The following is a 196,281-nucleotide window of genomic DNA, read 5'->3' on the forward strand; positions in this document are numbered from 1 at the left end:
CCAAACAGCATCCAGAACACCAGAACCAGAACCGCCAGCGGCGCGATAAAGAGCAGAAGTTTGCGTATCATCCTAGACGTTTAGCAACAAATGCTCGCGCTCCCAAGGGCTGATCACTTGCAGGAATTCGGTATATTCGGCCCGTTTCACGATCGAATAGACGCGGGCAAATTCCGGCCCCAGAACGCTGTGCAATTCAGTGGCTTCGTCAAACAGATCAAGGGCTTCGAACAGGCTTTGCGGGATGTCGTCTTCGGCGTCATAAGCATCCCCGCGGAACCGTTTATCGGGGCGGGTTTCGTTCATCAGACCCAGATACCCGCAGGCCAGCGAGGCGGCGATGCAAAGGTAGGGGTTGCAATCCATCCCGGCGAGCCGGTTTTCAATGCGCCGCGCTTCGGGTGATGACACAGGAATACGGATGCCCGTTGTGCGGTTATCACGGCCCCATTCAAGGTTGATGGGCGCCGCATGGTCGCGCACATAGCGCCGGTAGCTGTTCACATAGGGCGCGATCACGGCGATGGCGGCGGGCATATGTTCCTGCAAACCGCCGATAAAGTTGAAGAACGCGTCGGTTTCCCCGCCCTGTGGGCCGGTAAAGATGTTCTTGCCGGTTTCCGTGTCCACGACCGAATGGTGGATGTGCATGGCACTGCCTGGCTCGCCCTCGATCGGTTTGGCCATGAAGGTGGCGAAACAGTCGTGTTTCAGCGCCGCTTCGCGGATCAGGCGTTTGAAATAGAACACTTCATCGGCCAGTTTCACCGGATCGCCGTGCAGCAGGTTGATCTCAAGCTGGCCAGCGCCGCCTTCCTGGGTGATGCCGTCAATTTCAAAGCCCTGAATTTCGGCGTATTCATAAATGTCGTCGATCACGGGGCCGTAGTCATCGACCGCGCTCATGGAATAAGCCTGACGCCCAGCTGCCGGACGCCCCGTGCGGCCCATCATCGGTGCAATCGGTTTGGCCGGATCAATATTGCGCGCGACCAGAAAGAACTCCATTTCCGGCGCAACCACAGGCGTCCAGCCCTGTTTGTTGTAAAGGTCGACAACCCGTTTGAGCACATTGCGCGGGGCAAACTCGACGGGCTTGCCCTTTTGATCAAATGCGTCATGGATCACCTGCAAGGTGCCATCCTCGGCCCAAGGCGCGGCGGTGGCGGTGGACAGGTCGGGGCGCAGGTTCATATCGGGTTCAACGAACCCTTCCGGGCCTGCGGCTTCGCCCCAATCACCGGTGATGGTTTGGAAAAAGATTGAATTGGGCAGGTGGAAATGCGCCTGCTTTTCCCATTTGGCGGCCGGCACGGCCTTGCCGCGTGCGATGCCGGGCAGATCGGCGATCACGCATTCGACCTCGTCCAGGCGGTTGTTTTCAAGGTAGGTCTGCGTTGCCGCAGGTATCTTTTTGATCCAGTCTTTCATGACACGTCTCTTGTTTTGAAAAAGCGGGCGATCTTGTCGGCCAGCAATTGATTGTCCACCGGTTGATCCAGCGTCGATGACGCCGCAGTCAGCAACGGGTCGGGCACCACGCCCTTGCCGCGGGTTTTGATCAAACCGTCGATGAAGGATGCGCCAAATTCCGGATGGGCCTGCACAGTAAAGGCGCGGTTGCCATAGGTGACGGCGGCGTTGGCGCAAAAGGGGTTGGCGGCCACGGGCGTTGCCCCTTCGGGCAGGGCCGTGACTTGATCCTGATGCCAGGCGTTCAGCGCAACCGTGTCACCGCCCCAGTCATAGGTCTGGCGTCCCACGGCCCAGCCTTTGTCGAACTTTTCGACCCGCCCCCCCAACGCCTGCGCGATGATCTGGTGGCCGAAACAGACGCCAACCATGGGCATGCCATTGGCGTAAATCTCGCGGATCAGGGTTTCCAGCGGTGGAATGAAGGGGTGATCTTCGTAGGCGCCGTGCTTGCTGCCCGTGATCAGCCAGCCATCGGCATCGGTCATGGCAGACGGAAATTCCATGTCCACGACACTGTAGATTTCAAAGTCAAAGCCATGCCCCGCCAGCAGCTTTTCAAACAGCGAACCATAGTCGCCAAGGGTCGGGCGCAACTCGTCCGGTGAGTGGCCTGTTTGCAGAATACCGATTTTCATGATGCACCAGAGTTTGACTGCGCTGACGCTAGTCCGAGAATTTGATCAAATCAAGCCCCGCTAGCGGATGATCTGTGGCCGGATTTTCAGTTTGGCCCGCCGATCAGATGGTAAATGGCGGTTCAGATAGCGGTTCACAAGGCCGAAACAGCCGATGATCGCCAGCGACAGCAAGATGAAATACCCCGCCAGAATCGGGTAGGGCACAAAGGGGTTGAACGTCTTGTCGGCAAAATAGTTGGCGTAATACAGCGCGTCCCCGCGTTGCTGCCACGCCGGAAAGCCGGTGAAATAGACAAGCGTGGTGGCGTGGAACAGAAAAATCGCTTCGTTCGTGTAGGCGGGCCAAGCCAGGCGTAGCATTGTTGGCCAAATCACCCGGCGAAACCGCGCCCAGCCCGACAACCCATAGGCATCTGCCGCCTCCACATCGCCCTTGGGGATGGACCGCAGCGCGCCATAGAAAATCTCGCCCGTGTAGGCGGCGGTGTTCAGGAATAACACGATCAGCGCCCCCAGCCACGCCGAGGTGAAAGCATCAAACATCGGGTTCACGCTTTTGAGCGAGAGGAACAGAAAGTAGGCAAAGAAGAACTGGATAAACAGCGGCGAGCCGCGAAAGATAAAGATGAACCATTCCGAGGGCTTGCGCAGCCAGACATGGCGCGAGCCTTTGCCAAGGGCGACGACTGTGGCCAGAAAGAACCCGAACAACAGGGCGAAAATGCCGAAATAGATGTTCCAGATCATCCCCGAGCCGATCAGCGTGAACTGCTGGCAGAGCGTGAAATCAGAGCGCGGCAACAGGCGTTCACCGATGCCGATCGCGCGCAAGCCGTAGTCCATGATGGTCTGAACGCAGCTCATGCGATGCCCTTTCGCTGGGCTTCGCCGCCGGTTGTGGCCTGCCCATGGGTTAGCCGAACCATCAGCCGTTCGAGCACGACCTCGGACAGTTTGGTGAACAGCAGGTAGAACACCAGAAGGGCGGCGAAATACCAGATGCGCCAATCGCCATGGGGGTAATTGGTAAACTGCGGTGTCTTGGTTCCGCCCAGTTCGCGGGCCCAATAGACGATGTCCTCGACGCCCAGCAGGAACAGCAGCGGTGTCGCCTTGATCAGCACCATCCAGAGGTTGCTAAGGCCGGGCAGGGCATAGACCCACATCTGCGGCACAAGGATGCGCCAGAACGTCTGGCGGTGCGACATGCCATAGGCCTCGCCGGTTTCCATCTGCCCGCGTGGCACGGCGCGCATAGCCCCGAACAAAACGTTGGCGGCAAAGGCCCCGAACACGATGGCGAAGGTCAGCACCGCAAGGAAAAAGCCATAGGTTTCATGGACCCATTGCGCGCTGGTGCCCAGCGGCAGTTTTGCCTCTTGGCAGACGATGAAATCATTGCCCTGACGAATGGCATCGGGCCAGTCTGGGCATTTCACGCGGTGGCGGACGTATTCAAACATCTGGTCCAGCGCGATGACGAAAAACAGAAAGAACGCGATGTCGGGCACGCCGCGCACCACCGCTGTATAGGTCTTGCCGATCCAGCGCAGGGGCGCGATCCGGCTACGGGCGGCAGATGCGCCCATGAACCCAAAGGCAAGTGCTGTCGGGGCGGTGATCGCCAACAACAGCAACACCGTCCCAAAGGACGCATAAAAGGCCAGGTGTTTGCCTGTGGTCAGGTAGCAGGAAAGCCACGCAAGACCACTTAACTGGCTGGGATCGGCGCAAGATTCGAAAATGGGGATACCCGTTCCTTGGTGTGGCAGGGGCAGCGCTGGCCGCCCCCGCCGGTTGTCAGCTTAGAATGTGCTGGCCACTTCCCATTTGGTGATCAGTTCGTTCAACGAACCGTCTTCCTTCATGGAAGTGATCGCCGCATCGAACTTGTCGCGCAGTTCGGTGTCGCTTTCGCGGATACCCATGCCGACGCCGCCGCCGATCATGACTTCCTGTTCCAGCATCACCAGATCGGCCGAGCCTTCCATCGCGCCCACAAGGAACGATTTGTCGGCAAAGACCGCATCAGCTTCGCCGTTGCGCACGGCCGCGATGGTTTCTTCGGGTGTTGCGAATTCAACCAGCGTCCAGCCCTGTTCGGCGATATAGCCCGCCTGAATGGTGCCGGTCTGGGCGGCGACAACGCCGCTGGCAGGGTCCACGTCAGCCGACAGCGCCAGATAGGATGTCGGATCTGGTGGCGTGTATTCCTGCGTGAAATCAATCACTTCGTCGCGTTCATCGGTGATCGACATACCGGCGATGATCACGTTGTAGTTGCCCGAAACCAGGTTGGGGATAATGCTGTCCCACTCGTTCGTGACCCACTCGCAGGTCAGTTCGGCGCGCGCGCACAGCTCGTCACCCAGCTCGCGCTCGAAGCCGTCAACTTCGCCGGCATCATTGAGGAAGTTCCACGGAGGGTAGGCGCCTTCGGTGCCCATGCGCACAACGCTGTGGCTTTCGGCAAATGCCATGCCAGCCGTAAAGGCAAGCGCGGCGGTGGAAAGGATCAGTTTTTTCATTTTCAATCTCCCGTTGATGAACTGATTGGTGGTTCAGGTGTCGTCGCGGGCTGGAAACCAGACCGCTGCGATGTCGTTGATTGTGCCGTCGCTCAGCATGCCCGTCAGGATCAGATCGACCCTTGCGCGCAGGGCATCGTCGTCGGGGCGAAAGGCGATTGCCGTTGGATCGACCGGCACGTCGATGGTGCTGACGATGCGCAGGTCGGGATAGGTGGTCAGCAACATGCGTTCCATATAGGCGGGGCTGCCGCAGGCAAGCGCGACTGCGCCGCTGCGCACCGCATCAAGCGCGGCCTGTCCGGTGTTGACCAACATGACGTCATAGCCCGATTCCGTCAGGTGTTCCGCGTAGACCGTCGCAGACTGCACGGCGATCCGCGCGGTGGACGGGTCAATATCGCGGGTCAGCCCGACAAGCGCCGAGGAATCGCCGGTTCCCCCCAGATAGCCTTGGGAAAAATCGACCCGTTCGGCACGTGACGCACTGGCGGCCATGCCGCCGATGATCATGTCGTAATCGCCGTCGATCAGCCCGTCGATGATCCCGTCCCATTGCACGGAAACCCATTCGCATTCGGTGTTCAGACGGGCGCAAATCTCATCGCCCATATCCTTGTCGAACCCCATCAGATTGCCCGACGAATCCGACATGATGTAGGGGGCAAACCCCGCCTCGGTGCCGATGCGCAAAGGGTCGGCGGCGGCCGGTGTGGCCAGCAATATCAGGGCAAGCGCGCGGATCATGCAGCACTTCCTGCCGACAGGAACCCCTGCAGGCGTTCGGTTTGCGGGTTGCCGAAAACAGCGTCTGGCGGGCCTTCTTCTTCGATCTTGCCCATGTGCAGAAACACCACGTGGTCGCTGACATCCGCTGCCAGACGCATATCGTGTGTCACGATGATCATGGTGCGCCCTTCGGCGGCCAGGTCCTTGATCACCTTGATGACTTCCTGCTCCAGTTCGGGGTCCAGCGCGCTGGTCGGTTCATCGAACAACAGCGCCTTTGGCTCCATGCATAGCGCACGCGCAATCGCGGCGCGCTGTTGCTGCCCGCCCGACAGCATCGCCGGATAGGCATCGCATTTGTCGCCGATCCCCACCTTGTCGAGATAGCCGCGCGCGGCCTTTTCCACTTCGGCAGGGTCACGTTTCAGGACAGTGACCGGCGCTTCCATCACGTTTTCAAGGATCGTCATATGCGCCCACAGGTTAAACTGCTGGAACACCATCGACAGGTTCGTGCGGATACGGATCATCTGCGCACGATCACCGGGGTGGCGGCCAAGGCCGTGACCCTTCCAGTGGACAGGCTCGCCACAAAAGATCACATCGCCCTGCTGGCTGTCCTCAAGCAGGTTGGCACAGCGCAGCAACGTCGATTTGCCCGAACCGGATGACCCGATCAGGCTGACGACATGGCCCGCAGGGGCGGAAATATCCACACCCTTGAGCACTTCAAGCGCGCCGTAAGATTTGTGTAGATCGCGAATTTCGATCACGGGGGTATTTTCGGTCATGGGTCGGCAGACATCCCTGTTTGACGTGGGATTAGGGCGCATTTTCAATCTGATTGCAACGACTCGCTGGTCTGTGACCCTACGTTAACGGCAAATCGTCAGCGACAGGGGGCGGAAGCGGCAGATCGTAGGCCGATTCATGCAATTGGACGATGTCGCGCAGCCCAAGCACATCGCCGTGCGGTTGAGGCAGGGCGTCTATCGCGGCTTGAATGGCTGCAAAAACGGGCGCCGGATCGTTGGCGCGCGCGGTGATAAATGTCAGGGCAGGCGATGGGTCGGTATGGCCAACGACGCGCAGGCCCGCCATCTGCGGCTCCCAGCGCTGCAGGTTGCGCCAGGTCACGCCGTCAAGCGCCGCCAGATCGGCGTCACCGGCCAGAACGGCGCGCGCACTGGCCAGATGCGCCCCGGTTTCGCGGTGGGGGGCAAAGGTAAACCCGCGCGCCTGCGCCCAAAGCTGTGGCGCGCCCCAACCCGATTGCGACAGGGGATCATTATAGGCAAAGCGGTAGGCACGCGCAGCGTCAGGGGTTTGCGCCGGATCATCGGCGCGCACCAGAAAAACGCTGTGATAGTAACCGCTTGCGACCCCGCCCAACCCGTAGTCCGCGGCACCGAGCAGCGTCACGCGGCCGCGAAACTGCGCGCGGTAGGGCAGGTTGCAGATCATCCCGAGGGTCAGATCGGGGCGCTGCCAACTGGCGATATGGCAGATGTCATGATCAAGGGCATCGGGCGCGCGATGGCCGTGATCGCGCAGATGATCGCGCACCAAGCCCCAAAACGCATCATGTGCTGCGCGGTTTTCAGGGCGCGCATACATCGGCAGGCTTGCGATCACGCGCGGCGCGCCTCGACCTCTTGGCGTAACGCGCCACTTTCCTGATCGGTCACGCCCAGCATCGGGGCGACCATGCGCAACAGGCTGTCTTCTTCGGGGCGGCGCACCCCATCGGCCAGCACGATTTCCCAAAAGGCGGAAATCACCGCGGCGCGGTCCTCGTAGGGCACCACATCCTTGATGACGCGGGTAAAGCGCACGGTGTCGGGCGCGTCATGTTCGATGTGTTCGCACTGCGCACGCAGCTTGGCCGCAGCAACCACGTCCAGTTCATAGCGTTTTGCCAAAATCCGGTCGATCCGGGCGATTTCCTCGGCGCGATAGGCACCATCGGCCTTGGCGATACGCACCAGCATGGCCCCGATCGCAAGGCGGGCATCCGCATCGTCAACGGGGGTTTCCGCGGGGCCGGTCAGGCGTTTGAAGAAATCTGCGAACATGCGTGACCTTCCTATACCAGTCGCGAGGTTTCAACTGCCGCGCGCACAAAATCGGCAAACAGCGGGTGCGGCGCAAAGGGTTTGGATTTCAGTTCGGGGTGGAATTGCACGCCGATGAACCAGGGATGGTCCTGCCATTCCACGATTTCAGGCAGGCGGCCATCGGGGGACATGCCGGAAAATGTAAGGCCGCATTTTTCCAGCGGTTCGCGGTATTTCGTATCAACTTCATAACGGTGACGGTGGCGTTCCTCGATCGCGGTGCCGCCATAGACGTCGGCCACCTTGGACCCGTCTTTCAGGGTCGCATCATAGGCGCCCAGACGCATGGTGCCGCCCTTGTCGTCGCCCGCTTTGCGGCGCACGGTATGGTTGCCCTGCACCCATTCTTTCAGGTGGTAAACCACGGGTTCAAAACGCTTTTTACCCGCTTCGTGGTCAAATTCCTCGGACCCTGCGGTGGTTATCCCAGCGACATTTCGCGCAGCTTCGATCACAGCCAATTGCATCCCCAGACAAATGCCCAGATAGGGGATCTTCTTTTCGCGGGCGAATTGTGCCGCCTTGATCTTGCCCTCGGTGCCGCGTTCTCCAAACCCGCCGGGCACAAGGATCGCGTGCAATCCGGCAAGGGCTGGGGCGGCATCCGCGCTGTCGAATGTTTCGGCGTCCACCCATTTCACGTTCACCTTGACGCGATTGGCCATGCCGCCGTGGGTCAGCGCCTCTTTGATGGATTTATAGGCATCCTCAAGCTGCACATACTTGCCGACGATGGCGATGTTCACCTCACCATCGGTGTTGTGAATGCGGTCGGCGACATCCTCCCAGACGCTCAGGTCAGGTTTGGGCGCGGGGCTGATGTTGAAGGCATCCAGTACCGCCTGATCCAGGCCCTGTTCGTGATAGGCGAGCGGGGCTTCATAGATGGATTTCAGATCATAGGCGGCGATCACCGCATCGGTGCGCACGTTGCAAAACAGCCCGATCTTGGCGCGTTCCTTGTCGGGGATGGGGTGTTCGGACCGGCAGACCAGAACATCGGGCGCGATGCCGATGGAGCGCAATTCCTTGACGCTGTGCTGGGTCGGTTTGGTTTTCAACTCGCCGCTGGCGGCCAGATAGGGCAGCAACGTCAGGTGCATGAAAATGCACTGGCCGCGTGGTTTGTCCTGGGAAAACTGGCGGATCGCCTCGAAAAAGGGCAGGGCCTCGATATCGCCGACGGTGCCGCCGATTTCACACAGCATGAAATCAACCTCGTCCTCGCCGATGCTGATGAAATCTTTGATTTCGTCGGTCACATGCGGGATCACCTGAATGGTTTTGCCCAGATAATCGCCGCGCCGTTCCTTTTCCAGCACGGTGGAATAGACACGCCCAGACGAAATGGAATCCGTATTGCGCGCGGCCACGCCGGTGAAACGTTCATAGTGGCCAAGGTCCAGATCGGTTTCCGCGCCATCGTCTGTCACGAACACTTCACCATGTTCAAAGGGCGACATCGTGCCCGGATCGACGTTCAGATAGGGATCAAGCTTGCGCAGGCGCACCGAAAAACCGCGCGCCTGCAACAGCGAGCCCAAAGCGGCCGAAGCCAGCCCCTTGCCAAGCGAGGATACAACGCCACCAGTGATAAAAATGAATCGCGCCATTGGCCGCAAGCCCCCGTGAAGTGCGCCCGCAAATCGGGCAAATTATTTGGAAAAGCGACCCTTCAGAATCGCATCATCACGGGATTTAATTATATCCGCAAATCGCTGTGTAACGCAACCAGCGACCCAAGATCATGTTGGCAAAGCCCGCGCCATGCCAACCCCTTGTGGTCAAACGAACACTTAGTTGGCGTCAGGCACCAAGGGCTGACCCGGATCGGAAGGCGGCAAGAGGTCAGCACCCGGCACCAGCCCTTCGGGCGCCGTTTCTTCGATTGCGGCGGGTTCACCACCGTCCACGACCGACCCGCCAGCGGAATCGCGCGCGGCGATAATCGTCAACGCGACCGATGTGCAGATGAACGCAATCGCAAGGATCCATGTAACCTTGCCCATGGCTGTCGCGGCCGACCGGCCCGTCATTGCGCCGCCGCCACCGCCACCAATGCCAAGCCCGCCACCTTCGGAGCGCTGCAACAGCACCACGCCGATCAGCGTCAACGCGAGGATCAGATGAACGACAAGAACGACATTTTCCATGGGTGCGGCCTTACTGGATTGGAACGGGTGGTATCTAGAAGCGAACGACGCATCCCGCAACCCCCAAGATCACTCATCCACGTCATCCATGTCGGCCTGACCTGACAGGCGGCGGCGCACGTGGCTCCACGACAGGCCCACGCCAAGGACCAGCGACATGGCGGTCAGGCCGATCCATGTGTTCGCGGTCGGGTTTTCAAACGACATCCAGCCCATGTCATAGGCGACCCACAGCAGCGCCGCGACCATCGCCAGCACCAGAAACATTCCGAATGCCCCGATACTGCGCAGGGTCGCGCGCAAGTAAATGATGTAGCCGACCAACAGCACCAGCGCGAACAGCACCGTGACCGACAGCTGCGTCTGGTAGTTTGCACTGGCCCAGCGCACGAAATTCCACTGGGTCGGATTATAGCTTGCGGCCAGAAGAACAAAGGCAAACAGCCACCGCATCACAAATCCCATTCCGTTTCCTTTCGCGCGTTTTGCCCAATTTGGCCAAGCATCGCTGCGCTGTCCAGTCGCGGCGCGCAGTTTGCGGTTTCGCACCCGCGCGCGCGGCGATATACGGACGCGGGTTTGACCGGATAGGAATCGTTGAACATGGCGAATGTGGTGGTTGTCGGCGCACAATGGGGCGATGAGGGCAAAGGCAAGATCGTGGACTGGCTGTCCGAACGCGCCGATGTGATCGCGCGCTTTCAGGGCGGGCATAATGCGGGCCACACGCTGGTGATTGATGGCAAGGTTTATAAGCTGCACGCGCTGCCATCCGGTGTGGTGCGCGGCGGCAAACTGTCGGTGATTGGCAACGGTGTTGTGCTTGACCCTTGGCACCTGCTCGACGAGATCGACACGATCCGCAGTCAAGGCGTTGAAATTTCGCCCGAAAACCTGATGATCGCTGAAAATACGCCGCTGATCCTGCCGTTTCACGGGGAATTGGACCGCGCACGCGAAAACCAGAATTCGGTTGCCAAGATCGGCACCACAGGGCGCGGGATCGGCCCCGCCTATGAAGACAAAGTCGGGCGCCGCGTGATCCGTGTGGCCGATCTGGCGGATGATGCGACGCTGGTTTTGCGGGTTGAACGCGCGCTTGTGCATCACAATGCCTTGCGCAAGGGGCTGGGTCTGACCGAGATTGACGGCGATGCCCTGATCGCAAAACTGCGCGAGATCGCCCCGAAAATCCTACCCTTTGCCGCCCCTGTCTGGAAAGTGCTGGCTGAAAAACGCAAAGCCGGCAAACGCATCCTGTTCGAGGGGGCGCAGGGCGCGTTGCTGGATATTGATTTTGGCACCTATCCGTTTGTGACCTCGTCCAATGTGATTGCCGGGCAGGCCGCCACCGGTGTCGGCCTTGGCCCCACGGCGATTGATTACGTTCTTGGGATCGTCAAAGCCTATACGACCCGCGTTGGCGAAGGCCCGTTCCCGACGGAACTGGACGATGCCGATGGCCAGCGGCTGGGTGAACGCGGCCACGAATTTGGCACGACCACGGGGCGCAAGCGCCGCTGCGGCTGGTTTGATGCAGCCCTGCTGCGCCAGACCTGCGCTACATCGGGGATCACTGGCATTTGCCTCACCAAACTTGACGTGCTCGACGGGTTCGAGACACTGAAAATCTGCGTGGGCTATGATCTGGATGGAAAACAGCTTGATTATCTGCCCACGGCTGCGGATCAGCAGGCCCGTTGCAAGCCGATTTACGAAGAAATGCCGGGCTGGTCGGAAAGCACCGAAGGTGCCCGCAGCTGGGCCGACCTGCCTGCCAATGCGATCAAATACGTCAAGCGGATCGAAGAACTGATTGATTGCCCCGCGGCACTGGTGTCCACCTCGCCCGAGCGCGAGGACACGATCCTTGTCACCGATCCGTTTGCCGACTGATGGCCCAAAATAGTAGACTGTCGCACAAAGCCAGAAAGCGCTGGGCGCTGGCGATCCTTTTGATCGGGCTGCCAGCCTACATCGTGATTTGCGTCAGCATCATCAACTGGCTTTACCCCGACCCGACGGCGCGTGTACCAATCTGGGCGGAACTGGGCATCTACATCGGGCTGGGTGTGCTTTGGGTGTTCCCGCTGAAGTTTGTGTTCAAAGGGATCGGGCAGAACGACCCGGACGCATGAGCCGCAAGGGCGTGCAGGCCGACCCTGACTTAGACGCCGCCACGTTGCGCAGGGCTAATTTGCACGGCAGCCTTTGGATGATTGCCGCGATGGCGCTGTTCGCTGCCGAGGACGCCTTTATCAAAGTCGCCGCCAAATCAATCCCTGTCGGGCAAATCCTGATCATTTTCGGGCTTGGCGGGGCGCTGGTCTTTGCGGGGGTAGCGCTGGTTCACAAAGAGCCTTTGTTCAACGCAAACGTTGTATCCCGCCCGATGCGCATTCGCGCAGTTTTCGAAATCACGGGCCGCTTGTTTTATGTTTTGGCAATTGCCGCGATTCCACTGTCGGCTGTCACCGTCATTTTGCAGGCAACGCCGATTGTCGTGGTGACAGGGGCCGCCCTGATCTTTGGCGAAAGGGTCGGCTGGCGGCGCTGGTTGGCCATTTTCACCGGCTTGGCAGGCGTGATCGTGATTATCCAACCGGGAACCGAGAGTTTTTCGGCGCTGTCACTTTTGGCGGTGATCGGAATGATCGGTTTTGCAGGGCGTGACCTTGCCAGCCGCGCAGCCCCGCGCGCACTTAGCACCACACTCCTCGGGCTTTATGGGTTCTTGTCCATCGTGGTCGCGGGAATGCTGTATTCACTTTGGCAAATGGCCCCGATCGTATGGCCGAGCGCGCCCGTGTGCCTTGCCCTTCTCGGGACGATTGTCGCAGGCGTCGTGGCCTATTCCTGTCTGATGAAAGCCATGCGCACTGGCGAAGTTTCGGCTGTGACGCCGTTTCGATATACGCGCATCCTGTTCGGGATCGGATTGGGTGTGGCACTGTTTGGCGAAACGCTGAGCGGCGCAATGATCGCGGGGTCGTGCCTGATCGTCCTATCGGGCCTGTTCATTTTGCGGCGCGGTCAGCAGGTGAAACGCTCTACCAACGTCCCCCGTTGAACGCGGGCACACGCTGCCAATCTGTCACAGCTGCGACCGGTTGAATGCACACGGATGCTTCATAGCTAAAGCGTAACCGAACACGAAATATGAAAGGACAAAGCATGACCGATACAACTGACTACGGCGCGAACCCTTATGTCGTGGATATCGAGAAGGACACGCTTGAAAACCCGAATTTCCGCACAACCCGCTGGACGGGCAAGAATATCCAGCTGACGCTGATGTCGATTTCGGTGGGGGGCGATATCGGCATGGAAGTGCATGAAACACATGATCAATTCCTGCGCCTTGAGCAGGGTAAGGGCCGCGTGCAGATGGGCCCAAGCGAAACCGATCTGAATTTCGAACGCGAGGTGAGTGCTGATTTCGCTGTCTTTGTGCCTGCCGGAATGTGGCACAACATCACCAATACCGGCGATGAACCGATCAAGCTTTATGCGATCTATGGCCCGCCCGATCATCTGCATGGAACGGTTCATGCGACGCAAGAAGATGCCAAGAACGACCCAAACGAGCACTGAACGCACATGCCACCCCGCACGGGGATAAACGACAAAAAGGCGGGGAGATTATCCCCGCCTTTTCAAATTTTTGGTACGCTGCGATTACCCGGCGGCGCTGCGCCGTTCAGGGTGAAAGCGCGTCTGGTCGGACACCTGGAACCGGCCATTGCTGATCTTGTTGATCCGCCCTTCGCGCAGCAGGGTTCCGAAAGAACGCAAGCCGTCTTCACGGTTGAATTCCTCGGGGTCCAGTGCGCGCACTTTCTTCATGATCTGCGGGCGCGAGAATTCCTCGGCCCCTTCCACGAAGGCGGTGTAGGCTGCGGCGGCTTCCAGCAGGTCAGGCAGCGCAGTTGCTCCCATGTTTTCCGCAAATTCGGCAAATGAATCTGCATCAGAAGGGGCTGTTGCCACGGCTGTGGCCACACGGCGCGGACGCACCGGCGTCACCGGACCATCGCTGGCGGGCTTGGGCGCGTCGACACGCTGCGAGGCGACCAGTTTCAGCGGTGCCGGACGGGGCCGTTCGGTTTGCGCTTCGCCGCGTGTTGCACGGCGCGGGCGCACGACCTGTTGCAGGTCTTCGCGGAACGCGTTTTCAGCTTCGCCATCGTCGGTCTTGTCCTCGCCCAAGGCACGGGCGGCTTCGGTCGCGGCCACGGCAGCCTTGAGCTGCGAAATGGCCTGACGGCGGCGGTTGCTTTCAGGTTCGGCCAGTTCGGCGTCTGCCTGATCCATGATCCGCGACATTGCGGCCTCGTCCTCGTCAACCGTTTCCGACAGGATCGCGCGACCACGGCGTTCGCCGCGTTGCTCTGCGACCTGGGGGCCGGTTTCGCGTTCGACTTCGGCCAGTTCTTCCATCAGCGCGGCTTCTTCCTCGGCTGACAGCGGGTCGTCATCCACATCGGCGATATCGACATCATCGGCACCGTCAAGGTCCGCAAGCGAGGCGGCGATGGCGATGTCGTCTTCGATCTCGTCGTCATAGTCTTCGTCGAAATCGGCCATGTCGTTGCCATCGTCTGCGGCATCGTCAACGTCTTCTTCAAGCGCACCTGCCTGCACCGCCGCATCAAACGCCGCGCGCTTCATACGCATCACGCGGGGCTGGATCGGGGCGTCGTCAGCCGCGTCCGGATGATCTTCAGCGGTGTCGGCATCGCCCTGATCGTCTTGGGCGGGGTCCGCGGCGGGTTGATCATCCTCGGCACTTTCGTGCGCGGGTTGATCATCCGTGTCACCATCCATGAAACGGGCCACAAGATCGTCGCCGTCTGCTTCGGCGGGCGCCACATCGTCGGATGTGTCCGCATCGTCGTCGCTGTCAGAACCGGACTGCGCAATGATGGCGGCAAGGGTGTCGTCGTCAGACCCGGCCGGTGTTTCGTCGGCTGTTTCTACCGCATCATCCAGATCGCCGGTCATGTCCGTGGCTTGCGCATCTTCCATGTCATCTGCGTCAAACGCAGCGATGGGATCAACGTCAGCCACATTTGGCGCGTGCAGGTCCTCGGCATAGTCCGCCGTTTCGCCGTCGCTGTTACCCGATCCAACTACGGCGCGGATGCGCTGTAGTTTGGCGGCAACGCTATCGGCGTCAGGATGGCTTGGCGGCGTGTGACGCAGGGCGGGGGCGGGTTGCGCCTGTTCGTCTGCGTCTTCGGCCACGTCATCCGTGTCGGGCGTTGAAATTGCCGCCTCCGAACCGTCAGCCGCGAGCACTGAGGCAGGATCATGCTGATCCGCCTCGGCCTCGGGCTGGGGGCGTTCCCGGCTGCATCTGCCGTCGCAGGCGCATCGGTGTCTGATGTGTCATGATCCGTTGCTGCCGATTGGGCAGGGGATGCCACGGGCGCGGCCAGCGCTTCGGCGGCGCGCAGCACGATGCCGCTTTCGTCGCTTCGGGCCTGAACCGGGCGCGAAATTTCGCGCTGGGCAATCCGCGCCAACATCTCGGCGTCGGGTGTTGGGGGCTCCGCCCCGAAATACCGGTCTTCACTTGCCAGATCGCGGAAATACTCCGCAATCGCTTTCATCGTGGAGAAGGAATCGTCAAATCCCTCCAACGTGCACGAGAAAGTGCCGTAAGAAACGGTAAGAATCTTGCTTGATTCAACCATTGTGTGCTCGCTTTCTCCCAATCCCAGCGACAATCTGTTTACCATCAATTGGTTCGCAATCCGGAACAAGACCGCGTTAATAGGGGTATTATTTCGTGACCAAACTAAGGAATGTTTCCCGAATGGCGGTTAATCCTGCATGACGTCCCCTGTTGTTCACAAATCGGAACCAGTCACGCTGGTCGGTGGAGGCGTGTTTAGCGCGGATGATCTTACTTTGGCGTTAAAACATGCGCCATGGTTGGTGGCTGCGGACGGTGGCGCGAATGCACTTGTGGGGCATGTGCCGCCGCCCGTTGCGGTGATTGGCGACCTTGATAGCCTGTCAAATAAGGCCAAAGCGGCGTTTGCCAAGGTGCTGCACGATGTTGCGGAACAAGACACCACCGATTTCGAGAAATGCCTCACCCGAATCACCGCGCCCGTGATCCTGGCCGTCGGGTTTACCGGCGGGCGGCTTGATCACACGCTTTCAACCCTCAACAACCTTGCGCGTTACCGCGACCGCCCGGTGATCCTGATCGGGCCGGATGACATCAGTTTTCTGGTGCCGCACAGCAAGATCACCCTAGATTTGCCCGTGGCGACCCGTTTGTCGTTGATGCCCCTGTCGGACGCGCGGGTTGATACAAATGGCCTGCGCTGGGAGGTCACGGACGCCGCCCTGCATCCCGCCTGCGCCGTCAGTATTTCAAACGAAACCAGCGCGCCGCAGGTCACCATTCACGCGATGGGGCCGGTGTTGATCACTCTGCCGCAGGGGGCGCTGGCAGCCGCGATAACCGCTGTTCGCGCAGGATAACGTAAAGCCCCGCCGCGATCGTGACGGCAATCCCGAGCGCCGCCAGCCCGTTGGGCAAGTCGCGAAAGATCAGCCAGCCGATCACCGTCGCAATCGGAATTTCCAGATATTGCATCGGCGCAAGCGTGGCCGAGGGGGCAAAGCGCAGGCTCCATGTCATGAGCAGATGCGCCATGGTTCCCAGCACACCCAGCAACCCCAACAGCACCCAGTCGCCCCCCGCGGGCATCGCAAGTGTCAACGCTGGAACCTGCGCAAACAGCGCCATCAGGGGCACGAGGATTACCAGCGCCATCACCCCGCTGGTGGCTTGCAGGGCGATGGGATCAACGGATTTGGCAATCTGGCGCGTCACGAGCATGAACAGCGCAAACACCACAGCAACCAGCAGCGGCAACAGGGCCGGCGCGCCAACTTCGGCAAAGTTCGGCTGGACCACCAGCAAGGTGCCGCCAAACCCGACCATACAGGCGATCAGCCGGTGCGGGCCAATTTCCTCGCCCAGCACGTATTTGCCCAGCAGCAGCATGATGAACGGCATCACAAAGGCAATCGCCACCGCATCCGCCAGCGGCAAATACCGCAATGACGTGAACATCGCCCCGATTCCGACGATATGCAGCACCGTGCGCAGGGCCGTGAGTGCGGCGATCCGGCGGGTCGTGCGCAGGGTGGCGCCCATGATCATGACCAGCGGCAAAAGAACCAGCGCCTGCACCCCGAACCGCGTCAGGATCAACTGCCCCAGCGACACGGTATCGCCCAACACCTTGGCCAATGAATCCCCCAATGGCGCAAGGATGCAAAAGCCAAGCATCAACAGGATGCCAAGAAAGGGGCGGTCAGCGGTCATTCGGGCAAGCTAGCGAGAGGACGCAGGCAGGGCAATATGGGAGGAGCACGACAAACCGTTGGATGAACGCGCCTCGCCCCACCCCGATGTGCGGCTGGTGGAGGGGGTAGCCAGCCACCTGCACCACGACCAGCTCGGCTCGGTTGTGATGATCACCGACAGCGCGGGGGCCAGGGCGCAGCAGGCGCAATATGCGCCGTTCGGGGCCGTCGTCTTTGCGCAAACCTACGTCCCCGCCGTCGCCCCCGAGGCACGCGGTTTCATCGGCGAACGTTTTGATGCGGACGCCGGCCTGCAATACCTTAACGCCCGCTACTACGACCCCGAACTGGGGCTGTTCCTGCAACCGGACTGGTTCGAGGTGACCGAGGCTGGGGTCGGGACGAACCGGTATGCTTATAGCCTCAACGATCCGGTGAACAAGTTGGACCCGAATGGCAACAATGCTGAGAACCCGACTTGGTTTGATAGGTTCGTTAATTCCATTGGCCGAGGTTTCGAACGCTTTGCACCAGAGGGTGCATCCCAGCGGGGCGCATTTGTAAACTCGGTCGATATCGTCGCAGACACGGTGGTGCCAGCAAACGCGGCTTGGGGGGACGCGATAGATGCAGCCGTGGACGGTAGGTACCACGATGCAGCCCTTAACACGGGCTTGGGCGCAGCGGAGTTTGGCCTTGTTTTCGTGGGGGCGAGAGCAACTCAACCTAGGCCTAATACGCCAAAGGCAACGGCGACTCCACCAACAACTGAGCAACCTTCGGGCGTGGTTTACCGCAGAATAAACCCTGAAACAGGTCAGTGCTATGTCGGACAATGCATCTCGGAGCAACGCTATGTAGTTCGACAGGGAGAGCATAACAGAGCATTGGGAGTGCAGCATGATTACGATATCTTAGGCTCTGCGGAACCAGGTGTTGCCTTGGACGTCTTAGAAGAAACTTTTATCCGTCGGCTAGGTGGCCTTGAAGCTCGCGGCGGTCTACTAGGAAACATGCGTCATCAGATGAATCCGAACCGTTATGTTGGTAACGGAGGTTTAGAGAATCTACCTTACTTTTGGGAGCAATAGACATGGCTCGGAAAATCAAAAAACAGTCATGGGGAGCTGGCGATCTATTTGTTATTGAGACGCGCGATGGGCTTTTGCGCTTGGGGCAAGTGCTCGGTGCAGAGGTAAGTGCATTAAATAGCGCGATATGTGCCTACTCACTAAAAGCTTGGGACCCCAAGGTCGGCAAGCCGACCTTGGACGAAAACGATATCATTTCTGTCGGCTTTGCAACGAGAGACCTATTAGATTCAGGCGGTTGGCGTGTTGTTGGGCACCAGAATGTACTGCCGTTTATTGAAGAGTTCGATCTTGAAACGCGTAAAGCGGAGGGTTTTGTTGGGACAAAAGTGCGAGGATCTGGACTGGTCATTCAGTTTTTAGACGCCTGTCTCGGCCTGTTGCCTTGGGACAAAATGTTTGATCCCGAATACTTTGAAAAACTCTTGATTGACCCATCCAGAAAGCCAAAGAACCTTATCTATAAAACCAATTCCAAACGGCACTAGTAACCTATAACGGTGAAAACCGTCCTCTGTCGGTGCTGTGGAACGGCGTGCTGACCGAATATGTCTACGCCGCCACTGGCGCGCGGCTCAAAATGGTGACCGAGGTTGGCACGCCGGGAGAGGCTGAAACGCTGTATCTCGGTCCGCTGGAGGTCCGTGATTTTGGCACCACCAGCGCCACCCATGTCGCCACGCCCCACCCCGATGTGCGGCTGGTGGAGGGGGTCGCCAGCCACCTGCACCGCGACCAGCTCGGCTCGGTTGTGATGATCACCGACAGCGCCGGGGCCAAGGCGCGCCAGACGCAATATGCGCCGTTCGGGGCGGTCGTCCTTGCGCAAACCTTCGACCCCGCCGTGGCCCCCGAGGCACGCGGTTTCATCGGCGAACGCTTCGATGCGGACGCAGGGCTGCAATACCTCAACGCGCGCTACTACGACCCCGAACTGGGCCTGTTCCTGCAACCGGACTGGTTCGAGGTGACAGACGCGGGCGTCGGGACGAACCGGTATGCCTACGCGGGCGGCGATCCGGTGAATTTGCGTGATCCAGGTGGGAACCAAAGTCGAGGCGGATCTGCAGTACCGAACTATTCGCACCTTCCGAGTTGGCAGCTTAACAACCAGATCATTCGAAATCTCACAGGGCAGGTCCAACTTATTAACCCAAATTACAGTGCGATGAGGCCCCCAGCCGAGCAAATTAGCCCAAGGGCGCAGCGGCGGATAATCAATGGGCTAAGACGCGATCTTCGTAGCGAACAATGGGCTCAACGGCAATCATTTGAGGCCATCAATGGACGGGAATCTCCATTGGGAAGCCATCAGGACGCAACGGTTTCCCCCATGTTAAGAGGTGTAAATCAGGGATTGAGAATCTCTGGCCAAAGAGATGCCATCGCCTTCTTGCAAGGCAGTGCTGTTACGGGAACTCGCTACACTACTGGAGAACTTTTTAGACTTCCGAGCCAATCGGGGCCATCCCTGTCATCACGCGGGCCAAGCGCCAGTGACTATGATGTAGCAATAGCCAGCCCCAATCTCTATGCTCGAGCGGTGACGTTGCCCGGAGCTTTTATTAGAAACTCCGGCGGAGTGGAGAGAGTCGTTAGGATCAATGAACAACAAATGCAAACTCTTGGACTAGGTAGCGTATACCGCAATGCACAAAGGGCGGCAAATAGCACAGTTGTGAATTTCGCTATTTTTAGAGACGCATCCCAAGCTTACAATTGGAGGCCGTCCTTTTTGGGGACGGACTAGCAAGAATGAAGAGTGAAGCGACCTACGCTATCGACGCTTTTGATGAACTAACCGGCTTACCGGTTGAAGAGTGGTTAAGTTCACCGAAAGATATCAAAGCCGTTGCAAAATCTCTGGGCCTTTGTGTGAAGGATTTTTGGGAGGACAACGGCGATTTTGAGATTCATCTAACAGACTTTTGCGAAAGGTGTAGCATACGAATAATCGGGGTTCCCGATTGTGAAATATGGATAGAAAATCAACAGGTTAATGATACATTTGGGCAAGATGGATACCATTTGTTGCAAATTTCAGCTCATAACCCTCAAACGCTAGATCGTCTAAAAGAGAAGATCACCGATCGTTTTGAGTGCTTGGCAATCGACAATTAATTCCCCTCGCCTTCCCCCAACTCATGGGGGTTAGACAGCTTTCTAACAACGTACGCCGACGCCGCCACCGGAGCGCGGCTAGTTGACGGCGTTGTCAGCCACCTGCACCGCGACCGGCTTGGCTCGGTTGTGATAATCACCGACAGCGCGGGGCCCAAGGCGCGGCAGATGCAATACGCGCCGTTCGGGGCGGTCGTCCTTGCGCAAACCTACGACCCCGCCGTGCCCGCCGACGCGCGCGGTTACATCGGTGAACGCTTCGATGCGGACGCAGGCCTGCAATACCTCAACGCCCGCTACTACGACCCCGAGCTGGGCCTGTTCCTGCAACCCGATTGGTTTGAGGTGACGGAGGTTGGAGTTGGGACGAACCGGTATGCGTATTCCGGGAACGATCCGGTGAATTTGTTGGATCCGGGGGGGAATGCGCTTTTTGATTGGTTTATGTCTGAAGAGGAGTCACGAGAAGCTAACTATCGAGCAGCCGAAGGTTTGCAACGAAGCGCCGAACGAATACGAAACTCTGACCGTGCAGTTGATCAACTGTTTGACATGCTTGGCTCCGATGAGCGCGACTTCACGTCTATGGGCGAGTATCTGGACAGAACCGAAATGTCGCGTGGCGAACGTGTTCGACATGATATCGGTAGCGCATTGGAAATGGCTGTTTACGTGTTGCCGCGGCCAGGCTTAGGAGGCGGCCCCCGAGCAGTTCGGGTGCAACCGAGTCTACCCATAGGATCTCCTGCAGTCCCGGGTCGCGTGGCCACTAGAATAAACTTGGAACGTGGCGCTTGGCGGCATGTCACTGAAAGACACTTCGACCCAAGCAAGAATGCCAGTCAGTTTTCGATCGGGCAAGCCGAACTGAGGACTCTTCTTCAGAGTGAGCGTGTCATACATGCTCCCATCGCAAGAACAGCCGAAAGTTTTGGAGCTGGGACAATCTATGTTAGAGAAGTGAATGTAGGGAGAGTAATTGGGATGGACAAATTTAATGGATTTAGGCCAACGTCTTCAATTACAGTTATGACGAACCGTTATGGAAACCTGATCACAACTCACCCCGGATTGATGCGATGAACAGTTGCAGAAATAGAGAACTAATTCGAGAGCTATTAGAAAGTCGCCAAATGTTTGCGGCTAGTAGTTATTATTCAGAAATCGAAAGTGTCATTCAAAAAAAATTCCCCGATTCCAAGTTGTTATTTCTTATTGACTATTTTCCTGAGCAAGATAGCCAGATTTTTTGCTTATTGATTGATGGTGAGAAAATTGTTTGGGTGGAAACTGGCTTGCAACCATACCAAGCGAAATCGGCTATTATTAAGTATTCAAGCCTTGATGGTTACCGAGAAGAATCTGGTAAACTCAAGAAAAGGAAACTTTCAGTCGCTTTGAGTTTGGCTGCCAAAGAAGGCGGTTCTCCAACATCTTAAGCGACCTATGTTTAAACACCATCCTTGCCAGTTTTTCTCACCGGTCTGCATGGCAAGGTGATGACCTATGACGGTGAAAACCGTCCGCTGTCGGTGCTCTGGAACGGGGTGTTGACTGAATACGTCTACGCTGCCACCGGCACGCGGCTCAAGATGATCGGCGATGTTGGCACGGCATCCGAGGCGGAAACCCTTTACCTTGGCCCGCTGGAGGTCCGTGATTTTGGCACCACCGGTGCGGTCACCGTTGCCACGCCCCACCCCGATGTGCGGCTGGTGGAGGGGGTCGTCAGCCACCTGCATCACGACCAGCTTGGCTCGGCTCAAGATGATCACCGACAGCGCCGGGGCCAAAGCGCGGCAGGCGCAATACGTGCGGCCTTCAGATCGCCGCTGCGGGCGGGCTTTGTGTGACCAGTGGCTTGCGCGCGTTTACCCGTTCGCGGTGGATCACATAGAGGCCCGATCCGACGATCACAGCGATGCCGGTCAGGGTCAGGGTATCGGGGAAGTCGTCAAACACCAGATAACCCAGTAGCGCCGCCATGACGATTTCCAGATAATGCAGCGGGGCGAGGGTGGCGGAGGGCGCAAATTTCAGCGCATAGGTCATCATCAAGTGGGACAGCGCCGCAAAGAACCCGACACCGGCCAGCCACAGCCAGACAACCCCCTGGGGCATCACTGGATCAAGCGTGGCCCAGCCGCGCCCGTCCGCCAACCAAATCACCGGAATGCAGATCAGGCTGGCAACCAGCGCCGTGTGAAACTGCATCGCCACCGGGTGCATCCGCCGCGACAACCCGCGTGTGACCAGCATATAGGCGGCAAAGCTGAACGCGGTGCCCAGCGGCAACAGGGCGACCGCGCCAAACGCGACAAAGCTGGGCTGGATCACCAGCAGAACGCCAGCAAAGCCCACGGCGGCGGCACCAATCCGGCGCGGGCCAACCTCGTCACCAAAGACCAGTCTGGCAAAGATCAGGATGATAAACGGCTCGACAAAGACAATCGCCAGCGCATCGGCCAAGGGCATGACGGCAAGCGCGCCGATGAACAGATATGTCGACAGGATCAGTAGTAATGCTCGTGCCGTGACGATCCCCCACAACCCGCGGCGCAGCTGCAAGCCAAGGCCCATCGCCAGACAAATCGGCAGCATCAACACCGCCTGCACGACAAAGCGCGCGGTGGTGATCTGCCCCACGGGAAGGGTCGCGGCAGCCAGTTTGGCCGCTACATCCAGCATCGGCGCGAACACGCAGAACCCCAGCATCAAAACGATACCGGGCAGGATGCGATCCGCGTCAGCGGTGGGGGCGATTGCGACAGTCATGCGGCGGGCTTAAGGGTGCGCAACCGACAGGTCTAGCCTGGGCGCGACACTTAGGGGTTATCGAACCGGTCCTGCACATAGCCGTCGATGACAGGGGCAAGGGTAGTGAGCACAGTTTCGTTAGTCAGCCGGTCTCCATCCAACGCGGTGACACCCACACAGGTGCTCCCCCAGCCGGGCATGGTGATCAGAATACGGCGGCTGCCGCGCACCAGATAGACATCGTCGTAAGCCGTATCGCCCAACAGGTCGCCCAGCGCCACATGCGCATCATCGCAGCGGAACGCGCGGTTGGCGTCAAACATCTGCGCCAGCAGGGCGGCACGTGCGGGTGCATCGTCGGACACCAGCAGCGCGGTGCGGCAGTCCTGACGGCCAATCGCATTCAGGATCGCGAGGGTTACGGGATCATGATAGCCGATGGTCACGGGCAGGCGCATGCCGGCCTTCCCATCGCGGCTGAGGGTGAATTGCAGCGTCGCGCCTGCTGTCATGGCGTCAAACAGGGCCGCGGCGCGGGCCGGATCGCTGACATCGACCCCGTCGATTGCGGTGATCAGATCGCCGGTTTTCAGGCCCGCCCGGCGCGCTGGGCTGTCATCGTAAACCGCCGTCAGCTCAAGCCCGCCCGTAACATCACTATAGCGCATGCCGATCCAGCCGATCTGCGTATCAAGTGCCCCCAGCAGGGCATCGCGGTCCAGCCAGTCGGGCGCACCAAGGTCGTGCAGGGAAAACGAAATCGGGCAAGGATCGCCTGCTTGCGCGGTAACGGGGGACAGGGCGATCAGTGCGGCAGCGGCAACGCGTTTCATCGGAATTCCTCGTGCGAAATGCCTTAGCCTAGCAGTTGGGCACGTTCACCGCCAAGCCACCCAATGCGGTTTCCTTGTATTTCTCGGACATATCCGCGCCGGTCTGACGCATGGTTTCAATTGCGGCGTCCAGTGGCACAAGGTGGGTGCCGTCCCCGCGCAGCGACAGGCTGGCAGCGGATACGGCCTTGATCGCACCAAGGCCATTGCGTTCGATGCAAGGCACCTGCACCAGCCCACGCACCGGATCGCAGGTCATGCCCAGATGGTGTTCCAGCGCGATTTCAGCCGCGTTTTCAACCTGTTCCGGCGTGCCGCCCATCACGGAGCACAGACCGGCGGCGGCCATGGCAGCAGCGCTGCCCACCTCGGCCTGACAGCCTGCCTCGGCCCCCGAAATGGAGGCGTTGAATTTCACCAGACCGCCAATCGCCGCCGCCGTCAGCAGGAAATCGGGTATCTTCGACGGGGCCGCACCCGGCACATGATCCAGCCAATACCGGATCGTCGCAGGCACCACACCCGCCGCGCCATTGGTGGGTGCGGTCACGACCTGCCCACCGGCGGCATTTTCCTCGTTTACGGCCATGGCATAGGTGGACATCCAGTCGTTGATCGTGTGCGGCGCGTTGAGGTTCATGCCCCGTTCGGCCTGCAAGGCGTCATGGATCGCCTTGGCGCGGCGTTTGACATGCAACCCGCCGGGCAGGATACCATCAGTGTTCAGCCCGCGGTCGATACAGGCGTTCATCACCTCCCAGATGCGCGACAACCCCTTGCTGACGTGGCCGGAGCCGTTGCGCGAATGTTCGTTCTCGCGCTTCATGTCGGCGATGGACAGGCCGGACTCGGCGGCCATATCCAGCATTTCCTTGGCCGATTTGAACGGAAACGGCACTGGCGGGCCATCATCGGTGTCCTTGCCTGCGGCCAGTTCATCGGCCGTCAGAACGAACCCGCCACCGATAGAATAATACGTCACCTCGGTGATCGTATCGCCCTGCGGGTCGCGCCCGCGCAGGATCAGCCCGTTGGCATGGCCGGGCAGGGCAGGGCCATAGTCGAACTCAAGATCATCAGCAGGGTTGAACACCAGATCGCCCAACCCTTCGGGCGATACAAATCCTTCGGCCTTGATCCGCGTCAGTTCGGCCTCGGCCTTGTCGGCATCATAATCATCAGCGCGAAATCCGGCGAGACCAAGGATCACCGCGCGGTCCGTCGCGTGGCCCACGCCGGTGAATGCCAGCGATCCGTGCAGCGAGGCGTGCAGACCGGCGACCTTGAAGGGCTGGGCGCGCAAATGGTCCAGAAACCGCGCGGCGGCGACCATCGGGCCGATCGTGTGGCTGGACGAGGGGCCAACGCCCACTTTGAACATATCGAAGACAGAGAGGAACATCAGGTTGCACTTCCTTCGGGGGGGTTAGGCAGGTGTGGGTCTGAAAAAGGTGTCGGGCCAAGCCCTTCGGCGGTTCGGGCAAGGGCGGTTACGGGCCATGTATCAGCCGCGCGGGCAAAGGCAAGCAGGCGCGGGGTGCGCGCCAGATCAAACCACGCGGTATCGCCACCGTAAAGGGCCAGCCAGCGCAGCATCGGCGCAAGGTAACAGGCAGGTGCGCCGGGGTGTTCGGCGTCCAGCCACGGGGCATCATGCGCGCTATCAAGGATCGCGAGTTGGCCGTTGATCCGTGTGCGGGTTGTGCTGCGCAGGGCGTCTGCGTCGCCGCTGGTAAAGTGGTCAGGATAAAACAGCATGCGCAGGTTGGGATGCAGGGTATTGGACAGCCAGAACAGCCATTTCAGCGCCGCCGCACGGTCAGCGCCACTGTCGGGCAGCAATCCGGCGTGGTGATCGGACAGCCACTGCAAGATCGCGCCCGTTTCAAACAACACCCCGTCGGGCGTTTCCAGCACAGGGATCAATCCGTTGGGATTGAGCGCCAGAAAGCGCGGCGATTTCTGCCCCCGCGCGGCGCGATCCACCAAAACGGTGTCGAACGACGCGCCCACAGAATCCAGCGCCAGCCGCACACAAAGCGACGCGTTGTCAGGGGCATAGTGAAGGCGCAAACGGTTGGTCATGACGCGAGATTACGCCAAGCCCGCAGGGATGGCTGCGCGAAAACGACTGTTTTGGAGGAATCGAACCAAAAGGGAAATGTCCGGTATGCGGGACAAAGCGGGATTTCGGTGCGGTAGCTGCCAAGCGCTGCTTTCTTGCAATGTGGTCCCACATAGAGTTTTCAATCAAGCGCTGTGTCTCGCCCGGCACCGCGAAGCCGACTGAGTGTGACCGGAGTGACACCGAGAAAGGATGCTATCAAATAATGGCTGAAGAGGTCTTCGTGACACGGGAAACCTTTGCGAAACCACGCTAGGCGCTCCGCGCCGCCAAGTGCAGCCAGGCACCATTCACGATCAGCCTTACGGGCCAGTTCTTGCTGCAAAATGCGGTTTGCCCAATCGCGAATTGGCTCCGAAGCCAACATAAGCTCAGTCAAAGCGCGGCTGTCCAATTGCGCAACCAACGCGTCCGCAATCACATCTATTGATACCAGCGAGATCCCGTTTCTGGTTCTCGCGACATTTGGCGTAACGACGCAAGGACCAGCTTGAAAGCCAACGCAAACGGCGCGACCTTCGGGATCGCTGATTTGGCTGGCGGCGCGTCCATCTAGAATGATGTGCTCCATTGGGTCTGGTTCGCCCTGCGTTGCAATGCGACGCCCCTTTTCGACATATTCAATGCCCCACGCAGCGGCGAACGCTCGCGCGGTGTCTTTGTCCAAAGCGCTTGGGGAACTGGTGAAAAACGCCAGAAGGTCCAAAACTCAAATTCCTTATCAAACGATAATGCCAGCTTTGCTCGCGTTCCCTACGACGGTTGTAACGGTAAGGAGACCAACCAAATGACGATACCACCTACACAGCACATGCAGCAAGCAGCCCACTTCGGCCTCGCAGCCAGCGGAGCACCGGCAGAAATGTTGGAGGATTCTCCAATGGCTCAGCAAAATTCAAACCCGGCCCGAAAAACAATCATGCGGGCATTCAAGATCGTTCTCATTATTTCAGGTGGCGTTATTGGGGCGCTGATCTTGGCTACGCTTGGTTTGTATTTCGCCACATCCGGGCAATACCCGGTGCTTGCCACCGTGGAAGACGATGCCTCGCTTCCACAAATTGAAATCAACGGCGTGCGTCTGCATGCGGAAACATACGGCGACCCGTCACACCCGATGATCATCGTGCTTCACGGAGGTCCGGGCGGAGATTACAGATCACAACTTGGCGCGAGATCGCTGGCAGATACCAATTTCGTCGTGTTTTACGACCAAAGAGGTGCGGGACTGTCCGAAAGAGTTCCGGCGGAAGATCTGTCCGTCCCCATGTATATGGCAGAGCTTGACGCGGTGATCGAATACTACTCACCGGATCGTCCCGTAACCCTGTTGGGGCATTCATGGGGCGCAATGCTTGCGACGGCCTATTTGGGAGAAGCGCCGGAAAAAGTCGCACGTGCGATTTTGTTGGAACCGGGCTTTTTCACTGGCGAAGAGGCTCAGGATTGGATGACACAAGCAAAACCATATATGTCTGGACTGGGGTTTTATAAGCAGGCCGCAATCGCCGCTTTTCAGTCGCTACATGTGTCCGGTCCCGACCAGAGCGCCGGTCAAGACTATATGATGGGCGAGATTATTCACGAATTCGTCAATCACCCGGATAACCCGTATCACTGTCCGGGCGAAGACTTCGACGCGGCGGCGTGGCGATTTGGTGCTACGGCCAACCAAGCGGCGGGCAAAACCGGTGCTGCCGAAATTGATCTTATTGCCCAGGGTGCCCAAAGCTATACCGGACCTGTCCTTTTGCTCGCCAGTGCGTGCAACGACTGGATTGGCGAGGATGCGCAACGTGTTCACCTGAGCTTTTTTCAAAAGGGAGAGCTTATGATTGTGCCAAACTCCGGTCACGATTTGATTTGGGACAATCCGGACGAAACAATGCCGTTGATCCGTGCATTTCTTGACAAGTAAACCAGAGACAAGGGCTGTTCCGTGTGGACAGCCCTTACTCCGCGACATGAAACCAAAATGGTCGTCGGCCCAGGTGGCGGCATCGGTTACTCTGGGCTCGTTGCCGCCATTCGCGCCCGTCAGGTGCGGCTTGGCAACCTGATCACAATCTGATCCATCCATACTCCCCACAACTTCCGTCACCGCAATCCGCATTTCTGGGGTCGCGCGGCGCGTGTTCCGGCTTTATAACGCCCACATCTGCCATATACCGGAGCTGCCCCATGACCTTTGATCTTTCGCCCATCGACAAAGCGAAATTCGCTGCCGCCAAGCGGGCCACCGATTTCGTCGAGGACGGGATGCGTGTGGGTCTTGGCACAGGCAGCACGGCGGCTTGGCTGGTCAAGTGTCTGGGCGAGATGGTCCAGAAAGATGGTTTGCGCATCAAGGGCGTGCCCACTTCCAGCCGCACCGCGCAGATGGCGCGCGAAGTGGGGATCGAGGTGATTTCGCTGGACGAGGCCAAGTGGCTGGACCTGACCATTGACGGGGCCGATGAATATGATGGCAACCTGAACCTGATCAAGGGCGGGGGCGGCGCGCACTTGCAGGAAAAGATCGTCGCGACCGCCAGCGACCAGATGGTCGTGATTGCCGATATCGGCAAGCAGGTTGAAACGCTGGGGGCTTTCCCGCTGCCCGTCGAGGTGATCCCCTTTGGCTGGCAGACCACGAAAACCCTGCTGGAGGAAACGCTGATCGGTATGGATGTGCTGGGCCGCACCACCAGCCTGCGCATGAACGGCGATCATCCCTTCATCACCGACGAGGGCAACCACATCATCGACCTTCACCTGAACCGGATCGGCAATGCCCGCCAGCTGAGCCTTGTTCTTAACCAGATCCCCGGCGTCGTGGAAAACGGCTTGTTCATCGATATCTGTGATGCGGTCGTGATCGGTCACGGCGACGGCCGCGTCGAAGTGCGCGACATCAATCAAGGCACGATCGAGGAAAGCCAGATCGAGTTCGTCGAAACGGAAAACCTGTTTAGCGATCTTTAGCGCGAAAGCGGCGCGCGCAATTTCCGCGCCAGCTCACGCGCGATTGATCGGGTCCAAGGCTGGCATTCCCGTGCGCGCTATGGTCTATCCGATACGATGTTGGAACGAGGGCACGGATGACCGACTTTGACTATGACCTTTTCGTAATTGGTGGCGGTTCTGGGGGCGTGCGCGCTGCCCGCGTGGCCGCCGCGACCGGCGCCAAGGTCGCGCTGGCCGAAGAATACCGTATGGGTGGCACCTGTGTCATCCGTGGCTGCGTGCCCAAAAAGCTGATGGTCTTTGCCTCGGAATACCGCGAGATGTTCGACGATGCCCGCGCCTATGGCTGGGATGTGCAGGACGGGCAGTTTGACTGGCCCCGTTTTCGCACCAAGCTGCACGCCGAACTTGACCGTCTGGAAGGCGTCTATCGCCGTTTGCTGGACGGGTCGGGCGTGGATATCATCGACAGCCGCGCAACGCTGGCTGACGCCCACACTGTGAAACTGGCCGATAGCAGCACCAAATCCGCGAAGCATATTCTGGTTGCCACGGGTGGGCGCCCGCAACTGCCCGATATGAAAAACGCCGATCTGGGCATCACCAGCAACGATATCTTCAAGCTGGAGGCGTTGCCCAAATCTATCCTGATCGTCGGCGGTGGCTACATTGCCTGCGAATTTGCCTGCATTTTGCACGGGCTGGGTGTGGAAGTGACGCAGTTCTATCGTGGCGCGCAAATCCTGCGTGGGTTCGATGACGAGGCCCGCGGGTTGGTCAGCGAGGAAATGCAGCAGCGCGGCGTCAATCTGCACCTTGGCACCAATGTGCTTGAGATGGAGAAGCGCGAGGGCGGTGTTTGGGTCAAGGCGACAAACGGCACCGAAACAACCTTTGATCATGTGATGTTCGCCACGGGTCGCGCGCCCAATACCGAAGGGATGGGGCTGGCTGATATCGGTGTCGCACTGGGCCGTCAGGGCGAAATTGTCGTCGACGACTATTCCCAGACAAAGGTGCCGTCGGTCTTTGCGATTGGTGACGTCACCAACCGCGTGCAATTGACCCCCGTGGCCATCCGCGAGGCGATGGCCTTTGTGGAGACGGTCTTTCATGGCAAGCCAACCAAAGTGGATCATCACCTGATCCCCAGCGCGATTTTCACGCAACCGGAAATGGGCACTGTGGGCCTGTCCGAAGAAGCCGCACGCGACATTGAACCGGTGGACATCTACTGCACTTCGTTCAAACCGATGCAGCAGGCCTTTGCCGGACGCAGCGACCGGGTGCTGATGAAACTGGTTGTTTCCAAGGAAACCCGCAGGGTTCTGGGCTGTCACATCGTCAGCCCCCATGCAGGCGAAATGATCCAACTGGCGGGCATTGCCGTCAAGATGGGGGCCACCAAAGAGGACTTTGATCGCACGGTTGCCGTGCATCCGACGATCTCGGAAGAACTGGTAACAATGCGAGACCCTGTGCGCAGCGGTTGAAATCCGCTAGAAACCACACAGATTGAACGGTAAGCCCAAAGGCGGGCACAGCAATAAGGGATGAACTGGCGCAATGGCTGGAAACAATGGCGGCCCCTGGGGCGGCGGAGGCAACAACGGCGGCGACGACGATGATCGTGACCGTCAGGGCGGAAATCGCGGGCGGCGTCCGGGTGAACCCCCGCAAATTCCGGAAATCGACGAATTGATGAACAAAGGCCGCGAACAGCTGCGCGTTTTGATGGGCGGCGGTCGTGGTGGCAACAACGGCGGCGGTGCCGGTGGTGGGGCCGGTGGTCCGCAGATCACCCGCGGCATGGTTGGTCTTGGTGTTCTGGCGCTCGTCGTGCTTTGGGCGCTGTCGTCATTTTATACGGTCCGTCCCGAACAAAAGTCGGTCGAACTGTTCCTTGGCGAATGCAACGAGCCCTGCATCGGTGAATCCGGTCTGAACTTTGCCCCGTGGCCGATTGTCACGCGCGAAATCGTCAACGTATCCCAGGAACGCGTGATCGAGATTGGCGAAGAACAGGTGCCCGAACAAATCAGCGACAGCCGCCTTGTCCAAAGCCAGCTGGAAGCCGACATCGGCCTGATGCTGACAGGCGACGAGAACATCGTCGACATCGACTTTCAGGTGGTCTGGAACATCACGTCACCCGACAAGTTCCTGTTCAACCTGGCCGAACCCGAAGAAACGATCGCCGCCGTGGCTGAATTGGCCATGCGCGAGATTATCGCAACCTCTGAACTGGCCAATTTGAACCGCGAACGTGGCGTGATCCGTGATCGCCTTCACGAACTGACCCAAGCCACGCTTGATAGTTATGACAGCGGCGTAAACATTGTGCGTATCAACCTCGATCAGGCCGATCCGCCCGCGACGCAAGTGCAGGTGATCGACATCGACGGGCAGCAGCGGCTGACGTCGCCTTTGGACGCATTCCGTGACGTGCAGGATGCGGAACAGGAACGTATCCAGCTGCAAAACCAAGCCGACGCTTATGCCAACCGTGTGACGGCTGGTGCGCGTGGTAACGCGGCACAGATCCTTGAAGCCGCCGAAGGCTACCGCGCCCGCGTCGTCAACGAAGCACAGGGTGAGGCTGCGCGCTTCCTCAGCGTTCTGGAAGAATACTCCAAAGCGCCCGAAGTGACCCGTCAGCGCCTTTATCTGGAGATGGTCGAAGAAGTTTATGGCCGCTCCGACATCATCTTGCTTGATGACAACGGCGGTGCAGGAGGGGCAGTGCCATACCTGCCGCTTGATACCATCCGACGTCCAGCCACAGGGGGGGCAAACTAATGAACAGGTCAGTCCTGATTTTGCCGCTTATCGTGATCCTCATCGCGGCGGCACTTAGCTCTATCTTTATTGTGGACGAACGTGAAAAGGCGCTTGTGCTGCGCTTTGGCCGTGTGGTCCAGATCAAGGAAGACCCCGGTATCGGCTTCCGCATTCCGGTTATGGATCAGGTGATCAGCTATGATGACCGGATCATTTCCATCGACATGGAAGCGCAGGAAGTCATCCCCAACGACGACCGCCGCTTGATCATTGACGCATTCGCCCGCTACCGGATATCCGATGTGGAACAATTCCGTCAGGCGACAGGTGCCGGTGGTGACGCCGCGATTGCCATGGCCGACAACCGTCTGGAACAAATCCTGCGCGATAAAACCCGCGAAGTTTTGGGTTCGGTCAGTTCCGGCGATATCCTGTCAACGGACCGGACCGCGCTGATGCTGCGCATCCGCAACGGTGCGATTTCCGAAGCGGCTTCGCTGGGTCTGACGGTGATTGACGTGCGCCTGAAGCGCACCGACCTGCCGACGGAAAACCTGGCCGAAACCTTCCGCCGGATGGTGTCGGAACGTGAACGCGAAGCCGAAGACGAACGCGCCCGTGGCCGCGAAGCCGCGCAGCGTATCCGTGCGCAGGCCGACCGGACCGTGATCGAACTGGAATCCGATGCCGAACGTCTGGCCCGGATCGCCGAAGGTGAAGCGGACGCGGAACGCAACGCGATTTTCGCCAATGCCTTTGGTCAGGATCAGGAATTCTTCCAGTTCTACCGCTCGCTCGAAGCCTATCGAGGTGCCCTTCAGGAAGGGAACACACGCCTTGTCCTGAGCCCCGATAACGAGTTCTTTGACTACCTGCGTTCGCCTTCCGGCGCTGCAGTGGCGCAATAGGCGGGGCAATGGGCGTCGTGCTTCTGGCCCTCGGGCTGGTGCTTGTCGTAGAGGGGCTGGTCTATGTGCTGGCCCCTTCGCTGGTTGAAGACATGCTTGCCGCCCTGCGCAACATGCCCGTCGAGGCGCGGCGCGTGGCGGGCGCATTGGCGCTTGTGACGGGTCTGGCGCTGATCTGGTTTGCGGCGGCGCTGGGCGTCGATCTGTTCACATCGCGGTGACAGCCCGTGCACAAGGTTTGAGTTGCGCGCCGCACATACTACATAGATGATCACATCAACGGCCGCCGATGCGGCGCAAGTCCATTACCAAGGAGATCCCCGTGAGTTCAAAGGCGATCGCAGTTCAAAATTCACGCAACCTGTCACTGATCCGCGCGCTGGCCGCGCTGATGCTGGGCCTTGCGGTTCTGGCCGCACAAGTTGCGCCATCCTTTGCCCAGGACCGGCCCGCGACCTTTGCCGACCTTGCCGAAATGGTCAGCCCGTCAGTTGTAAACATCACCACGACCACGATGGTCGCAGGGCGCACCGGCCCGCAGGGGATCGTGCCCGAAGGTTCACCGTTCGAGGATTTCTTTCGCGATTTCGACGACCGTCAGGATGGTGCGCCGCGCCGCTCCTCGGCGCTTGGGTCCGGTTTCGTGATTTCGGCGGACGGCTATATCGTCACCAACAACCACGTCATCGAAGGCGCTGATGAAATCCTGATCGAGTTTTTTTCGGGGCAGGAATTGCCTGCTGAATTGGTCGGCACCGATCCCAACACCGATATTGCCCTTCTCAAGGTTGACGCGACTGACCTGCCGTTCGTTGTCTTTGGCGACAGCAACGGCGTGGGCGCGCGTGTGGGCGATTGGGTCATGGCGATGGGCAATCCGCTGGGGCAGGGCTTTTCTGTCAGCGCCGGGATCGTATCGGCCCGTAACCGTGCGCTTTCCGGCACATATGACGACTACATCCAGACTGATGCCGCGATCAACCGCGGCAATTCGGGCGGGCCACTGTTCAACATGGACGGTGAGGTGATCGGTGTGAACACTGCCATCCTGTCGCCCAACGGTGGCAGCATCGGTATCGGGTTTGCCATGTCTTCGGCTGTGGTGATCAACGTGGTCGATCAGCTGCGTGAATTTGGCGAAACACGGCGCGGCTGGCTTGGCGTGCGCATTCAGGACGTGACCCCCGATATGGTCGAAGCCATCGAAGGGCTGGACCGCGCCCGCGGCGCGATGGTCACTGACGTGCCAACCGGCCCTGCCGAAGACGCAGGCATGCTGTCGGGTGACGTCATTCTGACGTTCGACGGCACCGAAATCGCCGATACGCGCGAGTTGGTCACGATTGTGGGCAATTCGCCGGTCGGCAAATCGGTTCCCGTCGATGTGCTGCGCGCCGGCGAAATGGAAAGCCTGACCGTTGTGCTTGGCCGCCGCGAAACTGCCGAAGCCGCGGGCACCGACCCGGAACCTGAAATCATGGAACCCGCCATGAGTGATCTGATGGGTATGACCCTGTCCGAAGTCACGCCAGACCTTGCGCAGGAATACCAGCTAAGTAGCGGTGATGGCCTTGTGGTGACAGAGGTCGCGGCGGACAGCGAAGCGGCACAAAAAGGCATCCTTGCCGGTGATCTGATCACCGAAGCAGGCCAGCAAAAGGTCGCCACCCTTGGCGATCTTGAGGACCGCATCACCGAGGCCGAAGAAGCAGGGCGCAAGTCGCTTTTGCTGCTGATCCGGCGCGGTGGTGACCCGCGGTTCGTGGCGCTGTCACTGGAATAAGCTACACAACAGAAACTGCAAAGGGCGTCCCTAGGGGCGCCTTTTTGTTTGGGTGGATGAATTCAACTTAAGTTATCCGAAGTCACGGAACAGCGACATACCTAGACAGTGAATGGCAGATCCGCGGGACGAAGTGGACATTCCCGTGTTTGCGCGACTGTAAACAACAATCGCAACCGGCGCGCATGCGCCATGCCCGACCTCCCCCACGGGAGGGCATATTGCAACTTCTGATGTGCATGGAGCGTTTGTTTAACTTTTAAACTATGGCCACTACAAAACCGCGAGCCCCTCCCGAGGTCGGGCATGGCGCATGCGCGCCTATGTCCCGTTAGGGCTCAGACCAGATATTCGCTGCAGCTGCATCTCAATACTGTAGCCCTTGACGCGTCACACCCCCCTCCTTACATACCGCCAAGGTTCGGGATACCTGCCGCTCGCCCCCGCTTGGGGATGGTGAAATTCCGCCACGATTTTTCGGCTTTCAACAGACACAGTTGGCAGACCGGCAATGCGAGCCCCGATCACTGGCCCAACGTCACGTTGAAAGGCTAATAGATATGCAACGTAATACCACCATTCCGCCCCTTGCCACGCTCAAGGATCAGGCCCGCCGTTTGCGCGCGGACCTGACCGCGCGCGGTCATGACACAACCCATGCGCAAGCGCTTGAAATGCTGGCGCACCAGATGGGGCTGCGCGACTGGAACACCTTGGCGGCCCTCGCGGGGCGCACAAATGCACCGACACCGCTGACCCTTGGGGCGCGCATCACCGGCCGATACCTTGGCCATGATGTGGCTGGCACCGTGCTGGCAATTGCGGCCCACGGCGGGCTGACACGGCTGACGATCAAGCTGGATGAACCGGTTGATGTCGTGCGCTTTGACAGCTTTTCGTCCCTGCGCCGCCGGATCACTGTCAGCTTGAATGATGACGGTGAAACCCCGCAGCGCACCTCGGACGGGCAGCCGCATTTCGTGCGTATGGCCGCCTAACCTTCGGCGTCCAAAACGGCGCTGGACAGGGCCACAAGGCCCAACCCCCGCGCGGTTTCGATGTCCAGAACGGGCAGGTCATGACCGCCGTTCTGGCGCTGATACGTCTGGATCGCGCGCCCTGTGCGCGCGTCCAGCACACCGGTGATGTCGCCGCGATAGAACCCGCGCGCGCCCAACGCCCGCTGCACCGAGGCCACGAACTGCGGTGTCAGGGCATCAGGGCAAAGCGTTTCAAATTCAACTTCACGCCGTTCGCGCAAGATGCGCTGGCGCGTCACAGTGCGAAACGCGGCCGGGCTGCGCACGCTCCCGTCACTGTCCAGCACGGCGGGCTGCACGATGATCTGTTCGGTCACGGTTTCGATCACGGCGGGCGTTGTTTCCTGGGCAAAACAGCGCCCTTCGCCATCCGTTGTGATCGGCGTGGCATCAGGCAATGCCGCAGGCGTGACGCAGGCGGCAAGCACCAGCGCCCCAGCAATCGGGGCCAAAAATTGCAACCGTGTGGTCATCTGCTCTGCCTTATGGGTCTTGCGCCCGTTTGAAACTGCATAGCGCAAAACCCGCGCGCGGCCTAGTCAGCAGTTCACAACCCCGCCAGCCTGTCGCATCCAGCCCACACCGCGCCTTTTTGGGGCTGGCAGGGCGGCGACACGCACCCTAAATAGGGGCCAACAGAAATTGCGGATCGCGAAGGGGCGAAACACAACATGGCAAAAATCACTTATGTCGAACATGGCGGCAAGGAACACATCGTCGAGGTTGCAAATGGCCTGACCGTGATGGAAGGCGCGCGCGACAACGGTATCCCGGGGATCGAGGCCGATTGCGGCGGCGCCTGCGCCTGTTCCACCTGCCATGTTTACGTTGATCCGGCTTGGGTCGAAAAGCTGCCCGTCAAGGATCCGATGGAAGAAGATATGCTTGATTTCGCTTATGAACCTGATCCCGACCGCTCGCGCCTGACCTGCCAGTTGAAGGTCACCGATGCTTTGGACGGCTTGCGCGTGCAGATGCCCGAAAAGCAGATCTGATGCGGTGGTGCGCGCTAGCCCTGGCCCTGTGGCCTGCGATGGCGGGTGCGCAAGGCATCACGGCGGCGCAATACAGCGATCCGACAACGCGTTATGACCACGGCATTCTTGGGGATGCGGTGGAATGGGGCGTGCTTGAAATGCGCACGGATCAGCGGGTGCTGGCGCTGCGCCTTCCCCAGACCAGTGTGTTTGAAGACACGGCCCCGCGCCTGTTCGATGTGGACGGGGATGGCGATAAAGAGGTGATCACGGTTGAATTGTCGCTGACGCTGGGGGCGCGGCTGGCGATTTTTGACACCGACGGCCTTGTCGCCGCCACCCCCTATATCGGCCGCACGCACCGTTGGCTTGCGCCTATCGGCGCGGCTGATCTGGACAGGGATGGGTATGTCGAGATCGCCTATATCGACCGCCCGCATCTGGCGCGCACCCTGCGGGTGTGGCGCTTTGCAGATGGTAAATTGACGTTGGTGGCGGAAACTGCGGGCCTCACCAATCACCGCATCGGTGAAACCGATATCGGCGGGGGCCTGCGCGATTGCAATGGCGTGATCGAAATGATCACCGCCAATGCCGACTGGACCCGCGTGATTGCCACGCGCCTTGAAAATGGCGCTTTGGTATCACGCGATATGGGGCCGCATCGCGGGCGCGCCGATCTGACGGCGGCGATGGCCTGCTAGCCCAGTTGCGCGGCCAAAACGGCCAATGCAGCAATTTCACAGATCTGTTGCGTTGCGCCCAGAATATCGCCGGTTTGGCCTTTGATTTTGGCCATCGCGATCATGGCGCAGGCAATCCCCACCAGCGCCACGACCAGCAGAACGCCAAAGGCCGACCGCGGCAAGAACACCACAGCAATCGCCAGCGCGATCAGACCCGCAAGAGCGGCGGTCGCCCCGCTTGGGCGGCCCACGCTTTGGCTTAATCCGTTCGCGCGTGCGTTGGGCAGGGCGGCCATCATCGCCACCATCGGTGCGCGGCTGACGGCGGCGACAACAATCAAGGGCGCCCACAAATATCCAGCCGACAGCACCGCCACCAAAGCCCCCCAGCGCAGCAAAAGCGACAGCCCCAGCGCAAGGACGCCGTAAGTGCCAATCGCGCTGTCCTTCATGATGGCAAGGCGGCGCGCCACGTCCCAGCCGCCCCACAGCCCATCCGCCGCGTCGGCCAGGCCGTCCTCGTGCATCGCACCGGTAATGATGATCTGCGCGGCAAGGATCAGTCCGGCGGCGATCATCAGCGGCATGCCAACCCACAGGGCGACAGCCCCGATCACCGAAGCAATCACGGCCACAGCCATGCCCGCCAACGGAAAGGCCCAAGCCGCCGCAGCGCCCCGCGCGGTGGCGCGATCCGTGTCGATCCGCAGGGGCAAGCGTGTCAGCAATCCCAGCGCGGCGGGCACATCCTGCGCCACGATCAACGGGCGAACCTGCGAAATGTCGGCATTGCGCATCAAGATGACCTTTCAAGGCTTTTCATGGGTGGCTAAGGCGTTAGACAGGGGGCCAGCATGACCAGAGCGAGGACGAAAATGCCAGCCCCCTTTACCACTTTGGATGAATTTCGCGCCACCCTTGCCACGGCCCCCGCGGCTGATGAAACGGCGCGCGCCGGGGCCGAGACCCGCAATGGCCAGTTGACCAAACCACCGGGCGCTTTGGGGCGGCTTGAAGATATTGCGATCTGGTATGGCGCATGGCGCAGCACGGACCGCCCCGAAATAAACAACCCGCAAGTAATTGTTTTTGCTGGAAACCATGGCGTTTGTGCGCAGGGCGTGTCTGCCTTCCCGCCCGAAGTCACCGTGCAAATGGTTGCCAACTTCGAACATGGCGGCGCTGCAATCAACCAGCTTTCCAAAGCATTTGGCGCGCGCATGGATGTCCATGCCTTGTCCCTCGACACCCCCACCGCAGATTTCACCACCGGCCCGGCGATGTCGGAGGATGAAGTGATCGCCGCCCTGCGCACGGGGTGGGACGCCGTTGATCAATCCGCCGACCTGCTGGTCACAGGCGAAATGGGAATTGGCAACACAACGTCTGCCGCTGCCATCGCAACGGCGCTGTTTGGCGGTGACGCCGCTGACTGGACAGGGCGGGGCACCGGCGTTGACGACGCGGGCCTTGCGCGCAAGATCGATGTTGTCACGCGCGGGCTGGCCGCAAATCCGGAAGCCGCCAGTGATCCGTTGCAGGCGCTCCGCTGTCTTGGCGGGCGCGAACTTGCGGCTATGGCGGGGGCAATTGCTGCCGCACGTGCCTATTCCATTCCGGTGATTCTTGACGGGTTCATCTGCACCGCCGCCGCTGCGACTTTGGCGCAGGCGCAGGACGGCGCGCTGGATCACACGGTCGCAGGGCATCAAAGTGCGGAAGGGGCGCACGCAGCATTGTTGGCCAAAATCGGCAAGGAACCGTTGTTGCAACTTGGCCTGCGGCTGGGCGAAGGATCGGGCGCGGCCCTTGCGATTGGCATCCTCAAGGGCGCTGTCGCCTGCCATTCCGGCATGGCCACCTTTGCCGAGGCAGGCGTCGCCGCTGGCTAGGCCTTGGGGCGCCCGCCTGCGGCGCCCTTTTTCACCTGATCGGCGTCAAGTTTGGCGGTCAGCTCTGTCTCGAGCGCCTTGTTCATTTCGCGCGCGCGCGCCACGTAGGCGGCGTTTTGTTCAATCGGCACATCGGGTTTCCACAACTCGGCAAGATCGCGCAGGGACGCGCGATCCTGATGGTAGAACGCCATTTCGGCTTCATTCGCCTCGAATTCGGAAAGGCCCATGTTCTCAAGCACATAGCGCCCCGCCCGCAGCGAGCTGTCGAACATTTCGCGCACGATGTCATTCGCGCCTGCCTGAAACAGTTCGTAGACATGGGTGCGGTCCTGGGCACGTGCGACGATGTGCAAATCGGGGCGTTCCTTGCGGGCATAACTGACCAGCCGGATCGCCGCCGCGCGATCATCCAGCGCGACAACCAACACGGTCGCATCGTCAAGGCCCGCAGCATGCAGCAGGTCGGGGCGGGTCGGATCACCAAAGAATCCCTTGAACCCGAAGGTGCGCATGGTCTGGACTGTCGCCAGATTGTTGTCGATCACCACGGTGCTGAACCCTGACGCCTGCACAAGCCGGTTCACAACCTGTCCAAAGCGCCCGATTCCGGCAATGATCACCTGCCCGACCTCGTCGATTTCATCCTCGGGGTGGTCGTGATCACCGGCCATGTTCCGGCTGAGCAATTCAAAGACGATGAACAACAGCGGCGTGACCAGCATCGACAGGGCAACGACCAGCAACAGGGTTTCCGACAGCCCCTGGCCCAGCACCCCCTGTTGCAATGAAAACGAGATCAGCACAAAACCGAACTCACCCGCCTGCGCAAGGCCCAGCGTGAACAGCCAGCGGTCGCGCCCGTGCAGTTTGAACAGGCGGGCCAGCAGATACAGCACCGCGCCCTTGGTCACGATCACGCCTGCGGTCAGACCCATGATGCGCGTGGGATCACCATATAGAACTGCAAAGTTGATCCCCGCCCCGACCGTAATAAAGAACAGCCCCAGCAGCAGACCCTTGAAGGGTTCAAGATCGCTCTCGAGTTCGTGGCGGAATTCGGAGTTGGCCAGCACGACACCGGCCAGAAATGTGCCAAGCGCGGGCGACAGGCCGACCAACCCCATCAGCACGGCAATTGACACGACCATCAGCAGGGCCAGTGCCGTATACATTTCGCGCAGACGCGCGTGGTGGATGTAGCGAAACACCGGACGTGTCAGAAAAATGCCAGCCAGAATGATCACCGCAACCGCGCCCAGCGTCACAAGGGTCACGCCCCAACCGGGCAGGCCGTCAACAAGGCTCAGGCTGGCGTGACTTGCATCCGCGTGGTGTTCGTCTGCCAGTTGCATCGACCCGTCCGGCGCCAGTGCCACAGGCGAACTGATCACCAATAGCGGCAAAAGTGCCAGCATCGGGATGACAGCGATATCCTGCGTGAGCAGCACCGAAAACGTTGATCTGCCACCGCCTGTCTGCATCAACCCCTTTTCAGACAGGGTCTGCAAAACGATAGCCGTGGAGGACAGCGCAAAGATCATGCCAACGGCCAGCGCCGTGGGCCAGGCCAGCCCAAGGACCATGCCTGCGGCCATGATCAGCGCCGTTGTCAGCCAGATCTGCGCGCCGCCAAGGCCGATCAGCCGGTGCCGCATGTCCCAAAGCGCGCGCGGTTCAAGCTCCAGCCCGATCAGGAACAGCATCATCACGACGCCAAATTCGGCAAAATGCTGCAAATCCTGCGTTTCCGTGCCGACCAACCCCAACACGGGGCCAATCACGATCCCCGCAAGCAGATAACCCAGCACCGATCCAAGCCCAAGGCGCGCAGCCAAGGGCACGGCAATGACGGCCGCGCCAAGATAGATCGTTGCTTGGAACAGAAAGCTTTCCATGGAGCCTTATCGGTTGAGGGGCGTGCCACAACGCATTGGCCCGATGTGTATCAGCGGTGCCACGCCTAGCCGCTGGGCATTTCCAGTTGAACCGTGCGTCCGCGTTTTGTGTAGTTCAGCGAACTGTCACCGATGGATTGCACGCGCCCGCCATCCAGACGGTCGCCGACACCCACGCGCACAAGGCGACCATTGCTCATGCGGACCAAGGCGCGGCGTGCATCGGGCGTGCCAAAGACGCCGATCAGGCTTATGTCGCGCAGGTTCAGCGCGCCTTCCAGCGTTGCGGCCTGCGCAACCCCGCCGGAAATCGGCCCGCTTGGTGCAACGGTTTGCGGCGCGACAACGGCCACTTGTTGCGCGACACGGGCCTGATTTTCACGCGCGCGGGTCACAACGCGGGCAAAGTTGCGGGGCCGGGTATCGGGGCGCAACGATGCGGTGATCGCCTGCGGCGTGGGGTTGACGATCAGGCTGGGCGCGGGTGCGGTCTGTGCTGTTTGGGCCGCGGCAATGGCGGCGGCAACTTCGGGTGCAATTTCCAGGGTCGGCGGTTCGGCGGCGGTCGGAACTTCGACTTCGGGGTCGGGTTCAGGTGCCGGTTCTGGCGCAGGGGCCAGACCGGCAGGGCGCAGGCGCGGGCGGAACCCCGACAGGCGCGCATCAGGTTCGGGCGCGGCGGCCGCCAAGGGCGCAATCCCTTCGGGGCGGGTTTGCGGGCGCAGCGTGGTCAGGGCAACGCCACCGGCTGTTGCAGGGTCTTGGGGCGCGGCTTCGGCCGTGTCAGCCACGGCGCTTTCGGGTCGCGTGCGGGGCCGCAGTGTTGGTTCAACCGGCGCGGCGGATACAAAATCCGGCGTCGTCTCGACGTCCGGCGTGACTTCGGGCGCGGTGACAACCTCTGGTGCAACAGTGCCGGGACGCACCGGTGGCAAGACCGGCGGGCGGCCCGCGATCACGATGATACCGTCCGGCGTCAACGCCCCTTCGGGCGTGGCCAGAACAAAACCGCGATCATCGCGCGGGAAATCGGTGCCGGGCGCGGGCGGATTGACGGGTGCAAGATAGGCCCCATCCTGCGCGGCCAGCGAAAAGTCAGGTATTTCAGGTGTTTGCTGACGTTCGATGGGCCGGGTCGCGGCAACGGCTACGGTATCTATGTTATCGGTGCGCGGTGTCAGGGGTATGCGGGGGGCCCTTTGCCAAACGCCTGTTGCGGCGTAAATGCGCTGAGCTTCGGCGGGGCTGAGGACCTGTCCCACCGGCGCGGCTTCGGGGGCGTCTGGCGTCACTGCTACATCGGTGCCGCCTTGCCCCATGTCACCGCTGTCATCCAGGCCGGCCACCCCCGATGCCGGATCAACGTCGGAAGGTATGACGGGCTCTGCAACCGGATCGGTTGCGGCTGTTTCCACGGTGCCGCGGTTGAACCAACCTGCCAAACCGTCCTCGGACACGATGGCGGCAAAGGCGGCCACGGCGATCAGGAACAGCAGCAAAACTGCGGTCAGGATCAGCCCCAGAAAGCGTGGCTTGCCGCCAACAACGACCTTGGGTTTTGTCTTGGCGGGCTTGCGCGCGCCAAAGACGGTCATCCGGCTTTTTTCGTCCGGTTGTGCGGGGGCATCTGCCGCGCCTGATTTTTCGGCGCGTTCCTTGCGGCGGCTGCGAAACAGGCCGGGCTTGTCGGCCTTTTCAGGATCAGGCGCGCGGGCGGGGGCGGCCAGCGGGGCGGGGGCGGACAGCGGCGCTGGCGCGGTGGTGGGCGCAGGGGCCGTGTCGTCAGTGGTTTCAGGTTGTTCGGGCGTATCGCCCTTTGGCGCTTGCACCGGCACGATGGTCTCAAAGTGCCGGGCTTCGGCATCTGGCACGGCCGTTTGCGCCACACCTGTCACGGCGGGGGCGGCTGCGGGTTCGGGCGTATCAGCACGCAATGCGGCAACAGGTGCTGGGGCCACATCGCTGTCATCCACCTTGACGCCGGCAAGCGGCGGCATCGGGCTGGTGTTTTTTCCCTGCGGCACGGCCAATGGCGGCGGATCCATACGCGTGTCGGCAGCCGGTTGCGCCGCCCGCGCAGGCGCAAACACCGGGGGTGCTTCTGGTGTCGGCGCATCCTTGGCAGGGGCGGCAAGCGGTGCACGCGGACGGGCGGAAAAGACCGGTTCATCCGAGGCCTCAGACGCCTGTGCGGGCGCGTCCTCGGGCGGTGTTTCATCCGGGGCCGAGGCTGCCAGCGCAAGTTCTTCGAACATGCCAGAGGGATCGTTTGGCGTGATGTCGGGTTCGGGTGTCGGGTCTGGGTCCGAAGTGGGCTTGGGCTCGGGCGGGGTTTCTGCGTCCGGTTCGGGCGCGGCAATAGCTTCTGGTGCACCCGCCGCAATATCTGTAACCCCGATCACGACAACCGCGTCGTCGTCACGGCTGACATCAAACCCGTCAAGCGCACCAAAAAACGCCTCGCCCACAAAGGTGAACGGTTCGGGCACGGCGGCAAAGCAGACCGGATTGAAATCGTGCTCGGTTGCGAAAGCGGCCGCCTCGTCGAGGGTTTCACGGGCGACTGCGGCCACATAGGTGCGCCCGCCGCCCTTGGTGAAATCAACCGCCAGATCGGCCACGCTATAGGGTGTCGTGCCGTCCAGTGCCGCGCGCACATCGTCCAGTTCGGTGCGGGTCGTATCCAGTGCAAGATACTTGATTTGCTCGTTCGGAATCAGCAGCTTGGTGCGCAAACCATCGGGTTCGATGGTCAGGGCCTGTGCGCGCAATCGGGCCAGCGCGGCGCCCAGATCGTCGACGTCCAGCGCGACTTCGCCAACAAGGTGCCAGCCCCCCTGCACACGGTGCAGCAGGCGAAGCCCCTCGAACGAAAGTGAAAGTGCGAAATTCGGCGTCATTGCGCGGCTGTATCATCCCGATGGGTGGGGGAAAAGCGCCCCCTTGCGTTGCCGCAAAGCTATAGCAGGTTTTCGCCAAGTCCAAGCGCCTGCGTGTCTTTTTGTCCAAATCAGATGGTTTGGGGGGCCAATCCGCGGCCCCCCGAATACTTAGGCGGTCGCTTTGGTCAGTGCCTGATCCAGATCGGCGATCAGATCATCAACACTTTCGATGCCGATAGACAGGCGCACAACGTTCGGGCCGGCCCCTGCGGCCTCTTGTTGTTCGGGTGACAGCTGGCGGTGGGTCGTGCTGGCCGAGTGGATAATCAGGCTGCGCGTGTCGCCAAGGTTGGCAACATGGCTGAAGATTTCCAGTGAATCGACCAGCTTGACGCAGGCATCATAGCCCCCCTTGACCGCAAAGGTGAACAAGGCACCCGCACCCTTGGGGCAGACATCCTTGACCCGGCCGTAATAGGGCGAACTTTCCAGCCCCGCATATGTGACGTAATCCACGCGATCATCCGCCTCGAGCCAATTGGCCACGGCCTGCGCGTTTTGCACATGGCGATCCATGCGCAGGGACAGTGTTTCAATGCCCATCAACGTGTAATGCGCGGCCTGCGGGTTCATCGTCATGCCCAGATCACGCAGGCCAATCGCGATGGAGTGGAACGTAAAGGCCATCGGCCCAAGTGCCGCGCCAAAGTTCAACCCGTGATAGGCAGGTTCGGGTTGCGATAGGGACGGGAACTTGTCACTGGCGGTCCAGTCAAACTTGCCCGAATCCACAACGCAGCCACCGGTGACGGTGCCGTTGCCCGTCAGGTACTTGGTGGTGGAATGCACGACTAGTGTCGCGCCCAGTTCAATCGGGCGGCACAGATACGGCGTGGCCGATGTGTTGTCGATGATCAGGGGCAGGCCTGCCGCATCGGCAATATCGGCCACGGCGCGCACATCCATGATATAACCGCCGGGGTTGGCAATCGCCTCGCCGAACACCGCACGCGTGTCGTCGTCAATCGCGGCCTTCACCGCGTCCAGATCGTCGAAGTCGACGAATTTGGCGGACCAGCCGAAACGTTTGATCGTCTGGCTGAACTGGGTGATCGTGCCACCATAAAGACGGGTCGAGGCGACAATGTTCTTGCCCGGTCCCATCAGTGGAAACAGCGCCATGATCTGCGCGGCGTGTCCGCTGGAACAGCAAATGGCCCCTGCGCCGCCTTCAAGGGCGCAAATCCGTTCGGCCAGCGCCGACACCGTCGGGTTGGTCAGGCGCGAATAGATATAGCCGACCTCTTCGAGGTTAAAAAGTTTCGCCGCGTGATCGGCATCGCGAAACACATAGGCCGTGGTCTGGTAAATCGGCACCTGACGTGCACCGGTGGCGGGGTCGGGGTTTGCACCTGCGTGGATTTGCAGCGTGTCGAAACCAAGTGATGGCGTGTCGGTCATAGGTCTTCTCCCTGATGTTACTTGCCGCTAGGTTTACGGGGAAAGCCGCGCCACCTCAACGCGCGACAGCGCAAAAGGGAAAATCACATGCCCCATCCGTTCCATCTGGCCTTTAATGTTCGCGATCTTGACGCCGCACGCGACTTTTATTCCGGTCACTTGGGCGCAATTGAAGGGCGCAGCACGGCGACATGGGTCGATTTCGACTTTTTTGGCCATCAGCTAAGCCTACATTTGGGCGAACCGATGGCGACAGCCGCGACAGGGCAGGTCGGTGATCATCGCGTGCCGATGCCGCATTTCGGGATCGTGCTGCCCTTGGGCGACTGGCGCGTGCTGGCCGACCGGTTGGTGGCTCGTAGCACGGATTTCATCATTGAACCCTCGGTGCGTTTCAAGGGCGAGCCGGGCGAACAATGGACGATGTTCTTTCGTGATCCGTCTGGAAATCCGATTGAAATCAAGGGGCTGGCCGATAACGCCGACATTTTTGCGCGCGCCTGACGTCTTGCGCTCCAAAATACGAAATCCTGCGCCTAGCGCATCCAGAAGCCGTTCTTCTTGATCATGTTGCGCACCTGGCGTTCGCGCGGTGGCATGTCGTTCTGATCAAACAGTGCGCGCACTTTTTCGCCGCGGTTCTGATAGATCATCCGCTTGAACGGCTCATAGTTCTTCAGCAGCTTCTTGATCTTGTTGGGTGTTGCGACCGCTTCCAGCGCCTGCACCACATGATCGCTTTCGCGCGCATATAGCAGCGGCAGCATCCGGTAATGGCAGGTTACATCGCCGTCCAGTCCATCCAGTTCCGGCCCCGGTCGGCCACCACCTAAGGAATGAATGACCAGCGGCAGCGCCACCTGATCCAGCCATGGATCAAGCGATTGCAGCACCAGTTCTTCGGGGCGGTCATCACGGATCGCCAAGGCATATTCCAGAAACCTAGCGCGAAATGCAGCCGGGTCCGCGCCATAAAACCATCCGGCGTTGAAATAAAGGTAGCGTTCCCAGTATTCATCGGGTTGTGACAGGTCCAGCGTGCTGTCAAACGCCAGCCCGAACTTGTCATAAAGCGACTTCCACGTTTTCGTGTAACCGGGCCAATACAGTTCTTCTTCAGGCCAGGTGCCGGTTCGGCGCATGGAGGCGGCGGGGCGCGCAAAGTCGAATTGCACTTTTGCGATATCGCCCGTGATCAGCGTATCCGTGTCAAAGAACACAAATGGTTCGCCTGCGGGCAGGGTGGACAACCCTTCGATCTTGTTGCCATAGGGGTAATCCTGCCCGAAATGTTCGTTTTCAAACGGCACGATTTCGGCGCCCATTTCTTCCAACGCGGCGCGCACATCGCCGGTGATGCGGGTTTCGCCTTTCCACATGGGACCGGGTTGCGGTTCGGCCACAATCACGCGGCCGTCAAACGCAGGGGAATAGGCGCGCAGTGACGCCACGAACAACAACGCCTCGTATTGCAGCCGTCCGTTCTGGCCGATGACCATGATATTGAAACGCTGGCCTGTTTTTGCCTTTCGCGCCATACTCGCTTTGTCCCTCATATTTCGGGGCAGTATAGATTGAGAAACCGCGCGGCAAAAGCCGTGCCGAGAGGAGATTTGCACGTGTTTGAATTATTCCTGCCTTATGTCATCGGCATCGCCCTTGGAATCGAGCCATCGCCCCCGCTTGATGGCAATGACACCGAGATTGCGGAACTGGTCCCCGAACTTGATCCGATCGACGAAGGGTCGGGTGATGGTCTGGAAGGGCGCGAACCCGAACCACAGGTGCCAACAGGCCAATACACGACCGCGATCGAGGTCCGCCCGATCTTGGGGATGACCAAATCCAACTGGGTCGCCGTGCGCAACTATGACGGGCAGGATCTGGTCTATTTCACACATCTGATGAGCTGGCGCTGCGGGCTGTGGGAGGTGCGCTATGGCATCAACGGCGAACCGGCCAATACCACTGTGCCGATGGAGCCGTGCAACACCGAGTTTGCCCAACCCAACGCGATGATAGATATCGAAAATTTTCTGCCCTACATCACGCTGCCACCTGAATCTGTTCAAAGCATTTATGTGGAAATCACCTATGACGATGGCACCTCTGATTTCGCGCAGTTCAACCGCAACGAGGTGCTTATTCCCTGACTTTCAGGTGAAATCGACAGCTTCGATGCACAGGGCAGTTGGCAGGTGGCGCGCGATCTCGTCCCAGTGATCGCCCGCGTTCAGACTGGCAAAAACCGATCCGCTGTTGGTCGCAAAATAAAGGCCAGCAGGGTCCCGGGCGTCACCTGCCATGGCTTGGCGCAATACGGTGAAAAAGCAGGCCTTTTGCGGCAGGCCGTCGCGCTGGGCCAGCCATGTTTGCCCGCTATCGCGACTATGCCAGACCGCAGCGGCGCCGTCAGGCGGAAAGCGGCCCGCCATGTCGCCGTTCAGCGGGATCGTCCAGATCATCGCGCGGTCGCGCGGGTGCACACGGATCGGAAAGCCGAACGTAGAAGGCAACCCCGCGGTAATATCATCCCAGCTGCGCCCCCCGTCCGGCGAACGCCAGACCCCGTGGTGGTTTTGCTGATACAGCAGGTCCGCGCTGCCGGGTGCACGCATCATATTGTGCACGCAGTGCCCTGTTTCACCGTCACGCGGCGCGGCTGGATGATCGTGGTTCCCGCAGCTTTCGGCGTTGGACATCCGGTTGCGCCTGTCCCAGGTCTTGCCGCCGTCCTCGGTTGCGAAAACGCCGGCGGCAGAAATGCCGACCCAGATTTTTTGCGGGTCTTCGGGATGATTCACGATGCTGTGCAAAACCAGCCCCGCCGCGCCGCCCTGCCAGTCTTTGGCCGATGGGTGATCTGTCAGCCCCGAAACCCGTTCCCAAGTCGCGCCCATGTCCCTGCTTGCCAGCAATCCCGCCGGTTTGGTGCCCGCGTAAAGCGTGCCATGGGCGAATGACAGCGACCAGACCTGCGAAAAACTGTCGCCAAAGGGCAGGGGCGTATCGTCCCAGCCGATCATCGCCGCAAAGTCGGGATCATTGGCGGCCCATTGGTCCATCGCGCCACTGGTCAGGCGGGTCAACGCCCATGTTTGGCCGCGATCAGATGAATGCCAAATGCCTGCCCCGTGAAAATCACCGCCACCTGCGGCCCACACATGCCCCGTGTCCGCGCAGCCCGCCACGTGATTGATCGTCCAGCCATCGCACAGCGGCCCCGTCACTTCCCAGCCTGTGCGATCCGCGCCGCCATTTATTAGAAACAGCCCCTTTGTTGTGCCGACAAGGAGGGTGAGTTCGGTGGACATCGGTGCGCCTTTCCAGAAAAGTCGGCGGATCATAGCACGGATCAGCGCGACCCGCGCGCGATTTTGCGCGGGCGCGCCAAGGCACGTTCGCCCCAGTTGATCGCCCAAGGGTCTTGGGGTGGCGGATTTGGCTTATCCCGTCATGCCGACACTTGCCTGCATCAGGAACTGTGCACCAATTGGCCGCGTCGCGGCACCAATTGCGCGGGCCTTGCCGCCGATGCTGCCGCTTTCGATACGCGGCTGGATCAGGCCGCGGGTGTCTTGGGTGACAACATAACGGCGCACGCGGCTCACCAGATCGTCACGGACACTTGCGGGAAAGGCGCCGTCAATCAGGATCGCTTCAAAGTCGATCACCGAGCAGGTGGAAAGGGCGGCCTTGGCAAGTTCCTGTGCGGTTTGGCCCAGCCACGGGTCAACATAGCGCGACAGGGAATGCCAGCTGTCGGGATCAGACCAAAGTTGCTGTGGGTCCAGATCGACCTCGCGCAGGCGCAGTTCCAACTGGTGGATCGACGCCATATCGACCAGTTGCATGCTTTCGCCGTTTGGACCGATGCTGCGCAGTGATCCCAGTGCGCCCGCATTTCCCTGACGTCCTTCAAAGACCGAATGGTTCAACACGACCCCACCGCCGATAAACGCACCGATGAAGAAATAGGCGTAATCGCGAAACTCCTTACCGCGCCCGTAGGTGTGTTCGGCTTGGCAGGCGGCGGTGGCATCATTGAGCAGCGACACCGGCAGACCCGTGCGCGCCTGTGCTTCTTGACGCAGGTCGATGTGTTCCCAAGGGATGAAAGCGGCCGAAAGATCTACGCTCTGGTCGTGCCAGTTCCACATCTCGAACGGGGCGGCAATCCCCAGACCACAGATGCGCGCCGCATGGGCCGGGTCCATCCCTTGCATGATGGCGTGAACGCTGTCGTCCAGAAACCCGAATATGTCTTCAGGGACGGGGGCGGGATAGGTCAGTCGCCGCTCCTCGCGCAGGTTGCCGTTCAGGTCGATCAGCACCAGATCCGTGGATCTGCGCCCGATCTTGAGGCCGAAGGAAAACACACCATCCGAAGCCAGTTTCATTGGAATGGACGGCTTGCCGACCTTGCCCCGAACCGGGTCGCCCCGCTCGAGGATTCCTTCGCCTTCAAGGCGACGCAGGATGCTTGAAACGGTCGGCGGGCTAAGTTCGGCCAGTCGCGAAAGATCGCTACCCGGCATCGGCCCGTTGCGTTGGAGAAGCGACAAAAGAAGCCGTTCGTTGTGATCACGAACGCCTTTCTGGCTTAACCCTGCGCTGAGCGATCTGACAAGTCCGTCTTCCATGACCTTCATCATAACAGCCATGTGGGACAGGTAAACATATTAATAAGAAAAGTTAACTAATTAATTGACAGGCGATCAAGAATCACGTCACTTAGGGTCAAGCGACGGGCAAAGACCTGTCGTATGATCGTCGGGGTAAAGGCCCTGACCTACACAATCGTCTGGGAGGACATCATGAAAAAGCTGCTTATCGGCACTGCGCTTGCTGCTATTACATCTGCCGGGTCTGCAATGGCTGAAAGCCACGCGGTCTCTGCGTGCCTGATCACCAAAACCGACACCAACCCGTTCTTTGTCAAGATGCGCGAAGGCGCCGAAGCGGCCGCCGCCGAGGCCGGCATCACGCTGCGGTCTTATGCAGGGCAGGTTGACGGCGACCATGAAACACAGGTTGCTGCGATCGAGACCTGCATCCTTGATGGTGCGTCCGGCATCCTGATCACGGCATCGGACACGTCCTCAATCGTTGGCGCGGTGACGCAAGCGCGGGACGCCGGTCTGTTGGTCATTGCGCTGGATACGCCGCTTGAACCGATTGATGCGGCGGACGCGACATTTGCGACTGACAACTTCCTTGCAGGTGAGCTGATCGGCCAGTGGGCCGCAGCGTCGCTGGGTGACGAGGCCGCGAATGCGCGGATTGCGATGCTGGATCTGGCCGTGTCGCAACCAACGGTTGGCGTTCTGCGCGATCAGGGCTTCTTGCAGGGCTTTGGCATCGACCTGGCCGACCCGAATGTGAACGGTGACGAAGATGACCCACGCATTGTTGGCAACGACGTCACGGCCGGCAACGAAGAAGGCGGGCGCACAGCGATGGAAAACCTGCTTGCCGTCGATCCGTCGATCAACGTGGTTTACACCATCAACGAACCCGCCGCCGCGGGTGCCTACGAGGCGCTCAAGTCAATTGGCCGCGAAAATGACGTGCTGATCGTGTCTGTTGATGGCGGCTGCCCCGGTGTGCAAAACATCGCGGATGCCGTGATCGGTGCGACCGCGCAGCAATACCCGCTGCAAATGGCCGCCCTGGGCATCCAGGCGATTGCCGCTTATGCCGCTGACGGCACGTTGCCCGAAAACACCCCGGGCAAAGATTTCTTCGACACAGGTGTTGCACTGGTCACGGATCAGCCCGCTGACGGTGTCGACAGCATTTCTGTCGCCGAAGGCATGGATCTGTGCTGGGGCTGACCTGCTGATTTGCACAAGTCGTGTATGATGCAACCAAGGGGGCGGGATTTCTTCCCGCCCTTTTTCAAAGTTGGGATATGCTCCCGCAAGATATCCGGTTTACAATGAGGGGATCGAACAGTGTCTGGCAAATCCGAGAATTTTGAAGCTGCCATCGAGCCAAAAGCATCCGAGTCAGTGGCCGCCTTCACGGAACGCAAGGGCCTGATTGCCAGACTGCAACATGCGCTGCACGTCAACCCGGCACTTGTGCCACTTTTCGTTCTTCTGGTCTCGATCGTCTTGTTCGGATTGCTGTTGGGGTCCAAGTTCTTTTCGCCGTTCGCACTGACGTTGATCCTGCAGCAGGTTCAGATTGTCGGTATCGTCGCAGCCGCGCAAAGCCTTGTGATCCTGACCGCAGGCATCGACCTGAGCGTCGGCGCTATCGCTGTTCTGTCTAGCGTGATCATGGGCCAATTCACCTTTCGCTACGGATTGCCCGTGGAAATCGCCGTGGCGACAGGCCTGTTGTTCGGCACGCTTATGGGGTCGATCAACGGATGGTTGATTGCGGTGATGAAGCTGCCGCCGTTCATCGTGACCCTTGGTATGTGGCAAATCGTGCTGGCTGCGAACTTCCTTTATTCGGCCAACGAAACAATCCGCAGTCAGGAGATTGAACAGAACGCACCCCTGCTCCAGTTTCTTGGGTCAACCTTCAAGGTCGGCGCCGATGCGGACGGACGTGGCGGCGCGACATTCACCTTTGGCGTCATTGCGATGGTCGTGATCTTTGCCTTTCTGGCCTATGTGCTCAAGCATACGGCCTGGGGGCGTCATATCTATGCAGTGGGCGATGACCCGGAAGCCGCGCAGCTGTCCGGTGTAAACGTCAAGCGCACGCTGATTTCGGTCTATGCGGTGACCGGATTCATCTGTGCCATCGCAGGGTGGGCGTTGATCGGCCGCATCGGGTCCGTCAGCCCGACCTCTGGCCAGCTTCTCAATATCGAAAGCATCACGGCTGTTGTGATTGGCGGCATCTCGTTGTTTGGCGGGCGTGGATCAATCATGGGGCCATTGTTTGGCGCACTTATCGTGGGTGTGTTCACCCTTGGCCTGCGCCTGGCCGGTGCGGACGCACAATGGACATACCTGCTGATCGGCGCACTTATCATTGGCGCTGTTGCAGTGGATCAGTGGATCAGAAAGGTTTCGGCATGACTATGATGGAAAACACCAATAACGCCGCGATCGAGCCGATCCTGATGGGGCGCGGCCTGGTCAAGCGCTATGGCAGGGTGACGGCGCTCGATCATTGCGATTTCGATCTGTATCCGGGTGAAATCCTTGCCGTGATCGGGGACAATGGCGCAGGCAAGTCATCCTTGATCAAGGCCATTTCGGGCGCGGTTATCCCCGACGAGGGCGAGGTGTTCCTTGAAGGCAGGCCGGTCAATTTCACCTCGCCAACCGATGCCCGAAAGGAAGGGATCGAGACGGTTTACCAGACCCTTGCGATGTCACCCGCCTTGTCCATTGCAGATAACATGTTCATGGGGCGCGAAATTCGCAAACCGGGCTTTCGCGGGACATGGCTGCGCCAGCTTGATCGCCCGAAAATGGAAAAAATCGCCCGTGACAAGCTGTCTGAACTTGGGTTGATGACGATCCAGAACATCAATCAGGCGGTCGAGACATTGTCAGGCGGGCAGCGACAAGGCGTGGCCGTGGCACGGGCCGCTGCATTCGGGTCCAAGGTCATCATTCTTGACGAGCCGACGGCGGCCCTGGGTGTCAAGGAATCGCGCCGCGTCCTGGAACTGATCCTTGATGTGCGTTCACGCGGAATCCCGATCATCCTGATCAGCCACAACATGCCGCATGTGTTCGAAGTCGCGGATCGTATCCATGTGCATCGACTGGGCAAGCGGCTTTGTGTGATCGACCCCAAGGATTACACGATGTCTGACGCCGTGGCCTTCATGACAGGCGCGAAAGAGGCACCGGTCCCCTAGGCGCGCACATGGTCAATCGACGACAAGGTCGGCAGGGCTACGCGCCAGCGGGTCGCACGTGCGAGTCGCGCAGAATGAGCGGGCATTCCAGTCGCACTTGTGGCATTTCGGTGTGATCCGGTGACAGGATATATTCCGAGCACCACTGGCCCATTTCCCGATGCGGCAAGAGCACGGTCGACAGGGCAGGGGACAGGTGCTGGGCGATCTCCTGATCGTCATAGCCCATGACGGCGATTGATTGTCCGATGTGCTCTCCTTGTTCTTTCAGTGCCTCGTAGCAGCCGACCGCCATGAGGTCGTTCGCGCAAAAGATAGCATCGGGCCGTGTCGCACCGGCCAGCAGTTTCAAGGCCGCAGTTCGCCCGCCACTGGGCAGGAAATTGCCTTCGACAATCAGGGACGGGTCAACCGGAATACCCGCAGATCGCAACGCACGTTCATAGCCTTCCATGCGCTGGTCCGAGGCTTCCATCCATGTCTCGCCTGATATGAACGCGATGTTTTTGTGTCCCTGGTCGATCAGGGCTTTCGTGGCCACCTCGCCGCCGCGTCGTTCGGCCGGCACAATGGACGGCAGGCGGCCCTCGGTGTCATAGCAATTGAGCAAGACCGCACGGTGCCGTGTCAACGCGTCTGGTGGCGTCACCTGTCGGGTCAGGATCGAACCATAGACAACGCCTTCGACACGATCAGCCGACCATTTGCGCAGGATCGCAGATTCGTAGGCCGCGTTGCCACCCGTCATGACGACCTCGACCAGAACGTTATGTTTCCAGGCTTCTTCCTGCACCCCCTCGATAGAGATCGAGGCGAAGGGGCTTGTGGCGATTTCGTCGAACATCAACCCGATAATCCGATGACCTGCGGCTTTCGGTGGTCTGCCTGCTGCGCGGGGTCGATATCCCAGTTCGCGCACAGCCTCCAGCACCCGGCGTCGGGTCTCGGAACTGATCCGCATGGTCTCCTGACCATTTAACACAAAAGAAACAGTGGATTGGGACACACCCGCTGCAAGGGCGACATCCTTCATCGTGACTTTGCTCGGTAGGGGATCGTTCTTGTCGGTCATGCGGGCCCTGAGTTTGTTCTTGCCTGCAGCTAATAAATATTGCTAATAATTTTAGCACAAGAAGAATCGGCTGTTTTGGGAGGAACACATGTCGAAAGGGAGGGGGCCACGCCGTCAGCTGTCGCAGGTGCAAGCCGCCTGGCTGCTCTTGCTGCCTTTCCTGTCCGTTTACGCCTTGTTTCTGATTTACCCGTTCTTTCGCGGCATCTGGATCAGCCTGCATGACTGGAACCTGTTGGCCGTGGCGTTCAACGCCGATGCCAAAGAGTTCGTCGGGGCAAGGAACTACATCCGTGTCATGTGGGGCCAGAATATCGAATGGTCGGCATTGGCCAGCCCTGTTCTCCAGGCTCTTGGGGTCATGGGGCTTGGCCTTACCATCTTCCTTCGCCGGATGAACCGGGTGAGCAAGACAACTTTCATCGCGCTGGTGCTGGCGTGTGTCTTGCTCTTTTTCCTACCAGGGTTTCATCCCGGCGAAGGGGGCCGGTGGTATGACCGTCGTTTCTGGCCCACGGTTGGCAACACATTGGTGTTCGTCGGCTTTGCGGTGCCCGGTGTCACGATCTCGGCTTTGCTTCTCGCGGCCGCTCTCAATCAGGAGACGCGGGTGATGTCGGTCCTGCGCACTATCTTTTTCCTTAGTCAGGTGCTGTCCGTCACGGTTGTGACCCTGATCTGGCAGATCATGTTTTCGCCCCGTCAGGGGCTGATCGCGAATATCACCGAAGCCTTTGGCGGATCGCCTATCGTCTGGCTGACGGATGAACGCTTCGCAATGGCGGCAATTGTCATCACAACGGTCTGGTGGTCGCTTGGCATTGCAATGATCCTGTTTCTGGCGGGGCTGCAAGACATCAGCAAGGACCTTTATGAAGCTGCCGCGCTGGACAATGCGACCGGAAAGCGGGCGTTCTGGTATATCACCCTGCCCAACCTGAAGCGCACGATCACCGTGGTGATCATCCTGCAGATCATACTGCATTTTCAGGTGTTCGGGCAATCCCACCTGATGACAGGCGGCGGCCCCAACGACACGACGCAAGTGCTGGTGCGCTACATCTATCAGACGGCCTTTCGTGACAGCGAACTGGGCCGTGCATCGGCCATGGCAGTGTTCCTCTTCGTGATCATGGGGGCGTTTTCGGTCCTGCAGTTTCTGGCCGGACGCGAGGACGACGCATGATGAACCGTCGGTATTACTGGCTTGTGACGGCCCTGTCGCTTCCGGCGTTCCTTTGGCTGGTTCCAACGCTTTGGATGGTGTCCCTGTCGTTCCAACCCAATGACGTTCTGGCCCGCACGACATCCTCGACCGCCTTCGGGTTGGTCCCATGGCCCTTCACGGCGGACAATTACGTGGCGCTGTTCGCGTTCGGCCAAACGCCCATGTGGTTCCTGAATTCGCTGATTGTCGCGGTCGGGATGACGCTGGGTGTGCTGGCCGTGTCCTGCACTGCGGGCTATGCGCTGGCGCGGCTGGACTTCCGGTTCAAGTCGCCCGTGATGATCCTGTGTCTGATCGGGTTGATGGTGCCCGAACAGGCCGTTTTCATCCCGCTCTATACCATGTTCGCGGACCTTGGCTGGCACAACAGCTATCACGCGCTGATCCTGCCGCGCATGGCCGTGCCCATTGGCGTGTTTCTCATGATGCAATTCTTCAAGGCCGTCCCAAGCGACATCGAGGAGGCCGCACGCCTTGATGGTGTCGGGTGGCTGCAGATCTTCTGGTATGTGATGCTGCCATTGGCCCGTCCGGCCATGATGACATTGGCCATCCTGACGTTCCTTTATGCGTGGAACGATTATCTCTGGCCGCTCGTCTCGGCCCAGCAGCGCGAATACTTCACCATCACGCTGGGCCTCGCATCCATTCAATCGAACTTTGCACAATCGGAAGGGCTGGGCCGTGTCATGGCCTCCGGGGTCATCGCCTCGCTTCCGGTCGTGCTGCTTTTCCTCATCTTCCAACGATATGTGGTCAAGGCGATGACTGCAGGTGGAAGCAAAGGATGAACCGGAACGAACGTTCCACAACACCAACTGGGAGGAGACCCATGAAACACCTGTTTATCGGAGCCGCCATCGCGGCAGGAATCACAACCACGGGCGTATCCGCGCAAGAGATCACGCTGGGCCGCTTTTTCGGGGCTTGCGAGGACGCGGGCACGGACACGAAAGCCTCGGTGGGTGAAGCCTGTATCATCCAGTCCATCATCAATGCCGCCGATACCGAAATCGAAGGCGTGACGATCAACACATTGCCGACCGATTGGGGCAACTACTACGACCAGATTAAAGCCGCCTATGCCGGCGGCACAGCACCCGATGTGCACGTCATGCACCGCCACCGTGTGCCGGAATTTGCTGGCCTTGGCGCGATTGCGGAAATTTCGGGCGACCTTGCGGCCGCGGGCATCGACCCGTCCGACTGGTCCCCCGCCGCACTGGACGCCGTCAGTTTTGACGGGGGCATCTACGGTGTGCCGATGGATTTCCATGCCAACCTTTGGCACGTCAACATGGACCTGATGGAACAGGCCGGACTGGTTGAAGACGGCAAGCCCGTCCTGCCGACGTCGCCCGAAGAACTGCTGGCCCATGCGCAGCAATTCAAGGACGCAACCGGACAGGACTATCTTGCCGCAGACTTTGCCCAGTTCCCGCTTGGGGTGCGCACGGTTCTGGCCCTCTTGTGGCAGCAGGATGCGAACATCTTTACAGATGACGGCACCGCCACGATCAACACACCACAAGCGCAGGCTGCCGTGACTGCAATCACCCAGTTGTTTGATGCCGACCTGGCAGACCCGCAACTCAACTATGCCGACAGCCAGCAGGCGTTCCTGAACGGCGAAGCCGGTATTCTGGTGAATGGCACATGGGTCGTTGATTTTTACACGGCAGAAGCGGCAAAGGCGGAAACCGGCTTGAATACCTATTTCGTCGCCGATTTCCCGACCCTTTTTGCAAACGGCGCAACATGGGCTGACAGCCATATGTGGGCGATTCCGGCCTCGATCGAGGGCGACCAGCGCATGGCCGCGTTAAAGGTTCTGGCCTTTATCAACGACCATAACATCGACTGGGCCCGCACAGGCCACATGGCTGTCAGGACGTCGGTTCTGGAAAGCGACGAATACGCGGCCCTGCCGCACCGCGATGAATACACCGGCACCGCCGCCATCGCCCGCGATACGCCACCCAGCGAACGTTACGGCGCGATCCAGGATGTGTTGAACCGCGAGCTTCAGGCCATCTGGCTGACCGGCAAGGACGTGCAAGCCGCCCTGGCCGATGCCGAGATCGAAGTGCAGGACCTGCTGGACCGCTAAGCGACACAGCCCTGTCCCTTGATCGGGGCAGGGCGTTTGATGACTTGATCAAGGGGAAGGTGAGAATGGAACGCTGGAGCGAAGCCAAAGCAACTGCATGGTGGGCCGCAAAGCCCTGGATCTGCGGCTTTAACTTCTTGCCCTCTAGCGCCGTCAACTTCCTCGAGATGTGGCACCCCGATACCTTTGATCGTGACACCATCGCCCGCGAACTTGGCTGGGCGTCCGATATCGGGTTCAACGCCTTTCGCATCAACCTGCACTACCTTGTCTGGAAACATGACCGCGACGGGCTGCTCGAACGCCTCGACTGGATCATCGGGGTTGCGGACCGGCTTGGCATTGCCACTGTGCCCTGCTTCTTCGACGATTGCGGCTTTGGTGGGTCCGAACCCGAATACGGGCCCCAACCCGCCCCGATCGAAGGCGTCCACAACAGCCGCGCGGTGGCAAGCCCCGGGCGGGCCAGCCTGCTTGATCAGGCCGAATGGGCAGGCTTCGAGGCATATGTGCGTGACGTGGTTTCGGCCCATCGCTTGGACGCGCGCATTCTGTTCTGGGATCTTTACAACGAGCCCGGCAACCGGATGATCTTTGGCCCCACCGGTTCACGACAACACGCGCCGGATTTTACCGCCGCCAGCCTCAGGCTCATGCAGTCCAGTTTTGCATGGTGCCGGGACGAACGGCCAACACAGCCCGTCACGGTCGCCGCATGGGTGACGCCGCTTCCCGGTGCCGCGGGCGATCCGTATCAAAGCGAAATCGATCAGGCCGCACTGGCCTTGTCGGATATCGTGACCTTTCACGCCTACTGGGACACTGATCACGTCGAAGGTTTCATAGGCTACCTGAAGGCCCACAACCGACCGGTGCTGTGCACCGAATGGATGGCCCGCCCCATCGGCAGCCGCATTTGTGATCAGTTGAAACTGTTCAAGAACTCGGACGTTGGATGTTTTCAGTGGGGGCTGGTGCAAGGACGGACGCAAACGCACCTGCCCTGGCCTGCCGATCTGGTAGAAGCCCACGGCGGAGAGGCTGATCGTTCAGTTTGGTTTCACGATCTGCTTGACCGGTCCGGACAGGCCTATGACCCGGTTGAAACCGCCGAACTTCAGCGGCTGACGCTTTAGGCGGCAGCCGTCCTGGCGCGCCTTGGGGCCGGTCGCATCGATGTTTGCAACATTGCGCGCGGTTTACCACGCCAAAACAAAGCTTTGAAAATGGTGGGCGACCCTGGAATCGGACTTATGTCAAAGCGTTGGATAAAATTAATCTATTAAAATCAGACACTAAAGGAACTTTGAGTCTAAGGCTGGGTCGTGAGCGTGTCCAGAATCTAGTGTTTTGTGTCCAGCAATGAGTGCCGCGACGCACTTGGTAACACTACCTGACAAAGGTCTTGGACTGTTTTCCTAAAGCTAAGTCCAAAACAACTTTGTCCGCTTTGCATATCATGCAACACTACATGTTGTAGATTAGTCAATTTTGAGTGCATCATAATAAGCAGGCAGACGGTTAATTACCTGAACGCCCGTACCGTCCAGAAATTCCCGTGTATCCACGGGCCTGGACAACTGAATTTGGAGTAGGTCAGATGGGTTCCCTGCAAAATCATGATGCTTCGGCGGTTGCAATCGCATTTCAGTTCCAGCAGCGGCAAGCTCTTTTCGAGCTGTTCGGCACAAATGATGACGAGGCAGCAGTGGCGGTAGAAGCTCTAGACGATATTCAACTGAATCTAGACGGCCAGACTCTCATTGAGCAAGTCAAGCACTCGATCAAACCAAATCCCGCGCCAATTACACTTAAGTCGAAAGAGCTTTGGACGACTTTACGAATTTGGTGTGGCTTGGTGTCTAAAGTTGATCTTGACGCTGTGAGATTTGTTTTCATCTGCACCACGTCTGTACAAGAAGGTTCGCCATTGTTGGCGCTGGAGCAGGATGGTTCTGACCGCACCGCGCTCATCAAAGCTCTTGATGAGGAGGCCAGCCGTGTGCTGTCAAAAATCGAGGCAGCAAAAGTTACGAAGGCTAAACCTCCTCATCAAGACAGAGCCTTAGGGATAGAAGCGTGGCTTGATCTGGCGAACGACGAACGCGCGGCTCTGCTTTCACGGATCACGCTTCGAGCAAACACTGCCACTGCACATGATCAAGAAACAGAGCTTGCTAAGACACTTACACAGTATCCAGTAAGTCACCGAAATAAGCTTTCGGAGCGTATTCTTCAGTGGTGGGACTCTCAGATGCTAAGATCGATGTTAGGCTCACGTCCTAAGTTCGTAGGACGATCCGAAGTTTTGTCTGAGCTTTCGCAATTACATTCAATGCTAGAGCAAGATCAGTTCTTTGAAACTTATTCGTCTAAAAGGCCGCCACCCGTATATGCGACAGATCAAATGTTGGCACGGCAGTGTGAACTGGTGGGTGCATCGTCAAAGACAACCAATAGGGCACGGCAACTAGAATGGCAGGCTCGTAGCCAACGGGCAGAGTGGGCTAATGAGTCGCCGTCCAAGCGGGATCGATTGACGACTTATGATGAGACACTGGTTCTAGAGTGGGAGGCCGAACACGATATTGCCCAAGAGCAATCTGATTTAGAGAGTGAAGCCAGCATGAAAGTAAGTGGTCATGATGTTCTCACGTGGGCCCTGAAATGTAGCGTCGTGGAAGTTGGCAGTATCGATCATTATACCCTGCCACCGTTCTATATTCGAGGTTCGTATCAGACCCTTTCGATTTCAGGCAAAGTTGGGTGGCATCCTGACTACAAGAAACGGCTAGGATTCGAATGATTGGCGAAACTTATGATATCTATGCCGAGGCTAACCCAGCATTTGTCGCTTACCTTATCCATAGGTTTGTAAAAAAGTACGATGTCGCAGCAAAGGGATATCCTCACATAAGCTTGGTTTACGTCGCTATACCCATAGGTATGTCAGGAAGACTTGGGTCAACTTTTGACTCAACAAACTCACGCACTGGGCTTCTGGCATGGCTTAGTCGATTTCCTGAAGTTCGGATTGGTCTTAACCAAAACATCATTGCCAGTCAGAGGGTCATCGCAGATGGTCTGAAGGCTGCAATACTCAGTAGGCTTATTAAAGTAACCGAGGAGGGCTATCTTGAACTGGGTGAAGCGAAGGGGCCACCCGAAAGCCTAAAAACGTCATTGCCTGATGGCCCCAAAGCGGTAGCGGGTCGTGTCGAACGCCTAGGTACGTGGCTTGGGAAGGCGGGTTCACCCGCTGCCGTGTATTCTGCCTTGGAGGTCAACCCGTGAGTGAGCGTTGGAACATAATCGAAATTGCGTTCTATGGCGTTGGAGATCGCAGGCGAACACTTACGCTCCGACCTGATGACGTTTCAATCCTATCTGGGCGTTCAGGAACTGGTAAATCGGCAGTTTTGGAAACCATCGATTACTGCCTTGGGTCAAAGAGTTGTAATCTGGCGCACTACGTTCGTCGAAGGTCGTTAGCTGTCGCCCTGCATTGGCGGCGTGGCGACGTTGATATGATTGTTGGGCGGGAGGTGCCAGATAGCGGTGTCGGCACAGGGCAGATGTTTTTTCGGACTGGCCTAAATCTCAGCTTGCCCAGTTCTCATCGGCTTCTGGAGGGCCCTGTGCCGATCTCAGAGGCTAAGAAGCATATCGAACGTGCGTTCGGGATCGTAGACTTAGAGGATGCAGATACCGAAGAAAAATATACTGTTGGCCGCGCCACTGTTCGGCATGTCACTCCATATCTTTTCCTCAATGCCGATGTGATCATCAGTAGCGAAACAACACTGCACGACCTCAACAATCCGAATAAAGCGCGAGATGTACGGGCTACTCTTCCATTCTTTCTTGGAGCGGTGAACCAAAGAACAGTTCAGGCACAAAGGGAACTCCGCAAATTAGAAAACGAACTTAAGCGTCTGGAGCGTCAGGCTAAGGGTCAGGAAAAGGCCCGTTCATTGGTAACGGACCGTGCGATGAGCCTCCTAGCACAAGCCAAGAACATAGGAATGGCCGAAGAAGACTTCGAGGATTTTTCTGAAACGGATATGCTCAGCGCGTTGACTGCGGTGTCTAGTATTGATGTGGAGGCGATCACAAGCGTTGGTGCAGATGAGCTATCTATCCTTGAAAGCCAACGACGCGAGACGCTCTCATCAATTCAAAACCTGAGGTCAGAACGCGACGCTCTCAAGGCACTAACTCGCGACGCAAAAGGGTTTGACCAAGCCGTGGTGGGGCAAAAAGCGAAACTGGATATCGTGAGCCACCTAAATCTTTCAGCAGACACATGCCCAGTCTGTGATCAAGAAACAGACTTGGGCGGAAAACTGGCTCAAAGCATTGGTAATGCGCTGTCCCAGATTTCGTCAGAAGTGGCAGCCATACAACAAGCGGCCCCTGAGCTTATGAACCAACTTGAAGTAGCGGAAGGTAGAGTAACGTCTGCTTACCGAGACCTTAGGGAGATCGAAGCCCAAATTCGCGCAATCATCCAGCAGAACGAAGCACTAAGGGGAGCGAAAGACCGTGCCCAGGCCAGGGCTTTGACAAAGGGGCGCATCATTCAGTTTCTTGAAACTACGACAGAAGACTTCAAGTCAGAAGTTGTAGACCTGAAGGGAATGCGGGACAGAATTGAAAGACTGCGAGACCTCGTTGATCCTCAGGCCCTCCTCGACAGTCTGGCTGACGCGACAAACATGGTATCAAACTACTCCACTGAAATGGTTGGCGCTCTTCCGTCTACCGAGCCACTTGCAATGGCCCGACTACAGTTCAATGCACAAGCCGATGTGCATGTAATTGAGCCTGAAGAACGAAGACGAATTTCACTCGCATCCGTTGGTTCTGATCAAAACTATCAGAGCATCCACCTTGCGCTGTACTTTGGTCTTCATCGCCATTTCGCTTATGCAAGTTCGCCAGTGCCAGGGCTATTGGTCATTGACCAGATTAGTAGACCCTATTTCCCATCAGATTCTGATGATGAACGCCCCATAGAGGAGAGAGGCAAGGACGAAGAAAGACGGGCATTAACACAGGTGGTAGATTTTATTTTTGCAGAGACAGCAAAGTCTCAGGGACTTCAAGTTCTTCTTATCGAACATGCATTCATCGAAAACGATAAAAGATATGTAGACGCTACGATAGAGCGATGGACTGGTGAAAGCGGGATAAAGCTCATTCCCGAGGATTGGCCGCAAAGGGACTAGAATTACTTTGGGTTCAAACGTCTTCATGACCTGGAGATCGCAGTTGTGAAACTGTCAGAGTCTCATTGCACAAGTGGGTCCCAAGAGACCGCTATGGGGTCACGATTTTAGTACGTGCTTGTCGGTATAAGGGTTCTAAAACTGTGTCAGCGGTGGGCCAAACCTTGTGCTCTACCAATCATGGAACCTTCGTCTTTCCCTTACACCGAGGGTAGCTCACGCACCCCAAGAAACGACCATATCGCCCTCGTCGTTCGACCAGCCAACCGTTTTCGCATTCTGGACAGCTTTGGTACTCCGCACCACATTTGCAAGTCTTTAGTCCAGACTTGTCCCGCTCTTCGGGCAAGCCGCTCCCGCAGTTCGAGCAAGCATTCAGTGAAAACCCACATAGGTCGGCATGTTCACATCTGTACCAGGTGCGACCGTCCTTGGTTGGAAAAGCCACAAGATGGCCGCCGCATTCTCCACAAGTGTGGTTCGCCTGTTCCGATGCGCCACTGCCAACGACACCGTATTCAGGATCGTCCAACAACTCAGTGACAAAGGCTGATTGCTTGGAAGCCGACCCCATTAGCGTGACCGTATGACGGGCGCGGGTCAGGGCGACATACATCACACGTCGCTCTTCTGCGTTCTCGAACGGTTCGGCGTCGGGCGAAACCAGACTGAGCAGTGGATCATCGACGATTTCAGATGGGAACCCTGTTCGGCCTCGATAGAGATTGAGCAGGATCACGTGGTCCGCTTCTAGCCCCTTGGATGAGTGGATCGTCCTGAATGATATGTCGAGTTGGGGGAACTCTCGGCGCAACTGAGGGAGGTTGGATGGTGCCAGATACCTGTATCGCCCCAGAAGCAGCACAGACCCCCTTTTGCTCGCCGATGCAGCGCCTTCATGTAGCGAATGCAAGACCTGTTTGAGTTTGTCATCGGCGTCATGGCGGAACGTGGATACCACCTTCAGGGCTGGAGCATCGGTGGTTCCCGCAGAGATGACGATTTTGTCAAGTTGGGCAGGGTTCTGAAGAACAAACTTCTTTGCTGCATTTGCGATCTGGTCCACCGACCGAAAGGTCCTGCCAAGATCGACGACACGATGGACATCAGATCGCCCACTAAAGACACCGCCAAACTCCTTACCGAAACTACGCATCAGATTGATGTCTGAGCCCGCAAAACGGTAGATGGATTGCCAGTCGTCACCTACAGCGAAAACCCTCGCATCATCGTGCTGTGCTTTCAGCGCCTTGACCAAGCGACCACGGCTTCGGGAAATGTCCTGAAACTCATCCACCAAGATGTGCTTGAATGGGCTGCGATAAGTTCCGCGTTCCACATAGTCGGACGCCCGTAGGATCATGTCTTCGAAATCGATACGGCCATCCAACCGTTTCTGATACTCGGCGTAGAGCGGCTCAAAGATGGACAAGAATGCATTGGCCCGTTTGCCCAGTTTCATCCTGCCTGCTTTGTCAGCACACTCTGACAACTGGTATCCGCCCCCCTTATAATGACGAAGGAACGTCCCGATAAGCTGCACAAAGCTATCAGCTTGATTCATCTCTACGACGAGATCGAACAGGGCTTCTCGTGATCTTGGACTAGGCGTCTCAAACGGTGCGATCTTCTCCGCCAAAGCTGCAAGCAGACGACCTTCTTCACGCTCATAGCTGAACGTCTCAATCAAAGTTGTGTCGTGTTCGTCGTGAACTTCACGCTTCCAGGTCATGCCCTCCAAGTATTCGTCACGATCAACGAAGGGGGCGGTGGTCAGATGATAGGTGCCATCATTCTTTTTGGTCCGTCGCACACCAAAATGTTCGATATAAACACCACTGTTCGTGAGGCGGAAATCTGGACAGTAATCGCGGTACCCGCCTTCTGACACCTTATGTTCATAGTCGGGTTCATATTCGTATTCGATCCCGTTCTCGAACAGCCAGTTGGCAATCATCAACTCTTCGAAGCTTTTGACCTGTTCGCCCTGTAGGGTGCGGAGGTCTACTTTTTCGATGTAGGTGTAGTAGTCGTGTTTTTTCTTGAAATCCCACTCGGTCTTGCCTTCCAGGCGGGCATACGAGAACCATCCAATGATCGATTTGGACACAGCGGCTACCGTGTGGACCAGATCGCGGAGGATGTCCCTGATCAGCGCCATGAACGCTTTGTCGTCTGTTGCATGGGCAGCCAAGGCGGGCTTGCTTCCCTCCACGATCCCGATGATGTCATAGGCCAGCGAGTGAAACGTGCGGGCTTCCAGTGGCTCGCCACAGCGTTCTTCGATCCGCTCAGACATTTCCTTTGCAGCGTCCCTCGCAAAGGCTAGGAGTAGAATTTCTTCAGGCTGCCTGATCCCCGATTTGATCAGGTATCCAGCTTTAGCGGTGATGACACTTGTCTTGCCTGACCCTGCACCTGCCAGTACGAGAGTGGCGTCTTCGTCAGCGATGATCGATGTGCGCTGTTCTGGCGTCAGTGGGTTGCTTTCAAACGTGTCAAAGAATGCTTCCCACTTTGGCAGTTGTTGTGCCTCAAACGTGTTGATTGCGCGTTCCCGCATGGCAACCGCGTTTTGCACGAACCCTTGAATCGTTTGAATCTGACGGAAAACTTCACTGCCAACCGCATCTTTCGACAGTTTCGACAACAGTCGATCATCCAGAGTCCGTGCCTTTTCGAGGCTTGATGACAGATGACACGCCGAGGGATAGCGCGATGGTTCTGCCAATTCGGCCAGACACCCTAGGATAGCGTCAACGGTAAAGCGTTCGGCTTCGAACCGTCCATTGTTGTAGGAGGTCCACTCGGCATTGATGGTTTCCCCGAATAACCACGCATCGCGATGCCTGGCACCCCGAAGCGCGGCAGTCGTTCCGTCATCAAATGAAAGTTCTATCGTGCTGCCAATGTAACCTTTGGTGACAGCGGGTGCCGTCAAGAGATTTGCAATTGGGATAGTTCGAAGCCGCCGAGCAGCTACCCGCAACTCATCCCTATCAAACTCAATGCTGCGGGGGTGAATACCAAATGGGTTTGTGAGGAGCCCCAGGAATGGTCTGGCCTCAATCCTCTTCAAACAAATACCTCAGACATTCATTCTGGTTTCCGTAGCACTTGGATCAGCTACTGTGATCTGGTTTTCATCAATCGATAAACTGATGATCGGGCTATTCCCAGCCGCTTTCTAATTTGTGTAGGCGTAAGCCCTTCGTCACGCAGTGCTTGGACTTGCCGATGATCTATTGACGGTGGTCGACCTTTGAACGGGCTGTCGCTCCCCTTGGCCAAAGCAGCATCGATCCCCTCACGCTGCCGTTCTGCACGGATGCTGGCCTCAAACTCACCAAAGGCCCCCAGGATAGTGAAGAACAATCGTCCAGCGGGTGACGAAGTGTCGATGGGCTGTTCCAACACCTTCAGGTCCACCCCCTTCTGCTCCAAGGTCTCGGTGATCTGCAACAAGTCACGTGTGGAACGAGCCAACCGATCTAGTCGGGTGCAAACGACGGTATCGCCTTTGCGGATACCACGGCTAAGAAGTTCTTCCAGTGCAGAACGGCCTTCACGTTTACGGCCCGAAGCCTTCTCCAGGTAAAGATGTTCACGGCTGACACCTGCGTTCGTCAAAGCGTCGATCTGAATGTCTAGTGACTGAGATCGTGAACTGACCCGACCGTATCCGATAAGTTCTCCCATTCATGCACCTCCTGTCCCATATGACTATCCGACAAATACGTACTGTCCGATAAGTGATTCGTAAAGTCTGATGGGACACTTTGAGCAACTCTTGTGGCGACCGTTGCGAGTATACACAATTCGGACACTTCGTTCGTTTAGGATGCCTAAGCGAATTGCCAGTTCGGGGATTGATAGCCGCGACGGAAATGGCCTTGTGGCTTCCTGCGGGTGTGAGGTGGGCCGATCTGACGCGAACGGCTTGATGGCCCTGTCAAGCAAAGGCGATGCACTAGCCGCAGCAAATGTCGGTTTGCATGCAAGGTGGCAATTGCTAACCGCACTTGTCACAGCCTAGCTCCTTACCCTATGCCTCAAAGCGCAACTTGTTGAGAGAAAAGCTGATTATGCAAAAAGGTTCGAGAGGGCGCGAGGACCGATCTGCGTTTGCAAGACTGCTTTATGACTTTGGTCTTTTGTTGATTAAAGACGACTTTGATCGACACTTGAACGAGCAAAGTCGGCTCAAACAAGCTGGGCGGATAGGCCAATTAGAAGATCATGTCCCATTGGACGAACAGCACTTGATGAAGTTCGTACCATTGTTGGAACTCTTGGGTATTGAGGAGCTAAGTCGTGATCCGCATCTACGATATATCAAAGAGTTAGAGCGCCTAAGCCTCATTGAAGCCTTTCTTCGTGCTCTAACGCAAACTGTAGACTTCTCGCTGCGACTTTCGGAACTCAGCAAAAACCTCCAACGAAAATTTAAAGGATACCCAAACGCACTAACGTTGCCCTATAAAACAAAACGGCTGATAAGTGCAGACCTTGCCGCCCACTGCCGTGATGTGATGTGGATCGTCAACGAATTTCACGTTGATGAAGATGACGATCCTTGGGACGTCGAACCTGCGCTATGGGATGTGAATATTTGGACAGCTATTCTAGATGCGGACCGCTTGCATCGGGAGCAAGGTCGCGTGCACTCCGCATTCGCAAATTACATTCAGCAATACCAGGCCCGCAAGGGGGATGGCAGGCCGAGGGTCTACGTACGCACAGCATTGACGGTTCTTCTGGCGGAGTGCTTTGAAGATTTTGACCAAAAAAAACGCCGCCCGAGAATTTATGATAGATCGGAAGGCGCTGACAAAGATCAATATGGAAGAACACTCACTCACCGTAAGGCCAAATACGACTTTGCCTTTGCCAAGTTTCTGGTGAAGTTCGTCGAGATTACCGACATCCTCGATGCCCCCGTCCACCACCTTGATAATTCCCTGGATCAATTCAAAACTATTGCTGACCTTCGGCTTAGAGTCGAGACGCCTTGCCTTACAAAGCACCTTAAAACCTCCTTGCGCGGCAGGCAGATGTCAAAAATTATTGATATTTTAGAAGAGCTTAAGTTCTGACCCACTTTACTCCCGCATCCCGCTGACATCGTGATCCCGCTATACCTTTCCACATCGCAATCAAGCGGTCGTTCAAACCTCTGAACGTTCATTTGCATATGGAAAGGAAAATCCATGCACTCTGTACCAATCGACGATCTCACTTATGAACAACGCGACCAACTCCTGCACTATCTGTTGAGGCAGAACCCAACTGCAATCGATCATCTCAAGGAAAGACCTTCCACTTATTGGGGTAAAAAAATGCTCTACGCCGCCAGTGATGAGCTTTCTTTGGATGCTGGACCTGAATGCCTTGAGGATAGCATCGGTGAAGCTATCGCTTCAATGAAAAGCGATTTCACAGCAGTTTTGCTTTCAACCCTGGCGGACCATTGTGACGCTTTTGCGGAGGGCTTGGGAAGCGATATCATGAAGAACTTTGAGGCTCGTTTGGAGGCAATTTGGACTGCCTATAAAGCAGAGTTCGTCGACAGCGGTATTGCACAGACTGGCGGAAGTATTCATGCTACCTTGGGGCATACTTTTTTTGAAGAGTTGGAAGAATTCTTCCAAAAAGAGCTGCCAATTAAGTTGGGGGAAGCGGTGCGGATCGAGGTGGATAGTCGCGCTATTCAGCGGCTCATCTCAAGGCACTTCGGGTCTTTGATCGACTATTCGGTGCTCCCAAGTTTTGCACGAGCCATTTGTGACGACGAGGCCCGCTTCATCAACGTGCTCCCAAACGCCATGCCACCGAAACTTAACTCCCTTAAAGCCGAGGGGTTGAACAATGGCTGAGCACTCAGGAATCCAATGGACGCACCATACCTTCAATCCGTGGATTGGATGCACCAAGGTTAGCGCCGCCTGTGACTTTTGCTACGCGGAAGCTTGGGACAAACGCGGAATGCACGGGTTGCCATCCAGGTGGGGACCACACGCAGAGCGCACCCGCACTAAGGACTGGTCAAAGCCCCTGCGCTGGCAAAAGGCGGCTAAGGCAACAGGTGAACGGTATCGTGTCTTCTGTGCGTCTTTGGCGGATGTGTTCGACAATCATAAATCGATCCTCCCTGAGTGGCAGGAGGATTTGTGGTCTTTGATCCGCAAATGTCCTGACCTGGATTGGCTTATGCTGACCAAACGTCCGCAGAACATCCTGAGGTATCTGCCTTCGGATTGGGGCACTGGGTATCACAACGTCTGGCTTGGGGCGACAGTCGAGAGCCAGAAAGAAGCGGACAGGCTGGCGTCGCTGACCGCGATCCCAGCTACGGTGCGCTTCCTGAGCATGGAGCCTTTGATGGGTGATGTCGATCTGACGCGGTTCATCAATAAGATCAACTGGGTGATCACAGGCGGTGAAAGCGGGGCGAACTATCGTCCTGTGAACCCTGACTGGTTCCGCTCATTGCGTGATCAGTGTGCGGCGGCTGAGGTGCCTTTCCTGTTCAAGCAATGGGAAGGCGCAAATCAACGGGTCATCCATGCCAAAGGCCGCGCACTGGATGGTGTCGTGCACGACGAGTATCCCAGTCCATTGCTGGAGCCTGCCTAAGGCATGGCGGAGGGTCATCGGGTCGCATCGCTACTCATCAAACTCCGCTTCCTGCATGAAAAATTCCAAGCTGCGGTTGATCAAGTCTCCCAGCGTGATGCCGTTTTGAAGTGCGTATACCTTCGCTTCCAGCAGTACATCAGGGTCAATGTTTCGGATTGTTTTGCGATCTTGTGACATGAATTTCTCCTTCTCTCCTATTTAGGGGCGGCAGGGAAATTCTGGCTGACATGTGCTGTGCAGACCAACTCTGACAAGCCCGACAGGCTTGTCAGCTAAATACACTCAACTGAAATCAATCCAGGAGGATTTTCAATGACTATTGGACCCGTTTCTCTGTTCGATCGCGTCACTAGCAACCAAGCGTCGGGCTCCGCCTATCTAATCCATGACTTTGAGCAACACTTCAGTGAGACGGAGTCACCATTTGAAGTTGTAAGACTAATTGGCCTGCTGGTTGATCAGACGGATTTGATCCGCCCAACAGAAGCCAGCGACGCTCTGTTTAGTGTGGGACACTCCAGTCAAGATCGGATTTGGCATATGCTGGGCGTTCTAAAGCGCCTTGATGGAAGCGACGCTGATAAAGTGGGGTTCTTCAAGGAGCACTGGAGTTCGACCGACGACACCTACCAATATGGCGGGACAGTTCTCTATGAACTGAAAAATCTCAGTAGTTCAGAACACTTCTGGTCCCATCTTGTTGACGATGAAAAGGCATGGATGTCGTCACTTGGTCATCGCTTTACTGTGTATCGCGGCTGCGATGAAAGCAGGGTTGATGGGGTCAGTTGGACGACAGATCGAAATGTCGCCGAGAGCTTCGCATTCGGACATCGCAGCATCCGCAACCCAAGCCCCGTGATTGTCTCGGCTGAGTGTCACAAATGCAATGTTCTCTTGGCAGTTAATGATCGCGACGAGTTCGAGGTAATCGTCGATCCGTCAATGCTTGAGAACATTTGGGTTACGCCGTTCCGCTAAGCGATCATGCGTGATCCAAGCAAAGAGTAAACAAAGACTGGAAGTATCATGAAAACGCTGGAAGACCTTGCCGAACCCCTCCAACGCGATGGTGTTTTGTCGGACATATCTAGCAGCTACCGAAAGAAGCTGGTCCAGCGCACACTTCAAATGCCAAAGCACAATCGCTTTTGGTCTGACGTTATTGTTCCAAACATTATGGTGCACGAACTCGACCAGCATATCCCGCTTCATCGCACACCTGGTGACACGTTCTCTCACAAGCACAGCGAGGTCGCACGTTACGCGCAGCTTGCAGGAACCTTGGACCAGGGGCGCTATCCGTTGTTCAGTAACACTCTGCGCATTCCAGCCTTCGGCCCACTCTATCGAAGGTTCAGTAGACAGTGGGCAAACAAGTGGGAGAAGCCGAGTGCACGGGCGTCTATCGGTCAATTCTGGACGTTCACATTTGAATGGGACAGCGACGAAGCTGGCGCATTGCAAGAGCAGTTTGACTGGGTCTGGTGCCAGGATGCCAACGGTCTGAGTGAGATCGATAAGCTGGACCTCTACCTAAAGTCGCAGTTCAAAGACTATCGCGGATATTGCGTCATCTGGTCGGGCAGCAAGTCTGTTCATATCAATGTCATCTTCGACACATCCCATATGTCAAAGAGTGCGATCTGTGCCATCGCCTCACGCCAAGGCAAATCGCCCGAAGCAAAGCTGCGCAGCTATTGGCGAGGTGATATCAACCCTGGTGCAATCTGGGACTACTATACGACAACCTGGAAGCGCCTACAGGAGGTTATCCACGAGCAATGCAACATCGATGCTGAGTTCGATCCAACCATGGCAACCCTGTCTCAGAAGCGTCGCACACCATGGGGGATCAGGACAGCACAAGCGAACGACGAACGCGGCTTTTGGGAGGGTGACCAAATCCCTCAGGTGGTTCTTGACGAGTCAGTTTTGCGAACTTCATCCAAGACTGCTTCAGGCATGTTGCTGTGCGCGGCTGATGCAAATGCCTTGCCGCCTCAGCGGAAGCGAAGCAAGAAGCCAACATGCGACACGCAGGTCTTCGTCGATCCCGATCTGCTTGCGAAGCTGACGGAGTATCTGGCTTTCGAGTGGGGCACTGAATACCCCAAACCCGCAGAGTTGTTCCATGACGCCAACGGTATCGGAGCACGTTTCTTTAACACTCCGACCGATGCCAGACCATCAAGTATCGCTTATGGGGAATATTGCTCCATGCGGTATTTGGGCAAGGACACACCAGAGGGACAGTCATTCAAGTATTTCCCTGGTCAACAGACCTTGAACGACATGCTCAGCGATTTGTCCGCAGAGCTTGCGAATGCCAAAGGTGCACACCAAAACACGGGACCCAAGCTGCGGCCCAGCCTTCCTTGGATGAACGCATTCGCCCGCACTGGATCGTCACAGACCATCGGTGGCATTCGAACTGGGATGTCACAAGGAGTTCTGGTTGCTGTCCCAGACATCAACCTTGTCGGTCATTGTCAGTGCAGAAGGTGCTGGCAAGTCCACCTCTTTGATCCGCCAAGCTGGTGAATTTCGGATGGAAGATCAGATCGAGAACTTCTTCGAAGGTCGCGGCTTGAATAGGCCGCAGCATGGTCATCAGATCGTGGCTTGCAAGTCCTATGCCCAGGCCGAAGAACAGTATGAGGACTACCTTCATTGGTATCAGCATACCATCACCACAAGTCCAACAATCGAACCGCCTGCACCACTGTTGATCAGGTCATTTTCTGAGACCTATCGAAGGTATTGCGCCGATGTGGACATCGACTTCATTAGCCTCACGGATGCCTTGACCATGGGATGTGAGTCACAAGTCGAAGCGGTTATGAAGTTTCAGCCAACCGCATTTGCAGCGGTCACGGCACTCAAGGACCAAGCTTGGCACTTCACAAAAAATGTCGGAGTTCAGATCAATGGCTTCGTTGACGTTACGAGTGTGCTTGTGTTCACCGTTCACGATCTGGCTCAAGGATATAATCAGGTCTCAAAGTCGAAGGCATGGCTGAACCCTTCGTTCACACCAGCAGCTTTGACCAACGCAGACACTTGGATCGCGCTGGCAACCGAGTTCAAGGCATACAGGATCATTCATGACGAATTGTCTTTGAAGGACTTCGTGCATCTCGCACATGATGATGAAGTCCGCCTGGCAAATCAGTTCAAAAAAACTGTCAGCGCCAGGTGCAACGATAACTGGGCAAATATCAAACAATCGCAACGCCTGAGTGAGTTTCTCATCCTCGCCTGTGACGACATGTCGGAGATCGGGTTCCACCGTATTAATGAGGTGGCTGACCTGAACTTCGGGCATGATGATATCGTCCATGTAGACTTTCATGCCATGCCGTTCGGTGTGGCAAACAAACCTGACGCTCTCTATCGCGCCGCACACGGTCGTGCGGTCTATGTGCGCGACCAGACGTGGTGGTCCAAGCTGAAAGCACGTGTGGTGTTCACCACAACTGAAACGCTGCCCGCTGACGTTGCTGCGGCGATCTTTGCGCAATCTTCTCCGCGTCGTGGACGGGTGGTGCGATGGGATGGCGATGCCTTCTTTCCCCGTGACCACGTTCGGTTGAAAGTCGAGACACGTGCCAACAAGAAGAAAATCGACGATCTGGTGACTGATATTCTCACTGATCCCAATCAGCAGACCGATCTTATCATTAGTGATATGGCATCAGGCCCTCAGGTCATGTCACATGCCCGTGCAAGAGGGAGTAATAACCTCAGCGACAAGGACCTCGCGTCTGTTCTGACCTACATCGGCGAAGTCGAATACATGGAACTAAACGTCATTGGCCAGAAATATGGGATCGCGGATACCATCAAGGCATCCTACCTGGATCGCTACAATCAGGCTGCGGGTCGAAATCGGGGGCTGCGGGGAAATCAACTGCAACCCTATCAGCATGATGTCTATATCGCCCCACGCCTCCTGAGGAATCTGGGCGGAATTGCCACCTTTCAGCAAGGCCGATATCCAGCCTATATGGTCAAAATTTAACGACCCGTAGCTTTGGAGGTTTGCAAGCAAACCTCAATGCCACTGCTTGTAACCAGGGCTGCAACAGCAGCCCAGGTTTTCACCGTCAAATGTAAACAGATATTTGTTCTTCATGGGCATACTGACGGGCCGTTGGCCCGCCAGAACCCCCCGTATGACAGCCTTAGGTGGCAATAAGTCGAGCCCTAATTAATATACTATTAGCATCCGACTTTTTCCGCCCCCCCCCAATCTCATCAGGAGGCGTCTCGAACACATGTCAGCCATGTCAGCAACGCCATCTCGAAATACTTGTGAGCAAAGACATGGGAACCCGTCATGATCATCTAATCTCCTAACGAATGCCCGTCACCTGAACACTTCGACGAACTTGACTACGTATCAGGTGAAGCCTTGTCGATCTCCTCCAGGTATCACAGTATCGTCGGCGGCAAGGGCAACTTTAAGCATATTGATCAGATCGCTGACCCAGTTCTTCGCTATCGGTGTGAGGGAGCATTGCTTTTGGATGTCTGGAGTAACAACGAAACCAGTGGATAGATTGCATCGACAATCCTTTTCATTGAAGGAAGTTTTTTCGCACTGCGTGAAGCGCGGACCTTCAAACAATGGCGTGAAAGAGGGCTCATGTGCCTCATGACTGTTCTTGCATCGACGTTGACAGGATGGACCAAGCTGACATCTGGGCACCATCCAGACTATTTATAGAACAAGGGGTAGTTAGAGCAGTTTCGCCCGCTCGAACCGTCCCAAGAAATCAGACTGCGCGAACTATTTTTGAAGAATGATTGTTATTCGACGAGCTCAGGTTTTGAAACATATCGTAGCATTTCAGACTTTGGACTTTGATCGGTCATTGTTGCGGTAGATCAGTTCTCAGGCGAAGACCATGCCATCCTCGTAAGCGGCAAGGAAGCTCGTGAGGTTGATGACTCTTGGGATGCGTCGTTTCAGGTTGCTATCAGCCTCAAGAGCCTCTTCCGCATCCCGCATGACCTTGCTGATCATGGCGACGCGACCTGGGACACCAGGTGATCCATCAGCAGTGCTCCAAGCTTTGACCACATATGGCCACAGTCGCATTTCATAAATCAGGTCCGACATCCGAAGAGGCTCGTCATCGTTCGCCCCGATCATCGGCAGGGCTCTCAGGAAGCGCAGAACGTCCTGATCGGCCATCTCCTCCAGGAACTGCTCAAGCTCGTCTGGAAGGTCGTCTCGAATCTTTGGTCCGTTCACTCTGCCCATGATGGCGCTCCTCGTTTTGGGTCATCCGTATTTATCAATTGGACGAGTCTGAACGTTGGGCGTTCTGAACCTTCCGCCAGTAGAGGGCCGTTATATTCAGCGGTCTAATGCCCAACTGTCGTCGGATGTGCTGACGCTGTAGCAGCCGCTCAAAGATCGCCTGTTTGGCCTTCGAAGACAGGACTGGTTCATGGTTGTGACGCAGCTTATTCGCACCCATCAAAAACCGTCGTCAGGCTGACAGGCCACATCACCCAGGGCGTCCCTCGATCCGATCAAGCTGAATGCAGCAGAGCGGCCATCCGAGGCAGTGATGGTCATCAGGTTGCCCGCCGCTGCCGCAGCCCAAAGCGCGGTGTAGGTCTGGCCACAGACGGTGCATTCTGTGTTGATCCGACCACCCTCTGTCCATGCCGTCGTGGCAAAGTCTGTTCCATCGACATTGATGACGACTTGGCCACCAGCAACTGGTTGACCATTGAGTTCAATAAAGAGGCCACCATTCGCACCAAGATCATCGCAAGTGAATGTGATCGAATTGCCATTGGCATCCCTTGTGCCGCTTTCATAATTGCCCTGGCCACCACCTAAGGTCCATCGTCCGTTGGTGGGTGTTGATGCAACCGACGGCTCCTGGAGCGGCTCACAACGGTCCCACATGGCGGTGCCGCCAGCCCTGGTTATCCTCACACCATCCACCGTGGGTGTAATGGTCATCTGTTCGCGGTAGGTGCTTCCCTCAGCCGAACAAATCGCCGTGTAACGGGTGCCGTCACCAATCCGAACGGGCGATGTCAGATCGCATCGGTTCTCGACGCCGTTGAAGATATCGCCCTGGATCGCCAAAGCCCCGCCGTCCACGCCGATCTGATCGGGTGAGCAGGACCAGTTGGAGCCAGCAGGCTGATATAGGCCATCGATGCTTTGTGCTGAGACACTGCCGCAGAATGCCCAAACAGCAAGGACGCCAAAGAGGACTTTCCTGTAAGATTGGTTCTTCCACATTGTGACGATCCTTCCTGTTGCAACAGAGCTTCTGTCTAGAACCGATGCGATTTGTGCACCGTCACTGGGATGAACCATTGACGCGGCCTTACCCACGAATATCGGGTTGCGAGGTCTCTGCGTTAGAACCATGGCTGGCCAACATCAGGTCCTGATCCCGTGCGACAGCGTCTGGGAAGACGGGGTTTTTGGATTCGATCTCCTCAAGCTTTTCCATGCGGTTTAACTGTGAAAGCACGTCGAAGAGATCAGGTCGATTGTAGATGGGGCGGGCCTTGATCACACGTGATGGCTTGTGTGTGGTCACCGACAGGCTGTTGATACGCTCCAGGGTAACCAGAAACAGCATACCAGTCAGTCGATCACCCATCACAAGGGTCTTCTGGACATAGGTGTCGGTAGATGAATTGTACTGGATTCTCTTCCGTGTCAGGTTCCCTGCCAGGATATCCGAACGTGACCCATCATAACGGAAACCATTCTCTGAGAAATGGAACTTCGAAAGACCTGCCTCGTCTTCCATAGATATCGGACCTGTGCTGGTGCTTCGGGTTGCAGCAGCACCAAGCGGGCCCCCAAACAGCAGCGAGTAGGCCATGATCAGCGGAAGCCCAATGAGGATGGCTGCGAAGACATAGTTGCCAAAGGTCAAAGGGCTCTACCTCCTATTCCGCTGCCAGCCAGGCCCGTCACCTCTGTCTTCAACAAGCTTACCACCAGCTACTGCACATCACGCGGCTGGAGCGACCGTCCACACGGTATTCGATGGTCACCAGGGTGCTATCACCAAAGCTGCGACGGTTCTCGTCGGTCACCTCGATAGTCTGTCCAGCATCCAGATCGCGCAATTTCCTTTGCAATTCGCCGTAGCCGACCTGGCCCCGTGACAACTCCATCATGGAGGTGATGCAGGACCGCACTTGGCCCCGATCCGATGGGAAGAACGTCTGGTAGCCAAAGAAGCCAGCGCCAGCAAAGACGACGACCCAGATCAAACTCGTGATGGGGTTGGATTGTGGTTGAGGTCTCGGCAAGTTCTAGTCTCCCTTCGAAAGGTCATTGTTGGCGGGCTTGCTCTCTGTCCCCGACCCGCTGACGGCAGTGGCAATGAGATCATTGGCGGTCACTGCTCCCTGCGTTGCCTCAACAATCGCAGCCAAAGTTGATCGGTGTGGGAACACACGACCTGTCTTGATCCGATAAACGGTGGCCGCGTTCACGCCGATGCGCTCTGCGAAAGCCGTTCCCGAAATGCCGTTGGTGGTCAGATATTCATCAAGCCTCATTGATATGCTTAATATGCATATTATGCACGATTCGCAATATCTGGGAGGCCAACAAATGACATTTCGCACCTGTATCACCCCATGCATTTCGTGCATGATGGATATTGCGTGGAAGCAAAGAAGGCCGCGATATGCTGCACAAGAAACTCAAAGAAGCGCGTGTGGGTGCTGGTCTGACGATGGAGGCGGCAGCAGAAAAGCTAAGCCTTACTCAGAGCACCATCAGCCGCATCGAGGCTGGCGATACAGGGGTAACCTCACAGCGGTTAGTGGACCTGGCCTCCGCTTACGGTGTTTCGCCGAGTGCTTTGCTGGATGGCTCTGTGGTGCGCAGCATGTCTGAGACCGACCTCGACCGATTGGGCATGGTGATCGAGTTTGTCGAAACATCCTTGGCCAATGCGAAGCCACGCCCAAAGCCTAGCCAGGTCAAAGATGTGGTGGTGACGATCTTCAAACAGGAAACCGCAATCGCCTGGGAAACAGGGGCGTCCTTTGATCCTTCCCGCTACCACGACCTCGTGGCGCTTCTGTTCAAGCAGTCGGGCAAAAAGCGATGAATGCAGTTGAGATCGAACAGGCCATCGATGATCTGGCCGACCAACCCTACGAACGCAGCAGAGTTCCCCTTTGCCTTCCTCGAATGCTTCGACAACTCAGCCACACGCTCCAAGAAACTGCGCAAAGGCACCTCGAACAAGTCGGACATGGACGGCGTCCTTCAGGCGGGTAGCATTCACATCAAGACCTGCGCCCCAGGCGACGTCCCCGAAACCCTGACCGCCCTAAAGGACAGCAAGGCCACCCAGACCAAACGCAATAAGGTCCGCTTTGTCATGGCCACGGACGGCCAGCAGATCGAGGCGGAGGACCTCCACACAGGCGACGTGATCGCCTGCACCTACACCGATCTGCCCAACCACTTCGTGTTCTTCTGGCCCCTCGCTGGCCTGTCCAAAACCAAGCAACTGTCTGAGTCGGAGTTCGACGTGCGGGCCACCCTGCGGCTCAACAAGCTTTACGTCACCCTGCGGTCGGACAACCCCGAATGGGGCACCGCTGAACGCCGCCACGACATGAACCACTTCATGGCACGGCTGATCTTTCTGTTCTTCGCCGAGGATACGGACATCCTGGTGGGCGAGAACCTGTTCACCAGCACCGTCAACACCTTCGCCAAGCGCGACGGGTCCAACACCCACGAGGTCATTGGCGAGTTGTTCCGTGCCATGGACACGCCCATCAAGGACCGTGCCACCGCCAACCTGCCCAACTGGGCCAACCAGTTCCCCTATGTGAACGGCGGGCTGTTCTCAGGCTCCAAGGAAGTCCCCCACTTTTCCCTCATAGCTCAACGCTACCTGATCCAGATCGGCGGGCTACCGTGGGATCAGATCAACCCCGACATCTTCGGCTCCATGATCCAGGCCGTCGCGGATGAGGAGGAACGCTCCAAGCTGGGGATGCACTACACTTCGGTGCCCAACATCCTGAAGGTGCTGAATCCGCTCTTCCTTGATGATCTGCGCGATCACCTGGACCGTGCGGAAGGCAGCCCGCAAAAGCTGCTGAACCTACGCAAACGCATGTCCAACATCCGCGTCTTTGACCCTGCCTGCGGGTCGGGCAACTTTCTGGTCATCGCCTACAAACAGATGCGCGAGATCGAGTTCGAGATCAACAAACGGCGGGGCGAGGATGACCGCGCCTCCGGCATCTCGATCCAGAACTTCCGTGGGATCGAATTGCGGGATTTCTCGGCCGAGATCGCCCGTCTGGCCCTGATCATCGCGGAGTATCAATGCGACGTGCTCTACCGTGGGCCCAAGGTGGCACGGGACACCTTCCTGCCGCTGGATGCGCGGAACTGGATCACCCAAGGCAACGCCCTGCGGCTGGATTGGCTGGACGTGTGCCCGCCCACGGGCAAGGGGGTGAAGCTGACCTCGGATGATCTGTTCGACACCCCGTTGGAGCAAGCCGCGATTGATTTCAAGAATGAGGGGGGCGAGACCTATATCTGCGGGAACCCGCCTTATCTGGGTACTAGAAACCAAGATGCGCAGCAAAAATCCGACATGGCGTATGTCTTGGATGGTCATATCAAAAAATGGAAGTCACTCGACTTTGTTGCAGGCTGGTTCGCAAAAGGAGCGCACTACCTCCAATTCACTCAAGGTCGATGCGCTTTCGTTGCAACAAACTCAATTTGCCAAGGTCAACAAGCACAAATCTTATGGCCGTCATTACTTCAAAGAAACCTTGAGATTGGATTTGCACATCGCTCATTCAAATGGTCAAACAACGCGGCAAATAAAGCTGCTGTGATTTGTGTGATTGTCTCGCTGGAAAATTTACCCAGAACGCCCAAGCTAATATTTGATGAAGATCACGTGACTGAGGTCGCGTCGATCAACCGCTATCTTTCTGGCGGAGCAGACGTAAATGTCGTCAGTCGAAGCAAACCTATTTCTGCAAGTCTATCTTTAATGGACTACGGCAACAAAGCCGCCGACAACGGCAGCTTAATCTTAGATGCGACAGAAGCATCTGAGATGGTTTCGTCGTATCCAAGTTCCAAGCGTTTCCTTCGTAAGCTTTGCGGTTCCCAAGAGTTTATGAAGGGAGTTGATCGTTTTTGTGTTTGGATAAAGGATGATCAACTGAGTGAAGCTTTGCAGATTCCCCCAATTAAGGAACGTATTCAAGCCGTCAGGAACTATAGGTTGTCAAGCAATGACAAGGGCCTTCGTTCAATGGTTCAACGGAGCCATCAGTTTCGAGAAATGAAGTCTTCGAACTCACACACTATTTTTGTGCCAGGACTTTCTTCTGAAACTCGCGAATACACTCCTATTGGGCTTTTCAATAGTGAAATAGTGGTCTCGCTGACGGGCTTCGGGATGTATGATGCTCCTGTCTGGCAGTTTGCTGCCTTATCGTCAAAGCTCATGTTTGCTTGGAATTTTACCATTTCGGGAAAGATGAAAACTGATATCCGTTTCTCAAACTCGATGGGCTGGAACACCTTCCCCGTCCCCAAGCTCACCGAAAAGAACAAGGCCGACCTGACCCGCTGCGCCGAGGACATCCTGCTGGCCCGCGAGGCGCATTTCCCCGCCACCATCGCCGACCTCTATAAACCCGACGCCATGCCCGAAAACCTCCGCGACGCCCACGACCGCAACGACGAAACCCTCGAACGCATCTACATCGGCAGACGCTTCCGCAATGACACCGAACGCCTCGAAAAACTGTTCGAGATGTATACGAAGATGACGACACAATTACCGAGTAAAGGAGCTTAGCGTTGGAACCACGCATTAAGAAAGTTGAAGACTGGATTTCAGATATCGATCAAGGCAACGTGAAGCTCCCTCGTTTCCAGCGTGATGAAGCATGGCGTCATGCACAAATCGTCGGATTGTTTGAAAACATCCTTCGTAAGCCGCCACTGCCTGTTGGGACGCTCCTGACGTTGGAGGTAGGTGACAAAGAGTTGTTCAAGTCGCGTCCGATTGTGGGTGCGCCTGAGAAAGACACAAAGCCCAATATGCATCTTCTGGATGGCCAACAGCGCATGACAGCACTCTGGCGGTCTCTGAGTGACGACTACAATGACGTTAAGCTATTCGTCTCTCTTGAAGATGGCACGGAAGAGGACGATGAAGAAGACCGCGAAGAGGGAGCTGACGCTCCGTCGATCCGTAAGGAACGCCGCTGGGACAGAAAAGGCATAAAGTATCCTGTTTGGGCAGATGATCCCGTCAAACAGTACAAAGAACGGCTGATTGCATTGGACTGTTTGCGCCCAGGTTCAGTTGGCGAAAAAAAGTTGAAGCAGTGGACCTCAACTGTCTTGGCGTCAGGTGAAGACCTGTCCGATGACTTGGGCCGTATTCATGAACTTCGGCAGCGTATTGCGGGGTATATCATACCGTTCCTGCAACTTGGCAGTTCCACCAGCCGTGAAACAGCACTCGATGTTTTTATCAAGATGAATACGTCAGCCTCACCGCTAAAGGCTTATGAAATCGTCGTTGCTCAGTTTGAAGAGGCAGCGGGCGAGTCACTACCTGCCCTTGTCGAGCAGCTTCTGGAGGAGGTACCCACAGCTAACAGCTACGGCAGCATCAAGGATATCATTTTATCCGTCGCAGCCTTGGTGGATGGGCGTCCCCCCTTGAAAAGGACCTATCTTGATCCTGGTTTTGGAGGTTCTTTGGGTAAGAATTGGGAGAAGATACGCAGAGGCGTTCGGCGTGGTGTCGAGTTCTTGCGTGATGAAGCCATTTTCAATGAAAAATGTCTTCCGTCAGATGTTGCTGTCTACTTGATTTGCGCACTCTGGGCCGAAGTCCCTGAGAATGGCGTTGACGAAGAAGGGAACGCGAGAACCCTTCTTCGCAAGGCTCTTTGGCGTATCTGCTACACAGAGCGATACGGCAAGACGTCGGCCACCCGCTCATTCTCTGATTATAAGTCACTTAAAGCCTGTTTGTCTGGGACTGGTAACGAGGCAAAAGTCGAGTTGTTCGATGAAGTGTCTTACCCACTGCCATCGGAAGGCGAACTTATTAGTGCTGGTTGGCCGTCACGCAAAGATCGTCTGCCTCGCGCCATTCTTGCGACTGCACTCAGAGCTGGCGGCCTCGATTTTGCAGATGGAGAGAAAGCGAGTGCCGACAGTTTGGCGAAGCGGGAATATCACCATCTCTTTCCTGTTGCGGTACTGGACGGCGACAGAGCTGATGAACACACGAATAAGGCACTCAATTGCGCACTTATTAGCTGGCGGACCAACCGAAAAATCGCGGCTAAAACACCTGCGGAATATATTAAGATGCGGGCCGATGCTTCGAGCGTCGGCGAAGATGAAGTCCGCTCCCGACTGAAGACACATCTCATACCGTATAAGAAATTAATCGCAGGCAACTATGAAGAGTTCTTGTCCGCTCGTGCAAAGAAGGTAGCGAAGCATATGAAACAGCTTTGTTCGGGGGTGAGCCCATCATGACCAAATCCATCCCCTCAGTCTCCGTGACCTACGCCCAGAACGGTGCGTCCACCACATCCAACGAGCTTGGGATGCGGGCGATGCAGGAGCGGGCATATGAGCGGCGGGGGGAGCAGTATCTGCTGATCAAGTCGCCCCCTGCGTCAGGGAAGTCACGGGCTCTGATGTTCATCGCTCTGGACAAGCTGCACAACCAGGGGCTCAAGCAAGCCATTGTCGTGGTGCCTGAAAAGTCCATTGGCTCCAGCTTCAACAACGAGCCGCTCTCCGACTATGGCTTCGACTATGATTGGACGGTCGAGCCGCAGTGGAACCTGTGTGATGTGCCAGGTGGCGATGATGGTAAGGTTGGTGCGGTCGGCAAATTTCTGGAAAGCGGCGACCGCACCCTGATCTGCACCCATGCCACGTTCCGCTTCGCCGTGGACAAGTATGGGATCGAGGTCTTTGACGACCGCCTGATCGCCGTCGATGAGTTCCATCACGTCAGCGCCAACCCTGAAAACAAGCTCGGCGCACATTTGGGCCAGTTGATCGCTCGTGACAGGGTGCATGTCGTCGCGATGACGGGCAGCTACTTCCGTGGCGATGCCGAGGCTGTGCTGTCGCCTGAGGACGAATCCAAGTTCGATACCGTAACCTACACCTACTACGAGCAGTTGAACGGCTATGAGCACCTCAAAACGCTCAACATCGGGTATTTCTTCTACACTGGCAGTTATGCCGACGACATCCTCGCCGTGCTCAATCCGACCGAAAAGACCATTCTGCACATCCCCAACGTGAACGCACGAGAGAGCACGGGTGACAAACACAAGGAAGTCGATCACATCATCGACGCCTTGGGCACCTGGCAGGAGACTGATGCCGTGACAGGCTTCCATTTGGTCAAGACACCTGCAGGCAAGGTCATCAAAATCGCCGATCTGGTTGAGGATGACCCAACAAAACGGGAACGCGTTTCAGCCGCTCTGAAGGACGCAAAACAGAAGAACAATCGTGACCACGTGGACCTGATCATCGCTTTGGGCATGGCCAAAGAAGGCTTCGACTGGATTTGGTGCGAACATGCCCTGACGGTCGGGTATCGTGCCAGCCTCACTGAGATCGTCCAGATCATCGGGCGGGCCACACGGGATGCCAAGGGTAAGACCCACGCACGGTTCACAAACCTGATCGCAGAGCCTGATGCGTCGGAAGGGGCCGTGACGGAGGCAATCAACGACACGCTCAAGGCCATCGCAGCCAGTCTGCTGATGGAACAGGTCCTCGCCCCTCGGTTTAACTTCACGCCCAAGACACCCACCACCACGGCAGAGCCAGGGTTCGAGTATGGTGAAGGCGGCTATGATCCTGAAAAGACCAATGTCGGGTTCAATGAGGATAGTGGGCAGTTCCAGATCGAGATCAAAGGATTGGCTGAGCCAAAAACCAAAGAGGCGGAACGTATCTGCCAAGAAGACCTGAACGAGGTGATTACGGCTTTTGTGCAGGACAAGCCCGTCGTTGAGCGTGGCTTGTTCGATGAAGAACTCGTGCCCGAAGAATTGACCGTCATGCGCATGGGGAAGATCATCAAGGACCGCTATCCAGAGCTTGAGGAAGGCGATGTCGAGGCTGTCAGGCAACGTGCTGTCGCAGCGATGAACCTGACCCAGCAAGCCAAGAAGGCTGTTCTGGATGACGAAGAAAATGAACCCTCTGCAAACACTGCGCTGATCGATGGGGTGCGCAAGTTTGCCATGGATGTGCGCGACCTCGATATCGATCTGATCGACAGCATCAACCCCTTTGGGGAAGCCTACAACATCCTGGCAAAGTCGATGAACGAAGAGAGCCTGCGCCAGGTCGCATCGGTTATCTCAGCAAAGCGCAGCCCGATCACACCAGACGACGCAAAGGTCTGGGCCAAACGGGCCGTTCGGTTCAAAGCGGAAAACGGGCGAGTGCCGTCGATGACCGCCGCTGATCCATACGAAAAGCTGATGGCGGAGGGGGCGACTGCGTTCATGAAGTTCCGAAAGGAGGGCAAGTATGAGTGATGATCTCGACGCCCTGGCAGGTGAACTGGCCGAGTTCGATATCCCCGACAAACCCATCCAGCGGTCACCCATCGAAGAGCGGGTCATTGCTGGGTTTGAAGATATCCAGCGGTTCACGGAGCGCGAGGGCCATGCGCCGACACACGGGTCAGACAAGGACATGTTCGAGAGGCTCTACGCCGTCCGCCTGGAGCGTCTGGCCGCTAATCCCACATACACCGCCCTGTTGACCCCTCTCGACCACCAGGGGCTGCTTACAGGCGCTCAGGCAACCGCGAAAGAAGATGATGAGGTAGACTTGGATGACCTCGCCTCTGATCTTGAAGAGCTAGACGAGGTGGCTGCCGACATCACCAACCTACGCCATGTGCGACCTGTTGCCGAAAAGAAGGCCGCCGAAGAGATCGCCAACCGCGAAACCTGTGCCGACTTTGACCGCTTCAAGCCGCTGTTCGAGAAGGTGCAGAGTGATCTGGACGCTGGCCTGCGCACAACCCGTCCACCAGAGACAAGTGCGGAAATTGAGGCTGGACGGTTCTATATCTTGTCTGGGCAGAAAGCTCATGTCGCTGAGGTTGGCGAGCAGTTCAAACAGGACTACGGCGATTGGGATGCACGGTTACGTGTCGTCTTCGACAATGGCACAGAGAGCAACTTGTTGATGCGGTCGCTGCACCGCGCAATGAGCAAGGATAAATCCAGTAGGACGATTAGCGATCCTGTCGCTGGCCCACTGTTCACGGACGCCACCGCTGACGGTGATGAGGCCAGCGGGATCATCTATGTCCTTCGCAGCAAGTCGGACCTGCCCATCGTCGCAGACAATCGTGACCTGCTGCACAAGATTGGCGTAACAGGCGGCAGTGTCGAAAAGCGGATCGCGAATGCCAAGCTGGACCCGACATTCCTAATGGCTGACGTGGAAATCGTCACCACCTACGAGCTTTACAACATCAACCGTGTGAAGCTGGAGAATCTCCTGCACCGCGTTTTCGAACGCGCACGGCTAGAAGTCGTCATCAAGGACCGCTTTGGTCATCCCGTGACCCCACGTGAATGGTTCCTGGTGCCGTTGTTTGCTATCGATGAAGCCGTTGAGCGGATACGGGACGGCTCGATTAAGGGCGTGGCATATGATCCAGAAACGGCTTCGTTGCAATAATTGTTTAAGCACCTTTGAATCACGACGCCATGCGGTTCTCCAGAGAAGCGGAGGAGGCGATGACCTAGTAGACGGCTCAATCTAGATCGTCATCTTCGCCTGGATCAGGGTAGTCGATCCGAGGATCCGACAGCTTGATCCACTTGCGCTTTTTGAAGAATTCAGGTCCGTCATCGTAATGAGCCAATGAACCCGCAACCTTGTGGCCCAGGATTGCCCGCCGCATGTCGTAATCCGCCCCAGCCCGACGCATGGCATTGCTGAATGTTGATCGCCAAGAATACAGAACTTTCTTCTCATGAAGGATCGGTGGGTCCATTTTTGACCTGATCAGATTGGCAAAGTTATGCCTCACAGATTGGACCCGATCCTTCTTTTGAGACAGGAAAGTATCGAAGCCACCTGCGTGAAAAAATTCAGGAAAGTCTGCAATTGCTGGATGTAGCGGTATCGACCGATCCGATCCCTCTGTCTTAGAGCCCACCACAACCAGACTCTTATCGGTTACGTTCTCAGGTAGAAGGTGCACGACTTCTCTGGGCCGCATCGCTGTAAATGCCTGAACCCTACATACCATATGGATTGCCAGTCGGCGCTCTTCAGAGAGACCGCGCATCGGTGATCCCCAAAACTCATCCATTGCAGCAAAGATGCGACGCACCTCAGCGGGTGAAAATGGCTTATACTTTGTCATCTGGGTGGAGCGCTTCTCACGCTTCAACACAACAGACGGCATAGGATTGTGGGAAATCTTTCCCTCACCAATGGCGTGTTTGAACATCCCCCTGACGGGCGTGAAGAGCGACTGAAGTGAACTTGCTTTCGTCTCATCAGGCTGTGCATCGCGAAACTCACGAAGCCGATCCGCATTTAGGTGCTCCAACGGAATATCGCCGACTTGTGCAATAAGTCGCTTGATCACACGGCGATATTTGTTGCGCACCTCTGGCTTCAGTTGGTTTTTCTTGAAGTAGGCTTCCGACATCGCAGTAATGGTGATGGGATTGCCGCCCAGTTCGTTGATCCGACGCTCCAACTTACGCTTTACTAGGTCGAACTCATCACGTTCATCTAGATCGGCAGGTGGGATGACACTGTCATGAAAGCACAGTGCATGAATGCTCCTATACGCCACCAGTCGTGCGGCAACACTCTTCTCTGGGTGCTCGTCAGCAGCCTTCAGCGCAACTTTAGCTGCGGACAGCAAAACATCTCCACGCCAATTGCCTGGTTCCAAGCCGATGTCGGTCATAGTGTCAGCGATCTGCATCATCGGTGCTTCCAACAAGCTGACCTCGGTGGTGTAGCGGGTTTTCTCCGCTACCTTGGGATCATCTAGTTGGGATAGCAGTGCATCGTGTTCAGCAGCCCATTCAGTCACCAACACCACGGCTTGTTGATAGGTTACCTTTCCACAAGGACGGTTCCAGTTCTTGATCCCCAACGTCTTCTGGTGCTTGGTCGGGACACGTCTGCGGTAGTAGTATCGTCCACCATTTACCTTCAGGTGTTCGACCTTTTGTGTCCGCATGTGTCCAGAAATCCCTGTTTTGTGTCCAGAAGTAGACCCCTCAGTCGGGACCACTCTAGCAACGTAAGGAAAATCAATGCAATAGAAGGATGGTGGGCGACCCTGGAATCGAACCAGGCGTGCGTCTCCGCGAGGGAGTTACAGTCCCCTGCCACACCTTGCGGCCTGTCGCCCACTGGCGGGCGGGATACCCTTGGGCGTGCGAGGCGTCAATACGCAAATGATTGAAATCGTGACAAAGGGCGGGTGGATTGAAATCCACCTTACCGTGACGCTCCGTAAGGTGGGTCTTGACCCACGCCCCGACAAGCCGGCTGGTTTTTCCGCCAGATGTCGATTAGGTGCGATGCAACAGGAGACACGCAATGAAAAAGCCAAAGTGGGTTGTTGAAAAAGAACGGGACAAGCGCGCGGCGGCGGCCGAAACGATCTGGCTGTTCGGGCTGCATGCGGTGCGTGACGCGCTGTTGAATCCGAACCGCGAAAAACTGCGCCTGATCACCACGCTGAACGCGCTGGGCAAGCTGGAAGATGCAGTCGCCGCCGCTGGCATGACGCCTGAAATGGCCGATCCGCGCAAGTTTTCCGCCCCGCTTGATCCGCAATCGGTGCATCAGGGCGCCGCGCTTGAAGTCAAGCCGCTGAACTGGGGATCATTGGAAGAACGCTGTGTTGGCGGGCCTGATGGTGTGGCCCCGCGCGTTGTGTTGTTGGACCGTGTCACCGACCCCCATAACGTTGGCGCAATCCTGCGCTCGGCCGAAGTGTTTGGTGCGCGCGCCGTCATTTCCATGCAGCGCCATGCAGCCCCCGAAACCGGTGCCCTTGCGAAAACCGCCAGTGGTGCGCTGGAACGCCAGCCCTATCTGCGGGTGCGCAATCTGGCGGACGCGATGGAAACGCTGAAATCCATGGGCTATCTTGTGCTGGGCCTTGATGGTGAGGCGGATCGCGACATCAACGCCGCCCTTGCAGGCAAGCGCGACCGCGCGGTTGCGCTGGTGCTGGGTGCCGAAGGGCCGGGTTTGCGCGACAAGACCAAGGAAACATGTGATGCCTTGGTGCGAATTGACGCAGCGGGCGGATTTGGGTCGCTCAATGTCTCGAATGCTGCCGCCGTGGCCCTATATGCCTCAAGGGATGCATAGGAGGACCGATTGCGCAAAATTGCGACCTGTTGTTTTTGCGGCACCCGTGCAGCGTTGGTGCTGGCGGGAACAGAACGCCACGAGCTGTCCTGTTCCAGCTGTGGTGCGCCGTTGCACGACCTGAAAATGTTACCGATCCGCCCGGAGCAGGCCCCTGCATCGGCGGCACCTGTCGCCCGTGCCAAGCCGGTGAAACGTGGCAAACCAACCCCAGGCGATCGCCGGAAGACTGCGAAAAAACCCAAGAAACGCAAGAGTTTGGCGCGCAAGGCCATGTCCGAGCTGTGGGACATCGTCGACGACATATTTGATTGAAACATTTGCCCACGGCGCGTCACATGTATGTCAGGGGGCTTTTGCCAAGCGCCACTTGCACGCATTTTAGGGGCAACCTGACCAACCGGAGTGTTTCCCCATGCTGACCCGCCGTTCGCTTTTGGCCTTTGCTGCCCTGACCCCTGCCGCTGCGCTTCTGGCCCCCACCGCCATGGCCGCAACACCTGAAACCTTTGCCGAAGGCGGGCTGGCCATTCGCGGCACCGACCCGGTCGCCTATTTCGACGGCAACGGCCCCGTGGCCGGATCACCTGATCATCAACTGATGTGGAAGGGCGCCACATGGCAGTTTGCAAGCGCGGCAAATCGCGCCGCATTCGAGGCCAATCCGATGGCCTATGCGCCGCAGTATGGCGGCTATTGCGCCTTTGCCATGTCGCGCGGCTATATTGCCAGCACCGACCCCGAGGCTTGGACTCTGCACGATGGTAAACTCTATCTGAACTATTCGGTGTCCGTGCGGTCGCGCTGGTTGCCCGACATTGCCGAGAACATCGCGCTGGCCGATGCGAACTGGCCTGCCGCGCTGGATGCCTGAGAAAGATCGCGCGCTTTAACGGGCTGTTCACAATTATCTTACATCCTCTTTTAAGTGGCCGCTCAGCCCCTAAATCAAGGATCAGAGGCACGCAGCTGGAACCTGCTGCTTCATTTCACTGTCCCTCGTTCCATACCTGGCGCCCGGATCCCCTTCCGGGCGCTTTTTTCTTGGGCTAGGCTGCGCATATGACCTATTCCGACGATCTGATCATTGATGTGCTGACCCGTGTGAAAACCATCGCCGTGGTGGGGTTTTCCGGCAATCCAGACCGCCCCAGCCACCGCGTTGCGAAATTCCTGCAATCAAGGGGCTATCGTATCGTGCCGGTAAATCCCGGTCTGGCGGGGCAGACCCAGCTGGGCGAAACGGTTTACGCCACGCTGGCCGATATCCCGTTCGATGTGGATATGGTCGATGTCTTTCGCCAATCCGCCGCAGTGGCGGGGATCGTTGATGCCGCTTTGGCGCGCTGGCCCGATCTGGATGTGATCTGGACCCAGTTGGACGTGCGCGATGATGCGGCGGCCGCAACGGCGCAGGCGCGCGGTGTGACGGTGATCCAGAACCGCTGCCCCGCAATCGAAATCCCGCGCCTGATGCCGGACGCGGGCGTTTGAGCGCGCTGGTCTGGCTGGTCGCGCTTGGCGCGATATTCGCAGTCGGATCGGAACTGTGGTTCTACAAAGTTGCCCTGAACTCCGAACTGGGCGTGCTGTTGCTGGCCTATGGGCTAAGCGCATTGACGATGACGGCCGTCTTGACGCGCTGGCCACCGCGCGACATCTGGGGCGTTTATCTGGGCGGTGCGCTGTTTGGCTTTCTGGTTGAAGGGATCGTTGTGCCAACGGTCTATGTGCTGTTCCCGTTCCAGATGATCTGGACGCCGCTGGCATGGCATGCGCTGCTGACGGTGCTGGTGGGCTGGTGGGTTTACCGGCGCGTGATGGCGCGCGGGCTTTGGTGGCAGGGGGCGGCGCTGAACCTGTGTATCGGGGTATTCATTGGCCTGTGGGGCGCTTATCTGTGGAATGCGGATGAAAGCGGTTCCGAACTGGTCTGGACCTGGCAACCGACCCGCGCCTTTGCCGTGCAAATGGGGGCAGGGCTGGGGGCCTTTGTTGGCGCGCATCTGCTGTTGGATGTCGCGGCGCGCTGGCCTGCGCGCATGCCCGCCTGGGTGATCTGGGCCTTGGGCGGGTTGGTCACGCTGGTGTTTTGCACCGCATGGTTGCCTGCGTATTTTCCGGTGTCACTTGCGCTGCCCGTGGTGATCGCTGTGACGCTGTGGGCACTGGCGCGCGGGCAGGGCGATGGCGCGTGGTTTGGCGCGGCAATGGCGCTACAGGTGCCACGGGCGCGCTATCTTTGGGCGCTGTTGATCTGGGGTGGCGCGGTCGGCGCGTATCATCTGATCGCCACACTGCGGTTGCCGCTTGAAATGAACCTGCCGGTCGCGGGCATCACGGTGCCTGTGTCGCTGGTGATGTGGCTTTATGGCCTGTGGCGCGGGCTGCGGGTCGGTTAGGGGGCGCTGCCCCCGTCTGCGACTCCCTCGGAGGTATTTTTGAACAAAAGAAGTTAGGGGCGTGCGGCCTTTTCGGCGATTCCGCTTTGGGATTGGCGTTTGGCGAGTTCGGCCTCGATCTCGGCCAGTGTCACACCACGCGCCGCACACATGACCAGCAGGTGATACAGCGCATCCGCTGCCTCGGATGTCAGCGCAGCGCGGTCGCCCTTGACGGCTTCGATGATTGCCTCCACGGCCTCTTCGCCAAACTTTTCGGCCGCCTTTTCGGGCTCGGCCAACAGACGCGCTGTCCAGCTGGTTTCCGGGTCCGCGCCCTTGCGGGCAAGAATCGTGGCGGCAAGGTCGGTCAGGCTCATGTCATCCTCATCGGAATTCCGGCGGCGGCCATGTGGGCCTTGGCCTGTGCGATCGTGTAGGTGCCAAAGTGAAAGATCGAGGCGGCAAGAACGGCGGATGCACCGCCCTCGGTCACACCTTCCACAAGGTGGTCAAGGGTGCCGACACCGCCCGAAGCAATCACGGGGATATGCACCGCATCGGACACAGCGCGCGTCAGGGCGATGTTGAACCCAGCCTTGGTGCCATCCCGATCCATCGAGGTCAGCAGGATTTCCCCCGCGCCCCGTTCAGCGACCGTGCGGGCAAATGCGACCGCGTCGATACCCGTGGCCTTGCGCCCGCCGTGGGTAAAGATTTCCCACTTGCCGGGCGCCACGGTCTTGGCGTCAATCGCGCAGACAATGCATTGCGATCCAAAGCGTAGGGCCGCTTCGGTGATCACATTCGGGTCGGCCACGGCGGCTGAATTGAAACTGACTTTGTCGGCCCCTGCCAGCAGCAGATCACGCACATCGTGATGGGTGCGCACGCCGCCGCCAATCGTCAGCGGCATAAAGCAGTGTTCCGCCGTGCGCGTGGCCAGATCGAACATCGTGCCACGGTTTTCATGGGTCGCCTTGATGTCGAGAAAGCACAATTCGTCCGCACCGGCGGCATCATAGGCCTTGGCCTGTTCGACAGGGTCGCCTGCATCAATCAGATCGACGAAATTGACACCTTTGACGGTGCGCCCTTCGGCGACATCAAGACAGGGAATGATGCGGGTCTTTAACATATCAGCGGTTTAGCCGCCCCGCGCGCCCGTGGCAATCAGGCGTGACGCGTGCGCCACTCGGTTATGGCGCAGATCAGCGACATGATGACCGCGTAAAGGATGCCGGCCGCCGTGCCGAGCAGGAACATTGGCAGGCTGAGGTTGGCAAGGTTGGCGGGGATCACGGTGCAGTTGGAATAGCCGTAAAGCATGTTGCCCTGACAGGTGCCGATTGCAGTGATCACAAAGGCGAAAATCGCCCCCAGAATGACAAACCACGCAATCGCGCTGATCCGCAGGGTGCGCGCAACCCGCGGGTTCCTGGCCCAATGGGACAGCGCAAGGAACGCGCCGCACACAAGGCCCAGTGGCACGTAGAGGGTAAGGGCAATAATAACGAGTTCAGACATGAATTTCTCCTTGAACGAGGTTCACATAGTAAATTATTGAACAATGTTCAAGCTTTTTCAAGCAATCAACCGCGTTTCCTGCACACTCAGGGTCGGGCGCGCGGTGCCCCCCCATGACGCAGGCGCTGTGCGCAGTTCGGGGAACAGATCCAGCACTTCGGCGCGTGCCTGATCCGAAAGCGCGGATTTGCTCAGTTGCCCTAGATGCAGGCTTTCGCTTTGCAGCCCGCTGGTTGTCAGAATGTGGTGCTGGTCCAGCCCCAGATGGATGTAATGTGCGGTGCCGCCTCCGGCATCGCGCAGGATCGTGTGATCGTTCACCAACCCCTTGGCGGGGGCCAGAACCTCGTCTTCGCCAAACAGCAGTTGTGCGTGCCAGCCAGACAGCAGGATGCGGTGCTGTGGTGACACGCGCATGTCGCGCGCAGGCACGCCCGGCGCAAAGGCGTGGGCGCGGATCAGGATCGGCGCAAGATCGGGGGCAGGGGCGTGCAACGTGGTTTGCGTTACCATGGTCAGAGGCTGGGGCCCGTGATCGGCTGTCAGCACCAGATCGCCACGTGCCAGCGTTGTGATGTCGCGCGGGCCAAAGGGTGTGTCGATCAGGGTGTCGGGCGTAAAGCACAAGATCACCCCGTCATCGAAGGTGATCACGCCCACGTCCTCGTTGACATGGTTGGTTTCGGTGTCGGCTGATTGTTCTTCTTGCAGCCACAGATCTACGTTGGTTGACCCGTTGCCGCCCGCGATCATCACATTGGCCGCATCGCCGCCGTTCATGGTCTGCGTATCGGCCACCGAAATCGGCGTGCTGAAGGTGCCGCCAAGGCCGACAGTGTCGGTGTTTTCGTCCAAGCCCCCTTGCACGATTGCGCCAATCCCGCCTTCGATCGCGATGAAACCGACAGTTTCGGCGGCGTGGTTGTCGGCCTCGGCTTCTTCTTCCTGCAAGGACACGGTGAACCCGCTGTTGGTGATGTTCCACGCATCGCTATCAACCGAGGTCGTGTCGTTGTTGGACATCACCGAGGTCAGCACCACAGGCGGGTCGGTATAGGTGCCCGCAAGGCTGACACTGGAATTGGCAGACGTGGCGCTGGTGGTGCCCGCCTCGATCACGCGGCCATCGGGCAGGGTGTGCACGCCTTCCTCGATTGCCAGAAAATTGATGGTTTCCGTGGCGGGGTGGGGCCCGTCCAGATACTCCCATTCTTCAATGATAAAAGTGAATCCGGTCGCATCACCATTCACATCCGTCTGGATGTCGGTGACACGCAGGTTATAGGCATTGCCACCACTGTTGGTTCCCGTGAGGACGATTACGGGATCGGTCAGCGCCTGATCAAATGTCACGGTAATCGGCGCATTCTCGGTCGGAGAATTCGTCGTGATACTACCGGCTTCGCCAATGGCCATTCTGGCCTCCAGAAACAATAACTACTGATTGTTTCCTAAATGGCGATTGGGCCGTGTTCGGGGAAAGATCGCGACCATTTCGCCGCGTCTGTGTCAGGATCGGGGCAGATTAGCTGCGCAAGGCCGCCAGTGCCGCGCCCAGATCAATCGCCCCGTCATAAAGCGCGCGGCCCGATATGGCACCTGCGATCACGCCGGTATCGCGCAGGGCCGTCAGGTCGGCCATGGATGACACGCCACCCGATGCGATCACGGGGATGTCCACGGCGCGGGCCAAGGCCTCGGTTGCGGTGATGTTGGGGCCTTTCATCGCGCCATCACGCATGATGTCCGTGTAGATGATCGCCGCGACGCCTGCATCCTCGAATGATCTGGCAAGATCAGTCACTTGCACATCGGTTTCCTCGGCCCAGCCTTTGGTTGCGACGAATCCATTGCGCGCATCTATGCCCACGGCAACCTGACCGGGGAAGGCGGCGGCGGCCTGCCGCACCAGAGCGGGGTTTTCCACGGCCACGGTCCCAAGAATCACGCGGGCCAATCCGCGTGTCAGCCAGCGTTCGATTGTCGCCATGTCGCGAATGCCGCCGCCCAGTTGCACAGGCACGGGGCAGGCGGCCAGAATCGCCTCGACAGGGGCGGCGTTCACGGGTTCACCGGCAAAGGCGCCATTCAAATCGACCAGATGCAGCCATTCACAGCCCGCATCGACAAATTCACGCGCTTGCGCGGCCGGATCGTCATTGAACACGGTCGTCTGGTCCATATCCCCGTGGATCAGGCGCACGGCCTGCCCGTCTTTGAGGTCAATCGCGGGGTAGAGGATCATTGGCGCGGGCCTTTCGTGTGCGTTTGGCGCGTTTATGCACGCTACGTCACCGGATGCAACGCGACCCAACGTTAGACTTGCGTGGAATCGCTTGCGCGGCGCAATGTCACCCCAGTTCTTTGGGAGGAGACCAAGATGAAGAAGATGATCCTCGGCATGGTTGCCGCAATTGCAATGGCAGGTGCTGCATCTGCCGACCCGCTTGAAGGGATGTGGCGCACCGTGCCGGACGACAACGGCAATAGCGGCCTGATTCAGGTGGCCCCTTGCGGGTCTGCCCTGTGCGGCACCCTGATCCGCGCGTTTGATGCCAATGGCGCGGAAATGTCCTCGCCCAATGTGGGCCGCCAGATCATTTCCGAAACGGTGCCATCGGGTGGTGGCGAATACCGTGGCAAGGTCTGGGCACCGGACCGTGACAAGACCTACAACTCGCGCTTGCAGCTGAATGGCGACACGCTGTCGGTGTCGGGCTGCGTGCTGGGGATTTGCCGCGATGGCGGCACATGGATTCGCCAGTAAGCCATTGACCTGAAATGCAAAAGCCCGCGCTTGTTTGATCAGGCGCGGGTTTTTCTATGGCCGCCATGTCAAGAAATTGGCGATCATCCGCAGGCCCGCGCTTTGGCTTTTTTCCGGGTGGAACTGCGCGCCGATGATGTTGTCACGCCCGACGATCGCCGTGACATCGCCGCCATAATCACAATGGGCAAGGCGCTGGGCGGGGTCGGTCACGGTCATTGCGTAGGAATGCACGAAATAGGCGTGATCGCCTGTTGTGATCCCGTTCAGCACCGGATGGGCGGTATCAATCACCAGATCGTTCCAGCCCATATGCGGCACGGGTAGGGCAGGATCATCGGGCGTGATCTTGTCGATTGTGCCGCCGATCCAGCCAAAACCGGGGGTGTCTTGGTATTCATGGCCCGTTTCGGCCAGCATCTGCATCCCCACACAAATCCCGAAAAACGGCACGGCGCGGGTTTCCACGGCCTCGATAATGGCCTCGGCCAGCCCTGAAATTCCGTGCAGTTCGCCGTGGCAGTGGGGAAAGGCCCCGTCACCGGGCAGCACGATCCGGTCGGCCTGTGCGATCACCTCGGGCAGGCCCGACACGATGACATGCCCGCCATCCACCTCGCGCGCCATGCGTTCAAACGCCTTTTGCGCGGAATGCAGATTGCCGGAGTCGTAATCTACGAGAACGGTTTTCATAGTTTGAACTGCCTATCCAATGTTACGTTCGGCGGCACGCCGGACAGCGCCCGTCCCTCCCCACGGGAGGGCGCTTTGCACGCACCCAGGGTCAGGCGCAGTCCTGAGTATCTAAAGCGCGCCCTTGGTCGATGGAATCGCATCTGCCTTGCGCGGATCAACCTCGACGGCCACGCGCAACGCCCGCGCGACAGCCTTGAACGCAGCCTCGGCGATGTGGTGGCTGTTGAACCCGTGCAAACGATCAATGTGTAGCGTGATGCCGCCGTGGGTTGCCAGTGCCTGAAAGAACTCCTGCACCAGTTCCGTATCGAAACTGCCGATCTTGGCCGTGGGCAGGTCCAGATTGCAGATCAGAAAGGGGCGCGCGGACAGATCAAGCGCGCAGCGCACCTGCGCGTCATCCATCGCCAGATGACATTCGCCGTAACGCCGTATTCCCTTTTTGTCGCCCAGGGCCTGCGCCAAGGCCTGACCCAGCGCAATGCCCACATCCTCGACGGTGTGGTGATCGTCAATGTGTAGATCGCCTTGCGCCCGCGCGGTGATATCAATCAGCGAGTGACGCGACAGCTGATCCAGCATGTGATCAAAGAACCCCACGCCAGTCTGGCAATCATAAGTGCCGGTCCCGTCAAGGTTCACTTCGACGCTGATATTCGTCTCGGCCGTTTTGCGGCTGATTTTTGCGGTCCGCATGGGATCCTCCGTGGTCGTTTCATGCGCTTATAGGCGCGGCAACGCACCGCGCCAAGGCATCAGATTTCGCGATTGAACCCCTGTGTCGTGCATGCCAGCCTTGCGCCGATAAGGATTGGACGAAAGACGCGCCCCATGGCCCTTGAAAACGGTTTCCACGATGTGCCCGCGGGCAAGATCGCGATGGTTGTGACGCACCTTGAGATGTGCGCCCGCCCCGCACCGCGTGACGTGGCACAGGTGGACGGGTTGGACCTGCGCCGCGTGCAAAGCCCTGATCTGGCGTGGTATCGTGCGCTGTTCCGCCGTGTGGGCGCCGATGACTGGCTGTGGTTTTCGCGCCTTGTGATGGCGGACGACGCCCTGACCGCGATCCTGCAAAGCCCCGATGTGCATGTCTATGCGCTGACGCAGGATGGCGCGGACATGGGCCTGCTGGAGCTGGATTACCGCACAGCGGGCGCATGCGAGCTGGCCTATTTCGGACTTGATCCGGCGCTGATCGGGCAGGGGGCCGGGCGCTGGCTGATGGAGCGCGCCACAGCATTGGCATGGGATGCGGATATCGCCCGCTTTCATGTGCACACCTGTTCGATTGATCACCATGCCGCCCTTGGGTTTTACATCCGCAGCGGGTTCACGGCCACGCGCCGCCAGATTGAAGTCGCCGATGATCCGCGCCTGATTGGCGTGCTGCCCGCCGATGCCGGTGCGCATGTGCCGTTGATCGGGGATGATGCATGATCCGCCACACGGTTTTCTTCACGGCACGCGATCCGGCGGATCGTGACACGGTTTTCGCGGGTCTTGATATCCTGCGCGCCAATCCGCATGCGTTGAAACTGCACGTCGGGCGCAATTTGCAGACCGATGACATCCCCGGCCCAAAGGTTGATTTCGTAGTCTACGGTGAATTTGCGGACGCCGCCCAGATGGCGGCCTTCAAGGCGCACCCGCTTTATGCGGAATCGATCCGTATTGTGCGCCCCCTGCGCGACCTGCGGGTGTCAGCGGATGTTTTGATCAATGACGACGGGGTCTAGCACGAAAGCGCGCCAGCCGCTGTCACGTGCCATAGGGGCGCACGTCATCGGCGCTTAGCGCATAGGCGATATCGGCCAGTTGTGTCGATGTCGATGCGGTTCCGAACATGCCCGTGACAGTCACAGCTTCAAAGAGTCCCGAACTTTCGTAGGGCGTGGCGGTGGTCACAAATACCAGCTGGTTGGCCGGTGGTGGGGGAACGTGCACGCAGGCCCCCACATATGGCACCAATATGAATGCGCTGACGCCCGTGCCGGAGTAATCAATCGGCACGATGAATCCCGGCAAGCTGACGACAAGACCGTTCCAATCGGTGCGCACGCCACTGGATTGTGGTTGGGCGCTGGACATCTGTGCAGTTTCGTCGTGATCAAGCAGACCCTGTAGCGCAGGCGGGATCGCGTTTTGCCCGTCCGGCAACAAGTCACGCCATTGCAGGCTGATCACATCCTCGGCAATGGCTGCCCGCGGGATCAGCCCAAGCGCGCCCAGACCGGCAAGCACCGCACGGCGATCAGGCCCTGAAATTACCATATATAGATTTCCATGAATTCCGCTTCCAGCGCATAGCCTGTTTCGGCGACCTCGGTCGTTTGGATTTCGTGTCGCATCCGGCCCGTGACCCAGACGGCATCCCACAGGTTGTCTGACGGCCAGGGTGTGATCGCTGTGACAAACACCAGTTGGTTCGGCGGTGGCGGAGGCGTGTGGATACACGCGCCCATGTAGGGCACCAGCACAAAGCTGGTCACGCCCGCAGCGGTCAGTTCAAGCGGGATGATGAAACCGGGCATCTTGATATAGGCCCCGTCAAGGTCGGGGTTCAGCTTGGTTGCGTTTGAATCGAACAGCGGCCGCCAGATATCATTGCGTTCGTCCATCACGCCTTCGCCGATGATTTCCGAATAGGGAACTCCCGGCGGGATCAGATCGTCCCAGGTGATTTCGGTCGCGGTATTGGCCAAGGCAAAGCGGGGCAAGGCAACACCGGCGGCTGCGAGTGCAAGCAGTTTTCTGCGCGCATAGTTCATGTCTTGAACCTCGTTGGCCTAGATTTTGACCATCATACCATCAGCAAGGGATAATCTGTAAGCGCGGATTGCGGGAACCATGCTCACGATTGCGCCAGCAAGAACGACGCCAAGCAACACCCAGACCTCGCGCATGCTGGGCGCATCTATGGGCAGCCACAGACCAAAGGCGCTGTCGATCAGCGGTTGCGCGACCCACAGGCCAAGATAAAGCATCGCCAACCCGATCAGCGCGCCAAGGGCGGCCATCATCGCGGCCTCAAGCACCAGCAAGCCCAGAACGACCCGTGGCCTTGCCCCCATCGCCCGAAAGATCGCCATTTCGCGGCGCCGTTCGTTGAGGCTGGAAAAGATCGTCGCCATCATGCCGATCATGGCCGTGACAATCACCATGGCAGAGACAGCAATCAGCGCGGTTTCCGCGATCCCGACGATCTGCCAAAGTTCCTGCAGCGCCACGCCCGGCAGAATGGCCAGCAGCGGTTCGGCGGGATATTCGTTGATCGCGCGCTGCAGGTTGAAAACGCGCAAGCGGCTTTTGACGCCGACAAGGGCGGCGGTGATGGCTTGCGGTTGCAGGTCCATCTGGCGGATTTCATCCGCCGGGGTGGATTGACCGGGGATCTGCGCCCCGCTTTGCCAGTCCACATGGATCGCCTCGATCGCTTCAAGGCTGACAATGACGGTGCGATCCACCGGCGTTCCCGTTTTCGCCAGAATGCCCGAAACCCGAAACGGCTGGTCTTCGTGTTCGGCAAAAGAGGCAAGCCCGTGCGCCACGACAATCGGATCGCCGACGCGATAGCCCAATGTTTCGGCCACATCCGCGCCGATGGTCGCATCAAACAGATCGTCCATGAGCGCACCGTCCTGCACAGCCAGTGACTGTCCCGACCGGTATTTGTAGCGCGCAAAAAATTCTGCTGTTGTCCCCATCACCCGAAACTGGCGATGACTGTCCCCAAGCGAGATCGGCACGATCCAGTCAACCTCGTCGCGGGCGGCGATGTCCTGATAGCTTTGCCAGGTCAGGTTGTTCGTCGCATTGCCGATGCGAAAGACGGAATAAAGCAGCAGTTGCACCGAACCAGAACGCGCCCCGACGATCAGGTCCGTCCCTGAAATCGTGTCGGCAAAACTGGCTTTCGCGCCTGTGCGGACCTTTTCAACCCCAAGGAACAACATGACGGACAGGGCGATTGCCAGCACCGTCATCGCAACCGTCAACGACCGTGCCAAAAGCGATCCAAAGGCCAGACGAAGGATCATGGGGCGTCACGCGCGGTTTGGGAAATGTCAGCCATATGGATGACGCGGTCGAACTGCTTTGCCAGGCGCGCATCATGACTGACCATCAACAATGCCGTGTTATGCGCCTTTGATTGGGCGAACAACAGTTCCAGAAACGTGGCTTGTGTTGCTGCATCCAGTGACGAGGTTGGTTCATCCGCAACGATCAAAGGCGGCGTTCCGATCAAGGCGCGGGCGGCGGCGACACGCTGTTGTTGCCCGACGCTCAGCGTGCCGGCCTTTCGCCGCATGACATCGTCGGGCAGGCCAAGGTCACGGCACAGGCGTTCGGCCTCGGCATTGGGTGCGGTCACGCGTTTTGCGCGCTGCGGCGCAAACCGGAGCGGCAACAGGATATTATCGCGCACACTGGCGAAAGGTAGCAGGTTAAACTGTTGAAAAATCAGCCCGATCTGTTCTGCGCGAAAGCGGTCACGATTGCCCGATGACAAGGCCGAGATATCTGTCCCGTCGACGTTGACCGAACCCGATTGCGCCAGCACCGTGCCGCAAATCAACGACAAGAGCGTCGATTTCCCCGATCCGCTTTCCCCAAGCAACAGAACCGTTTCGCCGGGTGACAGGCGCAAGTCAGGCACCGTCAACGCAAACGAGTCCCGCCCCGGCCAGCAGTAACTGACATCGCGTATCGCAAGAATATGGGCCGGTTTGGTCAAGTACGCCCCGCCTATTGCAAATCGCTTAGGTCAAGTGTCGGCGTATCGCGCGCAACTTCAAGTGCCATCGCACCTGCATCAGAAATGACCTGAACGTCGATCTCGCGCGCATTCGGGAATGCCGCAAAGTAGGCGAACGAAATCGCACTCGCGGCGGCGACATTTTCGCAGTTCAGCAGATATTCGGCGTGAAATTCGGTATGGCCTGCGTCCTGCGCGTGATCGTCATGACCATCGTGATCGTGTTCATCTGCGTGATCGTGTTCATCTGCGTGATCTTCATGGTCATCGCCGTGGCCTTCGCTTTCCAGTTCGACGTTTGCGGTGACAACCGTGCATTGCGCGGCGTCTGGTAGGGCGAACAAATCCAAAGGACGGGCCAGGACCAGCAAGGCGGCGTCAACTTTGGCTACGTCATCCGCGCTTTGGGCCGCATATTCAAACCCGACGATATCCGCGCCGGGCGCATGCAATTCCATCGCGATCTGTGTGCCATCGAATGCTATGTCAAGCTGCCCAACCCCGTGTTCGTGACTGCCCATCTGCCGCATTTCTTGGGCAAAGGCTGGTGTGACAAGGGTCGATAACGCGAGGAAAGACAAAAGTTTCATTTTCGTGGTCCTGATCAATATGGGGCAATGCTCAGGCTTGGCAGCCTTGGCACACCCCGTGGATTTCGATGATGTGGCGTGTTGCATTGAAGTGCGAGTGCGCCGAAATGGCGGAAAGTTCGGGCAAGAGCGGCGTTCCATCGTGTTCTTCCACGCCCCCGCAGTCTTCGCAGATTTCCAGCACGGGAACGGCGGCATGGTGGTCACATCGACACGGGACAAATGACTTGATCGATTCCAGCCGGTGCGCCCGTCCCTGATCTGTCAAAGCCGCCAGCGCGCGATATACCGTAGGTGCCGCCAGATCAGGTTCGTCCTGCTTCATCTGATCCAGGATCGCATAGGCGGTCATGGGCTTGTCATGGTCGTTCAATACACTCAAGACATCAGACTGTCGTATCGCCGCTTGCTTGCGCATGTCGCTCACCTTTCCTTGATTTGAAGAAGTGTTATTTTATAAAGTAACAAATGCCAAGCCAATTTCGCAACACCCGATCAAGTCGCGCCAAGATACGCCGATTTCGTTGATTTGGTGGGTGTGATGCGGCAAACAAAAAGGTCGCCCGAAGGCGACCGTTTGCATGTCTTTGTCAAGACTGGCGAAACTGGAGCGGGCGATGAGATTCGAACTCACGACCCTAACCTTGGCAAGGTTATGCTCTACCCCTGAGCTACGCCCGCACCCGTTTCGGTGTGGCTGATCTATATTTGCACGCGGGCCACCGCAAGACCCTATTTCGAATTTTGCGCGACTTTTTGCGCCACGTGTCGCCGCTTTCTTTGGCGCAGCAGGTTCAGCCCCTCGACTGCGCCCGCGAAAACCATCGCCGCGTAAATAAAGCCGCGTTCCACATGGGCGTGGAACCCGTCTGCAACCAGCGCCATCCCGACCATGACCAGAAAAGCCAATGCCAGCATCTTGGTGCTGGGGTGGGATTCGACGAAATTGGCGATGGGTGTTGCGGCCACCATCATGACGACAATGGCAATTACAACTGCGGCGATCATCACCTCAAGGTGGTCGGCGATGCCCACGGCCGTGATCACGCTGTCAAACGAAAACACCAGATCAAGGATCATGATTTGCGCAACAACGGACAGCAAGGTAGCCGCGACGACACGTTCCTGTGCGGTGTGCAGGTCTTCGCCCTCGACTTCGTTGAATATCTCGGTGCTGGCCTTGTAGATCAGGAACAATCCGCCGGCGATCAGGATGATATCGCGCCACGACACAACCCAATCGACAACGGTAAAGGCCGGGGCGGTCAGCCCGATGATCCATGTGATCGAAAACAACAGAGCGATGCGCAGCACCAGCGCGCCCATCAACCCGTAAAACCGCGCGGTCTTGCGCTTTTCCTTGGGCAGTTTTGATGCGGCGATCGAAATAAAGATCACGTTATCAACGCCCAAGACGATTTCAAGAAGCGTCAGCGTCGCAAATGACGCCCAGACAGCGGGATCGGAAAGTAGGTCAGTCATGTGGATGCCCCAAGGTTTGCGCAGTATCTATCTACGCGTCGGGCGCTTACAAGGGCTCGCTGTCCGGCAGGGCATCAGCGCCGGTGAAAACCCGCGCATCCGGACCGACGTCTTGGGAATGGGCGACAACCCCGCCTGCCGCCAAAAGCAGTAGGCCATAGGCGCCCGGTTCATCCACCGAAATCGTGGAATCATGGCTGCGCAAGTCCAGCGGGGCCTGATGGCAGGTGCTTTTGAACAGGGTAAAGGGCACACCGCCCGCATTGCCGGAAATCGTGCGATGCACGTGGCCGCAGAACAGATGGGCGCGGTGAGCGGCCAGCAGTCCCAGCATGTCCGCCGCGCCGTGCAGGATGCGAATACCATCCATCCCCGGCAGGCCGATATCCATCGGCGGGTGATGGGAAAATACCAGCGGCACGCGCCCGTCTGCGCCCGCCAGCGCCTCGCGCAGAAACGCCAGACGCGTGGCGCAAAGTTCGCCTGCATGGGCGCGATGCCCCGTCAGCCCGTTGCGCGTATCCAACGTGATCAAGCGGTGCGCGCCAATATCCGTCACCGCCTGCACAAACCCGCCCGCATCCGGTGCATCGCCAAAGGCCACGCGAAACGCGGCCCGCTCATCGTGATTGCCGATCATCGGGATCACCGGGACCGTCACATCGCGCAGGACGTCCGCCAGCCGCGCATATTCGCTGGCCTTGCCCGAATGGGTCAGATCGCCCATCAGCACCAGCGCCGCCGCATCCCCGTGGTCGTGCAAGGCGTGATCCAGCACACTGCGCAGACGCGCCAGCGGATCAAGGCCGATGATCGTCTCGCTCGCGCTGCGGATATGCAGATCGGTCAGGACAAGAACCTTGTGCATGGTCATTTCCAGCCCTCCGGCACCGGATTTTCGGACAAGAGCGATGCGAAATACGCCGCCTCGTCTTGCGACATCCCGGTCACCATCGCCGGATCGTCCAGCGCGAAACCCAAGAAGTCGTCGCCTTGCTGGGCCGCAAGCATATTCGGAACAAGCAAGGCAAGCGAAAGCAGCATCGCGCGGATCATTGGCTGCACCTTTCAAACGTTTGCCGCACTATCAACGCAAGTCGCCGCAAGGGGCAACCCTCAGGGTTTGGTGGCAAACTGGATCAGGTCCCAGCGCTTGCCATCGCCCAGATCGGTGTCCTCGAGCAGTTCCCAGCCCATGATGTCGACAAAAAACGCGATCCCTGCGTCATAGTCGGGCACGAGGAGCGAAAGGAGGGCGAGGTGCATGTTCGGATGCTGACACACTTAACCTTTCTTTGCCATTGCCCAAGGGCAATGTCAGCGCCCGAACCGCCCCCACGGGGCGGGCGATTCCCGCCCACCCCTCGGTTTGGACGCGGTGCCAGGATTTAGCCTAAGCGATTGAAAAAAATGTTGATTCGCCGCCAAGACCTGGCTGCGGGCATTGGCCGAATAGTGCGTGCATTGGACGAAACCTAGTTCGGAAACAGACTTGGGCACCAACAAAGGAGTAAGTCCAATGACCGAAGAAAGTTTCCTCCTGCAACTGGTTGCAGAATTCACACAAGGAGCAACCGCCGATCAACTATTTCACAGGTATTGGCCGCGCATTCACACGTTCGAATGGGTAAGCAACGAAAACTCGCTGAAACTACTTTTGAGCGAGGCAAAACAGATTGCCGAAGATGGCGATCCACTTGCCTAGTCCCATCACTCCAACTCGACCAACAAATCCTTGGCATCAATTTGCCCGCCCGCGTTCACATGCACCGCCTTGACCACCGCGTCGCGTTCGGCGTGGATGCCGGTTTCCATTTTCATCGCCTCGATCGTCAGCAGCAGGTCGCCTTTCTTGACCTCTTTGCCGACCACAGCCGCAACGCTGGCCACCACACCGGGCATCGGCGCGCCGATGTGGTTGTCGTTGCCGGCCTCGGCCTTGGGGCGCTGCGCGGTTGTGGCTTTGACCAGACGGTTGGGCACGCGGATCGTGCGCGGCTGGCCGTTCAGTTCAAAGAACACTTTCACCTCGCCATCCTCGTTGGTCTCCGACATGGCTTGCAGGCGGATTTCCAGCGTCTTGCCGGGGTCAATCTCGGCGGTGATTTCCTCGCCCGCTTCCATCCCGTAAAAGAACGTCCGGGTGGGTAGGGTGCGCACGGGCCCATAGGTTTCGTGGCGCGCGGCGTAATCGGTGAACACCTTGGGATACATCAGATATCCGTTCAGGTCCTCGTCATCAAAACTGGTTTCGGGGAATTTTGCCGCCAGTTCGCGGCGCGCGGCATCCAGATCGGCGGGGGGCAGGTGTTTGCCGGGCCGGTCCAGATTTGGCTTTTCGCCTTTCAGCACCTTTTTGACGATTCCCGCAGGGAACCCGCCGGGAGGCTGGCCCAGATTGCCGCGCATCATGTCAACGACGCTATCGGGAAAGGCCACATCAACGGCGGGGTCTTCGACCTGCGCGCGGGTCAACCCTTGGGCCACCATCATCAGGGCCATGTCACCGACCACTTTGGACGAAGGCGTGACCTTGACGATATCGCCGAACATCCGGTTCACGTCCGCATAGGTCTGCGCGACCTCGTGCCAGCGTTCTTCCAGCCCCAGACTGCGCGCCTGCGCCTTGAGATTGGTAAACTGCCCGCCGGGCATTTCGTGCAGGTAAACTTCGGAGGCAGGCGCCTGCAGGCCGCTCTCAAACGCGGCGTAATGGCCACGCACCTGTTCGAAATAGTTGGAAATCTCGCGGATCGCGCCGATATCAAGGCCGGTGTCACGGTCGCTGAATTTCAGGGATTCCACGATTGACCCAAGCGTGGGTTGCGATGTGTTGCCCGAAAAGCTGTCCATCGCCGCATCGACGCAATCCACGCCCGCAGCCGAGGCGGCAAGCACCGTGGAAATTGCCGCGCCGCTGGTGTCATGGGTGTGGAAATGGATCGGCAGGCCGACCTCGTTTTTCAGCGCCGTGATCAGCGCCGTGGCCGTGCCTGATTTCATCAATCCGGCCATATCCTTGAGGCCCAGCACATGCGCGCCGGCCTTTTCCATCTCCTTGGCCATGCCGACATAGTATTTCAGGTCATATTTGGACCGGTCCGGGTCCAGCATATCGCCGGTATAGCAGATCGTGCCTTCGCAGACCTTGTTGGCGTCAACCACCGCGTCCATCGCCACGCGCATGTTTTCCACCCAGTTGAGGCTGTCAAACACGCGGAACACATCCACGCCGCTGGCCGCCGCCTGCCGCACAAATTCCTGCACGACGTTGTCGGGATAGTTGGTGTAGCCCACACCGTTGCTGGCGCGCAGCAGCATCTGCGTCATGATGTTGGGCATCTTTTCGCGGATGTCGCGCAGGCGCTGCCACGGGCATTCCTGCAAGAACCGGTAGGCCACATCAAAGGTCGCGCCGCCCCAGCATTCCACGCTGAACAGCTGGTGCATATTGGCGGCATAGGTGGGGGCGACGCGGATCATGTCGATACTGCGCATCCGCGTGGCCAGCAGCGATTGATGCCCGTCCCGCATGGTCGTATCGGTGATCAGCAGTTGCTTTTGTTCCCGCATCCAGTCGGCCACAGCTTCGGGGCCGAACTGGTCCAGAATTTGCCGTGTGCCGGGGGTGGTGTTTTCCACGTAAGGCACGGGCGCTTTTGGCAATTTCAGGTCTGCGTGGGGCAGGGTGCGTCCTGCGGTTTCAGGATGCCCGTTCACTGAAATATCCGCCACATAGGTCAGGATTTTCGTCGCGCGGTCGCGGCGTTTCTTGAAATCGAACAGCGCTGGCGTCTCGTCGATGAATTTGGTGTGGTATTCGTTATTCAGAAACGTCGGGTGTTTGAGCAGGTTTTCCACAAAGGCGATATTGGTGCTGACGCCGCGAATACGGAATTCACGCAGGGCGCGGTCCATGCGGGCAATCGCCGCCTCGGGTGTGGGTGCCCATGCGGTCACCTTGGTCAGCAGGCTGTCGTAATAGCGCGTGATCACCGCGCCGCTATAGGCCGTGCCACCATCAAGGCGGATACCCATGCCCGTGGCACTGCGATACATCTGGATACGGCCATAATCGGGGATGAAATTGTTGCTGGGGTCTTCGGTCGTCACACGACACTGCAGTGCGTGACCGTCCAGTTTCACGTCATATTGCGATGCGGCGCCTGTGGCCTCGATTAGGGATTTTCCTTCGGCGATCAGGATTTGCGCACGCACGATGTCGATACCTGTCACTTCCTCGGTGACGGTATGTTCCACCTGCACGCGGGGGTTCACTTCGATGAAATAAAACTCACCGCTGTCCATATCCATCAGGAATTCGACGGTGCCAGCGCATTCGTAATTCACATGCTGGCAGATTTTCTTGCCCAGATTACAGATCGTCTCGCGCTGGGTTTCGCTAAGGTAGGGCGCGGGTGCGCGTTCGACGACCTTTTGGTTGCGCCGCTGGACCGAACAATCGCGTTCATACAGGTGGTAAATCTCGCCGTGGCTGTCGCCAAGGATTTGCACCTCCACGTGGCGGGCGCGCATGATCATCTTTTCCAGATAACCCTCGCCGTTGCCGAATGCGGCTTCGGCTTCGCGCCGCCCTTCCAGCACTTTTTCTTCAAGCTCGTCCTCGGACATGATCGGGCGCATGCCCCGTCCGCCACCGCCCCATGACGCCTTGAGCATCAGCGGATAGCCCACTTCGGCCGCCTCTTTCTTGATCGCGGCCATGTCGTCGCCTAGCACTTCGGTCGCGGGGATCACCGGCACGCCGGCCTCGATCGCCACACGGCGCGCGCTGGCCTTGTCACCCAACTGGCGCATGGTTTTCGCCTTGGGGCCGATAAAGGTGATCCCGGCGGCCGTGCAGGCATCAACGAAATCGGGGTTTTCCGACAGCAAACCATAGCCGGGGTGGATCGCGTCCGCGCCTGACATTTTCGCAACGCGGATGATTTCGTCAATCGACAGATAGGCGGCGACCGGCCCCAGCCCTTCACCAATGCGATAGGCCTCGTCCGACTTGAAGCGGTGCAGGCCCAGTTTGTCCTCCTCGGCGAAAACGGCGACCGTTTTCTTGCCCATCTCGTTGGCGGCGCGCATTACGCGAATGGCAATCTCGCCACGGTTGGCAATCAGGATTTTCTGGAAGTCGGTCACGGCAGTCCCCCGGCTTATTGTGCAGTTGCAGCATTTATGAAGGTTTTGTGGCGCGTGTAAACAGGAACTTCGCAGGGACTGTTACCGCTAACAATCCGTATCTACGGCCCGCGCGGGCAAGTCAGCCAAATCCGCAGCACCAATTTGGTGCATGTTGGCGACCATATCCGCGCGCAAGAGATCGACCAGATGCGCGGGGCCATCAGCACCCAAAGCCCCCAAGGCATAATGCCACGCCCGCCCCAGCATCACGAAATCCGCGCCCATCGCCAGCGCGCGCATGATGTCCAGGCCACCCGCGATCCCGCTGTCCATGATCAGCGGCAGGCTGGTCGCGGCGCGGATCGCGGGCAGGGCAGTGATCGTGGCGGGAGCGCCGTCAAATTGCCGCCCCGCGTGGTTGGAGACCCACAGCGCATCAACGCCCGTGTCCGCCAGCCGCGCCGCATCATCGGCGTTCAGCACGCCCTTGACGATCAGCTTGCCATCCCATGCATCGCGCAGCGTGCGCAGGTAGTCCCAATCGGGCGAGGTGCGCAGCAAATACCCCACATGGGCGTTCGAGGGCAGGGTGCCGGATTTGGCCAAGTCACCCGCATAGCCGTCAATCAACCGCATCCGTGGCATGCCCATACGCGCGGTCCCAAGCGCCCAAACCGGACAGCGTGCAACCTGCGCCAACAGGCGCGGCGTCAGGCGGGGCGGCTGCACCAACCCGCCACGCGTCTGGCGTTCGCGCCGGGACGGGGCAGGAACATCGACCGTTAGCACCAGCGTGTCAAAGCCGCTATTGCGGGCGCGGTGCAGCATATCCGCGCGGACATCGGGATCACGCGGCGGGTAGATCTGGAACCAGCCACGCCCATCCACATGCGGTCCGACAGTTTCGGGTGTCTGTGTCGCCACGGTCGACAGGGCATAGGGCAGGCCCGCATCGGTGGCCGCACGCGCCAGAAGGCGTTCGGCATCCGGCCAGATCAGCCCCGACATGCCCACAGGTGCGACACCGAACGGCAGTGGATATTCGCGGCCCAGAAATGTGGTGGCGGTGTCGGGCGTCAATTCGCCATGCAGGATCGAGGGGCGCAAGCGCACATTGTCCAGTGCGGCACGGTTGCGCTGCGGCACAGTTTCCGCACCGGTTGCACTGTCCAGATATTCCCACACAAAAAGCGGAATCCGGCGGCGCGCGGCGCGCTTCAGATCGCTGATCGCGGGGTATCTGCCAAAAAGATCAACCAAGGATCAGATGTCCCGCAAGCCCCAACGCCACGCCTGCAACCGCGCCAATTGCCGGCCCGTTGGCGCGTTCCAGCCGCACCTGTGGTGCGATGTCCTGAAACATCAGATACAGAATTGCGCCCGCGGCGAACAGCATCATCACGCCCAAGGTTATCCCGTCACGGGCCAGCATCGTATAGCCCAAGACCGCCCCCACAGGACCGATCAGAGCAAGGACGCAAAAGGTGATCAGCACCCGTTTGCCCGCGTCAGGTGCGGCGGCGATGCGTTCGCGGTAGGCGTTGAACCCCTCGGGCAGGTTTTGTAGTGCGATCAACAGCGCGAGCAGCACCGCCGATCCGCCCCCGCCCGCCGTGTAAAGCGCACCCAGCGCGATCACTTCGGGCAGAAAATCGGCCAGCATGGCGATGAACTGCCCCGCTTGCCCGCCCGATCTGGTGATGATCCGATCAACCAGCGCCATCACGCCGCCGCCCGCCAGCAAGATCAGCGGCGCGCTCCACGCAGGCACCGCCGCTGCGCCGTCAGGGATCAGCACAAAGGCGACTGCTGCCAACAACGCGCCCGCGCCAAAGGCTATGACCGTGTGGCGAAATTCGTCCTCAAGCCACGCCGGACGCAGGTTTTCCATCCGCGCCAAGACCGCGCCCAGCGGGATCATCCCGCCTGCAATGGCCGATAGGATCAACAGTTGAATCATGGCAGCAGGCTAGCCATTGCGCCGCTTTGCGCAAGGTGTGAACAGAGGGCGAACATTGGCTTTTCTTGCGCGCGCCCTTGCGCTAGATTGCCCGACATGAGCAGTTTTTCCGATGATGACGCCTTTGAGGCCGCCGCAATTCCCCTGTCACAACGGGCAATGGCCCGACCGGCGGCCCCCTATCTGGACGGGTTGAACCCCGCCCAAAGCGAGGCCGTGCAGACATTAAACGGCCCCGTTCTGATGCTGGCAGGGGCTGGCACCGGCAAGACCAAAGCGCTGACATGCCGGATCGCGCATCTGCTGACGACCGCCACCGCGCGGCCCAACGAAATCCTTGCGGTGACATTCACCAACAAGGCCGCGCGCGAGATGAAAAACCGCGTCGGCGCCCTGCTGGGCGAGGCCGTGGAGGGCATGCCTTGGCTGGGCACCTTCCACTCGATCTGCGCCAAACTGCTGCGCCGCCACGCGGAACTGGTCGGGTTGAAAAGCAATTTCACCATTCTGGACAGCGACGACCAGCTGCGCTTGCTGAAACAGTTGGTGCGGGCGGAAAACATCGACGACAAACGCTGGCCCGCGCGGATGCTGGCGGGGATCATCGACAGTTGGAAAAACAAGGCATGGACGCCCGACAAGGTGGCCGTCGCCGAAAGCAGTGCCTATGACGGCAAAGGTGTGCAGATTTATGCGGCCTATCAGGCCCGTCTGAAAACCCTTAACGCCTGCGATTTCGGCGACCTGCTGCTGCATGTGGTGACGATTTTCCAGACCCGCGAGGATGTGCTGCAACAGTATCAACGCTGGTTCAAATACATCCTTGTGGACGAATATCAGGATACCAACGTGGCCCAATATCTGTGGCTGCGCCTTCTGGCGGGTGGGCACAAGAACATCTGTTGCGTGGGGGATGACGACCAGTCGATCTATGGCTGGCGCGGGGCCGAAGTGGGCAATATCCTGCGGTTTGAAAAGGATTTTCCCGGCGCGCATGTGGTCCGGCTGGAGCAGAACTACCGCTCCACGGGGCATATCCTTGGTGCGGCTGGCGGGGTGATTGCTGCCAACAAGGGCCGCCTTGGCAAGACGTTGTGGACAGCAGCCAAGAAGGGATTTCCGGTCAATTTAATTGGCTATTGGGACGGAGAAGAAGAAGCGCGCTCGGTAGGAGACGAAATTGAAGGACTTCAAAGCGGTAGCTCGCGTTTTGCAAAGGAAAGAGAAAACCCGCGAACAGAGCAAATAAAGGAGGAAGTTGAACGCCTTGGTGATCAGGATGTTTTCCGAGGTCTTAACAGCGTTAGTCAGTTAATTGATCGCCTGAATGAAAACGCGAGCGTCCTTGCAAGTGAAGAACGAAGAGACCTGCTTTGGGAATTGGCCAGCCGGCGCGAAGAAGGGCTTTCGCTCGAACCTGCTTTTCAGAAGTTTGGCTTGGATGAAATTGCTATCCTCGTGCGTGCTAGCCACCAGATGCGCGCCTTCGAGGACCGGTTCCTGACAATCGGACTGCCCTATCGCGTGATCGGCGGCCCACGGTTTTACGAACGGCTCGAAATTCGCGATGCGATGGCCTATTTCCGGCTGGCCGTGTCACAGGACGATGATCTGGCCTTTGAACGTATCGTCAACACCCCCAAACGGGGCTTGGGTGACAAGGCCGTGCAGACGATCCAGGTGACCGCGCGCGCGAATGGCGTGAACCTTGTTGATGGCGCGCGCATTTGCGTCGAAGGCGGGCTGATCAAAGGCAAAGGCGGCGCGGCGCTGGGCGAACTGGTGCAGGGGTTGGATCGCTGGCACCGTCAAGTGCGCGATGAGGCCGACACCCACGTCGAACTGGCCGAGATGATTTTGGACGAATCCGGCTACACCGGCTTTTGGCAAGCCGACAAAACACCCGAAGCACCGGGGCGGCTCGAGAACCTCAAGGAACTGGTCAAAGCCTTGGAAAACTTCGAAAATCTGCAAGGATTCCTCGAACACGTCAGCCTGATCATGGACAACGAAACCGAAGAACAAGGCGAGAAAGTCAGCATCATGACGCTGCACGCCGCCAAGGGTCTGGAATTCCCTGCCGTGTTCCTGCCGGGGTGGGAAGACGGGCTGTTTCCCAGCCAACGCAGCATGGATGAAAGCGGGCTGAAAGGGCTGGAGGAGGAACGCCGCCTTGCCTATGTGGGTATTACGCGGGCCGAAGAAATCTGCACCATTTCATTCGCCGCCAACCGCCGCGTCTATGGTCAGTGGCAATCCGCGCTGCCTAGCCGTTTCATTGATGAATTGCCCGAAGAACACGTTGATGTCCTGACTCCGCCGGGCCTTTATGGCGGCGGATACGGGGCCGCAGCGCCTGTGCAATCGCACCTGCATGACCGCGCCGCGAGCGCGAATGTCTATAATTCACCCGGCTGGAAACGCCTGCAGGAACGCGGCCAGAACCGCAGCCAACCCGCGCCGCGCGGCGTCACGATTGATCTGGACGCGGTGGCTTCATTTACGGTCGGCGACCGCGTGTTCCACCAGAAATTCGGCTACGGCGAAATCATGGCGATTGACACCGACAAGCTTGAAATCGAATTTGACCGCGCTGGCACCAAAAAGGTCGTCGCGCGATTTATCGTTGCGGCCGACAAGGCAGATGATGTGCCGTTCTAGGGGGGCGCATGCACACCACCAACTACCAAAACACCTTTATCGAACCGTCAGAAGATTGCACCGCGAAGGGGCGTGTGCCGGACAAGGCGGGAACCGTTGCTGCGCTTCAGTTCCAGATGCTGAATGATGCGCCATATGCCTTGACCAGCGATGATCTGCTGGTCGCGGTTACAGCCATGCGGCGCGACATCCCCAAGGATGAACACGAAGCCCTGCACGCCGAGCTTTTTAGCAAAGGCCAGCCCTGTCTGCGCGCTTCGGCCTTGGTGAAAACATATGGCTGGGCTGTGCACCATGACGGGCAGGGGCGTGTCGCGCTCGTTGCCCCTGATAGCCCTGTGTATCAGCCGTTTCTGGATGATCCGACGGTGACCAAGGTCAAAGGCATGCGTTCAACCCGCAAATAGGCCTGTCAGCCCCAAGCCCGCGATGGCTGCAAAAAGGGACCATTGCGGCATCAGCAGGAACGACTGTTTTTTCCACGTGACCAGCAGCAGGCTCCACAGGCAAAACAACGTTGCGATCACGACCCACATCACGGCCAGCCCTGATTGGGTCGGGTCATATGCGGGCCAGATTAGCCCCGCGCACATGGCGATCAGTGTGATCGACACAAGGTGCCAGCAATAATAATTGGTGTATTTCGCAACGGAATGCATATCGCGCGAAGCCAGTAAGGGGGCGGCAATTTCGCGCCCTCCGGCGATGATGTGGATCAGCGCGGTGATGCCAGCGGCAATGCCTGCGCCAAACAGCCAGAAATTAGCGATCCCACCCATCGTCACACCCTTTGCTTTTGCACCAAATTGCCGAAGTTCCGCGCAGGGCGCAACTTTTTCGCCAAGTGCCCCATTTCTGCCAAATTCGCCGTATTATTTACAATATGGAAACAATCACCCAGAATCCCCTTCATGGATTTGTAAGGGACACGGGTGCACAATGACCAAAAAACCGAGGCAAACCAAGATGACCAAACCCGTTACGCCCAAAAGCCAGATGGAGCTGCAGCAGTTCAACCGGATGAAGGCCGTCTATCACGACAAGGATGGCGATGCGAAGGCGCGTCATTCCCCTTGGTTCCGTGGGCCGCGCCCCAAACGCAATCCCGACAGCGCCAAGATGGTCGCACACACGGCCGCCGCCGATCAGGTCATTGATGGCTGGGCGCCCGAAACCCCCGCGATTGACGGGAATACCAAGATTACGGCGTTCGGGTCCTGCTTTGCTGCCAATATTTCCAAATGGCTGGGCAAGCGCAATTATCGCGTCAGCGCCGAAGACCCCAACGCCCAGGACGCCTATGTGGTGCGCATCGGCGAAGGCATGGTCAATTCCTTCGTGATCCGCCAACAGTTTGAATGGGCTTGGGAAAATCGCTCCTTTGATGAAGATCTGTGGCATGGCTACGACAAGGAAGTTTACGGCTACGACGAAGACGTGCGCCTGCAAACCAAGGCGCTGTTTGACGACACGGATGTGTTTGTTCTCACGTTTGGCCTGTCGGAAATCTGGTATGATGCGCAGACCGACAATGTGTTCTGGCGCACCGTCCCGAAAGAGGCGTTTGACCCCGAACGCCACCTTTTCCGCGTCTCGACCGTCGAAGAAAACCGCGACAATATCGCTGCGATCTATCAGTTGATCCGCAAGCACCGCCCCGATGCCAAGGTGATCATGACCCTGTCACCGATCCCGCTGATCGCCACTTTCCGCGACACCAGCTGCATTACGGCCAATTCGGTTTCCAAATCCGTGCTGCGCGTCGCGATCGACGAGGTGATGCGCGAATACAGGGACGACGGGCACCTGTTCTACTGGCCCAGTTTTGAATTGATCATGGATGTGTTCCGCGCCCCCTTCAAGGAAGACAGGCGCCACATCGACCCGCAGATCCTTGATTTCATCATGACCCAGTTTGAACACACCTGGTGCAAGCCCGAAGACGGCGATATTCCGTCCCTGCTTGAAGCCTGGGTGCGCGCCCGCGTGGCCGCCGGTTTCCTGCCCAAACGCGTCTTGAAATTCGTTGACAAACGGATGAGCGAGCGGCTCCGCGATATCACGACCAAGTCGATCTTTGATGATGTGGACGAACCAGAGGCATCGCGCGCGCTTCTGTTGGCGCTGGCTGACGAATTTGACGCGCAAAAGGCGGGCAAGGCCACGTAAACACAATTGAAAAACGGCGTGCCCCGGTGCGCCGTTTCCTAAATCCAGATCGGGATCAGGGTGGCGATCAGCGCCGCCGCCATGGTCCAGTTGAAGGCACGCAAGCGTGACGGGGTGGCCAGCCAGCGGCGCACCTGCGTCCCGCCCCATGCCCAGACGGATACCGAGGGCAGGTTGACCAGCGAAAACACCACCGCAACGATCAATGCGCCCCACCAGCCCGACCCGACGGGTGCGTAATAGGTCTGCGCCGTGATCGCCATGTAAACGGCCTTGGGGTTGACCCACTGAAACGCCGCCGCCTGTAGAAATGTCAGGGGTTTGCCCTTGGCCTGCGCATCCTTGGGGGCTGCGGCATTGGCGATTTTCCACGCCAGATAGGCCAGATAAAGCGAACAGATCACCAGCATCGCCTGTTTGATCACCGGATAGGCGTTGAATACCGCAATCAGCCCGATCCCCAGCAAGAACCCCATGAAGCCGTGGCCGAGCGAGATGCCCAACATATGCGGAATCGTCCGGCGCACCCCGAAATTTGCCCCCGATGCCATCAGCATCAGGTTGTTGGGGCCGGGCGTAATCGAACTGACCATCGCAAAGACGATCAGCGCTGAAAGAAGGTCAAATGTCATTGCGCAACTTTATGGTGGGACGGGCGCAATGTAATTGCAAAGTTGCGACCATTCGTGATTATCCTGCAATCCATGAATGATATTGACCAAATAAACGACAAGATATTGCGCGAGCTTTCCCGAAATGGGCGGATCAGCAACCTGGATCTGGCGGACAGGGTTGGCCTTTCGCCATCGGCCTGTCTGCGCCGCGTTCAGGATCTTGAAAAACGCGGGGTGATCCGCGGGTATCGCGCGCGTCTTGATCCGGCCAAGGTGGGGCGCGGTTTTGTCACCTATGTGGCCGTGGGCCTGGCGGAGCACTCAAAGGCCGCGCAAACGGGGTTTGAAAAGGCGATGGACCGCGCCCCCGAAGTCACCGAATGCCACAATATTGCCGGTGCGTTTGAATACTTGCTGCGCGTCGAAACAACCGATCTTGCCGCTTACAAGACTTTTCACTCCGATCACCTTGGGACGGTTGCGCAGGTGCGCTCGATTACCAGCTTTATGGTGATGGGCACCACCAAGGACGACCGGTCCTGACCCCGCCATAAAAAAATGGCGACGCCCGGGAGGAGGTGGGCATCGCCATTCGTTGCGTCGGATCGTTCAGGGAGGAGGTCGAACGACCTGTCACGTATTTGGGTGATGCGGCGACATCGGGAGGAGGTGATGCCGCCGCTTCAGGTGTGACGACCCGGTCAGGGAGGAGGAAGACCAGATCATCAAACGCGCCTTTCCGGGAGGAGGTGGATCAGCGCATTTCCGTCTTTCGGGCTGCTCTGGGAGGAGAAAGCACCGATGTTTTGGTGATGCGGCGACATCGGGAGGAGGTGATGTCGCCGCGTCAGTGTTGATGGCCGGTCAGGGAGGAGGAGGACCAAACCACCACGATCAAGCGCACCCTAAAGGGAGGAGGTGGGCGCGCTTAAAACCTTGAATTAGTTGCCGTAAGCGGCCTGATAGGCGACCGACTTGATGTTTGCGCGGGCCAAGCCCAGATCGGCCAGTTCGCGGTCGCTCAGGTCGGACAATTCGTTCAGTGTCGCGCGGTAAGTGCGGTAGTTGGCGAAGCGGGTTGCCAGTGTTTCGCGCAGGTTTGCGAAGCGGCTAAAGTCAAAACCGGCGACGCGGATATCGGAAGCGTGTGCCATAGTGTTATCTCTCTTCTTTCATGCTGCTGCTCGGCAGCGGTTGGTTGTGCGGGCGTTTCCCGCTCCAAGCGATGTTAGCGCTCTCGTGAACAAACATAGGCTAATGCTGCACCTGCACAACACGCCGTTTAGTCAATGCTGCCATGCAGCAAATGCATAGTAAAAGTTTTGTGAAATCAGCGTGTTGGTTAATTTTTCAGCAATGACCTAGGGTCGCCTTGCACTTTGCCTTGCGCTTGGCACATGGTGGCGCAAGTTTAGGCAATTCAAAAACTCTGGAGGCCGCACATGGCTGTTACCCCCAAGGATATCCACATGGCGCTGGCGCGGATCACATTGCCCGATGGTGGCGATCTGGTGTCGCGCGACATGCTGCGCGCGCTGACGGTCGACGGTTCGGCCGTGCAATTCGTGATCGAAGCCCCGACACCCGAAGACGCGCAGCGCATGGAACCTGTGCGCGCCGCCGCCGAAACGGCCGTGGCCGCACTGGACGGCGTTGAAACCGTGTCGGTGATCCTGACGGCCCATGGCCCTGCCGCCAAACCGGCCGCCCCGCCAAGCCTGAAAATCGGCGGCCACCCGAAACCGCAGGACGGCCCCGAACGGGTTGCCGGGGTGGACCGGATCATCGCGATCGGATCGGGCAAGGGCGGCGTGGGCAAATCCACGGTGTCGTCCAACCTTGCCGTTGCCTTGGCACGACAGGGGCGGCGCGTTGGCCTGCTTGATGCTGATATCTACGGGCCGTCCCAGCCGCGCATGATGGGGGTCAACAAACGCCCCGCATCACCGGATGGCAAGACGATCATCCCCCTTCACGCGCATGGCGTGACGATGATGTCGATCGGTCTGATGGTTGATCCGGCCAAGGCCGTCGTCTGGCGCGGGCCGATGCTGATGGGCGCGCTGCAACAGATGCTGACGCAGGTTGAATGGGGCGAATTGGACGTGCTGCTGGTCGATTTGCCGCCCGGAACCGGTGATGTGCAACTGACCCTGTGTCAGAAAACCCACCTGTCCGGCGCGATTGTCGTGTCCACGCCGCAGGATGTGGCGCTGCTGGATGCGCGCAAGGCGCTGGACATGTTCAATACGCTGAAAACCCCCGTCCTGGGTCTGATCGAAAACATGTCCACATATATATGTCCCAATTGCGGGCACGAGGCGCATCTATTCGGCCATGGCGGCGTCGCGCGCGAGGCCGAGGCGATTGGCGTGCCGTTCCTTGGATCATTGCCGATTGATCTGGACACGCGCCTGGCAGGCGATGCGGGCACGCCGATCGCCGCAGGCGACAGCGCGATGGCGCAGGCATATGCCACGCTTGCCAAGCGTCTGGTTGACGGGGGCATGGGGTAAAGGCCAGATGCTGCGATGATCATCCGCCCTGCAACCCCTGATGACTGGCCCGCGATCTGGGCGCTGCTGAAGCCTGTGTTTCGCGCCGGTGACACTTACGCCATTGATCAAGACATAGCACAGGATGCAGCCCGCGCCCTGTGGATGGACGCGCCAGCGCAGACATATGTGTGTGAAGACGGGGCCCTGTTGGGGACTTACTATATCAAACGCAATCACGCGGGGCGCGCGCGCCATGTGTGCAACTGCGGTTATGTCACGGCGGCGGCGGCGCAGGGGCGCGGCGTTGCCACGCAGATGTGTGTCCATTCCCAAACCGCCGCCCGCGCGCTGGGGTTTACGGCGATGCAGTTCAATCTGGTGCTGGCGTCCAACAGCGGCGCGCTGCGACTGTGGCAACGGCTTGGCTTTGACATCGTCGGCACATTGCCGCGCGCATTCGATCACCCCACGCAGGGGGTGGTGGACGGGCATATCATGTGGAAACAGCTTTAGCCTTTGGATGTGGGAAAGCGTGGGTCTGGTGCGGCAGGCGCCGAATCACGGGTCTTGATTCTGCGATTCCAACCTGACTTTGCACAAAAATCTTGTGTCATGACCTGTTATTCTTGGTTCAGGGCGGGTAATGCACGCCTTATGTTGGAAAAATGTTGGGAAAATCTGGAACTTTTTGGGTGAGGGTCGAAAACACCACATATTGTATGCTGCACTGTTCTCGACCGCCACAATTCGTGCATTGGGCTGGTTTTCGCCGACTAGTTGTTGTGTTCAAGGGTGCCCAAAAACAACATATGGACCATAGTTTCCCAAAAAAACCTTTGCGTCCCATGCTTTCCCATGGCACAAACTTCTCACGGTAGACGGGCAGACAAATACGGGGCACCAAACGACCCCACCGACCGGAAGGTCAGGTTTCATACAGGCACCCATACACCGAACAAAGAGATCCGGCGCGCGAGCGAGCAGACATCCCCCCAGGTGGCGCGCGCAGCTGGACATCCCGGTAACGGGACGAGGGCGGCGGATTGATCAGTGGCAGCAGATCAATCCGCCGTTTCCTTTTCAAACACAGGTTTTGGGGGAAAGTAGAGAGGCCGCGGGACAGTGGTTCTGAGTTTCAGAGGCGAATTCAACCAGAAGGTTGACGGAAAGGGACGTATGTCGATCCCTGCCGATTTTCGTGCTGTGCTCACGGATGGTGATCCGCGCTGCCCCGAAACCCCCAATCCCCGCATGGTCGTTTTGCATGGTGCACACCTGAAAAACTGCCTGCACGCTTATACGATTGATGCCATGGCCGAGATCGAGGCCGGTATTCGCAAGCTGCCCCGCGGCAGTGCCGAGCGCAAGCGCGCCAGCCGGATGATCCTTGGCAAATCTTGGGACACCGAAGTTGATAAAGACGGCCGTGTCGTCTTGCCACAGCGTCTGCGCGAACAGATCGGGCTGGACGGAGAGGCGGTTATGGTGGCCATGGGCGACTATTTTGAAATCTGGAACGCCGCCACCTACGACGCAGTTGAAAACGCCGAAACCGATGCCTGGCTGGCCGAATTGCCCGATGACTTTGATCCGCTGAGCCTCATAGACGGGCCGGACGGAGAATGATGATGTCGGCTGCCACCGTCACCCCCCACATCCCCGTGCTTTTGCGCCCGATTATCAAGGCCGTTTCACCCCTGTCAGGCGTTTGGCTGGACGGCACGTTCGGTGCTGGCGGCTATACCCGTGCGTTGCTGGACAATGGCGCCGAAAAGGTGATCGCGGTGGACCGTGATCCGCTGACCTTTGAAATGGCTGCCCCTTGGGTCGGTAATTACGGCGACCGTTTGGAGCTGGTGCAAGGCACGTTTTCGCGCCTTGATGAATATGGCAGCGATCTTGATGGCGTGGTGCTGGACCTTGGGGTCAGCTCCATGCAGCTTGATCTGGCGGAACGCGGCTTTTCCTTCATGAAGGACGGCCCGCTGGACATGCGCATGTCGCAAGACGGTCCAAGTGCTGCCGATATCGTCAATACCTACGCCGAAGAAGACATTGCCGATATTCTGTTCCGTTACGGCGAAGAGCGCGCAAGCCGCCGCATTGCCGCCGCCTTTGTGCGCGCCCGCAACGAAGCCCCGATTACAACAACCGGCAAACTGGCCCGATTGGTCGAGGGCTGCTTGCCCCGCGCCAAAAAGGGCCAAAGCCACCCCGCGACCCGCAGCTTTCAGGCGCTGCGGATCGCCGTGAATGACGAGTATGGCGAGTTGGCCCAGGGTTTGATGGCCGCCGAGCGCGCGTTGCGTGCGGGTGGTCTTTTGGCCGTCGTGACCTTTCACAGCGTCGAGGACCGCATGGTGAAACGGTTTCTTCAGGCCCGTTCAGGCGGGGGTGGTAACGCCAATCGTTACGCCCCCGTCGTTGAACGCGACAAACCGGCCTTTGACATCATCAACCGCAAGGCCATCGGGCCGGATGATCAGGAACTGGACGAAAATCCGCGGTCGCGCTCGGCCAAGCTGCGTGTGGCGCGGCGCACCGATGCGCCCGCAGGTGTGGTTGATCGGTCAGATCTGGGTATGCCACTGTTGAAAGGGGAAAGCTGATGCGCGGTTTTCTTTTCGTGTTTTCGATTTTGGGTGTGATGGGCCTTGCGTTTTGGGCCTATCAGGAAAACTACCGCACCCAACAATCCCTGCGCGAAGTGCGCGGCTTGCACAGCAGTATCGGCGCCGCACACGAGCGGTTGAACGTCTTGCGCGCGGAATGGGCCTATCTGAACCGCCCCGACCGCCTGCTAGATCTAGCCGAACTCAACTTTGACCGGCTGGGCCTGTTGCCCTTGATGCCCGATGCCTTCGGGCGGATCGAACAGATCGAATATCCGGCCCTGCCGCTGGGGCCGATCATCGACCCGATCGAAGTCAGCAGCGACAATGCCCCCGAATTAGAAGAGGGGGATATCGAATGATCCGCACACCACTGCGCCCGCTTGCCCGTATCCTCAAGGCCCGCGCGGACGGGGAAAACCCCGACGCGATCGAGGCCGAAAACCTGCGCCTGCGTCACGAGGCCATGCGCGACCGTGCCCGCACCCGCGCCGAAGGGCGCCTGTTGGTGCTGGGGGTGATGTTTTTCTGCGCTTTTCTGGTGGTCGGTCTGCGCATGGGGGCGCTTGCGTCATCCGTGCCCGAAGAACCCCGCACTGCCGCAACGGGCAACCCGATAATTGGCCAACGCGCTGATATAGTTGACAGAAATGGCCGCATTCTGGCGACCAATCTGGAAACCCATTCGCTTTATGCGCAAATTCCCGACATGGTCGACCCGCAGCGCGCCGCCACGGAACTGGCCGCGATTTTTCCTGAACTGGACGCCGAAGACCTGTTGAAGGATTTCACCGGCGAGCGGCGCTTCTTGTGGATTCGCCGCCAGATCAGTCCCGAACAGATGCAGGCCGTGCATGATATCGGCGATCCCGGATTGCTGTTTGGCCCACGCGAAATGCGTCTCTATCCCAACGGGTCCGTTGCCGCGCATATCCTTGGCGGCGCATCTTATGGCCGCGAAGGCGTGCATTCTGCCGAAGTGATAGGTGTCGCCGGCGTGGAACGCGCGTTTGATGATTTCCTGCGCGACCCTGCCAACGAAGGCCGCCCGCTGGAACTGTCGATTGACCTGACGGTGCAAGCCGCAAGCGAGCGCGTCTTGCAAGGTGGCATGATGCTGATGAGCGCCAAGGGCGCGGCCTCGGTCCTGATGGATATCCACACAGGCGAAGTGATTTCCATGGTGTCGCTGCCCGATTTTGATCCCAATGACCGCCCGCAGGTCTTGCTGGAGGGTGATCAGTCCGACAGCCCGCTGTTCAACCGTGCCGTGCAGGGCGTGTATGAACTGGGATCAACCTTCAAGATTTTCGCGGTCGCTCAGGCGATTGATCTTGGCCTGATCAATCCCAACACGATGATCGACACGCGCGGCCCGCTACAATGGGGCCGATTCCGCATCCGCGACTTCCACGACTATGGCGCGCAACTGTCCGCCACCGAGGTAATCGTGCAATCGTCAAACATCGGCACCGCGCGTATCGCCATGATGATCGGCAGCCAGCGCCAACAGGACTTTTTGCGCAGTCTTGGCCTTTTGGCGGCCACCCCCGTTGAATTGTCCGAAGCGCCCAGCGGCGCGCCCCTAACCCCGCCCAATTGGTCGGAACTGTCGACGATGACAATTTCCTATGGCCACGGGCTGTCCACATCGCCTCTGCATCTGGCTGCGGCCTATTCCAGCGTCGTCAACGGTGGAACGTTCGTGCGCCCGACTCTGGTGCGTCAGGACCGACCCGTCGTTGGCCCGCGCATCCTAAGCGAAAGCGTGTCGCGCACCGCCGTGGATATGCTGCGCGCAGTTGTGACGGATGGCACCGCATCATTCGGCGACGTCGCGGGCTATCAGGTGGGTGGCAAAACCGGCACCGCCGACAAACCGCGCGAGCGTGGGGGCGGCTATTACGACGACAAGGTCATTGCGACATTTGCATCCGTCTTTCCGGCTGACAATCCGCAATACGTGTTGATCGTGACGCTGGATGAACCCACAATTGACGCGCTGGGCGAGGCCCGCCGCACGGCCGGTTGGACGGCCGTTCCCGTGGCCGCCGAAATGATCCGCCGCGTGGCACCTTTGCTGGGGATGCGACCAGACGTTGAAACCGCCTCGCCTGTGGGTGTAACACTCACCGCAAACTAGGGTGGGAACACATGGGCAATCGCGCGGATCCAGATCAGAAAACATCATCGCTGGCCGCGCTGGGCCTGACTGCGCGCGCCGGGCGCGAGGCACAAATCACCGGCCTGACCGTTGACAGCCGTGAGGTGCGCGAGGGCGTGTTGTTCGCAGCCTTGCCCGGTGCGCGTGTCCACGGAGGTGAATTTATCAAGTTCGCGCTGCAAATGGGCGCTGGTGCAATCCTGACGGATGCGCAGGGCGCCGAAATTGCCGCCGCTGAACTGGCCGCAAGTGACGCCGCCCTGATCGTCGCCCAGGACCCGCGGCAGGCCCTGGCGCAAACCGCATCCCTGTGGTTTGGTCCGCACCCCGACACGGTGATCGCCGTCACGGGCACCAACGGCAAGACATCCGTCAGCACATTCGCCCGTCAGATCTGGGTGGAAATGGGGCTGCACGCCGTCAACCTTGGCACTACGGGCGTCGAGGGCGCGTGGACCCATCCGCTGAAACACACCACCCCCGAACCGATCACCCTGCACCGTGTCATGGCGCAGGCCATGGGCGCGGGCGTGACCCATGTGGCCATGGAGGCCTCAAGCCACGGGCTTGAACAGCGCCGCCTTGACGGGGTGTTGCTGGCCGCTGCCGGTTTTACCAATTTCACCCAGGACCACCTTGATTATCACCACACCTTCGAGGCCTATTTTGACGCCAAGATGGGCCTTTTCACCCGCGTTCTGCCTGATGACGGCGTGGCCGTGATCAATCTTGACGATCCCAAGGGCCCACTTGTGGCGCAGATCGCCGAAGAACGCGGGCAAGAGGTGATCGGCGTGGGCCGCTCACCCGACGCCCGCCTGCGCCTGTTGGGCCAGCGCATGGATGCAACGGGGCAGGAGTTGCGCTTTGACTGGCAGGGCCGCACGTTTACGACCCGCCTGAACCTGATCGGGGATTTTCAGGCTGACAATGTGCTGCTGGCCGCCGGTTTGGTGATCGCCGCTGGCGGTGATCCGGCGGATGTGTTCGACACCCTGCCGCACCTGACAACCGTGCGCGGGCGCATGCAACTGGCCGCAACCCGCGACAATGGCGCATCGGTGTTCGTCGATTACGCCCATACACCCGATGCCATATCCACCGCCTTGCAGGCCATGCGCCCGCATGTGATGGGCCGACTGATTGCCATCGTTGGCGCGGGCGGCGACCGTGATGCCACCAAACGCCCGCTGATGGGACAGGCGGCGGCTGAAAATGCCGATCTGGTTTTTGTCACCGATGACAATCCACGTTCCGAAGATCCTGCCACGATCCGCGCGGCGGTCATGCTGGGGTGCCCTGACGGCATCGAAGTGGGTGATCGCGCCGAAGCAATCTTGCGCGGTGTCGACGCCCTGCAACCGGGTGACGCGTTGTTGATCGCAGGCAAGGGCCACGAAAGCGGGCAGGTCGTCGGTGATGATGTCTTGCCATTTGATGACGCCGAACAGGCAAGCGTGGCCGTGGCTGCCCTTGACGGGAGGATCTGATGGCGCTTTGGACATCCAGCGAGGCCGTCGCGGCCACGGGCGGCAAACTGACCCGTGACTGGCAGGCAGATGGCGTCTCGATCGACACGCGCACCATTCAGGCGGGTGATCTGTTTGTGGCATTGAAGGACCTGCGCGACGGCCATGATTTTGTCGCCATGGCACTGGAAAAAGGTGCCGCCGCCGCCCTTGTGACCCACCGCCCCAATGGCGTTGCCGAAGACGCGCCACTGCTGATCGTGCCTGATGTGCTCAAGGCGCTCGAGGCTTTGGGGCGCGCGGCGCGCGCACGCGCCCATGCACGGATTGCCGCGATCACCGGATCGGTTGGCAAGACATCGACCAAGGAAATGCTGCGTATCGTTTTGGAACGACAGGGGAAAACCCACGCGGCCGAGGCAAGTTACAACAATCACTGGGGCGTGCCGCTGACCTTGGCGCGCATGCCACAGGACACGCAATTTGCGGTGATTGAAATCGGGATGAGCAATCCGGGCGAAATATCCCCGCTTGCGCGGATGACCCGCCCGCATGTGGCGATGATCACCACCGTGGCCGCCGCGCATCTTGAAGCGTTTGACAACATCGAAGGGATCGCACGCGAAAAAGCCGCAATCATGGACGGGCTGACCGCCGATGGCATTGCCGTGCTGAACGTCGATATCGACACAGCGCCGGTCTTGCTCAATTACGCGGCCAAGCGCGGGGCCAAGGTTATCCGGTTCGGGCAAATGGCCCCCGACTGGCATCTGAAACACGTCCGTCTTGCGGCGGGCAGCACCGTTGTGCAGGCAGAGGCGCATGGCGACGCGATCCTGTTCAAGCTGACAACCGCGGGCCGCCATTTCGCGATGAACGGGCTGGGTGTTCTGGCCGTGGCCGAAGCCTTGGGCGCTGATCCGGTCGCCGCCGCGATGGACATCGCCACATGGGCCCCCCCCGCCGGGCGCGGCACGCTTGAAACTGTCACGCTTGATCCGGCCAGCACGGATGACACGCTCGCGCTGATTGATGACGCCTTTAACGCCAATCCAACGTCATTGGCGGCGGCGCTTGAAGTCCTCGCTGCCTCGGTTCCCGTTGATAACGTTGGGCAAATCATCAAGGGGCGGCGGATTGCCGTGCTTGGTGACATGCTGGAACTGGGGCCGGACGAAATGGCGATGCACGCTGCCTTGGCTAACGATGCGTCGCTTGAACAGGTCGATCTGATCCACTGTGCGGGTCCACGGATGCGCCACCTTTTTGATGCATTACCCGATGATCGGCGCGGACGCTGGTGCGAAACGGCGGCCGAACTGGCCGAGATGGCCAAGGGGTTGGTAGATGCGGGCGATGTTGTCCTCGTGAAGGGATCAAAGGGAAGCAAGATCAGCCTTGTCGTTGACGCCATCCGCAAACTGGGGCATCGCAAACCCCGTAATGAAAAAGAGGTCTGAGTAGATGCTATATTGGTTAACCGCCCTGTCTGACGGGGGCGATTTCTTTAACCTCTTTAACTATATCACCTTTCGCGCGGGCGGAGCCTTTATCACGGCCCTGCTGTTCGGGTTCATGTTTGGCCCGCCCCTGATCAACGTGTTGCGCCGCCGCCAGGGCAAGGGCCAGCCGATCCGCGATGACGGCCCCGAAGGCCATTTCGTCAAGGCAGGCACGCCCACCATGGGCGGGTTGTTGATCGTCGGGGCCTTGCTGACCGCGACCCTTCTTTGGGCACGCTGGGACAATCCGTTCGTGTGGATGGTGCTTTTCGTGACCATGTCGTTCGCCCTGATCGGTTTTGCGGATGACTACGCCAAGGTGTCCAAGCAAACGACCGCAGGTGTGTCCAGCAAGGTGCGGCTTTTGCTGGGTTTCGTGATTGCCGGTGTCGCGGGGTATTGGGCCGCGCAATACCATCCGGGCGAGTTGACCAACCAGCTGGCCTTTCCGGTGTTCAAGGATTTGCTGTTGAACCTTGGCATCCTGTTCGTTCCGTTTTCGATCATTGTGATCGTTGGCGCGGCCAATGCCGTAAACCTGACGGACGGGCTTGACGGGCTTGCGATCATGCCGGTGATGATCGCCGCCGCGACATTGGGCGTGATCGCCTATGTGGTCGGACGTGTCGATTTCACCGAAGATCTGGGTCTGCACTATGTGCCCGGCACCGGTGAATTGCTGATCTTTACCGCCGGTCTGATCGGTGGGGGACTTGGGTTTTTGTGGTATAATGCGCCCCCTGCCGCCGTGTTCATGGGCGACACCGGATCACTGGCCCTTGGCGGGGCGCTGGGCGCCATCGCCGTGGCGTCCAAGCACGAAATCGTTCTGGCCATCGTTGGCGGGCTGTTCGTGGTCGAGGCCCTGTCGGTGATCATTCAGGTCCTCTACTTCAAACGCACCGGCAAACGCGTGTTCCTGATGGCCCCGATCCATCATCACTACGAGAAAAAGGGCTGGGCCGAGCCGCAGATCGTGATCCGTTTCTGGATTATCGCGCTGATCCTCGCAATGATCGGTCTGGCGACGCTGAAAGTGCGTTAGGGGGCGTGGGTTGAAACCCACGTTACAAAGACACCGTAAGGTGGGACTTGACCCACGCGATCAGACCGGAATCAAGCCATAGGTGTTCGGTAGGCAATCGCCACACGCACACCGCGCGCCGTGCATCGCCAGCCCGGCGGGGCGGCCTGTCGATGCACGGCGGCTGCGCCTTGATTCCGTGCGGGCAACCATTTGAACCTACGTCTCACCTTGCGCCGCTTGCCCAAGAACGGCACTCTGCCCGCCAACATCAAGGGGCGTTTCACATGATTCCAGTGCAGGGGTATGCGGGCCATAAGGTTGCGGTTCTGGGCCTTGGCCGGTCCGGCCTGGCCACAGCCCGCGCGCTGGTCGCAGGGGGCGCGACACCCATCGTCTGGGACGATGGCCAGCCCGCGCGCGACTTTGCCGAAACCGAAGGTTTCACCGTCACGGACCTGACCAAACAGGGCGCGCTGGAGGGTGTCGCCGCGCTGATCACCAGCCCCGGTATCCCCCATCTTTACCCCGCCCCCCATCCCGCCATCGCAGCCGCATGGGCCGCGGGCGTGCCGGTGGACAACGATATCGGCCTCTTTTTCCGCAGTTTTGCCACACAGGACTGGGACAATTTCGAACGCACACCGCAGGTCGTCGCCATCACCGGCAGCAACGGCAAGTCGACCACCTCGGCCCTGATCCACCATATCCTGACCGAAGCAGGCCGCCCCGCGCAACTGGCCGGCAATATCGGGCGCGGTGTTCTGGACATCGACCCCGCCCACGACGGCGAGGTGATCGTGCTGGAACTGTCCAGCTATCAAACCGATCTGGCGCGCGCGCTGACGCCCGATGTGGCCGTGTTCACGAACCTGTCGCCTGACCACCTTGACCGGCACGCCGGGGCAGGCGGGTATTTCGCCGCCAAACGCCGCCTGTTTGCCGAAGGCGGGCCGGACCGCGCGGTGATTGGCGTGGACGAACCCGAAGGGGGCTATCTGGCCAACCAACTGTCCGAAGGGACGGGGGATGATCGGGTGATCCGTGTGTCATCGGGGCAAAAACTGACGGGCAGTGGCTGGAATGTCTTTGCCCGCAAAGGGTTTCTGGCCGAATGGCGCAAGGGTCGTCAGGTGGGGGCGATTGATCTGCGCGACATCGCGGGCCTGCCCGGCGCACATAACCACCAGAACGCCTGTGCCGCCTATGCCGCCTGTCGCACGCTGGGGCTGGGGCCAAAACAGATCGAAGCCGCGCTGCACAGCTTTGGCGGTCTGCCCCACCGCAGCCAGCGCATCGCCGAACAGGGCGGCGTGGCCTATGTGAATGACAGCAAGGCCACAAACGTCGATAGTGCCGCCAAGGCCTTGCAGGCGTTCAGGAATATCCGCTGGATCTGCGGCGGTCTGGAAAAGGAAGGCGGGTTGGACGGGCTGTTGCCACACACAGGGTCAGTCGTCAAAGCCTATGTAATCGGGCGCGAAGCGGCTGCGTTTGCCGTGCAACTGCGCGGTGTCGAGGCCGAGGTCTGCACCGACATGGCCACCGCTGTAACCCGTGCCGTAGCCGAGGCGCAGGACGGCGACACCGTGTTACTGGCCCCCGCCGCCGCCAGTTTCGATCAATACGACAGCTTTGAAAAGCGCGGCGATGATTTTATCGCGCAGGTGCGGGTGGCGCTGGGGGAGTAGGTCGGACGATTCAGCACTTCGTCTGCTTTGCGGACGAAGTGGACATTCCCGTGTTTGCGCGACTGTAAACAACAATCGCAACCGGCGCGCATGCGCCATGCCCGACCTCCCCCACGGGAGGGCATATTGCAACTTCTGCTGTGCATGGAGCGTTTGTTTAACTTTTAAACTATGGCCACTACAAAACCGCGAGCCCCTCCCGAGGTCGGGCATGGCGCATGCGCGCCTATGTCCCGTTAGGGCTCAAAGCGGTCATTCACCGACAGGGCAAGCGGGTTAACACAAAACGATTATGTGTGGTTGCCTGCACGGCTCGCAATCGCCACCCCAGCCGCCCAGCCGCTCGACCATGCCCATTGGAAATTATAGCCCCCCAGCCAACCGGTCACATCTACCGCTTCGCCAATGAAATAGAGGCCCGGCACGGCCTTGGCCTCCATCGTTTGTGATGACAGCCCGTCGGTATCGATCCCGCCAAGCGTCACTTCGGCGGTGCGATAGCCTTCGGTGCCGGTGGGGCGCAGTTCCCAGTTTTCCAAGCGATCACAAAGGTCGCGCAGATGCGCGTCGCTGGCATCTGCCAGATTGCCTTCAAGGGGCAGGGCGGGGGCAAGGTAATCTACCAGTCGCGCGGGCAGTTGCAGGGCCAGCACGGTTTTCAGCGCCTTGCGCCCCGCAATTTGCCGCTGGTCGCGCAGGGCATCAAACAGCGCCCCATCGGGGATCAGGTTGATATGGATCGGTGCGCCGTCAGACCAGTAGCTGGAGATTTGCAACATCGCCGGGCCGGACAGCCCGCGATGGGTGAACAACATTGCCTCGTCGAAACCCGGCCCATCCGCCTGCGCGCGCACGGGCGTGGCAAGGCCGGACAGTGGTGCGAACGGATTGTCCGAAAAGGTGAACGGCACAAGGGCCGCGCGCGTGTCCGTCACGGCCAGCCCGAATTGGCGCGCGATGTCATAGGCCATGCCTGTCGCGCCCATCTTGGGGATGGATTTGCCACCGCAGGCGACGATCACATGGCGCGGGGTCAGGGTGTGCAGCGTGCCGTCCTGCTTTATCACGGCGCGAAAGCCATCATCAGTCTTGCACAGGTCCAGCAGCGCGGTGCGCAGCAGCAACTGCGCCCCCGCCGCCGCCATTTCCGCCTGCAACATGGCAATGATGTCCTTGGCGGAGGTGTCGCAAAACAATTGGCCCAACGTCTTTTCATGCCACGGGATGCCGTGGCGCGCGACCAGATCAAGGAAATCCCATTGGGTATAGCGTTTCAGCGCGGATTTGGCGAAATGCGGGTTGCGGGACAGGAAATTGCCTGCCGTGCAGCCCATGTTGGTAAAGTTGCAGCGCCCGCCACCGGAAATGCGGATCTTCTCGCCCGCGGCCTTGGCGTGATCAATCACCACGACTCCGCGCCCCGCGTGGGCCGCAGCCATCATACCCGCCGCGCCAGCACCGATAATGAGCGTTTCACATTCCATTGCCACGGGGTGCCTTGGAACGCCCCCTAGCGCAAGAGGCATAGTAACCTGCGTTTCAACGCAGCTTACGCCTTATTTCACTGGAAACGCTGCGCATTTGCCGTTAGGGTTGCAATCAGACCCGGCAAACGGGCGATGTTGAGGCAAGTTGGCGGTATTCAAATGACCGAGATGGTATTCGGGGCAGTTCCCGTTCGCGCAGGCGATCCTGTTCTTCCGCGCTGGTGGCGCACGATTGATCGCTGGACCCTGTCCTGCATTCTGGTCCTGTTCGGGATCGGGCTTTTGCTGGGGCTGGCATCCTCGCCACCGCTGGCATCGAAAAACGGGTTCGAGCCGTTTTATTACGTGCAGCGTCAGGCGTTCTTTGGCGGTGTCGCGATGGCGGCGATGTTCATTACCTCGATGTTGTCGCCGCAGGTTGTGCGCCGTTTGGCGGTGTTGGGGTTCGTGGCGACCTTTGTCGCGCTGGCCTTGCTGCCCGTGCTTGGCACTGATTTCGGCAAAGGGGCCGTGCGCTGGTATAGCCTTGGTTTTGCTTCGGTGCAGCCATCAGAGTTTCTGAAACCCGGTTTTGTGGTCGTCGCGGCATGGTTCATGGCCGCCTCGCAGGATTTGGGCGGACCACCCGGCAAATCCTATTCCTTTGTGCTGGCCATCGTGATCGTGGCCTTCCTTGCGATGCAGCCCGATTTCGGGCAAGCTGCGCTGGTCTTGTTCGCATGGGGCGTGATGTATTTTGTCGCCGGTGCGCCGATGCTGTTGCTGTTGATCATCGCCGGAACGGTGGTCTTTGCAGGCACGGTTTTCTATTCCAATTCCGAACACTTTGCCCGCCGGATTGACGGGTTCCTGTCACCAGACCTCGACCCGACAACGCAGCTGGGATACGCCACCAACGCCATTCGCGAGGGCGGTTTTTTCGGCGTTGGCGTAGGCGAAGGGCAGGTGAAATGGTCGCTGCCTGATGCGCATACGGATTTCATTATTGCCGTCGCCGCCGAGGAATACGGGCTGATCTGTGTTTTGCTGATCATCCTGCTTTACGCGACCATCGTCGTGCGATCCTTGATGCGTCTGATGAAGGAACGTGATCCGTTCATTCGCCTTGCCGGGACCGGGCTTGCCTGCATTTTTGGGGTGCAGGCGATGATCAACATGGGCGTGGCCGTGCGCCTGCTGCCCGCCAAGGGGATGACCCTGCCGTTCGTCAGCTATGGCGGCAGTTCCGTCATCGCATCGGGCATTGCCGTGGGCATGTTACTGGCGTTCACGCGCACACGGCCCCAAGGTGAAATCGGAGATATTTTGATGCGGCGGGGGCGGTAGAATGTTTTCAGGCGGGCGTGGGTTGAAACCCACCTTACGGGACAAAGTAACGTGGGTCGTGACCCACGCGCCGGTGACGGCATGACGGACGCACCTCTGATCGTGATCGCCGCTGGCGGCACCGGTGGCCACATGTTCCCCGCTCAGGCCGTGGCCGAGGCGATGCTGGCCAAAGGCTGGCGCGTGACCCTGTCCACCGACAAGCGCGGCGCGCGCTACACCGGCGCATTCCCCAGCGCTGTCGCGATCAAACAGGTGCGCAGCGCGACCTTTGCCCGTGGTGGTATCGCCGCCAAACTTGCCGTGCCGTTGCGCATTCTGGGCGGGGTCATGGCCGCGACCTGGCGCACGTTCCGCGACCGCCCCGCCGTAGTTGTCGGCTTTGGTGGCTATCCCAGCATTCCCGCTGTCGCAGCCGCGTGGGTGATGCGCGTGCCGGTGATGATCCATGAACAGAACGGTGTGCTGGGCCGCGTGAACCGCCTGTTTGCCAAGCGCGTGAGCAAGGTCGCGTGCGGTACATGGCCAACGGCGCTGCCTGACGGCGTGACCGGTATCCACACCGGGAACCCCGTGCGTTCTGCCGTGTTGGAGCGTGCAGGTGCGGGCTATATCCCACCCGGTGACTATCCGATGTCGATCCTTGTGATGGGCGGCTCGCAGGGTGCGCGTATCCTGTCCGATATCGTCCCGCCTGCGATCAGCGCCTTGCCCGAAGATATCCGCCGCAACGTCCGTGTCGCCCATCAGGCCCGCGACGAAGACCTGATGCGCGTGGCCACATATTATGCGGATGAATGCATCGTTGCGGATGTGGAAACCTTTTTCACCGATGTGCCCAACCGCATGGCCGATGCGCAATTGGTGATCAGCCGCGCAGGGGCATCCAGCGTGGCTGATATCAGCATCATCGGCCGCCCGGCGATCCTTGTCCCCTACGGCGCAGCGACCGGTGATCACCAAACCGCCAATGCCCGCCAGCTGGTCGCGGCAGACGCGGCGATCATGACCCCCGAAAGCCAGCTTGAGGTCGACACGCTAAGTGCACAGATCGCCAGTGTGTTGGGCCAGCCCGACACGGCGATGAAGATGGCCAACGCCGCCCTGTCCTGTGGTGTGCCTGACGCCACGAACCGCCTTGTGGCGCTGATTGATGAACTGGCCGGAGCGGCCACCCCCGACACAGAACAGACGAAAGACGAGGCATGAACGCAGCAACCAAACTCCCCCTTGATGTTGGCCCGATCCACTTTGTCGGGATTGGCGGGATCGGCATGTCCGGTATCGCCGAAGTGCTGCTTAACCACGGGTATGTGGTGCAGGGGTCCGACCTCAAGACCTCGAAAATCACCGACCGGCTGGCCGAAAATGGCGCGCTGATTTTCGAAGGCCAACGCGCCGAAAATCTGGCTGACGCCGAAGTCGTGGTGATCTCGAGCGCGATCAAACCCGGCAATCCGGAACTCGACGAGGCCCGCCGCCGCGGCCTGCCCGTCGTGCGCCGCGCGGAAATGCTGGCCGAACTGATGCGCCTGAAATCCAACATCGCCGTGGCGGGCACCCATGGCAAAACCACCACCACCACGATGATGGCCGAACTGATGGTTGCGGGGCATTTCGACCCGACCGTCATCAACGGCGGCATCATCCACGCCTACGGGTCCAACGCACGGATGGGGCAGGGCGAATGGATGGTCGTCGAGGCCGATGAATCTGACGGCACTTTCAACCGCCTGCCTGCGACAATCGCGATTGTCACCAACATCGACCCCGAACACATGGAACACTGGGGGTCCGAGGAAAACCTGCATCGCGGCTTCCTTGATTTCGTGTCCAACATTCCGTTCTACGGGCTGGCCGTGTGCTGCACCGATGATCATGACGTGCAGGCGCTGGTCGCCAAGATCACTGATCGCCGCGTTGTGACTTACGGGTTCAACGCGCAGGCCGATGTGCGCGCCCAAGGCCTGCATTATAAGGGCGGCGTCGCACATTTCGACATCGTCCTGCAGAACGAGGGCAAGGTGATCGAAGGCTGCACATTGCCCATGCCGGGTGATCACAACGTATCAAACGCCCTGTCGGCTGTGGCAGTGGCGCGCCATCTGGGCATGAAGCTGGATGAAATCCGCGCGGCACTTGCGGCCTTTGGCGGGGTAAACCGGCGCTTTACCAAAGTGGGCGAAGTTGGCGGCGTGACGATCATTGATGACTATGGCCACCACCCGACCGAAATTGCTGCCGTGCTAAAGGCGGCGCGCCAATCAAGCGAAGGCCGCGTGATCGCCGTGCACCAACCGCACCGCTATAGCCGTCTGCACAACCTGTTTGATGATTTCTGCACCTGTTTCAATGATGCCGATGTCGTTGGTATCGCTGACATTTACGCCGCTGGCGAAGATCCGATCGCAGGCGCGAGCCGAGATGATCTGGTGCAGGGTCTGGTCCAGGCAGGCCACCGCGATGCCCGCGCTGTGCCCGACGAGGCCGCGCTGGCGCAACTGGTCCGCGACACCGCCAAACCGGGTGACATGGTCGTCTGTCTGGGCGCTGGCACGATCAGCGCATGGGCCAATGCCTTGCCGGAGAAGCTGAAATGAAAGCAGGCGGGCAAGCACTTTCCTTTGCAATTGCGCTGTCTGCGACGGCTGTTTGGGCCGATCCGCTGATCCTGCTCGACCAACAGGGCGAGGTGCGCGGCGACGAAGGTGTTTTGGTGCAAGCCTATCAAGCGACCGTGCCGATGCAGGACGCCGAGGTCGGCGATGCAATCCGCGCAGCCCTTGGTGATGCGATGGCGGGCGATCCGCATGATTTCATCTTTGTCTTCGTCTATCCCGTTGACCTAACAGCGGAAAACCTGGAAATGGCGGGGCAGGAAAGCACCTTTGCCGCCTATGGCTACATGACCAAAGACAGCGCCACTGCGGGCTGGGTGTGGAACTTCTATCGTCACCCCGACGACCCCCAAGGCACTTTGCAAACCTGCGGTTCCGAATGGGAACCGGGCTGTCACTTTGCGTTGCGAGGTGACGAATGAGCTGGGCCTATATCATCGCCGCGGCGGTCGTTTTAACGGGGCTTATCGCCGTGACGAAACTGCTGCGCCGGATGATGTTTGCCTTTGCGATTGCCGTCACGGTGCTGTTGGTCATCCATATGCAGACCAACCCGACCGAAGGGGTGGCCGCATTGGCCGTGATGGGCGGGGGGCTTGGGTTCGCCGGACCATTCCGGCGTCTGCTTCGGCGGGGGTTCCTATGAGCAATGTCGTGATCCTGTCGTGTTTCTGGGTGCTGGCGGCGACTGTCGTTGCCTTTTTGCCCATGCGTTTGCAAATGATCCCCGGAATGGCGCTGCTGATCGCTGCACCTGTGTTGATCGTCTGGTTGGGGGCGATGCACGGCTGGTGGATTTCCGCGATTGCCTTTGCCGCCTTCGGGTCGATGTTTCGCAACCCGCTGATTTACCTATTCCGCCGCGCACGCGGTCAAAGGCCGGAGATCCCGAAATGAGCATATCCCTGATCCTTGCCTTTCTCTGGTTCATCGTCGCTAACCTGATGGCGATGGTGCCAAGCCGCGACAATCACTGGCGTCGCGCCTATGTGCTGATCGCGATTGGTGTGCCGTTGGTAGGGTATGTAACCTATGAAAACGGGCCGCTTCTGGGGCTTTTGGTGCTGGCGGCGGGTGCCTCGGTGCTGCGCTGGCCGGTGATCTATCTGGGCCGCTGGATGCGGCGGCAGATCAACGATGGTGAGGGCGTGTAGTGGAAATTTTCAGCCTTGCCGTACTGCTGATTCTTGGACTTGGCCCCTCGGCCTACGCCTTGGGCAAAAAAGCGGGCTATCGGTCGGTCTGGATTTGGGTCGTTCTGGCGGCGTTGGGATATCTTTATTGCTTTGTCGCCGGATATAATGCACCCGGCATGTGGGGACCGATTGAATATATTGGCGTCGCCCTGATCGTCGTGACACCTGCGGCAATCGCTGCCATCCTTGGCGCAGTTATCGGCGCTTTTCACAAGGAAGAAATGGCGCGCAAGGCCGCGCGGCAGTCCGAACCGGCCAGCACTGAATAGGGGCAAAGCATGGATCCCGTCGTTTATCCCATCACCGTTTTCATTTTCGGGGGCCTTGCGGCTTACGGTCTAGGGCGGTTGATCGGCTACAAGACTGTCTGGATTTTTGTTGCGCTCGCCGTCATTGGTTACGCGATTTGCGGAGTTTCTGCGATGAACTCTACGGGTGAGTGGGCGGGTCTAGTTCAAATGCTGATAGCGATGTTTGTGATCTCGCCTGCTTTGGTTGGCGCGTTGGTCGGTGGCGTGATTGGCGGCTATCACAGGCAACGCAAAATGATTGAGCGATTTAATGACCAGTAACCTCCCGCCCGTTCGCGGAACATTGACACCGAACCGCCCGCTGGCTGATCTGACGTGGATGCGTGTGGGCGGGCCAGCCGATTGGCTGTTCCAGCCCGCAGATGTGGATGATCTGGCGCAGTTTCTGGCTGCACTTGATCCTGACGTTGCGGTGTTTCCCATGGGCGTGGGCAGCAACCTGATCGTGCGGGACGGGGGCGTGCGGGCCGTCGTTGTGCGCATGGGGCGCGGGTTCAACGGGATCGCATTTGATGGCACGCGCGTGCGGGCAGGGGCGGCGGCCCTTGATGCGCACGTGGCGCGCAAGGCGGCGACCGAAGGGCTGGACCTGACATTCCTGCGCACGATTCCCGGCACGATTGGCGGCGCTGTGCGGATGAATGCCGGTTGCTATGGCAGCTATATGGCCGATGTCTTGGAAAGCGTCACAGTTGTGTTGCGTGACGGCACAGTCACCGAAATGGCCGCCGATGCGCTGGCGCTTGCCTATCGCCAATCCACCCTGCCCAATGGCGCGGTGATTGTTGGTGCGGTATTGAACGCCCCAAAGGGCGATCCGGCCGCGCTGGACCAGCGCATGGCGGACCAGCTGGCCAAACGCGACGAAACCCAACCCACCAAGGACCGCACGGCCGGCAGCACGTTCCGAAATCCGGCCGGATTCAGCAGCACAGGACGGGCTGACGACACCCACGATCTGAAGGCCTGGAAGGTGATTGATGACGCGGGGATGCGCGGTGCGACACGCGGCGGGGCGGTGATGAACACCAAGCATTCCAATTTCCTGACCAACGCGGGCGGCGCAACTGCCGCCGATCTGGAAGGATTGGGCGAAGATGTCCGAAAAAAGGTTTACGATTCAAGCGGTATCACGTTAGAATGGGAAATTATGAGGGTCGGTGAACCGGCCGCTGATACCTAAGACACGAAAGACGGAAACTCCGGCCGAAATGGCCATGCCCAGGCAGGGGCAAAGCAACGACGAACCGCAAAAGGTTCGCATTGAAGGCGCAAGTGGGAATGTCGAGCAGGACAAATCCCAAGGTGGTAGTATTGATGGGTGGCCCTTCCGCGGAACGCGAGGTGTCTCTCAGTTCAGGTCGCGAATGTGCGGCTGCCTTGGTGAAAGCGGGATATGACGTGGTCGAGGTCGATGCAGGCCCCGATCTTTCTGCGCGTCTGAGCGATATCAAGCCCGATGTGGTGTTCAACGCCCTGCATGGCCGCTGGGGCGAGGACGGCTGCGTGCAGGGTATCCTTGAATGGCTGCGCATCCCCTATACCCATTCCGGTGTGCTGGCCTCGGCCCTTGCGATGGACAAGGAAAAGTCCAAGGCCGCGTTTCGGATTGCCGGTTTGCCCGTTGTCGATAGCGTTCTGGCGGCGCGTGACGATGTGCGGGCGCGCCATGTGATGCCGCCACCCTATGTGGTGAAACCCAATAACGAAGGGTCCAGCGTTGGCATCTATCTGGTGCATGACGCGGCCAATGGCCCGCCGCAACTGGACGACACCATGCCCGACACGGTCATGGTTGAAACCTACGCGCCGGGTCGCGAGCTGACGACCACCGTGATGGGCGAACGTGCGCTGACCGTGACGGATATCCTGACCGACGGTTGGTATGACTATGATGCCAAGTATAAAGAGGGCGGGTCGCGCCACGTGGTGCCCGCCGATCTGCCGCGCGACATTTTCGACGCTTGCATGGATTACGCCCTGCGCGCTCATGATGCACTGGGGTGTCGCGGTGTCAGCCGCACCGACTTCCGCTGGGACGACACCCGCGGTTTGGACGGGTTGATCCTGCTTGAAACCAATACCCAACCGGGGATGACACCAACATCCCTGTCCCCCGAACAGGCCGCGCATGTCGGAATATCCTTTCCCGACATGTGCCGCTGGATGGTGGAGGATGCCTCATGCGCGCGCTGAAATCAGGCTTGCGCCGTGATCCGGCCCCGTCCCGCTGGGGCTATCGCTATCAGCGCCTGATGCTGACGCCGCTGTTCCGGCGCATGATCAAGGTCGGGCTGCCTGTGGGGCTGGTGGTGTTCGCGCTTGGCTTCTGGGTGATCCACGAAGACAACCGCGCGATGATTGCCGATAAATACGCGCAGACCATTGACAGTATCCAGCAGCGCCCGGAATTCATGGTGCAGATGATGGCCGTGGACGGCGCGGATGATGCACTTGCCAGTGACGTGCGCGAAGTCCTGCCGGTGGAATTCCCGATCTCGTCGTTTGATCTGGACCTCGAGGAAATGCGCCAGACCGTCGAAGCCTTGAATGCCGTGGCCGATGCCACGTTGCGGGTGCGTCCGGGCGGCATCTTGCAGGTTGATATCGTGCAGCGAGTGCCGGTGGCCGTTTGGCGCCAGTCGGACGGGCTGCGCCTGATTGATGCGGACGGGCATATCGTCGGGCCGCTGCATTTCCGTGCGGATCGCGCCGATCTGCCGCTGATTGCCGGTGACGGTGCGCGCGAACAACTGGCCGAAGGCTTGCAGCTTTACCGTGCCGCTGGCCCGTTGGCACCGCGCATGCGTGGGGTGATGCGGATGGGTGAACGCCGCTGGGATATCGTGCTGGACCGCGACCAGCGCATTCTGTTGCCCACCGATGATCCCGTCAGCGCCTTTGAACGGGTCGTCGCACTGGCGCAGGCCCGGGACATGCTGGAACGGGACGTTGTCGTGGTCGATATGCGCAATCCGGACCGGCCAACGGTGCGTTTGAATGAACAGGCGGTCGCAGCAATGCGCGCCATTAATATGACCGATGGGGAATAGGGTAGTAATGAAAGAGCTGTATCAAAGCCAGCGCGCCATGCGCAACATGCGCCAAGCAGCCATGCAACGCGGTGTCATCGCCATTCTGGACGTGGGCACATCCAAAATCGCCTGCCTTGTCCTGCGCTTTGACGGGCCCGAACGGTTCCGCGACAGCGATGGTGTGGGATCAATGGCGGGGCAGTCGTCGTTTCGTGTGATCGGGGCCGCCACGACGCGTTCGCGCGGTGTGCGTTTTGGCGAGGTCGAGGCGATGTCGGAAACCGAGCGCGCCATTCGCACCGCGCTTCAGGCCGCGCAGAAAATGGCCAACGTGCGCGTTGATCATGTGATTGCCTGCCTGTCGGGCGCGCGGCCACGGTCTTATGGGCTGGACGGCGCGATTGATCTGGCCGGTGGGTTGGTGAGTGAGGGTGATATCGGCCGCGTCTTGGCGGCCTGCGATGTCCCTGATTATGGCGATGGGCGCGAAGTGCTGCATGCCCAGCCCGTGAATTTCGCGCTGGATAACCGCACCGGCATGGGCGACCCGCGCGGCCAGATCGGCCAGCGCCTGTCAACGGACATGCATTTGCTGACGGTCGAAGCCTCGGCGATCCAGAACCTTCTTTACTGTATCAACCGGTGCGATCTTGAGCTGGCGGGGCTTGCGTCATCGGCCTATGTGTCGGGCATTTCCGCGCTGGTCGAGGACGAACAGGAACTTGGCGCGGCCTGTATTGATCTGGGTGGCGGCTCGACCGGCATTTCCGTCTTTATCAAGAAACACATGATCTATTCCGATGCGGTGCGCATGGGCGGCGACCATGTGACCAGCGACATTTCCATGGGGCTTCAGGTGCCCACGGCCACGGCCGAACGGATCAAGACATTTTATGGCGGCGTTGTCGCCACGGGGATGGATGACCGCGAGATGATCGAGATTGGCGGCGACACAGGCGATTGGGAACATGACCGCCGCACCGTCAGCCGCGCCGAACTGATCGGCATCATGCGTCCCCGCGTCGAGGAAATTCTGGAAGAAGTGCGCGTGCGACTGGATGCGGCGGGTTTTGAACACCTGCCCAGCCAGCAGATCGTGCTGACAGGCGGCGCAAGCCAGATCCCCGGACTGGACGGATTGGCGTCCAAGATTTTGGGCCAGCAGGTGCGCCTTGGCCGCCCGCTGCGTGTGCACGGATTGCCACAGGCCGCGACCGGCCCGGCATTTGCAAGTGCGGTGGGGCTGTCGCTTTTCGCGGCAAATCCACAAGACGAATGGTGGGATTTTGAAATCCCGGCCGAAAAATACCCCGCGCGTTCGCTAAAACGGGCGGTAAAATGGTTTAAGGACAACTGGTGATACGCAAGATATTGCCGATTGCCCGAAATCCGGCGGGAAAAGTCGTTAAAGGGGCCACATTTTGCGGTTCTTTCGTGTTTTTTCCGTGACGATCCGGCCCTATCCCGTTAGGATCGGACAAATATAGGCGAATTTGCCCGATGGGACGGGCCAAAAACAGGCGGACAGAGCAATGACATTGAACCTTTCCATGCCCGGACAGGAAGAATTGAAGCCCCGCATCACCGTGTTCGGTGTTGGCGGTGCAGGTGGCAACGCGGTGAACAACATGATCGAGCAAGAGCTTGAGGGTGTTGAATTTGTCGTCGCCAACACGGACGCACAGGCGCTTCAGCAGTCTCGCTCGGATGCGAAAATCCAGATGGGCGTCAAAGTCACCGAAGGTCTGGGCGCGGGTGCACGCGCCACTGTCGGTGCCGCCGCCGCCGAGGAAAGCATCGAACAGATCGTTGATCATCTGGCCGGCGCACACATGTGTTTCATCACCGCAGGCATGGGCGGGGGCACCGGCACAGGTGCCGCGCCGATCATCGCGCAGGCCGCGCGCGAACTGGGTGTGCTGACCGTCGGTGTTGTCACCAAGCCGTTCCAGTTCGAAGGCGGCAAGCGCATGAAGCAGGCCGACGAGGGCATCGAAGCCCTGCAAAAGGTCGTTGATACGCTGATCATCATTCCCAACCAGAACCTGTTCCGGATGGCGACGGAAAACACCACATTCACCGAAGCTTTCGCTTTGGCCGATGACGTTCTGTATCAGGGCGTCAAGGGTGTGACCGATCTGATGGTCCGCCCCGGCCTGATCAACCTTGATTTCGCCGATGTTCGCGCCGTGATGGACGAAATGGGCAAGGCGATGATGGGAACAGGCGAAGCCGATGGTCAGGACCGCGCCGTGCAAGCCGCCGAAAAGGCAATCGCCAACCCGCTTCTGGACGAAATCAGCCTCGAAGGCGCGCGCGGCGTGCTGATCAACATCACCGGTGGTTACGATCTGACGCTGTTCGAACTGGACGAGGCCGCCAACAAGATTCGCGAAAAGGTAGATCCCGATGCCAATATCATCGTCGGTTCGACCTTGGATACCAGCATGGAAGGCCGGATGCGCGTTTCGGTCGTGGCCACAGGCATCGACGCCGTGACCAGCCAGTCCGCGATGCCGGTGCCGCGCCGGTCCATGGCGCAGCCTTTGGCGCAGCATGTCGCAGCTGAAGAACCAGTCGCAGCACCCGAAGCGGAACCAGTCGCTGCCCGCACCGAAGAGGTTGCCGCTCAGGCACCTTCCCAGGACCTGTTTGACGACGAACAATACACCGCCGCCGAACAAGCCGAGGACATCTTCGAGCCAGCGCAGGACGAGGTTGCTGCCGATGACGGCCTGCCCGAACCTGCCTATCAGCCACGCCCCGAACCCGCGTTCGAGGCCGAGCCGGAAGCCTTTGTTGCGCCGCGCGCACCTGCAGCAGGCACGCCGTCACCCGATGCGATGGCCCGCCTGAAAGCCGCCGCAGAACAGCGTCAGGCCCCGCGCGAGCAAGCGCCCGCCGCGGCCCCCGCCGCTGCCGAGGAAAAGCCGCGTTTCGGGATCAACTCGCTGATCAACCGCATGACCGGCCATGCCGCTGAACAGCAGGCCGAGGCCCGCCCGCAGCCGCAAGTCACTGCCCTGCGCGAAGAGCCAGCCGCCGACCCGGAACAGGAGCGGATCGAAATTCCTGCCTTCCTGCGCCGTCAGGCCAACTAAAACACGTCACAATTTGACAATGGAGGGGCCGCAGCAATGCGGCCCTTTTTGTTTGCAATCAAAGGGTTGTCGGCGCGAAAGCGGCAATCCGCGCGTCTGTTACAGGGATGTTTCAGAACGTTGCAAACTGTGAGTTGAGGATCGGCGCGCCACACCTTACCTGATGGTCAACCAAAACCTGAGGGGCGACTCTGTGCAGTCAACGTTGAAATCAGCAGTCACGTTTCAAGGCGTCGGTCTTCATTCCGGCCGCCCTGTGACCATGGTCGTGCGCCCCGCGCTGGCCAGCACGGGCATTGTGTTTTGCCGCACGGATGTTTTGGGGCGCAACCCCGTAATTCCCGCGTTGTGGCATCATGTGATTGTCTCGCCGCTGAACACGCGGATCGAAAACAGTGACGGTGTGGTGGTTTCAACCATCGAACACGTCATGGCCGCGCTTGCCGGTTGCGGTATCACCAATGCGCGCATTGATATCGACAGTGCCGAAGTGCCAATCATGGACGGCAGCGCCGCCGCCTTTGTGCGCGCCTTTGTCGATGCGGGCGTTCTGGCGCAGTCCAGCCCGCTGCGTGCCATCGAAATTCTGGCTCCGATCGAGGTCAAGCGCGATGACAGCATCGCGCGTCTTGATCCCGCGACCAGCTTGCAAATCGACTTTGCCATTGATTTTGAAGATGCGGCCATCGGGCATCAGGCCAAGGCACTGAACATGGCCAACGGCACCTTTGTGCGTGAACTTTGCGACAGTCGCACCTTCTGCCGCAAGGCAGATGTGGACGCGATGCATGCCAACGGGCTGGCGCTTGGCGGCACCTATGAAAACGCCGTGGTCGTGGATGGGGACGCTGTTCTCAGCCCAGGTGGTTTGCGCCACAAGGACGAAGCCGTGCGCCACAAGATGCTGGACGCATTGGGCGATCTTTATACCGCAGGTGCGCCGATCTTGGGGCGCTATACCGGTGTGCGCGCAGGTCATGCGATGACAAACCGGTTGCTGCGCGCGCTGTTTGACACACCTGATGCCTGGCGTTGGGTGACAGTGGATGCCGCAAGTGCGGCGCGTTTGCCCGGTGTTGGCGTCAGCCGCGCCGATCTTTACGCCGTGGCCTGACGCAGGGATGCGCAAAAGGCATTTTGCCCCCGATTTTTCTATGCTAGACCAAAAGGCAAGAGGAGGGCTTTGACCCTCACAGGATACTATTCGGGGGCGTCTTGATGTCAGGTCGCAGCAGTTCGTCAAAATCGCGGGCCCTCTTGGCCGCAGCCGCGCTTGCCATGTCATTGACGGCGGCATGCGGCGGCCTTGACACGCGCACGCCGGACGCGCTCGACAGCTACTCGGCCGAAGAAATCTTTCAGCGCGGCGAATATGAACTGGAACGCGGGCAGGCCGATGATGCCGCCTTTTACTTTAGCGAAATCGAACGGCTTTACCCCTACAGCGAATGGGCCAAACGCGCGCTGATCATGCAGGCATTTGCCTATCATCGTGACCGCGACTATCCCAACAGCCGCGCCGCCGCGCAGCGTTATATCGACTTCTATCCGGTCGACGAGGATGCCGCATATGCGCAGTATTTGCTGGCCCTGTCCTATTACGATCAGATCGACGAAGTGGGCCGTGATCAGGGTCTGACCTTTCAGGCGCTGCAAGCCTTGCGCGTTGTCATCGAACGTTATCCCGACAGTGAATACGCGCGCTCCTCGATCCTGAAGTTCGATCTGGCCTTTGACCATCTGGCCGCCAAGGAAATGGAAATCGGGCGCTACTATCTGCGCCGTGGCCACTATGCCGCCGCGATCAACCGTTTCCGCATCGTGGTCGAGGATTTCCAGACAACCAGTCACACCGCCGAGGCGTTGCATCGTCTGGTCGAAAGCTATCTGTCTTTGGGTCTGACCGACGAAGCACAGACTGCAGGCGCCATTCTGGGCCACAACTACCAGTCCACCGAATGGTATCAGGACAGCTATGCCTTGCTGACCGGTCGCGGCCTTGATGCGCGTGACATGGGCGACAACTGGCTTTCTGCGATCTACCGTCAGGTGGTGCGGGGCGAATGGCTTTGACGGGATGACCCCCAAGGCCTTGGTGCACCATGCTACGTCATCTTGAAATCAGGGACATGCTGATCATCGACCACTTGGACCTTGCGTTCCAGCCGGGTCTGAATGTGCTGACCGGTGAAACCGGCGCGGGCAAGTCTATCTTGCTGGATTCATTGGGGTTTGTGCTGGGTTGGCGTGGGCGCGCCGAACTGGTGCGCGCCGGTGCCGATCAGGGCGAAGTGACGGCGGTGTTCGATTTGCCAGCCGGTCACGCGGCCCATGACGTGTTGCAAGATGCAGGGATCGCGGCCGAGGATGATCTGATCCTGCGCCGCATCAACACCACGGACGGGCGCAAGACCGCGTGGGTCAATGACCGGCGTGTCAGTGGCGAGGTGCTGCGCGCCTTGTCCGATACCTTGATCGAACTGCATGGCCAGAACGATGATCGCGGGCTTTTGAATCCGCGCGGCCACCGGCAATTGCTGGATGATTTCGCCGCGGCCAGCCCCTTGGTTGATGCAACGCGCAGCGCTTGGCGCGCGCTGGCTACTGCGCAAAAGGCGCTGCACGCTGCCGAGGCCAGGATCGCCGAAGCCCGCGCCGAGGAAGACTATCTGCGCCATGCGGTCGCCGAACTTGATCAACTGGCCCCCGAAGCGGGCGAGGAAGCCAAACTTGATGCGGCGCGCCGACTGATGCAGGCGGCCGAGAAGATCCGCGAAGACATCGCCCGCGCCCGCGAAGCTTTGGGCCTGCAGGGCGCCGAAGGGATGATCACCGACGCGTCCCGCTGGTTGGGCGGTGTGGCGGATCGTGCCGAAGGGCAGCTGGATGCGCCGATGGCCGCGTTGGAACGCGTGATGCTCGATCTGGACGAGGCGCAACAGGGGGTCGAGGCCTGTCTGGACGCGCTTGCCTTTAACCCGCACGAGTTGGAAGAGTGCGAAGAACGCCTGTTCGCGATCCGTGGCCTGGCGCGCAAGCACGATGTCCTGCCCGACGATCTGGGTGATTTTGCTGACGGGCTGCGCGCGCGTCTGACGGTATTGGACAGTGGCGCGGCTGATCTGGCGGCGCTGACGCGGGCAGTTGCAGATGCGCAGGCCGCGTATGACAAAGCGGCGCAAAAGCTGGGTGCGGCACGGCGCGCCGCCGCGACCCGTCTGGACAGCGCCATGGCAGCCGAACTTGCCCCCCTCAAGATGGAACGCGCTGTTTTCGCAACGGAAATCACAGGTGCCGACGCCGGGCCTGACGGTATCGACGCAGTATCCTTTACCGTGGCGACCAACCCTGGCGCGCCTGCCGGACCACTGGGTAAAATCGCCTCGGGCGGCGAACTTAGCCGGTTCCTGCTTGCGCTCAAGGTGTGCCTGACAGGGGAAGACAGCGATCTCACGTTGATTTTCGACGAGATTGATCGCGGTGTCGGCGGGGCCACCGCCGATGCGGTCGGGCGCCGTTTGGCCGATCTGGCGCAGGGCGGGCAGGTGCTTGTGGTGACCCATTCACCGCAGGTCGCGGCCTTGGGCGGACATCACTGGCGCGTTGAAAAGCAGCAGGACGACAGCGTCACGCTGTCAACTGTCGTGGCGCTCGACGGCCATGCGCGGATCGACGAAATCGCACGCATGCTGTCGGGCGACCGCGTCACCGACGAGGCCCGCGCGGCAGCCCGCGCCCTGATGGATGCCTGATAAACCTTGCAAGACGGTGACGGGAATATCGCAGCCAACGGCGATCAGATCGGCGCGACCCGATCGCCCGCAAACAACAACGGCCGGACGGTGTTTTGCACGGAAATACGTTTGTGCCATTGCCACCATCCGGCCTGTCATTGCGCCGCAGATGCGGCTGTTTTGAAAAATGTGCGTTGTGACCACTCACCTTCACGCGGCACGTTGAAAATCTAATCTGGTGCCTTTCGGCGGTTTGGAAAAAGCAGCGTCTCTATGGAATCAGAATACAATAATGGCAGGTAGGCGTCATACCCCAAACAGGGTAATGCCCGGTTAACCCTGTTGAAATTCTTCGATTAACGGGACGACATCGCGCCATTTCAGGAAAAACAACAACTGACCCGCGTCTGGATAGACGCGAAAATCAATCCACGGGTGATCGTTTTGATGTTCGCTCAATGTGGCGGGCGGCACCTGCGGGTCTTGCAATCCGTTCAGGAACACCACGGGCACCGACCCTTTCAGCGCCGCAACTTCGGCGGTCCAATCGGTGGTTTCATGTGCGATGACCTCGCGCGAAAACGCGTCATGGGCCGAATGGGTGTCCGACAGGGCAACTTCGGATCCGCAGACGATCGCCTCATAGACTTCGTCAATTTCAAAGGTTGCCACATCGGCTTGCGACTTGCCGTAAACCGCGTTCACGAAACCCCGCTTGCCCAGCTTGCGTGCAAGGGCAAAACCGGCCTTGACCATAAAGGGCAAAAGGTGCGGCGTATAGCGCGCGCCGGCCAGAATAAAGCGGTGCCATTTGTCCATGCGTTCGTATTGTTCGGCCCGCGTCAAAGGCAGGACACCCGCGCAACAGATCAACCCGGTCAGACGTTCGGGATAGGCTGCGTGAAAGGCGATGGCGATGAAACTGTCGCCACCCAGGGTGATCAGCGGCAGCTTGTCCACGCCCAGATGATCCAGCAGCGCGCACATGTCATCGGCCAGTTGCGCCACATAAGGCACGCCTTTGCGCAGCGGCGTCGACATGCCGTAACCGGGGCGCACAGGCACTATGATCTTGATGCCACGGCGCGCGGCTTCGGCCTCGGCGCTGGCGGGCCAGCGCACCAATCCATAATCCAGAGGGAAGAAAAAGCAGGGTTTGCCCGCCGGATCGCCCAGGATCAGGTAATCAAGGCGGCGCCCGTCCACCGTTGTCATGCTTTGGAACGGTCGCGGTTCAAGCGTGTCGAACCCTTGGGATGTTTCAGGTGTCTGTGCGGCAATTTCCTCGGAAAACTGCGCGATTTCCATGGTCGACAGGGTCAGGCGCACCAGTTCGGACTGGCTGCGCGTTTCGGTCTTGCCCATCACCGATTTCAGTTGCGCGCGTATCGTATCAATGCTGCGCCCGCGCGCATCGGCAATATCGCTCAGGGACTGGCCAAGAGTGAGCCCGCGCACCACCTCGATTTCGGTGGGCGACAGATCAAAGGCGGTGTGCAGCATGTCGCCAAAGGCGGCGGGCCATTGCACCTGGGAACTTAGAATGATCACGAAGGGCTGCTTGTCCGCAGGGGTCACGATCCGCAAATGTGCCACCATCGGTCGGTCCGTTTCGGCCATCCGCAGCCGCAAGATCACCGGATCGTGGGAATTGCCGTTGATCAACCGGTCGGCCTGCGCGGTCAAAAGCGCGGCCTCGCCATCGGCCAGTGGCAGTTCGCGCAAATGCGCACCGCTGGTCACACCAAACACCTGTGCACCTGCGGCATTGACCGCGATCAGACGCAAGGACTTGTCGACCGCCAGCGCCGCCGTCTGCCTGATCCGTGCGATCATCGCTTGCGGCGTGTCGTTTTCGGTTTCCGCGATAAAGCGGTCCAGCACCTTGTCGGCCCGCTGGAAGTGGCCGGTAAAGGCATCAAGCCCAAGGGCAGGCGCACCGCTCTCATTCGCGCTTGCGGCCCGTTGAGGGGCAATCATTGCCTCCCAGTGGTCCAGCAGTTCCTCATAACGCATCGGGTTGACCGCCACCTCGTATAGGCGGTCGATCACCCCACCGTCATCGGCGGCGTCTTTCGGTGTATCGCGGTCAGAAGTCATTGTGCAGCATTCACTTCCCTTATCGCATCATAGCCTTACACGTCGGAAAAAGCGAACATTTCCCACTGAGTAGCCAAACAGGCCAAGATATCCGTTTTTCCGACCCCATCCCTCTTGCCCTTTGGCGTGATCCAGCCATGCTGGGCTTCAAATTGGTGCGACGGGCAAGGAAATCAATGGCCAATCAGGACGATCATTGGATTGAGAAGACACGTTCCGCGCTGCAACAGACCTTGTCACATGGCTGGGAAATGGTGCGCACACGTGGCCCGTCACAAGTGCAATTCTGGTTTATTGCGCTGGTGATCGGCATTGCCGCCGGATTTGCTGCGCTGTTGTTTCGTTTGGGCATCGAATGGCTGCAAGCATTGCTCTACGGCACCGATGACGTGAACCGCCTGCACAGCTTTGCCGCCTCGCTGGAATGGTACTGGGTCCTGGCGATCCCGATTTGCGGCGGGCTGGTGGTTGGTATCTTGCTGGACCGTTTTACCGATGACGGGCGCGTGCGCTCGGTCGCGGATGTGATCGAGGGGGCCGCGCTGAATGACGGGCGGGTCGAGGTGCGCCGCGGGGCCGTATCGGCGTTGGCCAGCTTTATCACCCTGTCGTCAGGCGGGTCATCAGGGCGTGAAGGGCCGGTGGTGCATCTGGCGGCTGTGGTATCGACGATGATCTGCCGTCTGATCCGCGCCGACGGGATCACCGGGCGCGACCTGCTGGGCTGTGCCGTGGCGGCGGCCGTTTCGGCCAGCTTTAACGCGCCCATTGCCGGTGCCTTGTTCGCGCTCGAGGTGATCCTGCGCCACTTTGCCGTCCATGCCTTTGCGCCGATCGTGATTGCCAGTGTGACGGGCACGATCATCAGCCGCACTGCGCACGGCGACGTCACCGAATTTATCCTGCCCGTGGGCAACACGCTGTCGTTTTATGTGGAACTGCCCGCCTTTCTGATGCTGGGTCTGTTGTGCGGGTTGGTCGCGGTCATTCTGATGCGCGCGATCTTTTGGGCCGATGATATCGCCAACTACGTTCAGGCCCGCACTGGCCTGCCGCGCGGGTTGCGCCCGGCCGTGGCAGGGGCGTTGCTGGGCGCATTGGCGATCTATTTCCCGCATATCATCGGTGTCGGCTATGAAACCACATCCGAGGCCCTGACCGGCAAGCTGGTGTTCCACGAGGCGGTGGTTTTTGTCTGTCTCAAGATCATCGCGGTGGCGATCACCATGGGCGGGCGCATGGGCGGTGGGATATTTTCGCCCTCGCTGATGATTGGCGCATTGACCGGGCTGGCTTTTGGCATCGTCGCCACGGCGATCTTTCCGGACGTGTCGGGTGAACAGACGCTTTATGCGCTGGCAGGCATGGGCGCGGTGGCGGCGGCGGTGCTGGGTGCGCCGATTTCCACCACGCTGATCGTGTTCGAATTGACGGGCGATTGGCAAACCGGGCTGGCGGTGATGGTGGCCGTGTCGCTGTCAACGGCACTGTCATCACGGCTTGTGGACCGGTCGTTCTTTTTGACAACACTGGAACGGCAGGGCATCCATCTGGCCGCCGGCCCGCAAGCCTATTTGCTGGCCACCTTCAAGGTTGCATCAGTCATGCGCGCCAAAGACGCGAAACGCGCCGCGCCCCAAGACCGCTGCTGGGACATGATCGAGGAAGGCACCTATATCGACGGCAATGCCACGTTGGAACAGGCCATGCCGATTTTCGAGGCAACGAATGCAACGTTTATTCCCGTCGTGACCTTGGGCGGAGAGGACAGCCCACCCGAATTATGGGGTGCTTTGTTTCAGGTCGATGCCCTCAGGGCGCTGAACCGTGCCCTGGCCGATATTTCAGCCGAAGAACACTCCTAGACCTGCTCGACGGCGACCTTGTTGCCATAAAACGCAAGGTGGCCCGCGATATCGGTCACGGCGTCCTTTGGCGCTTCGTAGGACCAGGCCGCATCGGCAATCGTGCCGCTTTTGGCCGCGATGTTGTAATAGGTTGCCTGACCCTTGTGCGGGCAGGAGGATGTGGTGTCTGACTTATCCAGAAAGGCCATCGCGATATCTTCGCGCGGGATGTAGATCACCGGTGGATAGCTGCCTTCGGTCAGTTCCAGTGCGCGGGTGGTTTCCCCCAACACGGCACCGCCGGCGCGCACGACATAGGTGCCATTGACCGGCCTGATGGTGATATGGTCGCTCATGGATGTTCCCCCGCATGTCGTTGCGCACTGATTACAGTGGCGCGCAGGCCTTGTCGAGCCACGCAAGTGCGTCGCCATCAACACGGGGGCCGATCAGCGCCAGAGTCGCGGCGTGATAATCGTTCAGCCAAGCGCGTTCATCCGCGGTCAGCAACTGTGCATCAATCAGCTGGCGATCAATCGGCACATGGGTCAGCGTGTCGAATGCCAGCATCGCGCGGTCGTCGGCGCCCTTCAGGGCGGGCGCATCGACCACGGTGATCAGGTTCTCGATGCGGATGCCGAACGCACCCTCGCGGTAATACCCCGGTTCGTTGGACAGGATCATGCCGCGTTCCAGCGGGATGGGCGCGGCGCGGCGCGAAATGCCCTGCGGGCCTTCGTGGACACTTAGGTAGGCACCTACACCGTGGCCCGTGCCGTGATCATAGTCCATCCCCGCCAGCCAAAGGGGATAGCGCGCCAGCGAATCCAGATGCGCACCCGTCACGCCCACGGGGAACCGCGCGCGGCTGATTGCGATCATCCCTTGCAAGACACGGGTGAAACAGGCGCGCTGTTCGTGCGTTGGCGCGCCAATGGCCAAGGTGCGGGTGATGTCGGTGGTCCCGTCGATATACTGGCCGCCACTGTCGACAAGCAGCAATTCACCCTCGCGCACAGGCCGGTTCGTGCTTTCGGTCACGCGGTAATGCACCACGGCGCCGTGTTCGCCCGCACCGCTGATGGTTTCAAAGCTGATATCAAGCAGGGCGTTGGTCGCACGGCGGAACCCTTCCAGCGCCGTGACCACATCAATTTCGGTAAGGCGCCCTTTGGGGGCTTCGCAGTCAAGCCACGCAAGGAAATTCACCATCGCCGCTCCGTCGCGCAAATGCGCGGCGCGCGCGCCCGCAATTTCCGCATCGGTCTTGATCGCCTTGGGCAAAAGGCAGGGATCATCGCCCTGCGCAACCTTGATGCCAGCCTGTTCCAGCGTGTCGGCAACGATTTGCGGCGCAGATTTCGGGTCGATCTGCACGGGGCCTTTCAACGTGGCCAGCGCGCCCAAAAATGTGCTTTCATCGTGTATTGTCACATCCGCCCCAAGGTGCAGCGCGATCCCGTCCGCCTTGCCCTTGCGCGCAAACAGTTCGACCTGACCACTGGCGTGGATCACGGCGAATGCCTGCGGGACAGGGTTGCGTTCCACATCCGTGCCACGGATATTGAGCAGCCAAGCGATGCTGTCGGGCAGGGTCAAAACGGCCGAGGCAACCCCCGCCTTGGTCAATTCGGTCGCGATCCCGGCGCGTTTATCGGCGTGGGATTTGCCTGCCAGATCATCAGGATAGGCGGTAAAGGCTGCCATAGGTGGGGCAGGGCGATCGTCCCAGATGTCATCGACAAGGTTGGCAGTCGCAACGATCTGGATGCCCTTGGGGGCAAGGTCTTTGCGCAGCCCGTCAATTTCCTTTGCGGTGTGAAGCCACGGATCAAATCCAACCTTGGCACCTGTCGTCAAACGCTCGCCCAGCCAATCGGCCAGCTGCACCTCGGGCGAATGCACGGGCGTGAACACATCCGCCACCTGATCGCGCACCTGCACACGGTAGCGCCCGTCGATGAACACACTCGCAATATCGGACAACACGCAGGCAAACCCCGCCGATCCGGTAAACCCCGTCAGCCATTCAAGGCGGGCATCACTGGGGGCCACATATTCGCCCTGATGGGCATCTGCGCGCGGCACCAGAAATCCATCTACGTTGACCGCCGCCATGGCCTTGCGCAGGGCTTTCAGCCGCGGCGGGCCTTGGGCGGGAGAGGCGCTGTCGGCGAAGGTTTGGAACATCTAGCCGACCTTTTTCATCCCCAGAACCCGTGCGCGTTTGCGCGGGTCTGTGTCGAACAGTGACGCCAGTTGTTCGGTCATCGCGCCCGCCAGTTGTTCCACATCCGTGATCGTCACGGCGCGGTCGTAATAGCGGGTCACGTCATGGCCGATGCCGATGGCGATCAGTTCGACCATCTTGCGTTTCTCGACCATCGCGATCACGTCGCGCAGGTGTTTTTCCAGGTAATTCGCGGGGTTAACCGACAAAGTTGAATCGTCCACCGGCGCGCCGTCACTGATCACCATCAGCACTTTGCGGGCCTCGCGGCGCGCGGCCATACGCCGGTGCGCCCATTCCAGCGCCTCGCCGTCGATGTTCTCTTTCAGCAGGCCTTCTTTCATCATCAAGCCCAGATTATCGCGCGAACGCCGCCACGGGGCATCGGCACTTTTGTAGATGATGTGGCGTAGATCGTTCAAACGGCCGGGCTGTTGCGGGCGCCCGTCAGCCAGCCATGCTTCGCGGCTGCTGCCACCCTTCCATGCGCGGGTGGTGAACCCGAGGATTTCAACCTTGACCTGACAGCGCTCCAGCGTGCGCGCCAGAACATCTGCACAAATCGCGGCAATCGAAATCGGGCGGCCCCGCATCGAGCCGGAGTTATCCAGCAGCAGCGTCACGCAGGTATCGCGGAATTCGGTGTCTTTTTCGACTTTGAAAGACAGCGGTGTGGTCGGGTTGGCGACCACGCGCGCCAGACGTCCAGCGTCCAGAATGCCTTCCTCGCGGTCAAACTCCCATGACCGGTTTTGCTGCGCCTGAAGGCGACGTTGCAACTTGTTGGCAAGGCGCGAGACGGCCCCTTTCAGGGGTTCCAGCTGCTGATCCAGATAGGCGCGCAGGCGTTCCAATTCGGCAGGTTCAGCCAAGTCCTCGGCGCCTATTTCTTCATCGAAATCAGTCTTGTAAACGGCATAGTTCGGGTCGGCGTCCGATACGGGCTGGGGCGCGGGCGGATCAAGCGGGGCCTCGCCTTCGGGCATCTCGGTCTCGTCGGCCATTTCCTCGTCGGCGAGGTCATCCATCGAAACCTGCGCCTGACTGGCGTCTTGCTGGTCCTCTTGGGATTGCTCGGCGCTGGCTTCGGCTTCTTCGTCTTCGCCGTCGTCTTCACCGGTGCTGTCGGGTTGTTCTTCGTCCTCCTCGGACTGGTCCGCCTGATCTTCCTCGTCCTCGCCGCTGTCGGGGTCATCGCCCAACTGGTCGCCATACCCCAGATCCTCGATCATCTTGCGGGCGAATTTGGCAAAGGCCTGTTGGTCGCCAATGGTATCCTCTAGCGCATCCAGCGTGCCACCTGCCTGACCCTCGATAAAGTCGCGCCAGAGGCCCATGATATTGTCGGCGCCCTTGGGCAGATCGCGCCCTGTCGCAAGGTGGCGGATCAGATAGCCCGCGGCGGTCGCCAGCGGCGCTTCGGCCTTGTCGCGGATTTGGTTGTAGCCTTTGCGCGCGGCCTCGTTGCCGATTTTCGCGTCGATATTGCCTGCGGTGCCCGGCATGTGGCGCGCGCCCACGGCCTCGACCCGCGCGGTTTCCATCGCCTCGTATAGGTCGCGGGCCATCTGCCCTTGGGGCATGTATTTCGCGGCGATTTTCGGGTCGTGGAATTTGTGGCGGAGGGCAAAAGCATCCGCCGTGCCACGGGCCAACAGCACCTCGTCGCGGGTCATACGCCGCGTCACCTGTGGCAGCCGGATCGTTTCCGCCGTCTGACCCGCCGGATCAACCGAATAGCTGACCGTCAATTCAGGGTCGTCCGCCATGACCTTGGTCGCCTCGGCGAGGGCCTTTTTGAACGGATCAGCAGGGTTGTCAGTGGGTTTAGACACGTTTCGCCATTTCTATGTAAGGTGGGTCAAGACCCACGTTACTGTTAACCGAGGCTGAGGCTCGCGGCACTCTCCGGCAGTTCTTCGTCAAAACACCGCTGGTAGAATTCCGCCACAGTCTGGCGCTCCAGTTCGTCGCATTTGTTGAGGAAGCTCAGGCGGAAGGCATAGCCCACATCATGGAAAATCCGCGCGTTTTCGGCCCATGCGATGACGGTGCGTGGCGACATCACGGTGGACAGATCGCCGTTCATGAACGCGGTGCGGGTCAGGTCGGCGACCGTCACCATCTGCGAAATCGTCTTGCGGCCTTTTTCGTTGTTGAACGTGGGTGCCTTGGACAACACAATCGCGGTTTCCGCATCGTGGGACAGATAATTCAGCGTGGCGACCAGCGACCAGCGGTCCATCTGCGCCTGGTTGATCTGCTGGGTGCCGTGATAAAGCCCCGTCGTGTCGCCCAGACCCACAGTGTTGGCCGTGGCGAACAGGCGGAAGTATTTGTTGGGCGTGATAATCTCGTTCTGGTCCATCAGGGTCAGCTTGCCGTCATGTTCCAGCACGCGCTGGATTACGAACATCACATCGGCGCGCCCCGCGTCATATTCATCAAACACCAGCGCCACAGGATTGCGCAGCGCCCAGGGCAAGATGCCTTCGTGGAATTCGGTAACCTGCTTGCCGTCGCGCAGTTTGATCGCGTCCTTGCCGATCAGGTCAATCCGCGAAATGTGGCTGTCAAGGTTCACACGCACCGTGGGCCAGTTCAGCCGTGCGCCGACCTGTTCGATATGCGTGGATTTACCCGTGCCGTGGTAGCCCTGCACCATGACGCGGCGGTTATAGCCATAGCCCGCAAGGATCGCCAAGGTCGTGTCGGGATCAAACTTGTAGGTCGGGTCAATCGCAGGCACGCGGTCGCTGGGTTCGGCAAACCCTTTGATTGTCATGTCTGTGTCGATGCCAAACACATCACGGACCGAAAAGTCTTCGGTGGGTTTTGCCTGCATGTCGGTGTTGCCGTCGGCCATCGGTCGTGCCTTCCATTTCATTGTATTCGCGCCGTGTCGGGATGCAACATATCGCACCCGCCTGCAAGGGGAAGGGGGGTGTTGCCTTTTGCGCAAACTGCGCGATGTTAGGGGGGAAAGAGGTGGCAATGACGACAGTGCAGGACATTGAAACGATGATTTCACGCGTGGCCCTTGGGGACCGCGCGGCGTTTGATGCGCTCTATGCTGCGACCTCGGCGAAACTTTTCGGGGTGTGCCTGCGTGTCTTGGGCAACCGGGCCGAAGCCGAGGATGCCCTACAAGAGATTTACGTCAAGGTCTGGAACAAGGCCGACCGCTATCAGATGAACGGGTTCAGCCCGATGACATGGCTGATCACGCTGTCGCGCAACCACGCGATTGACCGCCTACGCGCGCGCCGCGATCGCGGGGCGGGCATGGACGAGGCCGCCGCGATTGCCGATGGCGCACCGGGCCCCGAGGATCTGGCCGTTGCCGCATCCGAGGCGCGACAGATCGCCGCCTGCATGGCCGAATTGCCCCCCGATCGGGCCGAAGCCGTGCGCCGCGCCTATCTGGAGGGCGAAACCTACAAGGAGCTGGCCGCGCGCTATGACCAGCCCCTCAATACGATCCGCACCTGGCTGCGCCGCAGCCTGTTGAAGCTTAGGGAGTGTCTGTCCACATGACACAAGCGTTTGAACAAGAGGAAGGCCGCGCACTGGCCGCCGAATATGCGCTTGGGCTGCTGGACAGCGCCGAGGCCCGCGCCTTTGAGGATGCATTGGCGACAGACCCTGATCTGCGCGATGAATACGCGAACTGGGCAACCACATTCGCTGCGATGACCAATGATATTGCGGCCGTTGCCCCGCCTGCATCGGCGAAGGTGGCGATTGATGCGGTGCTGTTTGGCAAACCGCGCAGTGTCTGGCAGCGTATCGGTCTGATGCCGGCCCTGCTGGGGGCCACGGCGGCGGCGCTGATCCTGTTCGTTGTCGTCAATCTGGGGCTGCTGGCGCCTGCGCCCACACCAACTTATGTGGCGGAAATCGCCGCCGAGGATCAAAGCCTGATCGTCACGGCCGCCTTTGATGAAACGTCACGCACCCTAAGCGTGAGCCGCGCCGCGGGGTCTGCACGCGACGGGCGCGCGCTGGAACTGTGGCTGATCGCGGGGGAAAACGCCCCTGTGTCACTGGGCGTTCTGCCCGATGATCCCAATGCCAGTCTGACCGTGCCTGCCGATCTGGTGGCGGCCCTGAACGGTGGTGTGTTGGCAATCAGCGACGAACCGCTTGGCGGTTCGCCCACGGGTGCGCCCACGGGCGTAGTGCTGGCGGTTGGTCCGCTCACGACCCTGTGATCGGATAATCTGAAACTTGGGCCAGCGGGCCAACGTGTCTTGGGGGTAATTCGGGCAAAAACGCCCGAAATAACCAAAGGAGAGACACAATGATCCGCACGACACTTCTTGCCGCCACGACATCCCTGACACTGACAGGCATGGCACTGGCCGAGGCCCATGCGACAAATCCGATGGTCGGCGGCGCTGAAATGAGCGCCGAAATGGACATCATCGCCAATGCGATGAATTCGCCGATCCACACGACGCTGGTCGCGGCTGTTGCACAGGCTGGTCTGGTCGAAACCCTTCAGGGCGAAGGCCCGTTCACCGTGTTTGCGCCGACCGACGAAGCCTTCGGGATGATCTCTGATGAAACGCTGGGTGCCTTGATGATGGATGAAAACAAGGAACAACTGGCGCAAATCCTGACATGCCATGTGGTTGCTGCCGACGCCATGTCGAACGCAATTGCCGGTATGATCGCCGATGATGGCGGCGCGCACCCCGTGCCAACCGTGGGCGGCTGCACATTGACGGCGGAAATGGACGGGGACGACATCACGCTGACGGATGAAAACGGCCGCTTGGCCACCGTCACGATTGCGGATGTGAAACAGTCCAACGGCGTGATCCATGTGATCGACCGCGTGCTGCTGCCCAAGCAATAAATGCCGGGCGTCATCACCTGACCATCACATGATCGTGCGCCGCCCCACTTTGTCTGTCCCCGGGGCGGCGCATTTTGTTAGAACCCCTGCCAAAGGAGACCGTTATGAACCGCCGCACATTTACCCTTTCCGCGATGCTGGCCCCCTTGCTGGGGACAACCGCACACGCCCAGTCATTCGAAGTCACCCGCACCGAATCCGAATGGCGCGCCATGCTGAGCGACCTGCAATATCGCGTTATGCGTGAAGAAGCGACAGAACGGGCGTTTTCCAGCCCGCTCGACAAGCTTTATGACGCGGGCACGTATTTTTGCCGTGGCTGCGATTTGCCGCTTTATCCAAGTGACACGAAATACGACAGCGGCACCGGTTGGCCCAGCTTTTACGCAAGCCTGCCCGGCGCCATCGGCACCAAGCCCGATCCGGGCCTGTTTGGCACCCGCACCGAATGCCATTGCCGCCGCTGCGGCAGCCACCTTGGGCATGTTTTTGATGACGGCCCCGCGCCAACGGGCAAACGCCATTGCCTGAACGGCGTGTCATTGGTGTTCCGCGCCGCCTGATTTACCGAAATCCTGCACGACCTTTCGGGGCGGCTGCACAGATCGTGCGCCGCCCCTTTGCATTTGTCCTGCTAGCCAAGAGAAAACGCGAATGGAAAGGGACGTCATGACATATCAAACGAAACGGGTGCTGCTGGCGGCGCTGTTGATCGGGCTGACGGGCGGATGCGTCGGCGTGGTCATGGAGGTTGTTCACGCAACTCCGTCAAACCATGGGGAATGGTTGCCGGGGCAGGGCTGGCTTGTGCCGCTTGTCGCATTCCCGGGGGCGGCGCTGGCAGGCGCGTTGTGCACATGGTCTTTCGGTCGGGCCGGACCTGCGGGATGGTTTTGGGCGTTGGGCGGCGCGGTGCTGGCGACAATCCTGGGCGGGGCGCTTGGCGGGACGTTTCTGGCTGTCGGGATCGGCACGGTGTTGGGGGCGGCAGCAGTTGTCATCTACCTTGTCCAATTCCCGCTGCTACTGTTGCTTTGGCTGACATTGATGGCCTGCACCCACCTTGTTTTGCAGCATTATCTGCCGCGTCTGTCCACAGACCGGAAACAAAGCATTTCCCAAGTCGCGCCCTGATGCCACGTTGATGCCACCTTCGTTTGGCAATTAGCCGGGGAACGTGAACGGAGTCTCTATGCGCAAGCTATGGCGTAATCGTCAAATCCCGACCCAAGGTGAACGCGCCCGCGCGCTTGCCTATATTGCCGTGGCGTTGTTTGGCGCGGGGTTTGCATTCGTGACCGTGACGCGGATGAATGGCGAACGGGTGTTGGGCACGGGGCTCACATGGTATGATCTGTGGATCGTGATCAGTGGCGGGATTGGCGCGGCCGCAGCCTTGTTTCTGGCGCGCGACAAGATTGGCCAGCCTGGCCTGCGCGGCGTCTATCGTGCGGCCTTTGGCACGGTCTGGATCAGCTTTGTCGGCGCGCTGATCGCAGGCACGCTTGCGCTGCCGCTTTACGGCACGATGTTCGGCCCGTTCACACTGGGCGTGACCCTTACAAGCGCGCCGATGCTTGCAATGCTGTGGTTTGCCAACCTTCTGTCGGTGCACGTGTTGATGTTACGCTGGCACATCGAGCGCGAGTCGATCTTTGCCAAGCCTGTGCCGCCGATGCCGGTGCGCAGATCGTCACACCGCCTGCGCATGGCAGGCCGCGTCAGTTAACTGGTAAAGTGGCGGCTGGTCTTGATCTGGTCCCAGGCCCAAACAACTTCAGCCAGCTGTTCCTCTTGCGAGCGGTCCCCGCCATTCATGTCGGGATGCAGCACCTTGATCAGCGACTTGTAGGCCTTGCGAATTTCCGTCTTGGTCCAGTGATCCTTGGCTTCAAGAATATCAATCGCGCGCCGTTCCGTCGGGGGCAGCTTGCGGGTTGATCCGGTCACTGATTTGCCGGGGTTTTGCGTCGCATTCTGGCCCAACACCTGATGCGGGTCGTCCACACCCAGCCGCGCCCAAGCCCGCTGTTCTTCGGATTTCTTGCCGAAAGGTTTGGTTTCGCGTTCCCAGACGCGATCCTTGTCGACCTGTTCCAGATATTCCTTTTCGGTCGATCCGTCGAAAAAGTTCCACTTCAGGTTATACTCGCGCGCGTGGTCCTTACAGAACCAATAGTAGTCATCCAGAATATCGGGCGATTTCGGCGCACGGTATTTGCCCGATTCCTCGCATCCCGGATTGTCGCAGACACGGGTCGAGGTTTCAGACGCACCCGACATGCCGCGCCGTCCGCGCGGGTTTTTCTTTTTGGAGCTCGACACCGACATGTCGAAACCGAAGGGATCGCTTTTGGCCATTTGTATGTCTTACCTTTTCGACTCGGACGCATGAGTTTAAGCCGTGTGTCAGCAGATTGAAGGGGCAAAGGGCAAAATAATGCAGCTTGAGCAAGAAATTCACACCGCTTTGACGGAGGCACTGGCACCGACCTCGCTTGAGGTGATCAACGAAAGCTATATGCACGCAGGTCACGCGGGCGATGACGGGTCGGGCGAAAGCCATTGGCGGATCGTGATTTCCGCGCCGTCACTGGCCGACATGTCACGCATTGCCCGCCATCGCGCGGTTCACGCAGCCCTTGGCGATCGGATCATCGGACGCATTCACGCCCTGAGCATCGACATCGTCTGATTACTCGGCGGCGACTCCGGTTTTTTCCGGCGTGTCAGGGGTAGGTTCGGCGTTGACGTTGTCCTGGGGTGTTACGTCTTGCGACAGTGTTTCGGTCACGCGTTCCTCGGGCTTGGCGATCATGGGCAGGGGGGCCGGAGCGGCAAGGGCCACAGGCGTCGGGTCAAGTTCGCGTGGCGCGAGGTTTGCGTCGTCTTCAATCGCACGGCGAAACACCAGCATGTTCTGAAACGTGGTCGTGCGCCCCGTCAGTCCGGCGCGTTCTTCGCAAGGCAGCGTGTCGGTGCGCTGGTATTCCCAGCCCTGCGCGCCCATCTCGTTCATCACCACCTCAAGCGCATTGGCAAAGCGCCCCTCGGGAGTTTTCACACCTTTGGCGCGCTGGCCCTTTTTGGGGGCGGGCACAACTTTGTAGGCATAGGTGGTCATGGCAGAATCCTTTGAACGACTGCGCCAATCTATCAACTGCGCCGCCCAAGTCCAACGCCGGCCTTGAAAAATCGTCGCATAACAAAAAGGGCCGCCCTGATCACAGGACGGCCCAAGATGTAGTGGTGTCGGGCTTATTCCGCAGCGGGTGCGAAAGTGGCCAGATACGCGTAAAGGTCCGCCGCATCCGTTTCGCTGCGCACTTTGAACGACATCTTGGAGCGCGCGCGCGCATCTTCGGTCACGTCGCGCAGCCACGCGGTTGGGTCCATGGTGTAGGCCACGAATGTGGCTTCGTCGAACACGGCACCGGTTTCGCCCGCAGCGACGATCGCGTCACCATAGCGGAAATCCTCGACTGTGCCGGGCGTCGCACCGGCGATCCCGAACAGGTTCGGCCCGACCTTGGCATTGCGGCCAGCAAGCACTTCGCCCTCGGCGTCAGCCACAACGTGACAGGCAACGCATTGGCGCGCGAACAGGGTTTCGCCGTTGGCGGCATCACCCGAAGCGTGGCTTTCGGCGAAAGCCGATCCGGCGATCACGGTCAAGGCGGCGGCGATTTTCAAAACGTTCATTCTCAACTCCAATTGGTTACCGGCAGCATCAGGCTGCCATTGGGTCCGGTCGACTATCTAGTCCTGTCACGCAGGCCCGTCTAGGGGGGGAAGGCGCGCCAAACGGTCACGCCTGCGTGGGTCAAAGCCCCAGTTTTTCGCTCACCAGTTTGTTGACGGCTGCGGGGTTGGCCTTGCCGCCTGTGGCTTTCATCACTTGCCCCACAAACCAGCCCGCCAGTTTCGGATTGGCCTTGGCCTTTTCCACCTGTGCGGGATTGGCGGCAATGATTTCGTCCACGGCTGCTTCGATGGCGCCGGTATCGGTGACTTGCTCCATCCCTTCGGTCTTGACGATTTCGACAGGGTCGCGGTCTTGGGTATAGGCGATGTCAAAAACGTCCTTGGCGATTTTGCCGCTGATCTTGTCGGACTTGATCAAAGCGACGATCTGCCCAATCCGCACTGCCGAAATCGGGCTTTCATCGATTCCCTTGTCGTCCTTTTTCAACCGGCCGAACAATTCGTTGATGACCCAGTTCGCCGCCAGCTTTCCGTCATTGCCCTGCGCAACCTGCTCAAAGAAGGCGGCGTTGGTCACATCGGCGGTCAACACGCTTGCGTCATAATCCGACAGTCCAAAATCAGTGATAAAGCGCGCCTTCTTGTCGTCGGGCAGTTCGGGCAGGGAGGCGGAAATGTCATCAACCCACGCCTGTTCAATTTCCAGCGGTAGCAGATCGGGATCGGGGAAATAGCGGTAATCATGCGCTTCTTCCTTGGAACGCATGGATCGTGTTTCGTTCTTGTCTGGATCATACAGGCGGGTTTCCTGAACGATCTTGCCCCCGTCTTCCAGAATGGCAATCTGGCGGCGGGCCTCGACGTCAATCGCGGCCTGAATGAAACGGGTGGAGTTCATGTTCTTGATCTCGCAGCGCGTGCCAAGATGGCCGAAGTCCTGCGTGGCCTGATATTTCTCGTAATCACCGGGGCGGCAGACCGATACGTTCACATCGGCGCGCAGGTTGCCGTTTTGCATATTGCCGTCACAGGTGCCCAGATAACGCAGGATCTGGCGTAGTTTCAGAACATAGGCCGCAGCCTCGTCCGCGCCGCGAATATCGGGGCGGGAAACGATCTCCATCAAGGCGACGCCCGTGCGGTTCAGATCGACAAACGACATGTTCGGGTCCATGTCGTGAATGGATTTGCCCGCGTCCTGTTCAAGGTGGATACGTTCGATACGCACAAGGCGCGCCAGCCCGTTGCCCATTTCAACCAGCACTTCGCCTTCGCCGACGATCGGGTGGTAAAGCTGGGAAATCTGATAGCCCTGCGGCAGATCGGGGTAGAAGTAATTCTTGCGGTCAAAGGCAGACATCAGGTTGATCTGTGCCTTCAGGCCCAGCCCGGTGCGCACGGCCTGCGCAACGCAGCCTTCGTTGATCACCGGCAACATGCCCGGCATGCCCGCGTCCACAAAGGCCACGTTGGAATTGGGTTCGGCCCCGAACAGGGTCGATGCGCCGGAAAACAGTTTCGCCGCTGTGGCGACCTGTGCATGGACCTCAAGCCCGATCACCAGTTCCCAATCGTGTTTCGCACCAGCGATTACCTTGGGTTTGGGGGCGTCATAAGTCAGGTCAAGCATGGGGTGATCCTTTGGGCGTCAACGGTGATTGAATAGGGGGTCTGGCGCAGGGCTTCAAGGCGTTGATGCGCGCCTTACCGCCCAAAATGGCCCCGCGCGTAGGGGGTGGGCTAGACGGAACCGTGGATTCCTTTGCATCTGACAGGATCATCAACAGCCCATGGCTTGAAATCATGACATTTTCTGCGCGTTCCCTGATTCTTTGTGCCGCCCTTGGCGCACTTGTCTCTGCCTGTAGCGCCCCCGAGGCCGCCACCCCCACCGCCGAACTGACAGCCGAAAGCTTTCCCGCCGCGATGCGCTGGGATCATTCGGCGCAAAGTGATGCATGGACCGCCGCCACCTTCACGGCGCTCGAAACCCACGGATCGCCGCTGCTAGATCTGGTCCCTGCCGATATCGCCAGCTGGTGCCCCGCATACCCTGACGCGGATGAAGAACAGCGCGCGGCTTTCTGGGCCGGGATGCTCAGCACGCTTGCCAAACACGAAAGCACATGGAATCCGCAGGCCGTTGGCGGCGGCGGGCGCTGGTTTGGTCTTGTGCAGATTGCCCCAGCCACCGCGCGCGGATATGGCTGTGCAGCCGGTTCAGGCGCGGCATTGCAGGACGGGTCTGCGAACCTGTCCTGTGCGGTGCGCATTGCCGCCGTGACGGTGCCGCGTGATGGGGTCGTTGCTGCTGGCGGGCGCGGTTTGGCCGCCGATTGGGGGCCGTTCCACAGTGCCGCCAAACGCGAAGACATGCGCGCCTGGGTATCGGCCCAGTCCTATTGCCAACCTTAAGGGTAGGCCGCAAGCCACCGATAGCGCGCGATTTTTCTTGATTGCGCGTGCCAAAACGGTGCAGTGTCCCGCTCATGTCTGCAAGAACGATCATCCTGGGGGGGATTATCGCGGCACTGTTCGGGATGTCCGCCGTGGCGCAATCATCCCCGCAAGCGCCTGTGCGCCCCCTGTCACGCGCCGATGCCGTTGAAATGCGCATCGCCGCTGAGCGGGCGCGACTGGCTGCGATCCGTCCCGTTACCCGCCCCGCGCATATGCTGCGCTATCCGGTTGTCATCGAAACCACGCCGCCTTCGGTGCGCCCCGTGGCGCGGGCATCATTTCAGCCCCGCGCACGCTGGGATTTCCACCCCAACGGTGAACTCTGGACCCGTGCGGCCATGTCGGCCATCGCGATGCACGGCCAGCCACTTGAAACAACCGTGCCGCGCGACATTGAAGCATGGTGCCCTGCCTATACCGATAACCCGCCCGAACTGCGGCGTGCGTTCTGGGCGGGCATGATGTCGGCACTGGCCAAGCACGAAAGCACCTATCGCCCAGATGCGGTGGGGGGCGGCAATCTGTGGTTCGGCCTGCTGCAAATCTATCCCGACACGGCGCGCCGTTATGGCTGTCGAGCCCGCACCGGTGACGCACTGACCGACCCCGAAGACAACCTGTCTTGTGCGGCCCGTATCATGGCCGTGACCGTGCCGCGTGACCGCGCCGTGGCTTTGCATGACGGGCGTTGGCGCGGGGTGGCGGCCGATTGGGGCCCAATGACGAACCGCGGCAAGATCGCGGAAATGTCGGCCTGGACGCGCCAGCAAACCTATTGCGTGCCGTTGGAATCGATCCGCCCACGGATGCGCCCTGTGGGTCTTGGCGGCTAAACCCCCAGCAGCGAAAACGGATTGCGTTCGGTTTTGACATTCGCTGCGTTCAGGGCCGCCTCGAGGTCGTCCACGGGGGGTTGCGTGTCGGGTGGCAGGCGCAGTTTGCGCCCGTCCACCATCACCGCCGCAATCCGGTAAGACATATCAAGGCGGCGGTCGATCCGCACTTTGGCGATATCTTGCAAGGGGATTGCGCCGCTGTGTTTGCCCGATTGCCAGCGCAGGCTGGTGTCGTCGACGCTGATATGGCTTTGGCGGTTGCTGACCATATCCCAGATCGCGGGCAGGGTGAACAACAGGATCGCTGCCGCGATCCACCACGCCAGTGAAATCACGATCACCGCTGACAGAACCACAAGCCAGATCGCCACTAAAAGCAAAGCCGCCGGCGCGCTACGCCCGGATCGCGTGAAGGTAAAGCTCATTTGATGCGAAACGCCCGTTTGATGTCAGCCAGCGCATCGCGTTGTTTGTCGCTTAGGCCCGCAGGGCCGGTGATCTTGCCCAGCACTGTCAAAAGTGGATCAACCTGCGCAACCCCGTCCAGTTTCATCAGTTTGCGCGACAGGCGGGCGATGGCAGGTTGTGGCCCGCCACATTCGCTGACAAACCAATGGCCCAGCACGCTCATTTCTTCGGCCTCCGCGGTATCGGCGCGCAGGGTCGTGCGCAACTGCAAGGTCAGGGCGGCGCGCTGTTCGGCGGTGGGCAGGTCGTCAAGCTCCAGAAAGGCGGTCGCAAGGGCGGCGATGGCAAGGCGCGGATCGTCAATGCTTTCGACAGGGTGAACGTTGGTGCGGCGCACAAAGCCGAAACGCCGCGCGGCAAGACGCACATCATTGGCCATATCAACGACATCATGGGCGACATCGGCCGCGTTACGCGCGCGGATCACAAAGAAATACACAGCTGCGGCGATCCCCGCCAAGGCAATCAGAAAAGGCATAATTCAACAGACTTTCAAAAGGTTGCCATGCAACGTTAACCCAAAATACGCGCCACCATCTCGCCCGTATCGGGCGATAGTCCCTTGGTTTTGCCAATCCGGTCAAGGGCCACGCGCATCCTGGCCTGCCGGTCGGGGCCAAAGCGGCGCCATGTTTCAAACGCCGCCGTCATGCGGGCGGCGGTTTGCGGGTTGGCAGGGTCAAGTTTGATCAGCCAGTCGGCCAGCAGATCATAGCCTGCACCATCGGCTGCGTGAAAGCCGGCCGTATTGCCCGCAAGCGCGCCAAAGACCGACCGAAACCGGTTGGGATTGCGCCAGTCAAACAGCGCGTGCTGCGTGAGGGTCCGGGCGGTTTGTGCCGCCTGTTCGGGGGCAGCATTGGCAACCTGAAGCGCGAACCACTTGTCCATCACCAGCCGGTCAGCCTGCCACTGATCATAAAATGCCTGCACCTGATCGTCGCCCTTTCCAGTGGCCAAAAGGCACGACAGCGCCGCCAGTTGCTGCGTCATGTTGTCGGCCGCCGCGTATTGCTGCGCGGCCTGCGCGCCGCCATCAAGGCGGGTGATAAAGGCCAGAACCGCATTGCCAAGCGCGCGGTTTCCCGCAGCCGCGGCATCGGGCGAATAGGGGCCATCCACCTGATTTTGCGCGTAAATACGCGGCAAGATGTCTTGCAGGTGCTGGGCAATCTGCACGCGCAGCGCCTCGTGGGCGTGATAGATCGCTGTTGGATCGGGCGTGTGCCCTGCATCCGCCAGCGTCTGTGCCGTGTCGTCCTCGCTTGGCAGTGACAGCACCAGCGCGCGAAACGCCGGATCAAGGCTGTCATCGCGCAAAACCGCCGCCAATCCGTCAAGATAGGCGCGCGGGGCGGGGGCGCCCTGCGTGACGATGGCTTGCATGACATCGCGCGCCAGTGCGCGCCCCGCGTCCCATTTGTTGAACGGATCGGTGTCATGAGCCAGCAAAAAGGCGCGTTCATCCATGCTGCTGTCGCGTTCCAAAATCACCGGCGCTGAAAAGCCGCGCAAGATTGACGGGAACGGGCGGGCCGCAAGCCCGGTGAACGTGAAACTTTGGGTCGCTTCGGTCATTTCCAGAATGCGCGTGGCGACCGCTTCGGATCCATCGGGGTTCAGCAAGCCCACCGCTATCGGAATGACCTGCGGCAGTTTTTCGTCCTGTCCGGGTGTTGGATTGGTTTTCTGTTCAAAATGAAGCGTATAGACGCCATCCTTAAAGTCATCTGTGACCGCCACGCGCGGCGTGCCTGCCTGCGCATACCAGCGTTTGAACTGTGTCAGGTCGCGGCCCGTGGCGTCTTCAAATACCGCCAACCAGTCCTCGATTGTGGCGGCATCGCCGTCGTGGCGGCTGAAATACAGATCAAGGGCGCGCGTGTAATCCGCGTCACCCACCAGTCGTTTCAGCATGCCGATCAATTCGGCGCCCTTTTCATAGACGGTGATGGTGTAAAAGTTGTTGATCTCGATGAAACTTTCCGGCCGCACGGGGTGGGCAAGCGGGCCGTTGTCCTCGCGGAACTGGCGCGCGCGCAACAGGATCGCATCCTCGATCCGTTTCACTGCATGGCTGCGCATGTCGCCGGTGAACTGCTGGTCGCGAAACACGGTCAGCCCTTCCTTGAGGCACAGCTGAAACCAGTCACGACAGGTAATCCGGTTGCCGGTCCAGTTGTGGAAATACTCGTGCGCGATCACCGCTTCGATGCGTTCAAAGTCTCGGTCGGTCGATGTCGCAGGCGAGGCCAAAATCAGCGCCGAGTTGAAAATGTTCAATCCCTTGTTCTCCATTGCCCCTGCATTGAAGTCATCGACAGCGACAATGTTGAAAATGTCCAAGTCATAGGCGCGGCCATACACGTCCTCGTCCCATTTCATTGATGCCTTGAGCGCCTCCAGACCAAAGGCACACTTCCCCTCGTCCCCCGGGCGCACCCAGATATTGAGCGCCACTTCGCGCCCCTCCATCGTTGTGAAACTGTCACTGGTGGCAACCAGATCACCGGCGACAAGCGCGAACAGATAGGCGGGTTTGGGCCATGGATCGTGCCATTCAGCGAACCCTGCGCCCTGCGCCACCGGATCGCCGTTGGACAGCAGCACGGGCAGATCGCTTTCCACACGCACCGTGAAAACGGCCATCACATCGGGGCGGTCGGGATAATAGGTGATGCGGCGGAACCCTTCGGCTTCGCACTGGGTGCAATACATGCCGTTGGACATGTAAAGTCCCTCAAGGGCCGTGTTGGCTTCGGGGTCGATTTCAACCTCGGCCTCCCACAGGAACGGGCCGTCGGGCACGGCGCAGGTTAACCCTTTGTCAGTGACGTCAGGTGTCACGGCCACGCCGTCAATCTTGGCGGAAATCAGCCTAAGGTGTTCACCGTGCAGGAAAAATTCGCCACCTGCGCTGGCAGGATTGGGGCGGAACGCAATTTTGCTGATCACCCGCGTGCCATTGGGCGATAGCCGGAATGTCAGCGCAACACTGTCGATCACCCACGGATACGGCGCGTAATCGGCCAGATAGATGGTCTGCGGGGTGGCGTCTTTCATGGGAACCTCGGGGCTGTTTGGCTGGACGGTAGGGCCGCATTGACGGCGCTGCAAGGGTTGACCCCACGCGCCGCGCGCTAGGTCAGGGGCATGGCAAAATCCGTGCGAAAATCCGATCTCCCCGTCAGGACCTGCGCCACCTGCGGGCGGCCGTTCAATTGGCGGCGCAAATGGGCCAGGGTTTGGGCCGAGGTCCGCTATTGCAGCGCGCGTTGCCGCACCCAACGGCGATCTTTCGCAAAACCGAAAGAAACCTAGTGTTGAATCACACAAATTATCGCGCCTGCGCGCGTTGCCCATGGCGGGGCGTTTGAGTATGTGTGCCACAGTATACAAAACCACGAGGACCATAGCATGACCCAGCGGCAAGACTTTTTCGGCCTTCAGGTTGCCACTGAACTGGCGACTTTCGTGAATGATCAGGCCTTGCCCGGAACTGGCGTTTCACCTGACCGGTTCTGGCAGGGGCTGTCCGATCTTGTCCATTCCCTTGGTCCAAAGAACCGCGCCTTGCTGGCCAAACGCGCGGACATCCAGAGCCAGATTGATGCGTGGCTTATCGCGCGCCGTGGGAAGCCCCATGATGCCGCCGCCTATACGGATTTTCTGTATGAAATCGGTTATATCGTGCCCGAAGGCGCTGATTTCACCATCGACACCACCAATGTGGACCCGGAAATTGCCACCATCCCCGGCCCGCAACTTGTTGTGCCGATCATGAACGCGCGCTTTGCGTTGAACGCGGCGAACGCGCGCTGGGGCAGCCTGTATGACGCGCTTTATGGCACGGATGCGCTTGGCGATCTGCCGACGGCCACAGGCTATGACGCAGAGCGCGGCGCGCGGGTGATCGCATGGGGGCGGGCGCATCTGGACGCGGTCGCGCCACTGGCAAGCGGATCATGGGCCGATATCACCGACCTGTCCGTCACGGCGGGTGGGTTGAAACCCACCTTACAAGACCCCGCCCAATTTGCAGGCCACACCGAAGGATCGATCTTCCTGCGCGTCAACCACCTGCTGATCGAAATTGTCATGGACGCCGCTGCACCCATCGCCAAACAAGACGATGCCGGTATTTCCGATATCCGCCTTGAATCGGCCATGTCCGCGATCATGGACTGCGAGGATTCGGTGGCCGCCGTTGACGCCGCCGACAAGGTGCTGGCCTACACGAACTGGCTGGGCCTGATGAAGGGCGACCTGGCCGAGGACGTCACCAAGAACGGCAAGACCTTTACCCGCGCCCTGAACCCCGACCGCGACATCACCGCCCCCGATGGCCGCGTAACGCGGGTCAAGACCCGCGCGCTGATGCTGGTGCGCAACGTCGGCCACCTGATGACGAACCCCGCGATCCTTGACCGCGATGGCAACGAGGTGGGCGAGGGGCTGATGGATGCAATGGTCACAACGCTGATCGCCATGCACGATCTGCAACGCGAGGGCGGCAACAGCGCGCACGGGTCTGTCTATGTGGTCAAACCCAAGATGCACGGCCCCGAAGAAGTGGCCTTTGCGAGCGAGATTTTCAGCGCCGTCGAAACAGCCCTTGGCCTGCCTGCCAACACCGTCAAGCTGGGCATCATGGACGAGGAACGGCGCACATCCGTGAACCTGCGCGCGTGTATCCGCGCGGCGAAATCGCGGGTGGCCTTTATCAACACCGGTTTCCTTGATCGCACGGGTGATGAAATCCACACCTCCATGGAGGCGGGCCCGATGGTGCCCAAGGGCGAGATGAAAAATGCTGCGTGGATCGGTGCTTACGAGGATCGCAACGTTGATATCGGGCTGGCCTGCGGTTTGCAGGGGCGCGCGCAGATCGGCAAGGGGATGTGGGCCATGCCCGACCTGATGGCCGATATGCTGGATGCGAAAATCACCCACCCGATGGCGGGCGCGAATTGCGCATGGGTGCCATCCCCCACCGCCGCGACCCTGCATGCGACCCACTATCACAAAGTCGACGTTTTCGCGCGTCAGGACGAGATCAAGGCAGGCGGCGCGCGTGGCAAACTGGCTGACTTGCTGACGATCCCTGTTGCCACGGGGCGCAACTTTTCTGATGCCGAAATCACGCAAGAGCTTGAAAACAACGCCCAAGGTATCCTGGGCTATGTGGTGCGCTGGATTGATCAGGGCGTGGGCTGCTCCAAGGTGCCCGACATCCATGATGTGGGCCTCATGGAGGACCGCGCGACCTGCCGGATTTCGGCGCAGGCGCTGGCAAACTGGCTGCACCACGGCGTTGTGAGCCGCGATCAGGTCACGGCGGCGATGCAAAAGATGGCCGCGGTGGTTGATGCGCAAAACGCAGGCGACCCGTCCTATCAGGCAATGGCGCCCGCATTTGACGGCCATGCCTACCGCGCGGCGCTTGATCTGGTTCTTGAGGGCCGCGCGCAACCGTCCGGCTATACCGAACCGCTGCTGCACAAGCATCGTTTGGCGCTCAAGGCAGCGGCGGACGTGGGTTAAAACCCACCTTACAAGTTGTGGGTTTCCTTCGTAAGGTGGGTCTTGACCCACGCCGCAAAGGATACCCCATGGCTGAAATCACGTTGTCCAAGACCCGCACAATCCTGCGCAAGGCGCTTGCCAGCGGTCGCGAGATGGAGCTGAAACCGCTGTCGGTCGTGGTGCTTGACAGCGGTGGCCACGTGAAAGGGTTCGAACGCGAGGACGGCGCCGCACCGGGCCGTTTTGCGATTGCCCACGGCAAGGCGTTTGGCGCCGTCATGCTGGGCATGGCGGGCACGGCACAGATGGCGCGGGCCGAACAGCAGCCCTATTTCATGGCGGCCGTGAATGGCGTCTACGGCGGACAGGTGATCCCCGTTCCCGGCGGCGTGTTGGTGCGCGACAAACGCGGCAACGTGATTGGTGCTGTCGGTGTGACAGGTGACACAAGCGACAATGACGCGGCGGCCGCAATGGCCGGGATCACGGCGGCAGGGCTGACCGGCGAGGTCTGAGGGCTTTTCAACGCATCAATCTGCGGATACGACAGGTTTCAACAAAGAGGCCCAGCATGTCCCGCCCCGTCATCGGTATCATTTCCAACAGCTATCTGATCAACGACGACTATCCGACCCACGCAGGTGGCACGATGAACTCTTGCGCGATTGCACAGGTGTCCGACTGCTTGCCGTTGCTTGTTCCCTCCGATCCGGCACTGGTAAGGGTCAATGAACTGCTTGACGTGTGCGACGGGTTCCTGCTGACGGGCGGGCGCCCCAATGTGCATCCCGAAGAATACGGCGAGACCGAAACCCCCGCCCACGGTGATTTTGACCGTGGCCGCGATGCGGTTGTCCTGCCGCTGGTGCGGGCCTGCGTTGAACGCGGGCAGCCCGTATTTGGCGTGTGCCGCGGCTTTCAAGAGGTCAATGTCGCCATGGGCGGCACGCTTTATCCCGAAATCCGCGACCTGCCCGGACGCGACAACCACCGCATGCCCCCCGAAGGCACGCTCGCGGAAAAGTTCGCCCTGCGCCATGTGGTGTCGCTGACTGAAAATGGTCCGTTCCATCGCCTGCTTGGCGCGCGTGACGTCATGACCAACACCCTGCACGGACAGGGGATCAAGACAGCCGGGGCAGGGGTTGTGATCGACGGCCACGCCCCCGATGGCACCCCAGAGGCGATCTATATCAAGGATGCGCCGGGGTTCACGCTGTCGGTGCAATGGCACCCGGAATGGAACGCGGCCAACGATCCGGTGTCGCGCCCGCTGTTTGCCGCCTTTGGCGATGCGGCGCGGACCTGGGCCGCGCGGCAAGGCTGACTGCCCAAACCTGCGTGCTCTCGCAACATCAAAGCGACCCACAAACGTGAACGTCCTTTGTGGGACCATGGGCATAATCTGGATCAGCTCAACACTAGATACGCTGCGCAATCGAGGTTGATGGTATGCCGCTGTTGTCTGGGTGAAAGCCAGACGCCATGCGCGCGATGCCTTGGTCATTGGCCTGTGCTTGTGTCAGCCCCGCCCATGCCAGTTCGGGCGCCGCATAGGCGACCGAGGGAATGAAGTTCGTATCCAAGGCAGCGTACTGATGATCGTGGATGACCTCACCCTCGGGATCGAAAGCCAATATCTGCAACCTGCTTCGAGGTTTGGTGGCGCAGCGCTACACAGTGATTGTGATCAGTTCAGAAACGCCTAGGGTGCTCCACGTGCACGACCGTATTGTTGCAATGTAATCTCTTCGGATTGTGTGCTCGTTCACTATTTAAGAAATAGCAACGAAAGCCTCATCGCGGTCATATCTGGTCTGAACACTGAAAAGGTGGCCTGATCCGGATATGCTTTGTTGGACTGGTCCAAGGTGAGAACTGGACTAACAATAGACTTCCAAGACCTGCCTGACGTCTATTATTTGACACAAGCACCAGCCATGCTCGCAGGCTCACATTTTAAGTTAGTTCGGCGTTGACGTAAGAGTTCTGGCTCCTGCAAGTCTTGATACGAAGTGTATTATTCCCAGCTTGGACTGACCGATTTGCCGGATTTCGCAGATTGTGAGCAGGCCAAAGAGATCGCGAGAGCGTCGCGACCGTCCTGAACCGTGACCGATGGCGCGCGGTCGGTCGTGACGGCCTGATGGAATTCATCAAGAGCGCTATAGAAAGACTGATCGTAGCGTTCGAGGAAGAAGTTTTTCAGCGGTTGGCGGGCCACGGTGCTGGCCTTGTCCCACCGCACCAGATTGTCGTCACGGTGGTTAAGTGTCTGCACCATGCCATCGTCGCCGAACGCTTCCAGCCGCTGGTCGAACCCGTAGGCGCAGGCGCGGGAATTGTTGATATGGACCAACGCGCCCGACGGCATTTTCAACATGGTCATTGTCATGTCATAGTCACCTTCGGCGCCAATCTGGTCGTCAAACATACATGATCCCGTCGCCATGACCTCGACCGGACGTTCGCCCGCAATCCAGCACAGCAGATCGATGTCGTGGATCGTGGCATCGATGAAATAGCCACCCGAGCTGCGCACATATGCAATCGGGGGCGGGCTTGGTTCGCGGGACCAACTCATCAGCATGTTCACGCGACCGATCTCGCCGCGTGCGACTGCGTCGCGCAGGGCCGCATTGTCCGGATCGAACCGCCGGTTAAATCCCAGCATAAAGGGCACGGGATGGTCTCGCAGGGCTGCTACGGCACGATCGACACGGTCCAGCGACTGATCCAATGGCTTTTCGCAATAGATCGGTTTTCCGGAGCGCGCGACGTGTTCGATGTATTCCACATGGGTGTCCGTCGGCGTCGCGATCACAACCGCGTCGATCTTGGGATCGGCCAAAACGGCATCCAGATCATCCATCGGCCGCCCGCCAAATTTGTCGGTCGCCTTTTGGGCCGACGTGATGCGCGGGTTATAGATCACCTCCAGCCTCAACCCGGGATGGGCGTTGATCTTCGGGCCGTAGACATCCGCCATGCGCCCAGTGCCCATCAATGCAAGTCCGAGTGTCGTCATCCGGCTTTCTCCTTTGCGTCTTCAAGGATCAAAGCAGCGGCTTTCTCGCCGATCATGATCGAAGCGGCGTTGGTGTTGCCTGTGACAATGCGCGGCATGATCGATGCGTCAGCGACACGCAGACCCTCAATCCCGTGGACCCGCAAGCGAGGGTCAACCACGGCATCCGCATCCATCCCCATCTTGCAGGTGCCGACCGGGTGCAGCAGGGACAATCCATTTGCCCGGCAATACTCCAGCAAATCAGCGTCGGATTGCATCTCTTTTCCAGGTGACAATTCATAGTCCACGCAATTTGCCATCGGCGCCGTGGCCGCAATTTTGCGCCCGAAGCGCAAGCCGGAGATCGCCGCGCGCTGATCGGCTTCGTTGGCGAAGAAATTGAATTGGATCTCCGGCTGATCAGTTGGGGAGGCGCCGGAGATCCTGACATGCCCACGGGAGGTTGGGCGCATGTGTTCGGCCAGAATGGTAAATCCCGAAAACGGGTGCGGTTTCAGCTGCTCGTCAGTGCACCACGCCATGAAAGTGACCATCATGTCGGGCCGGTCAATTTCGGGGCCAGAGCAGATGAAGGTGTTTGAATAATTACCGTTGTCTGCAAAGGGCCCCGTGCGAAACACCAAGTGGCGCAAAAGTTGCAACCCGCCTTTGAGCTTGTTGTTGTAAAGATCGTTTACGGTGGATCGAACGGTGGAGCGGTATTCCGCACCGATGCCGAAATGGTCCTGAAGGTTTTCCCCGACACCTTGCAGCTCATGGTTGACTTCAATCCCGTAGGCCTTGAGCAGCGCGGCGGGGCCGATGCCCGACATTTGCAAGATCTGCGGCGAGTTGAACGTGCCGCCGCTGAGAATAATTTCGCGCCGCGCCCGCGCTTCGTGCGTGCCTCGTTTATCACGCCAGCGCACGCCGGTCGCACGACGGCCGTCAAGCACGATACGTTCGACCAAGGCATGCAGTTTCAGGTCGATTTTCTGCTTGGCGGGTCCGCGCAGATAGCCTGCCGCCGTGCTCCAACGCATACCGTTCTTGGTCGTCGTCTGGACATAGCCCGTTCCCTCTTGCTGCGGGCCGTTAAAGTCGTCATTGCGCGGCACGCCCAGCGCCTCGGAGGCAGCGTGAAAGGCTTCTCCCAACGCGTGTTCGGTCCGAATGTCGGACACAGAAACGGGGCCCCCGGTGCCGTGATACGCATCGGCACCGCGTTCCTGATCTTCGCAGGACTTAAAGAATGGCAATACGCCATCCCAGCCCCAACCGGTGCAGCCCTCGGCCTCCCAGCCGTCGAAATCCTGCGGCTGGCCGCGCATGTAGATCATGCCGTTGATCGCTCCGGTTCCGCCCAGAACCTTACCGCGGGGCTGAAACAGTCGGCGGTTGTTCAGATGCGGCTCGGGCGCGGTTTCATAGCACCAGTTCACCGACGGGTTGGCATAGAGCATCGAATAGCCAAGTGGAATATGGATGAACGGATTACGATCCTTGCCGCCGGCTTCAAGCAAAAGGACCGACTGTCCCGCCTCTGCCAGCCGACCGGCTACGGCGCATCCGGCAGAACCTGCACCAATCACAATATAATCGTAGTCCGGTTGCGGCATGGTCTCCTCCCCAAGCACGTCTTGTTCAGAAATCGTTGCATGGGGGCCCTTGTTGCAGAATACGCGAAATGTCAGATTTGGATAAACCACGACTGGTCTGCCAAAGCTGTATGGAAACCATGGTCGGGAACAGCGAGCTGGACGACAAGGAGAGCCTCCATGACACGCGAGGAATTGCTGCGGATTCTCACATTCGTGGAGTTCGAACCGCGAAATATCCGAAAAGCGCACCACCCTTGCGACGGTGGATCCACGCTGGAACATCGTGGCCTATTCCATGCGCCGCCACCTCGAGGGGAAGCTCCTGACGGTGACGTCGGCCGCGATGGCCGCGGACGTCCCATATGGCACTGCTATGCGCCGTATCAGCGAGCTGATCGACGAAGGCCTTTTGCACAAACGGCCCAAGTCGCGATCGGGAAAGTCTTTTTCGCTTCATCCGACACGCAAACTCATCGCCGAATTCGAAAGCTTCGCCATGCAGCTCAAAGCGACAGTCGGCAACACCTTCGGCTTTACCACCGGCGACGGCGAATTGGGCGATTTTTACTTCGGCGGCTACTATATGGCCTCGCGCACATTACCCTACCCGAATGCCATGCGGGTCGGTGTGGGCGTTGACAAAACCATTCGGATTCTCAGCCCCATAGACCCGACATTCAAGACATTAAGTCAGGTTTCATCCAATCTGGACGAACTTTGCGGAACGAACATCGAGATCGTCAACCTCCCTCTGGACGAATTGCACGACGAGATCATGGCCAACGCCAAGCGACCCGCCTCCCAGTATGACCTGATGGCCGTCGATCTTCCATGGATCGGCCAACTTTCAACAGAGGGTGTCATCGAGTCCTTGAACGACATTATGCGGGCTGAGCGCTACAACCCGTCCGACTTCCACACCGCGGCCTACAGGGGGTCATCCTGGAACAACAGCCAGTATGGTTTGCCGATCCAGCCGACAGTCGAGCTTTTGTTTTGTCGCTCCGATCTGTTCGCCGAGGCGGGCCTGACATGCCCCACCTCCACCGACGAATTGCTGATGGCGGCGCGGGTGTTGCACCGATCAAGGGTTGATCTGTCCGGTATCGTGATGAACTTCGGGCGCGGGACGCCGGTCGCACATACGTTCATGCAAACACTTGCCGATTTTGGCCAACCGATCATCAATCTCGACCCGATTGGCGACGATTTTAATGCATTCGAGATCGACAAGGAAAACTATCGCCCGCTCGTGAACACGCCGGTGGCCCAGGATGCGGCCGAGTTTCTAATCGAGCTTTCTGAATTTTCTCACAAGGAAAGCCTCACGTGTAATTGGGACCGGCGCATAAGCCTCTTTTCCAAAGGTGAGGCTGCGATGACCTATGGCTGGAGTATCCGCGCCGCCGCATTCGAGTTGAACGAGGAGTCGCCAGCCCACGGGAACGTCAATTTTGTGCCCCATCCCCATGGTCCAGGCGCGCGCACTGTCTCGCCAATCGGAGGCTTTTCGCTTGCGATGCCAGCTGGATTGCCCCCAGAGCGCCAAAAGGCCTCGTGGAAAGTGATGGAATACCTGACGCGGCCTGAAATGCTCAAATGGTATGTGCTCAACGGCAACCTCACCAGTCCGCGCTTTTCCACAAGTGCCGATCCTGAAGTGCAGGCGAGCTCATCTCTTATCAGCCAAGTGGACGCCATGGAGCGGCGCGGCGAATTACAGACCTGGCCGCGACCGCCCATTCCGGAGTTCAGCGACTTGCTGAGTATTCTTGGCAATGAGGTGCACCTGATGTTGCAGGGCGCGCTTTCGGCCAAGGACGCCCTTTCCAACGCGCAAAACCGCATCGACGCGATCATGCGCGCGCGCGGGCACTATTGATCCCTGCGCTACAGTGCGTCGTTGAGGATAATCTGGGTCTTCAAATCGCTGGGTCGGTCCGAAAGCGTTTCAAATGCGGTGCCAATGTCGTCCAACGTGTAGGTTGCAGCCGTAAAGGCTGTCGTGTCGAACCTGCCGTGACACAGCAAACTCAATGCGTAGTGCATCGCTTGCCCTGGTCCTGCGACGCTGCCCATGAGGGAGTATTCGCGCAATACCGTCGACAGTAAATCCACCTTCAATTCCGACCCTTCGGGCGGAAGGCCAAACGCGGCAAGGTGACCGCCCGGACGAAGCGCCACTTGCGCTAACTCATATAAGGCCGTCGCGCCGACGCTTTCGATCGCCAGATCGACACCGCGCCCGTCCGTCATTTCTCGCACAACGTCAAGGAGCCGTTTTGGATCGCTGACAACGGCGTCGGCCCCCGCGGCTTTTGCCAGCTTCGCCCGTTCCGATGATGTTTCGGCCACGATGATAGGGGCTGCCCCCGTTAGGCGCTGCATCTGGATATGCAGGTTCCCAATAGGGCCCGCGCCAATAATCAGCACGGCCCGCGCCGGTTCAAGCCCGCTGCGCACCGCGGTGTGAACAACGCAGGCAACAGGCTCTGTCAGGGCAAGCACGTCAAATGAGGTCGTTTCCGGCGCTTGGATCACAAGATGGGCTGGCACCCGCACGTAGTCTGCAAAGCCACCATCCACGTCGATGCCAATCTGTTTTATGGAGGGGCAGTTCATCAATTGCCCGCGGCGACAGTAATAGCAGCGCCCGCACCCGTGGTTGATGTCCACCACGGCCGCAATGCCCTCGGCGACACCGCTTTTTGCACCTGATTGCACGACGCGACCGGAAAACTCGTGCCCCGGCACAAGGGGCAGGCGATGCGCCATAAAGCTACCGTCGTAGATATGCGTGTCTGTTCCGCAAATGCCGCATCGTGCGACCTCTAGCAAAACCTCACCGGGCTGGATGTCGGGAACAGGGCGCAAGTCCAGTTCAAATCTGCGCGGCTCAACCAAAACAGCGGCTCGCATCTTTTGTGTCATGTCGCTCCCCCAGCTTGGCGATCAAAACGAAAAAACGCAGGCCCGACATTGTCAGGCCTGCGCACTTCAGTGTGTTGGCTTACCAGGTGGGACGCTCGAACTCGTCCACGTTCTCGGGCGTGATTTTGGCACGTTCGATTTCCTGAAGCTCCGGCACTTCGATACCGTTCGCAACCCGAACTGCGGTCTGGATGGCAAGGATTGCATCATCGATTGGCGACTGTTTCCCCGAGCCGGAGATCCAGCCCTCGCGCATCGCGTCCCAGCCTTCACCAAACTGGTTGCAGCTGACGACTTTGACATCGCCGGGTTCCATGCCCGCGCCCTGCAGGGCGCTGACGACGCCAAGTGCCATGCCGTCATCGAACGCGTAAACACCATCGATCTGGTCACCGAACTGGGTCAGGAACGTTTCAGTAACCGTTTGCGCTTTTTCACGGTTCCACTCGGCGGTCTGGCTGGCGAGGACTTCGATGTCGGGGTAGTTGTCCGCAAGCTCATCAAGGAAGCAGTTGCCGCGCAAGATGGACACAGCATAGCCCGGTGTCCCCTCGACCACGACGATGTTACCTTCGCCGCCCATGGCATCGCCCAGCATCTCAGCAGCCTGCGCGGCCAGCGCGCAATCATCTGGTCCGGTATGCCCTTCGATATAGCGGCGGCCAGCCTCACCAAGGGGCGAGTTCGACGTAATTACGGGAATGCCTGCACGCGACGCGTTGCGGATCGCGGGGATCAAAGCATTCTGGGACGTCGGCCAAACGACCATGGCATCCATGTTCTGCGAAGCCATGTCCTGAATCTGGTCGAACTGCGTTGCCGGGTCGCCCTGCGGGTCCATCACCGTCGCCTGAATGCCAAGCTCGGCGGCATAGGACTCGGCCGTTTCGGCATACATCGCCTGATAGGAATTCGAGCCGGGATAAAGAACTGTAATCCCGATGCGGGTTTCGGACAGCGGCTTTGTCAGCTCGCCGCCCAGCCATTCGGGTGCATCCTGCGCAGTTGCGACCCCTGCGGACAAGGTGACAGCGGCCACGATGGCCAATGCTATTGTGGATTTGGTCATGATTTCCTCCTCTGGACGCTGCCATTCCTCCAGTGTGCACTCCCCGTTGGCAGCGTTGCGGGGTGCTTGAGTCAAACTGTTTGGCAGAAAGAACGCGCGCTCAACGGTTGAAATGTCCAAATCTGATTTTCGGAGTCTTCGGCCTGCGGCCAATACCACGCCAGGGCCCGAGACGTAAAGCGACGCGGGCTGCGAAAAATCCATTTTGGACCAATCGGAAGTTTGTTGCCAAAGATGTGCTGCCTATCGTCGGGTCAGGGAGGACGAATTTCATGGGGCAGACGATGAACGGTGTGCTGCGAAAGCACGGGCTGGTGCTCGCGTTTCTCGTGTTTCTGGGTGCAGTCGCGCTGAATGCCGAGGCGTTTTTGACGCTGGGCAACATATTGGATGTGCTGCGTCAGGTGTCGATCACGGGCATGATGGCGCTGGGTGTGACCTTTGTTGTCCTGACCGGGCGGCTGGACCTGTCGGTCGGGTCACTGCTGACCCTCTTGACGGTGATCGTCGTGGACCAGCATAACACGGCGGGGCCGTTTGCAGCGATCATGATGACGCTTCTGGCCGGACTGGCCATTGGCGCTTTCAACGGGCTGCTTGTCGGCTTTGTCGGGCTCAACGCCCTGATCGTTACGCTCGCCATGTTGTCTTTCTTGCAAGGGCTTGTTTTGTTTTATTCCGGCGGCTCGAACGTCAATGTGCAGAACGCGCAAGAGACGTGGTTTGGCGTGTTCGGACGTGGTGATCTCATGGGGCTGCCGGTGCCGGTGATCCTCTTCCTTCTGGGTGCCATTGTTGCCGGGCTCGTTTTACAGTTCACGACATTCGGGCGGCGTATCTATGGCGTGGGCGGCAATGAAACCGCCAGCATCTTTTCGGGTGTCGATGCCCGCTGGACGGTGTTCTGGGCCTACGTCGTGTCCGGCCTGACCACGGGGGTTGCGGCCGTCATCATGGGCAGCCGCGTGATGGGCGCACAGAACACCATCGGGCAGGGCTACGAACTTACGGTTCTGGCTGGTGTGATCCTTGGTGGAACGTCGCTGCTTGGTGGCTCGGGGAGCATTTGGCGCACTGTGATCGGCATTTCGATGCTGGGATTTATCCAGAACGGACTGCTTCTGCTCGGGTTTGCCTATTACGTCCAATGGCTCGTGACCTGGGCTGTCATCATTGTTGCGGTCTGGATTGATCTGGCTGCGAAGCGCGGGAGGATCATTGCATGAGTGACGCAACCCAACACAGGGGCACAAACCTGACGCAAAACGTGGTGTCCTGGCTTTTGCGCAATCACATCTGGGTCTTCCTGGCTCTGACATCCCTCGTCTTTTCGCTGACCAGCCCGTATTTTCTGACGATCAATAATATCGGCAACATCCTGACCCAAGGCGCCTTCATCGGTATTCTTGCGATTGGCATGACCTTGGTGATGATCGACGGAGAGATTGATCTGTCTGTCGGTGCTATCCTTGCCCTTGCCTCGGCATTGGCGATCGGATTGCAGGATCATATGGGCGTCTGGCCCGCTGTCGCCCTTGGCGTGATGTCTGGCGCGGCCTTGGGATTTCTGAACGGCACGCTTGTCGCGCTATCGGGGATGCATTCGTTTATCGTAACGCTGGGCGGGCTGATCGGCATTCGCGGGTTGGTCTTTGTCTATAGCGGCGAAAACGCACTGATGGTTCCGGATTTCAGCTATACCGAAATTCCGGAGGTCTACCTCGGCCCTATCTCGCTTACCGCAATCATCTTTTTTGCATTGGCGCTGTTTTTCCAGTGGGTCCTGTCGAGCACCCGACACGGGCGTGAAACCTACGCGGTTGGTGACAACATCGAGGCAGCGCATGACGCGGGCATCAACGTAAAGCGCCACAAGATTATCAACTTCACCATTTGTGGCACCTTGGCGGCTGTCTGTGGCATCCTGTTGTCCATGCGTTTGGGCACTGCAGAACCCAACGCAGGCAAAATCTGGGAGCTCTGGACAATCATCGCTGTCGTGCTGGGCGGGACACGGCTGCAGGGCGGTTTCGGCAGCATGTGGATGACGATTGGCGGCGTGTTGACGCTGGCGGTTTTGCGCAACGGACTGCGTCTGTTGAACACACCCAACTACGTGGAGCTGATGGTGATGGGCGGCGTGCTCGTCTTGGCACTGGTGCTGGACAAACTGCTAAATCATAGAGGAGCAACCTGATGGAAAATGCGATCCTCAAAGTTGAAGGAATAACCAAGACCTTTCCCGGCGTTAAGGCGCTGGATGCGGTGAGCTTTGATATCCGTCCCGGTGAGGTTCACGCGCTTGTCGGCGAAAACGGCGCTGGAAAATCGACGCTCATGAAGGTGCTGGCGGGCCTGCACAAACCCGACAGCGGAGAGATCATTTATCAAGGCGCGCCGACCCAGGTGGCAGGCCCGTTGGATGCACGACAAAAGGGGATCTTGCTGATCCATCAGGAATTGTCGCTCTCGCCGGAATTGTCCGTGGCCGAGAACATCTATCTGGGCGCGTGGCCGACCAATCGGTTCGGCGTTCTGAAAAAGCGGGAACTCAGACGCAACGCCTCTGCCGCGCTCGAGGCATTGGGCTGCGGATTTGGCGCGGATACCCGCGTCGGCACACTCTCGGTGGCGATGCAGCAAATGGTCGAAATCGCTCGCGCCGAAGCTTTCCGCGCCAACGTGGTCATCTTTGATGAACCGACAGCATCCCTGACCGACACCGAAAAGGACCAGCTTTTCCAGACCATTCGCGGGTTGAAGGCGCGCGGCGTGGGCATTGTCTATATCTCGCACAAGATGGACGAAATTTTTGACATCACCGACCGCATCACCGTGCTGCGAGACGGGCAGGTGCAAGGCACGCTCAAAACGAATGACACAGACCTGAACGTGGTGACACGAATGATGATCGGGCGGACGCTGGACACCTATTTCGTCAAGGCCAAAGCGGATTTTGGCGAAGACGTGTTGCGCGTCGAAGACCTCAGCAAAGAGGGCCTCTTTCAGGATGTCTCCTTTTCAGTCCGCGAGGGCGAAGTGCTGGGGCTTTATGGGCTGGTCGGGGCGGGCCGGTCCGAGGTGGTCGAAACCGTCTTTGGCGTGCGCAAGGCAGACAGCGGCCAACTCTTCTGGAAAGGCAGCCACATCAATCTGCCAACCCCGCGACAATCCATCGACATGGGCATGGCGCTGGTCCCTGAAAGCCGCAAGGAACAGGGGCTTGTTCTGATGATGGGTGGGCGCGAAAACACCTCCCTTCCGCATCTGAGCCTTTTCTCTGAGCTTTCGGTGATGAACCGTGGCAAAGAAATGAGCACATTCGAGAAGTATCAATCGGCCCTGTCGATCAAGACCACTGGCCCAGATCAGGCCATGTCGCAGCTGTCGGGCGGAAATCAGCAGAAATTCGTGCTGGCAAAGTGGCTGTGTGCCGATCCCAAGCTGATCATTCTTGATGAACCCACACGCGGCATCGACGTAGGGTCAAAATCGGCCATCCACGAGTTGATCGCCGATCTGGCCGAACGGGGGCTTGCCGTGATCGTGATCTCGTCGGAAATGCCTGAAGTGCTGGGCGTCAGCCATCGCGTGCTGACAATGTCCGAAGGCGCGGTCGTGGCAGAATTCGAAGGCGATGCAATGACCGAGGAAAACCTGATTGACGCCGTGTCCCACCATCGCGGCGAGGCCGCGGCGTAAGCGACAAATCTGCAGGAGGTCAGCCGATGAGCAAACCGGAGATTGGGATCGGACTGGTCGGATCAGGCTTTATGGGACGGTGTCACGCTAATGCCTTCCGTTCCGTTTCAGGGCTGTTTGATGTGCCAGTTACGCCCCGCTTGGAGGTGCTTGCCGATGCAACCGATGAACTGGCGCAACACTCCGCATTGGCGCTGGGGTTTGCCAGAGGAACCGGTGACTGGCGATCTCTCGTTGCAGATGACGCGGTCGATATCGTCGCCATCACAGCGCCCAACGTGTTGCACGCACCGATTGCCCATGCCGCGATTGATGCGGGCAAGACGGTCTATTGCGAAAAGCCATTGTCGACGACAGCTGCGCTTGCGCTTGAGATGACCGAAGCCGCCGAAGCAGCGGGTATCGTCACGCTGGTTGGCTTCAATTTCCTGCGCAACCCGATGATCAAGCTTGCGCGCGAGATCATAACCAGCGGCGAAATCGGCGAGGTCACGGGCTTTCGCGGGCGACATGCAGAAAACTATATGGCCAACCCTGATGTGCCCCATTCCTTCCGAACCGATCCACAAGGCGGCGGTGCGCTGGCCGATATCGGCAGCCACATCATCTCGATGGCGCGTTACCTGCTTGGGCCGATGGCCGAGGTGCAGGCCGATTGCCGGACGATCCACGCCACCCGTCCCAAGACCCTTGGTGCATCCGAGCGCACGCCGGTCGCGGTGGATGACATGACACATGCCCTTGTGCGGTTCGCGAACGGAGTTAGCGGCAGCATCGAAGCGAATTGGGCCGCCACCGCGCGCACAATGGACCTGTCGTGGGAAATCACAGGCACGTCCGGTGCGCTGGCCTTTGGCCAGGAGGCTATGAACGAACTCCTTATCTGGTCGGACACCGGCGGACGCAGTGGCTACAAGCGGATCGAAGCCGGCCCAAGCCATCCACCCTATGGCGCATTTTGCCCCGCACCAGGCCACCATCTGGGGTTCAATGACCTAAAGGTCATCGAGGTGGCTGAGCTTTTGTCAGCACATGCAGGCGGCGTGTCCTGCGGCCCTGATTTTCGCGAAGCCTACGAGGTTCAAAGAACGGTCGAAGCAATGCAACACTCTCATGCCTCTCGCAGATGGGTGTCGATCTGAAGACTTTTCGGGGCTTTGATGAAGCCCTGAGGCCCAACGACGCTGTGGGGTAATGGACTGTCGAACCACGTGACCATCTCAAGGGCTGCTTTGGAAACTCACATCAAGTATATGTCTCAGTGTTTAAAGGCTGATAAGCACGCAATCCATAGATTCCGGACCTGATCCCTGCATTGGTTTGCACAAGAGACCGCTTCTCGCTTTGCTAAGCGGCAGAGTAATTATCGATAATGCCGCATTTTCTTCGCTGCGAGCGCGAGCAGCAAAAAAACTGAATTCACAGTTTGGGCTCTGTGCTGCCCTTCGCGGACACTCCTCGCATGACTTCTTTCTGAATTCTCGGGCCGTGCGGTGACGCCAAGGGTTTTCTCAAGAATCGCGTTGGAACGATGCGCTTTTCCCTTCGCTTTGATCGCGCGCAAAGCGGGTGTGGCCGCGCCCGCATATACTGGCGCGCAAAGGAGCACTCACATGAAAATCCTCATCGCCTATGCAACCACCGATGGCCAAACCCGCAAGATTGCCCGCTATTGTGCCGACTACCTTGTTGATCACGGCCATACAGTTGAACTGATCACCGCAAGGGATGCCGCGCCACTTGACCTGACCCGCTTTGACCGTGCGGTGCTGGCCGGGTCGATCCATGCGGGCGGGTTTCAGAAAGACCTGCATGACCTGGCCGAAGCCCATGCGGCGGAACTGTCGCAGAAGGATGCGATATTCCTTGCGGTGTCCCTGACAGCCGCGGGCACGGACGCTGACGACTGGAAAGGCCTGCGCAAGTGCATCGCCCGTTTTGAAGATGAAACCGAATGGGTGCCGGCGCGTGTTGTCCATGTTGCCGGAGCCTTCCGGTTCAGCGAATATGATTTCTTTCGGGCCTGGGCCATGCGCCGGATCGCTGCCGAACGCGATGAAACCGTCGATACGCACGCCGACAAGGAATACACCGATTGGGATGCGCTGGCCGCAGAAATGGACCGGCTCGTTGCCTGATGCCCCCTTGCGGCTGTCCGCGCTGCAGGTCATGTTTGCGCAAACACTTCGGGGGTCGCAATGAAACGTTCACGCATCAACGCCATCATGGCCGAAGCCGACGAGATGATCCGCTCTTACGGGTTTGTCCTGCCGCCTTGGGCCTATTGGACGCCTGATGAATTCAAGGCACGCAAAGACCAAGCGCACGCCGTGATCACTGCGCGTAACGGTTGGGACATCACCGATTACGGGGCAGGGCGCTATGACGATATGGGGCTGTTCCTGTTCACCCTGCGCAACGGCCGTCTGGCCGATCTGCAGCGGGGCGGCGGCATGTGTTATGCGGAAAAGCTGTTGATTTCCAAGCAGGATCAGCTGTCACCGATGCATACCCATGTGATCAAGGCCGAGGATATCATCAACCGTGGCGGGGCCACTTTGGTTGTGGAACTCTATGGCTCGGACGCGCAAGGCAACTTTGACGAAACCGCCGGTGGCACCGTCTGGTGCGACGGGTTGCGCCGTGATTTTGCACCGGGCGAAAAGCTGAAACTGGCTCCGGGTGAAAGCGTGACCCTGATGCCCGGTGACTGGCACGCCTTTTGGGGCGAGGGGGGCGATGTGCTGATCGGCGAGGTCAGCACCGTCAACGACGATGAAACCGACAACATCTTTCGCGAACCCATCGGCCGCTTTGCGCAGGTGGACGAGGATGACCCCCCCACCCACCTGCTGGTCAGTGATTACAAGAGCTGGCTGTCCTAGGCGCGGATCAGTTTTGCCTCGTGCTGTTTCAGGCAACGGCGCGCGGTCGGGCCATAGCCGTTCACATTGCTGCGCAGTTCGGGGAAGATCGCGAACAGTTCCTCGCGCGCTTCGTCCGATACGGCCGTCATGCCCATGTCGCCGGGGTGGAAGCTTTCGGTGGCGGCCCCTTCGGCATAGATCACCTCGTGGGCGTCAAACATCATGTGCACATAAGTCACTTCGCCGCCCGCGTCCTGCGTCACGTCCACACCATCAACCAGATGGGTCGCGGCCACCAGCACTTCGCTTTCGCCAAACAGCAGTTCTGCACGGTAGCCGTTGAACATCATCCGGTGCTGGGGTGACACCACGATCTCGCGCTCAAGGCCCGTCACCACGCCGGGGCGAATGCGCACGGGCGCAAAACGGTCCACCGCAGGCACGGTGCGGCTTTCGATCCAGCGGATCGGCTGCAAGCCATGATCGCGGGTGACGATCATATCGCCGACCTTCAGGGTTTCGATGGGCCGCGCGCCGTAGGGCGTGGCGATGCGGGTGCCCGGCGTAAAGCAGATGATGTTCTCGATCTCGGAAAAGTTCAGGATCGTGCCGTCATCCAGCGTGACCGAGCCCGAATACGTCTCGTTGCCGCTTGCGTTGATGCCGTTGCTGGTTTGCACCAGCGTCGAAAGATCGGCCAGCGAACCCAGTTGCAGCGTGTCACCGCCGCCCAGCGTTTCGGCGCTGTTGCCACCTGTGACCGTGATGGTGCCGTTGGACAATTCGCCAAGATCTTCAAGGACGAACAGATCGTTGCCGTCGTCGCCCCATGCGTCGTCACCTTCGGCAAAGGTAATTGCATCGTCGCCCGTGCCACCTGTCAGGGTATCGGCACCGGTGCCGCCTTGCATGTTGTCGTCGCCGGCATCGCCCTTGAGCGTGTCATCGCCAGCGCCGCCCAAAAGGGTGTCGCCGCCGCCGCCGCCGTCGATGTAATCATCGCCAACGCCGCCATAGGCCGTGTCAAAGCCGTCACCCAGAAGGAAGGTTTCGATCTCGTCAAAGTTGGCGGTGTCGGTGCCGTTTTCAAGCGTGCCCACCTCGTCGCCGGTCAGCGTGAGGGTCACGTTTTCGGTCAGTGCGGTGCCGTCAAGCACGTCCCCGCCGCCTTCGCCCGTTTCGCCACCAATGATGGTGTCATTGCCAAAGCCGTCCTCGATGATGAAATCATCGTTGCCTGATCCGCCCGTCATGGTGTCGGCCCCGTCACCACCGGCAATCACGTCATGGCCATCGCCAGCTGACACGCTGTCATCGCCGCTGCCGCCAGTGATCGTGTCGGCCCCTGCACCGGACTCCACGGTCATGCCGGCGCTATCGCCCGACAGGTCGATCGTGTCATCGCCGCCTGCGGTCTCGATCGCTTCGATTTCGCTGAATGTCGCGGTCGAAGTGCCATCGCTGATCGTGCCAGCTTCGTCGCCGGTCGCTGTGACGGTGACATCAACGCCCTGGGTGGACCAGATTTCGTCGCTGTCACTGCCGCCTTCGCCGCCTTCGATCACATCGCTGCCAAAGCCCGCTTCCAAGATGAAACGGTCCTGATCGTCGCCACCAAACAGCGTATCCGCCTGCGCGCCGCCGTTGATGATGTCATCGCCAGTGCCGCCATAAACGGTGTCTGCACCGCCTTGGCCGAACAGCAGGTCATTGCCGCCTTCGCCAAAAATGGTGTCATCGCCCAAACCCGCGGCCACGGTATCATTATCCGCGCCCGCATAGATTTCATCGTCGCCCAGGCCCGCATAGATATCATCGTCGCCCGCACCGGCTTCGATCAGGTCATCGTTAGGTTCGTCGCCCACAAGGATCGCGTCGGTGTCATCGACCTGATCACCATCAGGATCGCCGGTATAGCTGGCGTCGATTGTGTCATTGCCTGCGGTGCCACTGACCGTGCCGTCACGGTCGCTGACCACCACGTTTTCAATATTGGTAAAGGTCAGGCTGCCGCCGCCTTCAAAATAGACGATGCCGTTTTCGGGGTTCAGATCGTCATAGTCGATGTAATCGACACCCGAAACGATCAGCGTGTCATTGTCGGTGCCCGTTTCGGACCCGTCAATCACATCGCCCGCGCCGCCATAGATCACGTCCTGATCTGCGCCGCCGGTGATCGTGTCGGCACCAGCGCCACCGGTCAGGGTGTCGTCGCCCGCACCGCCTTCAATGGTGTCATCGTCTGCGCCTGCGTCTATGGTATCGTTGTCGCCGCCGCCGTAAAGGTCATCATTGCCGTCACCGCCCAGGATACTGTCGGCCCCTTCGTCACCAAAGACGGTGTCATTTCCTGCACCAGCATCAAGGGTATCGTCCCCCTGATTGGCGTTCAGGGTGTCGTTGCCGGCGCCGCCGGTAAAGCTGTCGCTTCCGTCCGAGCCGATCAACGTGTCATCGCCCGCGCCGCCGTCGACGGTGTTCCCGCCCGTGGCCGCCGTGCCGTTAAAAGTGTCGTCCTGATCGGTCAGCACGATCTGTTCGATCTCGCTAAAGGTGCCCGAACCACCATCGGTCGGGAAGCCGTAGTTGCCTGCCTCGTCGCCGGTCATGGTGACATTGACGCCATCTGGGCCAGAGCCATCGGTGAATGTCAGCGTATCGGTATCACCATCGCCGATGTCCTCGCCGCCTGCGACTGTGTCGCTGCCGCTGCCCGCGCCGATCGTGATCGCATCGTCACCCGTGCCTGCATAAACGGTATCATCGCCCGCACCTGCGTTGATGGTGTCGTCGTCTGCGCCGCCATGGATTTCGTCGTCACCGGCGCCAGCTGTGATGCTGTCATTGCCACCGTAACCATAGATCAGGTCATCATCACCGGTATCGCCCGCCAGAATGGCATCGCCCGCATCGACCATGTCGCCATCGGGATCGCCGGTGTAAGACCCGTCAATCGTGTCATTGCCCGCAGTGCCTTCGACCGTGCCGTCGGGCAGGGGAATACCCAGCGCGTTCAGATAGAACGGATCGTCCGCATCAACGGGGCTGATGCCGATCAGTGTGACGCTTTCGCCGTTGGGGAAGGTCAGCACCGCATTGCCGCTGCCATCATTTGTGACGGTCACGTCATTGGTGTGCACAGGATCAGTGCCATCAGTCAGGCCGGTCACGTCAAAGGTGTCGATTCCAGTGAAGGTGCCATCGCCATTGGGGGTGGGGGCGTCGATATTGGTGATCGTGTCGTTGCCAAACCCGTCCGTCAGCACCACGACATCGGCATCACCATCCGTGACACCGGGGCTGTCGTTGCCAAGGCTGATCGTGTCGTCGCCGCTGCCACCGGTAAAGGTGTCGGCACCGGCTTCACCGTCGATTTCCATGCCGCTGCTATCGGCGGACATGTCGATGTTGTCGTCGTAATCGGTGCCGATGACTTCCTCGATCTGGGAAAAAGAACCGGACCCTGCAGTGCCGTTATAGGCATATGTGCCGGCCTCGTCACCGGTGCCGGTGATCGTCACGCCTTGGGTGCTGGTATAATTGGAGAAATCAACCGTGTCGGTATCGCCGTCGCCAACATCTTCGCCACCGACGATCGTATCGCTCTCGTGGTCGTCAGTGATCCAGAACTGGTCTGATCCGGTGCCGCCATCCAGCGTATCGTTGCCAACACCACCTGTCAGCGTGTCGTTCCCCGTGCCGCCATACAGCTCGTCGTCATCTGCGCCGCCATTCAGGAAGTCGTCGCCTGCATCGCCGTAGAACGTGTCGTTGCCTGCTTCGGTCGCCCAGTCGCCAATGGAGTCGTTATCCGCACCGCCATAGACAGTATCGTCGCCGGCGCCACCATAGATCGTGTCGTCGCCGTTAAAGCCTTCAATCAGGTCATCGTCGCCCGACATTCCAGGCAAAATGGCATCATTTGCGTCAACCAGATCGCCGTCCGGATCGCCCAGATAGCTGCCGTCGATTGTATCGTTTCCGGCGGTGCCTTGCACTGTGCCATCCGCTGTCGGGGCGGCAATGGTTTGGATGGTGACATAGCCGACGTCAGTGACGCCGTTGGAATCGACGACCGAATAGGTCAGGGCATTTGTGCCGACGTCCCCATCCGATGTAACGGTGATCGTGCCGTCGGCATTCAGCGTGATTTGTTCGCCAGTGTTCAGCGTGATCGTCTGACCAATCGAAATCGCCTGACCGTTGATTTCAGTGACAGTCAAGCCGCCACCTGACTGGTCAATATCATTCAACAGCAGATCAACGACCTTGCTGCTGTTTGTCGACAGGGTCACGTCATCCTGCATCGCCAAGGCAACGGTCTGCACACTGTCGCCAGCAATCATGACGTTCGTGTCATAGATGTCGTCGCCACCATCGGCGAGGCCGATCTTGATGGTGTTGTTGACGCCGGAATTGACGGGGGCCGTCATCGTCATTGTGATGGTAAAGCCGTCCATCTCGGTATTGTAGGGGTCGGTTCCGGCTGGGTTATCGACGTAAAGGTTCGAGTTCACGGTATCGTTCACAGTGTCGATCGACGCGGTGACCCCCGAGGGTGTCAGGGGCACAAACGTGCCGTTCACCCAAACGCCCAGAACGTCATTCACACCGCCGTTGACATATTCAAGATATTCCTCGGACGAGAACGTGAACTGCATCGTCAGGAAATCGCCGGTGGGGACGAAAATGGCCTCGAAAACAACGGCATCTTCGGTGGCAAATCCACCCAGTGCGGTCAGGTCTGCATCACCCGCGCCACCGTGGCCCGTGCCGGTGTTGGCGGCGGTGTTTGTATCGGTTGTGCCGCTGGAATTGGTATAATCCGCGACGTTCCCTGTAGAAAAGATCACGCCGCCGTCGCTGGGGGCCGTGCCGGGGGTTGTTGCGTCCGCGCCCGAATAGATGCCCGACTGCACGGCATTGCCAGTCAATGTCGCCGAAACAACCGTGACACCGTCGCCGAAAATCGTATCGGCAATCAGGCTCGCGTCAGAGGTCTGTGTGACGTTCAGTTCAGTTGCGATTGGCATGGATCAAACCTCGTTCGTTGGGGCGTAATGCCCCGAAATTGTTAAAACGGAACACAGAAGCCCCTTCGCAGGCTGCGTGCTTGTGAAATTGGTCATTCTGTCGTTCCTCAACGTTGATGCACCGACGCCCCACACCATCGCGATGACGTGGCGAGTTCGTGCCATTCTTGCGTTAGGGATATTCTGGGAATTCGGCACAAGTTTGGTGAGAAGGGCAGAAAAGCCCAGCAAACAAGGCTATTGCGGGGCGCGGTGCCTTGATTTCGCCCTCTGCCGCAGGGGAATGCCGGATTGCTGCCACATTGGCGCGGCGTTCAATTTATGCGTGTGCACAGTTCGCCCTGAACGCGTTTTCACACGAAAGCGGCGCCGCTGTTCGCAGCGCCGATGGTTGGTTTTTGTGGTCTGCGCCGTGGTTAGGCAATTAGATTGAACGACTTTGACAGTGGCAATTCCCGCGCCCGCGTGCCCGTCAGATCAAACAGCGCGTTGGCCAGTGCGGGCATTGCGGGCGGTGTGCCCGGCTCGCCCACACCGCCCAAATGCGGGTTGGTTTCCAGCACACGCACATCGACGGCGGGCGCATTGTGCATCCGCAGCGGATCGTAGTCGGGATAGTTCCACTGCTGCACTTCGCCATCCGCAAAGCTGATTTCCTCGCCTGCGGCCGCCGACAGCCCCATGATCGCCCCGCCCATCATCTGCGCCTTGATGATATCGGGGTCCAGTGCCGTGCCCACATCACAGGCGATCCAGACCTTGTTGATGCGGATTTCGCCATCCGTATCAACGACTTCGACAACCTGCGCCACGGGTGTGCCGAATGAATAGGTAAACCCGACACCGCGCCCCACGTTACCGGCTGTCTGCCCTGTCCATGCGCACATTTCGGCGACCGCCGTGATGCACCCGGCGGATGGTGCATCTTCGCGCGCGATCAGTTGCAGGCGGAACTCCAGCGGATCACGCCCCGCCGCATGGGCCATTTCATCAATGAAACTGTCGAAAAAGAACCCGTTGTAGGAATTGCCCACGGACCGCCAGAACCCGATTGGCACCGACAGATCGGCGATATGGCCTGAAATACGAAAGTTCGGGATGCCGTAAGGCTGATCAAACGACCCTTCCACATGACCCTTGTCCGCACCGGGTGGGGCAAATCCTGCGATGCGCATTGCCGACTGCCGCGTGGTCGAAGGCGCGGCGATCTTGCCCTCAAGCAGCAGCGCTTCGCCGTCTTTCACCACACCGCGAAAGCGCGCCATGGCGGCGGGGCGGTAAAAGTCGTGGCGCATGTCCTCTTCGCGGGTCCAGGTGACCTTGACGGGGGTGTCCGGCAGTGCCTTGGCGATCTGCGCGGCATAAACCGCAAAATCCGCCTCGCCGCGCCGCCCGAAACCGCCGCCCATAAAGGGCGTGTGCACGGTGACTTGTTCCTGATCCAGTTCGCAAACTTCGGCGCATTTCTGTTGCACGATGATGGGGGCCTGATTGCCCGCCCAGATCGTCAGGGCGTCACCCGTGAAATGGGCGGTGGCGTTCATCGGTTCCATCGTCGCATGGGCCAGCCAGGGCACATGATACCGGGCGGTGATTTCCGTGCCATCAACGGGGGTGTCCACATCGCCAACGTCACGCAGGGTTGAATCCGGTTTCAGGTCGAAGGATGCGGCGATCACATCCATCAGCGCAGCGCTGTCGGCGGGATAGGGGGCGTCCTCCCATTCAACCTCGACCGCGTCAGCGGCCTGAAAGGCCAGCCACGTGTTGCGCGCGACCACGGCGATCCCGCGGCCAAGGTCGATCACGTCGATCACCCCCTCCATGGCGCGCGCGGCAACGGCGTCAAAGCTGGTCATGCCCGCCCCAAGGCGCGGGTTCATGCGCAGCGTGGCGAACACCATGCCATCGGCCACCGTATCAATGCCAAAGGTGGCTGTGCCTGTTACCTTGCCAACCATATCCACACGCGGCATGGATTTGCCCACGTATTTCCATTCCGACGCGGGGCGCAGGGCAACCTCGGGGGCATCCAGCGCGGCGGCATCTTCGGCGACCGCGTGGTAGGCCAGTGTTGTGCCATCGGGCGCGATGATCTGGCCGTTTTGTGTGCGCAGATCACCAGCGTCCAGCCCCAGCCGGTTCGCGGCCGCCTGTTTCAACGCCTCGCGCGCGGACGCCCCTGCATGGCGCTGCTTTTCAAAGGCGTCCTTCATCGCTGTCGACCCGCCGGTGACTTGCAGGCCCATGATCTTGGCCATGACGGCCAGATTGTCGGCCACGCCGTGCTGGAAATCCGTCAGGTCGTATTCGGGATAGGGCAGGGCCGCACCCAGCAGCGCGCCGTTGTAATAGGCCTGCGCGGGCGGGCCATGCAGCACGGTGATATCATCCCATGCGACATCCAGTTCTTCGGCGACCAAGGCGGCCAAAGTGGTGTGCACCCCCTGGCCCATTTCGGCGCGCGGCGCGATGATCGTCACACCGTCCTGATTGATCAGGATGAAGGGGTTGAGCGTTGCCTCGCCTTCGGCCGGTTGCAGCGGGTTGGGCGGTGTTTTGCGCGCAAGATAGACGCCAAAGGCCACCCCGCCCGCGATCGCGACCGAGCCGACCAGAAACGTGCGCCGTGCGATTGTTCTGACACGTCCCATCCTAGGCCTCCTGCATTTTGGTGGCGGCATCGTGGATCGCGGCGCGGATACGCGGGTAGGTGCCACAGCGGCACAGGTTGCCCTGCATGACCGCATCAATATCATCGTCGGTGGGGGTTGGCGTTTCAGCCAACAGCGCCGCCGCCTGCATGATCTGCCCCGACTGGCAGTACCCGCATTGCGCCACCTGATGATCAACCCATGCCTGTTGCAGGATCGACAGGTTGTCGGGCTGGCCAAGGTTTTCGATGGTTGTCACATCGCCCCAGACATCGGCCAAGGCGACCTGACAACTGCGCACCGCCGCGCCATCAATATGCACGGTGCAGGCCCCACAGGCCGCCACGCCACAGCCGAATTTCGTGCCCGTCAGGCCCAATTCATCACGCAGCACCCACAGCAGGGGCACGTCTTGGGGCAGGTCAATGTCGTGAGATTGGCCGTTGATCGTGAGGGTCGTGGTCATGGCATCCTCCGTCGCGCTTCTGACACAAATAACATAAAGTGTCAGATCGTCAAGTTGACAAAATCGCAGCAAACTGTCAGAGCCAAACCATGAATACCCAGACCCCCGCAGAAGAACTTCGCCACAAGGCCGTGCTGGGTGCGGCGTATCAGGCCTTTATTTCATACGGGTTTCGCAAGACCTCGATGGATGAAATCGCGCAGCGGGCGGGCCTGTCACGCCCGGCCCTTTATCAGTATTTCCGCAACAAGGACGATATCGCGCGCCAGCTACTGCAGGCCTATTACGACACTGCGGCGCAGGCCGTCAGTGCCGCGCTGGCGGACGACGGGCCTTGCGCGCAAGTGCTTGAACGGGCGCTGCACGCCCAGGGTGGCGGTGTGATCGAACCTGTCTTTACCTCGGCCCACGGGCGCGAATTGCTGGATGCCAGCACGCAGCTTGGGGCCGACATCAAACAGACGGGCGAGGCGCGGCTGGCCGCGATCTATGCCGATTGGTTGAAAAAGGGCGATGCGCGGGGCCGGATCGGACTGCATGGCCAACCGCCCGACCAGATCGCCGCGACCCTTCTTGGTGCCGCCTATGGCATCAAGATGAGTGCCGACAGCTATGCCAGTTACACCGCCCGTCTTAGCCAGCTTGCGCGGATGATCGGGGCGGGGCTGGCCGCAGCGGCAACCCCCTAAAGATCGGTCCGCAGGTGCCAAAGTTCGGGGAACAGTTCCACCGCCAGCATCCGGCGCAGGTAATCCACACCACCCGTACCGCCCGTGCCGCGCTTGAAGCCGATCACCCGTTCCACAGTGGTGACATGGTTAAAGCGCCAGCGGCGGAAGTAATCCTCAAGATCGACCAGCTTTTCGGCCAGTTCATACAGTTCCCAGTGATCTTCGGGGGCTTGGTAAACGCGGGTCCACGCGGCCATGACATCGGCGTTGGCCGTATGGGGGCGATCGCGCGGGCGGGTCAGCACTGCATCGGGTAGCGGGATCGACTGGTGCATCAGGCGCAGCGCCACATCATAAAGGGACGGTTGCGCCAGTTCGTCGGTCAGCAGCGCCGTCAGATCATCGCGGTGCGCATGGGGTTTCAGCATCGCGCGGTTGCGGTTGCCAAGCATGAACTCAATCTGGCGATACTGCGCTGACTGGAATCCCGACGACTGCCCAAGGGCCGCGCGGAAGGCGGTGTAGTCGCTGGGCGTCATGGTGCGCAAGACGTCCCATGCGCTGTTCAACTGCTCCATGATCCGCGTCACCCGTGCAAGCATCTTGAACGCGGGGCGCAGGGTCCCTGCCAGCATCAGGTCGCGCGCTGCAGTCAGTTCGTGAATGGCCAGACGCATCCACAATTCGGACGTCTGGTGCTGCACGATAAACAGCATTTCGTCATGGGCATCCGACAGCGGGCGCTGGGCGGTCAGGATCGCGTCAAGACCCAGATAATCGGTGTAGGACATGCGCCCGTCAAACGACATCTGCGCACCGTGATCGGCGGGGTTTATGGTCATGGAATCGGCCTTTGGATTGGAAACGTGAAGGGGTGCAGTGGCTTAGCGGCCGCACTTCATGTTGCGCGCGCCACCTTCCATCCGGCGCCAGAGGGTGATCCAAGCAGGGCCGCCGGTTGTCATGTCACGGTCTGCCTTGCGTGATATTCCGGCGCATCCCACAGCCGGTTGCCCATCACATCGGCGATCACCGCCACGGCGGCGTCCACGTCTGCGGCGTCGATATAAAGCGGCGTGAAGCCGAACCGCATGATGTCGGGCGCGCGAAAGTCGCCGATCACGCCGCGCGCGATCAGGGCTTGCATGGCGGCGTAGCCATCGGCGAATTTGAACGACACTTGCGACCCGCGCTGGGCGGCCTCACGCGGGCTGGCCAGTGTCAGCATCGGGCAGGCGGCCTCGACCCCTGCGATGAACTGCTCACACAGGGCAATGGACTGCGCGCGCACATCGTCCATCGTGGTCATATCCCAGATATCGAGCGCGGTTTCCAAGGCTGCCAGTGCCAGAACCGGCGGTGTGCCGACCCGCATCCGTTCGATCCCCGCGCCGGGGCGATAGTCCAGATCGAATGCAAAGGGCGCATCATGGCCCAGCCAGCCCGACAGGGCAGGACGCACCTGATCGGCGTGGCGCGGGGCCACATAAATGAAGGCGGGCGCGCCGGGGCCGCCGTTCAGATATTTATAGGTGCAGCCCACAGCGAAATCCGCGCCAGCCCCCGCCAGATCAACCGGTGTGGCCCCCGCCGTATGCGCCAGATCCCAGACCGTGAGCGCGCCCACGCTATGCGCCTTGGCAGTCAGTGCCTTCATATCGTGCAGGCGGCCCGTGCGGTAATCGACCTCGGTAATCAGGGTCACAGCAACACTTTCGTCGATACTGTCCGCCACATCCTCGGGGGCGACGACGCGCAATTCATGGCCGCGGCCCAATGATTTGATCAGCCCTTCGGCCATATAAAGATCGGACGGAAAGTTGCCGCTGTCGGACAGGATCACGCGGCGGTCGAGGTTCAGTTCAAGGGCCGATGCCAGCGCCTGATAGACCTTGATCGACAGGGTATCGCCCATCACCACATGGCCCGCCTCGGCCCCGGTCAGCCGCGCGATCCGGTCGCCCACAGCGGTCGGTTGCGCCATCCATCCCGCCTTGTTCCAGCCAGTGATCAGCATCTCGCCCCATTCGTCCTTGATGACATGGGCCATTTTATTGGCGGCGGCGCGGGGCAGAGGGCCAAGGGAATTGCCGTCCAGATAAATGACCCCGTCGGGCAAGCGAAACATGGCCTTGGTCGCGGCGAAATCGGTTGGCATGGCGGGTCCTCTGCTAAGATCGCCGCAGCCTATCCCAGTCAGACAGCGGTGCAATGGTATTTGACCACGCATTCAGAACATGGAATGTGTTGTGCAGCAAACCGGAGGACACGTCATGAGATTTTGGACCGCACCCGTTGTAATGGCGCTGCTTGCCGCGCCCGCTTTCGCCAACGAGGAAATCGCCGACAAATACCCCCAGTCCGAGCTTTACGATAGCCCGGTCGAGGTGATCCCGCATGTGTTTTCCGCCATCGGCGCGACCGCCCCGCCGACCTATGAAAACGCGGGCCACAATAACAATCTGTCGTTTGTCGTGACGGGCGCGGGTGTTGTCGTGGTGAACGGCGGGGCATCAGCGCGCCTTGCTGCCGCCCTGCATGAAGAAATCAAACGCGTGACCGACCAGCCCGTTGTCCTTGTGATCAACGAAAACGGACAGGGCCATGCGGTTTTGGGCAATTCATACTGGGCCGATCAGGGTGTTGATATTCTGGCGCATGTGGATGCCATCCACGAGGTTGCGGAAAACGGCGATTTCATTCTGCAAGGCATGCAGGCCTATAACCGCGAACGCGCCGAAGGCACCCGTGTGGCCATTCCCAACCTGTCGTTCACGGATCGCTATGATGTGACCATCGGCGATGTAAGCTTTGAAATCCTGCACCTTGGGCCCGCGCATGGGCCGGGCGACACGCAGGTCTGGATCCCGCAGTGGGACATCATGATCGCGGGCGACATTGCCTTTCATGAACGCATGCCGCCGATCTTTGCCGACACCTGCACAAGCTGCTGGATCGACACCTGGGAAAATGCGCTTGAACCGCTTGCGCCCACCTATGTGATCCCCGGACACGGGCACCCGACGAACCTTGCGCAAGTGCGCCGCTACACGCGCGACTATCTGGTCGATCTGCGCGCCAAGATTGGCGAACACATCGACGCGGGTGGGGACCTGACCGATGCCTACTATGTGGATCAGTCCAATTGGGAGATGCTTGATACATTCGAGGAACTTGCCACCAAGAACGCAGGCCGTGTTTACGAAGAAATGGAATGGGAGTAGGGGGTGGGTTGAAACCCACCTTACAGGGCTTGCACGTAAGGTGGGTCTTGACCCACGCATCTGATTGGACAGGCTGATGAAATGGATTGATATGCCCCCCGTCTGGCTTTTGGCAGCAGCTGTGACGACTTGGTTCATCGGCCAAGCTGCGCCGTTGGGGCTGACCTTTGGCGGCGCCTGGGCCGATTTCGCGGGCGGTATCTGCATTGGCGGCGGGTTGATCCTCATGCTGCTGGCGATCACGGAAATGCGCAAGCGCCGCACGACGGTCATTCCGCACCGGGATGCGGATGCGCTTGTGACCTCGGGCATCTTCAAACGCTCGCGCAATCCGATCTATCTGGGGGATGCGCTGATCCTGCTGGGGTTGATCCTGCGCTGGGACGCGCCATTGGCCCTGCCACTGGTGCCGGTCTTTGTCTGGGTGATCGAACGGCGCTTTATCATCCCTGAAGAAAACCGCCTGCGCACCAAATTCCGGCAGGACTTTTACCGCTACACCGAAAAGACCCGCCGCTGGGTATGACGGTGGGCGGACCTGAACTGTTAGCGCTTAGGGTGTGGTTCGCGCCGCGATTGCCTTGTGAATCTCCCAACCAGCCGCTAACCAAACGTGACTGCTTTCACCAAGGGGGATGATCCGTGAAAATCGGTGCACCAAAGGAAACTTACGAGGGCGAGAACCGTGTGGCGATGACACCGGCCTCGGCCCTTGATCTGCAAAAACTCGGCTATGATTGTGTGATCGAAACGGGGGCAGGGGCCGCCGC

General features: G+C 59.2%; 195 protein-coding genes and 2 tRNA genes (1 of these 197 running past the window's edge). 111 read left to right on the forward strand and 86 right to left on the reverse strand.

What is annotated here, in order from left to right; genetic code table 11:
- The 13 genes from SJY21_RS15280 to SJY21_RS15340 form a co-directional block, all read right to left on the reverse strand.
- Positions 1 to 71: the start of a hypothetical protein gene (locus SJY21_RS15280; protein WP_377512663.1), read on the reverse strand. It extends 976 nt beyond the left edge of the window; the window shows 71 of its 1,047 coding nt (coding positions 1-71); the start codon lies at positions 69 to 71; its stop codon lies off the left edge, out of view.
- Between the two features lies 1 nt (position 72).
- Positions 73 to 1,431 carry a glutamine synthetase family protein gene (locus tag SJY21_RS15285; RefSeq protein ID WP_377512666.1) on the reverse strand — a complete coding sequence of 453 codons (1,359 nt, stop codon included), beginning with the start codon at positions 1,429 to 1,431 and terminating at the stop codon, positions 73 to 75.
- Positions 1,428 to 2,111, reverse strand: coding sequence for a type 1 glutamine amidotransferase (locus SJY21_RS15290; RefSeq protein WP_377512668.1), 684 nt, complete (start codon positions 2,109 to 2,111; stop codon positions 1,428 to 1,430). The genes SJY21_RS15285 and SJY21_RS15290 overlap by 4 nt, the downstream gene beginning before the upstream one ends.
- Before the next feature lie 60 nt (positions 2,112 to 2,171).
- Positions 2,172 to 2,978 carry an ABC transporter permease gene (locus tag SJY21_RS15295; RefSeq protein ID WP_377512671.1) on the reverse strand — a complete coding sequence of 269 codons (807 nt, stop codon included), beginning with the start codon at positions 2,976 to 2,978 and terminating at the stop codon, positions 2,172 to 2,174.
- Positions 2,975 to 3,859: an ABC transporter permease gene (locus SJY21_RS15300; protein WP_377513264.1), complete on the reverse strand. Its 885-nt coding sequence runs from the start codon at positions 3,857 to 3,859 to the stop codon at positions 2,975 to 2,977. The genes SJY21_RS15295 and SJY21_RS15300 overlap by 4 nt, the downstream gene beginning before the upstream one ends.
- Positions 3,860 to 3,919: 60 nt before the next feature.
- Positions 3,920 to 4,642 carry a transporter substrate-binding domain-containing protein gene (locus SJY21_RS15305; RefSeq protein WP_377512674.1) on the reverse strand — a complete coding sequence of 241 codons (723 nt, stop codon included), beginning with the start codon at positions 4,640 to 4,642 and terminating at the stop codon, positions 3,920 to 3,922.
- A gap of 33 nt (positions 4,643 to 4,675) precedes the next feature.
- Positions 4,676 to 5,389, reverse strand: coding sequence for a substrate-binding periplasmic protein (locus tag SJY21_RS15310; RefSeq protein WP_377512677.1), 714 nt, complete (start codon positions 5,387 to 5,389; stop codon positions 4,676 to 4,678).
- Positions 5,386 to 6,162: an ABC transporter ATP-binding protein gene (locus SJY21_RS15315; RefSeq protein WP_377512680.1), complete on the reverse strand. Its 777-nt coding sequence runs from the start codon at positions 6,160 to 6,162 to the stop codon at positions 5,386 to 5,388. Before SJY21_RS15315 ends, SJY21_RS15310 begins: the two co-directional genes overlap by 4 nt.
- Positions 6,163 to 6,241: 79 nt before the next feature.
- Complete coding sequence (locus SJY21_RS15320) at positions 6,242 to 7,006, reverse strand: phosphate/phosphite/phosphonate ABC transporter substrate-binding protein (protein WP_377512683.1); 765 nt, start codon at positions 7,004 to 7,006, stop codon at positions 6,242 to 6,244.
- Entirely contained in the window at positions 7,003 to 7,446 is a 444-nt protein-coding gene (locus SJY21_RS15325) for a TerB family tellurite resistance protein (protein WP_377512686.1), read from the reverse strand. The genes SJY21_RS15320 and SJY21_RS15325 overlap by 4 nt, the downstream gene beginning before the upstream one ends.
- A gap of 11 nt (positions 7,447 to 7,457) precedes the next feature.
- Positions 7,458 to 9,101: a CTP synthase gene (locus tag SJY21_RS15330; protein WP_377512689.1), complete on the reverse strand. Its 1,644-nt coding sequence runs from the start codon at positions 9,099 to 9,101 to the stop codon at positions 7,458 to 7,460.
- A 183-nt stretch (positions 9,102 to 9,284) separates the two neighbouring features.
- A complete protein-coding gene (gene secG, locus SJY21_RS15335; RefSeq protein WP_377512692.1) occupies positions 9,285 to 9,641 on the reverse strand; it encodes a preprotein translocase subunit SecG in 357 nt (118 codons plus the stop codon).
- A 69-nt stretch (positions 9,642 to 9,710) separates the two neighbouring features.
- Entirely contained in the window at positions 9,711 to 10,106 is a 396-nt protein-coding gene (locus tag SJY21_RS15340) for a DUF6524 family protein (protein ID WP_377512695.1), read from the reverse strand.
- A 138-nt stretch (positions 10,107 to 10,244) separates the two neighbouring features.
- Here SJY21_RS15340 and SJY21_RS15345 point away from each other — a divergent pair, with 138 nt between their 5' ends.
- The 4 genes from SJY21_RS15345 (at position 10,245) to SJY21_RS15360 (ending at position 13,235) form a co-directional block, all read left to right on the forward strand.
- On the forward strand, positions 10,245 to 11,537 hold the full coding sequence (locus tag SJY21_RS15345) for an adenylosuccinate synthase (protein ID WP_377512698.1): 1,293 nt from the start codon (positions 10,245 to 10,247) through the stop codon (positions 11,535 to 11,537).
- Positions 11,537 to 11,779 carry a DUF2842 domain-containing protein gene (locus SJY21_RS15350; protein ID WP_377512701.1) on the forward strand — a complete coding sequence of 81 codons (243 nt, stop codon included), beginning with the start codon at positions 11,537 to 11,539 and terminating at the stop codon, positions 11,777 to 11,779. The genes SJY21_RS15345 and SJY21_RS15350 overlap by 1 nt, the downstream gene beginning before the upstream one ends.
- Positions 11,776 to 12,711: a DMT family transporter gene (locus SJY21_RS15355; RefSeq protein ID WP_377512704.1), complete on the forward strand. Its 936-nt coding sequence runs from the start codon at positions 11,776 to 11,778 to the stop codon at positions 12,709 to 12,711. The genes SJY21_RS15350 and SJY21_RS15355 overlap by 4 nt, the downstream gene beginning before the upstream one ends.
- 104 nt (positions 12,712 to 12,815) lie before the next feature.
- A complete protein-coding gene (locus SJY21_RS15360) occupies positions 12,816 to 13,235 on the forward strand; it encodes a cupin domain-containing protein (RefSeq protein WP_377512707.1) in 420 nt (139 codons plus the stop codon).
- A gap of 84 nt (positions 13,236 to 13,319) precedes the next feature.
- Here SJY21_RS15360 and SJY21_RS15365 read toward each other — a convergent pair whose 3' ends face one another.
- Positions 13,320 to 14,942, reverse strand: a complete 1,623-nt coding sequence (locus SJY21_RS15365; RefSeq protein ID WP_377512711.1) for a hypothetical protein — start codon at positions 14,940 to 14,942, stop codon at positions 13,320 to 13,322.
- A gap of 537 nt (positions 14,943 to 15,479) precedes the next feature.
- Here SJY21_RS15365 and SJY21_RS15370 point away from each other — a divergent pair.
- Entirely contained in the window at positions 15,480 to 16,142 is a 663-nt protein-coding gene (locus SJY21_RS15370) for a thiamine diphosphokinase (protein WP_377512714.1), read from the forward strand.
- On the opposite strand, the gene SJY21_RS15375 is transcribed toward SJY21_RS15370, so the two are convergent.
- Entirely contained in the window at positions 16,087 to 16,995 is a 909-nt protein-coding gene (locus SJY21_RS15375) for a DMT family transporter (protein WP_377512717.1), read from the reverse strand. The genes SJY21_RS15370 and SJY21_RS15375 overlap by 56 nt on opposite strands.
- Positions 16,996 to 17,053: 58 nt before the next feature.
- Between SJY21_RS15375 and SJY21_RS15380 the strand changes: the two genes are divergently transcribed.
- The 7 genes from SJY21_RS15380 (at position 17,054) to SJY21_RS15410 (ending at position 22,041) form a co-directional block, all read left to right on the forward strand.
- Positions 17,054 to 18,067: an RHS repeat-associated core domain-containing protein gene (locus SJY21_RS15380; protein ID WP_377512721.1), complete on the forward strand. Its 1,014-nt coding sequence runs from the start codon at positions 17,054 to 17,056 to the stop codon at positions 18,065 to 18,067.
- A gap of 2 nt (positions 18,068 to 18,069) precedes the next feature.
- Positions 18,070 to 18,555, forward strand: coding sequence for a hypothetical protein (locus tag SJY21_RS15385; protein ID WP_377512725.1), 486 nt, complete (start codon positions 18,070 to 18,072; stop codon positions 18,553 to 18,555).
- 47 nt (positions 18,556 to 18,602) lie between these two features.
- Positions 18,603 to 19,817: an RHS repeat-associated core domain-containing protein gene (locus SJY21_RS15390; RefSeq protein WP_377512728.1), complete on the forward strand. Its 1,215-nt coding sequence runs from the start codon at positions 18,603 to 18,605 to the stop codon at positions 19,815 to 19,817.
- A gap of 5 nt (positions 19,818 to 19,822) precedes the next feature.
- On the forward strand, positions 19,823 to 20,188 hold the full coding sequence (locus tag SJY21_RS15395) for a hypothetical protein (RefSeq protein WP_377512731.1): 366 nt from the start codon (positions 19,823 to 19,825) through the stop codon (positions 20,186 to 20,188).
- A gap of 168 nt (positions 20,189 to 20,356) precedes the next feature.
- A complete protein-coding gene (locus SJY21_RS15400) occupies positions 20,357 to 21,271 on the forward strand; it encodes an RHS repeat-associated core domain-containing protein (protein WP_377512734.1) in 915 nt (304 codons plus the stop codon).
- Positions 21,268 to 21,627 carry a hypothetical protein gene (locus tag SJY21_RS15405; protein ID WP_377512738.1) on the forward strand — a complete coding sequence of 120 codons (360 nt, stop codon included), beginning with the start codon at positions 21,268 to 21,270 and terminating at the stop codon, positions 21,625 to 21,627. The genes SJY21_RS15400 and SJY21_RS15405 overlap by 4 nt, the downstream gene beginning before the upstream one ends.
- 24 nt (positions 21,628 to 21,651) lie before the next feature.
- Positions 21,652 to 22,041 (forward strand): hypothetical protein, encoded by a 390-nt coding sequence (locus SJY21_RS15410; RefSeq protein WP_377512740.1) that lies wholly within the window; start codon positions 21,652 to 21,654, stop codon positions 22,039 to 22,041.
- Here the strand turns inward: SJY21_RS15410 and SJY21_RS15415 are convergent.
- The 5 genes from SJY21_RS15415 to SJY21_RS15435 all read right to left on the reverse strand — a co-directional run bounded on the left by SJY21_RS15415 (position 22,010) and on the right by SJY21_RS15435 (position 26,609).
- A complete protein-coding gene (locus SJY21_RS15415) occupies positions 22,010 to 22,963 on the reverse strand; it encodes a DMT family transporter (RefSeq protein WP_377512743.1) in 954 nt (317 codons plus the stop codon). The two genes, SJY21_RS15410 and SJY21_RS15415, sit on opposite strands and share 32 nt — an antisense overlap.
- 50 nt (positions 22,964 to 23,013) lie before the next feature.
- A complete protein-coding gene (locus tag SJY21_RS15420; protein ID WP_377512746.1) occupies positions 23,014 to 23,778 on the reverse strand; it encodes a PDZ domain-containing protein in 765 nt (254 codons plus the stop codon).
- Positions 23,779 to 23,806: 28 nt separating this feature from the next.
- On the reverse strand, positions 23,807 to 25,180 hold the full coding sequence (locus tag SJY21_RS15425; RefSeq protein WP_377512749.1) for an L-serine ammonia-lyase: 1,374 nt from the start codon (positions 25,178 to 25,180) through the stop codon (positions 23,807 to 23,809).
- Positions 25,180 to 25,863 carry a glutathione S-transferase family protein gene (locus SJY21_RS15430; protein ID WP_377512752.1) on the reverse strand — a complete coding sequence of 228 codons (684 nt, stop codon included), beginning with the start codon at positions 25,861 to 25,863 and terminating at the stop codon, positions 25,180 to 25,182. Before SJY21_RS15430 ends, SJY21_RS15425 begins: the two co-directional genes overlap by 1 nt.
- Positions 25,864 to 26,024: 161 nt before the next feature.
- Positions 26,025 to 26,609 carry a Crp/Fnr family transcriptional regulator gene (locus tag SJY21_RS15435; RefSeq protein ID WP_377512754.1) on the reverse strand — a complete coding sequence of 195 codons (585 nt, stop codon included), beginning with the start codon at positions 26,607 to 26,609 and terminating at the stop codon, positions 26,025 to 26,027.
- A gap of 105 nt (positions 26,610 to 26,714) precedes the next feature.
- On the opposite strand from SJY21_RS15435, the gene SJY21_RS15440 reads away from it, so the two are divergent.
- From SJY21_RS15440 to SJY21_RS15475, 8 genes are all read left to right on the forward strand, one after another.
- Positions 26,715 to 27,821 carry an alpha/beta fold hydrolase gene (locus SJY21_RS15440; protein ID WP_377512756.1) on the forward strand — a complete coding sequence of 369 codons (1,107 nt, stop codon included), beginning with the start codon at positions 26,715 to 26,717 and terminating at the stop codon, positions 27,819 to 27,821.
- 263 nt (positions 27,822 to 28,084) lie between these two features.
- A complete protein-coding gene (gene rpiA, locus SJY21_RS15445; protein WP_377512759.1) occupies positions 28,085 to 28,867 on the forward strand; it encodes a ribose-5-phosphate isomerase RpiA in 783 nt (260 codons plus the stop codon).
- Positions 28,868 to 28,983: 116 nt separating this feature from the next.
- The gene (gene gor / locus SJY21_RS15450; RefSeq protein ID WP_377512762.1) at positions 28,984 to 30,342 is read left to right on the forward strand and encodes a glutathione-disulfide reductase; all 1,359 of its coding nucleotides are present in this window, start codon (positions 28,984 to 28,986) and stop codon (positions 30,340 to 30,342) included.
- Positions 30,343 to 30,415: 73 nt separating this feature from the next.
- Complete coding sequence (gene hflK / locus SJY21_RS15455) at positions 30,416 to 31,648, forward strand: FtsH protease activity modulator HflK (RefSeq protein ID WP_377512765.1); 1,233 nt, start codon at positions 30,416 to 30,418, stop codon at positions 31,646 to 31,648.
- On the forward strand, positions 31,648 to 32,538 hold the full coding sequence (hflC, locus tag SJY21_RS15460; RefSeq protein WP_377512768.1) for a protease modulator HflC: 891 nt from the start codon (positions 31,648 to 31,650) through the stop codon (positions 32,536 to 32,538). Before hflK ends, hflC begins: the two co-directional genes overlap by 1 nt.
- Positions 32,539 to 32,546: 8 nt before the next feature.
- Positions 32,547 to 32,759: a DUF2065 family protein gene (locus SJY21_RS15465; RefSeq protein ID WP_377512770.1), complete on the forward strand. Its 213-nt coding sequence runs from the start codon at positions 32,547 to 32,549 to the stop codon at positions 32,757 to 32,759.
- A 68-nt stretch (positions 32,760 to 32,827) separates the two neighbouring features.
- Positions 32,828 to 34,321, forward strand: coding sequence for a Do family serine endopeptidase (locus tag SJY21_RS15470; protein WP_377512773.1), 1,494 nt, complete (start codon positions 32,828 to 32,830; stop codon positions 34,319 to 34,321).
- 560 nt (positions 34,322 to 34,881) lie between these two features.
- Positions 34,882 to 35,319: a glyoxalase superfamily protein gene (locus SJY21_RS15475; RefSeq protein ID WP_377512775.1), complete on the forward strand. Its 438-nt coding sequence runs from the start codon at positions 34,882 to 34,884 to the stop codon at positions 35,317 to 35,319.
- Here the strand turns inward: SJY21_RS15475 and SJY21_RS15480 are convergent.
- Entirely contained in the window at positions 35,316 to 35,834 is a 519-nt protein-coding gene (locus SJY21_RS15480) for a peptidoglycan-binding protein (RefSeq protein ID WP_377512777.1), read from the reverse strand. The genes SJY21_RS15475 and SJY21_RS15480 overlap by 4 nt on opposite strands.
- A 198-nt stretch (positions 35,835 to 36,032) precedes the next feature.
- Between SJY21_RS15480 and SJY21_RS15485 the strand changes: the two genes are divergently transcribed.
- Complete coding sequence (locus SJY21_RS15485) at positions 36,033 to 36,356, forward strand: 2Fe-2S iron-sulfur cluster-binding protein (RefSeq protein WP_377512779.1); 324 nt, start codon at positions 36,033 to 36,035, stop codon at positions 36,354 to 36,356.
- Between the two features lie 38 nt (positions 36,357 to 36,394).
- Positions 36,395 to 37,042, forward strand: coding sequence for an FG-GAP repeat domain-containing protein (locus SJY21_RS15490; protein ID WP_377512781.1), 648 nt, complete (start codon positions 36,395 to 36,397; stop codon positions 37,040 to 37,042).
- Here SJY21_RS15490 and SJY21_RS15495 read toward each other — a convergent pair.
- Positions 37,039 to 37,821, reverse strand: a complete 783-nt coding sequence (locus SJY21_RS15495; RefSeq protein ID WP_377512783.1) for an adenosylcobinamide-GDP ribazoletransferase — start codon at positions 37,819 to 37,821, stop codon at positions 37,039 to 37,041. The two genes, SJY21_RS15490 and SJY21_RS15495, sit on opposite strands and share 4 nt — an antisense overlap.
- A gap of 78 nt (positions 37,822 to 37,899) precedes the next feature.
- Here SJY21_RS15495 and cobT (SJY21_RS15500) point away from each other — a divergent pair, with 78 nt between their 5' ends.
- On the forward strand, positions 37,900 to 38,916 hold the full coding sequence (cobT, locus tag SJY21_RS15500; RefSeq protein ID WP_377513266.1) for a nicotinate-nucleotide--dimethylbenzimidazole phosphoribosyltransferase: 1,017 nt from the start codon (positions 37,900 to 37,902) through the stop codon (positions 38,914 to 38,916).
- Here cobT (SJY21_RS15500) and SJY21_RS15505 read toward each other — a convergent pair.
- The 3 genes from SJY21_RS15505 to SJY21_RS15515 all read right to left on the reverse strand — a co-directional run bounded on the left by SJY21_RS15505 (position 38,913) and on the right by SJY21_RS15515 (position 45,157).
- Positions 38,913 to 40,814, reverse strand: a complete 1,902-nt coding sequence (locus SJY21_RS15505; protein WP_377512785.1) for a monovalent cation:proton antiporter-2 (CPA2) family protein — start codon at positions 40,812 to 40,814, stop codon at positions 38,913 to 38,915. The genes cobT (SJY21_RS15500) and SJY21_RS15505 overlap by 4 nt on opposite strands.
- Before the next feature lie 65 nt (positions 40,815 to 40,879).
- Complete coding sequence (locus SJY21_RS15510; protein ID WP_377512787.1) at positions 40,880 to 43,714, reverse strand: hypothetical protein; 2,835 nt, start codon at positions 43,712 to 43,714, stop codon at positions 40,880 to 40,882.
- A gap of 150 nt (positions 43,715 to 43,864) precedes the next feature.
- Positions 43,865 to 45,157: an O-acetylhomoserine aminocarboxypropyltransferase/cysteine synthase family protein gene (locus SJY21_RS15515; protein ID WP_377512789.1), complete on the reverse strand. Its 1,293-nt coding sequence runs from the start codon at positions 45,155 to 45,157 to the stop codon at positions 43,865 to 43,867.
- 87 nt (positions 45,158 to 45,244) lie between these two features.
- Here SJY21_RS15515 and SJY21_RS15520 point away from each other — a divergent pair, with 87 nt between their 5' ends.
- The gene (locus SJY21_RS15520; RefSeq protein WP_377512791.1) at positions 45,245 to 45,661 is read left to right on the forward strand and encodes a VOC family protein; all 417 of its coding nucleotides are present in this window, start codon (positions 45,245 to 45,247) and stop codon (positions 45,659 to 45,661) included.
- Positions 45,662 to 45,693: 32 nt separating this feature from the next.
- Here SJY21_RS15520 and SJY21_RS15525 read toward each other — a convergent pair whose 3' ends face one another.
- A complete protein-coding gene (locus SJY21_RS15525) occupies positions 45,694 to 46,695 on the reverse strand; it encodes a hypothetical protein (RefSeq protein WP_377512793.1) in 1,002 nt (333 codons plus the stop codon).
- 81 nt (positions 46,696 to 46,776) lie between these two features.
- Here SJY21_RS15525 and SJY21_RS15530 point away from each other — a divergent pair, with 81 nt between their 5' ends.
- Positions 46,777 to 47,310, forward strand: a complete 534-nt coding sequence (locus SJY21_RS15530) for a hypothetical protein (RefSeq protein WP_377512795.1) — start codon at positions 46,777 to 46,779, stop codon at positions 47,308 to 47,310.
- A gap of 3 nt (positions 47,311 to 47,313) precedes the next feature.
- Here the strand turns inward: SJY21_RS15530 and SJY21_RS15535 are convergent, their stop codons facing one another.
- Together SJY21_RS15535 and SJY21_RS15540 are read right to left on the reverse strand one after the other, a co-directional pair.
- Complete coding sequence (locus tag SJY21_RS15535) at positions 47,314 to 48,471, reverse strand: WD40/YVTN/BNR-like repeat-containing protein (protein ID WP_377512797.1); 1,158 nt, start codon at positions 48,469 to 48,471, stop codon at positions 47,314 to 47,316.
- Positions 48,472 to 48,603: 132 nt separating this feature from the next.
- Positions 48,604 to 49,800, reverse strand: a complete 1,197-nt coding sequence (locus SJY21_RS15540) for an ROK family protein (RefSeq protein WP_377512799.1) — start codon at positions 49,798 to 49,800, stop codon at positions 48,604 to 48,606.
- Positions 49,801 to 49,974: 174 nt separating this feature from the next.
- Between SJY21_RS15540 and SJY21_RS15545 the strand changes: the two genes are divergently transcribed.
- From SJY21_RS15545 to SJY21_RS15555, 3 genes are all read left to right on the forward strand, one after another.
- Complete coding sequence (locus SJY21_RS15545; RefSeq protein ID WP_377513268.1) at positions 49,975 to 50,994, forward strand: sugar ABC transporter substrate-binding protein; 1,020 nt, start codon at positions 49,975 to 49,977, stop codon at positions 50,992 to 50,994.
- A 120-nt stretch (positions 50,995 to 51,114) separates the two neighbouring features.
- A complete protein-coding gene (locus SJY21_RS15550) occupies positions 51,115 to 52,200 on the forward strand; it encodes an ABC transporter permease (protein WP_377512801.1) in 1,086 nt (361 codons plus the stop codon).
- Positions 52,197 to 52,994, forward strand: a complete 798-nt coding sequence (locus SJY21_RS15555; protein WP_377512803.1) for an ATP-binding cassette domain-containing protein — start codon at positions 52,197 to 52,199, stop codon at positions 52,992 to 52,994. Before SJY21_RS15550 ends, SJY21_RS15555 begins: the two co-directional genes overlap by 4 nt.
- Before the next feature lie 37 nt (positions 52,995 to 53,031).
- Here SJY21_RS15555 and SJY21_RS15560 read toward each other — a convergent pair whose 3' ends face one another.
- Entirely contained in the window at positions 53,032 to 54,066 is a 1,035-nt protein-coding gene (locus SJY21_RS15560; RefSeq protein WP_377512805.1) for a LacI family DNA-binding transcriptional regulator, read from the reverse strand.
- A gap of 88 nt (positions 54,067 to 54,154) precedes the next feature.
- Between SJY21_RS15560 and SJY21_RS15565 the strand changes: the two genes are divergently transcribed.
- From SJY21_RS15565 to SJY21_RS15595, 7 genes are all read left to right on the forward strand, one after another.
- The gene (locus SJY21_RS15565; RefSeq protein WP_377512807.1) at positions 54,155 to 55,252 is read left to right on the forward strand and encodes a carbohydrate ABC transporter permease; all 1,098 of its coding nucleotides are present in this window, start codon (positions 54,155 to 54,157) and stop codon (positions 55,250 to 55,252) included.
- Positions 55,249 to 56,085, forward strand: coding sequence for a carbohydrate ABC transporter permease (locus SJY21_RS15570; RefSeq protein WP_377512809.1), 837 nt, complete (start codon positions 55,249 to 55,251; stop codon positions 56,083 to 56,085). Before SJY21_RS15565 ends, SJY21_RS15570 begins: the two co-directional genes overlap by 4 nt.
- 41 nt (positions 56,086 to 56,126) lie before the next feature.
- Positions 56,127 to 57,404, forward strand: a complete 1,278-nt coding sequence (locus tag SJY21_RS15575; RefSeq protein WP_377512811.1) for an extracellular solute-binding protein — start codon at positions 56,127 to 56,129, stop codon at positions 57,402 to 57,404.
- 65 nt (positions 57,405 to 57,469) lie between these two features.
- Positions 57,470 to 58,540, forward strand: coding sequence for a hypothetical protein (locus SJY21_RS15580; RefSeq protein ID WP_377512813.1), 1,071 nt, complete (start codon positions 57,470 to 57,472; stop codon positions 58,538 to 58,540).
- 464 nt (positions 58,541 to 59,004) lie between these two features.
- A complete protein-coding gene (locus SJY21_RS15585; protein WP_377512815.1) occupies positions 59,005 to 60,210 on the forward strand; it encodes an ABC-three component system protein in 1,206 nt (401 codons plus the stop codon).
- Entirely contained in the window at positions 60,207 to 60,698 is a 492-nt protein-coding gene (locus tag SJY21_RS15590) for a three component ABC system middle component (protein ID WP_377512817.1), read from the forward strand. The genes SJY21_RS15585 and SJY21_RS15590 overlap by 4 nt, the downstream gene beginning before the upstream one ends.
- Positions 60,699 to 61,042: 344 nt before the next feature.
- Entirely contained in the window at positions 61,043 to 62,635 is a 1,593-nt protein-coding gene (locus tag SJY21_RS15595; RefSeq protein ID WP_377512819.1) for a DUF3732 domain-containing protein, read from the forward strand.
- Positions 62,636 to 62,813: 178 nt separating this feature from the next.
- On the opposite strand, the gene SJY21_RS15600 is transcribed toward SJY21_RS15595, so the two are convergent.
- Together SJY21_RS15600 and SJY21_RS15605 are read right to left on the reverse strand one after the other, a co-directional pair.
- On the reverse strand, positions 62,814 to 65,576 hold the full coding sequence (locus SJY21_RS15600) for a UvrD-helicase domain-containing protein (protein ID WP_377512821.1): 2,763 nt from the start codon (positions 65,574 to 65,576) through the stop codon (positions 62,814 to 62,816).
- A gap of 185 nt (positions 65,577 to 65,761) precedes the next feature.
- A complete protein-coding gene (locus tag SJY21_RS15605) occupies positions 65,762 to 66,334 on the reverse strand; it encodes a recombinase family protein (protein ID WP_377512823.1) in 573 nt (190 codons plus the stop codon).
- Positions 66,335 to 66,702: 368 nt separating this feature from the next.
- Between SJY21_RS15605 and SJY21_RS15610 the strand changes: the two genes are divergently transcribed.
- From SJY21_RS15610 to SJY21_RS15620, 3 genes are all read left to right on the forward strand, one after another.
- Entirely contained in the window at positions 66,703 to 67,731 is a 1,029-nt protein-coding gene (locus SJY21_RS15610) for a hypothetical protein (protein ID WP_377512825.1), read from the forward strand.
- A 114-nt stretch (positions 67,732 to 67,845) separates the two neighbouring features.
- The gene (locus SJY21_RS15615; RefSeq protein WP_377512827.1) at positions 67,846 to 68,511 is read left to right on the forward strand and encodes a hypothetical protein; all 666 of its coding nucleotides are present in this window, start codon (positions 67,846 to 67,848) and stop codon (positions 68,509 to 68,511) included.
- The gene (locus SJY21_RS15620; protein WP_377512829.1) at positions 68,504 to 69,271 is read left to right on the forward strand and encodes a DUF5131 family protein; all 768 of its coding nucleotides are present in this window, start codon (positions 68,504 to 68,506) and stop codon (positions 69,269 to 69,271) included. Before SJY21_RS15615 ends, SJY21_RS15620 begins: the two co-directional genes overlap by 8 nt.
- A 30-nt stretch (positions 69,272 to 69,301) precedes the next feature.
- Here SJY21_RS15620 and SJY21_RS15625 read toward each other — a convergent pair whose 3' ends face one another.
- Positions 69,302 to 69,451: a hypothetical protein gene (locus tag SJY21_RS15625; protein ID WP_377512831.1), complete on the reverse strand. Its 150-nt coding sequence runs from the start codon at positions 69,449 to 69,451 to the stop codon at positions 69,302 to 69,304.
- A gap of 135 nt (positions 69,452 to 69,586) precedes the next feature.
- Between SJY21_RS15625 and SJY21_RS15630 the strand changes: the two genes are divergently transcribed.
- From SJY21_RS15630 to SJY21_RS15640, 3 genes are read left to right on the forward strand one after another with little or no spacing between them, the layout of a single operon-like run.
- Positions 69,587 to 70,255: a hypothetical protein gene (locus SJY21_RS15630; RefSeq protein ID WP_377512833.1), complete on the forward strand. Its 669-nt coding sequence runs from the start codon at positions 69,587 to 69,589 to the stop codon at positions 70,253 to 70,255.
- A gap of 48 nt (positions 70,256 to 70,303) precedes the next feature.
- A complete protein-coding gene (locus tag SJY21_RS15635; protein WP_377512835.1) occupies positions 70,304 to 71,818 on the forward strand; it encodes a hypothetical protein in 1,515 nt (504 codons plus the stop codon).
- Positions 71,733 to 73,298 carry a hypothetical protein gene (locus SJY21_RS15640; RefSeq protein WP_377512837.1) on the forward strand — a complete coding sequence of 522 codons (1,566 nt, stop codon included), beginning with the start codon at positions 71,733 to 71,735 and terminating at the stop codon, positions 73,296 to 73,298. The genes SJY21_RS15635 and SJY21_RS15640 overlap by 86 nt, the downstream gene beginning before the upstream one ends.
- 876 nt (positions 73,299 to 74,174) lie before the next feature.
- Here SJY21_RS15640 and SJY21_RS15645 read toward each other — a convergent pair.
- The 5 genes from SJY21_RS15645 to SJY21_RS15665 all read right to left on the reverse strand — a co-directional run bounded on the left by SJY21_RS15645 (position 74,175) and on the right by SJY21_RS15665 (position 76,837).
- A complete protein-coding gene (locus SJY21_RS15645; protein ID WP_377512839.1) occupies positions 74,175 to 74,546 on the reverse strand; it encodes a hypothetical protein in 372 nt (123 codons plus the stop codon).
- A 219-nt stretch (positions 74,547 to 74,765) separates the two neighbouring features.
- The gene (locus SJY21_RS15650) at positions 74,766 to 75,551 is read right to left on the reverse strand and encodes a collagen-binding domain-containing protein (RefSeq protein WP_377512841.1); all 786 of its coding nucleotides are present in this window, start codon (positions 75,549 to 75,551) and stop codon (positions 74,766 to 74,768) included.
- Positions 75,552 to 75,639: 88 nt separating this feature from the next.
- Positions 75,640 to 76,203, reverse strand: coding sequence for a hypothetical protein (locus SJY21_RS15655; protein ID WP_377512843.1), 564 nt, complete (start codon positions 76,201 to 76,203; stop codon positions 75,640 to 75,642).
- A 58-nt stretch (positions 76,204 to 76,261) separates the two neighbouring features.
- Entirely contained in the window at positions 76,262 to 76,585 is a 324-nt protein-coding gene (locus tag SJY21_RS15660) for a hypothetical protein (protein WP_377512845.1), read from the reverse strand.
- Between the two features lie 3 nt (positions 76,586 to 76,588).
- A complete protein-coding gene (locus SJY21_RS15665) occupies positions 76,589 to 76,837 on the reverse strand; it encodes a helix-turn-helix domain-containing protein (RefSeq protein WP_377512847.1) in 249 nt (82 codons plus the stop codon).
- 131 nt (positions 76,838 to 76,968) lie between these two features.
- Between SJY21_RS15665 and SJY21_RS15670 the strand changes: the two genes are divergently transcribed.
- From SJY21_RS15670 to SJY21_RS15690, 5 genes are read left to right on the forward strand one after another with little or no spacing between them, the layout of a single operon-like run.
- Positions 76,969 to 77,397, forward strand: a complete 429-nt coding sequence (locus SJY21_RS15670; RefSeq protein ID WP_377512849.1) for a helix-turn-helix domain-containing protein — start codon at positions 76,969 to 76,971, stop codon at positions 77,395 to 77,397.
- A gap of 27 nt (positions 77,398 to 77,424) precedes the next feature.
- Positions 77,425 to 80,145: a class I SAM-dependent DNA methyltransferase gene (locus SJY21_RS15675; protein WP_377512851.1), complete on the forward strand. Its 2,721-nt coding sequence runs from the start codon at positions 77,425 to 77,427 to the stop codon at positions 80,143 to 80,145.
- Positions 80,146 to 80,147: 2 nt separating this feature from the next.
- Entirely contained in the window at positions 80,148 to 81,854 is a 1,707-nt protein-coding gene (locus SJY21_RS15680) for a DUF262 domain-containing protein (protein WP_377512853.1), read from the forward strand.
- Positions 81,851 to 83,896, forward strand: a complete 2,046-nt coding sequence (locus SJY21_RS15685; RefSeq protein ID WP_377512855.1) for a DEAD/DEAH box helicase — start codon at positions 81,851 to 81,853, stop codon at positions 83,894 to 83,896. Before SJY21_RS15680 ends, SJY21_RS15685 begins: the two co-directional genes overlap by 4 nt.
- A complete protein-coding gene (locus tag SJY21_RS15690) occupies positions 83,889 to 85,058 on the forward strand; it encodes a GIY-YIG nuclease family protein (RefSeq protein ID WP_377512857.1) in 1,170 nt (389 codons plus the stop codon). Before SJY21_RS15685 ends, SJY21_RS15690 begins: the two co-directional genes overlap by 8 nt.
- A 76-nt stretch (positions 85,059 to 85,134) precedes the next feature.
- On the opposite strand, the gene SJY21_RS15695 is transcribed toward SJY21_RS15690, so the two are convergent.
- Together SJY21_RS15695 and SJY21_RS15700 are read right to left on the reverse strand one after the other, a co-directional pair.
- A complete protein-coding gene (locus SJY21_RS15695; protein ID WP_377512859.1) occupies positions 85,135 to 86,589 on the reverse strand; it encodes a hypothetical protein in 1,455 nt (484 codons plus the stop codon).
- Between the two features lie 90 nt (positions 86,590 to 86,679).
- Positions 86,680 to 86,763: transfer RNA gene (locus tag SJY21_RS15700), tRNA-Tyr, on the reverse strand.
- 191 nt (positions 86,764 to 86,954) lie between these two features.
- On the opposite strand from SJY21_RS15700, the gene rlmB reads away from it, so the two are divergent.
- The 5 genes from rlmB (at position 86,955) to SJY21_RS15725 (ending at position 90,139) form a co-directional block, all read left to right on the forward strand.
- Positions 86,955 to 87,737, forward strand: coding sequence for a 23S rRNA (guanosine(2251)-2'-O)-methyltransferase RlmB (rlmB, locus tag SJY21_RS15705; protein WP_377512861.1), 783 nt, complete (start codon positions 86,955 to 86,957; stop codon positions 87,735 to 87,737).
- A gap of 9 nt (positions 87,738 to 87,746) precedes the next feature.
- Entirely contained in the window at positions 87,747 to 88,052 is a 306-nt protein-coding gene (locus tag SJY21_RS15710) for a hypothetical protein (RefSeq protein WP_377512863.1), read from the forward strand.
- Positions 88,053 to 88,152: 100 nt separating this feature from the next.
- Positions 88,153 to 88,611, forward strand: a complete 459-nt coding sequence (locus SJY21_RS15715; RefSeq protein WP_377512865.1) for a YHS domain-containing (seleno)protein — start codon at positions 88,153 to 88,155, stop codon at positions 88,609 to 88,611.
- Positions 88,612 to 88,799: 188 nt separating this feature from the next.
- Positions 88,800 to 89,231 (forward strand): CoA-binding protein, encoded by a 432-nt coding sequence (locus SJY21_RS15720; protein WP_377512867.1) that lies wholly within the window; start codon positions 88,800 to 88,802, stop codon positions 89,229 to 89,231.
- Positions 89,228 to 90,139, forward strand: a complete 912-nt coding sequence (locus SJY21_RS15725; RefSeq protein WP_377512869.1) for a hypothetical protein — start codon at positions 89,228 to 89,230, stop codon at positions 90,137 to 90,139. Before SJY21_RS15720 ends, SJY21_RS15725 begins: the two co-directional genes overlap by 4 nt.
- A 53-nt stretch (positions 90,140 to 90,192) precedes the next feature.
- On the opposite strand, the gene SJY21_RS15730 is transcribed toward SJY21_RS15725, so the two are convergent.
- From SJY21_RS15730 to hisA, 5 genes are all read right to left on the reverse strand, one after another.
- Complete coding sequence (locus SJY21_RS15730; protein WP_377512871.1) at positions 90,193 to 90,498, reverse strand: phosphoribosyl-ATP diphosphatase; 306 nt, start codon at positions 90,496 to 90,498, stop codon at positions 90,193 to 90,195.
- Positions 90,495 to 91,256: an imidazole glycerol phosphate synthase subunit HisF gene (hisF, locus tag SJY21_RS15735; RefSeq protein ID WP_377512873.1), complete on the reverse strand. Its 762-nt coding sequence runs from the start codon at positions 91,254 to 91,256 to the stop codon at positions 90,495 to 90,497. The genes SJY21_RS15730 and hisF overlap by 4 nt, the downstream gene beginning before the upstream one ends.
- Before the next feature lie 35 nt (positions 91,257 to 91,291).
- Positions 91,292 to 91,645: a hypothetical protein gene (locus SJY21_RS15740; RefSeq protein WP_377512875.1), complete on the reverse strand. Its 354-nt coding sequence runs from the start codon at positions 91,643 to 91,645 to the stop codon at positions 91,292 to 91,294.
- A 57-nt stretch (positions 91,646 to 91,702) separates the two neighbouring features.
- A complete protein-coding gene (locus SJY21_RS15745; RefSeq protein ID WP_377512877.1) occupies positions 91,703 to 93,061 on the reverse strand; it encodes a Hint domain-containing protein in 1,359 nt (452 codons plus the stop codon).
- A 109-nt stretch (positions 93,062 to 93,170) separates the two neighbouring features.
- Positions 93,171 to 93,890 (reverse strand): 1-(5-phosphoribosyl)-5-[(5-phosphoribosylamino)methylideneamino]imidazole-4-carboxamide isomerase, encoded by a 720-nt coding sequence (hisA, locus tag SJY21_RS15750; protein ID WP_377512879.1) that lies wholly within the window; start codon positions 93,888 to 93,890, stop codon positions 93,171 to 93,173.
- A 135-nt stretch (positions 93,891 to 94,025) separates the two neighbouring features.
- Here hisA and SJY21_RS15755 point away from each other — a divergent pair, with 135 nt between their 5' ends.
- A complete protein-coding gene (locus SJY21_RS15755; RefSeq protein WP_377512881.1) occupies positions 94,026 to 94,412 on the forward strand; it encodes a DUF2147 domain-containing protein in 387 nt (128 codons plus the stop codon).
- A 54-nt stretch (positions 94,413 to 94,466) separates the two neighbouring features.
- Here SJY21_RS15755 and hisH read toward each other — a convergent pair whose 3' ends face one another.
- Positions 94,467 to 95,105: an imidazole glycerol phosphate synthase subunit HisH gene (gene hisH, locus SJY21_RS15760; RefSeq protein ID WP_377512883.1), complete on the reverse strand. Its 639-nt coding sequence runs from the start codon at positions 95,103 to 95,105 to the stop codon at positions 94,467 to 94,469.
- 111 nt (positions 95,106 to 95,216) lie between these two features.
- Positions 95,217 to 95,804, reverse strand: coding sequence for an imidazoleglycerol-phosphate dehydratase HisB (gene hisB / locus SJY21_RS15765; protein ID WP_377512885.1), 588 nt, complete (start codon positions 95,802 to 95,804; stop codon positions 95,217 to 95,219).
- 135 nt (positions 95,805 to 95,939) lie between these two features.
- Here hisB and SJY21_RS15770 point away from each other — a divergent pair, with 135 nt between their 5' ends.
- Positions 95,940 to 96,548 carry a GNAT family N-acetyltransferase gene (locus SJY21_RS15770; protein WP_377512887.1) on the forward strand — a complete coding sequence of 203 codons (609 nt, stop codon included), beginning with the start codon at positions 95,940 to 95,942 and terminating at the stop codon, positions 96,546 to 96,548.
- A complete protein-coding gene (locus SJY21_RS15775) occupies positions 96,545 to 96,847 on the forward strand; it encodes a Dabb family protein (RefSeq protein ID WP_377512889.1) in 303 nt (100 codons plus the stop codon). Before SJY21_RS15770 ends, SJY21_RS15775 begins: the two co-directional genes overlap by 4 nt.
- 22 nt (positions 96,848 to 96,869) lie before the next feature.
- Here SJY21_RS15775 and SJY21_RS15780 read toward each other — a convergent pair whose 3' ends face one another.
- The 11 genes from SJY21_RS15780 to SJY21_RS15830 form a co-directional block, all read right to left on the reverse strand.
- Complete coding sequence (locus SJY21_RS15780; protein ID WP_377512891.1) at positions 96,870 to 97,382, reverse strand: DUF3299 domain-containing protein; 513 nt, start codon at positions 97,380 to 97,382, stop codon at positions 96,870 to 96,872.
- Positions 97,376 to 97,879: a DUF3299 domain-containing protein gene (locus tag SJY21_RS15785; protein WP_377512893.1), complete on the reverse strand. Its 504-nt coding sequence runs from the start codon at positions 97,877 to 97,879 to the stop codon at positions 97,376 to 97,378. The genes SJY21_RS15780 and SJY21_RS15785 overlap by 7 nt, the downstream gene beginning before the upstream one ends.
- 18 nt (positions 97,880 to 97,897) lie before the next feature.
- Positions 97,898 to 99,148 (reverse strand): ABC transporter permease, encoded by a 1,251-nt coding sequence (locus SJY21_RS15790; protein WP_377512895.1) that lies wholly within the window; start codon positions 99,146 to 99,148, stop codon positions 97,898 to 97,900.
- On the reverse strand, positions 99,145 to 99,846 hold the full coding sequence (locus tag SJY21_RS15795) for an ABC transporter ATP-binding protein (RefSeq protein WP_377512897.1): 702 nt from the start codon (positions 99,844 to 99,846) through the stop codon (positions 99,145 to 99,147). Before SJY21_RS15795 ends, SJY21_RS15790 begins: the two co-directional genes overlap by 4 nt.
- Before the next feature lie 11 nt (positions 99,847 to 99,857).
- Entirely contained in the window at positions 99,858 to 100,457 is a 600-nt protein-coding gene (locus SJY21_RS15800; RefSeq protein WP_377512899.1) for a DUF2796 domain-containing protein, read from the reverse strand.
- Between the two features lie 31 nt (positions 100,458 to 100,488).
- A complete protein-coding gene (locus SJY21_RS15805) occupies positions 100,489 to 100,875 on the reverse strand; it encodes a Fur family transcriptional regulator (RefSeq protein WP_377512901.1) in 387 nt (128 codons plus the stop codon).
- 188 nt (positions 100,876 to 101,063) lie between these two features.
- Positions 101,064 to 101,138 (reverse strand) — tRNA-Gly (locus tag SJY21_RS15810).
- Positions 101,139 to 101,189: 51 nt separating this feature from the next.
- Positions 101,190 to 101,939 (reverse strand): TerC family protein, encoded by a 750-nt coding sequence (locus SJY21_RS15815; protein WP_377512903.1) that lies wholly within the window; start codon positions 101,937 to 101,939, stop codon positions 101,190 to 101,192.
- Between the two features lie 46 nt (positions 101,940 to 101,985).
- Entirely contained in the window at positions 101,986 to 102,807 is an 822-nt protein-coding gene (locus SJY21_RS15820; RefSeq protein WP_377512905.1) for a metallophosphoesterase, read from the reverse strand.
- Between the two features lie 2 nt (positions 102,808 to 102,809).
- Complete coding sequence (locus SJY21_RS15825) at positions 102,810 to 102,995, reverse strand: hypothetical protein (RefSeq protein WP_377512907.1); 186 nt, start codon at positions 102,993 to 102,995, stop codon at positions 102,810 to 102,812.
- 60 nt (positions 102,996 to 103,055) lie between these two features.
- Complete coding sequence (locus SJY21_RS15830) at positions 103,056 to 103,205, reverse strand: VOC family protein (protein ID WP_377512909.1); 150 nt, start codon at positions 103,203 to 103,205, stop codon at positions 103,056 to 103,058.
- Positions 103,206 to 103,458: 253 nt separating this feature from the next.
- Between SJY21_RS15830 and SJY21_RS15835 the strand changes: the two genes are divergently transcribed.
- Positions 103,459 to 103,644, forward strand: a complete 186-nt coding sequence (locus SJY21_RS15835) for a hypothetical protein (RefSeq protein WP_377512911.1) — start codon at positions 103,459 to 103,461, stop codon at positions 103,642 to 103,644.
- Positions 103,645 to 103,649: 5 nt separating this feature from the next.
- Here SJY21_RS15835 and SJY21_RS15840 read toward each other — a convergent pair whose 3' ends face one another.
- The 3 genes from SJY21_RS15840 to SJY21_RS15850 all read right to left on the reverse strand — a co-directional run bounded on the left by SJY21_RS15840 (position 103,650) and on the right by SJY21_RS15850 (position 109,035).
- Positions 103,650 to 107,093 carry a pyruvate carboxylase gene (locus SJY21_RS15840; protein WP_377512913.1) on the reverse strand — a complete coding sequence of 1,148 codons (3,444 nt, stop codon included), beginning with the start codon at positions 107,091 to 107,093 and terminating at the stop codon, positions 103,650 to 103,652.
- 87 nt (positions 107,094 to 107,180) lie between these two features.
- Positions 107,181 to 108,335 carry an alpha-hydroxy acid oxidase gene (locus SJY21_RS15845; protein ID WP_377512915.1) on the reverse strand — a complete coding sequence of 385 codons (1,155 nt, stop codon included), beginning with the start codon at positions 108,333 to 108,335 and terminating at the stop codon, positions 107,181 to 107,183.
- On the reverse strand, positions 108,328 to 109,035 hold the full coding sequence (locus tag SJY21_RS15850; RefSeq protein WP_377512917.1) for a divalent cation transporter: 708 nt from the start codon (positions 109,033 to 109,035) through the stop codon (positions 108,328 to 108,330). Before SJY21_RS15850 ends, SJY21_RS15845 begins: the two co-directional genes overlap by 8 nt.
- A gap of 96 nt (positions 109,036 to 109,131) precedes the next feature.
- Between SJY21_RS15850 and SJY21_RS15855 the strand changes: the two genes are divergently transcribed.
- Together SJY21_RS15855 and SJY21_RS15860 are read left to right on the forward strand one after the other, a co-directional pair.
- Positions 109,132 to 111,696: an ATP-dependent helicase gene (locus SJY21_RS15855; protein ID WP_377512919.1), complete on the forward strand. Its 2,565-nt coding sequence runs from the start codon at positions 109,132 to 109,134 to the stop codon at positions 111,694 to 111,696.
- 8 nt (positions 111,697 to 111,704) lie between these two features.
- Positions 111,705 to 112,103 carry a DUF6157 family protein gene (locus tag SJY21_RS15860; RefSeq protein ID WP_377512921.1) on the forward strand — a complete coding sequence of 133 codons (399 nt, stop codon included), beginning with the start codon at positions 111,705 to 111,707 and terminating at the stop codon, positions 112,101 to 112,103.
- Here the strand turns inward: SJY21_RS15860 and SJY21_RS15865 are convergent.
- Positions 112,089 to 112,475: a hypothetical protein gene (locus SJY21_RS15865; RefSeq protein WP_377512923.1), complete on the reverse strand. Its 387-nt coding sequence runs from the start codon at positions 112,473 to 112,475 to the stop codon at positions 112,089 to 112,091. The two genes, SJY21_RS15860 and SJY21_RS15865, sit on opposite strands and share 15 nt — an antisense overlap.
- A gap of 187 nt (positions 112,476 to 112,662) precedes the next feature.
- On the opposite strand from SJY21_RS15865, the gene SJY21_RS15870 reads away from it, so the two are divergent.
- Positions 112,663 to 113,865, forward strand: coding sequence for a GSCFA domain-containing protein (locus SJY21_RS15870; protein WP_377512925.1), 1,203 nt, complete (start codon positions 112,663 to 112,665; stop codon positions 113,863 to 113,865).
- 38 nt (positions 113,866 to 113,903) lie between these two features.
- On the opposite strand, the gene SJY21_RS15875 is transcribed toward SJY21_RS15870, so the two are convergent.
- Positions 113,904 to 114,497 carry a LysE family translocator gene (locus SJY21_RS15875; RefSeq protein WP_377512927.1) on the reverse strand — a complete coding sequence of 198 codons (594 nt, stop codon included), beginning with the start codon at positions 114,495 to 114,497 and terminating at the stop codon, positions 113,904 to 113,906.
- Positions 114,498 to 114,569: 72 nt separating this feature from the next.
- Here SJY21_RS15875 and SJY21_RS15880 point away from each other — a divergent pair, with 72 nt between their 5' ends.
- Positions 114,570 to 115,022: an Lrp/AsnC family transcriptional regulator gene (locus SJY21_RS15880; RefSeq protein WP_377512929.1), complete on the forward strand. Its 453-nt coding sequence runs from the start codon at positions 114,570 to 114,572 to the stop codon at positions 115,020 to 115,022.
- Positions 115,023 to 115,420: 398 nt separating this feature from the next.
- Here the strand turns inward: SJY21_RS15880 and SJY21_RS15885 are convergent, their stop codons facing one another.
- On the reverse strand, positions 115,421 to 115,633 hold the full coding sequence (locus SJY21_RS15885) for a DUF1127 domain-containing protein (protein ID WP_377512931.1): 213 nt from the start codon (positions 115,631 to 115,633) through the stop codon (positions 115,421 to 115,423).
- Positions 115,634 to 115,921: 288 nt separating this feature from the next.
- Between SJY21_RS15885 and SJY21_RS15890 the strand changes: the two genes are divergently transcribed.
- From SJY21_RS15890 to murD, 10 genes are all read left to right on the forward strand, one after another.
- Positions 115,922 to 116,995, forward strand: a complete 1,074-nt coding sequence (locus SJY21_RS15890) for a P-loop NTPase (RefSeq protein ID WP_377512933.1) — start codon at positions 115,922 to 115,924, stop codon at positions 116,993 to 116,995.
- Between the two features lie 15 nt (positions 116,996 to 117,010).
- A complete protein-coding gene (locus tag SJY21_RS15895) occupies positions 117,011 to 117,490 on the forward strand; it encodes a GNAT family N-acetyltransferase (protein WP_377512935.1) in 480 nt (159 codons plus the stop codon).
- Positions 117,491 to 118,153: 663 nt separating this feature from the next.
- Positions 118,154 to 118,603 (forward strand): division/cell wall cluster transcriptional repressor MraZ, encoded by a 450-nt coding sequence (locus tag SJY21_RS15900; RefSeq protein WP_377512937.1) that lies wholly within the window; start codon positions 118,154 to 118,156, stop codon positions 118,601 to 118,603.
- The gene (gene rsmH, locus SJY21_RS15905) at positions 118,603 to 119,586 is read left to right on the forward strand and encodes a 16S rRNA (cytosine(1402)-N(4))-methyltransferase RsmH (RefSeq protein ID WP_377513270.1); all 984 of its coding nucleotides are present in this window, start codon (positions 118,603 to 118,605) and stop codon (positions 119,584 to 119,586) included. The genes SJY21_RS15900 and rsmH overlap by 1 nt, the downstream gene beginning before the upstream one ends.
- Entirely contained in the window at positions 119,586 to 119,951 is a 366-nt protein-coding gene (locus SJY21_RS15910) for a cell division protein FtsL (protein WP_377512939.1), read from the forward strand. The genes rsmH and SJY21_RS15910 overlap by 1 nt, the downstream gene beginning before the upstream one ends.
- A complete protein-coding gene (locus tag SJY21_RS15915; RefSeq protein WP_377512941.1) occupies positions 119,948 to 121,732 on the forward strand; it encodes a peptidoglycan D,D-transpeptidase FtsI family protein in 1,785 nt (594 codons plus the stop codon). Before SJY21_RS15910 ends, SJY21_RS15915 begins: the two co-directional genes overlap by 4 nt.
- 11 nt (positions 121,733 to 121,743) lie before the next feature.
- The gene (locus SJY21_RS15920) at positions 121,744 to 123,243 is read left to right on the forward strand and encodes a UDP-N-acetylmuramoyl-L-alanyl-D-glutamate--2,6-diaminopimelate ligase (RefSeq protein WP_377512943.1); all 1,500 of its coding nucleotides are present in this window, start codon (positions 121,744 to 121,746) and stop codon (positions 123,241 to 123,243) included.
- Entirely contained in the window at positions 123,243 to 124,682 is a 1,440-nt protein-coding gene (gene murF, locus SJY21_RS15925) for a UDP-N-acetylmuramoyl-tripeptide--D-alanyl-D-alanine ligase (protein ID WP_377512945.1), read from the forward strand. The genes SJY21_RS15920 and murF overlap by 1 nt, the downstream gene beginning before the upstream one ends.
- A gap of 4 nt (positions 124,683 to 124,686) precedes the next feature.
- Complete coding sequence (mraY, locus tag SJY21_RS15930) at positions 124,687 to 125,769, forward strand: phospho-N-acetylmuramoyl-pentapeptide-transferase (protein ID WP_377512947.1); 1,083 nt, start codon at positions 124,687 to 124,689, stop codon at positions 125,767 to 125,769.
- A 266-nt stretch (positions 125,770 to 126,035) separates the two neighbouring features.
- Complete coding sequence (gene murD / locus SJY21_RS15935; RefSeq protein WP_377512949.1) at positions 126,036 to 127,439, forward strand: UDP-N-acetylmuramoyl-L-alanine--D-glutamate ligase; 1,404 nt, start codon at positions 126,036 to 126,038, stop codon at positions 127,437 to 127,439.
- Positions 127,440 to 127,729: 290 nt separating this feature from the next.
- Here the strand turns inward: murD and SJY21_RS15940 are convergent, their stop codons facing one another.
- A complete protein-coding gene (locus SJY21_RS15940) occupies positions 127,730 to 128,923 on the reverse strand; it encodes an NAD(P)/FAD-dependent oxidoreductase (RefSeq protein ID WP_377512951.1) in 1,194 nt (397 codons plus the stop codon).
- A gap of 162 nt (positions 128,924 to 129,085) precedes the next feature.
- Here SJY21_RS15940 and ftsW point away from each other — a divergent pair, with 162 nt between their 5' ends.
- The 17 genes from ftsW (at position 129,086) to recN (ending at position 144,265) form a co-directional block, all read left to right on the forward strand.
- Entirely contained in the window at positions 129,086 to 130,252 is a 1,167-nt protein-coding gene (gene ftsW / locus SJY21_RS15945) for a putative lipid II flippase FtsW (protein ID WP_377513272.1), read from the forward strand.
- A gap of 81 nt (positions 130,253 to 130,333) precedes the next feature.
- Positions 130,334 to 131,461 (forward strand): undecaprenyldiphospho-muramoylpentapeptide beta-N-acetylglucosaminyltransferase, encoded by a 1,128-nt coding sequence (gene murG, locus SJY21_RS15950; protein WP_377513274.1) that lies wholly within the window; start codon positions 130,334 to 130,336, stop codon positions 131,459 to 131,461.
- Complete coding sequence (gene murC, locus SJY21_RS15955; protein WP_377512953.1) at positions 131,458 to 132,852, forward strand: UDP-N-acetylmuramate--L-alanine ligase; 1,395 nt, start codon at positions 131,458 to 131,460, stop codon at positions 132,850 to 132,852. The genes murG and murC overlap by 4 nt, the downstream gene beginning before the upstream one ends.
- Positions 132,849 to 133,292: a hypothetical protein gene (locus SJY21_RS15960; protein ID WP_377512955.1), complete on the forward strand. Its 444-nt coding sequence runs from the start codon at positions 132,849 to 132,851 to the stop codon at positions 133,290 to 133,292. The genes murC and SJY21_RS15960 overlap by 4 nt, the downstream gene beginning before the upstream one ends.
- Positions 133,289 to 133,516 (forward strand): hypothetical protein, encoded by a 228-nt coding sequence (locus SJY21_RS15965; RefSeq protein WP_377512957.1) that lies wholly within the window; start codon positions 133,289 to 133,291, stop codon positions 133,514 to 133,516. Before SJY21_RS15960 ends, SJY21_RS15965 begins: the two co-directional genes overlap by 4 nt.
- Positions 133,513 to 133,767 carry a DUF2484 family protein gene (locus SJY21_RS15970; protein WP_377512959.1) on the forward strand — a complete coding sequence of 85 codons (255 nt, stop codon included), beginning with the start codon at positions 133,513 to 133,515 and terminating at the stop codon, positions 133,765 to 133,767. The genes SJY21_RS15965 and SJY21_RS15970 overlap by 4 nt, the downstream gene beginning before the upstream one ends.
- Positions 133,764 to 134,024: a DUF2484 family protein gene (locus SJY21_RS15975; protein WP_377512961.1), complete on the forward strand. Its 261-nt coding sequence runs from the start codon at positions 133,764 to 133,766 to the stop codon at positions 134,022 to 134,024. The genes SJY21_RS15970 and SJY21_RS15975 overlap by 4 nt, the downstream gene beginning before the upstream one ends.
- The gene (locus SJY21_RS15980; RefSeq protein WP_377512963.1) at positions 134,024 to 134,335 is read left to right on the forward strand and encodes a hypothetical protein; all 312 of its coding nucleotides are present in this window, start codon (positions 134,024 to 134,026) and stop codon (positions 134,333 to 134,335) included. Before SJY21_RS15975 ends, SJY21_RS15980 begins: the two co-directional genes overlap by 1 nt.
- Before the next feature lie 9 nt (positions 134,336 to 134,344).
- Positions 134,345 to 134,638: a hypothetical protein gene (locus SJY21_RS15985; protein ID WP_377512965.1), complete on the forward strand. Its 294-nt coding sequence runs from the start codon at positions 134,345 to 134,347 to the stop codon at positions 134,636 to 134,638.
- Positions 134,628 to 135,560 carry a UDP-N-acetylmuramate dehydrogenase gene (gene murB / locus SJY21_RS15990; protein WP_377512967.1) on the forward strand — a complete coding sequence of 311 codons (933 nt, stop codon included), beginning with the start codon at positions 134,628 to 134,630 and terminating at the stop codon, positions 135,558 to 135,560. Before SJY21_RS15985 ends, murB begins: the two co-directional genes overlap by 11 nt.
- Before the next feature lie 98 nt (positions 135,561 to 135,658).
- Entirely contained in the window at positions 135,659 to 136,573 is a 915-nt protein-coding gene (locus tag SJY21_RS15995) for a D-alanine--D-alanine ligase (protein WP_377512969.1), read from the forward strand.
- Entirely contained in the window at positions 136,561 to 137,430 is an 870-nt protein-coding gene (locus tag SJY21_RS16000) for a cell division protein FtsQ/DivIB (RefSeq protein WP_377512971.1), read from the forward strand. Before SJY21_RS15995 ends, SJY21_RS16000 begins: the two co-directional genes overlap by 13 nt.
- Positions 137,431 to 137,437: 7 nt before the next feature.
- Positions 137,438 to 138,772: a cell division protein FtsA gene (gene ftsA / locus SJY21_RS16005; protein ID WP_377512973.1), complete on the forward strand. Its 1,335-nt coding sequence runs from the start codon at positions 137,438 to 137,440 to the stop codon at positions 138,770 to 138,772.
- A 172-nt stretch (positions 138,773 to 138,944) separates the two neighbouring features.
- Complete coding sequence (gene ftsZ / locus SJY21_RS16010) at positions 138,945 to 140,513, forward strand: cell division protein FtsZ (protein ID WP_377512975.1); 1,569 nt, start codon at positions 138,945 to 138,947, stop codon at positions 140,511 to 140,513.
- Positions 140,514 to 140,706: 193 nt separating this feature from the next.
- A complete protein-coding gene (lpxC, locus tag SJY21_RS16015) occupies positions 140,707 to 141,627 on the forward strand; it encodes a UDP-3-O-acyl-N-acetylglucosamine deacetylase (protein ID WP_377512977.1) in 921 nt (306 codons plus the stop codon).
- 104 nt (positions 141,628 to 141,731) lie between these two features.
- Positions 141,732 to 142,586, forward strand: coding sequence for an outer membrane protein assembly factor BamD (locus SJY21_RS16020; RefSeq protein ID WP_377512979.1), 855 nt, complete (start codon positions 141,732 to 141,734; stop codon positions 142,584 to 142,586).
- Between the two features lie 29 nt (positions 142,587 to 142,615).
- Entirely contained in the window at positions 142,616 to 144,265 is a 1,650-nt protein-coding gene (gene recN, locus SJY21_RS16025) for a DNA repair protein RecN (protein WP_377512981.1), read from the forward strand.
- 315 nt (positions 144,266 to 144,580) lie between these two features.
- Here the strand turns inward: recN and SJY21_RS16030 are convergent, their stop codons facing one another.
- A complete protein-coding gene (locus SJY21_RS16030) occupies positions 144,581 to 146,347 on the reverse strand; it encodes a helix-turn-helix transcriptional regulator (protein ID WP_377512983.1) in 1,767 nt (588 codons plus the stop codon).
- Positions 146,348 to 146,523: 176 nt separating this feature from the next.
- Between SJY21_RS16030 and SJY21_RS16035 the strand changes: the two genes are divergently transcribed.
- Complete coding sequence (locus SJY21_RS16035; protein WP_377512985.1) at positions 146,524 to 148,212, forward strand: chloride channel protein; 1,689 nt, start codon at positions 146,524 to 146,526, stop codon at positions 148,210 to 148,212.
- Here SJY21_RS16035 and SJY21_RS16040 read toward each other — a convergent pair.
- The 4 genes from SJY21_RS16040 to cobS are packed head-to-tail and all read right to left on the reverse strand — an operon-like array spanning position 148,209 to position 153,290.
- Entirely contained in the window at positions 148,209 to 148,550 is a 342-nt protein-coding gene (locus SJY21_RS16040) for a DUF427 domain-containing protein (protein WP_377512987.1), read from the reverse strand. The genes SJY21_RS16035 and SJY21_RS16040 overlap by 4 nt on opposite strands.
- Positions 148,551 to 148,581: 31 nt before the next feature.
- A complete protein-coding gene (locus SJY21_RS16045) occupies positions 148,582 to 150,384 on the reverse strand; it encodes an aminopeptidase P family protein (RefSeq protein WP_377512989.1) in 1,803 nt (600 codons plus the stop codon).
- Positions 150,385 to 152,259, reverse strand: coding sequence for a cobaltochelatase subunit CobT (gene cobT, locus SJY21_RS16050; RefSeq protein WP_377512992.1), 1,875 nt, complete (start codon positions 152,257 to 152,259; stop codon positions 150,385 to 150,387).
- Between the two features lie 44 nt (positions 152,260 to 152,303).
- On the reverse strand, positions 152,304 to 153,290 hold the full coding sequence (cobS, locus tag SJY21_RS16055) for a cobaltochelatase subunit CobS (RefSeq protein ID WP_377512994.1): 987 nt from the start codon (positions 153,288 to 153,290) through the stop codon (positions 152,304 to 152,306).
- A 128-nt stretch (positions 153,291 to 153,418) separates the two neighbouring features.
- Between cobS and SJY21_RS16060 the strand changes: the two genes are divergently transcribed.
- The 6 genes from SJY21_RS16060 (at position 153,419) to SJY21_RS16085 (ending at position 157,017) form a co-directional block, all read left to right on the forward strand.
- Entirely contained in the window at positions 153,419 to 153,961 is a 543-nt protein-coding gene (locus SJY21_RS16060) for a sigma-70 family RNA polymerase sigma factor (protein ID WP_377512996.1), read from the forward strand.
- Entirely contained in the window at positions 153,958 to 154,638 is a 681-nt protein-coding gene (locus tag SJY21_RS16065) for an anti-sigma factor domain-containing protein (protein WP_377512998.1), read from the forward strand. Before SJY21_RS16060 ends, SJY21_RS16065 begins: the two co-directional genes overlap by 4 nt.
- An 89-nt stretch (positions 154,639 to 154,727) precedes the next feature.
- On the forward strand, positions 154,728 to 155,288 hold the full coding sequence (locus SJY21_RS16070; protein ID WP_377513000.1) for a fasciclin domain-containing protein: 561 nt from the start codon (positions 154,728 to 154,730) through the stop codon (positions 155,286 to 155,288).
- Between the two features lie 104 nt (positions 155,289 to 155,392).
- On the forward strand, positions 155,393 to 155,851 hold the full coding sequence (msrB, locus tag SJY21_RS16075) for a peptide-methionine (R)-S-oxide reductase MsrB (protein WP_377513002.1): 459 nt from the start codon (positions 155,393 to 155,395) through the stop codon (positions 155,849 to 155,851).
- A 106-nt stretch (positions 155,852 to 155,957) separates the two neighbouring features.
- Entirely contained in the window at positions 155,958 to 156,422 is a 465-nt protein-coding gene (locus SJY21_RS16080) for a hypothetical protein (protein ID WP_377513004.1), read from the forward strand.
- A 58-nt stretch (positions 156,423 to 156,480) separates the two neighbouring features.
- Positions 156,481 to 157,017: a hypothetical protein gene (locus SJY21_RS16085; RefSeq protein WP_377513006.1), complete on the forward strand. Its 537-nt coding sequence runs from the start codon at positions 156,481 to 156,483 to the stop codon at positions 157,015 to 157,017.
- Here SJY21_RS16085 and SJY21_RS16090 read toward each other — a convergent pair.
- Positions 157,014 to 157,649 (reverse strand): DnaJ domain-containing protein, encoded by a 636-nt coding sequence (locus tag SJY21_RS16090; RefSeq protein WP_377513008.1) that lies wholly within the window; start codon positions 157,647 to 157,649, stop codon positions 157,014 to 157,016. The genes SJY21_RS16085 and SJY21_RS16090 overlap by 4 nt on opposite strands.
- Positions 157,650 to 157,728: 79 nt before the next feature.
- Between SJY21_RS16090 and SJY21_RS16095 the strand changes: the two genes are divergently transcribed.
- Positions 157,729 to 157,983 carry a BolA family protein gene (locus tag SJY21_RS16095; RefSeq protein ID WP_377513010.1) on the forward strand — a complete coding sequence of 85 codons (255 nt, stop codon included), beginning with the start codon at positions 157,729 to 157,731 and terminating at the stop codon, positions 157,981 to 157,983.
- Here the strand turns inward: SJY21_RS16095 and SJY21_RS16100 are convergent, their stop codons facing one another.
- The 3 genes from SJY21_RS16100 to gatB all read right to left on the reverse strand — a co-directional run bounded on the left by SJY21_RS16100 (position 157,984) and on the right by gatB (position 160,623).
- Positions 157,984 to 158,412: a DUF4177 domain-containing protein gene (locus SJY21_RS16100; protein ID WP_377513012.1), complete on the reverse strand. Its 429-nt coding sequence runs from the start codon at positions 158,410 to 158,412 to the stop codon at positions 157,984 to 157,986.
- 134 nt (positions 158,413 to 158,546) lie between these two features.
- Positions 158,547 to 158,990, reverse strand: a complete 444-nt coding sequence (locus tag SJY21_RS16105) for a c-type cytochrome (protein WP_377513014.1) — start codon at positions 158,988 to 158,990, stop codon at positions 158,547 to 158,549.
- Between the two features lie 121 nt (positions 158,991 to 159,111).
- The gene (gene gatB / locus SJY21_RS16110) at positions 159,112 to 160,623 is read right to left on the reverse strand and encodes an Asp-tRNA(Asn)/Glu-tRNA(Gln) amidotransferase subunit GatB (RefSeq protein WP_377513016.1); all 1,512 of its coding nucleotides are present in this window, start codon (positions 160,621 to 160,623) and stop codon (positions 159,112 to 159,114) included.
- A gap of 173 nt (positions 160,624 to 160,796) precedes the next feature.
- On the opposite strand from gatB, the gene SJY21_RS16115 reads away from it, so the two are divergent.
- On the forward strand, positions 160,797 to 161,408 hold the full coding sequence (locus SJY21_RS16115) for a transglycosylase SLT domain-containing protein (RefSeq protein WP_377513018.1): 612 nt from the start codon (positions 160,797 to 160,799) through the stop codon (positions 161,406 to 161,408).
- 74 nt (positions 161,409 to 161,482) lie between these two features.
- Positions 161,483 to 162,286: a transglycosylase SLT domain-containing protein gene (locus SJY21_RS16120; RefSeq protein ID WP_377513020.1), complete on the forward strand. Its 804-nt coding sequence runs from the start codon at positions 161,483 to 161,485 to the stop codon at positions 162,284 to 162,286.
- Here the strand turns inward: SJY21_RS16120 and SJY21_RS16125 are convergent.
- Genes SJY21_RS16125 through pepN form a run of 3 tightly spaced genes read right to left on the reverse strand, consistent with a single transcriptional unit; the run spans position 162,283 to position 165,820 of the window.
- On the reverse strand, positions 162,283 to 162,660 hold the full coding sequence (locus tag SJY21_RS16125; protein WP_377513022.1) for a hypothetical protein: 378 nt from the start codon (positions 162,658 to 162,660) through the stop codon (positions 162,283 to 162,285). The genes SJY21_RS16120 and SJY21_RS16125 overlap by 4 nt on opposite strands.
- A gap of 50 nt (positions 162,661 to 162,710) precedes the next feature.
- Entirely contained in the window at positions 162,711 to 163,235 is a 525-nt protein-coding gene (locus tag SJY21_RS16130; RefSeq protein WP_377513024.1) for a hypothetical protein, read from the reverse strand.
- Between the two features lie 35 nt (positions 163,236 to 163,270).
- Positions 163,271 to 165,820 (reverse strand): aminopeptidase N, encoded by a 2,550-nt coding sequence (pepN, locus tag SJY21_RS16135; protein ID WP_377513026.1) that lies wholly within the window; start codon positions 165,818 to 165,820, stop codon positions 163,271 to 163,273.
- Positions 165,821 to 165,910: 90 nt separating this feature from the next.
- On the opposite strand from pepN, the gene SJY21_RS16140 reads away from it, so the two are divergent.
- The 4 genes from SJY21_RS16140 (at position 165,911) to SJY21_RS16155 (ending at position 169,610) form a co-directional block, all read left to right on the forward strand.
- Complete coding sequence (locus tag SJY21_RS16140; RefSeq protein WP_377513028.1) at positions 165,911 to 166,078, forward strand: DUF2256 domain-containing protein; 168 nt, start codon at positions 165,911 to 165,913, stop codon at positions 166,076 to 166,078.
- 96 nt (positions 166,079 to 166,174) lie between these two features.
- A complete protein-coding gene (locus tag SJY21_RS16145; RefSeq protein WP_377513030.1) occupies positions 166,175 to 168,301 on the forward strand; it encodes a malate synthase G in 2,127 nt (708 codons plus the stop codon).
- Between the two features lie 68 nt (positions 168,302 to 168,369).
- Complete coding sequence (locus SJY21_RS16150; protein WP_377513032.1) at positions 168,370 to 168,798, forward strand: heme-binding protein; 429 nt, start codon at positions 168,370 to 168,372, stop codon at positions 168,796 to 168,798.
- 56 nt (positions 168,799 to 168,854) lie between these two features.
- Positions 168,855 to 169,610 carry a gamma-glutamyl-gamma-aminobutyrate hydrolase family protein gene (locus tag SJY21_RS16155; protein ID WP_377513034.1) on the forward strand — a complete coding sequence of 252 codons (756 nt, stop codon included), beginning with the start codon at positions 168,855 to 168,857 and terminating at the stop codon, positions 169,608 to 169,610.
- 94 nt (positions 169,611 to 169,704) lie between these two features.
- Here SJY21_RS16155 and SJY21_RS16160 read toward each other — a convergent pair whose 3' ends face one another.
- From SJY21_RS16160 to SJY21_RS16170, 3 genes are all read right to left on the reverse strand, one after another.
- Positions 169,705 to 169,920, reverse strand: a complete 216-nt coding sequence (locus SJY21_RS16160; protein WP_377513036.1) for a hypothetical protein — start codon at positions 169,918 to 169,920, stop codon at positions 169,705 to 169,707.
- Positions 169,921 to 170,303: 383 nt separating this feature from the next.
- A complete protein-coding gene (gene iolG / locus SJY21_RS16165; RefSeq protein WP_377513038.1) occupies positions 170,304 to 171,311 on the reverse strand; it encodes an inositol 2-dehydrogenase in 1,008 nt (335 codons plus the stop codon).
- On the reverse strand, positions 171,308 to 172,912 hold the full coding sequence (locus SJY21_RS16170; protein ID WP_377513040.1) for a GMC family oxidoreductase: 1,605 nt from the start codon (positions 172,910 to 172,912) through the stop codon (positions 171,308 to 171,310). The genes iolG and SJY21_RS16170 overlap by 4 nt, the downstream gene beginning before the upstream one ends.
- 277 nt (positions 172,913 to 173,189) lie before the next feature.
- Here SJY21_RS16170 and SJY21_RS16175 point away from each other — a divergent pair, with 277 nt between their 5' ends.
- A complete protein-coding gene (locus SJY21_RS16175) occupies positions 173,190 to 174,776 on the forward strand; it encodes an extracellular solute-binding protein (RefSeq protein WP_377513042.1) in 1,587 nt (528 codons plus the stop codon).
- Between the two features lie 8 nt (positions 174,777 to 174,784).
- Here SJY21_RS16175 and SJY21_RS16180 read toward each other — a convergent pair whose 3' ends face one another.
- Both SJY21_RS16180 and SJY21_RS16185 read right to left on the reverse strand, forming a co-directional pair.
- A complete protein-coding gene (locus tag SJY21_RS16180) occupies positions 174,785 to 175,825 on the reverse strand; it encodes a zinc-binding dehydrogenase (RefSeq protein ID WP_377513044.1) in 1,041 nt (346 codons plus the stop codon).
- Between the two features lie 79 nt (positions 175,826 to 175,904).
- The gene (locus SJY21_RS16185; protein WP_377513046.1) at positions 175,905 to 176,894 is read right to left on the reverse strand and encodes a sugar ABC transporter substrate-binding protein; all 990 of its coding nucleotides are present in this window, start codon (positions 176,892 to 176,894) and stop codon (positions 175,905 to 175,907) included.
- A gap of 272 nt (positions 176,895 to 177,166) precedes the next feature.
- Here SJY21_RS16185 and SJY21_RS16190 point away from each other — a divergent pair, with 272 nt between their 5' ends.
- The 6 genes from SJY21_RS16190 (at position 177,167) to SJY21_RS16215 (ending at position 183,481) form a co-directional block, all read left to right on the forward strand.
- A complete protein-coding gene (locus SJY21_RS16190) occupies positions 177,167 to 178,120 on the forward strand; it encodes an ABC transporter permease (RefSeq protein WP_377513048.1) in 954 nt (317 codons plus the stop codon).
- Complete coding sequence (locus SJY21_RS16195; protein WP_377513050.1) at positions 178,117 to 179,091, forward strand: ABC transporter permease; 975 nt, start codon at positions 178,117 to 178,119, stop codon at positions 179,089 to 179,091. The genes SJY21_RS16190 and SJY21_RS16195 overlap by 4 nt, the downstream gene beginning before the upstream one ends.
- The gene (locus SJY21_RS16200; RefSeq protein WP_377513052.1) at positions 179,091 to 180,596 is read left to right on the forward strand and encodes a sugar ABC transporter ATP-binding protein; all 1,506 of its coding nucleotides are present in this window, start codon (positions 179,091 to 179,093) and stop codon (positions 180,594 to 180,596) included. The genes SJY21_RS16195 and SJY21_RS16200 overlap by 1 nt, the downstream gene beginning before the upstream one ends.
- A gap of 26 nt (positions 180,597 to 180,622) precedes the next feature.
- Positions 180,623 to 181,738 (forward strand): Gfo/Idh/MocA family protein, encoded by a 1,116-nt coding sequence (locus tag SJY21_RS16205; protein ID WP_377513054.1) that lies wholly within the window; start codon positions 180,623 to 180,625, stop codon positions 181,736 to 181,738.
- Positions 181,739 to 182,209: 471 nt separating this feature from the next.
- Positions 182,210 to 182,734 (forward strand): flavodoxin domain-containing protein, encoded by a 525-nt coding sequence (locus tag SJY21_RS16210; RefSeq protein ID WP_377513056.1) that lies wholly within the window; start codon positions 182,210 to 182,212, stop codon positions 182,732 to 182,734.
- Positions 182,735 to 182,794: 60 nt separating this feature from the next.
- Complete coding sequence (locus SJY21_RS16215) at positions 182,795 to 183,481, forward strand: D-lyxose/D-mannose family sugar isomerase (protein WP_377513058.1); 687 nt, start codon at positions 182,795 to 182,797, stop codon at positions 183,479 to 183,481.
- Here SJY21_RS16215 and SJY21_RS16220 read toward each other — a convergent pair.
- The 3 genes from SJY21_RS16220 to SJY21_RS16230 form a co-directional block, all read right to left on the reverse strand.
- Positions 183,478 to 188,496, reverse strand: a complete 5,019-nt coding sequence (locus SJY21_RS16220) for a Hint domain-containing protein (protein ID WP_377513060.1) — start codon at positions 188,494 to 188,496, stop codon at positions 183,478 to 183,480. The two genes, SJY21_RS16215 and SJY21_RS16220, sit on opposite strands and share 4 nt — an antisense overlap.
- 416 nt (positions 188,497 to 188,912) lie before the next feature.
- On the reverse strand, positions 188,913 to 191,150 hold the full coding sequence (locus tag SJY21_RS16225) for a molybdopterin cofactor-binding domain-containing protein (RefSeq protein WP_377513062.1): 2,238 nt from the start codon (positions 191,148 to 191,150) through the stop codon (positions 188,913 to 188,915).
- 1 nt (position 191,151) lies between these two features.
- Positions 191,152 to 191,616, reverse strand: coding sequence for a (2Fe-2S)-binding protein (locus SJY21_RS16230; protein WP_377513064.1), 465 nt, complete (start codon positions 191,614 to 191,616; stop codon positions 191,152 to 191,154).
- 89 nt (positions 191,617 to 191,705) lie between these two features.
- Here SJY21_RS16230 and SJY21_RS16235 point away from each other — a divergent pair, with 89 nt between their 5' ends.
- A complete protein-coding gene (locus SJY21_RS16235) occupies positions 191,706 to 192,305 on the forward strand; it encodes a TetR/AcrR family transcriptional regulator (RefSeq protein ID WP_377513066.1) in 600 nt (199 codons plus the stop codon).
- Here the strand turns inward: SJY21_RS16235 and kynA are convergent.
- Both kynA and kynU read right to left on the reverse strand, forming a co-directional pair.
- Positions 192,302 to 193,129: a tryptophan 2,3-dioxygenase gene (kynA, locus tag SJY21_RS16240; protein WP_377513068.1), complete on the reverse strand. Its 828-nt coding sequence runs from the start codon at positions 193,127 to 193,129 to the stop codon at positions 192,302 to 192,304. The two genes, SJY21_RS16235 and kynA, sit on opposite strands and share 4 nt — an antisense overlap.
- Positions 193,130 to 193,248: 119 nt before the next feature.
- On the reverse strand, positions 193,249 to 194,445 hold the full coding sequence (kynU, locus tag SJY21_RS16245) for a kynureninase (protein WP_377513070.1): 1,197 nt from the start codon (positions 194,443 to 194,445) through the stop codon (positions 193,249 to 193,251).
- Between the two features lie 115 nt (positions 194,446 to 194,560).
- Here kynU and SJY21_RS16250 point away from each other — a divergent pair, with 115 nt between their 5' ends.
- The 3 genes from SJY21_RS16250 to SJY21_RS16260 form a co-directional block, all read left to right on the forward strand.
- Positions 194,561 to 195,511 (forward strand): MBL fold metallo-hydrolase, encoded by a 951-nt coding sequence (locus SJY21_RS16250; RefSeq protein ID WP_377513072.1) that lies wholly within the window; start codon positions 194,561 to 194,563, stop codon positions 195,509 to 195,511.
- Between the two features lie 76 nt (positions 195,512 to 195,587).
- Complete coding sequence (locus SJY21_RS16255; protein WP_377513074.1) at positions 195,588 to 196,037, forward strand: methyltransferase family protein; 450 nt, start codon at positions 195,588 to 195,590, stop codon at positions 196,035 to 196,037.
- A gap of 116 nt (positions 196,038 to 196,153) precedes the next feature.
- Positions 196,154 to 196,281, forward strand: a 128-nt coding sequence (locus SJY21_RS16260) for a hypothetical protein (RefSeq protein ID WP_377513276.1), incomplete at its 3' end; no start/stop codon positions are given.

The organism is Octadecabacter sp. R77987 (assembly GCF_042466115.1).
Lineage (GTDB): Bacteria > Pseudomonadota > Alphaproteobacteria > Rhodobacterales > Rhodobacteraceae > SW4.

Bases quoted from the DNA above. Each gene is read 5' to 3' on its own strand.
- SJY21_RS16140 (WP_377513028.1), top strand. From the start codon at position 165,911: ATGGCAAAATCCGTGCGAAAATCCGATCTCCCCGTCAGGACCTGCGCC.
- kynA (WP_377513068.1), bottom strand. From the start codon at position 193,129: ATGACCATAAACCCCGCCGATCACGGTGCGCAGATGTCGTTTGACGGG.
- SJY21_RS15475 (WP_377512775.1), top strand. From the start codon at position 34,882: ATGCAACGTAATACCACCATTCCGCCCCTTGCCACGCTCAAGGATCAG.
- SJY21_RS15825 (WP_377512907.1), bottom strand. From the start codon at position 102,995: ATGATCCGCGCGATGCTGCTTTCGCTTGCCTTGCTTGTTCCGAATATG.
- SJY21_RS15625 (WP_377512831.1), bottom strand. From the start codon at position 69,451: ATGTCACAAGATCGCAAAACAATCCGAAACATTGACCCTGATGTACTG.
- gatB (WP_377513016.1), bottom strand. From the start codon at position 160,623: ATGCTTGACCTGACTTATGACGCCCCCAAACCCAAGGTAATCGCTGGT.
- SJY21_RS15720 (WP_377512867.1), top strand. From the start codon at position 88,800: ATGACCTATTCCGACGATCTGATCATTGATGTGCTGACCCGTGTGAAA.
- ftsW (WP_377513272.1), top strand. From the start codon at position 129,086: ATGACCGAGATGGTATTCGGGGCAGTTCCCGTTCGCGCAGGCGATCCT.
- SJY21_RS16060 (WP_377512996.1), top strand. From the start codon at position 153,419: ATGACGACAGTGCAGGACATTGAAACGATGATTTCACGCGTGGCCCTT.
- SJY21_RS16000 (WP_377512971.1), top strand. From the start codon at position 136,561: ATGCGCGCGCTGAAATCAGGCTTGCGCCGTGATCCGGCCCCGTCCCGC.
- SJY21_RS15520 (WP_377512791.1), top strand. From the start codon at position 45,245: ATGCCCCATCCGTTCCATCTGGCCTTTAATGTTCGCGATCTTGACGCC.
- SJY21_RS15325 (WP_377512686.1), bottom strand. From the start codon at position 7,446: ATGTTCGCAGATTTCTTCAAACGCCTGACCGGCCCCGCGGAAACCCCC.
- hisF (WP_377512873.1), bottom strand. From the start codon at position 91,256: ATGTTAAAGACCCGCATCATTCCCTGTCTTGATGTCGCCGAAGGGCGC.
- SJY21_RS15875 (WP_377512927.1), bottom strand. From the start codon at position 114,497: ATGACATTTGACCTTCTTTCAGCGCTGATCGTCTTTGCGATGGTCAGT.
- SJY21_RS15770 (WP_377512887.1), top strand. From the start codon at position 95,940: ATGGCCCTTGAAAACGGTTTCCACGATGTGCCCGCGGGCAAGATCGCG.
- SJY21_RS15425 (WP_377512749.1), bottom strand. From the start codon at position 25,180: ATGTTCCTCTCTGTCTTCGATATGTTCAAAGTGGGCGTTGGCCCCTCG.
- SJY21_RS15570 (WP_377512809.1), top strand. From the start codon at position 55,249: ATGATGAACCGTCGGTATTACTGGCTTGTGACGGCCCTGTCGCTTCCG.
- SJY21_RS15465 (WP_377512770.1), top strand. From the start codon at position 32,547: ATGGGCGTCGTGCTTCTGGCCCTCGGGCTGGTGCTTGTCGTAGAGGGG.
- SJY21_RS15290 (WP_377512668.1), bottom strand. From the start codon at position 2,111: ATGAAAATCGGTATTCTGCAAACAGGCCACTCACCGGACGAGTTGCGC.
- SJY21_RS15695 (WP_377512859.1), bottom strand. From the start codon at position 86,589: ATGCGGACACAAAAGGTCGAACACCTGAAGGTAAATGGTGGACGATAC.
- SJY21_RS15885 (WP_377512931.1), bottom strand. From the start codon at position 115,633: ATGGCACACGCTTCCGATATCCGCGTCGCCGGTTTTGACTTTAGCCGC.
- SJY21_RS15800 (WP_377512899.1), bottom strand. From the start codon at position 100,457: ATGAAACTTTTGTCTTTCCTCGCGTTATCGACCCTTGTCACACCAGCC.
- SJY21_RS15755 (WP_377512881.1), top strand. From the start codon at position 94,026: ATGAAGAAGATGATCCTCGGCATGGTTGCCGCAATTGCAATGGCAGGT.
- SJY21_RS15975 (WP_377512961.1), top strand. From the start codon at position 133,764: ATGAGCATATCCCTGATCCTTGCCTTTCTCTGGTTCATCGTCGCTAAC.
- SJY21_RS15605 (WP_377512823.1), bottom strand. From the start codon at position 66,334: ATGGGAGAACTTATCGGATACGGTCGGGTCAGTTCACGATCTCAGTCA.
- SJY21_RS15965 (WP_377512957.1), top strand. From the start codon at position 133,289: ATGAGCTGGGCCTATATCATCGCCGCGGCGGTCGTTTTAACGGGGCTT.
- SJY21_RS15670 (WP_377512849.1), top strand. From the start codon at position 76,969: ATGCTGCACAAGAAACTCAAAGAAGCGCGTGTGGGTGCTGGTCTGACG.
- SJY21_RS15995 (WP_377512969.1), top strand. From the start codon at position 135,659: ATGTCGAGCAGGACAAATCCCAAGGTGGTAGTATTGATGGGTGGCCCT.
- SJY21_RS16155 (WP_377513034.1), top strand. From the start codon at position 168,855: ATGTCCCGCCCCGTCATCGGTATCATTTCCAACAGCTATCTGATCAAC.
- SJY21_RS16115 (WP_377513018.1), top strand. From the start codon at position 160,797: ATGACATTTTCTGCGCGTTCCCTGATTCTTTGTGCCGCCCTTGGCGCA.
- SJY21_RS15895 (WP_377512935.1), top strand. From the start codon at position 117,011: ATGATCATCCGCCCTGCAACCCCTGATGACTGGCCCGCGATCTGGGCG.
- SJY21_RS16065 (WP_377512998.1), top strand. From the start codon at position 153,958: ATGACACAAGCGTTTGAACAAGAGGAAGGCCGCGCACTGGCCGCCGAA.
- hisB (WP_377512885.1), bottom strand. From the start codon at position 95,804: ATGCGGACCGCAAAAATCAGCCGCAAAACGGCCGAGACGAATATCAGC.
- SJY21_RS15400 (WP_377512734.1), top strand. From the start codon at position 20,357: ATGCAATACGCGCCGTTCGGGGCGGTCGTCCTTGCGCAAACCTACGAC.
- SJY21_RS15855 (WP_377512919.1), top strand. From the start codon at position 109,132: ATGAGCAGTTTTTCCGATGATGACGCCTTTGAGGCCGCCGCAATTCCC.
- SJY21_RS15985 (WP_377512965.1), top strand. From the start codon at position 134,345: ATGGATCCCGTCGTTTATCCCATCACCGTTTTCATTTTCGGGGGCCTT.
- SJY21_RS15310 (WP_377512677.1), bottom strand. From the start codon at position 5,389: ATGATCCGCGCGCTTGCCCTGATATTGCTGGCCACACCGGCCGCCGCC.
- SJY21_RS16235 (WP_377513066.1), top strand. From the start codon at position 191,706: ATGAATACCCAGACCCCCGCAGAAGAACTTCGCCACAAGGCCGTGCTG.
- SJY21_RS15690 (WP_377512857.1), top strand. From the start codon at position 83,889: ATGAGTGATGATCTCGACGCCCTGGCAGGTGAACTGGCCGAGTTCGAT.
- SJY21_RS15355 (WP_377512704.1), top strand. From the start codon at position 11,776: ATGAGCCGCAAGGGCGTGCAGGCCGACCCTGACTTAGACGCCGCCACG.
- SJY21_RS15650 (WP_377512841.1), bottom strand. From the start codon at position 75,551: ATGTGGAAGAACCAATCTTACAGGAAAGTCCTCTTTGGCGTCCTTGCT.
- SJY21_RS15645 (WP_377512839.1), bottom strand. From the start codon at position 74,546: ATGGGCAGAGTGAACGGACCAAAGATTCGAGACGACCTTCCAGACGAG.
- SJY21_RS15775 (WP_377512889.1), top strand. From the start codon at position 96,545: ATGATCCGCCACACGGTTTTCTTCACGGCACGCGATCCGGCGGATCGT.
- SJY21_RS16040 (WP_377512987.1), bottom strand. From the start codon at position 148,550: ATGAGCGACCATATCACCATCAGGCCGGTCAATGGCACCTATGTCGTG.
- SJY21_RS16020 (WP_377512979.1), top strand. From the start codon at position 141,732: ATGTCAGGTCGCAGCAGTTCGTCAAAATCGCGGGCCCTCTTGGCCGCA.
- SJY21_RS15430 (WP_377512752.1), bottom strand. From the start codon at position 25,863: ATGACCAACCGTTTGCGCCTTCACTATGCCCCTGACAACGCGTCGCTT.
- SJY21_RS15940 (WP_377512951.1), bottom strand. From the start codon at position 128,923: ATGGAATGTGAAACGCTCATTATCGGTGCTGGCGCGGCGGGTATGATG.
- SJY21_RS15865 (WP_377512923.1), bottom strand. From the start codon at position 112,475: ATGGGTGGGATCGCTAATTTCTGGCTGTTTGGCGCAGGCATTGCCGCT.
- SJY21_RS15440 (WP_377512756.1), top strand. From the start codon at position 26,715: ATGCAGCAAGCAGCCCACTTCGGCCTCGCAGCCAGCGGAGCACCGGCA.
- SJY21_RS15480 (WP_377512777.1), bottom strand. From the start codon at position 35,834: ATGACCACACGGTTGCAATTTTTGGCCCCGATTGCTGGGGCGCTGGTG.
- SJY21_RS15490 (WP_377512781.1), top strand. From the start codon at position 36,395: ATGGCGGGTGCGCAAGGCATCACGGCGGCGCAATACAGCGATCCGACA.
- SJY21_RS16220 (WP_377513060.1), bottom strand. From the start codon at position 188,496: ATGCCAATCGCAACTGAACTGAACGTCACACAGACCTCTGACGCGAGC.
- SJY21_RS15790 (WP_377512895.1), bottom strand. From the start codon at position 99,148: ATGATCCTTCGTCTGGCCTTTGGATCGCTTTTGGCACGGTCGTTGACG.
- SJY21_RS16195 (WP_377513050.1), top strand. From the start codon at position 178,117: ATGAGTGACGCAACCCAACACAGGGGCACAAACCTGACGCAAAACGTG.
- SJY21_RS15805 (WP_377512901.1), bottom strand. From the start codon at position 100,875: ATGCGCAAGCAAGCGGCGATACGACAGTCTGATGTCTTGAGTGTATTG.
- murD (WP_377512949.1), top strand. From the start codon at position 126,036: ATGATTCCAGTGCAGGGGTATGCGGGCCATAAGGTTGCGGTTCTGGGC.
- SJY21_RS15345 (WP_377512698.1), top strand. From the start codon at position 10,245: ATGGCGAATGTGGTGGTTGTCGGCGCACAATGGGGCGATGAGGGCAAA.
- SJY21_RS16225 (WP_377513062.1), bottom strand. From the start codon at position 191,150: ATGGGACGTGTCAGAACAATCGCACGGCGCACGTTTCTGGTCGGCTCG.
- SJY21_RS15565 (WP_377512807.1), top strand. From the start codon at position 54,155: ATGTCGAAAGGGAGGGGGCCACGCCGTCAGCTGTCGCAGGTGCAAGCC.
- cobS (WP_377512994.1), bottom strand. From the start codon at position 153,290: ATGGCCGACGGCAACACCGACATGCAGGCAAAACCCACCGAAGACTTT.
- SJY21_RS16105 (WP_377513014.1), bottom strand. From the start codon at position 158,990: ATGAACGTTTTGAAAATCGCCGCCGCCTTGACCGTGATCGCCGGATCG.
- SJY21_RS15835 (WP_377512911.1), top strand. From the start codon at position 103,459: ATGACCGAAGAAAGTTTCCTCCTGCAACTGGTTGCAGAATTCACACAA.
- SJY21_RS15860 (WP_377512921.1), top strand. From the start codon at position 111,705: ATGCACACCACCAACTACCAAAACACCTTTATCGAACCGTCAGAAGAT.
- SJY21_RS15525 (WP_377512793.1), bottom strand. From the start codon at position 46,695: ATGGCGCGAAAGGCAAAAACAGGCCAGCGTTTCAATATCATGGTCATC.
- SJY21_RS16120 (WP_377513020.1), top strand. From the start codon at position 161,483: ATGTCTGCAAGAACGATCATCCTGGGGGGGATTATCGCGGCACTGTTC.
- SJY21_RS15915 (WP_377512941.1), top strand. From the start codon at position 119,948: ATGATCCGCACACCACTGCGCCCGCTTGCCCGTATCCTCAAGGCCCGC.
- SJY21_RS16205 (WP_377513054.1), top strand. From the start codon at position 180,623: ATGAGCAAACCGGAGATTGGGATCGGACTGGTCGGATCAGGCTTTATG.
- SJY21_RS16250 (WP_377513072.1), top strand. From the start codon at position 194,561: ATGAGATTTTGGACCGCACCCGTTGTAATGGCGCTGCTTGCCGCGCCC.
- SJY21_RS15920 (WP_377512943.1), top strand. From the start codon at position 121,744: ATGGGCAATCGCGCGGATCCAGATCAGAAAACATCATCGCTGGCCGCG.
- murC (WP_377512953.1), top strand. From the start codon at position 131,458: ATGAACGCAGCAACCAAACTCCCCCTTGATGTTGGCCCGATCCACTTT.
- SJY21_RS15470 (WP_377512773.1), top strand. From the start codon at position 32,828: ATGCGGCGCAAGTCCATTACCAAGGAGATCCCCGTGAGTTCAAAGGCG.
- rsmH (WP_377513270.1), top strand. From the start codon at position 118,603: ATGATGTCGGCTGCCACCGTCACCCCCCACATCCCCGTGCTTTTGCGC.
- SJY21_RS16180 (WP_377513044.1), bottom strand. From the start codon at position 175,825: ATGACACAAAAGATGCGAGCCGCTGTTTTGGTTGAGCCGCGCAGATTT.
- SJY21_RS16175 (WP_377513042.1), top strand. From the start codon at position 173,190: ATGCGCCGCCACCTCGAGGGGAAGCTCCTGACGGTGACGTCGGCCGCG.
- SJY21_RS15830 (WP_377512909.1), bottom strand. From the start codon at position 103,205: ATGCACCTCGCCCTCCTTTCGCTCCTCGTGCCCGACTATGACGCAGGG.
- mraY (WP_377512947.1), top strand. From the start codon at position 124,687: ATGCTATATTGGTTAACCGCCCTGTCTGACGGGGGCGATTTCTTTAAC.
- kynU (WP_377513070.1), bottom strand. From the start codon at position 194,445: ATGCCAACCGATTTCGCCGCGACCAAGGCCATGTTTCGCTTGCCCGAC.
- SJY21_RS16095 (WP_377513010.1), top strand. From the start codon at position 157,729: ATGCAGCTTGAGCAAGAAATTCACACCGCTTTGACGGAGGCACTGGCA.
- SJY21_RS15785 (WP_377512893.1), bottom strand. From the start codon at position 97,879: ATGAACTATGCGCGCAGAAAACTGCTTGCACTCGCAGCCGCCGGTGTT.
- SJY21_RS15870 (WP_377512925.1), top strand. From the start codon at position 112,663: ATGACCAAACCCGTTACGCCCAAAAGCCAGATGGAGCTGCAGCAGTTC.
- SJY21_RS15540 (WP_377512799.1), bottom strand. From the start codon at position 49,800: ATGGAAGACGGACTTGTCAGATCGCTCAGCGCAGGGTTAAGCCAGAAA.
- SJY21_RS15340 (WP_377512695.1), bottom strand. From the start codon at position 10,106: ATGGGATTTGTGATGCGGTGGCTGTTTGCCTTTGTTCTTCTGGCCGCA.
- SJY21_RS16080 (WP_377513004.1), top strand. From the start codon at position 155,958: ATGACATATCAAACGAAACGGGTGCTGCTGGCGGCGCTGTTGATCGGG.
- SJY21_RS15850 (WP_377512917.1), bottom strand. From the start codon at position 109,035: ATGATTCAACTGTTGATCCTATCGGCCATTGCAGGCGGGATGATCCCG.
- SJY21_RS15635 (WP_377512835.1), top strand. From the start codon at position 70,304: ATGAAAACGCTGGAAGACCTTGCCGAACCCCTCCAACGCGATGGTGTT.
- SJY21_RS16230 (WP_377513064.1), bottom strand. From the start codon at position 191,616: ATGACCACGACCCTCACGATCAACGGCCAATCTCACGACATTGACCTG.
- SJY21_RS15360 (WP_377512707.1), top strand. From the start codon at position 12,816: ATGACCGATACAACTGACTACGGCGCGAACCCTTATGTCGTGGATATC.
- SJY21_RS15330 (WP_377512689.1), bottom strand. From the start codon at position 9,101: ATGGCGCGATTCATTTTTATCACTGGTGGCGTTGTATCCTCGCTTGGC.
- SJY21_RS16215 (WP_377513058.1), top strand. From the start codon at position 182,795: ATGAAACGTTCACGCATCAACGCCATCATGGCCGAAGCCGACGAGATG.
- murF (WP_377512945.1), top strand. From the start codon at position 123,243: ATGGCGCTTTGGACATCCAGCGAGGCCGTCGCGGCCACGGGCGGCAAA.
- SJY21_RS16130 (WP_377513024.1), bottom strand. From the start codon at position 163,235: ATGCCTTTTCTGATTGCCTTGGCGGGGATCGCCGCAGCTGTGTATTTC.
- SJY21_RS15970 (WP_377512959.1), top strand. From the start codon at position 133,513: ATGAGCAATGTCGTGATCCTGTCGTGTTTCTGGGTGCTGGCGGCGACT.
- SJY21_RS16200 (WP_377513052.1), top strand. From the start codon at position 179,091: ATGGAAAATGCGATCCTCAAAGTTGAAGGAATAACCAAGACCTTTCCC.
- SJY21_RS16045 (WP_377512989.1), bottom strand. From the start codon at position 150,384: ATGTTCCAAACCTTCGCCGACAGCGCCTCTCCCGCCCAAGGCCCGCCG.
- secG (WP_377512692.1), bottom strand. From the start codon at position 9,641: ATGGAAAATGTCGTTCTTGTCGTTCATCTGATCCTCGCGTTGACGCTG.
- SJY21_RS15880 (WP_377512929.1), top strand. From the start codon at position 114,570: ATGAATGATATTGACCAAATAAACGACAAGATATTGCGCGAGCTTTCC.
- SJY21_RS15620 (WP_377512829.1), top strand. From the start codon at position 68,504: ATGGCTGAGCACTCAGGAATCCAATGGACGCACCATACCTTCAATCCG.
- SJY21_RS16035 (WP_377512985.1), top strand. From the start codon at position 146,524: ATGGCCAATCAGGACGATCATTGGATTGAGAAGACACGTTCCGCGCTG.
- SJY21_RS16085 (WP_377513006.1), top strand. From the start codon at position 156,481: ATGCGCAAGCTATGGCGTAATCGTCAAATCCCGACCCAAGGTGAACGC.
- SJY21_RS15395 (WP_377512731.1), top strand. From the start codon at position 19,823: ATGAAGAGTGAAGCGACCTACGCTATCGACGCTTTTGATGAACTAACC.
- SJY21_RS15295 (WP_377512671.1), bottom strand. From the start codon at position 2,978: ATGAGCTGCGTTCAGACCATCATGGACTACGGCTTGCGCGCGATCGGC.
- SJY21_RS15415 (WP_377512743.1), bottom strand. From the start codon at position 22,963: ATGACTGTCGCAATCGCCCCCACCGCTGACGCGGATCGCATCCTGCCC.
- SJY21_RS16170 (WP_377513040.1), bottom strand. From the start codon at position 172,912: ATGCCGCAACCGGACTACGATTATATTGTGATTGGTGCAGGTTCTGCC.
- recN (WP_377512981.1), top strand. From the start codon at position 142,616: ATGCTACGTCATCTTGAAATCAGGGACATGCTGATCATCGACCACTTG.
- rpiA (WP_377512759.1), top strand. From the start codon at position 28,085: ATGACCTTTGATCTTTCGCCCATCGACAAAGCGAAATTCGCTGCCGCC.
- rlmB (WP_377512861.1), top strand. From the start codon at position 86,955: ATGAAAAAGCCAAAGTGGGTTGTTGAAAAAGAACGGGACAAGCGCGCG.
- SJY21_RS15370 (WP_377512714.1), top strand. From the start codon at position 15,480: ATGACGTCCCCTGTTGTTCACAAATCGGAACCAGTCACGCTGGTCGGT.
- hflK (WP_377512765.1), top strand. From the start codon at position 30,416: ATGGCTGGAAACAATGGCGGCCCCTGGGGCGGCGGAGGCAACAACGGC.
- SJY21_RS15495 (WP_377512783.1), bottom strand. From the start codon at position 37,821: ATGCGCAATGCCGACATTTCGCAGGTTCGCCCGTTGATCGTGGCGCAG.
- iolG (WP_377513038.1), bottom strand. From the start codon at position 171,311: ATGACGACACTCGGACTTGCATTGATGGGCACTGGGCGCATGGCGGAT.
- SJY21_RS15890 (WP_377512933.1), top strand. From the start codon at position 115,922: ATGGCTGTTACCCCCAAGGATATCCACATGGCGCTGGCGCGGATCACA.
- msrB (WP_377513002.1), top strand. From the start codon at position 155,393: ATGAACCGCCGCACATTTACCCTTTCCGCGATGCTGGCCCCCTTGCTG.
- ftsZ (WP_377512975.1), top strand. From the start codon at position 138,945: ATGACATTGAACCTTTCCATGCCCGGACAGGAAGAATTGAAGCCCCGC.
- SJY21_RS16030 (WP_377512983.1), bottom strand. From the start codon at position 146,347: ATGACTTCTGACCGCGATACACCGAAAGACGCCGCCGATGACGGTGGG.
- SJY21_RS16190 (WP_377513048.1), top strand. From the start codon at position 177,167: ATGGGGCAGACGATGAACGGTGTGCTGCGAAAGCACGGGCTGGTGCTC.
- SJY21_RS15545 (WP_377513268.1), top strand. From the start codon at position 49,975: ATGAAAAAGCTGCTTATCGGCACTGCGCTTGCTGCTATTACATCTGCC.
- ftsA (WP_377512973.1), top strand. From the start codon at position 137,438: ATGAAAGAGCTGTATCAAAGCCAGCGCGCCATGCGCAACATGCGCCAA.
- SJY21_RS15900 (WP_377512937.1), top strand. From the start codon at position 118,154: ATGTCGATCCCTGCCGATTTTCGTGCTGTGCTCACGGATGGTGATCCG.
- SJY21_RS15590 (WP_377512817.1), top strand. From the start codon at position 60,207: ATGATTGGCGAAACTTATGATATCTATGCCGAGGCTAACCCAGCATTT.
- SJY21_RS15385 (WP_377512725.1), top strand. From the start codon at position 18,070: ATGGCTCGGAAAATCAAAAAACAGTCATGGGGAGCTGGCGATCTATTT.
- SJY21_RS15555 (WP_377512803.1), top strand. From the start codon at position 52,197: ATGACTATGATGGAAAACACCAATAACGCCGCGATCGAGCCGATCCTG.
- SJY21_RS15665 (WP_377512847.1), bottom strand. From the start codon at position 76,837: ATGAGGCTTGATGAATATCTGACCACCAACGGCATTTCGGGAACGGCT.
- SJY21_RS15375 (WP_377512717.1), bottom strand. From the start codon at position 16,995: ATGACCGCTGACCGCCCCTTTCTTGGCATCCTGTTGATGCTTGGCTTT.
- SJY21_RS15315 (WP_377512680.1), bottom strand. From the start codon at position 6,162: ATGACCGAAAATACCCCCGTGATCGAAATTCGCGATCTACACAAATCT.
- SJY21_RS15910 (WP_377512939.1), top strand. From the start codon at position 119,586: ATGCGCGGTTTTCTTTTCGTGTTTTCGATTTTGGGTGTGATGGGCCTT.
- SJY21_RS15780 (WP_377512891.1), bottom strand. From the start codon at position 97,382: ATGGTAATTTCAGGGCCTGATCGCCGTGCGGTGCTTGCCGGTCTGGGC.
- SJY21_RS15405 (WP_377512738.1), top strand. From the start codon at position 21,268: ATGAACAGTTGCAGAAATAGAGAACTAATTCGAGAGCTATTAGAAAGT.
- SJY21_RS15585 (WP_377512815.1), top strand. From the start codon at position 59,005: ATGGGTTCCCTGCAAAATCATGATGCTTCGGCGGTTGCAATCGCATTT.
- SJY21_RS15960 (WP_377512955.1), top strand. From the start codon at position 132,849: ATGAAAGCAGGCGGGCAAGCACTTTCCTTTGCAATTGCGCTGTCTGCG.
- SJY21_RS15740 (WP_377512875.1), bottom strand. From the start codon at position 91,645: ATGTCTGAACTCGTTATTATTGCCCTTACCCTCTACGTGCCACTGGGC.
- SJY21_RS15675 (WP_377512851.1), top strand. From the start codon at position 77,425: ATGATCTGGCCGACCAACCCTACGAACGCAGCAGAGTTCCCCTTTGCC.
- SJY21_RS15685 (WP_377512855.1), top strand. From the start codon at position 81,851: ATGACCAAATCCATCCCCTCAGTCTCCGTGACCTACGCCCAGAACGGT.
- SJY21_RS15580 (WP_377512813.1), top strand. From the start codon at position 57,470: ATGGAACGCTGGAGCGAAGCCAAAGCAACTGCATGGTGGGCCGCAAAG.
- gor (WP_377512762.1), top strand. From the start codon at position 28,984: ATGACCGACTTTGACTATGACCTTTTCGTAATTGGTGGCGGTTCTGGG.
- SJY21_RS15630 (WP_377512833.1), top strand. From the start codon at position 69,587: ATGACTATTGGACCCGTTTCTCTGTTCGATCGCGTCACTAGCAACCAA.
- SJY21_RS16210 (WP_377513056.1), top strand. From the start codon at position 182,210: ATGAAAATCCTCATCGCCTATGCAACCACCGATGGCCAAACCCGCAAG.
- SJY21_RS15575 (WP_377512811.1), top strand. From the start codon at position 56,127: ATGAAACACCTGTTTATCGGAGCCGCCATCGCGGCAGGAATCACAACC.
- SJY21_RS16070 (WP_377513000.1), top strand. From the start codon at position 154,728: ATGATCCGCACGACACTTCTTGCCGCCACGACATCCCTGACACTGACA.
- SJY21_RS15510 (WP_377512787.1), bottom strand. From the start codon at position 43,714: ATGACGCCGAATTTCGCACTTTCACTTTCGTTCGAGGGGCTTCGCCTG.
- murG (WP_377513274.1), top strand. From the start codon at position 130,334: ATGACGGACGCACCTCTGATCGTGATCGCCGCTGGCGGCACCGGTGGC.
- SJY21_RS15285 (WP_377512666.1), bottom strand. From the start codon at position 1,431: ATGAAAGACTGGATCAAAAAGATACCTGCGGCAACGCAGACCTACCTT.
- SJY21_RS15305 (WP_377512674.1), bottom strand. From the start codon at position 4,642: ATGAAAAAACTGATCCTTTCCACCGCCGCGCTTGCCTTTACGGCTGGC.
- hisA (WP_377512879.1), bottom strand. From the start codon at position 93,890: ATGATCCTCTACCCCGCGATTGACCTCAAAGACGGGCAGGCCGTGCGC.
- hisH (WP_377512883.1), bottom strand. From the start codon at position 95,105: ATGAAAACCGTTCTCGTAGATTACGACTCCGGCAATCTGCATTCCGCG.
- murB (WP_377512967.1), top strand. From the start codon at position 134,628: ATGACCAGTAACCTCCCGCCCGTTCGCGGAACATTGACACCGAACCGC.
- SJY21_RS16255 (WP_377513074.1), top strand. From the start codon at position 195,588: ATGAAATGGATTGATATGCCCCCCGTCTGGCTTTTGGCAGCAGCTGTG.
- SJY21_RS15730 (WP_377512871.1), bottom strand. From the start codon at position 90,498: ATGAGCCTGACCGACCTTGCCGCCACGATTCTTGCCCGCAAGGGCGCG.
- SJY21_RS15420 (WP_377512746.1), bottom strand. From the start codon at position 23,778: ATGAAACGCGTTGCCGCTGCCGCACTGATCGCCCTGTCCCCCGTTACC.
- SJY21_RS16100 (WP_377513012.1), bottom strand. From the start codon at position 158,412: ATGACCACCTATGCCTACAAAGTTGTGCCCGCCCCCAAAAAGGGCCAG.
- SJY21_RS15820 (WP_377512905.1), bottom strand. From the start codon at position 102,807: ATGCACAAGGTTCTTGTCCTGACCGATCTGCATATCCGCAGCGCGAGC.
- SJY21_RS16150 (WP_377513032.1), top strand. From the start codon at position 168,370: ATGGCTGAAATCACGTTGTCCAAGACCCGCACAATCCTGCGCAAGGCG.
- SJY21_RS15535 (WP_377512797.1), bottom strand. From the start codon at position 48,471: ATGTCCACCGAACTCACCCTCCTTGTCGGCACAACAAAGGGGCTGTTT.
- SJY21_RS15615 (WP_377512827.1), top strand. From the start codon at position 67,846: ATGCACTCTGTACCAATCGACGATCTCACTTATGAACAACGCGACCAA.
- SJY21_RS16090 (WP_377513008.1), bottom strand. From the start codon at position 157,649: ATGGCCAAAAGCGATCCCTTCGGTTTCGACATGTCGGTGTCGAGCTCC.
- SJY21_RS15505 (WP_377512785.1), bottom strand. From the start codon at position 40,814: ATGGAAAGCTTTCTGTTCCAAGCAACGATCTATCTTGGCGCGGCCGTC.
- cobT (WP_377513266.1), top strand. From the start codon at position 37,900: ATGCCAGCCCCCTTTACCACTTTGGATGAATTTCGCGCCACCCTTGCC.
- SJY21_RS15715 (WP_377512865.1), top strand. From the start codon at position 88,153: ATGCTGACCCGCCGTTCGCTTTTGGCCTTTGCTGCCCTGACCCCTGCC.
- SJY21_RS15745 (WP_377512877.1), bottom strand. From the start codon at position 93,061: ATGGCCATTGGCGAAGCCGGTAGTATCACGACGAATTCTCCGACCGAG.
- hflC (WP_377512768.1), top strand. From the start codon at position 31,648: ATGAACAGGTCAGTCCTGATTTTGCCGCTTATCGTGATCCTCATCGCG.
- SJY21_RS15485 (WP_377512779.1), top strand. From the start codon at position 36,033: ATGGCAAAAATCACTTATGTCGAACATGGCGGCAAGGAACACATCGTC.
- SJY21_RS15350 (WP_377512701.1), top strand. From the start codon at position 11,537: ATGGCCCAAAATAGTAGACTGTCGCACAAAGCCAGAAAGCGCTGGGCG.
- pepN (WP_377513026.1), bottom strand. From the start codon at position 165,820: ATGAAAGACGCCACCCCGCAGACCATCTATCTGGCCGATTACGCGCCG.
- SJY21_RS15815 (WP_377512903.1), bottom strand. From the start codon at position 101,939: ATGACTGACCTACTTTCCGATCCCGCTGTCTGGGCGTCATTTGCGACG.
- SJY21_RS16185 (WP_377513046.1), bottom strand. From the start codon at position 176,894: ATGACCAAATCCACAATAGCATTGGCCATCGTGGCCGCTGTCACCTTG.
- SJY21_RS16145 (WP_377513030.1), top strand. From the start codon at position 166,175: ATGACCCAGCGGCAAGACTTTTTCGGCCTTCAGGTTGCCACTGAACTG.
- SJY21_RS15560 (WP_377512805.1), bottom strand. From the start codon at position 54,066: ATGACCGACAAGAACGATCCCCTACCGAGCAAAGTCACGATGAAGGAT.
- SJY21_RS15515 (WP_377512789.1), bottom strand. From the start codon at position 45,157: ATGACCGACACGCCATCACTTGGTTTCGACACGCTGCAAATCCACGCA.